Genomic DNA, 221,690 nt, shown 5'->3' with positions numbered 1-221,690 from the left:
CTTGCTGCGGTTGCTGTAGTGGATCTGCATGCGGAAGGCGCGGGCGCGGTCGGCCATGGCCTGGCCGATGCGGCCCATGCCGAGGATTCCGAGTCGCTTGCCGGTGACGTGCGTGCCCATGAGCTGGGTCGGCGACCAGCCGATCCAATGATGGGTGCGCAGCATCGTGGCGCCCTCGTGCGCGCGCCGCGCCGCGCCGAGAAGGCAGAGCATGGCGATGTCGGCGGTGGCGTCGGTCAGCACGTCGGGCGTATTGGCGACCGCGATGCCGCGCTTGGCCGCCGCGGCGACGTCGATGTGCTCGTAGCCCACGGAGAAGGTGGCGATCATGCGGATCGAGGCAGGCAGCGCGGCGATCGTCTCGCCGTTCAGCCCATCGCCCGCGGCGCACATGATGGCGTCGCAACCGGCCGCTGCCTTGACCAGCGCGGGGCCGTCGTAAATCCGGTCCTGTGGATTGAGCACCGCGTCGAAGTTCGCAGACAGGCGGGCTTCCACATCGGGAGGAAAGAGGCGGGTCGCGAGAACCCGAGGCTTGCCGTTTGCCATTGACGCTATCCTCCCTGTGCAGCCCTGACGCAGGCGATCATTCTGGTATTCCGCGCGCATGGATATTACGCTTGGCCCGTCGGCTACAAGGCCTAGCCCCCACGCCAGTGTCCGTTGACCAGTTATAGTTATCGCCGTCCTCGCGCCCAAACAGCGGTCATCGTCACCGCCGTCGGAGCGCTTCTGTTGCTCGCTCTGTGGATAAGGGTCGCCGACGCCCAGCAGCAACAGCCCCCCCAGACGGCGGAATCGCCGCTGGTGCCGCATCGTGCCACCTACGACATGAAGCTCTCCGTGGCGCGGCCCAACAGCGGCATCGTCGACGTGAGCGGCCGCATGGTCCTGGAGACCGTCGAAGCCTGCGAGGGCTGGGAGGTGAAGCAGCGCATCCAGCTCAGGTTCTTGCGCAGCGAAGGCGATGAGTTCGTGACCGATTCGAGCTTTACCAGCTACGAGACCAAGGACGGCCTTGCCCTTCGCTTCAGTGTGCGAAACATCCAGGATCAGGAGATCGAGGAGGAACTGCGCGGCAATGCGGACCTCGAATCGCTGGGAGGCAAGGGCCGGGCGAACTTCACGCTGCCCGAGGTCCGCAGCTTCGACCTGCCGGCCGGGACGCTGTTTCCCACGACACATCTTTCGCTGGTCCTGCGCCACGCGCGCGACGGCGACAAGTCTGCCTCTTACTCGGTGTTCGACGGTGCCCGGCTCGACGGCGCTTTTCTGGTCAACGCCGTCATCAGTCGCTCGCCTCGCCAGACCGGCGCCCCTGTCGTGCGCGGCGACGTCGCCCTGATGCGCAACCAGCCGTCGTGGAGCGTGCGCTTCGCCTTCTTCGCCGCCAACGACCAGGGTGCCCACCCGGAGTACGAGCTGGCTCTCGACCTGCTCGGCAACGGGGTCACCCGTTCGATGCTGCTCGATTACGGCGACTTCGCCATCGATGCTCGTCTTGTCCAACTCCAAGCCCTGCCGAGGCCGCGATGCTGAATCTCCGCCTTCTTGTGCCCGCCGTCTTCGTCTTTGCCGCCGCCGTTCCGGCCATGGCGCAGGAACTGACGCCGCACCGGGCGGCCTATACCGTGACGATGCTGGAGAACGGCAAGCCGAGCGGCGGCGCGCCCGGCAGCTATGCCTACGAACTCAAGCTCACCTGCGATGGCTATGTGGCCAACCAGCGCCTGCGGCTGGAGCTGAGCGGTCAACGCGGTGCCGTTGCCAGCGAGCAGCAGACGCAGATGACGGAGAGCAAGGACGGCAAGAAGCTCACCTTCGAGCATCGTTCGACCTCGGGCGGACGCCGCGCCAGCCTGGTCAAGGGCGAGGCGACATTGGGCGACGACGGCTCGGGCGAAGCGCGCTTCAGCGATCCCGAAGGACAGACCGTGAGACTGCCGGCCGGCACGTATTTCCCCTCCGCCATCCTGCGCGCCACCATTCGCGCCGCGAAGGCCGGCGAGAACGGCTTCGAGGGATTGTTCTTCTTCGGTGACAAGGTGAAGCCGCCGCTGGCCGTCAACGCCTTGATCGGCCGGGTGCCCAAGCGTCTGGCCGATGTGAAAATTCCCAAGGGTGCGGAGGAACTGGCCGATGGCCGTACCCGCATCTACTACCGCGCCGGCTTCTTCGACGACGATGCGAAGAAGCAGGGCGAGCCCGCGTTCGAGATGAGCAGCGTGACGCTCGACAACGGCATCGAACTCTACGGGACGCACGAGCAGAGCGAAGGCGGCATCGAATATCGCATCACCCGTCTCGAGGGACTGCCCAAGCCCGAGTGCAAGTAGCGCCGGTTTGGGCATACTGATGGCCGTCTCACGGGAGAGCGGCAGATGACGGCCAGCGACGCCGACCAGAAGGGACTGACGCCGGAGCAGGCGGTCGCACGGTTGGAACATCTCCATACGGCGGCGTGCACGGCGTTGCGCGAAGCGCTGGCTCGTTACGCCGAAACCGGCGCCGTGCCGACCGCAGAAGAGCGGCTGAAGTTTCGCTACCCCGAGCTCAGCGTCGACTGGCGGCCGTCGGGCGCGGTGCACTTCACGCGGCGGGCCTGGGCGAAGTTCCAGGCGCCGGGGCTCTATTCGACGACGATCACGCAGCCCACGTTCTTTCGCCAGTACCTGCTCGAACAGTTACGGCCTCTGGCCGAGGAATTCGGCGCCAGAATCGAGGTCGGCAGCAGTAGCCAGGAGATCCCGTATCCCTTCGTCACCGAGGCCGGCGACGAGTTCGTCCATGGCGAGCTCTCGGTCACCGAGCTGGCGCGTCACTTTCCGACAGCCGTCCTCGCCAATGTGGGCGACGAGATCGTCGACGGGCTTTGGGAGTTCGAGGACGGCCGGCCGCGGCCGCTGGCCCTGTTCGACGCTGTGCGCATCGACTATTCGCTGCGGCGGCTGATCCACTATACCGGGACCGACTGGCGCACGATCCAGCCCTGGATCCTGTGCACCAACTACCAACGCTACGTCGATCACTTCCTGGTCTGGGCGCTGGAGGAGCTGGCGCGGCCGGACGGCGTCTACACGGCGCTCGTGCTGCCGGGCGGCGCAATCGTCCAGCGCGGCGATACGCCGGAAGCCGCCGATGCCGCCATTGCAGCGGCGCCCTGGCACCGCTTCCAGATGCCGGCCTACAGCCTGCTGCGGGCCGATGGCCGGGGCGGCATCACCCTGATCAATATCGGTGTCGGTCCTTCCAACGCCAAGAACGCGACCGACCATCTCGCCGTCCTGCGCCCGCATTGCTGGCTGATGATCGGCCATTGCGGCGGCCTGCGGCAGTCGCAGACTATTGGCGATTACGTGCTGGCGCACGGCTACATGCGCCGCGACCGCATCCTCGACGAGCTGGTGCCGCCGGAAGTGCCGGTGCCGGCTCTTGCCGAAGTGCAGGTAGCCTTGCAGACGGCGGCCGAGCGGGTGACCGGGGAACGCGGCGACGCGCTCAAGCGGCGGCTGCGCACGGGGACGGTCGTGAGCTACGACGACCGCAACTGGGAGCTGCGCTGGTCGCAGGAGCGGCGGCGCATCAACCATGGCCGGGCCATCGCCGTCGACATGGAGAGCGCCACGCTCGCCACCCAGGGCTATCGCCTGCGCGTGCCCTACGGCACGCTGCTTTGCGTGTCCGACAAGCCGCTGCACGGCGAGATCAAGTTGCCCGGAGCCGCGACGCGCTTCTACCAGCGGGCGGTGGGCGAGCATCTTCATATCGGCCTGGAGACGATTGACCTGTTACGGAGCGAGATCGGCTCGCTGCACTCGCGCAAGCTCCGCAGCTTCGACGAACCGCCGTTCAGGTAACGGGATTCAAACGGGCCACAGCCAGGCGGCACCGCGCACGCCGCTCGAATCGCCGTGTTTGGGCGGAACCAGCCTGGTGGCAATGCTGTCGCGTTCGGAGAAGATATAGTCTTTCCAGCGTTCCGGCACGCGGCTGTAAAGCGCCTTCATCTTGGAAAGGCCGCCCCCCAGCACGATGACGTCAGGATCGACCAGGTTGACGACGCTGGCGAGCGCCCGGGCCAGACGGTCGCAATAGAGATCGAAACATTGGCCGGCGACTCGGTCGCCCTGCACGGCTGCTTCGGCAATGTCGGTGGCGCTCAGCTCGCGTCCGGCGACGCGTGCGAACTGCGATTGGAAGGCGGGCCCGCTCAGCCACGCCTCGACGCAGTTGCGGCGACCGCAGTAGCAGGCCGGGCCCGGCCGTTCGTCGTCGTGCGGCGAGGGCAGGGGATTGTGGCCCCATTCGCCGCCGATCGCCTGCGCGCCGACCAGCGGCCTGCCGTCGACCACGATGCCGCCGCCCACGCCGGTGCCGAGGATGACGCCGAAGACGATCGCCGCGCCGGCGCCGGCGCCATCGGCGGCTTCGGAGACGGCAAAGCAGTTGGCGTCGTTGGAGAGCCGCACCTCGTCGCGGCCGGTCGCACGCTTGAGGTCGACGTCGAGCGGCCGGCCGTTCAGGCGCGTCGAGTTTGCATTCTTGATCAGGCCCGTGGCCGGCGAAATGGCGCCGGGATGGCCGACGCCAACGCGGCAGCGCATGCCGACCTTCGCTTCGAGATCGCGGACCACGCCGGCAACCGCCTCGACGGTGGCTTCGTAGCAATCACGCGGCGTCGGTATGCGCATCCGTGCCCGTTCCGACCCATCGTCGCCCAATACAATGCCTTCGATCTTGGTGCCGCCGAGGTCGATGCCGATGCGCATGAAGTCTCCGGTTCAAATCTCACAGGAAGCGCGCACGTATATCGACACTGTTCTCGCGCCCGACCTTATCGAACGTTTCAAGCAGCCATCGGGTTCCCGCAGCGCGGCCTGCCGTGAACAGCATATTGAGGAATTCCGGCTCGATATTGAACTTGCTGACCGCGCCCAGCGGCGCCAGCGTGGCGGGATCGCCGATGGAGTGGATCAGTAGTTTCTTCAGGCGGTGGCTGAATTCGCCGGTGATGGCACCGTTGTCGATCAGTTCCTGCACGAAGGCGATGGCGCGCATCTCCGCCATCAGCGCGCCGCCGAAGGTGATCTCGTTCAGGCGGTCGGCGATCTCGGCATTGCTGCGCGGGACGTCCGTGCGCGACGGCGGGTCGACCTCGACCATCACCACGTCGGTGCTTTCGCTGTTGTAGATGAACGGCCAGATCGGCGGGTTGCCGCGGAAACCGCCGTCCCAGTAGGCTTCGCCGTCGATCTCCACGGCGTCGTGGACGTTGGGCAGGCAGGCCGATGCCAGCAACGCGTCGATGGTGAGTTCTTCGCGCGTGAAGATGCGCACCTTGCCGGTTCGCACATTAGTGGCGGCGATGAAGGCCTTGACCTCGTGACAGGCATGTACCGCTTCCGGGTTGAAGTGCCGGCGCAACAGATCGCGCAGCGGATCGAACTTCAGCGGGTTGCGCTGCCACGGCGAGAGCGTGCGCTGGATGATGTCGGCCCACAGGGCGCCGGCCGACTCGTCGAGGTTCCAGTTGCCCTGCAGACGGTCGAGCGGCGTGCGTCGGATCGGGCTGGACACCGCCATCTGGCCCAATTCGCCCCAGAACGCGGCGAGGGCGGCACGCGCGCCGGCCGGTCCGCCGTTGGCCCAGCCCTGCAGCATGATCGCGGCATTCATCGCGCCGGCGCTGGTGCCGCTCACCGCTTCGAAGACCAGACGGCCATCCTCGATCAGGGCATCGAGCACGCCCCAGGTGAAGGCGCCATGGCTGCCGCCGCCTTGAAGGGCGATATTGATGCGCTTGGTTTCCGCCATCCTGCCTCCCGAGAACGAGATTCCACGCGGTTACAGTTCACTCTACAGTCCTCGCCTGGAAGCAAGTCGGCGGGATCGGCAGCATTATGGCGAAGAGTGGAGCAGGAGGACCGTGGCGAAAACGCCCGTCGACCATCCTGTGGATGCTCTCCATCGGCCAGCTCATCTCCTGGGGACTCGTCTACTACACCTTCCCGCTGTTCATCGGGCCGATGGAGCAGGAGCTTGGCTGGGCGCGCAGCTCGATGTTCGGCGCGTTGTCGGCCGGCCTGCTGACCGCTGGTCTTTGTTCCATTGCCGTCGGCGCATGGATTGATCGCGGCCATGGACGGCTGCTGATGACCGGCGGCTCGCTGCTGGCGGCCATCCTGCTGTTCGTCTGGTCGCGCGTCGAGTCGCTGCCGGTCTTCTATGCCATGTGGATCGGCCTGGGCGCCTGCCAGGCCGTGATCCTCTACGAGCCGGCCTTCGCGGTGATCACCCGCGTCTATGGTCCGCGCTACAAGCAGGCGATCCTGCTGATGACGTTCCTGGGCGGGCTGGCCAGCACCTTCGGCATTCCGTTCACGCAGCTCCTGATCGAACATATCGGCTGGCGGCCGGCGCTCGAAGTGCTGGCGGCGATCAATCTCGGCGTCGCCTTCCTGATCCATTGGCTGTTCGTCCCGGGACCGCGCGAGGAGGCGGTGCCGATCGCCGAAGTGCGACCGCCGGCGGAAGGAGCGGCTGGCAAGAAGAAGAGTCCGCTCGCCGCGGCCGTGCGCGTGCCGGCTTTCTGGGGGCTTGTCGTCGCCTTCGCCGGCTACGGGCTCGCCTTTTCCGCCATGAGCTTCCACCTGATTCCGCTGCTCGAGGCCCGCGACGTACCCATTGCCGTGGTGATGGCAATCATCGCCCTGATCGGGCCCATGCAGGTCGTGGGCCGCGTCCTGCTGATGGTCGGGCAGCGGCACATCACCACCATCCAGCTCGGCGCCGGAATCTACTTTGCTTTCCCGATCTCGATGGCGATGCTGGCGGCCGGCATCAGCGACGTCTACGGGCTGATCCTGTTCGCCATCATCTATGGCGTTGCCAATGGCCTCGTCACCATCCTGCGCGGCATGGCGGTGCCGGAATTCATCGGTCCCGAAGGTTACGGCGTCGTGTCGGGCGCGCTCACCATGCCGACCAACATCATGCGTGCGGCCGGCCCGCTGCTCGCGTCTTTGGCCTGGGGGGCCTTCGGGGGCTATACGCCCGTTCTGTGGGGGCTGGCGGGCATCATGCTGGTCGCGGCGGCAGGATTCGCTGCGGCGGCAATATTGTCGAAACGCCCGAGCTGACGGCGCTTCTGCGGCGCTAGCTTTCGCCACAATTTCACTCCACATGCACTCGCGATATCAAACGGGAATGAGCGAGGCTGCATGTTCGACGCGAAGCGGTTGCTGGATCAGTTCATGGGTGGTCAGGGAGGCCCAGGTCAAGGGGGCCAAGGGGGCAGCGGCGACTTCCTGCGCGGGGCGGGCGGCGGCGCGCTGGCCGGCGGACTGGCCGCTATCCTTCTCGGCACCAAGACCGGACGCAAGCTGGGCGGCGAGGCGCTGAAGCTTGGCGGCATGGCTGCCGTCGGTGCGCTTGCCTACAAGGCCTATCGCGACTGGCAGGCAGGCAAGCAGCCGGCGCCCGCAGGTTCGCAACAGCCGGCGCAGCAGGCGCCGGTGCCGATGCTTCCGGCGCCGAGCGGCACGCCGTTCAACCCGTCGACGGCGAACGAACAGCAGGCGCTCGCGCGCCATCTGCTGCGCGCCATGATCGCGGCCGCCAAGGCCGACGGCCATGTCGATGCGCAGGAGCAGGCGCGCATTTTCGCCGAGATGGACAAGCTGCCGCTCGCGGCCGACGACAAGGCCTTCGTCATGGACGAGCTGCGCGCCAAGCTCGACATCGATGCCGTGGCGAGCGCCGCCTCGACGCCGGAGGAAGCGGCCGAGATCTATGCGGCGTCGCTGCTCGCCATCGACGTCGACAATGCTGCCGAGCGCGGCTACCTCAGCATGCTGGCCGCGCGTCTCAAGCTCGACGATGCGCTGGTCGCCCATCTGCAGCAGAACGTGGCGCAGGCATCCGCTCAACCAACCTGACCGCTGCGTGCGCGAAAAATAGCACGCCGTCGATGACACCATTCATGCCGGGTGGCGTTCGTCAGTAGGGACAGGCGAGTTGATCGCGCCGCCTGTCCCGTATCGAACACGAGCGGGCCGGCCGAAAATTCGCATGCTCTCGGACCACGATAGTGGGAGGCCGTCACCGCAGGTTGCGTGATCGAAACTCCAATGGAAGGAGCGTGCGATGAAGTTGACTTCCGCGCAGATCGAGCAAACCCAGAAGCAGTTGCAGGCGGATGCCATCCCGGCAGAGCATCCGGCAATGGCACAGCTCGAACGGCTGTTCGGAGACCATACCTATTTCCTCGACAGTACCGGGCTCAGTATCGTCGAGCCTGTCGCCACCGATCAGACGGATACCCGGATGGGGATGGTCGTGAGCCTCGCCAACTGGGCGAGCGGGGATGCGAAGTCGCTGGAAGCCCATGCCCCCGAAGCGACGGATCGCATGATCAATCTCGGCGGCGATCGCGGTCGTTGATTTCCCTTCCGCGAGACGAAGGAGATTTTGATATGAAGAAATCGACAATCGGAGTCTGTGCGACGGCTCTTGCGGCGGCCAGCCTCTTTTTGCTGCCTGCCGTCAACGCGCAGCAACAGTCGCCGCCGGTATCGCCGCCGACCAAAAGCGTGCCGTCGGCGCCGACGAACATTCCCGACAACAAGCTCGATGCTGCGGCGGCGGCCGTCAAGAACGTCTCCGCCGTAAAGGACAGCTACAAGCAGAAGATCGCCCAGGCGCCTGCCGCCGACCGGGAGCGGATCGCCGACGAGGCTGATCAGGCCCTCGTTAAGGCCGTTACCGACAAGGGCCTGTCGGTCGAGGAATACACGACGATCCTCGAAGTGGCGCAGACCGACCCGGTCGTGAAGGACAAACTGGCCCAGCGCTTGAAGAACTAGCGTCGCCGCAGCGTTGCGGTCCGGAGGGCGTCTGCCACCCGGACCGCGATTGCTGCGACTATTCGGCGGCGAGCTTGGCCACCTTCGGCTTGAGGTGCTGCACCTTGGGCAACACTTCGCGCGACAGCAGTTCGAGTGAGTGGCGCCACGCCTTCGGGTTCTCGACATAGTCGAAGCCGAAGACCAGCAACTGTCCGAAGCCGCCGACCTCGTCGTAGATCTTCTCGATCTTCTCCGCGACCGTGCGCGGCGAGCCCACGATCCAGTTGTGCTTGGCGCAGTATTCCGGCGTGACGTCGGAGTCCGCGACGCTCTGGTCGTGTTTCAGGTATTCGAAGAAACCGAACTGGGAGAGCAGCGGCAGGAAGTACTCGCGCATCATCCGGCCCATGTGCGAGCCGACGGAGAGGCGCATCGCCTCCTCGTCCGTATCGGCCACGAAGACCTCGCGCACCATGCGCCACTGGCCACGATCGGGCGTGCGGCCGGACTTGGCGGCGCCGATCTCGACCGACTCCCAATGGCTGCGCACATAGGCCGGGTTGAGGTTGAGGCTCATCGGCAGATAGCCTTTCTCGCCCGCGAGCTTCAGCGTGTCGGAGCCCTTGCTGAGGCCGGCGACGCCGATCGGCGGATGCGGACTCTGCAGCGGCTTGATGTGCGGCTTCAGGAAGCCGAACATCGTGTCGGGCTTGGTGACGTGCCAGTACTTGCCCTTGAAGTCGAAGGGCTCGGGCGAAGTCCACAGCTTCAGGATGATGTCGAGGGCTTCGCGCGTCATCTCGCGATTGACGCCGGACATGCCGTCCACGTTGAACATCGCCCAGTCGCTCGGCAGGCCCGACGCGGCGACGCCGAAGTTGAGGCGGCCACCCGAAATGTGGTCGAGCATGGCGACGCGGTTCGCGAGTTCGGCCGGGTGATGATAGGGCAGCAGGAAGCCGCCGGGCCCGAGGCGGATGTTCTTGGTCTGCAGCAAGCCCTGGGCCACCAGCAGGTCGGGCGAGGGATGCGGCTCCCACGGCGCGGTGTGATGCTCGCCGATCCAGCATTCGGCAAAACCCAACTCGTCGAGCCAGCGGATCACTTGCAGATCCCACTCGTGGCCGTCTTTCAGCGGCCTCTCGGGTGGATGCGATGGCATCGTAAAGTATCCGATCTGCATTATTTCCTCCTGCGTTGTTTCCCGGACTCCACTACCATCGCGCGACGAGCGCAAGAGTGCGGGTTGCATGCCTGACGAAGTTCTCATTCTGATCGACCAGCAGAAGGCGATGGAGCACCCCCTCTGGGGACCGCGCAACAATCGGCAGGCGGAAGCCAACATCCTGCGGTTGCTCGAGGCCTGGCGACGACGCGGCAAGCCGGTCGTCCATGTGAAACACGATTCGACCGATCCCAATTCGCCGTTCCGGCCGGGGCAGGAGGGCAACGAGTTCCTGCCGCTTACCGCGCCGCTGCCCGGCGAGGTGGTGGTGGCCAAGAAGGTCCACAGCGCTTTGATCGGCACCGGCCTGACGGAACGGCTGGAGCAAATGGGGCGCCCGCCACTCGTGATCTGCGGTGTGCAACTCGCGAACTCCGTCGAGGCGACGGTCAGGGTGGCGGCAAATCTCGGCTTTGCGGTGCGGCTGCCGGGAGATGCCTGCTGGTCATGCGACAAGCGCGATCTTACCGGCCGGCTGTGGCCGGCGGAGGACGTGCATCAATTGACGCTGGCGTTGCTCGACGGCGAGTATGCCTCGGTAACGACGACCGATCAGATTCTCGCCTCTCTTTAGCTGGCGTCACCGCGCCGCTGAACGAAAACGGGGCGACCTTTCGGCCGCCCCGTCGTCAAACGTTCCTGTGTGTCCGGCTCAGCCGAGCTGGATCCAGGTGGTCTTCACCTGCGTGAACTTGTCGAAGGCGTGGAGCGACTTGTCGCGACCGATGCCCGACTGCTTGTAGCCACCGAACGGCGTGGTGATGTCACCGCCGTCGTAGGTGTTGACCCACACCGAGCCGGCGCGAAGGTTCTTGGCGAACTTGAACGCCTTGTTGATGTCGGACGTGAAGATCGCCGAGGCGAGGCCGTAGATCGTATCGTTGGCCACGGTCAGCGCCTGCTCGGCATCCTTGACCGGGATGACCGAGAGGACTGGCCCGAAGATTTCCTCCTGGGCGATCTTCATCTTGTTGTCGACATTGTCGAAGACGGTCGGCTCGATGAAGGAGCCGGCATTGTCGATATGGACCTGCTTGCCGCCCATGGCGAGCTTGGCGCCTTCCTTCTGGCCGGCATCGATGTAGCCCATGACGCGCTTGGTCTGCGTCTCGTCGACCATGGCGCCCATCTGCGTCTTGGGATCGAGCGGATCGCCCGGCATCATCTTCTGGCCGATCGCCATGACCTTGGCGAGGAACTCGTCCTTGATCTTGTCCTCGACGATGAGGCGCGAACCGGCGGTGCAGACTTCGCCCTGGTTGAACCAGATGCCGAAGGCGGTGCGACGCGCGGCGATGTCGAGATTGGGCGCATCGCCCAGCACGATGTTGGGCGACTTGCCGCCGCACTCGAGCCAGACCTGCTTCATGTTGGATTCGCCGGAGTACTTCAGGAAGTACTTGCCGACTTCGGTCGAGCCGGTGAAGGCCAGCACGTCGACATCCATGTGACGGCCAAGTGCCTGGCCCGCGGTCTCGCCGAAGCCCGGCAGCACGTTGAACACGCCCTCGGGAATACCGGCCTCGGCCGCAAGTTCGGCGAGACGGATGGCGGTAAGCGGCGACTGTTCGGCGGGCTTCAGGATCACCGAGTTGCCGGCGGCCAGCGCCGGCGAAATCTTCCAGCAGGCCATCAGGAGCGGGAAGTTCCACGGCACCACGCAGGCCACGACGCCCGACGCTTCGCGGGTGATCAGGGCCACCACGTTGCCCGGCGTGGGGGCGACTTCGTCGTAGATCTTGTCGATGGCTTCGGCGAACCACTGCACGGTGTTGGCCGAACCCGGAATGTCGACGGTGGTAGAGAAGGCGATCGGCTTGCCCATGTCGAGCGTCTCGAGCAGGGCCAGCTCCTCGCGGTTCTTCATCATCAGGTCGGCGAGCTTCAGCATGATGCGCTTGCGCTGGGCCGGCGCCATGTTGGCCCAGGTGCCCTTCTCGAAGGCGGCGCGCGCGGCCTTCACGGCGGCGTCGACGTCGGCCTGTTCGCAGGCCGCGACCTTGGTCAGCACCTGGCCGGTCGCCGGGTTGATGCAGTCGAAGGTCTTGCCGGTGAGGGAGGGGGCGAACTTGCCACCGATGAAGGCCTGGTTGCGGTAGCTGAGACCGCCGACACGGCCCTTCCAATCGTCGCGCGAAAGCTGGGCGCTCATTTCTGTCTTCCTCCTTGTTGGATTGGGGCGGAGCCTAGCCCACGAAAAAGCCGCCCGAAAGGGCGGCTGTTCCGTCAGGCACGCCAGGCGGCCGATTTATTTGATCTTCGATTCCTTGAAGACGACATGCTTGCGCGCGACCGGATCGTACTTCTTGAGTTCGAGCTTCTCGGTCTTGGTGCGCGGGTTCTTCTTGGTCACGTAGAAGAAGCCGGTGTCGGCGCTGGAGATCATCTTGATCAGGATCGAGGTGGGCTTGGCCATAACAATTGTCCTTATGCCCGGAAGGGCGAATTCGCAGGAGGGCGCAAAGTAATCAGCGGGACGCCGGTGTCAAGCCTTGCCGTGTCAGGCCCAGCTCGCGCGGTCAGCGAAGGTCAGCGGGCGGCGGCCTGCTGACTGCCCGCCTGCACGGCGTGGGCATAAAGTGCCCGGTCGTGCAGCAGGCGGCTCGCGATCTCGACATCGGCCTCGGGCGCCGTCTCGCCCGGCGGGCAGATCTTGCGCAGGTCCGAAACTTCCTGGCCGGTCGGATTGCGCAGCGCATGCCAGCGCATGAGCTGGCTCTGGTTCGACTCGACCGACGCGGTCGCGAGCTTGGCGGCCTCGCCGGCCTTGGCCGTGCAGATATTGGGCAGGACGCCCAGTTCGTTCCAGGTGTAGCCGGACGGCGCCTGCAGGCGCGACCAGGTCAGGATCAGTTCGCCCTCGTTGGCGAGCCGCACGACGGTCTGCACCGTACCCTTGCCGTAGCTCGTGGTGCCGACGACGACGGCGCGGCCGCGATCCTGCAGGGCGGCGGCGACGATCTCGGCCGCCGAGGCCGAGCCGCCGTTCATCAGCACGACGATCGGCAGCTCCGTGGTCTTGCTGCGGCCGGTCGAGCTCTTGTAGGTGCGGCGGCTGTCGGGGTGGCGGCCGGCGGTCGAGAAGATGGTGCCGTCGCCGATGAACACTTCCGAGACCGTCTGGGCCTGGTCGAGCAGGCCGCCGCGGTTGGAGCGCATGTCGATGATCAGGCCGGCGAGATCCTTGCCGATCTCGGCCTTGGCCTTGTCGATGGCCGCACGCAGATTCTCGGTGGTGGCCGAGTTGAAACCCATCAGATGGATCAGCGCCACGTCGTCGCGACGTTCGTAGACCACGGTGGTGGGGATAATGCGGGCCCGTTTCATCGCCAGTGTCATCTCCGCGCCCTGAGAGGCGCGCAGCACCGTCATGTTGACCGGCGCGCCGACGGAGCCGCGCAGCTTGTGCACCACGTCGGAGAGCGGGCGGCCGATCATCGACTCGCCGTCGATGGCCAGGATCTGGTCGTCGATCCGGACGCCAGCCTTGGCGGAGGGCGAACCCTCCTGCACGGCGCGGATCATGATCTTCTTGTCGTCCGTGCGCTCGACGGTGATGCCGATGCCGCCGCCGCCGTCGCGCTGAAAACGGTTGTCGCGCGCCTCGTCGGGGTCGGCGTAGCGGCTGTTGCGGTCGAGCTGTTTGGTGGTCGAGGTGATCGCCTGGCGGATCAACACCTGGCGATCGACCGCCTGCAGGGCGGGCGAGGCCTCGATGGATCCGGTCATCAGTTCGGCCAGCATGCCGCCCCAGGCCCGCCCGTCTGCCGTGTCGCTGGGCGTCGTCCGGGTGAGTATTTCCTTGCCGTCGCGCTTGACCGTGAAGGCGCCGGCTCCGGCGTCGAGCGACAGGGTGGGGTCGCTGCTGGCGAAGCTGCGGTAGGCCTCGCTCGACAGATTGTGGAAGTTGGGCTCGTAAAGATGGCGGTCGCCGATGGCCCTATAGGCCTGCAGGACCACCCGTTCCATGTTGGCGTCGGCGGAAAGGGCCGGCGCACGGGTGGGAAGCGAGGCTTGCGGGGCGTCGCCCGAGGTCGCACAGGAGACGACTAAACAGGCAGCAAGGAGCGACGCGGCACGCGCCAGCGTCGTACGTAGAAAAGGGAGTTGTGGCACTTCCATACCCGGCAGACCGAGACAATAGCACAAGCCGTCGGCGGGCGGCCACGTCGTTTCAGACCGAGGAGTCGAGGCCCCCGGCTGAAGGCTTGGGCGCCGAAGGTTTCGGAGAGGCTATTCGCTGCGACCAGAGGGCCGCGATGACGGCGCCTTTTATGTGCGGCAGCAGGTAGAGCGCAAGCACAACGGAGAGTGGCAACCACAAAAGAGCGTGAACCCAAAGCGGCGGCTCGTTACCCCAGCGTTCGAGCAGGAGAACCAGCGGCACCACGATGTGGCCGACGACGAAGATGGTGAAGTAGGCGGGAGCGTCGTCGGCGCGATAGGCCTCCAGCGCCAGTTCGCAGGCGGTGCAGTGGTTCTTCATTTTCAGAAACGAACCGAATAGCGCACCCTCGCCGCAACGCGGGCAACGGCCGCTCCATCCGCGTAAAATCGATGTCCAGAAATCGACCGGGGCCGGTGCGCTGTTCATGGCGAACACCATGAGCCCAGCTTTTACTTTCGTCGGCGTGACCGTTTGTCCCGTGGGGGGCCGCCGTGCGCGACGGGACGCCGCGGTGCGCCGCGACGTGCGTCACGCGGCGAACGCGAGCCGCGCGGCAAGGCGTGGCGTTCAACCCGTTCGAGCACCTCGACGATTTCGAACAGCAAGCCTCCGGTTGCAATGTCGGCTTCGACGAGCTTGAGCCTCAGCCGGTCGCCCAAGCCGAACGTCTCGCCGGTGCGTTCGCCGATCAGCAGCTGCCGGCCTTCGTCGTGACGGAAGAATTCCTGGCCGAGCGAGCGGACGGGGATAAGTCCGTCTGCGCCCGAACCGTCGAGAGCGGCGAACAATCCAAAGCGCGTGACGCTGGTGACGCGGCCGGAAAAAGCAGCGCCGACATGGGCGGCCATGTAGGCCGCGACATAGCGATCCATCGCGCCGCGCTCGGCCGCCACGGCACGGCGTTCGCACATGGAGAGATGCTCGCCGAATTCCGCGAAGCGCCCCTTGTCGGCTTCGGCAAGACCGCCTTCGCCCAGACCGAAGGCCGCGATCAGGGCGCGGTGCACGATCAGGTCGGGGAAGCGGCGGATCGGCGAGGTGAAGTGCGCGTAGCGGGCGAGGGCGAGACCGAAATGGCCGAGATTGTCGGGGCTGTAGACGGCCTGGCTCTGGCTGCGCAGGACCGTCTCGTTGACCAGGCGATTGATCGGCTTTTCCGCCACGCGTTGCAGCACGCCGTTGAGATCGCCCGGCCGCAGCCGCGGGCCGGCCGGCAGCGAGACGCCCAGGGTGCCCAGGAATTCGCGCAGCGATTCGAGCTTGGCGAGGTCGGGCTGGTCGTGGACGCGGTAGAGGCAGGGCATGTGCCGCTGCTCCAGCGCCTGGGCAGCCGCGACATTGGCCAGCACCATGAACTCTTCGATCAGCTTGTGGCTGTCGAGGCGGGCGCGGACGCCGATCTCGGCGATGCGGCCGTCCTTGCCCAGGGTGACCTGCCGCTCCGGCAGGTCGAGGTCCAGCGCGCCGCGCCTCTCGCGCGCCGCCAGCAGGGTATGGAAGGCGCCGTAGAGCGGACGCACGACCTCGTCCATCAGCGGCGCGATCTCCTCGTCAGGCGCGCCGTCCATGGCGGTCTGCACGCGGTTGTAGGTGAGGCGGGCGGCCGAGCGCATCATGGCACGGTGGAACTTGTGGCGCTTGAGGTGACCCTGAGCGTCGATCCACATCTCGGCCACCAGGACGGGCCGGTCCTGGCGCGGCACCAGCGAGCACCAGTGGTTGCTGAGCGCTTCCGGCAGCATCGGCACGACCCGGTCGGGGAAGTAGACCGAGGTGCCGCGGCGGTACGCGGCGCGGTCGAGCGGCCGGTCATGGCGCACATACCAGGCGACGTCGGCGATGGCGACGAGGATGCGCCAGCCGCCGGGATGGGCGGGGTCTGGTTCGGCGAACACCGCATCGTCGAAGTCGCGCGCATCCTCGCCGTCGATGGTGACCAACGGGACGCCGCGCAAATCGAGGCGGTCGCCCAGCGGGGCGGCCCTGGATTTTTCGGCCTCCTCGATTGCCGCTTCCGGGAAGTCGACCGGAATGTCGTTGGCGGCGATCGAGATCAGGCTGACGGTGCGCGGATCGCTCATCGGGCCGATCCGTTCGACCACGCGGGCGCGGCGCGCCAGCGCGCCGCCGGCTTCTTCGATCCACACGATGTCGCCCGGCAGCGCGCCGTTCTTGTCCGCCGCGCGCACGTCGAAGACGCGACGCAGCTTCTTGTCGGTCGGCGTCACCAGGCCGAGGCCGTGGCGGCCGTCCGGCTCCTCGTAGAGGCCGAGGATCTTCTTCGGGCCGCTGCCCAGGCGGCGGATGATGCGCGCCTCGTAGGCGTTCTTGCCGCGGCGCTTCAAACTCGCCAGCACGCGGTCGCCGACGGCGGGCGCCGGGGCGCCGCGCGAGCTTTGCGGGACGATTTCGATGCGCGGCGGCGGGCCGTCCTGCTCCTCGTCGTGGCGGCGCGGCACGGCCAGCAGATGGCCGTCGTCGTCGACGCGCACGATCTCGAGCACGGTGATGTCGGTCAGCGCCTTGGGATCCTTGAAGGTCTTGGCGCGGTCGGCCGCGATCTCGCCGCTGTCGCGCAGGTCGCGCAGCAGTTCCTTGAGCTCGATGCGCTGGTCGCCCTTCAGACCGTAGGCGCGGGCGATCTCGCGCTTGCCAATCGGCGTTTCGCTGTCGCGGATGAAGGCCAGCAGTTCGTCGCGGGTGGGGACGCGGCCCTTAGCCATCGGTGCCGGTGCGCGGCGGTGCCTCTGTCTTGGCCTTGGCCTTGGCCGCCTTGCGCTTGGGCGCGGCCTTCTTCTTGGCGGTGGCCTTCTTCTTCGCGGGCTTTTCGCCGGTATCGTTGGCGGCGACCGGCGCGGCCTTCTTGGCCTTGGCAGCCTTCGGCTTCTTTCCGCCGCCCTTGGCGGCGCGTTCTGCCAGAAGCGCGACGGCCTGGTCGAGTGTCAGATCTTCCGGCTTGATGTCGCGCGGCACGGTGGCGTTGACGCCGCCATGCTTCACGTAGGGGCCGTAGCGACCATCGTAGAGTTCGACCGCAGCCTCGTCGGAAGGGTGATTGCCGATGGTGCGGATGGGCTTGGCGGCGGCGCGGCCGCGCGGGTTCTTGGCCTCGGCCAGGAGCGCCACGGCGCGGTTCATGCCGATCTCCAGCACGCTCTCGTCGCTCGGGATCGATTTGTACTTGGGACCGTGCTTCACATAGGGCCCGAAGCGGCCGACGCCGGCCAGGATCGGCACGCCGTCCTCCGGATGCGGCCCCAGCTCGCGCGGCAGTGCCAGCAGCGCCAGCGCCTTTTCCAGCGTGATGTCGTCGGGCGTCATGCCGCGCAGCAGGGAGGCGCGCTTGGGCTTCTCCTTGCCCTCGGGCTCGCCGAGCTGGACGTAGAGGCCGTAGGGGCCCTTGCGCAGCGTGACCTGTTTGCCGGTGGCGGGATCCTCGCCGAGGATCTTCGGCCCGTCGAGATTCTCGCCGCTCGCCGCATCGGCGTCGGCATCGACGATGCCGAGCTTCCGCGTGAAGCGGCACTCCGGATAGTTCGAGCAGCCGATGAAGGCGCCGAACTTGCCGAGCTTCAGCCCCAGCCGGCCGTCGGCGCAGGACGGGCAGGCGCGCGGGTTCTTGCCGTTGTCGTTGGCCGGAAAGAAGTGCGGGCCCAGCTCCTCGTCGAGCTTGTCGAGCACTTCCTTGACGCGCAGCTCCTTGGTCTCGCCGACCGCTTCGGAGAAGGCCTTCCAGAATTCGCGCAGCACCTGGCGCCAGTCGATCCGGCCGCCGGAGATGTCGTCCAGCTCCTCTTCGAGGCCGGCGGTGAAGTTGTATTCGACGTAGCGCGGGAAATAGGTCTGCAGGAAGGCCGTGACGATGCGGCCGCGATCTTCCGGGATGAAGCGCTTGCGGTCGATCCGCACGTAGTTGCGGCGCTGCAGGACCTCGATGATGCTGGCATAGGTCGAGGGCCGGCCGATGCCCAGCTCCTCGAGCTTCTTCACCAGGCTCGCCTCGGAATAGCGCGGCGGCGGTTCGGTGAAGTGCTGCTCCGGCACGACCTCGCGGCGTTCCAGCGCCTCGTTCTCGGCGACGTCGGGGAGGATGGTGCTGCCTTCCTCGTCTTCCTTGGCGGTGTCGTCGCGGCCTTCATCATAAAGAGTGAGGAAGCCGTTGAACTTCACCACCGAGCCGGTGGCGCGCAGCTGTACGGTCTTGTCGCCGCTGGCGATATCGACCGTGACCTGGTCGAGCACGGCGCTTTCCATCTGGCTGGCGACGGTGCGCTTCCAGATCAGCTCGTAGAGGCCGAGCTGGTCCTTGTCCAAATGCGCGGCGACGTCCTGCGGCGTGCGGAAGAGGTCGGTCGGGCGGATCGCCTCGTGGGCCTCCTGGGCGTTCTTGGCCTTGGAGGTGTAAACGCGCGGGCTGGCCGGCACATAGGCCTGGCCATACTTGCTCTCGATCAGGCGGCGCGTCTGGCCGATCGCCTCGGGAGCGAGCTGCACGCCGTCGGTACGCATATAGGTAATGAGACCGACCGTCTCGCCGCCGATGTCGACGCCTTCATAGAGGCGCTGGGCGATGCGCATGGCCGTGGCCGCACCGAGGCCCAGCTTGCGAGAGGCTTCCTGCTGCAGGGTCGACGTGATGAAGGGCGGCGGCGGGTTGCGCCGCACCTGGCGGCGGTCGATCGAGGAGACCGCGAAGGCGCGGCGCTCGATCTCGCGCTTGGCCTGCTCGGCGCGCTCCTGATTGTCGAGATCGAACTTGTCGAGCTTGCGGCCGTCGAGATGGGTGAGGCGGGCCTTGAGCGTCTGCTTCTTGGCCGTACCGAACAGGGCGTCGACCGTCCAGTACTCGCGGCTCTTGAAGACCTCGATCTCGGCCTCGCGCTCGCAGATCAGCTTGAGCGCCACCGACTGCACGCGGCCGGCGGAGCGGCTGCCCGGCAGCTTGCGCCACAACACCGGCGAGAGGGTAAAGCCCACGAGATAGTCCAGCGCCCGGCGGGCGAGGTAGGCATCGATCAGCGGCTGGTCGAGGTCGCGCGGATGGGCGACGGCGTCCAGCACCGACTGCTTGGTGATGGCGTTGAAGGTGACGCGCTTTACGTCCACCCCGTCGAGCGCCTTCTTGCGCCCGAGGATGTCCATGACATGCCAGGAGATCGCCTCGCCCTCGCGATCCGGGTCGGTGGCGAGATAGAGCTTGCCGCCTTTGGAGACGGCCTGCGCGATGGCGTCGATGCGCTTCTGCGATTGGGCATCGACTTCCCAGTCCATCGCGAAATCTTCGTCGGGGCGGACCGAGCCATCCTTGGGCGGCAGGTCGCGGACGTGACCATAGGAGGCCAGCACGGTGTAGCCGGGGCCCAGATACTTCCCAATGGTCTTAGCCTTGGCCGGGGACTCGACGACCAGTACGTCCATCGCCGGATCATGCTCCAGTTCAACATCAAAAACCGGAGCTAAATCACTGATTTACATCAGAGATACGCGGTTACCCCGGTGCCTCTCCAGGCGGCCCTCCAGCTCCAGAGCCATGAGGACCTCCGCCACAGAGGCGGCGGACACTTGGCATCGGCGCACCAGTTCGTCAACCGCGGTGGGGGTGGGACCCAGGGCCGACACCACCCGCGCGGTGGCTGCATCTTGCGGTTTTTTGACAGGCTTTTCAGCCACTTGGGGCGCGCGCCGTGGTTGCCCGAGGACACTCAGAATATCGTTTGCGTCGCGCACCAGAATGGCCCCATCCCGGATGAGGCTATTGGATCCGGCGTGGCGCGGGTCCATCGGCGAGCCGGGCACGACGAAGACCTCGCGCCCCTGCTCGGCAGCCCGCTGGGCCGTGATCAGGGAGCCCGACCGGGCGGCCGCCTCGATGACCACGACACCGGCCGACAGGCCGCTGACGATGCGGTTGCGGCGCGGGAAGGCGCGGGCGACCGGCGGTGCCCCCAGCGAGGCCTCGCTGAGGAGGAGACCCTGCCGGGCGATGGCGGCGTGGAGCCCGGCATTCTGCGGCGGGTAGATCTGGTCGGCCCCGCCGGCCAGGACGGCGACCGTTCCAGTTTCCAGCGCAGCCTGGTGGGCGGCAGCGTCGATGCCGCGCGCCAGGCCGGAGGCGATCACGAAGCCCGCGGCGCCCAGGGCGGCGGCCAGATCGGCGGCGAAGCGGCAGCCGGCCGCCGATGCGTCGCGGGCGCCGACGATGGCCAGGGTGGGCCGATCGAGCAGGCGGCAATCGCCGATGGCGCTCAGGACCGGGGGCGCATCCGGCAGGGCGGCCAGCGCAGCGGGATAGACCTCCTCACCGATGACGACGAAGCGGCCGCCGACTTTGGCCAGCGCATCTTCCTCGTGGGCGATGGTGGCGTCGGAGACTGTCGCCAGTCTGGTGCAGGCCGCCTGGGCGGAGCCGAAATGCGCCAGCGCCTCGTGGAAGGTCACGGGGCCGATGCGGGCGCTGCGGGCCAGCCGCAGCCGGGCGCGGCGTTCGCGCGGATCGAGATCGAGTTGAAGCGGGCCGTCGAACATGCGCTGACGCTAGGCGAGCAATCCAGATTTGTAAAACAACTATAAGTAGAAATCAGCGCAGCCGTGGATTGAGGGCATCGCGCAGCCAGTCGCCCAGCAGGTTGACCGACAGCGACAGGATCACCAGCGCCATGACCGGGAAGATCACGATCCACCATTCGCCGGAAAACAAGAAGGCGTTGCCGATGCGGATCAAGGTGCCCAGCGACGGTTGCGTGGCCGGCATGCCGACGCCGAGATAGGAGAGCGAGGCCTCGGCGATGATGGCCAGCGCCAGTTCGATGGTGGCGATCACCAGCACCGGCCCCCAAGCGTTGGGCAGCACATGCTGGAGCGCAATGCGCGCACCGGGCACGCCGATGATGCGGGCGGCGTTGACATAGTCCTTGTTCTTCTCGGCCAGCGTCGTGGCGCGGGTGACGCGCGCGAACTGCGGCCAGTAGGCGAAGCCGATGGAGAAGACCAGCACCCAGATCGCCACGCTGTCGTGGACGTTCTTGGGCAACACCACGCGCGTGACGCCATCCAGGGTCAGCGCGATCAGGATGGCGGGCACCGTGAGCTGGATGTCGGCCAGCCGCATGATGACCGACTCGACCCAGCCGCCGCGGAAGCCCGCCAGCAGGCCGAGCAGCACGCCGGTCGTGACCGAGAGCAGGATGGCGGCCAGCCCGATCATCAGCGACACGCGCGAGCCGTAGAGAATGGCAGACAGTACGTCGCGGCCCTGATTGTCGGTGCCCAGCAGATGCTTGGCGCTGCCGCCCTCGGCCCAGGCCGGCGGCGTGAAGGCATCCATCAGGTTGAGCGCCTTCACGTCGAACGGATCGTAGGGCGCGATCCACGGCGCCAGCACGGCCCCCGCGAAATAGATCAGGGTTACGAGCGAGGCGGCCACGACCAGCGGCGAGCGGCGGAAGCTCCACCACATGTCGCTGTCGCGCAATTTCGCCAGCGCGCCCGTTTCGCTCATGTCGCCGCACTCCGCCGGCTGAGCAGCGCACCGCCCGCGCCGAGCAGCGACAATAGCGCAGCCAACGGGCCGAAGCCCTCGAAACCGACCGAACCGATCATCAGGGCGCCGAGCGCGGCGGCGCCGATCCAGCCGACGCTGGCCGAGGTGCCGTTGAGGCCGAGCACGGTGCCGCGCACCTCCTCGGGCACGGCGGCCAGCGCGGCCATGAAGGAGGGCCGGCCGAGCGCGTTCAGCAGCACGTAGACGAAGCCGACGGCGATCGAGACGACCGGGCCGGGGTGCCACATGAAGAGCGCCAGGGCCGCGACTCCCGACAGCGCCATGGCGACGGCGAAGGTGAGCAGCCGGTCGCGCAGCCGGTCGGCGAGCTGGCCGCCCAGTACCGTGCCCGCGACGTTGCCCAGCGCGAACACCGCCAGCGGGATGGCGAGTTCGAGCAGGGACATGTGATAGGTCACCTGCATGAAGGTGGCGAAGTAGACGGCCGCGAGGCCGTAGCAGATGCGCTCGGCGACGCCGGTGCCCAGCAGTCCCAGCACGCGCGGCGAGAGGGCGGACTTGAGCGACGGCCGAGCCGCGTCGCCGCGCGTATGGCCGGCGCTGCCGCGTCCGACGGTGAAATAGAGGCTGAGGCAGGCGGCGAGCGCCAGGCCGCCGACGCAGACCAGCCAGCCGCGCCAGCCGATGATCGAGCCGACAGCGGCGGCCATGGGCACGCCGACCACCAGGGTGAGCGACTGGCCGCTCATTACCCAGCCCAGCGCCCGGCCGCGCTGGCTGTCGGGCACGCGGCCCGAGACTTCGGCGAAGATCACGCCGGAGAAGGCGCCGGCGCAGCCGCCGCCCACGGCGGCCCAGAGCGCGACCCAGAAGAACGAGCCGGCCCAGGCTTGGGCAACCATCGCCAGCGCCAGGGCGAAGGGGGCGGCGATCAGGAGCGGCCGCCGGCCGATCACGTCCGACAGCCAGCCGCCCAGGGCGGAGGTGATGCCCCAGGCCGTGGCCGTCAGCGACACGAGGTTGGCGACCAGCGGCATGGCGACGTCGAGATCGTGCGCCATGTCGAGCAGGAAGGGCGCGCGCGTCGTGCCGCTGGAGGTCGCGGCGAAGGAACCGAGGCAGGCGGCGCCGATCAGCGCCCAGGGAAGGACGGCTGGAGGTACGGGCGGCAGGTCGCGCGAAGAACCAGGGCTCATCCGCCGGCCGTTCCCAGCCGGGCACGGTCCAGACGCAGCCGCGGATCGATCGCGGCGTAGAGCAGATCGACGAAGAAATTGATGGTCACGAAGATCAGAGAGACCATGACGAGATAGGCGGCCATGACAGGGATGTCGGCGAACTGCACCGACTGGATGAAGAGATGGCCCATGCCGGGCCATTGGAACACCGTCTCGGTGATGATCGAGAAGGCGATCAGGCCACCGACCTGAATGCCTATCACGGTAATGACCGGCAGCAGGGTGTTCTTCAACGCATGGCGGAAATGCACGGCGCGGTCGGTGAGGCCGCGGGCGCGGGCGAACTTGATGTAGTCGGTGCGCAGCACTTCGAGCATCTGCGAGCGCACCAGCCGCAACACCAGCGTCATCTGGAAGAGCGAGAGGGTGAAGGCCGGCAGCACGATCGCCTTCAGGCCGGAGTCGGTCAGCAGGCCGGTCTGCCACCCGCCGAGGTTCACCGTCTCGCCGCGGCCGAAGGAGGGGAAGCACCAGTCGGCCGGCAGGCCGAGTCCCGGCGCCCAGGATTTACACTCCACGGAGAAGACATAGATCAGCAGGATGCCGATCACGAAAGTCGGCATGGCGACGCCCGCGAGCGAAAAGGTCATCACCGCGCCGCTGTCGAGCGTATTGCGGCGCAGCGCCGTCAGCACGCCGAGCGGAATACCCATCGCCAGCGCGAGGATGGCCGCCACCACGACAAGCTCGAGCGTCGCCGGCATGCGCTCGACGATGAGGTCGGAGACCGGCCGGGCCAGCCGATAGCTCTTGCCGAAGTTGCCGGTCGCGGCGTTGCCCAGGAAGCGCAGGAACTGGACGCCGACGGAATCCTCCAGTCCCAGCTCGCGGCGCATCTCGGCGCGTTCGGCGGGCGATGCCTCCTGGCCGACCATGTTGTTCACCGGGTCGCCCACGAAATTGAACAGCACGAAACACAGGAACGACACCGCCAGCATCACGCCCAGCGACTGCAGAAGGCGGGAGACGATGAAAGCCATCATCTCTCATCCTCCCCGGTCGTCCGGGGAAGACGAGAGCGGCATGCGCGGCCTCACTTCATCTTGCCGTATTTGAAGTTGGGCGAGTCGTTGGCGAAGATCGGCATCGTCACCTTGTCGCTCATCGACCAGACGATAAGCTGGTGATGCAGCGGCAGGTACGGCATGTCGGCGACGACGAGCGCCCAGGCGTCGGCGATCATCTTGTCGCGCTTGGCCTGGTCGACCTCCTTCAGCATGCCGTCGGCCAGCTCGTCCAGCTTGGCGCTGGAATAGCCGGTGAAGTTCCAGCTGCCCACCTTCTTGGCCGCGTCGCTGGTCTGGTACAGGAAGGTGAAGACATAGTGCGAGTCGAGCGTCGGCACGCCCCAGCCCAGCAGGAAGAAGCTCGAATCCTTCTTCTGCAGTTTGGGGAAGTGCAAGGTCTTCGACCGCGCCTGCAGATCGACCTTGATGCCGATCTGCGCCAGCATGCCGGTGACGGCCTGGCAGATCTGCTCGTCGTTGTTGTAGCGGTCGTTCGGGCAGTCCAGCGAGACGCTGAAGCCGTTGGGATAACCGGCCTCGGCCATCAGCTTCTTGGCCGAGGCCACGTCGTACTTCAGGCGCTGGTCGAGCTGCGGCGTGTGGCCGTGCACGCCGGGCGAAGTGACGAGGCCCGCGGGCGCGGAGAAGTTCCGCATCACCTTGGCCTTGATCGCGTTGACGTCGATGGCCTGATACATGGCCTGGCGCACGCGCTTGTCGGCGAACGGGTTCTTGCCCTTGACGTCGGAGTATTTGAGTTCGGCCGACCCCATGTCGAGGCCGAGGAAGATCGACCGCACCTGCGCGGTCTCCTCCGTCTTGAGGCCCGGCGTCTGCTTGATGCGCGCGATGTCCTGCAGGGGCGCATCGAGCACGAAGTCGACCTGGCCCGAGATCAGCGCCGCCACGCGCGTCGCGGGCTCCTTGATCGGCGTGTAGACCAGTTCGTCGGGATAGTCGGGGAAGGCCTTGGCGCCCCAGTAAGTCGGGTTCTTGGCCATCACGGTGCGCACGTCGGGATCGCGCTGCTTCAGCGTGTAGGGGCCGGTGCCCATGGCGTTGCGCACCGCATAGGTCTCTTCCTTGTCCTTGAAGCTCTGCGGCTTGGTAACGTTGTGCTTCTCCGACCAGGCCTTGGACATGATCAGGATCGAGGTCGTGTAGTCGGGCAGGATCGGGTTCGGCCCGTTGGTGACGATGTGCACCGTGAGCGGATCGATCGCCTTCACGTCCTTGATCGAGGAGATGTAGGAGCGGAAGTCCGATGTCGGCGCCAGCGCGCGGTTGTAGCTGAACACCACGTCGTCGGCGGTGAAGGGCGTGCCGTCGCTGAACTTGACGTCGGGGCGAAGCTTGAACTCCCAGGTGTCGGGGGCGATAGGCTTCCACGAGAGCGCCAGGCCCGGCACCTTGGCGAGCTTGGGATCGCGGCTGATCAGGCCCTCGTAGACATGCTGGTTCATGGCCGTGGTCGGGCCTTCGTTCTGCGAATGCGGATCCATCGTCAGCGCATCGCCCTGGCTTGCCCAGCGCAAGGTCTTGGCGTCGGCGACCGACAACGCCACCGATGTCAGGCACAGGCTCGCCACCGCGAGCGCCGCCACACGTGCAACGAACATCGTCATTGCCTCCTGCAGTTGTTGTGCAGCGACCCTAGCACGGGCCGTGAGGCGATCAATGGCGATACCGGCGTTCGAGCGGGCATCCGTGCCGATCAGCTCTTCGTGCGCTGGCCGATCCTGGGTTCGGTGCCCTTGAGCAGGCGGGCGATGTTCTCGTGGTGGCGCACCCAGACTAGCGGCACCAACAGGGTGAGCAGCAGGGCGGCTCGGTGATCGGTGAGGAACCAGGCGGCGATGGCCGCAACCACGACAGCGATCAGCGCCGCCAGCGACGACCAGCGGAAGGCCGCGGCGGCCAGCAGCCAGGCCCCGCAGGCGATCGCGCCCACCGGCCAGGAGAGGCCCCACATCACGCCGAGCGTCGTCGCCACGCCCTTGCCGCCCTTGAAGCCCAGCCACACGGGAAACATGTGGCCGATCACGGCGCCGGCCGCCGCACCGACGGCGGGAATCTGGCCGACCTGATCGGCGATCAGGACCGCCACCACGCCCTTCAGGGCATCGAGCAGGAGGGTCGCGGCGGCCAGTCCCTTGCGGCCGGTGCGCAGCACGTTGGTGGCACCGATATTGCCCGAACCCACCTTGCGGATGTCGCCCAGCCCCGCGGCGCGCGTCAGCAGCAGGCCGAAGGGAATCGAGCCCATCAGGTAGCCCAGCAGAAAGGGACCCAGCAGCAGGATCAGCGTCGAGATCATTGCCGTGGCCTAGGGGCGCATGATCCGGCAGTTGGTGGAATCGACATAGGCGGTGGTCGGCGGCCCGACCAACTCGGTGGTGATCTGCTCGCCGGGCTGGATCGTGATCGGCCCGAAATAGGCATCCTCGAGCGACCTGCCGCCATTCATGAAGGTACAGACGGCCTGGGTTTCGACCGGCCGCTGCGTGTTCGAGGTCAGGGTGACGGTGACCTGCCAGTAGCGCGTCGGACCGTAGGTCAGATTGTTGGCACCGAGCGTCACGAGCGGCTGCGGCGTCGACGCATAGGGGATGGGGCGCGGCCCGGTGCGGCGTACCTGCGGCTGCGGCTTCGGGCCGATGTTTTCCGGAGGACGGTAGCTCGACGAGCGCGGATCGAAGGCGGCGTCGGGATCGTAAGCCCGTGTGCCGGACGATTGGTCGGTTGCCGGACCGGCGCTTCCGAGCGTCGCGGTGCCACCGCCCGGAACGGCCAGAGGCTGCGGTGCGAGCGGAGCCGCGCCGATGGCCGAGCCGCCCATGGTGCCGGCAGTGGACGGGCTGGTGGGCGCGATCGGCGTGGGCATCGGCGCGGGGTTCGCCTGTATTGGCGTCGGTGTCGGGGCGGGCGCCTGCACGCCGCCGATCTGCGTCTGCAGCCGGTCGAAGCAGGAAAGCCGTGCCTGTGTCTCGGTGATCTCGCTGCAGATCTGGATGTGCCGGGTCAACGCATCGAGCAGATCGTCACGCGACTGGCCGCGCTGCTGCGCACTGGCGGTGCCGGCGAGCGCGACCGTCGCGACGCCAAGAAGAAGATACTGCCGGAGCATCATACAAATCCCCGTTCCGGAAAGACGCGCGACCATATCAGACGATATGGCCGTTTGGAGGCAGCAATTGCGCGGCCCATGACAGTAGATCGACGGCAGCTCGGACTATCAGGCCGCCGCTGCCGCCGTTGCAAAACTGTCGTCACGATAGATCGTGCGGCCACCGACAATGGTGGCCATCACGCGACCTTGCACGGGCCGTTCGTCGAACGGCGTGTTCTTGGTCTTGCTCCACAACTCGTCGCGGTCGACCTTCCAGGCATAGTCGGCGTCGAACACCACGAGATCGGCCGGCGCGCCCTTGGCGAGCTTGCCGCCGGGCAGGCCGAACAGAGATGCCGGCGTGCTCGACAGGCGCTGGAACAGGCGCGGCAAGGTGAGCTGGCCGTTGTGCACCAGTTCGAGCGAGATCGGCAGCAAGGTTTCGAGGCCGATGCCGCCCGGTTCGGCCTGGGCGAAGGGCACGCGCTTGCTGTCCTGATCCTGCGGCCGGTGATCGGAGACGATGGCGTCGATCGTACCGTCCTTCAGCCCTTCGACGACGGCCAGACGGTCCTTCTCGGCGCGCAGAGGCGGCACCAGCTTGCCGAAGGTGCGATAGTCGCCGACCGCCAGGTCGTTGAGTGCAAAGTAGGGCGCGGCGGTATCGCAGGTGATCTTGAGTCCGCGCGCCTTGGCGGCAGCGATCACGCTCACCGCTTCCGCCGTCGAGATCTTGGCGAGGTGCAGCCGCCCGCCGGTCATTTCGGCGAGGCGGATGTCGCGCTCAACCATCATCACTTCGGCAAGCGGCGGATTGCCCGCGAGGCCGAGCCGCGTCGCCATCTCGCCACTGGTCATGTGGCCGCCGGACAGGCTGGGTTCCTGTGGCAGGTGGACGATCAGCGCATCGAAGGCCTTGGCGTAGTAGAGGGCGCGGCGCATCACCTGGGCATTGCCCACGGCATGGTCGGCATCGGTGAAGGCCACGGCGCCGGCTTCGGCCAGCAGGCCTATCTCGGCCAGTTCCTTGCCCTCCAGCCCCACGGTCAGCGCGCCGTAGGCGTACATGTTCACCAGCTTGATCTGGCGGGCGCGGCGCGCCACGAACTCGATCAGGGACGCGTCGTCGAACGGCGGCTCGTTGTCCGGCAGGAGCACCAGCGAGGTGATGCCGCCCACCGCTGCCGCCGCGCCGGCGCTTTCCAGCGTCTCCTTGTGCTCCTCGCCCGGCTCGCCGGTATGCACGCGCGTGTCGACGATACCCGGTGCCAGATAGAGGCCGCGGCAGTCGATCGACTCGATGCCGTACGGCGCGCCGGAGGCGAAGAGGTTGGGGCCGAAGTCGGCGATCTTGCCGTCGCTGATCAGCACGGCGCCCTGATATTCCTTGTCGGCGCCGGGATCGACGATGCGCGCATTGATGTAGGCGGTCGAACCCGTATGCGGCGGCGCCGACTTGTAGATGTTGCCGCTCATGCCACGGCCCCGATCTGGTTGCGGTGGCCGCCGATCAGCGCTTCGAGGCAGGCCATGCGGACGGCGACGCCCATCTCGACCTGCTCGTGGATAACGCTGCGGTCGAGGTCGTCGGCGACCTCGGAGTCGATCTCGACGCCGCGGTTCATCGGGCCGGGATGCATGATCAGCGCGTCGGGCTTGGCGACTTTCAGTTTTTCGTGGTCGAGGCCGAAGAAGCGGAAATACTCGCTGATCGACGGCACGAACGAGCCCTGCATCCGTTCGGTCTGCAGGCGCAGCATCATCACGATATCGACGTCCTTGAGGCCGGTCTTCATGTTGTAGTGGACTTCAACACCGAGGCGGTCGACGTCGGTGGGCATCAGGGTGGGCGGACCGACGACCCGCACCCGCGCGCCCATGATCTGGAACAGGTGGATGTTCGAGCGCGCGACGCGGCTGTGCATGATGTCGCCGCAGATCGCCACTTCCAGCCCCTGCAGGCTGCCGCGTCGTCGTCGGATGGTCAGGCCGTCGAGCAGCGCCTGCGTCGGGTGCTCGTGCTGGCCGTCGCCCGCGTTGATGACGGCGCAGTTCACCTTCTGCGACAGGAGATTGACCGCGCCCGACTCGTTGTGGCGCACGACGATGGCGTCGGGCCGCATGGCGTTCAGGGTCATCGCCGTGTCGAGCAGGGTTTCGCCCTTGCGCACCGACGAGGTGGCGACGTCCATGTTGATGACGTCGGCGCCCAGCCGCTTGGCCGCGACCTCGAAACTCGTGCGCGTGCGCGTCGAGTTCTCGAAGAACAGGTTGATGACGGTGCGGCCGGCGAGCATGTCGCGCCGCTTGTCGATCGATCTGTTCTGGTCGATGTAATTTTCCGACAGGTCGAACAAGCCCGAAATCGTTTCGGGCGACAGACCTTCGATGCCGAGAAGGTGGGGCAACCTCGGCACGCCCGCGCGTTTCTTTGTCACTAAAGCGCGACGTTAAGCACGCGCATGCCGCGCTCGCAAGGCAACGTTGTGGTGGATAACCGTTTGGTCGCAGCCCGACCCGTCAGTCGAGCCGAACCTCGGTGCAGCGGCACACTTCGGCAGGGCCGTTGGGCGCCAGAAAGTCGGCCCAGATCGCGTTGTGATGCTCGATGATCTTCACCGCCGGCAGATGCGGACGGTCGCTGGTCGTATGGCCGTCGGACGGCGCGGTCGTGCGATAGCCGCGCGCCAGAGCGCTGCGCACGGTCGTGTCGACGCAATAGTCCGTCGCGCAGCCCGTGATGATCAGCCGGTCGATTCCCTTGGCACGCAGAACCGCTTCCAGGCGCGTCTGCAGAAAGGCATCGCAGGCGGTCTTGCGTACGATCGTGTCGTCCCGTCGCACGTCGATATCCGGCAGGAATCGCCATCCCGGCAGTTCGGGCTGGTGCGGGTCGCCCGGCGGCCCGTCGTGCTGCACGTGGATGACGACACCGCCCTTGTCGCGCACGCTGGCGGCGAGCGTGTTGATGCGCTGCACGAGGGCGGTCGCGTCGTGTCGCGGTGTCGCTGCAGTGAACGATCCCTGCTGCATGTCGATGACGATCAGGGCGTTGCTCATCTCGCGCTCGGCGCTGGTGTGGGGCGGGGGCCTGTATAGCGCGCCCGCGGACGAATAACAGAACCATGCGTGGCCTGTTCCACAGCGTGGCCGATCCAGCCGACGGTGCGGCCGAGAAGGAACAGGGCCAATGCGGAATCCTTCGGCAGGCCGAGCGCGCGTTCGAGCGTCACCGTCGCGAAATCGACCGTGGGCTTGCGGTCGATCAGACGCTCGGCCGATGCCGCGACCTTGTCGGCAAAGGCAAGCTCCGGGGAGTGGGGCACTCTCTCGCGCAACATGGCGAGGAGCGTGGTCGCACGGATATCGCCGTCGGGATAGAGCGGATGGCCGAAGCCAGGAATGTAGATGCGTTCGCGCACGCGCCGCGCCAGTTCGGCGTCGATATCGCCCACCTCCTTGAGGTCGCTGAACAGATCCGCCACGCGGCGCGTCAGGCCGCCATGGCGCGGGCCGTTGATCGCCACCAGCCCCGCCATCGTCGAACCGTAGAGATTGGCGCCGGTCGAGGCGACGACGCGCGCGGCGAAGGCCGAGGCGTTGAACTCGTGGTCGGCCGACAGGACGAGCGCAGCGCGGATCAGCGGCGCGTACCCGGCGGGAACCTGCCAGGCCTCGGCAAGCTGTTCGTGCACCGGCCGGTCGGAGAGGGGCTGCGACGTCACCGCGGCGGCGAGCAGGCGCAGGATGCGGGCGCCCGTTTCGAGCATGGCGCCGCGATCCTCTACCCAGCTCGGATGATCCCAGCGCGCGGCCGCCGGCAACAGGACGAGGCAGCTATCGACCGGCGGCAATGCCGCGGCGGCCTGCCAGGCGCCGCGCAGGGCCGCCGACATGGGCGGCAGGTTCTTGGCGCCGAACGGACGCTCGTCGCAGTCCCACAGGATCTGCGCGACCTGCTCCAGCGATGCCGTGCGCGCCAGCAGGGTGGCGTCCTGGCCGCGATAGAAGAGGTGTCCGTTCTCGATGAGCGTGAGCGCCGATTCCAGCACCGGCGTCCCGAAGTCGAGAGTGTTGGCGGCAATCGACTCCGCCTTGCGGCCGACCTCGCGGCGGCGCTTGAGCTGCGCGACGTCGTCGGCGCGGTAACGCCGCTCGCGTTGGCCGCTGTTGCCTTCGGAGCGCAGCAGGCCGCGGCTCACATAGGCATAGAGCGTCGCCGCCGAGACGCCCAATCGTTGCGCCGCTTCCTTGGAACTCAGCCATTCGGTTGCCATTCATAATTATTGATAAATTCAATCAATATTGACAACATATATGTTCGGCCGAATGTTCAGCATGAACAGCCAAGGGGATTGTCATGCTTCAGACACGGGTGAACAGCGGGCTCGACGGGGTGGTCGTGGCCGACACACTGATGAGCGAGGTGGATGGCGAGGCCGGCCGGCTGATCGTCCGGGGGCATGCCATCGAGGAACTGGCCGCCGAGACAGGCTTCGAGGGCGTCGCGGCCCTGCTCTGGACGGATTTCGCACAGAGCGGCGGCGACGAGGCCGCCGTGCGCCAGGGGCTGGCGGCGGCGCGGGTGCGGGCCTTCGCCGAGGTGCCCAAGCTGGTCGCTGCCACCAAGGGACTGACGCCGGTCGAGGGGCTGCGGGTCGGGCTCGGCATGCTGGCCGATTCCGAGCCGATGCCGCATCACTATCTGGTCTGCGGTGCGCTGCCGGTGTTCCTCGCCGCGCTGCTGCGTGCCGCCGAGGGCAAGTCGGCCCTGGCGCCGGATCCGACGCTCACCACCGCCCAGGATCTCCTGCGCATGGTCCGGGGCAAGCGTGCGGACGCTGCTTTCGAGAAAGGCCTCGACGCCTATCTCGCGACCGTCGCCGATCACGGCTTCAATGCGTCGACCTTCACGGCGCGCGTCGTCGCCTCGACGCGGGCGGGCCTCATCTCCTCGGTGCTGGCCGCACTCTGCGCCTTGAAGGGGCCGCTGCACGGCGGTGCGCCGGGGCCGGTGCTCGACATGTTCGACGAGATTGGCAAGCCGGAGAACGCGGCGGCCTGGCTGGACGACGCCTTTGCCAAAGGCACGCGCCTGATGGGCTTCGGCCATCGCATCTACAAGGTGCGCGACCCGCGGGCCGATGTGCTGAAGAACACCGTCGCGACCCTGCCGCAGACGGCGGGCCGGCTCGCCTTCGCCGTCGAAGTCGAGAAGAGCGCCATCGCCGCGCTGCGCAAGCACAAGCCCGGACAGCGCCTCGACACCAACGTCGAGTTCTACACGGCCCTCTTGCTGGAGGCGCTCGAAGTGCCGCGCAGCGCCTTCACGGCCTTGTTCGCCGTCGGCCGCGTCGCCGGCTGGTGCGCCCACATCTTCGAGCAGGAGAAGGGTGGCCGCATCATCCGTCCGCAGTCGAACTATGTCGGGCCGCGGCCCTAGTCAGCCGCGCCGCCGTGTCGAGCCGCGCCATGTCCGCGCCCGCGTGCCGGCGGCATCGAACACCCAGAGGATCACGTCGGCGCCGGCCGACGTGAAGTTGGCGGTGAAATGCCGCCGCCAGAAGCTGCCATCGGCATGGGCGAACAATGCTTCGGTGGAAAGCTGGTCCGGTCTCACGGTCAGGTTTGCCGATCGCGGCGCCGGCCGGGCATCGGTCGACGCCAGCAACGCAACGCCGTCGACCAGCAGGCCGAAGCGCAATGTTTCGCCCTGTTCGGCCGTCTGCATCGGGCCGCCGTCGATGCGCAGCCAGACACTGCTGCCGCCCGCCGTCTTGTCGACAGAGAATTGGAGGCCGAAGGGTGTCGGGCTGTCGAAGTCGACCCTCGGGTTCCGCGGGGGCGGGACGATGTCTTCCAGCGGGATCGACCGATAGAAGCGGACGGCGCCGACATAGACGCCGACCCAGTCGGGCCAGGTCGTGGCTTGCGCTGCCGCCTCGGGGGCGACAAGCAGCGCGCCGCCGGACGCCAATGCACGCCGCCGCGAGATCATCGCGGCCGGCTTGCCGCGATGTTGAGGTCGACGGTCACTTCGTTGGCGATCTGGCCGGTGCTGGCCCATTCGTTCTGACCGACGCCGTAGTCGAGCCGCTTGAGGACGATGCGGCCCTTCGCGGTGGCGCGCAGCGCACCCGGTTTCGACGGATCGTCGACGATCGTCAAAGTGAACGGCAGGACGGCGTCGCGCGTGACGTCGCGGATCGTGAGCTTGCCCTGCGCCTCGTAACGGTCGCCGCCCTTCGAGACGATGGAGGTTGCCACGAAGCGGGCCTCGGGGAACTTCTGGACGCCGAGGAAGTTCGGACCCTTGAGCAGCGAATCGACGTCGGTGTTGTTGGCGGTGACGGCGCGCGTGTCGATCTTGATGTCGATGCGGGCCGACGCCAGGGCCGAGGGATCGAGCACGATCTCGCCCGTCCAGGTCGGGAACCGGCCGCTCACGATCGAGCCAACCTGGGTGACGGAGAAGGTGAGCGAGGGCGCGCGCGTATCGACCGTCCACGCATCCTGCGGGCCGGCCAGGGCGGGACGGGCCATCAAGAGGGCGGCAAGCAACAGCCAGGCGCGCATCATCTTTCTCCGGACAGCCATATGCGGCGGAAGATGCCGTCGCGGCGCAACACGTCGTGATAGACGACCGCCCCGACATGCAGGGCGACGACCGCCATCAGCAGACGCGATAGCACACGGTGGCCCGTGCGCAACGTCTCGAACAGGGCGGGATCGTGCGGCACCAGATCGGGGATCGGCACGTAGCCGAACCAGTAGAGTCCGACGCCGGCGGCGGAGTTCATCAGCCAGCCGCTGATCGGCATGGCCAGCAGCAGGAAGAAGAGGGCCCAATGCGCGGCGTGGGCAGCGCGGCGCTCCCAAGCCGGCAAGGCGCCGGGCAGGGGCGGTGGTGGGTGGCGCCAGCGCCACCACAGCCGCACCATGGTGAGCACCAGGACCGTAAGGCCGATCCATTTGTGCCAGCCATAGACTTCGAGCTTCAGCAGCCCCAGCGGCAGGCCCGTCATCCACAAGCCGACGCCCAGCAAGCCCAGGACGGCCAGGGCGGTGATCCAGTGAAGGGCCTTGGCGCCGGGATGATGCCCCTGGCGGCGGCCTTCAACGCCAGGCATCGGTGGTGATCGAGATCTCGACGTTGTCGCCCACCAGATCGACATACTTGGTCATGCCGAAATCCGACCGCTTGATCGTTCCCTTGGCGCGGACGCGGGCATAGCGCGCGCCGGGTGCGGCGTTGGGCTTGCGGTCCGACACGGTGACATCGAGGGTCATCGGCCGGGTGACGCCGCGCAGGGTGAGGAAGCCGTCGATCTTGAGCGTTTCCGTGCCCGTCCGTTGGACCTTCTCCGAGCGGAACGTCATCTGCGGGAAGCGATCGACGTCGAAGAAGTCCGAGTCCTTCAGCATGTCGGCCTGCTGGCGGTCCATCATCTTTAGGCTGTCGGTCTGGACGGTGACCTCGACGGCGCTCTTGGGCATGTCCGCGTCGTTCACCTGGACATTGCCCTGCCACGTCTGGAAACCGCCGGTCGTGCGGAAGATGCGCGAATCGCCGATGGCGAATTCCATGGTGCCGCGATTTCCGCCGATCTTGAGGTCTTCGGCAGCCCACGCGCTTTGCCCTGCGACCGAGAGCAGCGTCGCAGCGGCAACGACGAACAGTCCCAAGAACCTAGTTGGCAATGCGAACGCGCTCCTCATAGGTCTCGAAGAAACGGCGGCCCGATCCGCGCTGGTTCTCGTAGATCGATCCTTGGTGGCCGGCCGGGGGCAGCGGCATGCGTATCGGCGCGGGGCGCATGCGGGGCTCGATGGTCGGCTCGCCCAGCACCATGCGGCTGTTGAATTCGTCGAAATCGGCCACGCCCATCAACGGCCAGGCATCGGCCGCGGCATACTCGTGCAACAGCAGACGACGCTGGCTGTTGGAGTGGTTGAGCGCCGAGCCATGGACCAGCCGAGCGTGATGGATGGTCATCGATCCCGCCGGTCCCATCAGTGGCACGGCCTTGCCGAAATCGAGACCGCAGACGGCGGGATTCATCGCGCCGCAGAAGCGGCCGTCGGCGTGATGGTCGTGGACGGGACCGTGGTGAGTGCCTGGCAAGACCATCAGCGGGCCGTTGCTCTCCCCACAATCGTCGAGATAGATCCCGGTCGCCAGCACGTCGTCGTTGGTGTGCGGATAGAAGGCCCAGTCCTGATGCCATTCGACCGGCGAGCCATATCCTGCCGACTTCATATTGAGCTTGCCGCCATGCAAGCGGATGGCCGGGCCGAGGAGCTGGCTCAGGATCGACGTGATCGCGGGATCGCGCGCCAGCGCATGGAAGAAGGCGTAGCGCTTGAAGATGGCGGGCTTCAGCCGGCGTACCCGCGGCAGCGTGGCGCTGTGACTGGGTTCGAGGTCGTAGAGATCGTCGTTGGCGGCAACGCCGCGGGCCTCGGCTACGATCTGGTCGGTGAGCGCCCGCAGGTGCGCGAGTTGTTCGCCCTGGATCAGGCGGGGGATCACCAGATAGCCGTCGCGGCGATAGGCTTCGATCTGCTCGGTCGTAAGCATGCGAAAGCATAGCACGAGACGCCCGGTTCACCGATAATCACGCTATGGCGATCCGTGCCCTATTTCCGACACTGGTTTACCGCGCTTCGTTGATCGACGGCGGCTGGCGGCGTTTCAATCAGGACCTGGCCGACGAATGCCAGTCCCTCAGCCTCTCCGACGAGGCAGGACGGCGCTGGTCGGCGCGACATTATCTGGGCGGCTACACTTCCTACGGCTCGCTCGACCGGCTGCACCTCGTCACTTCTCTGTTCGACAGGTTGCGCAAGCGGATCGACCGCCATGTGAAAGCCTTCGCGCGCGATCTGCACTACGATCTTTCGGGCCGGGACCTGGCGATGGCCGACTGCTGGGCGAACCTGATGCCTGCCGGCACCGTACATTCCATGCACATTCACCCGGCCTCCTTCATCAGCGGCGCCTATTACGTCTCGGTGCCGAAAGGAGCGGGGGCGCTGAAGTTCGAGGACCCGCGTCTGGTCCATCACATGGCCGCACCGCCGCGGCGGGCCGACGCGCCCGAAAGTCAGCAGGCCTTCGTCAACGTGCCGGCGAAAGATGGCGATCTGCTGCTGTTCGAGAGCTGGCTGCGTCACGAGGTGCCGCCGGCGCGCTTCTCCGGCGAGCGCATCTCGATTAGCTTCAACTATGCTTGCCCTCTCAAGCCGGGCGCACGCAAGCCGCGGGGCTGAAAGAAACCATATGCATCGCTTCCTGGTCCTGCTGCCGCTGATTGCCGCCCTTGGAGTCGCGCCCGCCAAGGCCGACGAGCTGCCGATCTTCGATGCGCACATGCACTACAGCCACGATGCCTGGACCGTGGTGCCGCCCGCGCAGGTCGTGGACATCCTGAAGAAGGCGGGCGTCAAGCGCGCCATGGTATCGAGCTCGAACAACGACGGCACCAGGATGCTGCAGGACGCGGCGCCCGGCATCATCGTGCCCGAATTGCGGCCCTATCGCTCGCGCGGCGAGATTTCGACCTGGGCCAAGGATCCGACGGTGATTCCCTTCGTCGAGGATCTCCTGTCGAAGCGCAAATACGTGGCGATCGGCGAGTTCCACATCTACGGCGCCGATGCCGATCTGCCGAACATGCGCCGCATCGTGGAGCTCGCCAAGCAATACGGCCTCTACCTGCACTCTCACTCGGATGCCGATGCCGTCGTGCGCCACTTCCAGCAGGATCCCAAGGCGCGCGTGCTCTGGGCACATTCGGGCTTCGAGCGACCGGAGAAGGTGCGCGAGATGCTGCGTACCTATCCGACGCTGTGGTGCGATCTCGCCTTCCTGACCTCGCATGCCTCGAACGGCAAGGTGGCGCCGGGCTGGCGCGAGACATTCCTCGAATTTCCCGATCGCTTCGTGCTGGGCACCGACACGTTCACGCCGGAACGCTGGCATTACGTGATCGAGCATGCACGCTGGGCACGCCAGTGGCTGGCCGACCTGCCGCCCGACGTTGCCCGCAAGATTGCCTTCGAGAACGGCGACCGCCTGTTCGGCGGTGAACTCTCGGGTGGAAAGCGATGAGACGACTGGTCATTGCGCTCATGGCGTTGACGCTGGCGATGCCGGCAATGGCGGATTGCCCGCTCGATCTCGGCCGCGGCACCGGCTGGGTGGTCTTCTCCGATCACTACATGATCGCCTTCCGCCCCGATCCGGTGCGCATCGAGGTCGGCGAGCCCTTTGCCCTGGTCCTGAATGTCTGCACCAAGGGCGGCAATCCGGCCGAGTTGGTCGCCGTCGAGGCCCAGATGCCGGAGCACAGGCACAGCATGAACTACAAGGCGGCTATCGTCGCGGGGCCGGACGGCCGCTATCGCGCCGAAGGTCTGGTGTTTCACATGCCTGGTCGATGGGAAATCTCTTTCGACGTGCGTGCCGGCGAGGAAAGCGAGCGGCTGTCGCACGATATCATCGTCAAGTGATCAGGTTGCTGCTGGCCCTGGTGCTGGCGGCGACCGCGGCGGGGGCCTCGGCGCAATCGCTACTCGACTGGACGGACGAAGAGGTGAGGAGCATCGGACGGCACGGTCCCTGGCCACCGCCGCCTGTGCGCGATCCGTCGAACCGGGTCTCCGGTACGTCCGCTGGAACCCTCCTGGGCGAGCACCTCTTCAACGAGCCTCGACTCTCCGGCGATGGCAGGATGAGTTGCGCCACCTGCCATCAGGCCGGTCGCGACTGGAGCGACGGCCAGGCGAAGGCACAGGGCGCGGTCGAACTCGATCGCCGCACGCCGTCCCTCTGGAATGTCGGCTACAGCCATTGGTTCGGCTGGGACGGCGCCGGCGATTCGCTCTGGGCGCAGAGCATCCGGCCGCTGCTCGACCCTCGCGAGATGAATGGCGGCACAGAACGCGTCGGCGCCCTGCTGCGCAACGACAGCGTGTTCGCCTGTGGCTACGAAAAGGCATTCGACAGAAGCCCCGATAACGACGACGAACGCCTGCTGGTCGATGCGGCCAAGGCCTTGGCGGCCTTCCAGGCGACCTTGGTCAGTCCGCGCACGCCGTTCGATGCCTTCCGGGATGCGCTGCTGGCCGGCGATCGCGATGGCGCGGCGCGGTATCCCTTGTCGGCGCAGCGCGGGCTGCGGCTGTTCATCGGCGCCGCCAACTGCAATGCCTGTCATTTCGGGCCGCGTTTCACCAACGGCGAGTTCGGCGATGTCGGCATTCCCTTCTTCGTGCGGCCAGGCGAAGTCGATAGCGGCCGGCTGGGGGGACTGGAGCGGCTCGCGGCGAGTCCCTTCAACCTCCTCGGCAGGTTCAACGACGACACGACCGGCGAAGCGGCGCGCCGTACGCGGCATGTCCGGCGTCTGCACAGCAACTTCGGCGAATTCCGCGTTCCCGGCCTGCGGCAGGTCGGACGCGGCGGGCCTTACATGCACAATGGCAGCATCGCGACGCTCGAAGACGTGGTTAAGCATTATTCGGAAGTGAATCCCGATCGCCTGCACAGCGACGGCGTCCCGCTCGTGCGCCCGCTTGCTCTGTCGTCGGAGCAGAGTGCCGACCTCGTGGCCTTCCTGCGCTCGCTCGATGCCGACGTCCCGCCGCGGCCAGCGCCGGCGCCTCTCTGTCCTTAGCGCAATCGCGCTAGCGCACTCTCCAGGATCCAGGCGGCTGCGGCAGCGTCGACACGTTCGGCGCGTTTGGCGCGAGTCATGTCGTAGTCGTCGATCATGCCGCGGGTCACGGCTGCGGTGCTGAGGCGTTCGTCCTGCAGGACGACCGGCAAGGCGGCCAGCGCCGGCGGGCCGTGATTGGCGATATTGGCAACGAACTGACGGACCGACTGGCAGCGCGGACCCTCGGTGCCATCCATGTTGAGCGGCAACCCGACGGCGAGCGCCTTGATCTGATGCTTGGCCGTGAGGTCGTTCAACGCGGCAAGGTCGACGGCAAGCTTGCCGCGCTTCAGGGTGGTGAGCGGCGTCGCCAGCATGCGCAGCGCATCCGACGTGGCGATGCCGATGGTCTTGCTGCCGACATCGAGCGCCATCAGGCGGCCGTCGCGCACCAGCAGAGCCTTGAGCTCGGGAAATTCGACGATGGACATGATGCTAACCTGCTTTGGCGGCGAGCCAGGCTTCGGCCTGTTCGGCGACGCGTTCCCAGCCGGGTTGACCGAGGACCCAATGACCCTGCTTGTCGTATTCGACATAGTCGGACACGTGCGCATAGCGCTTTGCCGTGCGGCGGACGACGTCCGGCGGCACAAGCTTGTCCTCTTTGGCGCCGACGAACAGCAGAGGCACGGTCACGCGCCTGGGATCGACGTGGCTCGCCTTGGCGTTGTCGAGCCAGGGCAAGGCGATCTCGAACAGGGCGCGCCCGGACTCGTGGACGAAGGTCGCGTGGATTGCCGCACCCTCGGTCGGATCTGTCGTATTGAAAGTGTAGGCCTGTGCTTCGCCAAGCGTCGCGCGATGCGGCCTGCGCCACCACGCCCATCGCAGCTGAATGCGGGCGAAGGCCATCAGGTTCGACAGCCTGATGGGAAACACGCCGGAAGGCGGAGCAGGGGTCAACAACACGCCGGCCTTGGCGAGACCCTTGGCACAGAGAAGAAGAGCCACCAGGCCGCCCATCGAATGGCCGATGACGACCGGCTTCTCGGGCAGCCCCCGAATGACAGCTTCGAGATCGGCCACGTAGTCGCACAGGCTGGTCGCGCCCAGCGCTTCGGGAGGTTGTTCGGGCGGCGCTTCATGGTGGCGCAGCGACGGGGCAAGCGTCTGCCAGCCGCGGGCTTCGAGAAACGTCTGCCAGTTTCGCCAGACGCCGGAAGTTCCCCACATGCCGTGAATCAGGATTGCCAGTCGGGCCATCGCAGAGGTTATAAGGCGTCCACCGGCCCGGGTCGACGGGCGGAACCTGTAGCAGGTGATTGGCGCAGTGACCGACACGCATTATGCCTTGCTGGCGATCGCGATGGTGTTGATGGTGGTCAGCATCCTGGTGCCGCTGGCCGAACGCTTCAGGTTGCCACACACCGTGCTGCTGGCCATCGCCGGCATGGGCCTGGGTTTTCTCGGGTCCTGGATCATCGCAAGTGACGTCAAGCTGGGCGCGCTGGGCGCGGCCTTCGTAGGACTCGACAAGCTCGAAGTCGGCACCGACGTCTTCCTGCCCCTGTTTCTGCCACCTCTGCTCTTCACCGCCGGCCTGACCATCGACGTGCGCCGATTGATGGACGAGGTCCATGCGGTGCTTCTCCTGGCCATCGTGGCGGTGCTGGTCTGCATCGCCTGCGTAGCGGGCGTCGTGCATTTCGCGACAGGAATGGACATCGTCGTCTGCCTGCTGCTGGGCGCGGTGGTTTCGACCACGGATCCTGCGGCCGTCATCGGCATCTTCCGCGATGTCGGCGCGCCGAAACGGCTCTCGATCCTGGCCGAAGGCGAATCGCTCCTGAACGACGCCGTCGCCATCGCAGCCTTCGGCCTGTTCATCGGCATTCTGGCGTCGCGGTCAGTCGCCGATCCGGCCGCCGCCGCCGCCGAGGGCGACCCGACGAGCGCCGTCAGCGTCTTTCTGCGCGAGTTCGTGGGCGGCCTGGTATTCGGCTTCGCGATGGCCCGTACGGCGATGGTCATCCTGCCGCGACTGGGCGAGTCGGATGCCGCCATCGCCTCGGTGACGGTGAGCCTCACCTATCTCTCCTTTGTTATTGCCGACCGCTACCTGCACGTTTCCGGTGTCGTCTCGGTGGTGATGGCGGCCCTCACCGTGGCGGCCTACGGGCCCACCCATCTTCATCCCCGGCAGTGGGCATCCTTGCGCCAGATCTGGGCACAGCTCGAATTCTGGGCGAACTGCCTCATCTTCGTCCTGGCCTCGATGCTTGCCGCCAACGTGCTGCTGAAGATCACCTGGCTCTACGTCTGGGCCGTGTTGGCTGTGGCTGTCGGCGCCTTCACAGCGCGGGCGCTCGTGGTGTTCGGCATGCTGCCGATGCTCGAAGCGGTGAAGCTCGTCCAGCCGGTCAACAAGCAATACAAGGCGATCCTCGTCTGGGGCGGCCTGCGCGGCGCCGTGACGATCGTCCTGGCCATGGTGGCGGCAGGCGACGAGCGGTTGCCCGAGCATATCCGCGACTTCATCGCCCTTTCGGCCGTGCTCTTCGTGCTCTTCACCCTGTTTGTGAATGCCACGACGCTCGGTCTGGTGATGCACCTGCTGGGGCTCGACAAGCTCAGCCGTCTCGAACTGGCGATGCGCGATCGCGTGCTGGCGCTGTCGCGCGCCAATGTCACCCGGCATCTGCACCAGATCATCCGCCAGCACAATGCGCGGTCCGAATTGATCGTCGCCGATCCGGCCTCCGCCGGAGAAGCCGAAGTCGAGGCCATGCCGGACGATCTGGCACTGCCCCTCGACGAGCGGGTCAAGATCGGTCTGGTGACGCTCTCGACGCACGAGAAGGAGCTCTATCTCGAACAGTTCGAGCAGCAGATCCTGTCGCGCCGCATGGTCGCCATGCTGGCGGCCCGTGCCGACCGCCTGATCGATACGGTTCGCGACAAGGGGGTCGAGGGCTACGAGGAATGGGTCGAGGAAGTCTCGCAGCCCGACCGAGGGTTCCGGCTGGCGCTGTGGCTGCACCGCCGCTTCGGCCTGGAGCGCATGCTGACGGACCGGCTGGCAGACCGCTTTGAAGTGCTGATGGTGTCGGGCAGCGTGTTGAACGAACTCGCAGCCTTCAACGTCAATTCGATCTCCGACCTTCTCGGCGTCGATGCGGAGGTCGCTCTGGCCGAGGTGATCGGCAATCGCCAGAAGGCGGTGGACAGCGCCTTGCGGGCCCTCTCGCTGCAGTACCCCGGCTACTTCGAAGCCGTCGAAGCGCGCCAGCTCGAACGCGCCGCCATCCGCTTCGAATCCGCGGAATATGCCCGGCGCCTGCGCGAGGGCATCATCAGCCGCGAAGTCTACGACGATCTCAGGGAGCAGCTTTCCAGCCGGCGCGGCGCCATCAGCCGACGGCCGCCGCTCGATCTGGGGCTCGAACTGGCGAACATGATCGGACGCGTGTCGCTGTTCGCCTCGCTCGACCGCGAAGCCATCGTTGCCATGAGCAAGCGCCTGCGCGCCCTCGTGGCGCTGCCCGGCGAGAAGATCGTCAAAGTCGGCGGGCCGCCCGATGCCATGTACTTCGTGGCGGCGGGAGAGGTCGTCGTGCACATCAAGAACCTGACCGTGACCCTGAAGGAGGGCGACTTCTTCGGCGAGATGGGCCTGCTGAGCTCGCAGCCGCGCACTGCCGACGTCGTAGCCAATGGCTACTGTCACTTGCTCGCGCTCTCCCGCAAGGACTTCAACCAGCTCCTGGCCAGCCGGCCGGAAGCGCGTGCCAAGATCGAGGCGGTGGCGAAGCAACGCGACGCGGAGAATGCCAGCGCGGCCCAGGCCGCCTCCTGACAGGGCGGCCCGGCTGCCCCTTTCCTTGCGGGGGCAAGCCAAAACGGCTACCAACCGCGCCGAAAACGTGGTTTCGGAGTGCTGTCATGTCGCTCGACAAGGACACGGTGGCGCGCATTGCGCGGCTCGCCCGTCTCAAGGTTCCCGACGAGGAGCTGGCGCCGCTCGCCGGCGAGCTCTCGGGCATTCTTGCCTGGATCGAGCAGTTGAACGAGGTCGACACCAATAATGTCGAGCCGTTGTCGTCGGTCTCGGACGTGACCCTGCCGATGCGTGCCGACAAGGTGACCGACGGCGGGATCGCGGCCAAGGTCCTGGCCAACGCGCCGGGCGGGGCGGTCTACATCGATCCGTCGGACAAGAACGCTGGCGGCTTCTTCACCGTGCCGAAAGTGGTGGAGTAGACGATGGCCGCTGTCACAGATCTCACCATCGCCCAGCTCACGGCAGCGCTTGCCAAGAAGGAGACCAGCGCCGTCGAGGTCGCCGAAGCCCATCTCGCGAAGCTCGACGAGCATCGCGCGCTCAACGCCTTCATCACGGAGACGCCCGACCAGGCGCGCGCCATGGCCAAGGCCTCCGACGAGCGCCGCTGGAAGGGCGAGGCGGGGCTGCTCGAAGGCGTGCCATTGGCGATCAAGGATCTCTTCTGCACCGAGGGTGTGCAGACGACTGCCGCGTCGAACATCCTCAAGGGTTTCGTGCCGACCTATGAAAGCACCGTGACGTCCAACCTCTGGAAGTCGGGTGCGGTCATGGTCGGCAAGACCAACCTCGACGAGTTCGCCATGGGCTCCTCGAACATGACCAGCCATTTCGGCGGCGTCGAGAATCCGTGGAAGCGCAAGGGCGACAACCGCAAGCTGGTACCCGGCGGCTCCTCCGGCGGCTCCGCGGCGGCCGTGGCGGCCTACATGGTGCCGGGCAGCACGGGCACGGATACCGGCGGCTCGATCCGCCAGCCGGCGGCGTTTTGCGGCATCGTCGGCCTGAAGCCGACCTATGGCCGCTGCTCGCGCTGGGGCGTCGTGGCTTTCGCAAGCTCGCTCGACCAGCCCGGTCCGTTCACGCGCACCGTCGAGGATGCGGCGCTGATGCTGCAGGCGATGGCGGGCCACGATCCCAAGGACTCGACCTCGGCGCCGTTGCCGGTGCCCGACTTCGCCGCCGCCGCGCGCGATCCCAACATCAAGGGCCTGAAAGTCGGCATTCCGAAGGAGTATCGGGTCGACGGCACGTCCGAGGAGATCGTGGCGCTCTGGGCCAAGGGCGTGGAGATGCTGAAGGCGGCCGGCGCCGAGCCGGTCGAGGTCTCGCTGCCGCACAGCAAGTACGCGTTGCCGGCTTACTACATCGTGGCGCCCGCCGAGTGCTCGTCGAACCTCGCGCGCTATGACGGCGTGCGCTTCGGCCTGCGCGTACCGGGCAAGGATCTGCCCGAGATGTACGAGAACACGCGCGGCGCAGGATTCGGCAAGGAAACGCGGCGGCGCATCCTGATCGGCACCTACGTGCTGTCGGCCGGTTACTACGACGCCTACTACAAGAAGGCACAGCGGATCCGCACCCTGATCGCTCGCGATTTCAAGGAGGCCTTCGAGACCTGCGACGTGCTGCTGACGCCGACGGCGCCAACGGCGGCCTTCGCGGCCGGCGACAAGATGGACGATCCGGTGGCCATGTATCTCAACGACGTGTTCACCATCCCGGCCTCGATGGCAGGTCTGCCCGGCATCTCGGTCCCGGCCGGCCTCGACAAGGATGGCCTGCCGCTCGGCCTGCAGCTGATCGGCCGTTCCTTCGACGAGGTCACGATGCTGCGCGCCGCGGCGGCTCTCGAGAAGGCGGCCGCCTTCGCCGAACGGCCGAGCGGGTATTAGAACGCTGGAGTAGCACGCTCCGTGCGCTATCCTCCCGAGAAGGGAGGATAGCGAGCATGTCCGACAACATAGGCGTAAGGGGCCGCACGCTGTTGGCTGCCGGCTTGTCGGCCGCCTTGCCGATGACGACGGTCAGGGCGCAGGCATGGCCGTCCAGACCCATCACGATGGTCGTGCCGTTCGCGCCGGGCGGCGGCACCGATACGTTCGCGCGGCCGTTTGCGGCGAAGCTGTCGCAACAGCTCGGCCAGCAGGTGATCGTCGACAATCGAGCCGGGGCCGGCGGCACGGTCGGCGCGGCCATCGTCGCGCGGGCGCAGCCAGACGGCTACACATTCCTGGTCGGCGCCGTACACCACACGGTGGCGGTCAGCGCCTACAAGAAGCTGTCCTACGATCTCGACAAGGACCTGATCCCCGTCACCGGGCTGGCCTACGTGCCCGACGTGCTGCTCGTGAATCCCAAGGTGCCGGCCAGGACGCTCTCCGAGTTCATTGCCTACTGCAAGGCCAATCCCGGCAAGGTCGATTACGGTTCTTCGGGGCTCGGCACGACGCGCCATCTCGCGGGCGAGATCTTCAATGTGAGGACCGGCGCGCAGATGGTGCATGTGCCTTACAAGGGCTCCGGACCGGCAACGGCGGCGCTGATCAATGGCGAAGTCGCTGCGGTGTTCGAGGGGCTGGGCAGCGCGGCAGGGCATATCCGCAGCGGCACGGTGCGGGCGCTGGCGGTGTTCGCCCGCGCGCGTTCGCCGGCCTTCCCCGATATTCCCACGGCGGCCGAAGGCGGCGTGCCCGACTTCGAGTCTCTGTCGTGGTACGGGTTGTGGGCGCCCGCGGGAACGCCGCGCGAGATCGTGGCGAAGCTCCAGGGCGAAACGGCCAAGCTGTTCGAGGCGCCCGACATCAAGAAGATCTGGTTCCAGCAGGGCGCAGAGCCGGGCGGGGAGGCGAGCGACACCTACGCCACCTTCGTGAAGGCGGAAATTGGCAAATGGGGTAAGGTTGTGCGAGACAACAATATCACACTCGAATGAGCCGTTGAGGTCCTGCGATGTCGCCTGAGCTCTATGCTGCCTACTTGGCCGCCTGCGTGGTCCTGGTGCTGGTGCCCGGACCCACGGTGACGCTCACCATCGCCAACAGCCTGAAGCATGGCACGCGGGCGGGCCTGCTGAGCGTCGCCGGCACGCAGCTGGGCCTGGCGGCGATGCTGGCGATCGTGGGTGTCGGTCTCACGTCGCTGGTCGAGGCGATGGGCCACTGGTTCGACTGGCTGCGCCTCGCCGGCGCGGCCTACCTTGTCTGGTTGGGCTGGAAGATGATCCGCAGCGCCGGCCGCGAGACTGGAGGCGGGGAGGCGGCGCCTCCGCGCGGCGGCTTCCTGCTGCAAGGCGCCCTGGTCGCCCTCAGCAATCCCAAGACCCTATTGTTCTTCGGTGCATTTTTTCCACAGTTCGTCGATCCGGCGCGCGACTTCGGTCTCCAGATCTTCATCATGGGGGTGACCGCGATGGCGGTCGCTGTGGTCAGCGACAGCGTCTATGCGCTGGCGGCCGGCCGTGCACGCCGCGTCTTCTCGGCACGCCGTGTCGCCATTCTCGAGCGTGTCAGCGGCGGATTCCTGATTGGCGGCGGCCTCTGGCTTGCCTTTTCGAGGTCGCGCTGAGCCATGGCAAAGGTAACGGGAATCGGTGGCGTCTTCTTCCGGGCGCGTGATCCGCAGGCTCTTGCCGCCTGGTACGAGAAGCACCTAGGCATCGACGACCTTCAGAAATCGGTGTGGGCGCAAGATGCCGGCAGCACGATATTCGGCCCCTTTGCCCACGACACCGATTATTTCGGGCGTGCCGAGCAGCAGTGGATGATCAACTTCCGCGTCGACGACCTCGACGCGATGATGGCGAAACTCAAGGCCGACGGTATCGCCGTGGAAACCCGAACGGAGTGGGATTCGGAAGTTGGCCGCTTCTGCCGCATCCACGATCCCGAAGGCAATCCGATCGAGCTGTGGGAGCCGGCGAAGAACGTCGACGGTCTGGCCGACTGAAGCGGACCTGGCGAAGACGCCGGCATATCGCGAGCCGACTAAGGCATCGCGCGCGAACGAACGACGCCGCATCTGCTGCTGGCAGTGCTGACAGTCTCGTCGTCGCAAGTTACGCGGGGGTGACGTAGTCAACACTGCACGGGCACGACTCGCCGGGATGAAGCGAATCGCCATTTTGAAAAGCGGGGCTTTCGAAATGTTCTTCGCTCGCAATGCTTGCTTGGAAGCTTGACGCTGACATTTGAAATACCCACTTGGCTGACAGTCCGTCCGGACTCCTCGTCTCGAGGCAGATCTTCCTTCCAATTCGATGTTTGAAGTTGACTAAACCAATTGGTTAACAATAAAGTCTGGCCATCTCCAAAATTGGCAAGCCAGCATTCTTGATGAGGACGGCCATGTCGTTTCGCCGCCCTACGCCCGCAGTCGCGCGGCCCGGGTTTTCAGTCTTTGCCGCCGTCGCGGCGACCATCTTCGTTGCAGCATCCGGCCCCGCCGTCGGTCAGGCACCACCGCCCCCCGAGGTCGATGTTGCGAGCGTCGTGTCGAAGCCGGTGCGCCAGTGGGATCAATTCACCGGACGCATTGCGGCGATCGAGGCTGTCGAGATTCGCGCGCGGGTGAGTGGATACCTCAGTCGCGTCGCCTTCAAGGAGGGCGACGAGGTCAAGGAGGGCGACCTTCTGTTCGTCATCGATCCGCGTCCCTACAAGGCGGCTCGCGACAACGCCGCCGCGCAGCTCGAACGCGCCAAGGCCACGGCCCGACTCGCGGACATACTGGATCAGCGCTCGCAGCAGCTGATCAAGACCGGCGCGATCTCGCGCAACGAATTCGACAGGACCAGCACGTCGCTGGCCCAGGCCAATGCGGAAGTGAATGCCGCCGAAGCAGCGCTGGAAACGGCCAGCCTCAACCTCGACTACACCGAGGTGCGCTCCCCGATTGCCGGCAAGGTCAGCCGTACGATGCTGACGCAAGGCAACCTGATCCAGGCCGACCAGACCGTGCTGACCAGCGTCGTGTCGCAGGATCCGGTCTATGTCTATTTCCAACCCGACGAACAAACCTTCCAGCGCTACGGCGAGATGGCGCGCAAGGGGGAGCGCGCGGCTTCTGCCAATCCGGTGCGTGTGGGCCTGGCCGGCGATCAGGGTCATCCGCATGAGGGCAAGGTGAACTTCATCAACAACCAGGTCGATGCCACGACCGGCACGATTACCATGCGCGCCGTGGTGCCCAATGCGGATCGTGCCTTCGTGCCGGGCATGTATGCCCGCGTCCAGCTTGAGGGCAGCGGCGAGTTCAAGGCCATGCTGGTCGACGAGAAGGCGGTGATGACCGATCAGGACCGCAAGTACGTCTACGTGCTCGGTCCTGAAAGCAAAGCCATGCGCAAGAACATCGTGCTCGGTGGCACGATCGACGGCTTGCGGGTGGTGCAGTCCGGTCTCGATCCCAGCGACAAGGTGATCGTCGCCGGACTGCAGAAGATCTTTGCGCCCGGCATGCCGGTCAAGCCGAACGACGTGCCGATGGTCAAGCCGGTGACGGTGGACACCAAGGTCGGAGGCAACTGAGCGCCTGCCATGGATTTCTCGAAATTCTTTATCGACCGCCCGATCTTCGCGGCGGTCCTCTCGATCGTGATCTTCGTCGCCGGCCTCATCGCGATCCCGCTGCTGCCGATCAGCGAATACCCGGATGTGGTGCCGCCGACGGTGGTCGTGCGCGCCGTCTATCCCGGCGCGAACCCGAAGGTCATCGCCGACACCGTGGCGGCGCCGCTCGAAGAGCAGATCAACGGCGCCGAAAACATGATGTACATGAAGTCGGTGGCGGGCTCGGACGGCGTGCTGCAGATGACCATCACCTTCCGCCCCGGCACCGATCCCCGGCTGGCGCAGGTCGACGTGCAAAACCGTGTCAATCAGGCTCTGTCGCGCCTGCCGGCCGAAACGGTCAGCCTCGGCGTGACGACGCAAAAGCAGTCGCCGAGCTTCCTGACGATGATCACGCTGATCTCGGACGGCAGATACGATCCGCTCTACTTGCGCAACTACGTCAACACCAAGATCAAGGACGAGCTGGCGCGCCTGCCGGGCGTCGGCCAGGTGCAGCTGTTCGGCGGCGGCGACTATGCGATGCGCATCTGGCTCGACCCCAACAAGGTCGCTTCGCGCGGCATGACGGCCGGCGACATCCTGAGCGCGGTAAGGGAGCAGAACCTGCAGGTGTCGGCCGGCCAGCTTGGCGCCGAACCGATCGCCAGCGGCAGCGATTTTCTGATCTCGATCAATGCTCAGGGCCGATTGCGCACGCCCGAGGAGTTTGGAGAGATCGTTCTCAAGACCGGCGCAAATGGCGAGATCGTGCGCCTGGCTGACGTGGCGAGGGTGGAGCTGGGGGCCAACGACTACACGCTGCGCGGTCAGCTCGACGATTACCCGTCGGGCATCATCGGCGTCTTCCAGGCGCCCGGCGCCAATGCGCTGGCGGCGCGCGACGGCGTCATCGCCAAGATGGACGAACTGGCCAAGCGCTTCCCGCCCGGCGTGAGCTACCGCTCGGACTATGACAGCACGATCTTCGTGCGCGATTCCATCCGTTCGGTGGTGAATACGCTGCTGGAAGCCATCGTGCTTGTCGTGCTCGTGGTCATCCTGTTCCTGCAGACATGGCGTGCCTCGATCATTCCGTTGATCGCGGTCCCGGTCTCGGTCGTCGGCACCTTCGCCGTGCTCTATCTGCTCGGCTTCTCGATCAATACGCTGTCCCTGTTTGGCCTGGTTCTGGCCATCGGCATCGTCGTCGACGACGCCATCGTCGTGGTCGAGAATGTCGAGCGCAACATCGAGGAGGGGCTCTCGCCACTCGATGCGGCGCACCAGGCGATGAAGGAAGTCTCCGGGCCGATCGTGGCCATCGCGCTGGTGCTGTGCGCCGTGTTCGTACCCATGGCCTTCCTGAGCGGCGTGACCGGGCAGTTCTACAAGCAGTTCGCCGTCACGATTGCGATCTCGACGGTGATCTCGGCGATCAACTCGCTCACCCTGTCGCCGGCGCTGGCGGCCAAGCTCCTGCGCTCGCACGGCGCCCCGAAGGACCTGCTGTCGCGGATCATCGAAGCCGCGTTCGGCTGGGTGTTCCGGCCATTCAACCGCTTCTTTAAGGCCAGCTCCGAGGGCTATCAAAGCTCGATCGCGCGCATCCTGAAGCGCCGGGGCATCGTGTTTGCGATCTACGCGCTGTTGCTGGTCGGTACGGGGGCGATGTTCAATGCCGTGCCGCGCGGCTTCATTCCGGTCCAGGACAAGCTCTACCTGATCGCCGTCGTGAAGCTGCCCGAAGGCGCTTCGCTCGAACGCACCGACTTAGCGATGAAGAAGCTCAGGGACATTGCGCTCGCCACCGACGGCGTGGCGCATGTGGTCGCGATGACCGGCCTCAACGCGATCCAGTTCACCAGTACGCCGAACTACGCGGTGGCCTTTCCGATCCTGAAGCCGTTCAACGAGCGGACCCGCAGCGCCAAGGAGATCGCCGACGACATGCAGGCGAAGATCTCCGGGATCAAGGAAGGCATGGCCTTCGTCATGATGCCGCCGCCGATCGACGGCATGGGCTCGGGCGCCGGCTACTCGCTGTTCGTCGAGGATCGTGCCGGCCTTGGCTACGGGGCGCTGCAGGAGGCGGTCGCTGCTCTGCAGGGAGCGGTCATGGCGACGCCGGGCATGGGTTTTCCGTTCTCAGGCTATCAATCCAACGTGCCGCAGCTCGACATCGAGGTCGACCGCGTCAAGGCCAAGGCGCAGGGCGTGTCGCTGACCGAGCTGTTCAGCACCCTGCAGGTCTATCTCGGATCGGCTTATGTCAACGACTTCAACATGCTTGGGCGTACCTGGCGCGTCTATGCCCAGGCCGATGGAAATTTCCGCCGGACCGTCGAGGACATCGTCAACCTGAAGACACGCAACGAGCGTGGCGAGATGGTGCCGATCGGCTCGATGGTGAAGGTCAAGGAGAGTTACGGGCCCGATCCGGTGCTGCGCTATAACGGCTATCCGGCGGCCGACTTCATCGGCGAGGCCGAACCCGGCGCCTTGTCTTCGGCGCAGGCGATGCGCCTGATCGAGGAGCTGGCGCGCTCGGTGCTGCCCAACGGTATCGCCATCGAATGGACGGACCTCAGCTTCCAGGAAGCCACGCAGGGCAATGCCGCGCTGTTCGTTTTCCCGGTCGCGATCCTGCTGGCCTTCCTCGTGCTTGCGGCGCTCTACGAGAGTTGGGTGCTGCCGCTCGCGGTGATCCTGATCGTGCCGATGTGCATTCTTTCGGCGCTGGCCGGCGTGAAGCTGTTCGGTGGCGACAACAACACCTTCGTACAGGTGGGGCTGGTCGTGCTGATGGGGCTCGCCTGCAAGAACGCGATCCTGATCGTGGAGTTCGCCCGCGAACTGGAGTTCCAGGGCAAGGGCATCGTCGAGGCAGCGTTGGAGGCGTGCCGTCTGCGTCTGCGACCGATCGTGATGACCTCGGTCGCCTTCATTGCCGGCACGGTTCCGCTCGTGCTCTCGCAAGGCGCTGGCGCCGAAGTCCGTTCCGCCACCGGCATTACCGTGTTCGCCGGCATGATCGGTGTGACCCTCTTCGGCCTGTTCCTGACGCCGGTATTCTATGTCGGCTTGCGCAAGCTCTCGGGGCGCAAGCTGATCCAGCATGGCGAATCCACGGCTCGCGTCCATCATTCGCCTGCGGAGTAGGAAGCGTTCGATAGACGAGCCCATAAGACCGGAGCGCGGTCGCACATCTTCGTAATGCGAAACCTGCAAGCTGATCCCGGCGCTGGAGAGGCGTAAACTTCCGGCAACCCCGGAGGAACGAACATGGCGGAATTCGATCTTGTGATACGCGGCGGCAACGTGGCCGACGGCACCGGCGCTGCGATCAAGGAAGCGGACATTGCGGTGAAGGGTGGCAAGATCGCCGCCGTTGGAAAAGTGAGCGGGCAGGGCGCCGAGGAGATCGATGCCAAGGGCCTGCTGGTGACGCCGGGCTTCGTCGACATTCACACGCACTATGACGGTCAGGCGACCTGGGATTCCCATCTGCAGCCGTCGAGCTGGCATGGCGTCACCACGGCCGTGATGGGCAATTGCGGCGTCGGCTTCGCGCCGGTGAAGGTCGAGGATCGCCAGCGTCTGATCGAGCTGATGGAGGGTGTCGAGGACATTCCCGGCGCCGCCCTCGACGAAGGCCTGAACTGGTCCTGGGAATCGTTCGGTCAGTATCTCGATGCCCTCGAGGCGCGTCCGCGCGACATGGATCTCGGTGCGCAGCTCCCGCACGGCGCGTTGCGTGTCTTCGTGATGGGCGAGCGGGCGGCCAAGCTCGAAGAGGCGACGCCGGCCGAGGTCGAGCAGATGCGGGCGCTGACGGCGGAAGCCATGCGCGCCGGCGCGCTGGGCTTCTCGACCTCGCGCACCCTCAACCACCGCACGGTGAAGGGCGATCCGACACCGTCGTTGCGCGCTTCGGAGGCCGAGCTTCTGGGCATCGCGCTCGGCATGAAGGATGCAGGTCGCGGCGTCATCGAGTTCATCTCCGACTTCAACACGCCGAACCCGGAGAGCGAGTTCGAGATGCTCGACCGGCTGCTCACCGCGTCGGGACGGCCATTCTCGGTGTCGCTGGCGCAGCGCCATTCGCGGCCCGACGGCTGGCGTCGCCTCCTTGGCCTGGTCGAAGGGCTCGTCGCCAAGGGCCACAGCGCCAAGGCGCAGGTGGCGCCGCGGCCGATCGGCGTGCTGCAAGGCCTGCAGGCGAGCCGCATCCCGTTCTCGATGTGCGCGGCCTACAAGGCGATCCAGCACAAGAGCGTCGCCGAACGGCTGGCAATCATGCGCGATCCGACCTTCCGGGCGCAGATCCTGAAGGAGGCCAACGAGCCGCTGCGCTCGGAGATGGCCGCCCGCCTCACCGATTTCGACCGCATGTTCCCGCTGGGCGATCCGCCGAACTACGAGCCGCCGAAGGAAACCTCGTTCGGCGCCCGCGCCGCGCGCGAAGGCCGCGATCCGCGTGAGCTGATCTACGACTACCTGATCGAAGGCGAGGGCAGGAACTTCATCTTCGCGCCCTTCGCCAACTATGCAGCCTATAATCTCGACTGCTGCAGCGAGATGATGCAGAGCCCGCACACGCTGATCGGGCTGGGTGATGGTGGGGCGCATGTCGGACTGATTTCCGACGGCTCCTATCCGACCTACCTGCTCCAGCACTGGGGCCGCGATCGCAAGAGCGGCAAGCTCGACCTGTCGTGGTTAGTAAAGCGCCATACCCAGGACAATGCGAAGGCCGTCGGCCTCGACGACCGCGGCGTCGTGGCGGTCGGCAAGAAGGCCGATCTCAACGTCATCGACTTCGACCGGCTGCGGGTCGAGGCGCCGATCATGAAGTGGGACCTGCCGGCCGGCGGCAAGCGCCTGCTGCAGCGCGCCACCGGCTACCGCGCCACCATCGTCTCGGGTGCCGTCACCTATCGCGACGGCGAGACGACGGGCGCCCTGCCGGGCAAGCTGGTTCGCGGCCCGCAGGCTGCTTAGGCGAAGGCGACACAGGGTCTTCAGCCCGCGCAAGGGAAGGTCGGCCGCCGTTCGGGCGTGCCGGCCCTCTCGAGACGGGGCGAACGGCGGGCCGCGAAGTCCGCCATTCGGACTGGGCGTCAGACTTCCTCGTAGCTCGTGAAGCGGATCGCGTCCGGATCCTGATCGAGCAGCGGCGCCAGCACGTCGTTCTCCCAGATCTTCCAAGGCGCCGGATAGTCGGAGGCCCGCACAGGCGCGTCGACGGTTCCCCAAAGCCGCTCCCATGCGTCGCGGCTTTCGAAGATCCACAGCGCGGTGTAAGCGCCGCGTCGCGCGCCTTTCAGTCCTCTCAGGAAATGGTGACCCACCAGACCCGGAAGGTCGAAGAGGCCCCGACGCTCGGCATCGTGTGTGGCCTGCTCGAACGCTTCGCCGGACACGCTGGGTTTCAGCACATATTCATGGATGCTGATCACCCTCGGCATGTCCGGCCTCTGCGTTTGGTCAGTCGCCCTTGATGTTGTTGTCCTTGATGACCTTGAACCAGCGATCCTGTTCGCTCTTCTGGTAGGCCGCGAACTCTTCGGGCGAGCTGGTCAGGATCTCCATGTTGAACTGCTCGAGGAACTTCTGGGTCACATCGGGCGCCGACACGGCCTTCTTGATTTCGGCATTCATGCGGTCGATCACCGGCCGCGGCGTGCCGGTCGGCGCATAGACTCCCCACCAGGAGTAGGACGGGAACCCCTTGATGCCCTGCTCGATCAGTGTCGGCGTATCGGGCAGGGCGGGCGTTCGCTTCTCTCCGGTAACGCCGATGGGTCGGATCTTGTTGGCGCGGAAGTGCGGGCTGAACGAGGTCAGGCTCGAAATGCCGATATCGGTGACGCCGCCCAGCAGATCCTGGGTGAGAGGACCGCCGCCCTTGTAAGGGATCAGGTTGAGGTCGACGTTGTTTTCCTTCTTGATGAGGGTCATCAGCACCAACGCCTGGCTGGCGCCCAGCACGCCGACATTGACCTTGCCGGGGCGGGCCTTGGCATCGGCGACGACCTCGGCGAAGGTCTTGTAGGGCCGGTCGGGATGTGCCGCGAGGGCCTGCGGCGTGCGGCCGATCAGCATGACGTTGGTGAGTTCCGAGTCCTTGTACGGCAGGCCCGGCGCGAAGGCCGGATTGAGGATGTGGCTGTCGAAGGTCAGCATCCAGGTCTGGCCGTCCGGTGCCGATTTGGCGGCGATCGCCGAGCCCACGGCGCCGGTACCGCCCGGCTTGTTGTCGACGATGATGTTCCAGCCCGTATTATCGATGAGCTTGGCCTGGATGATGCGCGCTACCGGATCGGTCGATCCACCGGGCGGGAAGGGCACGATGATCTTGATCTGGCCCTTGGGCCAGTCGCCGGTGCCGGCAGTCTGGGCTCTGGCAAAGGCAGGTGCGCCGAGCGTTGCTGCGGCCGCACCAACCATGAGAGAACGACGGTTGATGATGGTCATTTTAGACCTCCCTGTTACTGTCTTTGTTGGGGCCGGAGCCTAAGCATGGACAGGTTCGGCGCAAGTGCCTATTTAGCCCCTATGTCACTGATCAAAACTGAATCCGGCGAGTGGGAAATCGTCCTCGGGCTGGAAGTCCACGCCCAGGTGATCTCCGACGCCAAGCTCTTTTCCGGCGCCCCGACCACGTTCGGCGCCGATCCCAATACGCAGGTGTCGCTGGTCGACGCCGCCATGCCCGGCATGCTGCCCGTGATCAACGAGCGCTGCGTGGAGCAGGCGGTCCGCACTGGCCTGGGGCTGAATGCCAAGATCAACCTGCATTCGGTATTCGACCGCAAGAACTACTTCTACGCGGATCTGCCGGCAGGCTATCAGATTTCACAGTACAAGGACCCGATCGTCGGCGAGGGCGAGGTCGAGATCGATCTCCCCGATGGCAAGACCCGCACTGTCGGCATCGAGCGCCTGCATCTCGAGCAGGATGCCGGCAAGAGCCTGCACGACCAGCATCCCAGCCAGACCTACGTCGACCTGAACCGCTCGGGCGTGGCGCTGATGGAGATCGTCAGCAAGCCCGACATGCGCACTTCCGACGAGGCGGCCGCCTATCTCACCAAGCTGCGCTCGATCGTCCGCTATCTCGGCACCTGCGACGGCAACATGGACGAAGGCTCCATGCGCTGCGACGTAAACGTCTCGGTGCGCAAGCCGGGCGGCGAACTCGGCACGCGCTGCGAGATCAAGAACGTGAACTCGATCCGCTTCGTGAAGCAGGCCATCGAGTACGAAGCGCGGCGCCAGATCGAGGTGATCGAGGGCGGCGGCAAGATCGTCCAGGAAACGCGCCTGTTCGATCCCGGCCGCGGCGAGACGCGCTCGCTGCGCTCAAAGGAGGATGCGCACGATTATCGCTACTTCCCCGATCCCGACCTGCTGCCGCTCAATCTGAAACAGGAGTTCGTCGACGCCATCAAGGCGAGCCTGCCCGAGCTGCCCGACGCCAAGAAGGCGCGCTTCACCAAGGAGTACGGCCTCACGCCCTACGATGCCGGCGTGCTGGTGGCGGAGAAGGAGACGGCGGAGTTCTTCGAGACCGTGGCCAAGGGCCGCGACGGCAAGGAAGCGGTCAAGCTAGTGACCGGCGACTTCTTCGCCATGCTGAATCGGCGCGGCGTCGGGATCAGCGAGTCGCCGATCAGCGCGGCCCATCTCGGTAAGCTTCTCGATCTTCAGGCGGACGGCACGATCTCGGGCCGTATCGCCAAGGATCTGTTCGTCGCCATGGAGGAGACGGGCAAGGACCCTGCCGTGCTGGTCGAGGAACGCGGACTGAAGCAGGTCACCGACACCGGCCCCATCGAAGCGGCCATCAAGGCGGTCATCGCGGCCAATCCCGACAACGTCGCCGCCTACAAGGCCAAGCCCAGCATGTTCGGCTGGTTCGTTGGCCAGGTGATGAAGGCGACCGGCGGGAAGGCCAATCCCAAGGTCGTCAACGAGCTCCTGCGGAAGGCGCTCGACGCCTGACCGTTGCGGCCTCCGCGTTCGGCACGGCGCGACCGTTCGATCCGGGGGGCCGCTTCGGCGGTCCCGGCGGCCGCGGAGCCTGGATGTCGGAGACGTCGACCCGCGCACGCTGCTCTGCCGGGTGGGTGGCGCGAGTCAGGTTGAACGCGGTGTTGATCAGCGCGACGTGGGAAAAAGCCTGCGGATAGTTGCCGATCTGCTGCCGGCGCTCGGTATCGTATTCCTCCGCAAGCAAACCGAGGTCATTGCGTAGCGCCAGCAGGCGATCGAACAGCGCCGTCGCGTCGGCGCGCCGTCCGATGGCGATGTAGGCGTCGGCCAGCCAGAAGCTGCAGGCAAGGAAGACGCCCTCGCCGGGTTCCAGTCCGTCGTTGGTGCTTTCGGTGTCGTAGCGACGGACGAATCCGTCAACCACAAGGTCCCGCTCGATCGCTTCGACCGTGCCGACGTATCGCGGATCGGTCGGTGCGACGAACCCGACCTGCGCCAAAAGCAACAGACTGGCATCCAAGGTCGTCTTGCCATAGGCGGATCGAAAGCAGTTCCGCTGCGGATCGAAGCCCTGCTCGCAGACCTGCTCATGGACGCGGGCGCGCAGGACGCGCCACTCGTCGACGGGACCAGGCAGGCCATGGTGTTCGACGGCCTTGATCGCCCGGTCGAAGGTCACCCAGGCCATGACCTTGGAGAAGGTGAAATGCTGGCGCGGGCCGCGGGTCTCCCAGATGCCGTAATCCGGTTCCGTCCAACAGCGCGCAACGTGGTTCGTCAGCGCCAATTGCAGGTCCCATCCGCTTTCCTTCGCACTCAGTCCACCCTCGCGCGCCTGCTCGAAGGTATCCATCAGCTCGCCATAGACATCGAGCTGGAACTGTTGGTGGGCCGCGTTGCCGACCCGCACCGGCTTGGAGTCGAGATAGCCCGGCAGCCAGTCGACTTGCCATTCGGTGAGCCGCCGCTCGCCGAGGATGCCGTACATGATCTGCATGTTCGCAGGACTGCCGGCGACGGCGCGCTGCAGCCAGTCGCGCCATGCCGATGCCTCGTCGTAGAGGCCGGCATTCATCAAGGCGAGGAGCGTAAGGGTGGAATCCCGAATCCAGCAGAATCGGTAATCCCAGTTGCGGGTGCCGCCGACGTCTTCGGGCAACGACGTCGTCGGCGCCGCCACGATGCCGCCGCTCGGGGCATAGGTCAGTGCCTTCAAGGTAATCAGCGAGCGCTGGATTGCGTCGGCGTGGGGGCCGTCCGTATTGGCGCGCTTGATCCAGTCGCGCCAGAACTTCTCGCAGTCGCGCAGCGCCTTCATCGCATCGACCGGCGGCGGTGCCGGGAAATGGGAGGGGCCATGGCTCAACGTGAATGGAATGGTCTGCCCTTCTGTAATCGTGAAGGCGCCGACCGTCCGGAAATCCTCGCCATGGATCGGAGTGGGGGTACGCAGGACGACCATGTCGGGGCCGGCGATGGCCCGAAGCGCCCCATCCTTCATTCGGCTGACCCAGGGGATCGTGGCGCCGTAGTTGAAGCGCAGGACCAGCTCCATGCTCATGGGGACCTCGCCGGACTCGCCTTGCACGATGCGGATGAGGTCGGACGTACTGCCACGCGGCAGCATGAAATCCGTGAGCAAGGCGGAGCCGGACGGCGTGTCGAAGCGCGTTTCCAGGATCAGGGTACCGGGACGATAGTGTCGCGACACGGACTGTTCCACGCACTGCGGTCCGATCTGCCACCGTCCGTTGGACGGGGTGCCGAGCAGCGCGGCAAAGCAGGCCTCCGAATCGAAGCGCGGCCAGCACAGCCAATCGACCGAACCATCGATCCCGACGAGGGCCGCGGTCTGGCAATCGCCGATCAGCCCATAGCTTTCGAGAGAAGCGCTCATGCCGGATCGGACGCGAACTGCAAGATAACCTTGATGTCGCCGTCGCGGCGCTCGAACGCCTCGGGCCAGCGGGCGAGCGGCACGCGCCGCGTGATGAGACGGGCCAGCCAGGCGGGATCGGCGCCAGCCAGCGCCTTAGCGCCTATCTCATAGTGTCGCCGGTTGGCGTTGACCGAGCCGAACACAACGTCGTTCTGCAGGACTGTGGCGCGATTGAAGGCGCCGACATCGAAGGGAACGGTGCCCCCGCTGCTCGATACGCCGGTGAGGCAGACAATGCCGTTGCCACCTGGCCGGCGCAGCGCCTCCAGAATCAACGGCGAGGAGGCCGTGCACTCGATGACGATGTCGACCTGCAGGTCCGGCGGGAGTCTGTCGGCATGATAGACGCCGCCGAGCGCGTGGATCAGGTCGGTCTTGAGAGGCCTGTCGGCGCGATCGAGCACATGCGCCTGCAGGCCGCGCTGGTGTGCCATGAGAGCGGCCAGTAATCCGACGGGGCCGGCGCCGGTAATCAGCACTGTCCGCGGCTTCCAGCCCGTCGTACGCCGGCCGATTCGTTCGATATGCTCCCAGGCCTTGGCGAGCACGCTCGCTGGCTCGAGGAGCACGCCGAGCGCTCCGAGCGATGGCGCCACCTTCACGGCATAGGCAGGCTCCAGCAGGAAGCGTTGCGCTCCGTATCCGTCGGCGGACTTTATGCCGCGCTCGGTGTAGAGCCCGTTCCGACACATGTCCCATTCCCCGACACCGCAGGCAGGGCAAGGCACGGGATCGGGCCGACGGACGATGCCGACCACGAGATCGCCGACAGAGAAGCCGCTGCCTTGCGGTGCGACGAGAACGCGGCCGAGCGACTCATGTCCGATCACCAATCGCGAGGCGCCGGGCGGCGCCCAGCCATAATGACCCGAGACGATATCGCGATCGGTCCCGCAAATGCCGAGCGCGATCGTCTCCACCAGAAGATGCATGGAATCGGCGACCGGGTCGGCATGTTCGTCGAGCCGGAGCGAATTGATCGTACCGGGCTCTACAGTGATGGCTTTCACGGCTGGATCCCCGCGTTCGCGACGTCTCGATCGTCTTTCGAGAACGCAACCGCCATGGCAGGGTTGCATCCTGCGCGCCGGCGGAGAGGCCCGTGCCGGCGTCGCCAATGCGCGACAGGGGAGGAATGATGACGGCAAAGCTCTACGCCATGACCTGCGGCCGCCTGGTCGGTCGCCTCAAGGATATGATCGAGGGCGAGGACGGCCAGGTTGCCCTGCCGATCCCGTCCTATCTGATCGAACACCCCAAGGGCCGCGCGCTGTTCGACACGGGGATGCATCCGCAGTGCCGCGACGATGCGGCAGGGCGCCTCGGCGAGCGGGTGGCACGCATCTTCAGCTTCGAGCAGTATGGCCCGCAGGACGACGTGAAATCACGCCTCGAGGCGATCGATCGCGATCCCGGCAAGATCGACTTCATCGTCAACTCGCATCTTCACTTCGACCATGCCGGCGGCAACGAACTGGTGCCCAACGCCACGATGGTGGTGCAGAAGCGCGAGTGGCAGGCGGCGCAGGATCCCGAGACCGCGGCCAAGGTCGGCTTCCTTCGCGCCGACTTCGATCATGGCCACAAGGTGATGCAGGTGGACGGCGAGCATGACCTGTTCGGCGACGGCAGCGTGGTCTGCCTGCCGACCTACGGACATACGCCCGGCCATCAATCGCTGAAGGTACGGACCGAGGCCGGCGAGGTCGTGATCACCGGCGACGCCTGTTATTTCTGCCGCACCCTGCGCGAACGCCGGCTGCCGCGCTTCGTCTGGGACCGCGAACAGATGCTGGCCTCGCTCGACCGCCTGGAGGCTATGGAGAAGAGCGGGGCCAGACTCTTCTTCGGCCACGACCCGGATTTCTGGAAAGATGTACCGCAGGCACCGGTGCCGGCTTTTTGAGGCACTGGACTATTTTCAATTTATCATAATGAATACGAGAATGCTTCGGACGTCTGTTTTCCGCGCGCCCAAACGCGGCGACCTCATGGTGGAGGAAATCAAACGCTGGATCGTCGAGCGCCGCCTTGGGCCCGGCGACAGGTTGCCCAAGGAAGACGAGTTGCAGGCGCTGTTCGGCGTCAGCAAAGGCACGGCGCGCGAAGCCTTGAAGTCGTTGGAAGTGCAAGGTCTTGTCACCGTAAGCACCGGGCCTTTGGGCGGCGCCAAGATTGGCGAAGTGCCGCTCGATAAGGCTTTGCAACTTCTGCAGAATTACCTTTTCTTTCGAAAACTTGACGTTGCCCAAATCTATGCCGTGCGCCGATTGCTTGAGCCGGAGCTGGCGGCCGGTGCCGTGCCGCACCTGACGGAGAAGCATTTTGCGGCTTTGGAGGGAAGCATCGCCTTCTGTGCTCCGCATTCGACCGATCCACAGGAAGCCTTGGCCCAGCGGCAGGAAGATCTGCATTTCCACGACGTCCTGGCCAACGCCAATCCCAACGTCCTGCTTCGCTTCATGTGTCAGGTGATCAACCATCTGCTGAGCCATTCGGTAGCGCTGGAGCAGCCGGACCACGTGGCAGGGCCAAAATTCGGCGCTGCCAATGTGGCGGCTCACAGGCGCTTGCTGGCGGCAGCACGACAGGGCGACGCCGGGCGCGTGCGCAAGCTCATGGTCGAACACATCGACGAGGTCGAGCGGCACGTTCTTAAGCTCAAGCCCGCTGTGCGACGACGTTTCGTCCTTGATTCGGAGATGCGGACAAGGGTCTCGCCGCAGCGCCGTGCCGCCAGCAAGGAGAAGCCGCGATGACAGACTGCCGTCCGGTCGCCCTCATTCGACGTTCAGCACGGGAGCTGCACCTATGACTTCGGGAACGGATCAGGCCGATTCGGTCGACGGCGACTTCGCCGGACAGTTGGCCGAGTTGCAGCGGAGCGGTCGTGTGTCCGGGCTACACGCGCTTCTGGTCGCGCGGGGCGACAAGATGCTGTTCGAGCACTATGGCACCGGCGAAGACGAGTGCTGGGGGCAGACCCTTGGCGAAGTCACGTTCGGCCCGGACGTGCTGCACGATCTGCGCTCGGTGAGCAAGAGTATCGTCGGCATGCTCTATGGCATCGCGCTCGCCGAAGGAAAGGTGCCGCCGCCGGAAGCCAAGCTCTATGAGCAGTTTCCCGAGTATGGCGATCTGGCGCGCGGGCGCGGGCGCGACCGTCTGACGGTGGCCCATGTGCTCAGCATGACGTTGGGCACCGAATGGGACGAACTGACGATCCCCTACGGCGATCCCCGCAACAGCGAGATCGCCATGGAGCTGTCGACCGATCGCTATCGCTTCGTGCTCGATCGGCCGATCGTGGGCGAGCCCGGTGTGAAATGGACCTACAACGGCGGCGCCACGACGCTGCTGGGGCGCCTGATCGTCAAGGGAACGGGTGAAACGCTGCCGGATTATGCCCGCCGCGCGCTATTCGACCCGATGGGGCTGGGACCGACCGAATGGTCCAACGGCCTCAAAGGCGAGCCAGCTGCGGCATCCGGCTTGCGCATGCGGCCTCGCGACCTGATGTGCGTTGGCCGGATGGTGCTGGCGAATGGTGTCTGGCAGGGCAGACGGATCGTACCGGCCGACTGGCTTCAGAGATCGACGACAGCGGCTGTCTCCATCGAAGGCCCGCGGCGCTATGGTTGGCACTGGTATGTCGGCGACCTTCCCGTCGGCACGCCGCGGAGAACCGAGCCGCGGATCAGCGGCATCGGATGGGGCGGTCAGCGCCTTGAGCTTGTCCCCGCGCTCGGTCTAGTCGTCGTCATGCATTTCGGCAATTACCGCCGGCCCCACATGGAGCAGGGGATGATTGCCAACCGGCTGCTGACGGATTTGGTGGTGCCGGCCCTCGGTTAGCCGCTCAGTTCTGCGGCATGAACTCGATCATCAGGCCGCCGGTTTGCTCCGGCGCCACCAGCACGCGGTCGCCTTCGGTCAAGGCGAAGGGCACGTTGTTGGCGCGCAGCAGGGCCTGCAGCGGGCGCGAGCGCTCGATGGCGACGGCGGCGCCGACGATCGCGGGCAGGTCGCCGGGGGCCATGACCTCCAGCGCCTTGTATTCGAGCTGGTAGGCGAGCGGCGACCAGATCAGCAGTTCCACCGAGCCGGTCTTCAGCAGCATGCAGCCGTCGAAAATCTCCTCGAGATTTCCGCCGTAGCCCGCCTTGAGCGCCTTCGCCGTCTCCCTTGGATTCTCGGCGACGGCGTGAATTGCCATCATGCCCAGTGCCCCGTTGGGGTGGACGATCCATTCCGGCTCCATGAAGGCATCCGGCGTTTCGTGTTTGACCGGAAACCAGGGGAGCGGTCCGTCGCTTTCGCCAACCACGACACCGGCATCGACCTCGAAGCCGTCTTCGGTTTCCCACGCGTGCGTGCGCTCCTCGCCTTCGAGCTCGGCAACATTCATTGCCAGTGCGATGACGTCCGGATCGCCCTGCAGCAGCTCGATATAGTTCGGAATGTCGTCGCGATCCGGCTGGAAGCAGATGCAGCGCGGCTCCACGCCCTCGGGAGTGAGATTGAAGCCGAGCTGGGTCAACTTCAGGGCCGCCCCTTCGGGATCGGAAAGGGTCAGGGAGAGGTGGTCGATATCGCGCGCCGAGATTGTCATGCCCGCTCATACAGGCTTAACCAGTCCGCGCTCAAGTGCGATGCTTCGGCTCCTTCAAGGGAGAAGCAATGTCCAAGATTACTCTTTACGGCATCTGGTTGAGCGGTCCGACCTACAAGGCAGGGCTGGCGCTGTCGCTGATGGGCCAGCCCTTTGCCTACAAGCATGTCGACCTGCGCGCCGGGGCGCACAAGCAGCCGGATTATCTTGCCATCAATCGCTTTGGCCAGGTGCCGGCGCTGGTCGACGGCGACCTCAAGCTCTGCCAGTCCGGCTCGATCCTGCTCTATCTCGCCGACAAGTTCGGCAAGATGGGCGGCAAGACCGCCGAGGAGAAGGCGCGGGTTCGCGAGTGGCTGTTTTGGGAATATGACCGGCTGGCGCCCAACGTCTATCGTGCTCGGGCCATCAAGCGCGGTTTCATGAAGGCCGACGACAGTGTCTACCAACTCTACACGGGGCTCGCGAACGACGCGCTGAAGGTGCTGGACGGCGCGCTCGCCAGCTCGTCGTTCCTGGTCGGCAACGAGGCGACCATCGCCGACGTAGCGGTCTATGGCGACGTCGCCTATGCCGGCGAAGGCGGTATCGACCTCGGTCCCTACAGCAACATCAAGGCGTGGATGGCGAGGGTCGAGAAGCTGCCGGGCTTCAAGACGTACGAGGACGCACTGCCCAAGCAGGACGCGGCCTGAGGCGTCGACAATCAGGCGGCCGCCGGTGCTTTCTTAGCGGCGGTCGCCAGAAGACGGAGTGTCAGACCTCTTCCATCATCTGCTTCCAGCTTTCCTCGACGCTGGCGCGATCGAGGTCGCGGGTGATGAATACCAGGCGCGATCGGCGGTCGGTGTCGGGCCAGCGCGCGAGCAGGGTGGGCGGATGGAAGGTCCGATGCACCCCATGGATCACCAGCGGCTGGCTCTCACCGGCGACGTTTAGGACGCCCTTGACCCTGAGCAGCCGGTCGCCCCAGGAGGCGCGCACCGCCATCAGCCAGCGATTGAAGAAATCCCAGTCGAGCGGTTCCTCGAATGTGAGGCAGAACGAGCCGATATGCTCGTTGTGTCGCGAGCGATCATGGTGATGGGGCTCGTGGTCGCCGTGGCGATGCGCATGATCGTGAGCCTCGGCATTGAGCCAGGCCTGAACCTTGTCGCCCTTGCCGGCTGGATCGAACGGACCTGAGTCGAACAGCAGCGCAGGGTCGATGTCGCCCTGGACGATCTCATAGAGCGCGGCGCCCGGATTGAGCTCCTCCAGGCGGGCCCGCAACCGGGAGCTGGAGGCGATGTCGGCGATGTCGGTCTTGCTGATCAGAAGGCGGTCGGCGACGGCGGCTTGCTTCACCGCTTCCGTATGTTCATCGAGCTGTCGCGTCCCGTTCACGGCATCGACCGTGGTGACCACACCGTCGAGGCGGTAGTCGTGACTGATCATCGGGTGATTGAGTAGCAGTTGCAGAATGGGCGCGGGATCGGCGAGGCCGGTCGTCTCCAGCAGCACGCGATCGAAGGGAGGGGTTTCAGCGGCGGCGCGGCGTCTGGCGATGTCGCGCAAGGTGCGGTCGAGATCGCCCTGAATGGTGCAGCACACGCATCCCGATTGCAGAAGGACCATGTCGCCGCCGACCTGCTCCATGAACAGATGATCGAGACCGACCTCGCCGAACTCGTTCACCAGAACCAGACTGCGGGCCATGCGGCTGTCGCCCAGGACGCGGTTGAGCAGAGTGGTCTTGCCGCTACCGAGGAAGCCGGTAATCAAGGCCACTGGTAGTCGCTCGGCCGACTTGTCGCGATCAAACAGACTCATGGGGCCGCCTCGCCGGGTGACACATTCGGGAATGCATATGTAACAAGATAACAAATGCCGGTTCTTCTTGACGCTCCAATGAGACGGCACGACGCTTCGGGCATCAATCAATAAAAGGAGGGGCGTCCATGGATTCTAGATATCTGAAGGACAAGGAAGGACTCAAATCGTCGGCGCAGGAGGTCGACGACGACCGCCGGGCGTTCCTCACCGCCGGGCTGGTTGGTGGCGCGGTCGCAGCCGGCGCGCTGGTCGCGGGTGCCGCACATGCCCAGCAGGTGGCGCAGGCGCCGGCGCTTTCGGACAAACCGTGGTGGCCGCATCCCAAATGGGGCAAGGACGACCAGGCCGGCGCCTCCAACCATATGACGCCGGCCAAGGTCCTCGACACGGTGAAGCTGATCAAGGACGGCAAAGTCTACCGTATCGGCCGCATGTACGAGTCGGGCATGCCCAAGTTCGGCGAGCGCGCCTTTACGATGCGCATTCCCGGGTCGCCCACAGGCGGTCCGTTCGGCGCCAACAAGCTCGTCTATCACGATGAATATCTCGCCACCGAAATCGGCCAGACCGGCACGCAGTTCGACGGTCTTGGGCACATCGGCATCCAGATGGGCAAGGACGGCGACAAAAACGAGATGCGTTACTACAACGGCATCACCGAGCAGGAGATGGCGACGGCCTATGGCCTCACCAAGCTCGGCATCGAACACGTGAAGCCGTTCTTTACCCGCGGCCATCTGTTCGATGTCGAAGCCGTGAAGGGCAACATGATGGAGGCCGGTCAGGAGATCACCGTCGCCGACCTGCGCGCCGCGCTGCAGAAACAGAACATGCAGGAAGCCGATATCAAGGAAGGCGATGCTGTCTTCTTCAATACCGGCTGGGGCAAGCTCTGGCTCAAGAACAACGACAAATTCAACAGCGGCGAACCCGGCATCGGCCTCGAAGTGGCCAAATGGTGCGTCGACAAGGGCGTAAGCCTGACCGGCGCGGACCAATGGGCAACCGAGGTCGTGCCTAACCCGAACAAGGACCTGGCCTTCGCGGTGCATGCCGAGCTGATCTGCAAGAACGGCATCTTCAACCACGAAAACCTGGACTTCACGGCGCTGATCGCCGATCGCAAGTACCAGTTCGCCTATATCTTTTCGCCTGCCCCCATCAAGGGCGCGACGGGGTCGAACGGCGGTCCGATTGCGGTGACGTGATCATCGAAACGGTCAGGAGAAACGCCCTCGCGCAAGCGGGGGCGTTTTGCTTTGATGGAAGAATGTCCGGGAGGAGAGCGTATGACGTTGTTTCGCGTGGCTGCTGCTGCGGCCGTTGCCATTCCTTTGGTCTTTGGCGCGGCATTGCCAGCCGACGCACAGGGGATTCCCAAGGTTCAGTCGCCGGAAGAGGTGGGCTTTCTGTCGACCCGGCTGAAGCGGCTCAGTGACCGGCTGAACGAGGGCGTAAAGAACAACGAGCTGCCGGGCGCCGTCGTGCTGATCGCGCGCAATGGCAAGATCGTGCTGTTCGAGTCCTATGGCTTCCGCGACAAGGACGCCAAGGTGGCGATGACCAACGACACGATCTTCCGCATCGCTTCGATGACCAAGCCGATCGTGACGCTCGCGGCGATGATGCTGATGGAAGAGGGCAAGCTCACCCTGGCCGACAAGGTGTCGATGTACATTCCGGCCTTCGCCGAGACAAAGGTCGCCGTCCAGAAGAAGAACGCCGACGGGACGGTCGAGCAGGTGCTGGAACCGCAGTTCCGGCCGATGACAGTGCACGATCTGATGCGCCATACCTCGGGTCTGACCTACGGCGCGGCCGGCGCCAATCCGATCAAGCAGTCCTATCTCGACATGAAGGTGAACGACCGCAAGCAGACCAATGCCGAGATGGCCGACAAGCTCGCCAAGCTGGCGCTGCTCTATCAGCCGGGCACGACCTGGGAATATTCCATGTCGACCGACGTGCTGGGTCGTGTCGTCGAGGTCGCCTCGGGAATGCCGCTCGACAAGTTCATCGAGGAGCGCATCACCAAGCCGCTCAAGATGGGGGATACCGGCTTCGAGGCTTCGGCCGACAAGAAGGCGCGGGGCGCTAAACCGATGAAGGAAGGGCCGAAGAACGAGATGCCGTTGATCCCCGATGTCACCGAGAAGTTCACCTGGCGCTCGGGCGGCGGTGGCATGGTCTCGACGGCGGCCGACTATGCGCGCTTCCTCCAGATGTTCGCCAATGGTGGCCAGCTCGATGGCGTGCGGTTGGTGTCGCGCAAGACCATCGATCTGATGACGGCTGACGCGCTGCCGCCCAGCATCAAGATGGGCGCGGACATGTTCCGCTTCGAGGCGCTGGAGCCCAGCGCTTCCATGGGACAGGGTTTTGGGCTGGGATTCGCCGTGCGCAACGTGCAGGGCGTCAACCCTCTGCCGGGTTCGCCCAACGACTACTATTGGGGCGGCGCCTACGGCACCTATTTCTGGCACGACCCGCGAGAGCGGATGTACGTCGTGTTCATGATGCAGTCGCCGCAGGCCCGACTGCGCTATCGCTACCTGATGCGCGATCTCGTCTATCAGGCGATGGTGAACTGATGGACGGAGCCGAAAAGACGCTAGGCAATCGCATGGAGTATCGGCACACTGAGGCGGGGTAGGCGAAAAATCGCCACGCCGTGGGTCCCTGGGGAGGGAATGCCGATGTCGGAACAGGCAGCAGTCCTGGCCGTGACGATGGCGGATTGATCGGGCTCGATGGACGCCTCGGTCGATCTGCTGTTCAACGCGCTGATCTCTGGGCTGCTGATCGGCGGGTTCTACGCTGCAGTTTCGATCGGTGTGGCGATCTCGTTCGGCTTGCTGGATGTCGTCAACATCGCCCATCCGGCCTTCATCCTGCTCGGCTCCTACGTCGCCTTCCTCGGAAACACGGTGCTGGGGATCGATCCGATCCTGGCGGCGCTGATTGCCATGCCAGCCTTCTATTTCCTCGGCATGCTGGCCTATCAGGTCTACTACGTCGCGTTCGAGCGGCGCGACGATCAGTCGATTCGCGGACTGTCCTTCTTCTTTGGCCTGCTGTTCATCACCGAAGTCGCCCTGGTGCTGGTCTTCGGCGTCGACTACCGGACGGTGCAGGCGAGTTACATCGGGGCCACGATCAATCTCGGCCTGTTCGATCTGCCGTTGCGGCTTCTCGTTCCCTTCCTGGTATCGATGGCCCTGGTGACGGTGCTGCAGCTCTTCCTGTCGCGGACCTTCATCGGCCGCGCCATCCAGGCGGTGGCGCAGGACCAGCTCGCGCTGCGCCTGATGGCTGCCAATCCAATCAAGATCAAGCGTGTTGCCTTCGGTCTTTCGATCGCGACGGCCTCGTTGGCGGGTGCTTTCCTGATCATCATCCAGCCGGTGGAACCCTCGATCGGCCGCGAATATATCGGCCGCGTCTTCGCCATCTGCGTGCTGGGCGGGCTGGGCAGCTTTCCGGGCATGGTGATTGCGGCGATGACGCTCGGTATCGCCGAAAGCCTGACCGCGACCTTCTTCGGGCCTTCCTGGGCGCCTGCGGTCGCGTTCAGTATCCTGCTCATCACTCTGGCGGTGCGGCCCAGTGGTATCCTTGGCCGATAGGACCGCCATGAGCGGGGTTGCCACAGGGCTGCGCGGGCTGCCTTTTACCCTCTTGCTGATTGTCATAGCCGCCGCGATCTTTGCGGCCGGCCGCTGGTTCGGCAGTTCCTATGCCTTCTTCATGGGCTACGTGGTGCTGCAGTACATCGTGCTGGGGACGGCCTGGAACATCCTGGGCGGCTATACCGGCTACGTGAATTTCGGCGTCACGGCATTCTTTGCCATCGGTGCCTATTCGACGGTGGTGTTGAACAAGCTCGTGCCGGCCATGCCGCTGCCGGTGATGATCCTGATCGGTGGCGCGATGGCGGGCCTGGTCGGCATCGGCACCGGCTATCTCACCCTGCGCCTGCGCGGCGTATTCTTCTCCATCGCCACTTTGGCGCTGGCCGTGGTGGTCCAGACCCTGATCACCAACTGGGATTTCGTCGGCGGCGCGCGGGGCGCCTACGTGCTGCGCCCGCGCATCGCGCCGCTGATCGGCGGCGAATACGTGCAGTACCTGTTCCTGATCATGCTGGGGCTCTGTGTCGTCGTGCTCTCAACGGCGCGGGCCATCGAGCGCTCGGCGCTGGGCTATGGCTTTGCCGCCATCCGCGACGACGAAGGCGCGGCCGAGGCGTCCGGCGTGCCGACCCTGCGGCTGAAGCTGATTGCGACGGGCCTGTCGGGCGGTTTCATGGGCATGGCCGGTGCGCCGTTGCCGTTCTACGTGACCTATCTCGATCCCGCCTCGGGCTTCAACCTGAACTACGCCGTGAATGCCATCGCGATGCCGCTGATCGGCGGCACGTCGAGCTGGCTGGGGCCGGTGGTGGGCGCCATCCTGGTCGGCGGATTGCAGGAATATCTGCGCGTGACGATCTCGTCGGCCGTCAACGTGCTGGTGGCGGGCATGCTGATGGTCGCCTTCGTGATCCTGGCGCCGCAGGGCATCGTTGGGCTGTTCCAGAGGAAGAAGCGATGACGGCGCTGCTGCGGGTCGAGGGGCTGGGCAAACGCTTCGGCGGCTTCGTGGCGCTGGACTCGATCAACCTCGACGTCCGGCAGGGGGAGCGGCTGGGCCTGATCGGACCCAACGGGTCGGGCAAGTCGACCCTCGTCAACTGCATCTGCGGCACCTTGCGCAACGAGATCGGCCGCGTGCGGTTCGGCGAGGAAGCGCTCGACGGCCTGTCGGCGCACCAGCGCACGCGGCGCGGTCTGGCGCGCAGCTTCCAGTTGCCGCGACCTTTCGGCAGCCTGTCGCTGGCCGAGAACGTGCGTATTCCCATCCTCTACACGGTGAACGCCAGGCCGGGCGCCGGTCTCGGTGGCGGCTCGATCGAAAGACGATGCCGGGAACTGCTGGGCGAGGTCGGTCTGGCCGACAAGGCGGATTTGCGGCCGCGCGATCTCACTCAGATCGAGATGCGCAAGCTCGAACTCGCCCGCGCCATGGCGACCGATCCCAAGCTGCTGATCGCGGACGAGGCGATGGCCGGCCTCAGCCACGCCGAGGTGGACGAAATCATCGCGCTGCTGATCCGGCTGAACGAGCAGGGCGTCACCGTGATCATGATCGAGCACATCATGCGGGCGGTGATGGAATTCTCCCAGCGCCTCGCGGTGCTGGTGGCGGGCCGCAAGATCGCCGACGGGCCGCCGCAGGAGGTCGTGCGCAACCCCGAAGTCGTGAGGGCCTACCTTGGCGAGTAGTCTCGTCGTTGCCAACATCGACGCCGGCTATGGCGCCGTGCGCGTGCTCGAAGACGTCTCGCTGCTGGTCAGCCCCGGCGAAACCGTGGCGCTGCTCGGCACCAACGGCAACGGCAAGTCGACCCTGATGAAATCCATCATGGGCATCGTGCAGCCAATGGCGGGGAGCATCCGCGCCACCATCGACGATGTCGAGCACGAACTGATTGGCCGTTCGACCGAGGAGATCGTCGACCTCGGCATCGCCTTCGTGCCGGAGGGGCGGCGGCTGTTCCCCAAGCTCACCGTGACCGAGAACCTGTTGCTGGGTGCTTTCCGTCCCAAGGCGCGCTCGGCCATCCAGCGCAACCTCGACTTCTGCTTCGAGACCTTCCCGCGCCTCAAGGAGCGTGCCCGCCAGCTCGCCGGCAGCATGAGCGGCGGCGAGCAGCAGATGCTGGCCTTGGCACGGGCTCTGATGTCGGCGCCGCGCATCCTGTTGATCGACGAACCCTCGGTCGGACTGGCGCCGCTGCTGGTCAAGCGCACCATCGACAAGATCAAGGAGCTGAAGGAGGGGTACGACCTGACGGTCCTGATGGCCGAGCAGAACTTCACCCAGGCCATCCGCATCGCCGACCGTGGCTATGTCATCGTCCACGGCCGCATCGCCTTCACCGGCGATTCCGCCGACGCGCTCAGCAACAACGAGCTGATTCGCGAGTTCTATCTGGGCGCCTAGGCCGTCACTTCTTCGGGTCGTACGGATAAATGATGTTGCCGGTCTTGTACTTGGGCGGCCACAGGATCACCTCTGTCTTCGGGTCGCGGAACTGCTCGACGCCATTGCCGCTCACGCCCTGGAACTGGGCAGCGACGACCTGCGCCTGTTCCCACTCGCCTTCCGCATTGAACTTGATGTCGCCGACCACGGTCTTGAAGACGTTCTTGCGGGCGAACTCGGCCAGCTTCGCGTCGTCGGCGCTGCCGGCACCCTTGACGGCCTGCTCGACGACCTGGCCCAGCGCATAGCCAAACGGCGGCAGGTAATAACCCAGCAGGTCGACGCCGGCTTCGGCGGACTTGGCCTGGTACTTCTTCAGGAACTCGCGACCCTCGTCGGTCGCGAAGCCTGCCCAGGGCAGCCAGAAGTCGTAGACGACGATGCCGTTCAGGAGCGGACCGAGCTGCGTCTTGATGGCGGTCGCCTGCAGGCCGACCATGCCGCCGCCATACATCTTGGGCTTGAAGCCGATCTCGTGCGTGGCGCGGATGATGCCGACGGAGTCGGGCGGGTAGGAGGCGGCGAAGAAGATGTCCGGATTGGTCGCCGCGACCGCCCGCATGATCGGCGTGTAGTCGGCCGTCGCCGGCGGGTAGGTCTTGTCGTAGACGATCTTCAGGCCGTACTGCTTGGCTTGGTTGCGGACGCCGTCCAGTGCGTTGCGAGGGAATTCGGCGTCGGCGCCGGTGATGGCCAGTGTCTGCGGCTTGGGTGTCTGTTCCGTCGCAACGGCGAAGAAGCCTTCGGCAAACGATTCCTTGGGCTTGGGGCCGCCGGTCGGCGTGATCGAGAAGTAGCGCGGGTATTTGAACTCGGTGTTCACCGCCAGGCCCAGCAACGCGAAGAACGTACGATCGTGCTGCATGACCACCGGCATCGCCGGTGCAACCATGTTCGTGGCATAGCCGCTGGTTACGATATCGACTTTGTCGACATCCATGAGCTTGGTGTAGAGGCCGGGCACGTTGGAAGGATTGGACTGATCGTCGTAGTAGACGAGCTTCACCGGCCGGCCGAGAAGGCCACCGCGTGCATTGACGTCCTGCTCCCAGATCTGCAGGGCCAGCAGTGCCGCCTTGCCATTGGGTGCGAGGCCTCCGGTCAGCGCCATGCCGAAACCGATGGTGAACGGTTTGGCCTGGGCATGAGCCGAGCCGAACGCGCTCGTACCGGCACCTGCAGCGGCTGCCAGCTTGCCGAAGGTGCGACGCTTGATGAGCATGAACCTTCCTCCCGATTTTCTTGTTTTGACACGCAATCCTAGCTCGGAAACCGAGCCTGTGTCATCGGACGGCGATACTTCGGTCAGACTGTAGGGCAGGCATGACTTCGCGGGTAAAGGCGCGGAGGTTCGCCAAGGAGGCGTTGGGATCGACCAGCAGGATATTGGTCGCGCCGACTGCCTCCAGCTCCCGCAGACGCGAGACGATCTCTTCGGGCAGGCCGAGCAATGCCGCCGTATCGTCCTCGATCCGCTCTGGAAGCTTGTCGCGTGCAAGGTCGCCGATAACGCGGATCACACGCTTGCGCGTCTCGTAGGCGGCGGTGCGCTCGCTTTCGTGGTGGATCATCTGCAGGGCACGCGCCGTGGCCACCAGGCCGGGATGATAGACGCGGCCGACACGCTCGCATTCCTGGCGGAAGAGAGCGATGCGCCGGGCGATCTGGTCGGTCTGGGCAAGCTGGTCGAGCAACAGATGGTAGCCCTCGCGGGCGGCGCGACGCACGCTGTCCGGGCTGCCGGCCGCCAGCCACAGCGGCGGGTGAGGGCGCTGCACTGGCGCGGGCTCGACGAGGATATTGTCGAAGTGCCAGCGCTTGCCGTGATGACTGAAGCGGCCTTCCGTCGTCCACGCTCTGCGGATCACCTCTATGGCCTCGTCGAAGCGCTCCGTAGCCTCGGTCATCGGAATGCAGAAGCCGTCGAACTCGGCCTGGCGATAGCCCTTGCCGACACCGAAATCGACGCGCCCGCCGCTCAGCAGGTCGAGCGTTGCGACCTGCTCGGCGATCAGCACGGGATTGTGCCAGGGCAACACGACGACGGCCGTGCCGAGACGGATGTTCTTCGTCCTGGCTGCGAGATAGGCCAGCACGGCGATCGAGGCCGAGACTTGGCCATGGCCGGTGAAATGATGTTCGACCATGAAGAGCTGATGGAAGCCCAGCCGGTCGGCTTCGATCACATACTCGATGAAGGTCTCGTAGCCCTGGCTGTCTTCAAGGCCGACCGAAGGCCTGGTCCGCGCTCCGCCGAACAGTCCGAACTGCATTGGCTCGCCCTTCACCGAAAGGAGGCGTCAGGTCTTCATACGCATCCGCCCGAGAAAGTCGCGCTTGCCGAGGGGCACGCCCTTGTGGCGCAGGATGTCGTAAGCAGTGGTGGCGTGGAAGTAGAAGTTGGGCAGCGAGAAGGATTGCAGGAAGCTCTCCGCCGCAAACGGCAGCTTGCGGTCGCCGATCTCGAAGACGACATCCTTGCCCATGAGGCTGTTCACCTCGTCGGGCTTGAGCTGCTGCAATGCCTCGCGGGCCTCGGCTACCGACTTCTGGAGGCCGGCATAGTCGAGCGCGGGGACGGGTGTCGGCGGCTTGAAGACACCGGCCTGCACCCCGCGGATGGCGCCCAGGGAATGATGTATGACGGAATGGATCTGAAACTTGAACGGCAGCATGTCCGGCGCCAATCGCGCTTCGACGACCTCGTCGGGATCGATCTTCTTGTCCTGAAGATGGGCGAGACCGCGGCCGAGAAAACCTTCCACGCCGCCCAATGTCTGCAGGAAATTCGTGACACTCAGTTCATAGAGCGAGATCGCCATAGCTCGAATCCTCCGACCATCTTTGGTGCGCGCATTCTCGACGGTCCCCCGAGCGGCGCAACTCTTTCCTCACGGGGCGAATGAGGCTTCCTTGCTTCGGGGGCCCTGTCGAATGGTCTAGGTTTGGCGCCTCCATCTGCTGCTCGGGAGAGACGCCATGATCGATCTGTACTACTGGCCGACGCCCAACGGCTGGAAGATCTCCATCATGCTGGAGGAGTGCGGTCTGCCCTACAGGCTGGTGCCGGTGAACATCCGTACGGGCGATCAGTTCAAGCCGGACTTTCTCAAGATCAGCCCCAACAACCGGATGCCGGCGATCGTCGATCACGAGCCGCCGGGCGGCGGTGAAGCTGTCTCGCTGTTCGAGTCGGGTGCCATCCTGCAATACCTCGCCGAGAAGACCGGCAAGTTTCTCCCCAAGGACCTGCGCGGCAGATACGAAGTGTTGCAGTGGCTCAACTGGCAGATGGGTGGACTGGGGCCGATGGCGGGGCAGGCCGGTCATTTCAACCTCTACGCCCCGCAATTCGTGCCGGCCGAACAGCTCGCCTACGGTCAGAAGCGGTACGGCAACGAGGTAAACCGGCTGTTCGGCGTCTTGAACAAACACCTTGCCGGCCGTCCGTTCGTTGCGGGCGACTACTCGATCGCCGACATGGCGATCTGGCCCTGGATCGTCGGCTACAAGAATTTCGGCCAGAAGCTCGAGGCGTTTCCCGACCTCCAGAGGTGGTTCAGGGAGATCGGCAAGCGGCCTGGCGTCTTGAAGGGCCAGGCCGCGGGTGCGGAGCTTCGTCAAGCGCCGGACATCGACACCGATGAACAGCGCAAGGTGCTTTTCGGTCAAACCGCCTCGGTCGTCCGCTAGCTGTTGCGGCGGCGTATCTCACTCGCCACACGGGCGATACGCCGGCGCAAGGCGACAGGCTTCAGCACCTCTCCTTCGCTTCCCAGCCGCAGCAGGTCGAGGGCTGCCTGATCGATAGATTCGATCGGGATCGTGACCTTGATCCATCCGTCGGCGTCCATCGGCTCAGCCGACTCGCGCGCAGCCTGCTGCACGGCGGCACCCAATGGCTCCAGCCGCTCCAGGCCGATTGTCGACACGCGCAGGGTCGCGTGGCTGCGATAGATGCCGACTTCGTAGGCACGTGTCGACGCTGTCCAGTAGCGAACGAGGTCGAAGTCCTTCGGTCGCTCGAAACCGTCACCGGTCGGGGCCAGTTCCAGGATGTGGGCGACGCGGTAGGTGCGTGTCTGCTCGCCGACGGCGGCGACGCAATACCAGGTGCCGGCCTTCAGGACGAGGCCGAGCGGCTTGAGTTGCCGCGCTACCGACCCTTGTCCGCGCCGATAGCGGATGTCGACCGAGGTCTCGTTCCATACCGCCTTGGCGAGGGCAGGTAGGAGGCGCGCTGCATCGGCGCCGTGGAACCAGTCGACCGGATCGAGATGGAAGCGAGCCGCAATGCGCCGGGCGCCCGCCCGCGTCCGTTCAGGCAGGGCGGCGATGAGCTTTAGCTCGGCGGTCGCCATCGCGTCGGCAAGGCCCAGTTCAGCGGCGGGGCCGGGGAGCCCGGCCAGGAACAGGGTCTCGGCCTCGGCCGGCGACAGGCCGGTCAGTCTGGTGCGATAGCCATCGAGAAGCTGAAAGCCGCCACCTGGCCCTCGGTCGGCGTAGACAGGCACGTCGGCGGCACTCAACTGATCGATGTCGCGATAGATCGTCCGCACCGAAACCTCGAATTGAGCAGCCAGTGCCTCCGCGGTGGTGCGACCTCGGGTCTGCAAGATCATGAGAATGGAAAGCAGCCGGCTTCCGCGCATATGTTGCAGGCTAGCAGAAAATCATGACGTATTCTGTCAGGTATAGGATCGTATGACGACACTCCCAGAGATCAAGGGAGACCGTCATGTCGCAGCAAGCCGCCTTCGACTTCCTCGTCGGCAACTGGACTGTTCATCATCGCTATCTGCGTCGTCGCCTCGGGGGCTGTACGGACTGGATCGAATTCCCCGGCACCTGCTCGATGCACAAGATCCTCGGCGGTTTCGCCAACATGGACGATGGCGACATCGACCATCCGTCTGGCCGGTACGCTGGCGTCAGCCTGCGGACCTACAATCCCGAAAAAGAGTGCTGGTCGATCTATTGGCTCGACAGTCGTTATCCAGGGCAGATCTTTCCGCCGGTGCACGGCAGGTTCGTCGAGGGAATCGGCACGTTCGAGGGCGACGATATGCATGACGGCCGTGCCATCAAAGTCCGCTTCCTCTGGTCACGCATCACGCCGACGTCGGCGCGCTGGGAGCAGGCCTTCCTGGCCGGTGACGGGAGCGATTGGGAAACGAACTGGATCATGGACTTCTCACGAATCTGAGGTCGAACGCGCATGCCAAACTATGACGAGGCCTTTGTGCGACGCTTCATGAAGCCTTGGAACGATCATGACCTCGAGGGCACGATGGCTCTGATGAGCGAGGATTGCCTTTGGGAGACTCCCAGAGGCGCGGAACCCTACGGCACCCGCTACGACGGTGCGGCCGCGGTCCGGTCGGCGATCGCCAATGCCTTCAAGGCCATGCCGGACATCCGCTACGAACTGGTACGTTGCAGTTTCGGCCCCGATCTCATCGTGCTCGAGCTTCTGGTTACTGGGACTCTGGCCGACGGCGGACAGGTGAACTTCCACGCCTGCGATGTGATGACCATGCGGGATGGCAAGGTCGCGACCAAGCGTTCGTATCGCAAGGTGATCGACTAACAGGGCAAGTCCTTTATCGGGACTTTACAAAGATGTAATCAATCCCGCCGCTCTTGACGCTTGGCGGACGGGCAACCACGTTGGCGGTGCTCCTTGAACCAAAGGGGCAGGAGGCACTGTCATGCAGAATCAAGAACGTGAACTCATCACGGGGCTGTTCGGCCGGCTGCAGCCGTTCGAATCCCAACCGCGCGACGCCGAGGCGGATGCAATGATCCGCGATCTCGCGGCGCGCCAACCAGCCTCCGCTTATCTGCTGGTTCAGACGGTGCTTGTTCAGGAACAGGCCCTCAAGGCCGCCCAGGAGCGTATCGCCGAGCTCGAGGCAAAGGCTGCGGCCGCGCCGGCCGGAGGCGGTGGTGGTTTTTTGGGCAGCGCTCCGAAGATCGGGCCCTGGGGATCGGCCCCAGCTGCTCAGTCGCCGGCCGCTCAGGCGCCAGCCGCACAGGCACCGGCACCGCGCCCATCGGTTCCATCGACGCGTTCGCCCTTGCAGGCTGCGGTAGGTCCGCAGGCCGCTGGCGGCGGCGGGTTCCTGCGCACGGCAATGGCGACGGCGGCCGGCGTTGCCGGCGGCGCATTGCTCTTCGAGGGCATCCGCAACCTGATGGGGGGCAGCTCCAATCCCTTCAGTCAGGGCGCGAGCAGCCAGCAGGCAGCAACGCCACAGACCCCGTCCGAGCTGATGCCTCCGGACTCGGCGCAGTCTGCACAGCAGGAGCAGCAGGCTTACGACCAGGACGCGGGACTGCAGGACGACTATGACACGGCGTCGTACGACGACGGCGGTGGCGACGACAGCTGGGGCTGATACGCAATTTTTCGTAAACAACGGGGGAGATGAAGAGATGATCGAGCTTCACACGTGGGGCACACCGAACGGCCGTAAGATTTCCATCATGCTCGAGGAATGCGGGCTGCCCTACAGCGTGCACAAGGTCGATATCTCGAAAGGCGAACAGCACAAGCCGGAGTTTCTGCGGATCAGCCCCAACAATCGCATTCCGGCGATCGTCGATCCCGATGGCCCGGGCGGCAAGCCGTACTCGCTTTTCGAGTCCGGTGCGATCCTGATCTACCTCGCCGACAAGACCCAGAAGTTCCTGCCGGCCACGGGGGTCGCGCGCTACGACGCCCTGCAGTGGCTGATGTGGCAGATGGGTGGCTTCGGCCCCATGCTGGGCCAGGCGCATCACTTCCTGCGCGCGGCGCCGTCTAAGATCGAGTATGGCATCAAGCGCTACGTCGACGAGGCTAAGCGCCTCTATGGCGTGCTCGACCGCCAGCTTGCCGGCAAGCCGTTCGTCGCCGGTGAGGAGTATACGATTGCCGACATGTCGATCTTTCCCTGGGCGGCGCGCCACGAGTGGCACACGGTTAACCTTGCCGAGTTTCCCAACGTGAAGCGCTGGTACGACATCGTGAACGCGCGTCCTGCCGTCACCAAGGGCATGGCGGTACCGTACCTCAACTGAGCATGTGGTCTCGGGTGTCGCGGGCCATTGCGGCAGGGGCTCTGCTTCTGCTTTCGGCCTGCGCCCAGCCCGGTGCTCTGCCGGTTTGCACCGCTCCTCTCAAGCCGGCGCTCGAAGTCAGTCTCTATTTCGGCCGGGACAAGCCGGCCGGCGGGCAGGTGAGCGATGCGGAATGGGTCTCCTTCGTCGCCGAGAGTGTGACACCTCGGTTTCCGGCCGGGCACAGTATCGTCGATGCCGGCGGCCAGTACCGCGATGCATCCGGTCGCATCGTGCGGGAGAGCAGCAAGCTCGTCGTCATTGTCGTCTTCGATGCGCCCGCCCACCATGCCAAGGTGACATCGATCATCGAAACATACGTCAAACGATTCGGCCAGGAGAGTGTCCTGCGCGTGGAAAGGCCGGTCTGCGCCGGCGTTTGACCGGAGCCGGTTCACCGCGCCGCGAAAGCACGTTAGGCTTGCGCCGTTGCCATCTGTACCCGCAGGAGTGCCAGCCCATGAGCAAGGATCCGAAGTCACGCAAGACCGTCGCGCTCGCCACCCCGACCGATCTCGGTGAGAACGCCACCCGCGACCTGGCCGGCGGATTGAACCTGCTGCTGGCCGATGTCGCGGCCCTCTACTGGAAGACCAAGAACTTCCACTGGCACGTCTCGGGACCGCATTTCCGCGACTATCATCTGCTGCTCGACGAGCAGGCGGCGCAGATCGACGCCATGAGCGATCCGATTGCCGAACGAGTGCGCAAGCTTGGCGGTACGACCATCCGGTCCATCGGCCATATCTCCCGCCTGCAGCGCGTGCTCGACAACGATGCCGACTATGTGACGCCGCTCGACATGCTGGCGGAGCTGCGTGACGACAACAAGCAGCTCTGCGCCAGCATGCGTACCCTGCATGAGCTTTGCGACGAGCACAACGACGTCGCCACCGCGAGCCTCATCGAGAACTGGATCGACGAAGCCGAGCAGCGCGTGTGGTTCCTCTACGAGACGACGCGCCGTACCGAGGGCTGATCAAGTCATCGGGGCGGGTGGAAAGGCGCTACTGCCTTTCCGCCCAGCCGATCATCTTGCCGATGAAGGTGTCGCAGGCATCCATCTGCGAGCGGGCCACGAACTCGTTGGGCTGGTGCGCCTGCGAGATGTCGCCCGGACCGCAGATCACCGTCGGAATGCCGTGGCTGCGGAAGATGCCGGCCTCAGTGCCGTAGGGCACGGCATAGGTGCGGTTGCCGCCGGTCCATTGCAGCGCCAGCTTGGCCGCTTCCTCGTTTTCCTGTGGCAGCAGACCGGGTACGAAGGAGCGGCGCTTCAGGGTGATGTCGGCGTCGGGATGCTTGGCCTTCATCTTGGGCAACAGCAGCTCGGCGATGTACTTCTCCGCCCGACGCTGCACTTCCCAGGGATCGTCGCCGGGCAGGGTTCGATAGCCCCAGTTGAGCGTGCATTCGCGGGCCAGGATGTTGCCGGCCGTCCCGCCGGTCACGATACCGACGTTGATGGTCGTGTGGCCGGGCACCGTGTCGAGGTCGGTCCGCTTGCGACCCGCCAGCTCGACCTGCAGCTCGTTCAGCCAGTGGATGAAGTCGCCGGCGAAATGGATGGCGCTGACCCCGAGATGGGTCATCGAGGAGTGGGCCTCGACGCCGGTGAAGGTGGCGATGATCCCGCCGCCGGCATTCTGCGCGTTGACGACGCCCATCATGGTCGGCTCGCCCACGATCACGGCCTGCGGCCGGGGCACGTTGCCCACCAGCTTCTCCGCCAGCGAATGGGCACCTAGACAGCCGATCTCCTCATCGTAGCTGAAGGCAAAGTGCATCGGCACCTTGAGCTTCGCCTTCTTGAGCGCAGGAACATGCGCAAGGCAGGCGGCGATGAAACCCTTCATGTCGCAAGTGCCGCGGCCATAGAGGTTGCCGTCCGGCTTTTCCGTCAAGGTCCAGGGATCGGTTGTCCAGGGCTGGCCGTCGACTGGCACGACGTCGGTGTGGCCCGAGAGCACGATGCCGCCCTCGGCCATGGGGCCGATGGTGGCGAAGAGGTTGGCCTTGGTGCCGTCCTCGTTGGGGACCAGCGTGCTCGGCACGTCGTGCTCGGTCAGATAGCCCTGGATGAACTTGATCAGGTCGAGGTTGGAGTTCCGCGAGGTGGTGTCGAAGGCCACCAGGCGCTGCAGCATGTCGATCGAGGAGGAAGTGGTCATGGCCCGCACCGTCGCACGACATACGCAAGGACGCAAAGAGCGAGGCTATGGTAGGATTTCCGGCTGTAGGAAGACGCCATGTGGTGGTTCAAGAAAGCGATGCCCTTGCCGGTGGCCGCGCTCGAGATTTATCGGGTGGTGGCGCCATTGATGGCGCGTCTGCGCAACAGGCTGGCACCGTTCGGCCTGCATCGCGGCGATGGCTTCGAACTGGAGGCGGTGGCGTTCGTTCATGCCGCCGCCGTGTCAGGCATCGAAGGGTGCCGCTTTGCGGCGACCGACCGCGATCGTCTGCAGGACGCCTTTTCGCTGACCTTTGCCGATCGCATCCTGCGGCTGAGGCTGACGCACAATCTGTTCGAGCTGCATCCCCCTCTGGCGGCGGTGCAGGCCAACGAGGCGCAACGGGAGTTGCGGCTGACGTCGCACGATCGGCTCGACCTCGCCAATCTCCAGCAGTTCCTGGTGTCGCGCGTCGCTGACTACCGGAAGGGCAATCTCGAGGGCCAGATCAGGGTGTTTCTGGCCTTTCTGGAGGTCGGCCGGGAGCCGCCTTTCGAATTGATGTTCTCTCTGGCCATCTTCCTGACCGACACACAGCAGGCTGTCCGGGAAGCTGCCGACGAGCTGCAGGAGCGGGCCTTCCTGGTCTGACGGCCTGGGCGAGAGCATTAAGTAAACAATGCCAAGATCCTGAGAAACCTAGCGAAATCGCCTACTCGTTTGACACTCCCAACGGCCGCCGCTAGAACCGCCGCGCATCCGTCGTGGATATATCGATCGCCGGGGTCTGAACGGGCTGCGGAGAGGTGGCCGAGCGGTCGAAGGCGGCGGTTTGCTAAACCGTTATAGGGTCTAAAGCCCTATCGAGGGTTCGAATCCCTTCCTCTCCGCCATTATCCCCACTACTGCAAAGACTTAAGCGCGGCTTCACCCCTGAGCAGGGGCTGGAGGTCGGCATTTGATCTCGCTAGATTTCAAGCAGACTGCAATGAAAAGGGTGGTTTGTGGGGAAATGCAAGATGGGGTGCTTTTAAGCTTCGTCATTGGGCTTATTGGGGGACCGGCGTGTACTCTTCTTCTGGCCGGGGTCCTTTGGTCTCTGCCTGACAGGTACTGGCGATGATCCAGCAAATCCTGTTCGGCCTTCTGGGCGGCATCTGCGGGACGGCACTCACCCTTTGGGTGCTTCAGCTCATCGACAACCGGCGCCAGCGGGAAACCTACCGGAAGCTGCACGGTCTCTAGCCATGGGCGGGCTTTCCGAAGAACGCGCGACGTCATGGCGCCACTGTCGGCCGGTGCGGCGATGGACTTGTCGGGCCGGATCACGCTCTATGCCCGTCTCGGGGGGAGATCGTATGCGGCGTGCTCTTGTGTTGGCGATGGCTACTCTGACAACGGGATGTATCGCCAGCGATACGGCGACGTTAAGCATGCCCAACGACTTCCGGGACAGCCCGATCCAGTGGACGGCGACCTATCCGGGTTCCTACGAGACGCTATCGAACTGCATCGCGGCGCAGTATGCCGGAGAACTCCGCGTCGCCCCGCAGATTTATCCTACCGTGCAGCGCTCGAGCATCCTGCTGTCGAGCGGGAGCGGGGCCGATGCGGAATTTCAGGTCAAGCAGCTCGACGCGGCGTCGAGCCAGGTGACATGGCGGCGGGCCACCGGCCTTTTCGGCAGCTGGCTCAACGATCGCACCGCGCGCCAGCGCGCCGACAAATGCGGCGGCGTGGCGGGGTAGCTTACTTCGGGGCCACCTGTCCGCGCCGGATGCCGCCAGCGGTCTCCTCGCGCTTTACTTCGGGGAACAGCCACATGGCGAACACCATGAAACCGCCGAGGAAGAGCACGAGATACTGAATTCGATCGTGGCCCAGGGTGCGCTGGAAGAAGAAGGCCGCGATCGCCACGAGCACCACGACCACCGAAAGCGCCAGCTTGATCCGTACGGGCATAGCTGTCCTCCGCTCGCCTATTCGGCCGGTGCGACAGAGCCGGCCTGTGCCGGAGCCGACGGACGCGGCGTACGCGACGTCCGGCGCATATCCTTGCGAATGTACCGGGTGCTGTAGCCGTTGAAGAGGTGGCCGAGCAGGCCACGATCGAGATCGGAGGTTCCGAACAGCCAGTCCATCACCGGGAACGTTAGATTCATGTTCCGCTCCATCATGATCGACTGGTCGTGATGGGCGGTATGATGGCGCCGGATGGTGTTGACGAACGGCATGGTGCGTACGAACCAGTTCTCGTCGACGTGACAGCAGAAGTGCATGAACTCGTAAATGAGATACATGGATGTCGTGGTGCTGATCAGAAGCCAGCCGACATTGGCGGAGATCAGCCAACCCAGAAGCAGCGCGGGCACGATCGACATCAGGGTGAAGGTCACCAGCGCATAGGGCGGAAAAAAGGTGACGCGCCAATCGTTATGATTGGCAAAGCGCATCTCCTGTTCGGTGAAGAACTGATGATGCATCAAGGTGTGGCGGTTGTAGATCGCGCGGAACGCCTTGATCTGCGACGGCCGATGCATGACGTAGCGGTGGATCCACCATTCGAAGAAGTTGGCCGCCAGGAAGGTAATCGGCACGATCAGCCATTCCCACCAGCGCGGGCTTTGGATGTTGGCGCCGTAGATGAACAGCGCCGTCAATCCGATGACGTAGATGACGAAGACATGCAACCAGCCATTATACCAGCCGGCAATGCGCTCCCTGTAGGTGGCGCGATACCGCCGCTGCCGGTCGGTCATCGGGCTGGTCGTGATCTCCATAGGCCGTCTCCGTCTTTCCGCGGTGCGAGGGACCTGCGTTTTTTCTGACATATCACCAATCTATTAGGCGGGCAACGACGCATCTGCAGGCAGAATGCGCTTGCTGGGATGTTTCTTATATACTTATGATATGGCAGATGCGCACGACAGAGGCGCTCGTCGATTTGGGAGGAATGCCATGAAGCACACCCGTCGTGCCTTCTCGAAGCTGGCCGGCGCCGGCATCGCCGCGACCGCAATGCCGCAGCTTTCTGCACCGGCGATTGCCCAGGACAAGCCGCTGAAGATCGGCATTCTCGCGCCACGGTCGGGCGCTGCCGGTACGGCGGGGGAATGCGGCATCCGCGCCGTTCAATGGGCGGCGGACCGCATGAACAAGGAGGGCGGGATCGCCGGTCGCAAGTTCCAGCTGGTGATTGAGGAAGAGACCAACCCCAAGGACACGATCGAGCGCTTCCGCCGCCTGGTCCTTCAGGAGAAGGTCGACGCGGTCCACGGCCTGATCTCGACCGGGGTCAGCCTCGGCGTCGCGCCAGTGGCAGAAGAGGAGCAGGCGCTCCTCGTCATGTGGGACGGCACCACGCAGGACGGCGTCAAGGAGGTGATGCCCAAGTCGCGCTACGTCTTCCGCTCGACCGACAACGAATGCGAGGCGGTGATGGCCTCGCTGCTGGCGGTCAAATACTTCAAGGGCCAGTTCAAGCGCATCGCCGGCATCAATCCGGACTATTCCTACGGCCGCAACAACTGGGAGGCCTTCCGCCAGATCCTCAAGCGCTACGGCGTCGAGGTCGAGGTCGTGGCCGAGCAATGGCCGAAGGTCGGCACGCTCGATCTCACTTCGAACATTGCGGCCCTCAAGGCGGCCAAGCCGGATCTGATTTTCTCCTCGATGCTGTTTGCCGATCTGCCGGTGTTCATGAAGCAGGGGGCGGCGGCCGGCCTGTTCGACGGCACCAAGGTCGTGCTGCCGGCAGCCGGCTGGCAGATCAACCAGCTCAAGAAGGAGTTCATGCCGGAAGGGGTGATCTTCGGTCACAACACGCTCTACTTCGCCTACGAGCAGGGCTCGGCGCTGCAGAAGGCGTTCGTGATGGACTACATGGACCGCTACAAGGAAGCGCCGCACTGGGAGGCCGATCGTGCCTACTTTGCGCTGGCGGCCTACAAGGCCGGCGTCGAAGCGGCACACAAGGCCGGCGGCAAGTGGCCGACGCAGGACAAAGTCAGCGAGGCGATGCTCGGCGTAGAGGTCGAAAGCCTGGGTGGCAAGGGACGCTTCCGCAAGGACCGCATCGCCGAACAGGTCTTCTATCAGGGCCCCTCGACCAACAAGAACCAGTACGATTTCCCGACCCTGGCCTCGGTCGATGTCCTTCAGGCCAGCCAATTGCAGAAGCCGCCGGGTTCGGACTTCTGGGAGTGGATCAAGACGGCCAAGATGCCGGTCTGATCGTCTATGGCGCTGGTCGATATCGTCCTCGGCGGGACATTCCACGCCGCCATCCTGTTTCTGGTGGCAGCCGGGCTTCAGCTCGTGTTCGGCGTACAGAAGATCGTCAATCTCGCCTGCGGCTCGTTCTATGCGTTGGGGGCTTATTTCGGTATCTCGGCCGTCGCGGCCGCCGTGAGCCTCGGCCTGCCGCCGCTGTTGTTCCTCCCGGTCCTGATCCTCGCCGGCCTGGTGATCGGTCTGGTCGGCCTGCCGATCGAGCGCATCCTGTCCACGGTCTACCGCCGCGACGAGAGCTACCAGCTCCTGCTGACTTTCGGTCTGCTGCTGATGTTTCAGGACGTCTTCCGATTCATCTGGGGCGCGACGCCGCGCACCATGGACGACGTCTACATGGCCTACGGCACCGCCGAGATCCTGGGCACGCGCGTACCGGCCTACAATCTGCTGGTCATCGCCGCCAGCCTCGGCCTCGCCATCGCGCTGGGGCTGTTCCTTCAACGTACGAAGACCGGCCGCATCGTGCGCGCGACGGCGGAAAATCGCGATATGGCCGAGGGCCTGGGCGTCAACGCCTCGCGTATCTTCGCCTTGGTCTTCACGGTGGGCTGCATGCTGGGCACAGTCGGCGGTGCGCTCGTCGTACCGTCCAGCGCCGCCTCGCTGGAGATGGCCGTCGAACTGGTGGTCGAGTCCTTCGCCGTGGTCGTGATCGGCGGGCTGGGCAGCATGCGGGGCGCTCTGGTCGGCGCGCTGATCGTCGGCCTGATGCGGGGCGCCGCCATCACCTTCATGCCGGAGATGGAATTGCTGTCGATCTACATTGTGGTCGTTGCCGTGCTGATCTTCCGGCCGGCCGGCCTGTTCGGCAAGCCCGTGACATGAGCGGCACGAAATGACCGACCAGTCTCTTGCTGTTCCGCTGGCCGTTTCGACCGCCCAGGTCCGCCCCAGCGCGCGCGGGCTTTGGATCTTCTTCGGGCTGGTTGCGATCATGGCGGCGATGCCGTTGGTCGCAACACCTTACGCCTTGCTGCTGCTGGTGCCGTTCTTTGCCTATGCGATTGCGCTTTTCGGCTTCAATCTGCTGTTCGGAATGACCGGCCTGCTGTCGTTCGGCCACGCCCTGTTCATCGGTGTCGGCGCCTACACCGCCTCGACCCTGACGTCCAAGTTCGACGTGCTGAGCTTCGAGCTGATCCTGCTTGCGGCTGCTGTCATCTCTGCCGTCGTCGCGCTGGTCATAGGTGCGCTCTGCGTCCGCTACACGCGAATCTTCTTCGGCATGCTGACGCTCGCCTTCGGCATGCTGTTCTATTCCTTCCTGTTCAAGTTTTACAGCATCACCGGCGGCGACCAGGGCATGCGCGTACTGCGCCCCCAGCTGCTCGGCATGGAATGGGGCGGCGGCAAGACGGCGTTCCTGATCGGGCCGTTCTACTTCTATGTGCTGACCCTGCTCACGCTGCTGGGCCTGGTGATGTGGCGCATCGCGCAGTCGCCTTTCGGACTGCACCTGAAGGCTATTCGCGAAAACGCCAGTAAGGCCTCCTATGTGGGCGTGCAGATCTTTCGAATGCGGTTGGCTGCCTTCGTCATCTCCGCGGTCTATGGCGGCGTAGCGGGGGCAATCCTCGCCGTGACGACCGGCCTCGCCGATCCGGAGCTCACATACTGGACGCACTCGGGCAATCTCGTCTTCATGGCTGTGCTGGGCGGCAGCGGCACTTTCGTGGGGCCCGCGGTCGGGGCGCTCGCCTTCGTGCTGCTGCAGGATTTCGTCATGTCGACCACGCAATACTGGCGCTTCGTCATGGGGGGCGTGCTGGTGCTGCTGGTGATCTTCCTGCCGCAGGGCTTGATGGGCGCCTTCGAGGCCCTGATCGGCCGCCGGACGGTGGGCAAATGACGCGCCCGGACGCCGCATCGCCTGCCGGCAAGACGCTGCTGTTCGAGACGACCGGCGTGTCGATGCACTATGGAGAGTATCGCGCGCTGCACGACGTCACCTTCCACGTCGCCGACCGCGAGTTTGTCTCCATCGTAGGCCCGAACGGGGCCGGCAAGACCACGTTGGTCAACGTCGTCACGGGCCTGCTGAAGCCCACGACCGGCGAAGTGCGCTTCATGGGCCGCGACATCGCAGGCGTTGGACCCGTCGAGCTGGCGCGGCGCGGCATGTCGCGCGCTTTCCAGCTGGTGAATATCTTTCCGGCTCTCAGCGTGCGCGAGACCTTGGCCGTTGCCGCTTCTTCCAGGCTGCAGCGGGTCGCGAATCCCTTCCGCTCGCTGTGGAAGGATCGGGAACTGCAGGCCGACGTCGAGCGCGTCGCGGAGGCCTTCGGGCTGCGGGCGCGATTGGAAACGCAGGCGTCGACCCTGTCTCAAGGCGAGAAGAAGCTCCTGGATATCGCCAGCGCCTTTGCGCTCAATCCGGCGGTCATTCTTCTCGATGAGCCGACCAGCGGCGTCTCGACGGCCGACAAGCATTCGATCATGGAAGTGATGGTCGCGGCCGCGAAGGAAGCCGGCGTGCGCGCCATCGTCCAGGTGGAGCACGATATGGACCTGGTTGCACGGTACTCGCATCGCATCGTGGCGTTGCAGGAGGGCAAGGTGCTGGCGGACCTGCCGCCGGATGTATTCTTCTCCGATCCCGCGATGATATCGGCGGTCGTGGGCACGCGGCCGCCCAGCGTGAAGAGGAGCCACTGATGCTCCAGATTTCCAGCCTGACGGTCGATATTCAGGGCAGCCGCATCCTGAACGGCATCAGTCTGTCGGTCGCTGCGGGCGAACTGGTGTGCCTGATTGGCCGGAATGGTGCCGGCAAGACGACGACCTTCCGTAGCATCATGGGCTATCGCCGGCCGTCGTCAGGCAAGATCGAGTTCGACGGCGTCGACATCAGCGGCTTGCCGACATGGCAGATAGCCCAGCGCGGTGTCGGTTTTGCGCCGGAGGAATCGGAAGTCTATGCCGATCTGACGGTGGCCGAGAACATCGAGCTTTCGACCTGGACGCGACCGACGGGCCGCCCGGCCGCCGAGCGGATAGCGGAAGCTTATGCGGTGTTCCCCAAGCTCCGGCAGTATCTTGCCCGTGGCGGCGCGCAGCTCTCGGGCGGCGAACGCAAGATGGTGTCGATTGCGCGCGCCTTGACGCTCGATCCCAAGCTGCTTCTGCTCGACGAACCCTTCGAGGGCCTGTCGCCGGCGATCATTCCGCTGATCGCCGAGGGCGTGGCCTCGATCCGCGCCATGGGGAAGGGTGTGTTGATGGCCGAGTCGAACGTTCATCACGTACCGGACTATGTTGACCGGCTCTATGTCCTGGAGCGTGGCGAACTGATGTTCTCGGGGACGCTGGCTGAGGCGTATCGCGATCGCGAGGTCATGCGGGTCATTGCAGGCGACGCCGAGGCGGCAGCATAGGGACGGGCCGCGCCGCGGGCTGCCCATGGAGAGCGAGATGAAGCGATATACTGGCGACCGAACGATCGATGGCGTCAAGGTGACCGTCGACGGCAGTCCGCTCGACCCGCGGACCGATGTGGCCGAATACAGCAAGAACGGCTTTGAATGGAGCTACGAAGGCCCGGAGCCCCGGCAGCTGGCGCTGGCCCTGCTGGTCGACCATCTCGGCGACGCAGGCGCGGCAAAGCGGATGGTGGAACCGTTCATGCGTACTGTCGTCGCCAACTTCGGCAACGAGTGGGAGATGACGTCGGCCGATATCGATGCCGCGCTGTCGGCCAAGGGAACCGCCTAGATGCCACTGAGGTATCGTGCGGCGGTTCTGCACGCGCCCAAGACGCCGATGGTCATCGAGACCATCACCGCGGCTCCCCTGAAGCCTACCGACGTGCTGGTGCGCATCCGTGCGGCCGGGCTCTGCCATACGGATCTCGAAGTGATCGAAGGTTCGCTGCGCAATCCGATGCCGATCGTGCTGGGACACGAGGCGGCGGGTGTCGTCGAGGAAGCAGGGCCGCTGGCGCGCGGTGTGAAGAAGGGCGATCACGTCGTGCTGTCGTGGAACCCGCATTGCGGCCACTGCTTCTATTGCGATCGCGACCTGCCGATCCTGTGCGAGGACTACCTCGGCCATGGCCCCAAGGCGCGCGCCTTCGATGGCGAGAGCCGGGCTCGGCTCGACGACGGCCGGGAACTGCAGCAGCTCATGTTCCTGGGCTCGTTCGGGGAGTACTGCATCGTTGCCGACCAGCAGGCCGTCGTCGTGCCGCGCGACATGCCGTTCGATCGCGCCTGCCTGATCGGTTGCGGGGTGATGACGGGCGTCGGTGCAGGCCTCAACCTGGGCGCCATCGCTCACGGCGACACGGTGATGGTGATCGGCTGCGGTGCCGTGGGCCTTGCGGCTGTGCAAGGTGCCAGGCTGGCCGGTGCCGGTGCGATCATTGCCGTCGATCTCAATCCAGCCAAGCTGACGCTCGCCGCTTCGATGGGCGCGACCCTTACGGTCGATGCGTCGAAGGACGATCCGGTCGCCCTGGCCAAGGCGGCGACGAATGGACGTGGCGCCGATGTCGTTCTCGAATCGGCGGGTAGCCCGGCAGCGTTTCGGTTGACCGCGGAAGCGGTCCGTCCCGGAGGGCATATCATCTGGCTGGGCAAGGTCGACGTGCAGCAGGACGTCGCCTTCCGTTGGGGATCCTTGATGCAGGAGAAGCGCATCCGCCGGGTGAGCTATGGCAATGCCCGGCCGCGTCGAGACTTCCCGCTGCTGGCGCGGGCCTATCTCGAGGGCTCCCTGATGTTGGATGAATTGATCTCGCGTCGCATCGCGCTCGACGAAATCAACGAGGGTTTCGCCGCTCTGAAGCGCGGCGAGACCATTCGCAGTGTCGTGACCTTCGACTGATCAGGTGTCGAGCGTCTTGCGCGCGAAGTCCTCGATATAGTCGATGAGTCTGTCGGATGCCGTGGCTGCGGCTTTGGGCTTGCCTTCGGCGACGGCCTCGGCGACGGCGGCATGCAGCTTGGCCGCCAGGGGCAGGTCCGCCACTTCCTGATAGTGCTGATACCAGAAGCGGCGGGAGAGGGCGTTCATCAGTCCCATCGACCGCCGAGCGAATTCGTTGCGCGCGACCGTCGCGATCAGGCCGTTGAAGTGCTGATCGAGGCGCATGAACTCCATGTCGTCGGCCTGCGTGGCGGCCTTCAGCATGCCGCGCGCCACTTCGGCGAATTGCTGGCGCTCGGCCGCCGTCGCACGTTCGGCTGCCAGGCGCGCCATCAGCCGTTCGAGTTCGCGGCGAACCTCCAGCAGGCGGAGCTGCAGCCGCGGATTGATTTCGGAGACCAGGATGCCGCGCCTCGGCATGATCACAACCAGGCCGTCGCGCGCGAGCCGCTGAAGCGCTTCACGGATCGGTGTGCGCCCGATGTCGAGGCGCTCGGCAAGCGTATGCTCCGACAGGACGGTGCCGGGCGGAAGCTGCAATGTGACGATCAGCTCTTCGAGTTCCCGATAGGCGCGATCGGTGAGGGTGCCGTCGTCAGGCCGGGTAGGGGGCGGCAGACGCTTGGTGGATGTCCTGGACTTCAAGCTGTAGCCACCCACTGTATGCTATCCTAAGAAAGTTCGTCCCAACCATATACCAGCCATATATTGCAAGGAAGCTTCCAGGCGTCAGGCTGCCGCTGCCATGGCGCGAAAGATGCGCGTCGCGAGCTCTTCGGCGCACAGGCCGCGGCCTTGCTCGATGGCGGCGACGCCGGCGCGCCTCATGGCTGCAGTGACGACAATCGGCTGGGGAGCAACAATCGCCTGCGGCAGTTGTGCCGCGTCGTAGGCCAATCGTGGACGACTGACTGCCTCGCAATGAGCCCTCCAGTGGCCGTCGAGCTGCTGGAGCTCGTGAGAGAATTGCGGCAGCCGGTCCGCCGGGATCGTGCCCTGGTGCCAGTCCGAATGAATGCGATAGCTCAACCCCAGAACGGCAATCGAGAACGCCTTCTGGGTCATCACGCCGCCATCGATGGCGGAATTGAGAAAGGCGAACATGTCGAGGATTGCTTGCATCGGCTCCTCCAGCAAACAGGTTTCGACAGAACCTTACGTGGGGAGTGCAAGCAATGTCGCCAAGAGGTACGCGGCTGTCTGCCGCTCCGTGACATGCCCGATGAACGGTAGGGGTATTCTGCAGGTCGATCCACCGTGTCGTTATGCGCAGTACGGAGGTGGCGACAGCGAGGGCTCTCGCCCCATAAGCTGTGCGCCAATCCACGAAAGAGCACCGCCATGCCCGACACCACGACTCTTCCGCAAGCCAAGGCAGACAAGACCGCGGCAGGGCGGACCGAGCATTTCGACGTTGTCATCGTCGGCGCCGGCATTTCCGGTATCGGCGGCGCTTATCACCTCACCACGCAGAGCCCAGGCCGCAGCTTCGTCGTGCTGGAGTCGCAGGAGAGTTTCGGCGGCACCTGGCTGACGCACAAATATCCCGGCATCCGCTCCGACAGCGACCTCTACACCTTCGGCTATCGCTTCAAGCCATGGACCGGCAAGCCGATCGCCACGGCGGACGAGATCCGCACCTACATGAACGAGGTGATCGAGGACAACGATCTCGCGCGCCACATCCGCTATCGCCACAAGATCGTCTCGGCCTCCTGGTCGAGCCGCGACAATCTCTGGACGCTCGAAGGCGTGCGTACCGACACCGGCGAGGCCGTGCGTTTCACCGCCAACTTCCTGTGGATGTGCCAGGGCTACTATCGGCACGACGAGGGCTATACGCCGGAGTGGCCGGGCATGGAGAGCTTCAAAGGGCGGATCGTGCATCCGCAGACCTGGCCGGAGGACCTCGACTATTCCGGCAAGAAGGTCGTGGTCATCGGCTCGGGCGCGACGGCCGCGACGGTGATCCCGGCGATTGCCGAGAAGTGCGAGCATGTCACCATGCTGCAACGCTCGCCGACCTATTTCATCCCGGCGCGCAATGCCAATGATCTCGCGGACACGCTGCGCCAGCTCGAGGTCGACGAGACCTGGATCCACGAGATCGTGCGTCGCAAGATCCTCCACGATCAGGCGGTGTTCACGAAGCGCTCCTTCGAGGAGCCGGAGCAGGTGAAGAAGGACCTGCTGGCAGGCGTGCGCGCCTATCTCGGCCCCGATCACGACCACAATGTCGATCCGCATTTCCTCCCGAGCTATCGGCCATGGCGACAGCGCATCGCCTTCGTGCCCGACGGTGATCTTTTCCGTGCCGTCCGCGCCGGCAAGGCCTCCGTCGTGACCGACGAGATCGACACCTTCGTCGAGAACGGCATTCGCCTGAAGTCGGGTCAAGTGCTGGAGGCCGACATCATCGTGACGGCGACCGGCTTCCATCTCAGCGTCATGGGCGACATCGCTTTCGCGGTGGATGGCAAGCCGCTCGATTTCGCGAATACCGTCACTTATCGCGGCATGATGTTCACCGGCGTACCCAACATGGTCTGGGTGTTCGGCTATTTCCGTGCGAGCTGGACCCTGCGCGCCGACCTCGTGGCGGATTTCGTCTGCCGACTGCTCGGCCATATGCAGAAGAAGGGCGTCCGCAAGGTCGGCGTGGCGTTGCGGCCCGAGGACAAGGACATGAAGCTCCTGCCCTGGATCGACCCGGAAAACTTCAATCCTGGCTACCTGATGCGCGGCATGCATCTGCTGCCCAAGCGCGGCGAGAAGCCGGAATGGCAGCACACGCAGGATTACTGGGGCGAGAAGAACGTCTTCCCCGCGATCGACCTCGACGATCCGGCCTTCGTCTACGGTTGAGGACGAAGGTCAGTTTGCCGGCGGCAGGTCTTTAAGGACCTTCTTGGCGACGGGCGACATTTCCTTGCAGAAGGCCGATTTGTCCTTCTCGACGGCTTCTTCCATGGTCGCGTAGGCCTTGTCGAGCTTGCGGTCGGCAATGTTGAGCTTCTTTTCGCCCCACTCGGTCCAGTAGTCGAGACGCTGCTCCTGTTCCTTGGTGAGGTCGAGATCGCAGGCGTCGATGGCGATCGAAACGACGTAGAGGCCGACGACCATGTCCTTGATCTCTTCCTGGGTCTGCGCATGCGTTGGCATTGCCGTGGACACAGCAATAGCGCCGGCCAGCAGGCAGGTGGACAGACGATACATTGAGGTTCCCCCGTTTTTGTGGGCGTGACCCTAGTTGACGATGATGCAGCCCGCTACTACCGACCGCCGCAGATCTCGGGAAATTGCAGCGGTTCACGATGTTGTGGTTCACTAATCGCGAGGTCGCGGAGATCGCCACCTCGCGACGATGAAGGCTCGGGGGAGTGTCGATGGCGGGGAGCAATACGCGCCGGGTCATCGTTGCCGGCGCCATCGGCAACGTGCTCGAATGGTACGACTTCGCGGTGTACGGCTACTTCGCCGCCGCCATCGGCCGCGCCTTCTTTCCCGAAGAAGACTCGGTCGCCCAGATCCTGGCGGCCTTCGGCATCTTTGCCGTGGGCTTCCTGATGCGGCCGGTGGGCGGGGCGGTGATCGGCTCGATCGGCGACAAGTTCGGCCGACGGGCCGCACTCACCGTTTCGGTCGCGGCAATGGCGATTCCGACCTTTCTGGTCGGCATCCTGCCAGGCTACCAGGTGCTGGGCATCGCCGCGCCGATCATCCTCACCTTGCTGCGCATGGTGCAGGGCCTGTCGGTGGGCGGCGAGTACACGACCTCCATCATCTTCATCATCGAGCAGGCGCCGCCCGGCCGTAGGGCACTGGTCGGCGCGATGGGCTGCTGCGGGGCTGTCGGTGGCATCCTGCTGGGATCGGCGACGGGCGCCCTGCTGGCGTCGGTCATGTCGGAGCAGGCGCTGGAGACCTGGGGTTGGCGCATTCCCTTCATCCTGGGACTGGTGGTCGGCATCGCCGGTGTCGTGCTACGCCGCCATGTCAGCGAGACGCCGCAATCTGTAAAGAAGGAAAGCTCGCCGCTGCTCGAGACCGTGCGCAATCACGGACCGCTTCTTGCCCGGCTCGCCGCCCTCTCGGTGTTCAACTCGGTCGGCTTCTACCTGATGTTCGTCTACATCGTGAGCTGGCTGCAATTCGCCGACGGCATTGCGCCGGCGCGGGCGCTGGAGATCAATTCCTTCAGCATGGTCGTCCTGCTGCCGGTCATGGTCTTCATGGGCTGGCTGTCGGATCGTCAAGGGCGGCGGCCGATCATGCTCGCCGCCGCGGGGCTGGGGTTCGTGGGCGCCTTGCCGTTTTTCTGGCTGATGCATCACCCGGCGCCGGAGATCGTCCTGTTGAGCCAGCTGGGCTTCGTCTTGTCGGTCGGCACCTTCATCGGCGCACAACCGGCATTGATGGTCGAGGCCGTGCCCGCCGAGATTCGCTGCACGGCAATTGCGCTTGGTTACAACGTGACCCTGGGCATCGTGGGCGGCTTGAGCCCATTGGCGGCGACCTGGCTCGTTCACCGGACGGCAAACAACTACAGTCCGGCTTTCATGATCATGGCCGCCGCCGCCATCTCCTTCATGGCGATCCTGAGCTTCGGCGAGACTTACCGGGCGAAGCTCGAACGGGGCTGATCCACCGCCGGGGCCACGCTCAGCCCGCCAGTTCTGGCACGACCCAAAGGGCAGGTTCGCCACGAGCGACGCGCTGCACATTGTCGAAGCCGTTGCGCAGGCGCGTGATGTTGCTCTCGAAGGTCGGGCCGGCGAGATGCGCGGTCAGGATCACATTGTCGAGCTTGAGCAGCGGATTGTCGGGCGGCGTCGGCTCCTCGTCGAACACGTCGAGGCCGGCGCCGAACAGGTTGCCGGAGGAGAGGGCGGCGGTCATCGCCTTCTCGTCGATCACCGGCCCGCGCGAGGTGTTCACGATGATCGCCGACTTCTTCATCACGGCGAGTTCATCCTTGCCGATCATATGGCGGGTCGAGTCGTTCAACGGGACGTGGAGCGACAGGACGTCCGAATGGCGCAGGATCTCCGGCAGCAGCCGGAAGCGCACCCCGAGAGCATCCTCTTCCTCCTCCTTCAACCGCTTGATGTCGTAGTAGTGGACGATCATGCCGAAGGCCTGCGCGAGCTTGGCGACTTTCTTGCCGATCGTGCCGAGGCCCACGATGCCCAGCACTTTGTTGCGCACTTCATGGACGGTGGGCGGTGCATTACCGTGCCAGCGGCCGGCCACGACGTTGCTGTGCTGGGTGATCAACCGACGCGACACGGAGAGCATCAGGAGCAGCGCGTGCTCGGAAACGGCGACCGAATTGGCGCCGCCGTTGGCGCAGAGCGGCACGCCGCTCTTGCCTGCAGCGTCGAGGTCGGCGCGGTCGTAGCCTGCACTCAGCATCTGCACCAGCTTGAGGTGCGGCGCTTCCTTGTAGAGCTGAGGCGTGACGTACTGCTGGATGAAGCCCACGAAGTAGTGGGCGCCCGGCAGGGCAGCCTTCTGCTCCGGCGAGTTATGCAGAGCCTTGACGATTTCGAAGCCCTTGGGGGCGAGGTCGTCGACCATTGCCAGGCAGTCCTTCGGACCAACGACCAGAATACGCTCGACCATTACCAAGCCTCCGCAGCAACACGATGTCCTTTGAGAAGCCCGGGCAGGCGCCCGGGTTCCGTGCGGCCCCAGCCGCATTCGGCCGACAGGCCGAAATCGTCGACGAACCGCCGCGCCACCGCGATGCGGGCACGATCTCCCGCGTCGTCATCGTGGTGCAGCAGTCCGAGATAAAGTCTTGTTCCTTCCGGCCGCTTCCAGATTTTGAGCGGTGCATAGTAGGCGTCGTCGGTGCGATCCCGAGGGACAGGAATGTGCAGGAAGTCGATGCGCCGGCGCGTCGCCGCAACAATGCCTTGCATCATTTCGGCAAGGATCGCCGCATCCTTCGGCTGAACCAGATGCTCGTCCTTCGGGGAGCCGTAGCAGAGGTGGTAGCCCAGCTCGACATCGACCGGCACGGCATCGCCCAACCGCCCCAGCATGTCGAAGATCTGGCGCTTGTAGTGGGGTGGCCGATCCTTGAAGTAACCCTCGAAGGCCAGCACCTCCTGGCAGACATCCCACTGGATCGTCAGGTCCTGGGCCGGGATTGCCGCCACGATATTGGCCAGAGCGTTCTTCAGGGCGTGCTCGTAGACACCGAAGTAGGTCTCGCGCGCCGGACCGCTGACATAGAGGTAGCCGCTGGCCTGCGGCGTCGGCAGGCTGACCTGGAAGCGCACGCCATTGGGTATTGCGCCGGCATCACGCAGGCAGCGGAAAACCTCCCACGACGCAAGGGCCGCCTTGTCGTAGCCGGTCTCGAAAGCGACTGTCGCCGGATCGACCGTCGGTTTGAAGCGCACTTGTTCGATCTCGCGCACCAGCTTGCCGTCCCATTGCACGAACCTGTAGGGCGGCACGGTCGGGTCAATCTCCATCGCGGGATGGTCGAGCAGCATCTGGCGCTGGAAATAGACCCAGCGCGAGCGCTCGCCGGTCTCGCCGTCGGGAATGCGGCTGAGATGCGGTCCCAGTTCGGCCGCGAGCGTGCGGAACACCGCGTCGCTGCTGTCGAGGGGAATCGACCCTACAAGGTGCAGGCGGCCAGCGACGGCCATCAGGCAACCCGCGTCATGGTGTCGGCGATCTTTTCGGCCGTCATCAAGGTGGGAAAGTTGGTATTGGCACAGGGTACGACCGGGAACACCGAGGCGTCGACCACACGTAATCCCTGCACACCGCGCACGCGGCCCTCGGTATCGACGACCGCCATCGGATCGTCAGGGCGTCCCATGCGGCAGGTGCAGGAGGCGTGCCAGACACCGATCGCAGCCTTGCGCACGAAGGATTCCAGAGCCTCGTCGTCGCTGATCACCTGCTCGAAGGTGAAGCCTTCAACGACGAAGTTCTCGATCATGTAGCGCCGCAACGCCGACGGGCCGTCGAGTAGGACCGACACGGCGCGGGTCAGCCATTTGTTCTTGGTATTCACCACCCCGATCTGGCGCACCTTGTCGCTGTACGACGCCGGGAAGGGGATATCCGTCACAGCCTTCAGCGCGTCGGTCATCTGCACCGCGGCCATCAGCTTAAAGCCGCTCATCAATCGGTCGAGGTCGCGCTTGTCGGAGAGCAGGTTGAACTCGACGATGGGCTCGTTGCGCCAGTCGCGCGACGCGAGCTTGACCTGACCGGTCTCCGAGTAGGTCTTGTTGATGAAGGTAAGTAGCGAGGCAATCTGCTCGCCGACAGCATGCCAGGCAGACTTGCTGACGACGGCGACGAACATGTCGCCCTTGGGAATGCCCGGCAGGTTCGAGGAATAGCGGAGGCCGACATGGATGTGGCGGCGCGTGTGCTGGCGAAGGCGTGCACTGCGCTTGATGAACGAGGAGAGGGCGATGGAGGGATGGTCCATCAGCCGCTGGCCGACGCCGGGCAGGGCCGAGACCACGGGAATCCCCAGCTCGCTCAGGTGCCCGACCGGGCCGATGCCGGCCCGCATCAAGTGCGCCGGCGAATGGATGGCGCCGCTCGACAGGATGATCTCGCGGCCGCGGAATTCCTGTTCCTTGCCGCCGATGGTCGCCGTCACGCCGACGCAGCGCGTGCCCTCGAACAGGAGCGATTTCACCTGCGTGTCGGTCGAGATGGTGAGGTTGGAGCGCTTGCGGGTCTCGGCGTCGAGATAGCCCATTGCTGCCGACACGCGCCGTTCCTCGGCATTGGAGTGGGTGACGGGAAAGTAACCGTCGACGAACTCGCCATTCTGGTCGGGCAGGTACTTGAAGCCCTTGGCTTCCAGGGCCTTGCCGACGGCTTCGGCGTGGCCGGCCCAGTGCTCGCGCGGGATGCGGCGGACGGGGATGCGGCCATCCTTGCCGTGCAGTGGTCCGCCGAAATCGAGGTCGCGCTCGACCTTCTTGAAGTAGGGCAGGACGTCGTTCCAGCCCCAGCCCGTGGCGCCGCGGCTGGCCCACTCGTCGTAGTCGGTCGGCGCGCCGCGATTGGCCATCTGGCCATTGATCGACGAGCCGCCGCCGAGCACGCGCGCCTGCTCGTATTTGCGTAACGGCGGACGGTTCTCCTGCGGATTGTTGTGGCTCACGACCTGCGTGTGGACCTTGAGGTCGGTCCAGTGGAAACGAGGGTCGAAATAGGCCGTACCCGAGTAGCTGTCGGCGATTTCCTTGGGTTCGCGTCCGGGCGGCGTGTCCTGGCCGGCCTCGCAGAGCAGGACCTTGGTGGCGCTGCGGGCGGAGAGCCGGTTGGCCATGACCGACCCGGCCGAGCCACCTCCGACGATAATGTAGTCGTACACGCGCGTTTCCCCCGGAATGTGGCTTTGCCTTGATCTTGTGGGGGACACGCTAGCACGGTTGCGGGCGGTTGTGGCCGCCCACCTTGCCGCCTTTCGCAAAGCCTGCAATCGTTTGCACAGCTTCGTGAGGGAGGTTTCGTATGCCGGACGTCTCAGCCGCAGATTCCGATATCGCCACGCCCGAGCTCATGAAGGCGATCTCCGCAGCCTTCAACAGTCGCGACGTCGATCGCATCGTTTCTCACTTTACCGACGACGCCACCTTCTGGCTGGCGCGTGGCCCGGAGCCGGTCGGCCGCACACTCCGCGGCAAGGAGACGATCCGCAAGACTCTCGCCGACCGTTTCAAGGTGATTCCCGACATGCGTTGGGACCACAAGGAATACATCTACGCTGGCAACCGCGCGATCTCGGTCTGGACCGTGAAGGGTAAGGGCGCCGAGGGCGAAGAGCTGAATTACCAGGGCTGTGACATCTACACTTTCCGCGGCGGCAAGATCGCGGCCAAGGACACCTACTGGAAGATCGTCGAGCAGAAGGATCGCCTGTAATGCCTCACGACCTCGTCATCCGCGGCGGCACCGTCGTCGACGGCTCGGGAAACAAACGCTTCTCGGCCGATATCGGGATCAAGGACGGCAAGATCGCTGAGATCGGCCGCATTGCCGCCGGCAGTGGAAAGCGCAGCCTCGACGCCGACGGGCTGATCGTCTCGCCGGGTTTCATCGACGGTCACACCCACATGGATGCCCAGGTGGCCTGGGATCCCCTCGGGAGCTGCTCGTGCTGGCACGGCGTCACCTCGGTGGTGATGAGCAATTGCGGTTTCGCGCTGGCGCCCTGCAAGCCCGAGGACCGCGACTGGTACGCGCGCTGCCTGTCGGCAGTTGAGGACATCCCAACCGAAGCGATGGCTGCCGGCATCGACTGGACCTGGGAAACCTTCCCCGAATATCTCGCGACCGTCGAGCGCCTGCCCAAGGCCATCAACTACGGCATGTATATCGGCCACTCGGCGCTGCGCATGTACGTCATGGGCAAGCGGGCACTGTCGGAAAAGGCGACCGACGACGACATGACCCGCATGGCGTCGGCGGTGCAGGAGGCGCTGAAGGCCGGCGCCATGGGCTTTTCGAGTTCGCGTGCGTCGACGCACGTGACGCCGGAAGACAAGCCGGTGGCGAGCCGGATCGCCGAGTGGGAGGAGATCGACCGCATCATCGCGGCCATGGCCGAACTCGATGCCGGCATCTTCCAGATCGGCCCCGACATCGCGAGCGGCGCGCACCATCGCAGCTTCCTCGAACGGCTGCGCAAGGTTGCCCTGGAGTACAAGCGGCCGATCATGTTCGGCGTACTGGCGACCAAGCAGGGCGACGATCCGACCGGCTGGGAGTATCAGACCCGCTACATCGACGAGACGGTGGCGGCGGGCGGCCGCATGTTCGGCCAGGGCACGACGCGCTCGATCAACGCGATCTTCTCGCTGAAGTCCTATCTGCCGTTCGACGTGCTGCCGGCCTGGCGTCCGTTGCGCGCGTTGCCGCTTGCCGAACAGAAGAAGAGGCTTGCCGATCCCGCCGTGCGCCGCGAGCTGGTCGAGGCAGAAAGCCGAATGAAGCCGCGCGACAACGTTTTCCAGGGCGGAGGGGCGGCGACCACCGATCCGCGCAAGCCCGACTATTCCAACCTGTTTGCCCTGAAAGGCGTCGACTGGGACGATCCGACGGTCGACCAGCTCGCCAAGGCACGCGGCCAGCACCCGGTTGAGGTGATGATCGACCTGTCGCTGGCCGACGAGAATCAGGTCTATGTCCAGCCCTTGGTCAACGAATCGCCCGACGACGTGCTCGGTATCCTGAAGCACCAGCGCACGCTGGCGACCTTCTCCGATTCGGGCGCCCATGTCTGTCAGGAGATGGGCTCGTCCTTGCAGACGCATCTCCTGAGCTACTGGGTGCGCAAGCGTGGCGCCTTCACGCTGGAACAGGCGGTGAAGAAGCTCACGCACGACAATGCCATAGCCTGGGAACTCAAGGGGCGCGGCCTGGTGCGCGAAGGCTATCAGGCCGATCTGGTGCTGTTCGAGGAGAACGGCATTCGGCCCCAGCTTCCGACCGTCGAGCATGACCTGCCGGGTGGTGCACGACGGCTGGTGCAGAAGGCCGACGGCATCAAGGCAACTCTGGTGAACGGCGCCATTGCGTTCGAGGATGGCGACGCGACAGGCGCCTTTGCCGGTACCGTATTGAAGGGAAGGCTCGCCTCGTGAAGACGATAGCGGCCTTGGTCGTGCTGCTGGTGACGGCGCTGCGGCAGCGCAGACGCCCCCGCCGCCTGCCAGCACGGCAGGGACCGCCGGCGTGAAGCAGCACTTGCAATCGCTGCACTATGGGAACGTCCAGAACCTGCGTCGCGGGCCCGATGGTCAGTGGACCGGCAAGGCGACGCAGAATGGCATCCAGAAAAACATCACCGTTTCCCCCGACGGCACGGTCAGAGCCCGTTAGGCGAGTTCCTTCCGAACGATAGCGGTGCCCTCGCTTAAGGCCTTGAGCTTCCCGAAGGCGGTCGCGCGCGGCAGGTATTTCATGCCGCAATCAGGGGCAGGCAGGAGCTTGTCGGGGCCGATGTGCTTCAGACCGGCGCGGATGCGGTCGGCAACCTTCTGCGGTGTCTCGATCTCGGGATCGCTGAGATCGATGACGCCCAGCATCACCTTCTTTGGCGCGAGGTCCTTCAGGACACCGAGGTCGATCTTGGGCTGGGCCGATTCGATCGAGATCTGCTGGGCGATCGTATCGGCGAGCTGCGGCAGGAAGGAATAGCCGGTGGGCTTGAGCCCGGTGACGACGGCGGCATAGCCGAAGCAGAGATGCACCACCGTCGGCACGGTGAGCCCCTGGAGCGCACGGTTGATTGCCTTCACGGCGTAGCGCTGCGCTTCCTCGGGATTGTTGCGCAGCCATGGCTCGTCGAGCTGGATCACATCGGCGCCGGCTGCGACCAGCTCGTGCGCCTCCTCGTTCACCGCGGCGGCATAGTCCATGCACATCGCCTCGGCGTCCTTGTAGAACTCATCCTTCACCTGCTGGCCCATAGTGAAAGGGCCGGGCAGGGTGATCTTGGCCAATCGGTCCGTGTTGGCACGGAGAAACTGCATGTCGCGCAACTCGACCGGCCGGCTGCGCCTGATCTTGCCCACGACCCGCGGCACGGGCGTGCGGTTGCCGCTGCGATTCACGATCTCGGCGGGATGATCGTCGTCGATGCCGTCGAGCGCCGTCGCAAAGCGGTTGGAGTAGCTCTCGCGTCGCATCTCGCCGTCAGTCACGATGTCGATGCCGGCACGCTCCATGTCGCGGATGGCCAGGAGCGTCGCATCGTCCTGCGCCTGTTCGAGATAGGGTTCGGGCACGCGCCAAAGTTCCTTGAGACGCGTGCGCGGCACGACCTTGCTCAACATCTGTCGGTTAACGAGCCAATCCGGCTGCGGGTAGGACCCGACAACGGTCGTCTGCAATAGTGCTTCGGTCATGGTTCGCAGTCTGGGTAGACGCAGGACGCGTGCGTTGCAATGAAAGGTCTGTCAGCTGTTCGTCAGCCGGCTGAGGTATCGCGATCGCCAAAGGGCTGCTCGTCAGCGGCCTACTTGTCAGCCCACTCTTTGCCTCGGCACCGGCCTTTGCCCAGACGATGAATGACGCAGCCTACTGTCAGGCATTGATCAAGAAGTACTTCACCTTTGCGCCGGCGCATCGACGGGAGATGGCCGGCACCGTCGATGTCAATGTCGCCATCGAAAAATGCAAGGCTGGCAACACCGGCGCCGGTATCCCGGTGCTGGAGAGCAAGCTGCGCGACGCCAGGGTAGACCTGCCGTCGCGCGACGCTCCGCCTGCTAAGCCTTGACCGGATCGATCGGCGTCACGATCCCTTCGGCGGCTTCGATCACCTCGCCGGCGTCGAGGCAGAGGTCCTCGCGGTTGCGCATCGACATGATCTGAACGCCGGTGCGCAGCTTGCCATGGCTGCCAACCGGCACGGCGAGGCCGGGTATTCCCAGGAGCGGGGCGAGCAGGGCGGCCCGCATCGACTCCAGCACTTCCCTCTGGCCGCTGGTCGTGATGTCAGCCACCTGTTTGGGCGGCAGGTCGCAAAGGGTCGGCAGGATGACCAGCGGATACTGCTGGAAGAAGGTCATCCAGCGATAGGCCAGCGCTTCGCGCTCGGTCAGCGCTGCGACATAGGTCGGCAGATCGACCGGCTTGTGAATGTCGAGCCAGGCCTTCATTGCGGCGATGCCATCGGGATCGCCCATCTTCTGCATGGTCGGCCACAGGCCGCCGATCACATCGGTGACGCAGATCTGGTGCCACAGCTCGACGCCGCGCTCGATGTCGGGCGGCAATACTTCTTCGACGACATAGCCCGCTGCCTGCAGGTGCTTGCCGGCAAGACGCACGGCGGCAACCTGCGCAGGGTGGCTCTTGCCGCCCGGCACCTCGGGCACGATCGCGACCTTGATGGGCCGCGCCGGCGGCGGCCCCTGCATCGGCACATCGTTCCAGCGCCAATCGCGCCGATCCCCGCGCGCCATCACCTCAAGCCCCAACCGTGCATCGCGCACCGTGCGGGTATGCGGACCCTGCACGGCCATCAGAATGGCGCCGATGGGGCGTCCCGTCGCCGCTGCGGTCGGATTGAAGGAGGGGATGCGGGCGAAGCCTGTACGCAAGCCGACGACGCCGTTGCAATAGGCCGGGATTCGGACCGAGCCGCCGATATCGTTACCGTGGGCGATGCAGCCGATACCCGTCGCGGTGGCCGCGCCTGCGCCGCCGCTCGAGCCGCCCGGCGTCACCGTGGGATCGCGCGGGTTCAGCGTGCGACCGTGCAATGCATTGTCGGAGAAGATGCGCATCGAGAAGGCCGGCGCGTTCGTGCGGCCGACGATGATCGCACCCGCGTGTTTCAGGTTGGCCACGACGGGGCTGTCTTCCTGGGCAATCAGGTCTTTGAGCGGAACGACGCCGTTGTCGGTCGGCAAGCCCTGCTGGTCGACGTTGATCTTTGTCGTTACCGGGACGCCATGCAGCGGCGGCAGGGCATGGCCGCGCGCCTGTGCGGCATCGGCCGTCTCGGCCTGGGCGCGTGCCTCGTCTTCAAGCACGCGGACGACGGCATTGATTGCGGGGTTGACCTTGTGCAGGCGGCCGAGGACCGAATCGACCGCTTCACGCGCCGAAGCCTGGCCTGTTCGGATCAATCGTGCCAGGTCGGTCGCGTCGTACTGCCAAAGTTCCATGATACCCTCGCTTCACTCACAAACAGTCGAGGGCGAAGAAGATCACGTGTGCGTGCAGAGTCGCAATGCCGAAGTCTTACCGCCGGTGTTGTTTCGTCACGTGGTTCTGGAAGGCGAGAAGCGCGCTCGACGGCAGCATGTCGCGACGACGCACGAAGACGGTTTGCACGTGTGCCTCGGAGGGCTTCAAGCGATGGGCGCGAATGCGGGTGCCACGCCATGCCGGGCCGATTAGCGCGCGCGGCAAAAGCGTGATGCCAAGCCCGGCGGCGACGGCGCCCAGGATCGCTTCCAGGGTACCGAACTCCAGGCGGCGCAGGCCGACGATTCCGCGCCGCGCCAATATCTCTTCGAGGCGCTGCCGGTAGGAACAACCTGCCCGCAGGATGACGAGGCGCAGGTCGGGATGCTGCAAGGCGGCGGCAACCGACGAATCGGTGGGCGCACTGAGCAGAGCCAATTCTTCCTCGAAGGTCGGAGCGGTGGCGAGCAGCGGATGCACGACGGGGCCGCAGACAAAAGCCCCTTCCAGCTCACGGTCAAGCACGCGCTCGATCAACTCTGCCGTCGTGCCGGTGCGCAGCACGAGGTCGACGCCGGAATGGGCGCGGGCGTAGGAAGCGAGCAAAGGTGAAAGCCGCAACGCTGCCGTGGTTTCCAGCGAGCCGATGGTCAGCGTGCCGCGCGGCGCGCCGTCATCGCGTGCGGCGCGGCCGGCCTCGTCGAGCAGAGCATCGATGCGCGCTGCGTAGGGCATCAAGCGCTCGCCGGCTGGTGTCAGGCGGGCGCCGGAGCGGCTACGTTCGAACAGTGCCACGCCCAGCGCCGCTTCGAGCCGGCGCACACGCTGAGTGACATTCGATTGTACGGTATTCAGCTCACGCGCAGCGCGACCCATGCCGCCCAGTCGCGCAACGGCTTCGAAGGTCGCCAAATCCCTCGCGTCCATGAGATCAATTTATCAGATGGGTACGATCAATATAAATCGCTTTTTGCGATGCCGGCGCCTGCATAGACTGTTGCCGAACAGTCGGTGGAGTTTGGTCATGAACTGGCAGGATCGTCGTCTTCTCGACCTTTTCGGCGTCGAGCACCCCATCCTGCAGGCGCCGATGGCCGGCGTAACGTCGCCACAGCTCGCTATAGCCACGTCGGAGGCCGGCGGCATGGGATCGATTGCCGGTGCCATGCTGACACCCGAAGGGCTGCGCCAGGAGTTCCAGATGGTGAGGCAAGGCACCAACCGGCCCTTCAACGTGAACTTCTTCGTGCACAAGGCGCCGACCGTCGATGCCGGCCGTGATGCGCGCTGGCGCCAGAAGTTGGCACCCTACTACCAAGAGTTCGGCGTGCCCGCCGACGCCAAGGGCCCGTCGCGTGCGGCCTTCGACGGCGCGGCCTGCGATCTCGTGCTGGAATTCAAGCCCAAGGTTGCGAGCTTCCACTTTGGTCTGCCCGACCGCACGCTGATGCAGCGGTTAAAGGAGGCCAAGATCCTGCTCATCGGCTCGGCGACCACGGCAGAGGAGGCGCGCTGGCTCGAAAGCGAAGGCGTCGATGCGGTGATTGCCCAGGGCGCGGAGGCCGGCGGCCATCGCGGCATGTTCCTGACCGACGATATCGCCCGCCAGGCCGGCACGATGGCGTTGGTGCCGCAGGTGGTGGATGCCGTGAAGGTGCCGGTGATTGCGGCCGGTGGCATCGGCGACGGCCGAGGCATTGCGGCGGCGCTTGCTCTGGGAGCGGCGGGCGTGCAGATCGGCACGGCCTTCATGCTGACGCCGGAAGCCAAGACGGCACCGATGCACCGCGCGGCGCTCAAGAAAGCCGACGACAATAGTACGACATTGACCAACGTATTCACCGGCCGGCCGGCGCGCGGCATCGTGAACCGCGTCGTACGCGAGGTCGGCCCCATGAGTCCCGATGCGCCGGCCTTCCCTTTGGCTGCCGAGGCGATGCAGCCGCTGCGGGGACCTGCCGAGGCCAAGGGATCGACGGACTTTACGCCGCTGTGGAGTGGGCAGGCGCCGACCTTGGCGCGAGAGATGCCTGCCGGCGAGTTGGTGGCCGCGATGGTGCGGGAGGCCGGCGCCGTGTTCAGTCGTCTGCGGGGATGACTGCCGCAAGGAGCTGATCGACGAAGCCGCGCGTGATGGGCGCGTGGCCCATCAGCAGGCGGTAGAAGAGCGGCCCGAAGATCAGGTCGAGCGAGAGCTCCATGTCTTCGGGCGGCGCGATGACCTTCTCGGCGATGCAACGCATCAGGAGGGCGCGAGTCGCATCGCGGTTGCGCGCGATGAATTCGTTGCGAAATGCCTTGGCCAGCTCGGTCTCCGACTGGGCGGCCGCCACCATGGCGGCGACGCTGCGGCCGGTCGGGGCGGCAAAGGCGTCGGCCAGCGCATGGAGATGTGCGCGCAGCGCGGCCAGCGGGGCGCACGGCGAGCCGGCGTTTGCGGCGCCGGCGGTTTCGAGAAAAGCAGCCATCGCCACTGCCGGCGCGTTGGGCCAATAGCGATAGATCGTCGGCCGGCTGACTTCGGCTTTCTGCGCGATTGCCTCGATGGTGACGCTGGTGAGTCCGCCGCGTTCGAGCAGGGCGCGCGCTGCGGCAAGGATGGCGGCACGGGTGCGGGGATCGCGCGGGCGGCCGCGCGGGGCTGCATGAGAGGGGGCTTGACGGGTCATCTATTAACGTTACGATACGTAACGTAATATAACACAGGTGATGCCATGGGCGCAAAGCAGACGAAGGCGGACCGCAGCGGCGGGCTGACCGTTCAGCCGCATCTGACCGTGCACGACGCCAAGGCCGCGATCGATTTCTACGTGAAGGCCTTCGGAGCGGTGGAGCAGTTCCGGCTGGTCGAGCCTTCGGGCCGGGTCGGCCATGCCGAGGTCAAGATCGGCGACAGCCTCCTGATGATAAACGACGAATACCCCGATTTCGGTGCGAGATGCCCGGCGGCGATCGGTGGCTCGCCGGTCGCCTTCCGAATCGAAGTGGCGGATGCCGACGCTGCGGTCGAGCGCGCCATCAAGGCAGGGGCTACGGCGGTACGGCCCGTACAGGACGAATTCTATGGCGATCGCATGGGGATGGTCGCCTGTCCCTTCGGCTACCGCTGGTCGCTTGCCCAGCCGAAGGAAATCGTAAGTCCGGCCGATATGCAGGAACGTTGGACGAAGATTCTGGAAGGCGGGCAGTCGTAATCGGCCTCGCGTCATCCGGGCTGCACACCTCCCTGCGGCATCGTATAGTTGTATGGACGCATAAGCGTAGTAGGGAGGACAAATTGAAAAGAATCGTTACTGGTGCGGCACTTGCCGTGTTGTTCTCGGCAGGCAGCGCACTCGCGCAAACGCCGCTGAAGATCGGCGTCATTGCCGGCTTCTCCGGCGTCTATGGCGATCTGACGTCCGGACAGGTCGAAGCCGCCCAGATGGCCGCGGATGAAGTCGGTGGCAAGGTGCTGGGCCGGCCGATCGAGATCCTGCAGGCCGACCATCAGAACAAGGCCGACGTCGGCGTGACCATCGTGCGCAAGTGGTACGACACCGACGGGGTGTCGATGGTCACGGGCATCGACACGTCGTCGGTGGGCCTGGCCGTGCGCAAGATCGCCCAGGAAAAGGGCAAGATCGACCTCAACGTCGGCTCTGCGACGGCGGATCTCACCGGGCCGGCCTGCTCGGCAACCGGCGCCTCCTGGATCTACGACACCTATGCTCTGGCACAGGTCACTGGTTCGGCCCTGGTCAAGGCCGGCAACGACTCATGGTACTTCATCACGGCCGACTACGCCTTCGGTCACGCCCTGGAGCGCGACGTGACGGCCGTCGTGACCAAGGCCGGCGGTAAGGTGGTGGGCGGCATCAAGCACCCGATCTCGTCGCAGGATTTTTCGTCCTATTTGCTGCAGGCCCAGGCATCGAAGGCCAAGATCATCGGGCTGGCCAATGCCGGCGCCGACACCATCAACACCATCAAGCAGGCGGGTGAGTTCGGCATTACGAAGGCCGGCCAGAAGCTCGCCGGTCTGCTGATCTTCTCCACCGACGTGCAGGCGCTGGGCTTGAACGCGGCCCAGGGACTGGTTCTCACCGAGTCGTTCTATTGGGATCTCAACGACAAGACCCGCGAATGGACGGCCAAGTTCCGCAAGCGCAAGGACAAGGTGCCGAACATGACGACCGCGGGCGTCTACAGCGCCACCTTGCACTATCTGAAGGCTGTCCAGGCGGCAGGCACGGACGAGCCCAAGGCCGTGATGGCGAAGATGCGCGAGATGCCGGTCAACGACGTCATGACCACGAACGGCAAGCTGCGCGAGGACGGCCGCCTGATGCGCGACATGTACCTCTTCCAGGTCAAGACGCCGGCCGAGTCCAAGAGCAAGGACGACATCTACAAGCTGCTTGCCACCGTCCCGGCCGAGCAGGCTTTCCGTCCCCTGAAGGACGGTGGCTGCCCGCTGATCAAGAACTAGAACAGGCCTGAGGCGAAGAGGGCGTGGTCATACGGCCACGTTCTCTTCGATCCACGCGGCATAGGCCGGAGCGACATGCTCGAAGGCGAAGGCATGGATCGCCGGCAGCTCGTAGGAATGCAGCTCGCGGATCGCCCGTTCGACGGCCGGGTAGTGATCGTCGATCGTCTTGAACAGCACGCGATATTCCTTGCCGTGCTCGATGGTGCCCTTCCAGGGATAAATGCTCTCGATGCGTGAAATCTGGGCACAGGCAGCGAGCTTGGCCTCGACGAGCGCGCGGGCAAGTTCGCGCGCTTCCTTGCGAGTGGCGACCGTTGTGACGACGGCGATAGCGGTCATGTCTCCCGTCTCTCGTTGCGCTCGGCCGGCATCACCGTGATGCGGCGCAGGTCGCTGCCGGCAATGACCGTCAGCACCGTCTCTATGCCGATGCGCTCGCCGCCCAGCAACCGCACAAGATCGTCGGCGCCGGTGACGGGTTCGCCCCCAAGCGCGATCACGATATTGCCGCTCTGGAGGCCGGCCTGCGCCGCCGGCCCATCGGGCTCTAGGCTCGTGATGGCGACGCCGCGCGGCTGGGCGAGGCCCAGTGCCAGGGCGAGCCGGCGCGGCAGGGGCACCGTCTGACCCGCGACGCCGATGAAGGCGCGACGCACCCGGCCGTGGCGCACGACCTCGCTCACCACATGGCTGGCCGTATTGCTGGCGACGGCGAAGCAGATGCCCTGGGCGCCGGCGATGACTGCCGTGTTGATGCCGATCACCTCGCCGCGCGAGGAGACCAGGGGGCCGCCGGAATTGCCGGGATTGAGCGCAGCGTCGGTCTGAACAACGTCGTCGATCAGCCGACCGGTCTGGGCGCGCAGCGACCGGCCGAGCGCGGATACGACGCCGGCCGTTACTGTCGATTCGAAGCCCAGTGGATTGCCGATGGCGACCACGAGCTGGCCGCGGCGCAGATCCTTGGAATTGCCAAGCCGCGCCGCCGGTAGCGAGACGTCGGCGATGATGCGCAGCAAGGCGAGGTCAGTGTGCGGGTCGTTGCCCAGCACACGCGCGGTAACCGTGCGCGTATCGGCCAAAACCAGCCGGACGGTCGAGGCGTTCTGCACGACATGGGAATTGGTCAGCACCAGCCCGTCGGGCGAGATCACCACGCCGGAGCCCGTGCCGCCACGACGGCGGGCCTCGGAATCGGCCGGCGTTTCTACACGCACGACAGAAGGGCCGACCAGATCGACGGCATCGACCACGGCCTGCGAGTAGGCATCGAACAGCGGTCGGTCGTCGACTGTGGTTTCGCGATGGGTACCAGGTATCGAAGCGCCGGGGCGCTCGTCACCGATGAGAAGGGGATCGAAGTCGAACATGCTCCCATATGGGGAGCGGGTGCGAATTCTTGTAGCGAGTCAGTCCAGCGTCGCGCCGGACGCCTTGACCACCGGCGCCCAGCGCACGGTTTCCTCCCGGGTGGCCTTGGCGAAGTCCTGGGGCCCGATGGCTTCGGGCTCGGCACCCTGGGAGAGGAAGGCTTGGCGCACCTCGTCGGAGGCCATGACCTTGGCCACCTCGGCGGCGATGCGGTCGATGATCGGCCGGGGCGTCGCCGCTGGCGCATGCAGGCCGACCCAGGAATCGACCTCGACACCGGTGAGGCCCTGTTCCTGGAAGGTCGGCACATCGGGGAGCAGCGGCGAGCGTTGTGCCGAGGTGACGCCCAGGATGCGGATCTTGCCGGACTGCGTGAAGCCCAGAAGCGAAGGGATGCTGCCGCAGTAGAGCTGCACCGTGCCCGAAACGACGTCGCTCATGGCCTGCGCGCCGCCCTTGTACGGCACATGGACCATCTTCACCCGGCCGTTGAGGTTGATCAGCTCGCCGCAGAGATGCGGCACCGATCCGTTGCCGGAAGAGGCGTAGTAGACGGACTCAGGTTGCTTACGGGCAAGCGCCAGCAGCTCGCCGACCGACTTGGCCGGAAGTGCCGGTGAAGCCCCCAATGCATAGGGCACGTTGGCGAAGCGCACGACCGGCGCGAGGTCTTTCTGAGGGTCGTAAGGCAGCTTGCGGTAGAGATGCGGGCCGATGGCAATCAGGCCATTGGTGCTGACCAGAAGTGTCCGCCCATCGGGCTCGGCGCGTGCAACCAGCTCGGCGCCGAGATGGCCGCCGGCGCCCGGCCGGTTCTCGACCAGGAACGTCTGGCCGGACGCTGCACTCAGCCGCTGGGCCAGGAGGCGGGCCAGCGTGTCGTTGGCCGCTCCTGGGGTGTAGGGCACGACCAGGCGGGTCTGGGCCTGGGCGGCACCGGCCGCAAAACCGAACAGGAAGAACGCGACGACAGCCAGACGCATCACGGCGCCTCCGGTGAGGCGACGACGTCGCAGACGGACACGCGCTTGCTCTCGACCAAGGGCTCCTGCCAGGCGTGCGAATGGCCGGGCTTGGCGCCGTGGGCATCGAGCGCCGCGCGGTCCCGCCACAGCTCGATCAGGAAGATGCGCTGATCCTCGGCCTTCTGCGGCACGGCGACTTCCATGCGCAGGCAGCCATTGTCGTTGCGCATGCAGCTCTCGGCCTCGTCGCGCAGCCGACCCAGCAACGTCTCGCGGCAGCCGTCGCGCGGCGTGTATTCGATGTAGATGCCCAGCGCCATTCCAGATCTCCTAGAACAGCGAGAAATACTCCCGCTGTTCCCAATCGCTGACCTCGAGGTTGAAGCGGTCGATTTCTGCCTGCTTCAGTCGAAGATAGTAATCGACGAAGGGGTCGCCGAGACCTGCGCGCAACGCCTTGTCCTCATGCAAGGCTGCGAGGGCATCGCCGAGGCTGCGTGGCAGCAACGGCGCCTTGGCTTCGTAGGGTGTGTCGGCCGAGGGGCCGGGATCGAGCTTGCGGTCGAGACCGTCCAGGCCGCAGACGATCTGGCTCGCCATATAGAGGTACGGATTGGCGGCGGGCTCGCCGACCCGATTTTCGAGATGGGTGGTTGGATCGCCCGGGCCACCTAGCACGCGCACCATGACCCCGCGATTGTCGCGCCCCCAGATCGCGCGGTCGGGCGCCAGGGAGAAGGGACGGTAGCGCTTGTAGCCGTTCAGGGTCGGCGTGCTGAAAGCCGCTGCCGCTCGGGCATGCTCCAGAAGACCCGCCATGTAGTGCCGGCCTGCTGTCGACAGCGGCTCGTTTGCATCCATGAAAGCATTGGCGTGGCTCGCGCGATCCTTCAGCGATTGATGCAGGTGCCAACCGCTCGACATCACGTTGGGGAGCTTCGGCCGGCACATGAAGGTGGCGTGGTAGCCGTTGCGCTGGGCAATCTGCTTGGTGGCGCTGCGGAACAGCACCATCGTGTCGGCAGGCTCCAGACCGGTGGCGGCGCGGAAGGTGAACTCAAGCTGGCTTGGACCGAATTCGACTTCAAAGGATCGCAGCGGCAGGCCGAGATCGACGAGGTTGGTGCGCAGGATCTCGATGATCGGGTCCATCTCGTCGTAGCGCTGCTCGGTCAGGTACTGATAGCCCTGGTTCAGCAAGGAAACGTCGGGCGGTTCGCCCGGCTGGCCGGCGTCGTTGGCGCCGAGCTTTGCCTTCTCGAGTTTGAAGAGATGGAACTCGACTTCGAGGCCGGCCATGAAGTCGTAGCCACGCTCGGCCAGTGTCTTCAAGGCGTTGCGATGGATATGCCGGGTGCAGAGCGGCATCGGCCGCCCGTCGGCGAAATAGATGTCGCACAGCATCCAGCCGGAATGCGGCGCCCAGGGCAAGGCTCGGAAGGTCGACGGATCGGGCAGCATGACCACATCGGCCGCGCCTTCCAGCTCCTTCATGCCGAAGCCGCCGCCGGGTTGCCAGACAGGGAACACGGTCCGATGCGACGTGTCTTTCAACAGCATCGTCGTGGTGAAGCCGACGCCGTTCTTCAATGCGGCATCGACCTCTGCAGCGGCTATTGTCTTGCCGCGCAGGATGCCGTGCTGATCGGCGAAGGCGAGCCGGGCCACCGACATCTCGCCGGCCCTCATGCGGCGCTCCGCCTCGCGCGTTGCCGCCTTGCGGTCTTCGTTCCAGAGGCCCGCGCGTTCGACGAGTGTCATGGGGGCTATGCGACCAGCGGCGGGACGGTATCGGCAGCCCAGCTCGACTCACGCCGCCGCCGTATGTCGACGTCCTTCCAATAGTCGTCCCAGCCCTCGGTCGGCCCCATGCCGTCGATGGCCACAGGGCCCCGAATCTCGGCAGCGCGCTGGCGGTCGAGCCACATCGGTGGCTTGGCGCCATTGGCGACTTGGCCGATCGCTGAAAGCAGCATCCGCCGATAGGCGACGATGGCTTTGTCGGTCGTGCCGAGATGCTCGCGCGTGCGGTCCTGGATGCGGCCCTGGCTCTCGACGGCCCACTGATCGTGGACGTTGATGTCGAAGCCCATGCCGGTGAAGGTCTGGTTCTTCTGTTCGGCGACGCTGTAGCCGTAGTCGTTGTGACGGCCGATCAAGGGCCGGTAGTCGGGGAGCTGGTAGAGTTTCAGGCGCTGCTCGCGCATCGCGGCATGGTTCACGGGCTTACCGAAGCTGGTGAAGATCGCGTACCAGTAGCAGCTCGTATCGTCGATCGGGACATGCCACTGCGTGATCGTCATTTCCGCGCTCATCGGGATCACGAAGGCGTAGGGGAAGACCAGATTGGTCACGCGCACATGTGTGTGCTTTTCGTTGAGCTTGCGCAGGGCGAAGAGGCGAAGCCCATAGTCTGTCGCCTCGACGTCGAGCTTCGGCCGGGTGTAGTCGCGCAACAGCCGCGTCATCGGGATGTCGGAATCGGAGGAGGCGGAGCGGAACTGCTTGCCATAGGCCGCGCCGGTATCCTCGTCCTCATAGAAGCGGTGGAGATAGGAGGCGTGAGCCGGGTCGATGCCGACTTCCAGCGCCTGCAACCAATTGCACTCGATCAGCCCTTTGAAGGCGAAGGCATGCGTACCGGGGGCCAGGAAGCAGTCGAAGTCGGGGAATGCCGGGGCTTCGCCGTCACCGAGATAGGCGAAGACGATGCCGTTCTTCACGACCACCGGATAGCTCTTCTGCCTGACCTTCTGGCAAAGCACGCTGCCCTCGGGTTCGGCCGGCGTTTCGAGGCATTTGCCATCGACGTCGAACAGCCAGCCATGGAACAGGCAACGCAGTCCGCCATCCTCGAGGCGGCCGAAAGCGAGGTCGGCGCCGCGGTGCGGACAGTCGCGGTCGAGCAGGCCATGGCGGCCGCGCTCGTCGCGGAACAGCACGAAGTCCTGGCCCAGTACGCGCACCGGCTTGGCCGGCCGTTCCTCGGGCAGTTCGTCGGCAAGCGCTACAGGATGCCAATAGTGACGCATCAGGGCACCGCATTTCGTGCCGGGTCCGATCCGGGTGATCAGCTCGTTCTGCTCGGGGCTCATCATGGCATTGCTTCCTGCGCCTGATCTTTGGCAGTTCCGAGTGTTACATTAACGAACATTCGTTCTATTATTGATATTCGCTTACGTTCCGTTTGCCTGGCAAGAGCTCCGCGAGAAAACATGAGCAGATTGCGCCCCGCCGATGCCGAACGGCGCGCCCAGCGTCCCGACAGCGCCAACTTCTCGGAAGCGTTGGCGCGTGGGTTGAGCGTCATCACCGCTTTCGACGATGAACAACGACGTATGACGTTGAGCGACGTCGCTCGCATCGTCGACCTGCCCAGAGCAACGGTGCGCCGGGCTCTGACGACGCTCGTGGAGCTAGGGTACGTCGATGTTGAGGGGCGTTTGTTTCGCCTGACGCCGCGTATCCTCAAGCTGGCGGCGGCCTACCTCTCGTCGAACACGGTGTCGAGCATCCTGCAGCCGGTTTGCGAGCGCCTGTGCCAGCAGGTCGGCGCTTCGTGCTCGGTAGCGGTGCTGGACGGCGACGAGGCCGTGATGATTGCCCGCGCGGTGCCGGCGCGTCCGCCTTCCGTTGGGTTGGGGATCGGCTATCGCCTGCCGGCATTCTGCAGCGCCCTCGGCCGCGCCCTCCTGAGCGGCATGGCCGACGGCGAGCTCGACTCATACCTCTCGCGGCTGCAGCCGCGGCGTGCAACGCGCCAGACGGTGATTGCGAAGCCCGATATTCGCCGACTGATCCTCGATGTCCGCAAAAAAGGATACGCACTCGTCGACCAGGAAGCCGAGGTCGGCATCCGGTCGATCGCCGTGCCGCTTCGCCGCTTCGACGGCAAACCGGTAGCGGCGCTCAACATAGGAGTTCAGCCCGAACAGATGTCGGCCAGGACGATGGTCGCCGAGTACGCTCCGCTGCTTTTACAGGAGGCGGCCGCGCTCAGGAAACAACTGATCTGAGTGTCGGTGAGCCCGACAACGCGCGGCAGGATGCCCCTCGGGCCAACGGGGGAAAGTGACGCCCTAGCCATGGAGCGACCGCAGCAAGTAAATTGGCCCGCATGAACACTTTGAATGGCATGCCGGGCCCGACCTCGCGGGTCTTCTTCTCACAACGTCTGCGACTTCATTATGTCGACTGGGGCAATCCCGAAGCGCCGCCGCTGCTCTTGGTCCATGGCGGGCGCGATCATTGCCGGAACTGGGACTGGGTGGCGCAGGCACTGCGCAAGGACTGGCACATCATCTGCCCGGATCTGCGCGGACACGGCGACAGCCAGTGGTCGCCCGACGGTAACTATTCGATGGCGGCCTACATCTACGATCTCGCCCAGCTCGTCCATCAGCAGGCCCTGGCGCCGGTGACGATCGTGGCCCATTCGCTGGGCGGCAATATCTGCCTGCGCTTCTCGGGCATCTATCCGGACAAGGTGCGCAAGCTGGTGGCGATCGAGGGGCTGGGGCCGTCCCCCAAGGTCATCGCCGAGCGCGGCAGGAAGGCGATGGACGAGCGCATGCGCGAATGGGTCGAGGAGCAGCGCAAGCTGTCTGGTCGCCTGCCGCGCCGCTATCCCACGATCGAGGACGCCTTCAAGCGTATGCAGGAGGAGAACAAGCATCTGAGCGCCGAGCAGGCCCGGCACCTCACTCAGCAGGGCGTGAACCAGAACGAGGACGGCACCTATAGCTGGAAGTTCGACAACTACGTGCGCGCCTGGCCGCCCTACGACATGAGCTACGAGGATATCGAGCATCTGTGGACGAAGATTTCGTGCCCGTCGCTCCTGGTCTACGGCAAGGAGAGCTGGGCCTCGAACCCGGAGAAAGACGGCCGCATCAAGCACTTCAAGACGGCCAAGGTCGTGGAGTTCGACAATGCCGGTCACTGGGTTCACCACGACCGCCTGAACGACTTCGTCGCGTTGACCAGGGATTTCATCAAATGAGGGCAGCGATCTTCCGCGGCGGCGACCTGGTCGTCGATACGCTCCCAGATCCGGTTCCGGCGCAAGGCCAGGTGCTGGTGAAAACGCTGGCCTGCGGCATCTGTGGCTCGGACCTGCATGCGGCCAAGCATGCACATCGCATGGTGGCCGTTACCAAGCGCATTCCGGGACGCGTGCCGATGGATCTCGCGCGCGACGTCGTCTTCGGTCACGAATTCTGCTGCGAAGTCCTCGACTACGGCCCCAAGACCGAGAAGAGGATCAAGCCCGGCACGCGCGTCTGCTCCATGCCGTTGATGATGGCAGCCGATGGGCCGAAGGGCATGGGCTACTCCAACACCTATGTCGGCGGCTACGCCGAACGCATGGTGCTGTCGGCACCCTTGATGCTGGAAGTGCCCAACGGTTTGCCGACCGAACATGCCGCGCTTACCGAACCTCTGGCCGTCGGCGTGCATGCGGTCGAGAAGGCCAACCTCACGGGCGACGAGGCGCCGCTGGTCGTGGGCTGTGGCCCGGTCGGCCTCGCCGTGATCGCGGCTCTCAAGCTCAAGGGAATCCATCCGATCGTCGCGGCGGATTTTTCCCCGAAGCGGCGCGAGCTCGCTGTCCTCATGGGTGCCGATATCGTGGTCGATCCGGCCGCGGAGTCGCCCTATGGCAAGCTGGCGGCGGACAAGCGCGCCGCGGTCTTCGAGTGTGTCGGCGTGCCGGGATTGATCCAGCAGATCTTCGAGAAGGCGCCGCGCGATGCGCGGGTCGTTGTCGTTGGCGTCTGCATGGAACCCGACACGATCGAACCGCTGTTTGCGATCTTCAAGGAGCTGAACTTGCAGTTCGTCCTGGGGTACACGCCCGAGGAGTTTGCGCGGTCGCTTCGGCTATTGGCCGAGGGGAAGGTCGACGCCGAGGCATTGATCACCGGCAAGGTCGGGTTGGAAGGCGTGAAGGGCGCTTTCGAAGAGCTGGGCAATCCCGAACGGCACACCAAGATCCTGGTCGAACCCTGGCGCTAGGGCTGTCCTTCCATTGACCAAATGGCGGTCGATTTGATAGCGCTGTCGGCGTCCTTGGGAGGAAAGCATGAAATTCCATAATTCGATTGGCCCCAATCCGCGCGTTGTTCGGATGTTCATGGCGGAGAAGGGCTTCGAGGTGCCGCGGGTCGAGGTCGACCTGCTTGGCGGCGAAAACCGCCGCGAGCCGTATCTCAAGATCAATCCGTCCGGCCAGTGCCCGGCGCTCGAACTCGACGATGGGTCGGTGCTGGCCGAGATCACGGCGATCTGCGAGTACATCGACGAGGTCAAGAAGGACACGCCGTCACTGATCGGCGATACCGCCGAGGAGCGCGCCAAGACCCGGATGTGGGTACGCCGTATCGACCTTAACATCGTCGAGCCAGCCCTAAACGGCTTCCGCTTCGCCGAGGGCCTCAAGCTTTTCCAGAACCGGGTCCACTGCATTCCGCAGGCGGCCGACGATCTCAAGGAGACGGCGCGCAAGAAGCTGGTCTGGCTCGACGGATTGATGGGCTCGAAGCCCTTCATCGCCGGCGACAAGATCACCCTGGCCGATGTCGTGCTGTTCGCCTTCCTCGACTTCCTGGGCACGGTCAAGCAGCCGCTCAGCCCCGACTGCAAGAACCTGACGGCCTGGTTCGGCCGCATGAAGGCCCGGCCCAGCGCCGCGGCCTGACCTTCAACGCTTCCAAGCCGCAGGATCACCCCGATGCGTCGACTGCTTGCTCTGCTCGTTCTCCTCGTTCTGCCCCTGGCCGGGGCGCACGCTCAGGGCGATCCGCCGGGCGTAAAAGGGTTGTTCCTCCTGACCGACTTCCCGTCGCAGACCGTGCGCGCCGGTGAAGTCACGACCATCCGCGTGAAAGTGAACAACGCTGGCCTCGTGCCGGAGCCGCTGGCGCTCTCGCTGCAGGGCGTGCCGGCGGGCTGGAAGGCCGACATTCTGGGCGGCGGCCAGCCGGTCGCCGCGGTGATGGCGGGTGTCAATCAGGACGTCACCGTCCAGTTGCGCATCGAAGTGCCCAAGGACGCCAAGCCCGGCTCGCAGAACCTGGTGCTGAACGCCAAGGGCCAAAACGCGCAGCAGGCCAGCCTGCCGCTCACCTTGACCGTCGGCACCGAGACGCCGGCCAAGCTCAGCCTGAAGTCACGACTGCCGTCGCTGCGCGGCACGCCGCGCTCGGCCTTTGAATATACGCTGACCATCGGCAACGATTCCGGCAAGGACCTGACCGTGGCGCTTTCCGCGCAGGGACCGGCCAACTTCCAGAACACCTTCACCGAAGGCTTCGGCTCCAACGAGATCAGTTCGATCCCGATTGAGGCCGGCCAGACCAAGGACATCAAGCTCAAGGTGACGCCGCCGCGCGACGTGAAGGCCGGCGACTATCCCGTGCTGGTGAAGGTCGCCGCTGAAGGCGCGACGGCCGAGTTGCGTGTGACCCTGCAGGTGAGCGGGCAGGGCAGGCTGGCACTGTCGACCAAAGATGGCCGGCTCTCCGGCGAAGCCGAGATCGGTAAGGCTTCGACCTACACGCTGATCCTGAACAACGACGGCACGGCGCCCGTCGAGGAAGTCGAGATGTCGGGCACGGTGCCCGCCAACTGGAAGGTCGAGTTCAATCCGAAGACGATCCCGTCGATTGCCCCCAACGACAAGAAAGAGGTGCAGGTTGCGGTGACGCCGGCCGACAAGGCGATTGCCGGCGACTATGTGGCTTCTTTCCGTGCCAATGGCCGCGGCGAGCAGTCCTCGGCTGATTTCCGCATCACCGTCACCACCTCGACCCTGTGGGGGATCGTGGGCGTCGGCGTCATCGCCGTGGCGCTGCTGGTCCTGCTGGGTGCAGTGATGCGCTTCGGACGGCGCTGAGGCCGGAAATGGCCGACAATGTCATCGAGGTTCGCGGGCTGCTGAAGCAATACGGCGCCCAGCGCGCCGTGAATGCCATCGATCTCGACATCCGCCGCGGCGAGATCTTCGGCCTGCTCGGGCCGAACGGTGCCGGCAAGACCACGACCATCCTGATGCTGCTCGGCTTGACAGAAACGAGCGGCGGCACGGTGAACGTGCTGGGCTTCGATCCGGTGCGTCAGCCCCTCGAGGTCAAGCGGCGGGTCGGCTATCTGCCGGACGCCGTGGGCTTCTACGATCACCTGACGGCACGCGAGAATCTCGTCTATACGGCGCGCCTGCTCGACATTCCGCGCCGCCAGATCGACGGGCGCATCCTCGAAGCGCTGAAGTCCGTCAAGCTGGACGACGTGATCGACAAGCGGGTCTCGACCTTCTCGCGCGGCATGCGCCAGCGGCTGGGCATTGCCGAGATCGTGATGAAGCAGGCCGAGGTCGCGATCCTCGACGAGCCGACCTCCGGCCTCGACCCGCATGCCACGTTCGAGCTGCTGGAGATGATCCGCAGCCTCAAGAAGTCCGGCGTCGCCGTGCTGCTATCCTCGCATCTGCTGGACCGTGTGCAAAGCGTCTGCGACCGCGTGGCGCTGTTCAACAAGGGCAACGTTGCCCTCATGGGGACGGTGGTCGAACTCGCCAACCAGGTGCTGGGCGCCGGCCATCCGTTGCAGGTGGAAGCGTCAGGTGTCGATGTTGCCGCGACCCTGAACGGCATCGAAGGCGTGCAGACGGTGCGGCAGGAAAGCGACGGCTCGTGGCGGATCGTGGCCGACCGCGACGTGCGGGCGGCGGTCGCGCAACGCATCGTCACGGCGGGCGGCGCGCTGACGCGGCTCGCCGACCTGCAGCCCAGCCTCGAAGAAGTCTATACGCGCTACTTCCAGGAGGCCCGCCATGCCGCGTAGCCGCGAGGGGTCTCCGTTCACGGGCCTTGGCCCGGTCTTCATGAAGGAGTTTGCCGATCACCTCTCCAGCGCCCGCATGATGGTGCTGATGCTGTTCGTGATCGTGTTCGGGGCGTTCCCGGTCGCCACGTCGCTGCAGACGCTGCGGACCGTCGTCGATCCCAATTCCTTCATCTTCCTGCGCATCTTTACGCTCGAATCGGAGCAGGTCGGCATCTCCTTCACGGCCGCGCTCAACTTCATCATTCCGTTGATGGCCATCGGGCTCGGCTTCGATGCGGTGAACAGCGAGTTCAACCGCCGGACGCTCAGCCGCGTACTGTCCCAGCCGATCTACCGGGATGCACTGCTGCTCGGAAAGTTCCTGGGCGGGTTGGCGACGCTTGCGGTCGCCCTGGTGGCGCTGTGGCTGATCGTGCTGGGGGCGGGGCTCCTGCTGCTGGGAGTGCCCCCGCGGGGAGTCGAAGTGGCGCGAGGACTGAGCTTCCTTGTGGTAGCCATCGCCTACGGCGGCGTCTGGCTCGCCATTGCCATGCTCTTTTCAGTGATCTTTCGCTCGACCGCGACGTCGGCGCTCTGTGCGCTGGGTGTCTGGCTGTTCTTCTTCATTCTCTGGCCGCAGCTCGCCGGCGCGCTGCTGATCAGCCTCGCGCCCTCCGAGATCAGGAGCATCGACGACTATGCCGCCGTGCAGTCGATGGGCCTCGGCCTGATGCGCCTGTCGCCCGGCACCTTGTTCAGTGAAGCCGTGCTCGGCCTGCTCAGCCCGGAAACACGCACCTTGGGCCCGATGCTGCCCAGCCAGATGCGCGGGGCGATCATGGGCGCGCCATTGCCCTTCGATCAGAGCGTGCTCCTGATCTGGCCGCAGGTCACGGGCCTCGTCGCCGGCATGATCGTGGTCTTTGCCGCGGCCTACGTGATCTTCCAGCGCGAAGAAGTGCGCGCTTGAGAGACTGGACCCGCGCGGCCGCTCTCAACAATGCTCGCTGGTGCGATGCGGTCTGCCGCGCGCACGGCAAGCCCGGGCGCTTTCTGCCGCCGATCTGGGTCAATGCCGAGACCGTCCCGCGTTTCTACCCTAACGCCGTGACATTGGAGGTCGGGGAGGAGGCGCTGGAGGAACAGCGCAGCGCCATCGACATCATGCTGAAGTCGCACCTGCCCGGCCGATGGTCGGTGAAGGACAGTTTCAGCACGCTCGACCTGTCGCGCCGCGGCTTCGATGTGCTGTTCGAGGCGCAATGGATACGCGGCACCATGCCGGCCGGAGGTCCGTCCACGGATATCGTCTGGACACGCGAAACCGAGGCGACATCGCCATTGCCCTTCGACGATCCGAACTTCGCCATGTTCGCCGGTCGGCGCGGCTACAGGGTCGTGGCGGGCGGCATGCTCTATCGTGCCGAGGGCGTGGTCGGGCTTTCCAACGTGGTGGCGGAGACTGCCGATGCCACAGCCGTATGGCGCTCGCTGATCCTTCTCGCATCGCAGACTTTCCCGCGCTTGCCGCTGGTGGGCTACGAGTCCGGCCAGGAACTCGAAGCGGCGGTCGCTGCCGGCTTCGAGGCCGGCGATCCCGTCAGGGTGTGGGTGACGGCTCGGGACTGAAACCGCACGCCTGGAGCGCGGCCAGCATGTGCGGTGGCGGCGGAGCAGTGACGACAATCGGCGGTTTGGTCTGGGAGAGCGGCAGGACGATGCCGTGGGACTGCAGGTGGAGCTGCTTGTTCGGCTCGGCCGTGCCATAGAGCCGATCGGCGATCACCGGGCAGCCTGCCGCGGCGCAATGGACGCGGATTTGGTGCGTGCGGCCGGTTTCGGGCTTGAGCTCCAGCCAAGTGATGCCCGGCCCGTGCCCCAGCACCTTGTAGCGCGTCAGCGACGGCTGGCCCTTGGAGGACACTTTCACCGACCAGCCGCTGCGCGTGTTGACCTTGAGGAGCGGCATGTCGAACGCGCCTTCCTCTTCCGGTGGTGCGCCCTCGACGACGGCCCAATAGGTCTTCTCAGTATCGCGCCCCGAGAAGAGGCGGCCGAGCTTCGCCAGCGCCTTGGGATGCCGGCCCAGCACCAGCACGCCCGCCGTATCGGCATCCAGCCGATGGGCGAGTGACGGTGGCCGCGGCAGCCCAAAACGCAGGTCGTCGAAGCATTCCTCGAGATTGGGTGCACCGCTGGGGCCTGCATGCACGGCAAGCCCGGCCGGCTTGTCGATCACCAGGATCAATCCGTCGCGGTGCAACACTCTGGCCTGGATTTCCTCTGCGGTGAGCGGAGGAGGGCGACGCCGTGGCGGCGCCGCCTTCAATCCAGGGCGGGCCATCGATCGAGCCACCTCTCGCTGGCCTCATAGAGCGCTGCAGCGTGCAGCACGGATGCTTCGTCGCGGAAGCGGCCCACGAACTGCAGGCCGATGGGCAGGCCCTTGGTGTCGTAACCGCAGCAGAGCGACAGGGCCGGGTGGCCGGTGATGTTGAAGGGCATGGTGTAGGGGAACCAGTTGCGCCGGAGCTCGCCCACCTCGACACCGTCGATGTCGATGGGATCGAACAGGTCCTGGTCGATCGGCAGGGCCGTCCGAGAGAGGGTGGGCGTCACGAGATAGTCGGCTGTCTCGAACCAGCGCTGGACCATGCGGAAGAGTTCGCTGCGCTGGAACATCGCGCGCTGATAGTCGGTGCCCGACCAGTCGGAAGCCATCGCGACCTGACGCACCAGCGAGGTCGACATGCGATTGCCGTCACGCCGGATCATCTCGTCGAAGCGCGCGCGCCAGGTCGTGTGGTTGATGACCTTCCACACCGGCTCCATGTCCGGCAGTGCTTCGGTGAGCTCGATCAGCTCGGCGCCCAGTTCGCGCAAACGGACCAGCGCCTGCTCGAAGGCCACGCGCACGTCCTTCGCAACGACGGTGTTGCCCAAGGTCAGGCTGTAGAGGATGCGTTTGCCCTTGAGATCACCTTCGGCGCGTGCCGCCGCGAGATAGTCTTGCGGCGCGACACCAATCGACCAGGGGTCGGAGGGATGCGGCCCCGCCATGGCCTGGAGCATCAGCGCCGTATCCATCACCGTGCGCGTCATCGGCGTGACGTAGGTGTAGTTGCCGAAGGCATCGGCTACCTGGCTGTGCGGGATGACACCGTTGCTCTGCTTGAGGCCGACCATGCCGTTGGCGGCCGCAGGAATGCGGGTCGAGCCGCCGCCGTCGGTGGCAATGCCAATCGGGCCGATGCCGGCCGCCACGGCAACCGCAGCGCCTCCGCTCGACCCGCCCGACGTATGTTCTGCACTCCAGGCATTGCGCGTGCGGCCAAACAACGGCGCGTCGGTCAACGCCTTGTGGCCGAACTCGGGGGTCGTGGTCTTGCCGAACAGGATCGCGCCGGCCTGCTTCAGGCGCGCGGCGCAGACGGCATCGTCCTTCGGGACATTGCCCTCGTGCAACAGCGAACCGAAGGTGGTGCGTACACCGGAGGTGTTCACGAGGTCCTTGGCGGCGAAGGGAATGCCGTGCAGCAGGCCGATCTTTTCGCCTTTCACGACCGCGGCTTCGGCTTGCTGGGCGGCGGCGCGCGCCAGCTCCGGGACTAGCGTGACGAAGCAGTTCAGGACAGGTTGCAGCTTCTCCGCTCGCGCCAGTACGGCATCGGTGAGCTCGACGGGAGAGATTTCCCTGGAGTCGATGCGGGTGCGCAGCTCGGACGCAGATAAGCGGGTAAGGTCGGTCACCGGAGCAATCCTCTCGCGGCGAGGTTCCGCATCAATGCGGTGGTGCCGAAGGTCCAGGGCGGGATCTTGTCGCAATGATTCACCTTGTTGGTGAGGGTGCCGAGCTTGGGCGAGCGGATCGAAACGAGATCGCCGACCATATGCGTGAAGCCCGTGCCACCCGGCTTGCGCGGTTCCGTCGGCGCAAACAGTGTGCCGGTCATCAGGGCCATGCCGTCGGGATACTGATGCGCGCCACCCATGGCTTGCCGGACGAGATCGGTCGGATCGCGGCTGATCTTGGAAAGATCGCTCTGGCCGCGCAGGCGGAACTGGTCGGGTCCGGTCACTTCCAATTCAACCTTGGCCTGACGCACATCGTCGAGCGTGAAGGTCGAATCGAAAAGCCGGATGAAAGGACCGATCGCGCAAGAGGCGTTGTTGTCCTTGGCGATGCCCAGGAGCAGTGCGCTGCGGCCTTCGATGTCGCGCAGATTCACATCGTTGCCGAGGGTAGCGCCGACGATCTGGCCCTTGGCACTCACGATCAACGTGACTTCCGGTTCGGGGTTGTTCCAGTCCGAGTCGGAGCGAATGCCGATCTCGGCGCCATAGCCGACGGCGGCCATCGGCGGCGCCTTGGTGAAGATTTCGGCGTAGGGGCCGATGCCGACTTCGAGATACGGCGACCAGGCGCCGCGGGCCATCAACGTCTTCTTCAGCGCATCGGCCTCGGGTGAGCCCGGTTTGATGGTGCTGACGTCGGCGCCGATGATCGTGTTCAGCTCTCCGCGCACCTGCTCGGCGCGACCGGGATCGCCCTTCGCGTGTTCCTCGATCAAGCGCTCCAGCAGGCTGACGGCGAAGGTGACGCCGGCGGCCTTGATGGCCTGCAGGTCGACGGGGGCCAGCAGGTCGCCAACCAGATCCTGCAGCGGTCCGATCCGCTCCCCGGGTGAATTGCGCGCGAGGCCTGCTGGATCCGGCGCGTTGCAGAGGTCGGCCATCGTCGGCACCGTCGCGGAGAGATCGAACACGCCCTCCGCACGCACGGCAACGACCGCCGGGCCGGCCGGCTTTCCCTTGCGCCAAAGCCGCCCAACCAGGGTGCCGGCAGTGCCGTCTTCGGGAAGAATCTCGCTAAGCGATGGTGGCACTGGACGTCTCCGGCGCTTCGTTGCAGAAAAGGCGCGCCACTCCCTGGGAGAAATCAAATCATGGCCGCAGCGCGGATCAAAGGCGTTCTTTCGCCGGTCGTCACCCCCTTCAAGCGTGACCTGTCGCCGGACGTCGGCCGCTTCATCGCACATTGCAAGTGGCTGATCAGCCAGGATTGCGGCCTGGCCGTGTTCGGCACCAATTCGGAAGCCAATTCGATGTCGGCCAAGGAGCGTATGGGGCTCCTGGACGCGATCGTTGCGGCGGGCGTGCCGACCGATCGCATGATGCCGGGCACCGGCGCCTGCTCGATCAACGAAGCGGCCGAAGTCAGCGCGCATGCGACCAAGCACGGCGTCGGCGGCGTGCTCATGCTGCCGCCCTTCTACTACAAGGGCGTTCCGGAGGAGGGGCTGTTCCGTTTCTTCTCCGAAGTCGTGCAGCGGGTCGGCGACGACCGCCTGCGCGTCTATCTCTATCACATCCCGCCGGTCTCGGCCGTGCCGATCACCCATAAGCTGGTCGAGCGGCTGATGAAGGCCTATCCGAAGCAGATCGCGGGCATGAAGGATTCGTCCGACGACTGGCCGCACACCAAGAGCATGATCGATGCCTTCGCCAAGGACGGCTTCGATGTCTTCTCCGGCAACGAGAAGCCGCTGATCGAGAACATCAAGTCGGGCGGCGCGGGCTGCATCAGCGCCACGGCCAACATCAATCCGGGCAAGATCGCGGAGACCTACAAGACCTACGCGACACCGGAAGGCGAGAAGCTGCAGGCCTGGATCAACGAGGTCCGCGGCGTCATGCAGGGTTACGTGATGATCCCGGCGCTGAAGTACGTCATCGCGCACTATGGCAGCGATGCGGCCTGGACGCCGGTCCGTCCGCCGCTCGTCGATCTCGACGAGAAGGTGGGCAAGGACATGATCGCCAAGCTCGACAAGCTCGGCTTCACCATGCCCGGCCTCAAGCAGGCGATGGCTGTCGCGGCAGAGTAGGGAGCACTTAGGTAATTTCTATCGAGGTGGCGCTGCCGTCGGTGCTGCAGCATCTGCAGGATTCTCGAAACGAGCGGCCTGGTGCGCTCGGTAAAGGCAGCGCGTGTCCGCACCTGAATTCGACGGCGCTCGATCAGGCGGAGCGTTGGATATCGCGCCGCCGCTCGGCGATGGAGCGCGCCTTCGACAGGCTGGGCGACTTCCTTAAGGAGTGACGCGAAAGCTCTTAAGTCTGAAGCTGGATCACGCCCGCATCCGTGGGGCGAAAGCCGCACGCGTTGAAATAGAAGTCACGCAGATGCGGGTCGAAATCCACATGCAGCCATTCGCAGCCGCTGGCCTTTGCTTGTCGGACCGCTTCTTCGACCAGCGATGTCGCGAGACCCTGTCGCCTCATCGGCTCGGCAACCACGGTGTCGAGGAGGAAGGCGTGCACGCCGCCATCCCACGCGACATTGACGAAGCCGACCAACCGGCCCTCGTGGCGCAGGCAGACCCAACCGAGGCTGTGGCGCTCGACCTGCGCCACCCAGTCATCCTGCAGAAGCCTGTGCCCGAAGCCTTCGGCATGAAGCGCGTTCAGCTCGCGATTGGTGAAGGAACCCCGCCATTTGATCGAGGAGGGTGTCGGTTTCTGTCGATCATCCTGCATACGACGATAGTGCCACTTGCGGCGGCTGAGCTGTCGAACGATTTGACAGCGATCGAGGCGTAGCCGTATAAAGTAAGCATGACCGTGAACCTGCTCCAGAAGGGTTGGTATTTTACGTCGCTTACATAGGCGGCGCGAATGGTCATGACCTGACGAAAGCCGCCGCTCCCGGCGGCTTCTTCGTTTCTAGACCTTGCCTCCGGGCCGCGGCGGGACCGCAAATCGGAGGACGAGATGTCGATCATCGAAGCAGAGTTGGAACCGGCGGCGGCGCCGTTGGCGATCCGCGTGCGGCTGGCCGGGCCGCGTGACACCGAGGAGCTGTGCGAGCTCCTGGACGACCAGGCCCATGCCCGCGATCAGGTGCTGACCTGGCTGGAGACCCCCGGCACGACCTTGCTGGTGGCGCAAAGCGAGTTCGGGGTCCTCGCCGTGGCGGTGCTGATGACGCGCCTAGTGCCGCTGGAAGGAAGCGGCGCCCACAAGGTGATCGAGGTCGACAATCTGGTGGTCCGAGCGGATCAGCGCGGCCGGCGTATCGGTCGGCGCCTGCTGGCTGCTGCCGTCGAGTGGTCGCGCCAGCGCCGTGCCGTGCAGGTCGAAGCCGTTGTCGGTGACCGCGCAGCCAAAAGGTTCTACGAGAATTTCGGATTCGCCGTGACCAACGACCGGCTGGTGCTGGCGGCGTGACACTCATCATCCGCCCCGCACGGCCGGATTTCTTTCGGCCGTTCGAGGGCCACCGCGGACGCGTGACCAGATCGAGCCGTGGCTAAAAGGGCCGGGCTCGACGGTACTGGTCGCCGACGATGACGGCGACGTCGCAAGTCCTGCCTGGCATGTGGTATGCTCGCTTTTCTTGCACATCCAGTGCCGGACAAGCGTTCAGGAGCTGCCATGAGCAAGAGCCCAGCGAAGCAGGCCCCAGCCGAGAAGCCGCCTGTGCCGGTGAAGCAGAAGATGGCCAAGCCGATCTCGGCCTACGACGATCCGGCGGCGCTGCGCGTCTTGATGCAGAATGCCCGGAGACTGGGGCGCGATGACGTGTGGCAGGAGGCATTTCGGCGCCTCTGCACGCTGGAAGGTGCGGGGCAAACCGAGCCGCTGCATCGCGATTTCTACGAGACGCTGGCCGCCTACGAACAGCTCCTGAGCGAGAAGAACGGCCGCGCGACCCGCGCCAGCAGAACGCGCATGAAGCTGAAGTCCAAGGGACTGGTTGCCTGCCTCGAAGACTGGGCCCGCAGCAAGGAACCCAGCGAAGGTTTCGAACTCCTTGTCGCGAACGGTCTCGCCGAGATGGCGGGCGAGCAAATCGTACTGAAGTATTCCGACCAGTTCTCGCCGGAAGCGGTCGCGGGCGCCAAGGCGCGCCTCGCCGCCCTGGCACCTGCTTCCAAGGATTGAAGGCCGACGGCTAGGCCGGCTCCTGGTCTCGGGCGGCCCACATCTTCTTGAAGGCCGGCCGCGCCTGACAGGTCGCGAGCCAGGCTTTGACCTTTGGCGCTGCCTCGAACAGCTCGGGGGCGGCCAGGGCATAGCGTACGACTTCGGCGGTATTGATGTCGGCCACGGTGAACCGGCCGCCGACCAGGAAGCCGTTGGCGAGCGCTCGATCGAGGACCGAGAACGGCCCCTTCAACGCCTCGACGGCAGCATCGGCTGCCTTGAGGTCCTTCGTCCCCCAGGGGTTGCCGACGCGATTGTAGAGGATGGTGAGCGCGCGCTCCTCGATCTCGGTGGCCGCCCACAGCGCCCACATGCCCATCTGGCCTTCCTCGGCGATATCCTTCGGCGCGAGCGGGCCGCCGTGCTTGCGGGCGAGATAGAGGTTGATGGCCAGCGATTCGTGCAGGACCAGACCGTCGTCATCGACCGAGGGAATATGGCCGTTGGGATTCACGGCGAGGAATTCCGGCGAGCGCGTGTGCAGCATGCCGGCCGGTTTCGGCTCGCGGTAGTGCTGGATCACCGGCACATGCTTGAAGGGGATGCCGAGTTCTTCGGCCAGCCAGATGTTGCGTGAAGCGCGTGAGCGGTAGACGCCATAGATCGTAAGCATGTTCACTTTCCTGTACGGTCGGCTGGATTTTTGCCGCGCCGAGGATCACGCTTCTAAGGCCTTCTTGTCCGGGGCGGTAGAGGTGTCTCATGAGAGCAGAAAGCAAGCGCGAGCCCGTCAAGGACGCCAGCCATCTCTATGAGGTCGAGCGGCGTGCCTACCATCTGCAGCGGCCGGGTTTCCGGATCGCGGAGCTGCAACTGTCACCGACGCAGAAGGTGCCGTGGCACTCTCACAGCAATATCAGCGACACTTTCTATGTGCTGCAAGGCACGATGCGGCTCTTTTTGCAGGAGCCCAAGCAGGAAGTGATCCTGCAACCTGGAGAAAGCTTCGTGGCCGCGGCAGGCCGGCCGCATCTCGTCACCAACGGCGGGCAGGTGTCCCTCACGTTTCTGATCATGCAAGGGGTGGGTGAATACGACTACGTGCCGCTGGTCTGACCGCGCCGCGCTCAGCTGATCGCCGGCGCACTCTTGCCGACGAACTGAACGCGCAACTCGCGCTTCAGCACCTTGCCGGTGGCATTGCGCGGCAGCACATCGACGAAGGCGACGGACTGCGGCACCTTGAACTTGGCAAGGCGCCCGAGGCAGTGCTGGATGACATCGCCTTCGGCCAGATCCTGGTCGGTCTTGCGCACGATGATCGCCATGCCGACTTCACCCCACCGCTCGTTGGGGACGCCGATGATGGCTGCATCGGCAACTTGAGGGATCTGGAAGAGAACGTTCTCGACCTCGGCCGGATACACATTCTCGCCGCCGGAGATGTACATGTCCTTCCAGCGGTCGACGATATAGATGAAGCCTTCCTCATCCTGCCGTGCGGCGTCGCCTGTGTGCAGCCAGCCGTCGGTGAAAGAGCTCTCGGTGGCCTCGGGCTTGTTCCAGTAACCCGGCGTGATGTTGGGCCCCTTGATCAACAGCTCGCCGATGCTGCCCGGTGGCAGATCGCGGCCTTCGTCGTCGACGATGCGGACGGCGGTATGCATCATAGCTTTGCCTGCCGAACCCAGCTTGCGGATCGCGTCGGCTGCATCGAGCATCGTGCCGGCGGGGCTGGTCTCGGTCATGCCCCAACCCTGGACGAGCGGCACACCTCGGGCAGTCCAGGTCTCGAGAATCGAGAGAGCGCAGGGTGCGCCGCCGACGCCGGCGATCCTGAGCCGGGAGAGATCGGCGCTCTGGAATTTCGGATGCTGCATCATGAACTGGTACGGCGCCGGTACAGCGAAGAAATGCGTGATGCCGAGCGAAGGGTTGGAGATCGCGTCGAGAGCCTGACCGGGATCGAAAGTGCGCATGATCAGGATGGTGCCGCCGGCATGCAGGACGGGATTGGCGTAGCAGTTGAGGCCGCCGGTATGGAACAGCGGCAGCACCACGAGTTGAACGGTCTCCGGCGTGATCAGGGCGGGGATACCGAGGTTCACGCAATTCCAGAAGACCATGCCATGGGTGATGATCGCTCCCTTCGGGTGGCCCGTGGTGCCCGAGGTGTACATCACCATGGCGATATCGTCGTGCGTGAGCGCTTCGGGCGCAGGAGGATCGCCAGCTTCGGCGAGCGCAAGCTCGTAGCCGCTGTCGGGCCGCTCGGGATCGATCTCCAGCCGGTTCTTCGAGAGAGCCTTGGCCTGTTCGGCAAAGCTGCTGTCGTGCACCAGCAGCTTCGGTGTCGAATCGCCCAGGATGTATTCCAGCTCCGGCACGGTCAGGCGCCAGTTGAGCGGCAGCATGATCGCGCCGAGGCGCCCGCAGGCGAACTGTAGTTCAAAATACTCAGGGCAGTTGGGCGCGAGCAGGGCGACCCGATCGCCTTTCGTGACGCCCAGCTTCGCCAGCGCAGCCACGAGCCGGTTGGTGCGCCGGTCGAGATCGGCATAGGTGAGCTTGCGCTCGGTCTGCAGATCGTGGACGGCGAGGGTCTTCGGCCGCCGCCCGGCGTGATGGGCGATCCAGTCGTAGTAGGGGATGGTGGGCATGGTCAGTTCACCGCTTTGGTAAAATCACGCCAATAGGGCTCGCGCAGTTCGCGCTTCAGCACCTTGCCGGCTCCCGAGAGGGGCAACGGATGGTCACGAAAATCGACGCTACGGGGGCACTTGTAGCCGGCGATGAGCTCGCGGCAGTGCTCCATGATTTCTTCGACCGCAAGCGTTACGCCGGGCTTGGCCACGACGATGGCGTGAACCCGCTCGCCCCAGCGCTCGTCAGGGATGCCGATCACGGCGACCTCGGCGACACCCGGCATCAGCGAGATCGCGTTCTCGACCTCCGCCGAATAGACGTTCTCGCCACCGGAGATGATCATGTCCTTGAGCCGGTCGACGATGAAGACGAAGCCTTCTTCGTCCATGTAGGCACCATCGCCGGAATAGTACCAGCCGTCTTCGAGCACTGCGGCGGTCTCGGCCGGCTTGTTCCAATACCCTTTCATGATGTTGGCGCCGCGGATCGCCAGTTCGCCCGCGGTGCCCGCCGGCACTTCCCTGCGGTCGGCATCGACGACCTTGATCTCGCAGGCCAGCACGGTCTTGCCGCACGACTTCAGACGGCCGGCAAAAGGACCGTCGAGCACCGTGTAGCGCGGATCGAGCAGGGTGACGATCGGCGAGGCCTCGGTCATGCCGTAGCCATGCATCATGCGGACGCGCGGCATCAGTTCGATGGCCTTGCGCAGGACGCCCTCGGGCATGGGCGAGGCGCCGTATAGGATGAAGGACAGGGTCCCGATGTCGAACTCCCGGAACTGCGGATGGTTCACCAGCATGTTGATCATGGTCGGCACGAACTGCGCGTGCGTGACCTTCTCCATCTGGATGGTCTGCAGGACCTCCATGGGCTCGAAGCGCGGCACGAAGGCATGGCGGCCGCCCGACATCGTGACGCCGAAGGTCGAGGCGCCGTCGGCCAGGTGGAACATCGCCCCGGAATGGAGGTAGGCGGTGTCCGCGGTGAAACCCATACCGGCCACGCCGTTCAGCGCATTCACGACCAGATTGGTGTGGGTGAGCACCACGCCCTTGGAACGGCCGGTCGTTCCGCCGGTATAGAAGAGGCCGGCCAGGTCGTCATTGCGGGCGCCGGCATCGTCGATCGCCTCGTAATTGGTCAAGTCCTCGTAGCGCAACATGCCCTCGGGTCCCGGCAGGTCGTCGAGCCACATGACCTCGCGCAACGCGGGAGTTTTGCCTTCGAGCGCGGACAGGTGATGCGCCATGCCGGTGTCGATGAACAGAGCGACGGCACCGGAGTCGTTCAGGATGTACTCGATCTCCGGCGCGGCAAGGCGCGTGTTGATCGGCACCATGGCCGCGCCCAGCCAGGGGATCGCGTACATCAGTTCGAGATAGCGGTCGGAATTCAGCGCCAGGATGGCCACCCTGTCGCCGCTGCGCACGCCCAATGCGGATAGAGCGCCGGCGACGCGGCTCACGCGGTCCGCACTTTCCCGCCATGTCCGCCGCCGCCCGGCGAAGGAGGTCGCGATGCCGTCCGGCCGAGTCTGGACGGCACGACGCAGTCCCTGAGTGAGTGCAAACATCCGGCGATGCTAGTGGCCAGTTCGTTCGCGCGGCAAGAGGGTTCGTGCTAAGGGAAGGAACATGAACGACATGACTCCGCCAGCCGGACAAGGTGCGCCGATCGAGTTCAACCCGCTCGATCCGGCGTTCATTGCCGATCCGTATCCGTTTTACCGACGGCTGCGCGAGACGGCGCCGGTGTTCAAGGCGCAACAGGGGTTCTGGCTGCTCACGCGCTACGAGGACGTCGCCTTCGCACTGCGCGACAAGCGTTTCGGCAAGGACTTCGCCGGCAATATGGAACGCCGCTACGGCGCGAATCGCATGGACGAGCCGGCGGTCGCCAGCCTGGCGCGGACCATGCTGGTGCAGGATCCGCCCGACCATACGCGCCTGCGTGGCCTCGTTAACAAGGCCTTCACGGCACGGCGCGTCGCCGACATGCGGCCGCGCATCAAGGCGCTGGTCGACGCGCAGCTCGATCGCGTGGCCGACAAGGGCGAGATGGATGTCATGCGTGACCTGGCGCATCGCCTGCCGGTGATCGTGATCTGCGACATGCTGGGCATTCCCGAGGAGCATCGGGCGCCGTTCCTGGCGGGCAGCAACGTCAACGGCCGCATCCTCGAGCCGGTGCCGATGACGCGCGAGGAACTCGACCAGGCCAATCGCAACACCCAATTGTCCGGCCTTTATTTCAAGCAGCTCTGCGACCTGCGCCGCCGCGATCCGCAAGACGATCTGACGACCGAGCTGGTGCGGGCCGAGGAAGCCGGCGACAAGCTGTCCGCCGAGGAGCTTGAGGCCAACATGGGTCTGCTGTTCGGCGCCGGTCACGAGACCACGACCAACCTGATCGGCAACGGGCTGCTGGCACTCCACCGCCAACGCGACCAGTGGGAGCGGTTGAAGGCCGATCCTTCCCTGATTCCCAACGCTGTCGAGGAATTGTTGCGTTTCGACTCCTCAGTCCAGCTCACCGGCCGGGTGACCCATGCCGAGGTCGAGGTCGGCGGCCTGACCGTCGGGCCGCAGGAAAGCGTCATCATGCTGCTGGGCGCTGCCAATCGCGATCCGGCACAGTACGAGAATCCCGACCGGCTGGATGTCGGCCGGCCGAATGTCCGCCCGCTATCCTTCGGGGGTGGTATCCACTTCTGCCTGGGCGCGCAGCTTGCGCGGCTCGAAGCGGAGCTGGTATTCGCCGCCCTGATCGAGCGCATGCCGACGCTCGAACTACCTGAGAAGGACACCCCTGCCTGGCGGCGCAGCTTTACCTTGCGAGGGCTCAGCAAACTGCCGGCGGTGTGGCACTAGACATGGCGACACGCTGGCGGGGTGAGGGCGGCCAACATCAAGGCGCCCGCCCTTATCAAGAAGATAGTTGGCGTCTGGTGACGCTGGGCGACGGCTCGCTGCTGGCGGTCGTGGCCGATGGCATGGGTGGTCATGCCGGCGGCGCAGTGGCGAGCAAGCTTGCCGCCGACGCCTTCGTCAACGCCGTGGAGCAGGGCGGCGGTCTGGCCGATGGGCTCAAGGACGCCAATGCGGCTGTCGGCAAGGGAACGGTCGGTAAGCCGCAGCTTGCCGGCATGGGGGCGACCTTGGTCGCGGCGCACCTGCGCGGCGACGAGGTACGTTGGATCAGCGTCGGCGATTCGCCTTTTTTCCTCATCGAAGCGGGGCGGATCGAGCGGCTGAATGCCGACCATTCCATGGCGCCGCAGATCGACGCGATGGTGGCGCGTGGCCTGATCACGGAAGAGGAGGCCGAGCATCATCCCGGACGCCATACGCTGCGCGAGGCGGTGATGGGTGATCCGCTGACCTTGATCGACAACGGAAGTCGTCGACTTGGACCCGATGCCCGTCTGCTTGTCTGCAGCGACGGCATCCAGAGCCTCAAGATGGAACAGATCCTGGGGCAGATCGGCCGCCCGGTCGACGGCATCATCGAAGCCGTCCTGGCGACCGCCAAGGAGTATCAGGACAACGTGACGGTCGTGAAATTGGAGCGGGCGCGATGAGCAGGGAGCCGGTCGTCATCGAGGTCACCCGGGGGCCGGTTGTCGAAAGCCGCCACGAGGGCATCGCTGCCGTCGTGAAGGCGGACGGTACAATCGTGGACTCCTGGGGAGACATCGAGGCGGCAATCCTGCCGCGGTCGGCCAACAAGCCTATCCAGGCCATGGCTTTCGTCGAAAGCGGTGCTGTCGAGCGCTTCGGCCTCGGCAACGAACATATTGCGCTCGCCTGCGCTTCCCACAGTGGAGAGCCGCGCCATGTCGAGACGGTGCGGGCTTGGTTGAAGAAAGTGGGCCTGAGCGAAGCCGACCTTGAATGCGGCACACATGCGCCACGCCTGCAGACGAGCATCGAGGCCCTGGCGCGCGAGGGCGTGCTGCCGACTGCGGCCTTCAACAACTGCTCGGGCAAGCACAGCGGTTTCCTGACGACTGCTGTGACCTACGGCGAGCCGACCAAAGGCTACATCAAGTACGACCATCCGGTGCAGCAGCGCCTGCGCGAGGTGATGAGCGACCTTTGCGGCGTCGATGCCAATTCGTTCCCGCACGGTACCGATGGCTGCGGCATTCCCACCCTGGCGACACCGCTCAAGCGGCTGGCTCAGGCGATGGCAGCGATGGCTGACCCGTCCCGGCTTTCGAGCAAGCATGCCGACGCTGCGCAACGCATCCGCGCGGCGATGAATGCCGAGCCGTTCATGGTGGCGGGCAGTGGCCGCTTCTGCACCCGCATCAACGAAGCGGCCCCCGGCGTCATTCAGGTGAAGACGGGTGCCGAGGGCGTGTTCTGCGGCATGCTGCCGACGTTGGGTCTCGGTGTCGCGATCAAGATGTGGGATGGCGCCGGCCGGGCCTCGGAAATCGCGATGGCCGCGCTGCTCCACCATCTCGGCGTCTTGCCGGCGAACCTGCGCGAGGAAGTCCTGCATCCGCCGGTGAAGAACGTCGTCGGGTTGCTGGTTGGCGAAATGAGACCAGCAAAGAGCTGGCTTGGCTGAGTCCAGCCGGTGAGTCTGACACTCGATATTCTGGAGATCGGGGGACGGGGCGACGGCATCGCGGAGGTCGAGGGCCGGCGCTATTTCGTGCCCTTCACTCTGCCCGCGGAGACCGTCGAAGCGGAGCCGCGCGACAAACGCGGCGACGGCATTGTCTGCGATCTACTGGAGATCCTGGCGCCTTCGCGCCACCGGGAGACACCGCCCTGCCGGCATTTTGGTGTCTGCGGCGGCTGCGCCCTGCAGCATTGGCGGCGCGACATCTATCTGGGCTGGAAGGTTGACCTCATCACGCGCGCGCTCAGCCAGCAGGGCGTGCAGGCGCCGGCATTCGAGCAGGCTTTGTCCTGCGAGCCGGGCGAGCGGCGGCGCGCCGATATCGTGCTGCGCCGCCAGGGGCGGCGGGTGCTGGCCGGCTTTCACGAGCGCGCCAGCCAGAAGATCGTCGATATCGGCACCTGCGTCGTCGCGCGGCCGGCGGTCAGCGCAGTCTTCGAGGCGTTGCGCGCCGGCATGGCGGATATCCTGCCGGATGGCGCCGCAGCCGATGCGGTCGTGAACGAAACCGACAGCGGCCTCGACATCCTGATCCGGCCGCACAGAAAGCTCGCCCTCAAGCTCGAGATGCGCGAGGTCCTGGTTGCCCTTGCCGAGCGGGCCGGCTTGGCGCGATTGAGCTGGGGCGATCGTGCGACGGCCGAGCCGGTGGTAACGCGCCGGACACCGCTTTTGATCCTGGGCGATGCGACGGTGGACTTGCCGCCCGGCGCCTTCCTGCAGGCGACCAAGCGCGCCGAGCTGACGATGCGCGCTGCGGTCAATGCCTGGATCGGCGATGCAGCGCACATGGCGGACCTGTTTGCCGGAATCGGTGCCCTCTCGCTTGGCCGTCCCGGCAAGCTTTCCCTGTTCGAAAGCGACAAGCCCGCGGTTGCGGCTGTCGACGCGGCGGCGCGCAAGATCGGTGGTAATCGCGTCGTGGCGGAGCGCCGCGATCTCTTCCGCAACCCGCTGACGACGGCGGAACTCGGCAAGTTCGACGCCATTCTTCTCGATCCACCGCGAGCGGGTGCGGCCGCGCAGTGCGCGGAGCTTGCGCGCTCGAAGGTGCGGAGAATCGTCTACGGATCCTGCGATCCAGGCAGCTTCGCGCGCGATGTTCGCGTCCTGCAGGAAGGCGGATACCGACTGGAGAAACTCATGCCTATCGACCAGTTCCTCTGGTCGGCGCATGTTGAGCTCGTAGCCCTGCTGACCAAATGAATTCAGGAGACAACCGATGATGTTCGACCTTTCCGGCAAGGTGGCCGTTGTGACCGGCGGCAGCCGCGGCATCGGCCGCTCGATCTGCGAGCAGATGGCAGCGCACGGCGCCAAGGTCGTCGTCTCGAGCCGCAAACTGCCGGCCTGCGAAGAAGTCGTGAAGGGCATCAAGGAGAAGGGCGGCGAGGCGACGGCGGTGGCTGCCAGCATCTCCGACAAGGCCCAGCTGGAGAACCTCGTCGCCGCGGCCCGCAAGGCTTACGGCAAGATCGACATCATGGTCTGCAACGCTGCGTCCAATCCCTACTTCGGTCCGCTCACCGGGCTGAAGGAGGATGTGTTCCAGAAGATCATGCAGAACAACGTGATGTCCAACCTCTGGCTGATGAACATGGTCGGGCCGGAGATGGCGGAGCGCAAGGACGGCGTCTTCATCGTCGTCTCGTCGATCGGCGCGCTGGTGGGCTCGGCCCATATCGCGGCCTACAACATGAGCAAGGCTGCCGACCTCTCGCTGGTGAAGTCGCTGGCCATGGAGTGGGGCAAGCACAACATTCGCGTCAATGCGATCGCACCCGGCCTGATCCAGACCGACTTTGCCAAGGCGCTGTGGGACAACCCGCAGATCCGCGCCGCACAGGAGAACAAGGCCGCCCTCAAGCGTATCGGCCAGCCCGACGATATCGGCGGCGTCGCCGTGTTCCTGGCCTCCAAGGCCGGCAACTTCGTCTGCGGTCAGTGCATCATCGCCGATGGCGGCGTGATCGGCGCCGGCGCCGAGTAGGGTTACCTGCCGAGCCGGGCCAGCACGGCCCGGCCGCGCGGCGCCAGACGGTAGCCGACCTCCAGGCTCTCCGTCAGACCGAGTGCCTTCAGCTTGCGGACATTGAGCTTGAAGGGGGCGGTCTCTTGCTTGAGTTCGGCCGCCAGGTCGCCGGCACGCCGGCCCGGATGGCGTTCGATCAGGCCGAGCGTGCGCCTCACCCAGGGCGTGGTACCGTCCCATCGCTGGAGGTGCACGAGCAGCGCGTCGAACTCGCCGCTACCGATCCGCGATTTGCTCCGCAGCGCTATCCGCGGGTCGGCGCCGACATATCGGACCTTGATCCGGTAAACGTCGCCCTCGTCACGTTTGGAAAGCTCCGCCTTCAGCTCGTCGAGCGAGGAATAGCCGGCACGTTTGGCGTCCACGGCCCTGACCTTCGACAATGGAGTGCTCTCGACTTCGTCGATGGCGAGGACGCCGACCGCCGTCTTCAATGTGCCGCCTGCTTTCACTGTCGGTTTACGCCAGCGCCGGAACACGAGCGAAATCGATCCGTCCACGATCCCGTCGAGAAAGCGGCGCTTCAGCAGCATGTCGAAAAACCGGCCCTCAGGCCGCGACGTCGAGCTCGCACCAGACGGGCACGTGGTCCGATGGCTCGGTCTTGCCGCGTTCGGCCTTGTCGATGCCGACGGCGGTCAGCCGGTCGGCGGCCTGTGGCGAGAGCAGCAGATGGTCGATCCTGAGGCCATTGTCCTTCTGCCAGGCGCCGGCCTGATAGTCCCAGAAGGTGTACTGCGCGTCTTCGGGGTGGAAGGCGCGGACGGCATCGGTGAGGCCAAGATTGAGCAGCTTGCGTAACGCCGCACGCGACTCCGGCTGGCAGAGCGCATCGTCGGCGAAGGCAGCGGGATTGAAGACGTCGACCTCGGTCGGGCAGACATTGTAGTCGCCGCCCAGCACAAACATCTCCTCGCGTGCCAGCAACTCGCGGGCGTGGCCGAAGAGGCGCTCCATCCAGGCGAGCTTGTAGGCGAACTTTTCAGTGCCGATCGGATTGCCGTTGGGCAGGTAGATGCCGCCCACGGTAAGCGGCCCGCGCGGCGTGTGGATGCGCCCCTCGATGTAGCGTGCCGGCTCGTCGTCGACATGGCCGGGCAGGGCGCGGGCCGTAACATCGAACGGATGCAGGGAGAGGAGGGCGACGCCGTTGAAGCCCTTCTGGCCAACGATCGCCACCTTGTAGCCGGCAGCCTCCACTTCAAGAGTGGGGAACTGGGCTTCCTGCGCCTTGATTTCCTGCAGCACGACGACATCCGGCTTGGCGCGTTGCAGCCACGAAACCAGATTTCCGGTCCGCTTGCGGACGGAATTAACGTTCCAGGTCGCGATCTTCATCGCGGCAGGATCACACGCTGAAGGAGTTGCCGCAGCCGCAGGACGAGGTGGCGTTCGGGTTCTTCACTTGGAACGACGAGCCGACCATTTCCTCGACATAGTCGAGCTCGCTGCCCTGGAGCAATTCCAGCGAGGTGCTGTCGACCAGCACGGCCGCACCGTCGCGCTCGATGACGAGATCGTCGTCGTTGCGCTGTTCCTCGAACGAGAAGTTGTACTGGAACCCCGAGCAACCGCCGCCCAGCACCGCCACCCGCATCATCACGGGCTTGGCCTCCTTGGAGGCCAGGAAGGCGATCCGCTTGGCCGCGTTCGGGGTTACGGAGAAAGAGGTATCGGTCATGTCTACAAGATGTGGTTGGCGGGCCGGTTCGTCAATGCTGCGCATTGGAACTCAGTCATACCCATAGTGTGGCTAGGGGAAAGGGACAAGGTGGTCAGGACGAAACGGCCTTTGCCCGCTCGCGAGCCCGGACTCGCTCGCGGTACAGGATGTACAGGCCGGAGCCGATGACCAACGGAAGGCCATACCAGACCGTCCAGGACGGCTCCTCCTTGAACCACAGGTAACCGAAGGCGACGGCGAGCACGATCGAGGCATAGTCGAAGGGGGCCAGCACCGCGGCCGGCGCCAGCCGCCAGGCGCGGGTGATGAGGATCTGCGCGAACCCGCCCAACAGGCCCAGGGTGATCAGCCACACCCAGTCCAGCAAAGGTGGCCATTTCCACTCGGGAATGGCGCCGACCAGCGACACCAGGCTGGCGCAGAAGGCAAACCAGAAGAGGGTGACGACGTCCTTGTCGTGCCGGCTGAGCAGCCGGACCATCACCGTCGACAGGGCGTAGCAGAAGGTCGCTGCCAGCACGATCAGCGAGATGGCGTGGAACTGGATGCCCCAGGGATCGAGCATGATCAGCACGCCGATGAAGCCCACGGCGACCGCCGTCCAGCGTCGCCAGCCGACCGGCTCGCCCAGTATCGGCACGGACAGCGCGACCATGAAGAGGGGCGAGGCGAAGGAAATGGCATAGGCGTCGACCAGCGGCATGCGCGGGAAGACGTAGAAGAAGCCAAACATGCTGCAGATGCCGATACAGACGCGAAGGGCCTGCAGGCCCGGCCGGGTGCTGCGGATAGCCCGCAGGCCGCCGGCATGCCAGATCATCACGGCCACGGGCACCAGGGCGATGCCGCTGCGGAACAGCATCATCTGGAACGATCCGTAGGTGCCGCCCAGCGCCTTCACCATGGCGTCCATGGTGCAGAACAACACGAGCGCGCTCAGCTTGAAGTAGATGCCGTGCAGCGGCGACGGCGCGGGAACATTTGACAAGGTGCGCTATTTGGCTCGCGTCGCATCCTTTCGTAAAGTGAAGTTCGCGAGGGGGCGTGTAGGTTTATGTCGACAAGGTTGAGCGAACAGACGAGGCGCCTCGCCGCCATCGAAGCTTTGGTGTGCCGCGACGTCGGCCGTAAGACGGCCGATCTGATCGCGGCGAACGCTGGCGGGCTCAGCGACTCGGCGCGGGAACTGGCGCAGGCAACGTCCGTCGGACTGATCACCGGGTTCTTCGTGCCCCGTGGCGATGTTGCCGCCCCCGAAACCGATGGCCCCGTCGGGACGGCCTTGCTGGCAGCGGCGCTGGCGGCGTGTGGCGTCGGTGCGCGCATTGCGACGGATACGCCGTGCGCGGATGCCGTGCGCGCTGCCCTTGCCGCAACGGGTGTTGCCGTCGCCGTCGACGAGGTTGCCGTCTCGGATCGGGCTGGCCTCGACAAGTTGGTCGGCGATTGGCGCGCGGCATCGCTCAGTCATGCGGTCGCCATCGAGCGGTGTGGCCGCTCCGTCGACGGCAAGCCGCGCAACATGCGCGGCGTTGATGTCTCGCCCTGGACCGCACCGCTGGACGACCTCTTCCTGGGCGGCCCCTGGAAGAAGCTGGCAGTCGGCGACGGCGGCAACGAGGTCGGCATGGGCCGACTGCCGGCCGGGCTGATCGCGCGCACCGTTCCCAATGGCGCCGAGATCGCCTGCGTCACCTCGTGCGATCACCTGACCGTCGCCGGCGTGTCGAACTGGGGGGCCTATGGGCTGATGGCGGCACTGGCAGTGCTGCGGCCCGACTGGCAGCCGACGATTGCGAAATTCCTGACAGCAGAACGCGACCTCGCCGTCACGCGCGCGGTCGTCGACAAGGCCGGCGCTGTCGATGGCGTCACGGCGCGTCGCGAGCCCACAGTGGATGGCTTCGGCCCCGACATACACGGTGCTCTCGTCGACGAGCTTGGTCGCATTGCCTGGGGACAGGCGGCGGACTAGTTTGCGCCGCCATGGAAAATCCCTACGCCCCGACCCATCCCGAGATCCGCGACGCCGTTCGCCAGCTTTGCCTCAAGTTCGACGGCAGCTACTGGCGCGAGCTCGACCGCGAGCGCGGCTATCCTACCGAATTCGTGAAGGCGCTGACCGAGGCGGGCTGGCTGTCGATCCTGATCCCCGAGGAGTATGGCGGCGCGGGCCTCGGCATCTCGGCGGCGAGCGCGGTGCTGGAGGAGATCCACAAGGCCGGCTGCAACGCTGCGGCCTGCCACGCGCAAATGTACATCATGGGCACGGTGCTGCGGCACGGCAGCAAGGAGCAGAAGGAGCGCTACCTGCCGAAGATCGCCACCGGCGAGCTGCGCCTGCAGGCGTTCGGCGTGACCGAGCCGTCGAGCGGCACCGATACGCTGAGCCTGCGCACCACGGCCGTGAAGAAGGACAACAGCACCTATGTCGTGAACGGGCAGAAGGTGTGGACCAGCCGCGCCGAGCATTCCGACCTGATGCTTCTGCTCGCCCGCACCACGCCGCGCGACCAGACCAAGAAGAAGACGGAAGGTCTGTCGGTGTTCCTGGTCGACATGCGCAAGGCGCTGGGCAAGGGCCTCACCATCCGTCCGATCCGCACGATGATGAACCACAACAGCACCGAAGTGTTCTTCGACAACATGGAAGTGTCGGCCGAGAACCTGATCGGCGAGGAAGGGCAGGGCTTCCGCTACATCCTCTCCGGCATGAACGCCGAGCGCGTGCTGATCGCCTCGGAGTGTATCGGCGACGGCAAATGGTTCATCGAGAAGGCGGTGAGCTACGCCAAGGAGCGCAAGCTGTTCGGCCGCGCGATCGGCCAGAACCAGGGCGTCCAGTATCCCATCGCGCGCGCCTATACGCAGATCGAGGCAGCCGACCTGATGGTGCGCAAGGCGGCGGCGATGTACGAGGCGGGCATCAATGCCGGCGCCGAGGCCAACATGGCCAAGATGCTGGCGTCGGAAGCCTCGTGGGCGGCGGCCGAGATGTGCGTGCAGACGCATGGCGGCTTCGGCTTTGCCGAGGAATACGACGTCGAGCGCAAGTTCCGCGAAGCGCGTCTCTACACGGTGGCGCCGATCTCGACCAACATGATCCTGAACTTCGTGGCCGAGCACGTGCTGGGACTGCCGCGCTCGTACTGAGCGTGAAGCCGAAGAGCGGAGGCCGGGTCGAGGCGGTCTCGCTGCGCGGGGGAACGCGACGTCAACCGAAGATGAAATCTTGAAGCATGCCGATGGCAGCCATGATAGCTGCATGGCCGACCATCAGGAGAAAAACCGTCCAGGCCGCGGTGATCGCCGTGAACAGCCAGCCCAGCATGGCCATCAGCCCATCGTCCTCGATCAAGGCGAAGCAGAAGAACAGGATGGCGATCGACGGGAATAGGTTGTCGAAGGGAATCGGCAGGGCGAGGATCACGGCGTTGATCACCCAGGCCGCCAGCAGCATGCGCCGCGGCATGCCGTTCACCCACCATTCGTAGCGGGCGTGCACGGCATTCTCGAGCCAGTCGATGTATCGACGCGCCCGTTTGAGGAAGGTTTGCAGCTTGCCGCGCGAAAGGCCGCGGCTGCCGATCACGCGTGGCAGTGACGGAACCGGGCGGCCGGCAAAGAACTGCGCCAGCAGAAACAGGATGGGCACGCCGGTTACCGTCGACAGCCAGGGAATACCTGACGGCACGATGTTCGGCATGTTGAGGGCCATGATCGCGAAGGCATAGGAGCGGCCTTCGAGACCTTTCAGGAAGTCGTCGAGTGTCAGGACAGACGCCGGGTCTCCACCGAACAGCCGGTCGAGCGTTGTGTAGAGACCGAAATTGTCCTTCATCCGGCCCCCGAGTCGGTTGCTCTAGCCCGCGCGTGCGAGCAGGCGGCAAGCCAGCACGAGATGCGGCTTGTCGAGCATCTTGCCGTCCATAGTGAGGACGCCTGCATTCGGATTGCTCTCGAATGTCGCCACGACGCGCTTGGCCCAGTCGATTTCGCTGGCGCTCGGCGTGAAGACCTCGTGGATGATGGCAACCTGATCGGGATGGATGGCGATCTTGCCGCCGTAGCCCATGCGCCGCGCGACCTGCGCCTCGGCACGCAGCCCCTCGACGTTCTTGATGTCGGGATAGACCGTATCGTAGGCGGTGACGCCGGCCGCGACCGAGGCCATCAGGTTGACCGTACGGGCCATGAGGAATGTGTCGTCGTAGACACCGGGCGAGGGTCCCTTGGCCAAGGCGCCAAGGTCGGCCATCAGATCCTCGCCGCCCCAGGAATGGCCGATGAGACGCGCGTGTTTTGCGGGAGCCGCCGTCAGCGCCAGGATTGCCGCAGCACTCTCCGTGGCAATTGTCAGGATGCGGGTCGAACCGGCTTCGATGCCCTCGCGCGCCTCGAAGGCGTCGAGATACGTCGCCAGCAGATCGAGGTTGGCCTGGCCGACACATTTCGGAAACACGATGCCGTCGGGCTTGCCCTGCATGACAATGGCAAGATCGCCCAGCGTGAGGCCGGTATCGAGCGCATTGACCCGGACATAGAGTTTGGGGCCGCTGGTACGGCTGGCAGACTTCAGATAGGCGAGCGCCATGTCGCGCGCGATCTTCTTGCGATCCGTCGCGACCGAATCTTCCAGGTCGAGGATCAATCCATCGGGAGCCGAGGCGGGCCCCTTGGCCAGCTTGCGCTCGGAATCGGCGGGAACGAACAGGAATGAACGCATTTCTCTCAGCCCTTCGGTTTCTTGCGCATCAGCGCCTGGCGCGTGCACGCCGCGACGACCTCGCCGCGCTGATTGATGGCTTCATGCGAAAATTCGACGATCCCGGCATCCGGTCGGGACTTGCTTTCACGGAGGCTCATCACCTTCGTGCGCACGCGCAGCGTGTCGCCATGGAAGACGGGCTTGGGGAACCGTACGTCGGTCATGCCGAGGTTGGCCACGGTCGTGCCGAGCGTCGTGTCGTTGACGGTGATGCCGATCATGAGGCCGAGCGTAAACAGGCTGTTGACGATGCGCTGGCCGAATTCGGTCTTGGAGGCGAACTCTTCGTCGATATGCAGCGGCTGCACGTTCATGGTGAGCGAGCTGAACAGGACGTTGTCCATTTCAGTGACCGTGCGCGTCCACGCGTGCTCGAACACGCGCCCGACCGTGAATTCTTCGTAGTACAGACCTGCCATTTTCCTCCCCGCGAAAGTGCTGCGTCATAGCATGGATGGACGCTGCCCGGTTCGCCATCGTATCAATGTCGCTACAGGACGAAACAGCGATGACGGGAGCGAATCGATGCGCGCAATGCTGAGCGAAACGCCGGGTGGGCCGGAGAGCCTGAAGCTGGTCGAGATCCCGTCGAAGCCGTTGGGCAAAGGCCAGGTTCGTGTTGCGGTCAAGGCGGCGGGCGTCAACTTCCCGGACACGCTGATCATTGCCGACAAGTACCAGTTCAAGCCACCGCGTCCCTTCGCGCCGGGCCACGAGATTGCCGGCGACATCACCGAAGTGGGCGAGGGCGTCACGGGCTACAAGGTCGGCGACCGGGTCATCGGTATGATCGGCCATGGCGGCTATGCCACCGAGGCCGTGGTGGACCAGGGCAGCCTTCTGCCGATGCCGCAGAACATGAGCTACGAGGACGGCGCCGCCTTCACGATGACCTACGGCACCTCGTACTACGCGCTGAAGCAGCGCAGCAGCTACAAGCCGGGCGAGACGCTCCTGGTCACGGGCGCGTCGGGTGGCGTGGGCCTCACCGCCGTCGAATTGGGCGCGTTGATGGGCCTGAAAGTGATTGCGGCTGTCGGCTCCGACGAGAAGATGGAAATCTGCCGCAAGTACGGCGCCACGATGTTCGTGAACTACGCCAAGGAAAAGATGCGCGACAAGGTCAAGGAACTGACCGGCGGCAATGGCGCGGACATCATCTACGACGCGGTCGGCGGCGATGCCTTCGACGAGTCGGTGCGTTGCATCGCCTGGTACGGCCGTTTGCTGGTCGTGGGCTTCGCGGCGGGGCGCATTCCGTCGCTGCCGGCCAATCTGGCGTTGCTGAAGAGCTGCGATGTCCGCGGCGTGTTCTACGGTGCCTGGCGCGGTCGCGAGCCGGCCGAGGCGCGCAAGAACTTCGACGAGATGTTGAAGTGGTACGGCGAAGGCAAGCTCAAGCCGCACATCTCCATGCGTTTCCCGCTGGAGAAGGCGCCCGAGGCCATGAATGCCCTGCTGTCGCGCAAGGCGACCGGCAAGGTCATCATCAACATCGCCTGAACCGGAGGAATCGATGGGCAGGCTCGCCGGTAAGATCGCCATCGTGACAGGCGCTGCGTCGGGTATCGGCGCGGCCTCCGCCAAGCTTTTCGCGGACGAAGGCGCCCAGGTGCTGGCGGTTGACCGGCCGGAATCGGCCATTGCGACGGCGCATGCCGGAAACAATGCGATTTCGGCCTTCGCCGCCGATATCACGGGCGAGGATGCGCCGAAGAAGATCGTGGCGGCGGCGCTTTCCAAGTTCGGCGCCATCGACATCCTGTTCAATAATGCCGGCGTCAGCGGCCGGGCCTTCGTCGAGGAGATGACCGACGAGCAGTGGGACCGCGTGAACAATGTCAATGTGCGCGCGATGTTCCGGCTCTGCCGTGAAGCCATCCCGGCCTTGAAGGTGCGGGCCAAGGAAAAGGGCAGGGCGCGTATCGTCAACACCGCCTCGGTGATGGCGTTCGACACCGACTACGGGCTCGCGGCCTATTGTGCCTCGAAGGCCGGGGTCGGCGGCCTGACCCGGACGCTCGCGCTCGAGCTCGGCAAGTTCAACATCACCGCCAACTACGTCTGCCCCGGTGCGATCTATACCGGCATGACGCAGACCAACTTCGACAAGCAGGAAATCCGCGAGGTCTGGGAAAAGAAGGCGGCGCTGCGCCGGCTCGGCCAGCCCATCGACATCGCCCGCGGCGCCCTGCTGCTGGCCTCCGACGAGGCGGACTTCATCACGGGCCACGAGCTGGTGGTCGACGGCGGCCTGACCCTGCGCACCTGAGGACGAGCCCATGTCTGCCATCCATTCCTTCGCGACAAGCTACGACGAGGCGCGAGACAAGTTCTTGGCGGCGGCGCGCATCGCCGATGCCTGGACCCATCGCTACGACAATCCGACAAAGGGACCGGGAGGCGAGGCACTGTCGACCGATCTCGCCTGGCTCGGGCCGCAGGACGCGTCGAAGGTCGTCGTCACCATTTCCTCGACCCATGGCGTCGAGGGCTATTGCGGTTCCGGCTTTCAGGTCGACTGGCTGGCATCGACGGGTGCTGCTGGGCTGCCGGACGGAACGGCGGCGCTGTTCATTCACGCCATCAACCCCTATGGCTTTGCCTGGACGCGCCGGGTGACGGAGGAGGGCAACGACCTCAACCGCAACTATGTCGATCACAGCAAGCCCTACCCCGAGAACAAGGGCTATCTCGAAATCGCCGACGATCTCATACCGAAGGATTTCAGCGAACAGGGCAAAGCGGCAGCGGACGCACGCCTCGCGGCCTACCGAAAGAGGGTCGGCGAAGTCGAGTTCTTCCGCGCCGTCTCCGGCGGCCAGTACAGCCACCCCGACGGTATGTTCTTCGGCGGCGGCGGACCGGCATGGTCGAACCGGACCTTGCACGCCATCGTCGATCAGTACTTGAAGGACCGCAGCGACGTGGCGGTCATCGATTTTCATACCGGCCTTGGCCCCTATGGCTACGGCGAGCCGATTACGCACTTCGACATCGACACGCCGGCCTCGCGCCGCGTGCGCGCGTTCTGGGGCGAGTCGGTGACAGAGTCCAAGCGCGGCCAGACAGCGTCGCAGGCGCGCGATGGCCTCGGCCACTATGGGCTGAACCGCGTGCTGCAGGAGCCCAAGACCCGGCTCACAATGTGCACTCTGGAGTATGGAACTTTCGACCGGGAAAGCGGTCAGAGGGCCTTCCGGGCAGACCACTGGCTCCACAAGTACGGGGACCCGCTCGGCAAGGAGGCCGTGGCAGTACGCGCCGCGATGCGTCGGCAGTTCTATCCCGAGACCGATGACTGGAAGGAAGCGGTCCTGTTCCGCGGCCACCAGATCGTCCGGCAGGCCATTGCCGGCTTGCAGCGGGGTGCCCTCTAGCTATTGGGGACAAGCCCCGGAAAAGCCATACGTCCGACCTGCGATCCTGCTAAAAGCCTCTTCATGCGTGCCCTTGTGACGCTCCTCGCCTTCGTGGTCGTTGCAGCGCTGAACTATCTCTGGTGGTGGTATCCCAACAAGCCGGTCGAGATCGCCGGTTGGACCACAGCGCCCCTGCAAAGCGTTTCCTTCGCGCCCTACCGGCCGGGCCAGAGCCCGCTGACGCGCACCTTTCCGACGCCCGACCAGATCGAGAGCGACCTGAAGCGCCTTCAGGGCAAGGTCGGCGCGGTCCGGACCTATTCTGCGGGCGAGAACCTGGAGACGGTGCCTCAGCGCGCCGGCAAGTACGGCCTGAAGGTCTGGCACGGCGCCTGGCTGAACAACAACGAGAAGGAAAATCTCGAGCAGATCAACCTGCTGATTGACCATGCCAACAAGTATAAGGACACGGTCGAGCGGGTGATCGTCGGCAACGAGGTCCTGCTGCGCAAGGACCTGACCGCCAACCAGCTCCGGCGTTATATCCGCCAGGTGAAGCAGCGAGTTTCGCAGCCGGTCACCTATGCCGATGTCTGGGAATTCTGGCTGCGCAACCCGCAGCTCGCCGACGAAGTCGACTTCATCACCATCCATATCCTGCCTTACTGGGAAGACGAGCCGATCGGCCTCGACCGCAGGGAACCCGACGGCAAGCTCACGATCGAGAAGCACCTGGTCGACATCTACAAAAAGGTGCAGGCGCGCTTCCCCGACAAGAAAATCGTGATCGGCGAGACCGGCTGGCCGAGCGACGGCCGCATGCGGTCCGATGCCCGGCCTGGCAGGGTGGAGCAGGTAAAGTTCTTCTCGATCTTCCGGTCGGCGGCGGAGCGGGAGAAGTTCGACTACAACGTCATCGAAGCCTTCGATCAGTATTGGAAGGCACGCCAGGAGGGCACGGTTGGCGCCGCCTGGGGCCTTCTCGATGCCTATCGGCACGACAAATTCGAGCTGGGCAAGCCGGTAAGCGCGGAGCCGAAATGGCGGTTGCTGTTTGCCGTGTCGACGATCGTCGGGGGGCTGTTGCTGCTGGCCTATGCCGGTCTGCGCCGGGCATCGACCTGGAAGGGCATCTTGATCTTCGCCGTCTTCGCCCAGGTCGTGGCGACCTGTTACGTGCAGGCGACCTGGATCGACCTGTCGCGTGCCTTCTACTTCGAGCGGACGGTCGGTGTCGTCTTCTGGGGCCTGCTGCTGGCCGTGTTCAGCTATGCCCTGCTGCGTGGCATCGCCGACAGCCTGACCGGCAAGATGGCCGATCCTTCGCTCTATGGCGCGCGTGTGCGGGAGGCCTGGCATGCTTGGCGGGAGTTGCCGCGCTATCGCATCCTGCAGCGCGCCGACCTACTGGCGCAGATGCTCTATCTTGTGCTGACGGTCCTCTGCATCTTCTACCTGATCGTCATCAGCATCGACTGGTACGATGGCGTCATTCGCATCGGCGACTGGTTCCGTCAGATCGCCATCGACGGTCGCTACCGCGATTTCCCGATCTGGAGCTTTGTGATCCCGAGCGTCGTTCTCATGGCTTGGAAAACGATCACGATCCTGCGCAGCGAGCCGGTGGCGCGCGACCATCGCATCGCCAAGGCGCTCTCGTTCGGACGGCTGCTGGGCTACGACGGCAGCCGTGGCTTCGTCCGCATGGACCGCCGGTTCAGCCGCTTCGAGCCGGTCCTGCCCGAGATCTTCCTGGCAGGCATGCTGATCTTCTGGGCCATCGTGATGGTGGTGACCGAGGGGGCGATCAAGCTGCACGACGGTGGTTCGGGCGGCTTCGTCTCGGCCGATGGCGGCCGTTGGGTGATCCGGACCCTGTTCTGGAACACCCAGGCCAACTGGTTCGCCTTCCTGGCACTGCTCATGTCCGTGCCCTATCTGGCAACCGTCTACGTCTCCGTACGCGAACCACTGGCAGAACCGCCGCCGGACTCCTATACCAGCAAATGGTAGGCGCTTTGCCGGGAGTTACCGAATGGAAATCAAGGGTGAGTACAGGATCGCGGCCCCGCGCGAGAAGGTCTTCGCGGCGCTGAACGATCCGGCCATTCTGCAGGCCTGCATTCCGGGCTGCGAATCGCTGGAAAAGACCTCCGATACCGAAATGAAGGCCAAGGTGCGCATGCGCATTGGCCCGGTCAGCGCGGCCTTCTCGGGCAAGGTCACCTTGTCCGACCTCGACCCGCCCAACGGCTACCGGATCTCCGGCGAAGGGCAGGGCGGTGCGGCGGGCTTCGCCAAGGGCGGTGCCGTGGTGGCCCTGAAGGAGGACGGCGGCGATACCATACTGAACTACAATGTGGATGCTCAGGTCGGCGGCAAGATCGCCCAGGTTGGCGCCCGCCTGATCGACGGCACCGCCAGGAAGCTGGCCGACGAGTTCTTCAGCAAGTTCGCGACAATGGTCGGTGGTCCGCCGCCAGCGGAAGCCGTCGCTTCGGCGGCACCTGCCGATGCGACAGCTCCGCTGCCTTCCGCGCCGCCGCCGTCCGCTGCAGTGCAGCGTGGCTACAAGCACTGGCTGATTATCGGCGTCGGCGCCGCCGTGTTGATCCTGGTCTTTATTGCGAGTCGTTAGCGGTGGAGACAATCGCGGATCGTCTGCGAAACCGCCAATTCACTTGACCGCAATGTGACGGGCTTGCGAGAGTTCCACTAATGCCCGGCGGGCCTGCTCTGGCGTGGCTCGCGCGAACCAATACGTTGAGGGAGAAGAGTAATGACCATTTCCGTCGCCATGACCGTCAACGGCAAGGCCGTCTCGGGCAAGGTCGAGGCGCGCACGCTATTGGTTCAATTCCTGCGCGAACATCTCGGCATGACTGGCACCCATGTCGGTTGTGACACCAGCCAGTGCGGTGCCTGCGTCGTGGACGTCGACGGCAAGTCGGTGAAGTCCTGCACCATGCTGGCCGTCCAGGCCGAAGGCGCCAAGGTCATCACGATCGAAGGCCTGGCCGAAAGCGCCGACAAGCTTCATCCGATGCAGGAAGCCTTCCGTGACAACCACGCCCTGCAGTGCGGCTTCTGCACGCCGGGCATGGTGATGAGCGCCATCGACATGGTGAAGCGCCACAACTACCAGCTCGACGAGGCGACGGTGCGCCGGGAACTCGAGGGCAATCTTTGCCGCTGCACCGGCTACCACAACATCGTGAAGGCAATCCTGGCCGCCGCGCCGGCCATGAAGTCAGCAGGGGTGTAGAGCCATGACCGCCGAAACCGGAATCGGCGCCCGGGTGAAGCGGAAGGAAGACCAGCGCTTCCTTACCGGCACCGGTCGCTATGTCGACGATCTGCCCCTCGCACGGGCGACTTACGCGTATTTCCTGCGTTCGCCGCATGCCCATGCGAAGATCAAGAGCATCGACGTTTCGGCGGCGAAATCCATGCCCGGCGTGGTCGAGATCTTCACCGGCAAGGACATTGCCGATGCGAAGGTCGGCGGCCTGATCTGCGGCTGGGTGGTGAAGGACAAGCACGGCGAGCCGCACAAGGCGCCGCCCCATCCGGTTATGGCGCTCGATACCGTGCGCTATGTCGGCGACACGGTGGCGATGGTCGTGGCCAACAGCCACGATGAAGCCAAGGACGCCGCCGAGGCGATCCATGTCGACTACGACGTGAAGCCGGCTAACGTCGATCTCGCGCGCGCCTTCGACAAGGGCGTTCCCGAGGTCCACGCGGACGTGGTGCCGGGCAACCTGATCTACGACTGGGAAATCGGCGTGAAGGCCGATGTCGAGGCGGCGTTTGCCAAGGCGGCGCACGTCACCAAGATGGACATCGTCAACAATCGCCTGATCCCCAACGCCATGGAGCCGCGCGCGGCGGCAGCCGAGTACGACAAGGGCACCGGCAACTACACGCTCTGGTCGACCTCGCAGAACCCGCATGTGTTGCGCCTGATCCTGTCGGCCTTCGTGCTGGGCATTCCCGAGCACAAGCTGCGCGTCATTGCCCCCGACGTCGGCGGCGGCTTCGGCAGCAAGATCTTCTGCTACAACGAAGAGACGATGGTGTGCTGGGCGTCCAGCCGCGTCGGCCGGCCGATCAAGTGGACGGCGGAGCGAGCCGAGTCGTTCATGACCGACGCGCACGGGCGCGACCACGTCACCCATGCAGAGCTTGCCCTCGACAAGGATCACAAGTTCCTGGCGCTCAAGGTCGAGACCATCGCCAACATGGGCGCCTATCTCTCGACCTTCTCGACGGCGGTGCCAACCTATCTCTACGCCACGCTGCTGGCCGGCCAGTACACGACGCCGCTCATCTACGCCAACGTGAAGGCGGCGGTGACGCACACCGCGCCGGTCGACGCCTATCGCGGCGCCGGCCGTCCCGAGGCGACCTTCGTGATCGAGAGCATCGTCAGCAGGGCGGCGGCAGAATTGAAGGTCGATCCGGCGGAGCTGCGCCGCAAGAACTTCATCCCGTCCGACGCCTTCCCGTACCAGACTCCGGTGGCGTTGCAGTACGATTCGGGTAACTACCCGCCGATCATCGACGAGGCGATCAAGATCGCCGACTACAAGGGTTTCGAGGGCCGCCGCGCCGAAGCCAAGTCGCGCGGCAAGCTGCGCGGCATCGGCTTCTCGTCCTACATCGAGGCCTGCGGGCTGGCGCCGTCGCAGGTGATCGGCCAGCTCGGTGGCGGCGTCGGCCAATGGGAGGCCGCCCAGATCAAGTTCAACCCGACAGGCAACGTCCAGATCCTGACCGGCTCGCACAGCCACGGCCAGAGCCACGAGACGACCTTCGCCCAGATCGTGTCGGACAAGCTCGGCGTGCCGCTGGAGAATATCGAGGTCGTCCACGGCGACACTGCGACCACGCCGTTCGGCATGGGCACCTACGGCAGCCGGTCCCTGGCGGTCGGCGGCTCGGCCATCATGAAGGCCGCCGACAAGATCATCGCCAAGGGCAAGAAGATCGCCGCCCATCTGATGGAGGCCTCGGCCGCCGACGTCGTGTTCGAGAACGGCACCTTCAAGGTGGCGGGCACCGACAAGGCGGTGCCGCTCGCCCAGGCGGTGTTCGCCGCGTACGTGCCGCACAACTACCCGCTGGCCGAGATCGAGCCCGGCATGGACGAGAATGCGTTCTACGATCCGGCGAACTTCGTCTATCCGGCCGGCACGCAGATTTGCGAGGTCGAGATCGACCCTGATACCGGCGTCGTCGAGGTCGTCAATCACACCGCGGTCGACGATTTCGGCAACATCATCAATCCGATGATCGTCGAGGGCCAGGTTCACGGTGGCATCGTTCAGGGCGTCGGTCAGGCGCTGCTGGAGAATGCCGTCTACGACAAGGAAACGGGTCAGCTGCTCAGCGGCTCCTACATGGACTACACCATGCCGCGCGCCGACGACGTCCCGTCGTTCAAGCTCGGCTACAAGGTCACGCCTTGCCCGCACAATCCGCTGGGCGTGAAGGGATGCGGCGAGGCCGGTGCGATTGCCGCACCTGCCGCCGTGATGAATGCCGTCCACGACGCACTGGCGCCGCTCGGCGTCACGCACGTCCCGATGCCTGCCACGCCGCTCAGCGTCTGGCAGACCATTCAGGGTGCGCAGCGTAAAGCGGCCGAGTAACGGGAGGATTGAGATGTACGATTTTGCTTACCATCGTCCGAAGTCGGTTGCCGATGCGGTCGCTCTGCTGAAGGGCAAGGAAGAGGCCCGTCCGATGTCGGGCGGCATGACCCTGATCCCGACGCTGAAGCAGCGCCTGGCCCGGCCGAGCGACATTGTCGATCTCGGCGCCATCAAGGAGCTGGCCGGCATCAAGGTCGAGGGCAACAACGTCGTGATCGGCGGCATGACCCGCCACTACGACGTCGCCAGCTCGGCCGACGTGAAGGCCCAGATCCCGGCATTGGCTGCCCTGGCCGGTCATATTGGCGACCCGGCGGTCCGTAACCGCGGCACCATGGGCGGTTCGGTGGCCAACAACGATCCGGCCGCCGACTATCCGGCGGCGGTTGTGGCGCTCAATGCGACGATCACCACCAACACCGGCAAGCATGCGGCCGACGCCTTCTTCAAGGGCCTGTTCGAAACGGCGTTGAGCGAGGGTGAGCTGATTACCTCGATCAGCTTCCCGAAGGCGGAGAATGCGGCCTACGTCAAATTCCCCAACCCGGCTTCGCGCTACGCGATGGTCGGCGTGTTCGTCGCCAAGACCGCAGGCGGCGTGCGCGTGGCGGTGACAGGTGCCGGCCCGTGCGTCTTCCGCGTCAAGGCGATGGAAGACGCGCTCGCCAAGAACTTCACTTCGGCGGCGATCAAGGACATCAAGATCCCGGCCGACGACCTCAACAGCGACATTCACGGCAGTGCCGAATACCGTGCCCACCTCGTGGGCGTGATGGCTCGTCGCGCAGTCGACGCGGCCAACAAGTAGCCATCGATCTCAGCAGTGACTAACGTCGGGGCGCCCCTTGCCGGGCGCCCCTTTGTTTTCTGGATAATAGCATTCGAGGCGAGTGCACCATGAAGGCCTTGGTTACGGGATTCGATCCGTTCGCCGGCGACGAGGTCAATCCGTCCTCTCTTGCCGTCGGCAAGCTGAAGAAGCACCTCGGCAGCATCGTGGTACACACGGCCGAGCTGCCGACATCCTATGCCCGTTCGGCCGAAGTGCTGCGCGCGGCGATTGAGAAGGCAAAGCCCGACATCGTGCTCTGCGTCGGCCAGGCCGGCGGTCGTACCGAACTGTGTCTCGAGCGCGTGGCGATCAACGTCCAGGATGCACGCATTCGGGACAATGACGGCAAGCAGCCGATCGACAGGCCGGTGGTGGCCGACGGGCCGGCCGCCCATTTCACGACGCTGCCGATCAAGGCCTGCGTGGCCGAAATGCGCAAGGCGGGACTGCCGGCTGCGGTCTCGAACACCGCCGGCACTTTCGTCTGCAATCACATCTTCTATGCGCTGATGGACATTGCTGCCTCGCATCCTCGCCCGATCCGTGGCGGCTTCCTGCACATCCCTTATGTGCCGGAGCAGGCGGCCCGCCTCGGTGGTGCGCCGTCCATGTCGGTCAGCGACATTGTGCGCGGCATCGAGATCATCCTTGAAGTCAGCGCCAGCCGGGAGAGCGACCTCCGAACGGCGGAAGGCCGTATCTCCTGACCCTGGGCGCTACTCGGCCGCGATCGCGAGCGTCGGCGGGACGTGTTGCGGCGACGCGGCCTCCGTTGCGGACGGTCTCTTCACCCTGAACCAGGCCGCATAGAGCGCCGGCAAGAAGAGCAGGGTCAGGGCGGTCGCCACCAGCAGGCCGCCCATCAGGGCGACAGCCATGGGTCCCCAGAATACGCTGCGGGACAGCGGGATCATGGCGAAGATCGCCGTGCCGGCGGTCAGAAGGATCGGCCGCGCGCGGCGCACCGTGGCGTCGATCACCGCATCCCAGTCGGTGTGACCGGCGCGGATATCCTGGTCGATCTGATCCACCAGGATCACCGAGTTGCGCATGATCATGCCGGCAAGTGCAATCACGCCCAGCAGCGAGACGAACCCGAAGGGCTGGTTGAATAGCAGCAGGAACAGCGACACGCCGATCAGACCCAGCGGCGCCGTCAGCATGACCAGTGCGAGCTTGGAGAAGCTCTGGAGTTGGAGCATCAGGAACAGCACCATCAGGAAGGCCATGAGGGGCATCATCTTGAAGATGGAGGCCTGGCTCTTGGCCGACTCCTCCGAATCGCCACCGATCTCGATCCGATAGCCGGGCGGCAGTTCGGCGCGCAGCGGCGCCAGCGCCTTGTCGATGCGGGCAGCGACATCCGGGCCCTGCACGCCGTCGGCGACGCCGGCGCGGACAGTCATGAGCAGTTCCTTGTTGCGCCGCCAGAGGATCGGCTCTTCCAGCTCGAACTTCAGCGTCGCAAGCTGGGCCAGCGAGACCACGCCGCCATTGGCAGTGCGGAAGTTGATGGCTTCGAGACCTTCGACGCTCAGCCGCTCCGGCGCGATCGCGCGGGCGATGACGTCGATCGTCTCGGTGCGTTCGCGATACTGCGTGACCGTCACACCGCTCAGCAGCGTCTGCAGGGCATTGCCCAGCACCTGGGAGTCGACGCCCAGGGCGCGGGCCTTGGCCTGGTCGACCTCCAGCCGCACGGACTTGGCCAGCTCGTTCCAGTCGAAGTTGATGTCGCGCGTCGCCGGATCGGCCTTGAAGACCTGCCGCACGCGTTCGGCGACGGTACGGACCTGCTGTGGATCGTCGCCCAGCACGCGGAACATCACCGGATAGCTGACCGGCGGGCCGTTCTGCAGGCGTTGCACGCGGGCGCGGACGGCTTCGAAGTCCTGGGCAAAGAGCCTGTCCAGCGCGGCAACCACGCGCTCGCGGGCGCGGAGATCCTTGGTCATGACGATGACCTGGCCGAAATTGGCGTTGGCGAGCTCCGGGACCGTGGGCAAGTAGAAGCGCGGGCTGCCGGCGCCGATGTAGGACGTGTAGAAGGCGACGTCGGAATTCTCGCCGAGCCACTTTTCGAGCTTGCGCACTTCCTTGTCGGTCGCGGCCCACGAAGCGCCCTGCGCCAGCTTCATGTCGACGATCAGCTCGGGCCGGTTGGCGGTCGGAAAGAACTGTTTCTGGACCAGGCCGAATGCCGCCATCGAGGCCACGAAGGCGAGCGCGGTTATGGCGATCGTGGTCTTGCGCCAGGTGACGCACCACACGACCAGCTTGCGGAACATCGTGTAGAGCCGGCCGCCATAGGGATCGTGATGATGAACCTTAGGTTGTGGCAGCAGGTGATAGCCCATCCAGGGCGTGAACAGGACGGCGACGAACCAGGAGATGATCAGCGAGAGGCCGACCACCCAGAAGATCGAGTTGGTGTATTCGCCGGCGCCCGACCGGGCGAAGCCCACCGGAACGAAGCCGACAGCCGTGACCAGCGTCCCGGTCAGCATGGGGAAGGCCGTCGAGGTGTAGGCGAAGGTCGCGGCTTCGAGGCGGCTCGCCCCCTGTTCCAGCTTCACCATCATCATCTCGACGGCGATGATGGCGTCGTCGACCAGCAGGCCGAGCGCGATGATCAGAGCGCCGAGCGAGATGCGCTGGAAGTCGATGCCGAGCATCAGCATGCCCACGAAGGTGATCGCCAGCACCAGCGGTACGGAGAACGCCACGATCACGCCGGTGCGAATGCCGAGGCTGATGAAAGACACGACCAGCACGATGGCTAGCGCCTCGAGCAGCGAGGCGATGAACTCCTCGAACGACTTGTCGACGACTTCGGGCTGATTGGCGACGCGATGGACGGTGATGCCGATGGGCAAGTTCGCCTCGATCTCCTTCATGGTCTTGTCGAGGGCTTTGCCCAGCGTCTGGACGTTGCCGCCCTGCGCCATCACCACGCCGAGGCCGATCACCGGCTTCGACTTGAAGCGCATGGCGATCTGCCGCGGGTCCTGGTAGCCGCGCTTGACCTCCGCCACATCGCCCAGGGTCAGCGTCTGACCATTGGCAGTGAAGGGGAGGGCCATGAGCTCTTCCGCCGAAGTCGGCGCCCCATCGACGCGCACGGCGACCCGCTCTCCGCTGGTTTCGATCGTGCCGGTGGCGACGATCGCATTCTGCCGGCGCACAACCTCCAGAATCTGATCGACCGGCACGCCCAGCATGGCGAGCCGGGCATGACTGAACTCGATATAGATCTTCTCGTCCTGCAGGCCGATCAAGTCGGCCTTGGTAACGTCGGGAACACGCAGTAGCCGCTGGCGCACTGCCTTGACGATCTCCTTGACCTCGGCCGGCGAGAAGCCGTCGGATTCGAAGGCCCAGATCAGGCTGTAGGTGTCGCCGTATTCGTCGTTGAAGAAGGGACCGACCACACCCTGTGGCAGGGATGATCTGATATCACCGACCTTCTTGCGCACCTGGTACCAGAGGTCAGGCACTTTGGCGGGCGGAGTATCGTCGCGCAACGAGACATAGATCACGGTCTCGCCGGGCTTGGTGTAGCTCGTCACGTTGAAGAAGTAGGGCAGTTCCTGGAGCTTGGTCTCGATCTTCTCGGTGACCTGTTGCTCAATCTCGCGCGACGTGGCGCCCGGCCAGGCGGCCGATACGACCATCTGCTTGATGGTGAAGGGCGGATCCTCGCCGCGGCCGAGATTGAAGAACGCATAGATACCGGCCGCCGTCAGCGCGATCATGAAGAAGACCGTCAGCGTGCTGTACTTCAACGCCAGCGCTGACAGGTTGGTGCGCGTCGTCATGTCCGTCTCTCCGCGGAAGATTGCGGGCTGCTAGGTAGGTCTGCCTAGCGGGCGGCGTGTTGCGGGAGTTGCAGCTTGACCTTCTGGCCGTGCTCAAGCTTGTGCACGCCGGCCGTGGCGATCAGCTCGCCCTCCTTGGCGCCGGAGGCGATGGCGGCGGTGTCGTCGCGCCAGCGTGCGATCGTCACCGCTCTCAACTCGACGGTGCCGCTCGTGCGGTCGACCACCCAGACGGCCGGCTGCGTACCGCGCTGGAAGATGGAGCTGAGAGGAACCTCGGCAACCGGAGTGGGATCTCGCCGATCGAAGGACAGTGTCGCAGTCATGCCGAGGCCGATGAATTGCGGTGGCTCCAATACGCTGAACCGGGCGGGGTAGGTGCGGGTCGCGGGATCGGCACTGGGAGACAGTTCTCGCAGCCGTGCGGCGTGGCGACGGCCCGGGTCGGACCAGAGTTCGAAGCTTGCCACGGACGCTTCGCGCACGCTCTTGAGGCGATGCTCGGGGACGCCGACCAGGATCTCGAGTTCGTCGAGGCGCGCGACGCGGACCACGCCCTGGCCCTGTGCCATCACCTGCCCGACCTCGGCCTGAACGGCGGTCACTACGCCGGCAGCGTCGGCCCGCAATACCGTGTAGTCGAGGTTGTTCTCCGCCGTCGCGAGCTGGCTCTTGGCCTGATCCACCCGAGCCAGCGTCGTCGACGCCAGGGACTGACGCTGATCGAGGGTCTGGGGGACGAACGCCGTGCTTCCGCGCAAATTGAGGTAGCGTTCGTGGTCAGCCTTGGCGCGCGCATAGTCGGCTTCGGCAGAGACCAGCGCGGCGCGGGCATTGTCGACGGCAAGGCGATAGTCGGTGGGGTCGAGCTCGGCGATGACATCGCCAGGTTTCACGGCAGCGCCGACGTCGACGGCGCGCCGTACGATCTTGCCGGCGACACGGAAGCCCAGCGTGCTCTCGATGCGTGGCACGACCGTACCGGCCAGGGTCAAAGACTGGACCTGCCGGCGATAGGCAATTTCCACGACGCGCGCCGGCCGGATCACCGGCTCGGACGCCGCGACCCGCGATGCATTCGCGGTGAAGGAGAAGACGGCAAAGCCGCCGCCGGCCAGGGCAATGACTGCCGTCGCGAAAGCGACGACCTTGAGAGGGAACTTGCGCGGCAGGCGAAAGGTCGGGAGACGCATGGCGGGGGTTCCTTCGGGCGTTTACAATGCAGCCAAGATAGACTAAACGCCGTTAACTTAACGTCGATAAGTTATCTTCGTTAATATAGGAGTCAAGGGCAGGAGAACCCGATTGAGCGCTTTTTCAACAGCTGCCACCGGAGGCCGTAAGAAACGGGGCGAAGGCCATACCCGTCGCGAGGAAATCCTGCAGGCCGCGAAGGAGCTGTTTCTGGAGCAGGGGTACGACTCGACGACGATCCGCAAGATTGCCGATCGGGTCGGCGTTTCGGCGCCCGCGCTCTACCTCTATTTTCAGGACAAAGAGCAGATGATGCTGGCGCTTTGCGACCAGACCTTCGGGCATCTGATCGACAGCATCGACGAGATCGAGAAGAGCGTCGCGGAACCGCGCGACCGGATACGCCAGTTCGGAGAGGCCTACCTACGGTTCGGCCTCAAGCACCCCGATGAATACCGATTGATCTTTCTGGGCAGCAATGTCCCGGAATCGGTGCGCAAGGTCGGTCATCGCATGCCGACCGACGATCCGACCCGGCCGGGCGTCAACGGGTCGATCGTCTTCCAGCGTCTGGTGAGCGTACTCGTCGAAGCCGAAGCCTCGGGGCTCAAGCTGAACTATCCGGCAGATACCTGTGCCGAACTTTGCTGGATGGGGATGCATGGCCTCGCATCGGCATTGATCCTCAAGCCGGAATTTCCCTGGTCCAATCGCGATCTGCTGATCAACGGCATGCTCGACATGGTGCTGAAAGGGATCATCCGCGACACCTGATGGATCAGGCCACCGCGGCGGCCTTCCGGGCGACGCGTCGACGGGCGAGCTTCGTCAAGCCGTAAGTCGCGGCAGCGCCCATGATCAGTACGCCGATGCCGATCAGGGGGCGATACCATAGCCAGCCGAGGGCGATCACGAGCGGTGCCAGAGCTGCGGTGCAGACCATCGCCACCAAGCCGGCGCCGGCACCGACGATGTTGCCCAGGATCGGAATGATGTCGGCGGCGACGCTGAGCGGCCGCAGGATCAAGGCAAAGCCGACGAACATCACGAAGGCGCCGACGGCACGCAACACCCAGGTAAAGGTGACGTTCTCCTCCTGCGCCGCCTTGAACATGGCGGCTGCAGGCACGGTCCCCGGCGCGATGAGTTCGACCGTCGTGCCGGTATGGGTCGTAAACGGGGCGAGGCTCGTCCCGGCCTGCAGGGCGACGACGCTGGCAGTCTGAAGCGGCACCTGGGAGAAAGTAATCCGCATGTCGCCGACGGCAGGCTGCGAAGGATCGCGTCCGATATAGAGGACGCCGTCGATCACCTTGACCGGCTTGTCGATGCGGATCTGCAGGGCATTGGCCTGCACGTCGGTGGCCTCCAGTGGCTTGGGCTCGCCGAAGCCGCGCACGAGCGACTCAGGCACCGCGAACGCGCCGAGATGCGTGCCGGGCGCCACCACTTCGCGCGACTGATAAGCCATCGTCGGATTGGTGTGGCCGCGGACCTCGCGGAAGCGGCTCGAGTCGATGGGCTTGTCGGCCCAGCCGCGGACGTACTTGTAGGTCGTCGTGCGTTCCTCGCCACCGCCGAACTTGGTGCGGGTCTCCGTGTGTGTCTCCTCCTGCCATTGATACATTTCGACATGGCGCAGGAGGCGAAGACTTTGCATGCGCAGGGCGAAGTCGCCGTCGCCGACCGGCGTGCCTGCCGTCAGCATGCCGTTTACATGGATCAGCCGCTGGTCGTTGCCGGGATCGACGCGATCGGCCGAAACGCTACGGACGACGCCGGCCCCTTCGCTGAGGCCCTGCGCTGTCTTGATGGCACGGCCTTCGTTCCAGAACAGCAGCACGCCGGCTCCGACTACGACCGCGATGCCGACCAGAACGCCGACGATAGCCTGGCCCAAGCGACTGAGCCACGACGTGTTGGTGACTTCGGTCACCTGATCGACGCCGTTGTTTTCAGCCATGAACTGCTCCCGGTTGCGCAGGCAGACTAGCGCCTTGGCCAGACTCGCGGGAAGAGGCTACAGGTCATGGGCGCCCCTGGCTGAAGATCGGGCTTGTGGGGAAACTGAAAAGTGCCCGGCCGCGGATCGTAACGGGCATCATCGCCGGTATAGCGCAGCGACAGCCCGCGACGGCGGTTGCCGCTCGTGTCGTTGCCGGGGGCGCCATGGACGATCATGGCATGGAAAACGAGACAATCGCCCGGTTCCATCGTCCAAGACCGGATATCGTATTTGCCGCGGTCGGCGTCGATGTCGGGAATCTGCTGCAGGTCGCTCGACGTGAACTTGGCCTCGTGGCTCTTGCGGAACGGCGTCGGTCGATAGTTGACGCCCCAGCGGTGCGATCCTGCGATGAACTCGACGGCGCCGTTGCTGAGGTCGATATCGTCGAGCGCGATCCAGACCGATGTGATCTGCCAGCCGGTCACCGGCCAATAGGGCTGGTCCTGATGCCAGGGGGTCGGGTGCGCCGTACCGGGTTCTTTTACGAAGAGCTGATCGTAGAAGAAATCGACGTTCTGTGAGTCCATCAATCGGGCGGCAATTTCGACTGCCGGCGAGGTGAGGGCGGCCATCCGGAAATCGTTGTCCTGCCGCCACATGAACATGTCGCCGAAGAACTTACCGGCGGTGCTGCCTTGGGCGAAGTTGGTCGCGTTGGGGCTGGGGTTGGCGAGGTCGCGCTCGACGGCCTCGCTCAGGATTCCCACCCACACGGCGTCAAAGGCGCCGCGCAGGCAGACGACGCCGTCGCGTTCGTACGCGGCGACGTCAGTGTCGGTGACGGTGATCAAGCGTTCTGAAGAACGTGGACGGCGCGATTGGCGAGCAGGTCCTTGTTCTTGGCCGCATAGGCCTTCATGTGCTCGGACGCGCCGTGGGCCTTGAGGTCGTCCATGGTTTCCCACTTCTCGATGACGGCGAAGGTGTCGGGACCGAACTTGGCGAACGGGCCGCCATCGGTGTCGACGGTCGCGCCGTACTCGATGCAGCCCTTCTCGGCATGCACAGCCGGGACGTTGGCCTTGAAGTTCTTGAGGACTTCGTCGCGCTTGCCCGGCTTGGCCGTGATGATGGCGATGACGTGGATCATTGGTCTCTCTCCCTTGATGTACGCTTAAGCGGCGCGGCCGTGTCGTAGCAGACGACCGGGCAGCTTGTCGTTGGCCGCGATGGTATCCTTGTTGTTCTGCCGGATCAGCTTGCCGTTCACGACCACGGCCTCGATGCCGCTCGCCTCGGACACGAGACGGTCGGCGCCGGCCGGCATGTCGTGGACGCGCCTCAGCGGGCCCGGGTTCACGGTCTTGGGATCGAAGACGACGACGTCGGCTGGGCGGCCTTCGGCCAGCACGCCGCGATCGGTGATGCCGAACATCTCGGCCGGGCGCTGGGTGAGGTTGTGCACGGCTTCTTCGAGGGTGAAGACCTTGCGGTCGCGCACCCAGTGGCCGAGCAGGTGCGTCGAGTAGCAGGCGTCGCAAAGCTGGCTGGCATGGGCGCCGGCGTCCGACAGCGCGATGATCGTGTTTGGATCGGTGATCAGCTCGGCCACTTCCTTCTCGTCGAAGTTCATGACGGCCATGCGGAAGCGGGTCAGCAGGTCATCGGCCAGCGAGATATCGAGGGCGAGGTCGACCGGATCCTTGCCGAGCTTGGCGGCCGCGGCGGCGAGCGGCATCTCCTCGAGCTCGCGATGCGACGGCGACCAGGCGATGACGACGCGATCCCACCAGTTGCGGAACAGCGGAGTCACCTCGCTGCGGAGCTTCTCGCGCCACGCCGGATCGGCATAGGCGCGGCGGCGGGTCCCGGGTTCCTTGGCGTCGGCTTTCGCCAGCTCATTCATGAACGGCATCACGTCGAAGATGAACGGCTCAGCGAAGGTGACCTCGAAGTTCAGCGGCCGGCAGCTCACCTGCGGGATCACCATGGCGCCCGACTTACGCTGCTCGGCGGCAAGGTCGAGCTGCTTGCGATGGCCGCCCGGGCCGTAAAGGTGAGAGAGCAGGGCGGTCCAGGTGACGGGGATGTTGTACTTGCGGCTGACCTCGGCCATGTGGCGGGTCGAGAAATCGCGGCCAATGGTGATTTGCATCAGGCCACGCTTCAACTCGCCCATGACCGAGACGAGCTGGTCCATTTCCTCGACGGTGGCCTGGCGGCTGGGCACCGGTTTGCCGCCATAGCCGCTGTGGCTGACGGAGACCGAGGTGCCAAAGCCGATCGCGCCGGCGTCCATCGCCTCGCGTACCAGCATCTTCATCTTCCCGATCTCATCGGGCGTCGCGGCGCGCTCAGTCGATTCCTCGCCCATGACGTAGAGGCGCAGCGGCGTGTGGCCAAACAGGGCGGCGATGTTGATCGCCGAGCCGCGCTTCTCCAGCGTGTCGAGATATTGCGGGAAGGTCTCGAAAGGCCACGCTGTGCCGAGGCCGGCTTCCAGCGCTTCAAGGCTCATCCCTTCGACCTTCTCGAGCGTCTGCATGATGATCTTGCGATGGGCGGCGCGGGTCGGCGCGACGCCGAAGCCGCAGTTGCCGATCACCGTCGTGGTGACGCCGTGCCATGGCGAGATCGAGAGCATGCGATCCCAGAGGATCTGTGCATCGTAATGAGTGTGGACGTCGACGAAGCCCGGCGAGACGATCTTGCCTTTGGCGTCGATGGTCGTTGTGGCTGCGCCTTCAGCCTTGCCGAGCGCCACGACCTTGCCGTCCTTGATGCCGAGGTCGCCAACGAAGCCGGGCTTGCCGGTGCCGTCGACAATGGTGCCGCCGGTAATCTTGAGGTCGTACGTCATGGCCACTCCGGGGTAAACGGTTGTTCATTTTGGCGTGGGTCTTCTGCAGGGGCAATGCCGTGCTTGCATGGCAAGGTCGCGCTGCTAGGGTCCGCGCGGATTTCGGGAGGTTTGAATGGCCAAGCATAAGATCGCGCTCATTCCGGGTGACGGAATCGGCAAGGAAGTCCTGCCGGAGGGCGTGCGTGTCCTCGAAGCTGCGGCGCGGCGCTTCAACTTCGAGCTCGAGTTCACCGATTTCGATTGGTCATGCGATCGCCTGCTGCAGACCGGCAAGATGATGCCGGACGACGGCATGGAGCAGCTCAAGGCGTTCGAGAGCATCTTCCTCGGCGCCGTCGGTTGGCCGGGCGTGCCGGACCACGTTTCGCTTTGGGGCCTGCTGATCCCGATCCGCCGCGATTTCGACGAGTATGTGAACCTGCGGCCGGTGCGTTTGTTCGAGGGTGTGCCGTCACCGCTGGCCAACCGTAAGCCGGGCGAGATCGACTTCTGGGTGGTGCGCGAGAATACCGAGGGCGAATATAGCCAGCTCGGCGGCCGCATGTTCCAGGGGACGGAGAACGAGTTTGCGGTGCAGGAGGCGGTCTTCACGCGCAAGGGGGTCGATCGCGTACTGAAGTTCGCCTTCGAGTTCGCGCGCGGCACGAAGAAGAAGCATGTCACCTCGGCCACCAAGTCCAACGGCATCATTCACACGATGCCGTTCTGGGACGAGCGTTTCGCCGAGATGAGGAAGAACTACCCCGACATCAAGGCAGACCAGTACCACATCGATATCCTGACGGCCCACTTCGTGCGCAACCCGGATTGGTTCGACGTGGTCGTCGGCTCCAACCTGTTCGGCGACATCCTGTCCGACCTCGGCCCCGCCTTGACCGGGTCGATCGGCGTGGCGCCCTCCGGCAACATCAACCCGGAGCGCAAATTCCCGTCGATGTTCGAGCCGGTGCACGGTTCGGCGCCGGACATTGCCGGCCAATGGATCGCCAACCCGATTGGCCAGATCTGGTCGGGCGCCATGATGGTTCGCCATCTAGGATATCCCGAGGCGGCGGAGGCCATCGAACGGGCGATTGCGGCCTCCCTGGTCGAGGGCGGTCCCAGGACCCGCGACCTGGGCGGCAACGGCGACACCAAGACTGTCGGTGCAGCCATTGCCGAACTCGTGAGGACGGTGTAGCAGCCGGATTATCATGGCGTTTGCACACTTCAGGGAGGAATCCACATGAAACGACGCAACCTGTTCGCTACGGCCGCGGCTGCCGGTCTGGCCCTGGCCCCGCTAGGCGCGCTGGCCCAAGCCGCATACCCGACCAAGCCGATCACCGTGATCGTGCCCTTTGCCGCCGGTGGCCCCACCGATGCACTGGCCCGCGTCCTGACCGCCCGGATGGGCGAGGCGCTCGGCCAGACCATGATCGTGGAAAACGTCGGCGGCGCCGGCGGCACGATCGGTGTCAACAAGGCCGCCAAGGCCACGCCGGACGGCTACACGGTCCTGTTCACCCACATGGGCACGCTGGCGGTCAACATCGCGCTCTACAAGTCGCTGCCTTACGACAGCCAGAAGGACCTCGAGCCGGTTGGCCTCGGCGGTACCAACCCGATGGTGCTGGTGACCAAGAAGGACCTTCCGGCCAAGAACTTCCAGGAGTTCCTGGCTTACGTGAAGGCCAACCAGAAGAAGGCGCAGTACGGCATGGCCGGCATCGGCGCCGCCTCGCATCTCGGCGGCCTGATGCTGAACAACATGATGAAGGTCGACGTGCTGGAAATTCCCTATAAGGGAACCGGCCCGGCGCTGAACGACTTGGTCAGTGGCCAGTTCGACTACATGGTCGATCAGGCGGTGAATGTGCTGCCGCAGATCAAGGGCGGCAACATCAAGGCGCTGGGCGTCAGCACGCTGAAGCGCCTGCCGCAGCTTCCCGATGTGCCGACCATCGACGAGGCCGGTCTCAAGGGCTACGAGGTCACGATCTGGAACGGCTTCTTCGTTCCGAAGGGCACTCCGAAGGACGTCGTCACCAAACTCAACCAGGCGCTGGTTGCGGCGTTGGGTGACGAGAAGGTCCGTGGCCGCCTGATCGAGCAGGCCGTCGATCTGCCGACGGCCACGGAAGCGACGCCGGAAGCGCTGCGCGATCAGCTCAAGGCGTCAATCGACAAGTGGGTGCCCGCGATCAAGGCTGCCGGCGTTCAGCCGCAGTAGAAAGATCCAGACGTCGACGAGAACCGGGCCGCCCCTTGGGGCGGCCCGTTTGCTTTTGGGCCGGTGCGTTCGTCTTCTCGCCGAACAGCGCGCGCGACAACATTTCGAGATCCGGCAGGCTTCGCACGAGTTCCTGTACGCGGTCCGGTGTATCCTGGGGCAATTGAGGAAGGATGATTGGATCGCCGGACAGTATGTCGGCCTCGATCGCGACGCGGACATCGCCAGGACGGCCCGCACGTAGACCTGCGATGACGCGACGATGGGCATGCTGCGGTTGCGTGCGCCTGCGGCCGGGGTTGTCGAAGATGTGCTTGCTGGGATCGGCGAATATGTAACGGTGATAGGGGCCGGTCCTGAGCCAGATATTTTCGATCATGCCGCGCAGTTCCGGCAGGGCGGCCGCTTCGTACAAACGGAAATGGAAGGCCCGGTTCTGGATGGTTGCCTGACGTGCATTGCGCGCCATCTTGGCTTCGTCCAGTTGACGATGGATCGATTCCAGTTCGTCGATGAGACGCGGTTCTGCCTGACGCGCCGCAGCTTCGGCCGCCATACCTTCGAGCGCGACACGGATCACCCTGAGTTCGATGAACTGAGCGCGTGTGAGAAGGGGTACGGTGATCGTGCGCCCAGTGCCGACACTCAGCACGCGTTCGGCAACGAGCTGGAGCAGCGCTTCGCGAACCGGAGTGACGCTTGCCTTGAGCCGCTGCGCCACGTCGCGGAAGGTCAGGCGGGCTCCCGGCGCCAGATCGCCCAGCACGATGGCGGTGCGGATCTCGCGCAGCACCTGAGTGGAAAGACTGACATGCTCAATATGCTGCATCGTGGGCTGGATGGCAGTTTCGCTTGCGAGCCGCAAGGCGGCTTCAGGCGCGTCGCGAAGTTTGACAGGGGAGAAGTCACTGCCCATCCTGTCATATGTTATAACAAAAAACCGAATTTAGGGAAGGAATGGCCGCCATGGCGCCGACCATCACTCAGATCCATCCCGTCTTCGCCGGAGAGGTTTCCGGCGTCGATCTGACAAAGCCGCTCAGCCGCAATGAAGCGGTCGCGATCGAGGAGGGCATGAACCGATACGGGGTGCTCGTCTTCCGCGATCAGAACATTACCGACGAGCAGCAGGTCGAGTTCACCAGGAATTTCGGAGAGCTCGAGGTCAAGGAGAAGCCCGGGAATATTCGCAAGACGACAGAAAGCAGGCTCGGAACCGGTATCAGCGACCTTTCCAACCTGACCAAGGACGGCAAGGTCATATCGGCCGACGACCGGCAGTGGTTCTTCAAGCTGGGCGACCGGCTCTGGCATTCCGACAGCTCCTATGCGGTGATCCCAGCGAAGTTTTCGGCCCTGTCGGCGCGTGCCATTCCGTCTTGGGGCGGTAACACCGACTTTGCCGACATGCGCGCCGCGTACGATGCATTGGACGACCGTACGAAGGCCGAGGTCGAGGACCTGATCTGTGAGCATTCGCTGATCTATTCGCGCGCCGCCGTCGGCTTCACCGATCTCACGCCGGAGGAGATCGCCAACTTCAAGCCGGTGCGTCAGCGCCTCGTGCGGACCCACCCGGTGACGGGGCGCAAGTCGCTATTCCTGTCGTCCCATGCCGGCGCCATCGTCGGTTGGACAATCCCGGAGGCGCGTTCCTACCTGTGCGAACTGACCGAACACGCGACGCAGCGGGAGTTCGTCTACTCCCATCAATGGCGGCAGTACGATCTGGTGATGTGGGACAACCGCACCACCATGCATCGCGCCAAGCGCTTCGACCGCAACGAGGTGCGCGACATGCGTCGCACGACCCTGGGCGGCGACCGTCCCACCGTGGAACAGGCCGAAGCGGCCTGAACTTCGGTCCCGAATAAAACTGAAGAACGATAAGTCCGGCTCGAATGAGCCGGCAATATGGGAGGAATGCCATGCATCGCCGGAGCCTGCTCGCCGCCGTTCTCGGGGGCGTGCCCTTCGCTGCCGCCTGGGGCGAGGAGTATCCGTCCCGCCCCGTGAAGGTCGTCGTCGGCTTTCCGCCCGGCGGCGGCACGGACCTCGTCGCACGCCCGCTCGCGGCGAAGGTCCAGTCGTCGCTCGGCCAGTCCGTCGTGGTCGATAATCGTGGTGGCGCCAATGGTGGCGTCGGCCTTGAACTGGTCGCCAAGAGCCCGCCCGACGGCTACACGATCGGCTATGTGAACAGCAGTGTCGTCGTCACCAATCCACTGCTCTATCGCAGCCTGACGACCAACGTGGAGCGCGATCTCGCGCCAATCTGCACCGTTGCCGATTCGGCGGTCGTGCTCGCGATCCCGGCCGATCTGCCGGCGAAGAATCTCAAGGAGCTTGTGGCGCTGGCGAAGGAGCAGCCCGGCAAGCTGAACTTCGGTTCGGGCGGCCTCGGCAGTGTCGATCATCTGAGCTTCGAGGTGGTGAAGCGCCAGACTGGGATCGACTTTCTGCACGTGCCGTATCGTGGTGGCGGACCGGCGCTAGCCGACATGCTGGGCGGTCGCGTCCAGCTCATGATCTCGAGCTTCGGCATGTACAAGGGCCAGGTGGATGCGGGCAAAGTCCGCATCATTGCCGTGCTCTCGCGCGAGCGTCATCCGGCGCTGCCGGACGTCATGACCGCCGTGGAGCAGGGCTGGCCCAACCTCACCGTCTCCGCCTGGCAGGGTGTCGTCGCGCCGGCCCAGACGCCGGCCGCCGTTCTCGACAAACTGGAAGGAGCCTACCGCCAGGCCGTCGCCGACCCCGAAGTCAGTGCGCTGCTCGTGAGCCTCGGCTACTTCCCGATCTTCCGCGGCCGCAAGGAGACAGCAACCCTGATCCGCGAAGAAACCGCGCGCTGGTCGGCAATCATCAAGGAACTGGGCGTGCGACTCGACTAGGTCGGCGACTCAGGTGGCGATGTCCAACGTGTCGAAAGCGATCTCGACGGCGCGGCGGGTATTGCCGCCATCGTCGCGCAGGGCCAGTACGAGCTTGCGTTCCCACCAGTCGACATCGACCACGCCGAAATTGGCCGCGGCGTAGAGGGCTCCCAGCCGGTTGGGGCCGGCTTCCTTGGCGGCCCAGTAGACCATGTTGAGGCCGCTCGAAGTGGTCTCGTACAGCGGGTAGAGGTCGGCCGGCGTCTCGCGATAGAGCGCGCCGATATGGCGGTCGCCGGAGAGCAGGACAACGCCCTTGGCGCCGCTGGCGCGGATCGTGTCGATCAGCTTCTGCTTCTCCAAGGGCATGTTGCCCCAGCGCTCCCAGCCATGGCCCTCGGCCAGCACCTGGGTGCTCGACACGATCAGCCGCAACTCGGCAGGCTTGCGCAGCTCCTCGGCCAGCCACGCCCACTGCACGGGACCCAGCATGGTCTTGGCCGGATCGGGATCGGGCAGGTAGCGTTCCTTGCCCGGCGCGCCGCGCTGGTCGGTAATCTTCAAGGGAGAACGGAACCAGCGCACGTCAAGGAGGATGACCTGCACGCGCATGCCCGGCGGCCCGATGATCCGCGAGTCGTAGATGCCGTCGCGCTTGCGCCGGATGTCGGTGGCGGGTGCGTTCCAGAAATCGAGGAACAGCTCCTTGGACGCGGCCTTGTGCGCGAACTCAATGCCGCCATCGTTGAGGCCATAATCGTGGTCGTCCCAGACGGCGAGATGGCCCACCGTGTCGCGCAGCCTGGCATAGCCCGTGACTTTTCCCGCTTCCTCGTAGGCACGCTTCAGATTGGCTGCATCGGCGGAATTGAAGTCGCCGTAGACATTGTCGCCGCAGAAGATGAAGAGATCGGGCCGGTAGGACAGCACGGCGTCCCAGATCGGCTGGTCCATGTTCTGGTTGGCGCAGGAGCCGAAGGCGATTCGCGACAGCGGCGGCCGGTTCTGGGCCAGAGCAGGGGTGGAGGTGACGGCGGCAGCCGCCACCAGGTGGGCGAGGGTACGACGCGTGAACATAATGACCACTGAAAAGCCAGGATCCGGCGCTTAGATTACATGCCGATGAAGCGCCACCTCAAACGCGCCCTTGAACTCCTGCTCGTGCCGGTCGCGGCGGCGATCGTCTTCTTCGAGGATGTTCTTCTCCACTATCTCGGCCTTGCGATGGCCGCGATTGCACGCTGGCCGCCGATCGCCCGGATCGAGGGCTGGCTCGCCGGCCTGCCGCCATGGGCAGCCTTGATCGCTTTTGCTGCGCCCTCGACTTTGGTGCTGCCAGTCAAGCTCGCGGCGGTCTGGTTTGCGATGCAGGGCAAGTTCGTGCTGGCGACCGGAGCGATCATGCTTGGCAAGGTCGTGGCGACGGCACTGGTGGCGCGACTTTACAAGATCCTGCGGCCGACGCTGCTGCAGTTGTCCTGGTACCTGCGGGCGGAGACTTGGCTGTTCGACTTCCGCGATCGGGTCTACGGCTTCGTTCGCGCGCTGCCTGCCTGGCAGGCGGCAGCGAATGCAATCCGACGAGCGAAAGCCTGGCTGGTGGAATTGGTTTCCGGTGTCACATCGCGCTAGGTTTCTTTCATGATGGAAGTCATTCCCCTCGACGCGCCGCTGGGCGTCCGTATTGAAGGACTCGATCGCGCCAGCGCCAACGAGCCCGCCGTCGCTGCCAAGCTCAACCGGGCGCTGGCCGAACATCTCCTGGTCGTCGTGCCGGGCGAGCGCATGACATCGGAACAGACCCGCGTTTTTTCGACGGCCTTCGGCGCGCCGCAGAAGCAGCTCCTGCGTTACAAGCGCAGCGGCGGTGTGCCGGACGTGTCGATCATGGTCAGCACGCTTATGCCCGATGGCACAACCGACAAGACCGCTATCCGGGCCGAGGACTGGCACACGGACGATTCGTACTTTGCGATACCGGCCAAGGCGACGCTCCTGCACGGCATCGAGATTCCGAGCCGCGGCGGGGCTACCTGGTTCTGTAACATGCACTCGGTCTACGAGACCCTGCCGGAAGCCACGCGCAAGCGCATCGACGGGCTGCGCGCGATCCATGGCTACGACACGCCACGGGCGCGCAACCGGCCATCGGCGCGCACGCCGGAGGAGATTGCGGAGACGCCCGACGTCGAGCATCCCCTCGTGCGGACGCACCCCGAGACCGGCCGCAAGGCGCTCTACCTGAACCCGAACCGATTGGACCGGATCGTCGGGCTGGAGCGGGCGGAAAGCGACGACCTGCTCGACGAACTCGCCGAGGAAGCGCGCAAGCCGCGGCATCACCATGGCCATGTCTGGAGCGTCGGCGACATCGTGGTGTGGGACAACCGCGCCACGATGCATCGAGTGGTGATCGACTATCCGGTGGGCGAGACCCGAATCATGCAGCGCGTACTGATCGAGGGCGACCGCCCAGTCTGACGCTCGTTGGTCTGATCGCTCAGCGGACAGCTCCTGCTCTGCGCAGGGCATCGATTTCGGCGACGCTGTAGCCGACCTCGGCCAGCACCGCGTCGGTATGCTCTCCAAGTCGCGGTGCGTGCGTTTCCGTGGCGCGTTCGCCACCCGAGAAGGTGTTGGCACGACGCGAGCGGCGGATGCGGCCTTCGCTCGGATGGTCCTCGGCCTGGAAGAATCCCACATCGTCGAGATGCGGATCGGTCAGCAGATCGTCGATTGAATTGTAACGTGCCGCCGGCACATCGAGCCGGTCGAATATCTCCAGCCACTCGGCCGTGGTCTTCTGAGCCAGGCCTTCTTTGCGAACCTCGAAGTAGGCGGCGGCATTCGCGGTACGCGAGGCGGCGCTGTCGAAACGGGGATCCTTCTTGAGTTCCGGCCGGCCGATGGCATCGAAGAAGGCGAAGGCCTGCGGATTGGTGTTGGGGCCGACGGTGATGTAGCCGTCCTGGGTGGGCAGGGGCCTGTAGTCTGGGCTCAACAGCCGACCGTCGCCGCTGGGGCCGACCGGCGGGTCGAAGGTCGCTGCGCCGAGATGCTCGCTGGAGACGAAGGACGCCATGTTTTCCAGCATGGGCACGTCGATAGCCTCGCCACGGCCAGTCTTCTCGCGGCGATAGAGGGCGAAGCCGATGCACTGGGCGGCGATCAGGCCGGTCGTGTGATCGCTCATGACCATCGGCACGAAGCGCGGTTCGCCGGTCGCACGCTCCAGGGTGCCGGCAACTCCCGATAGGCTCTGCACGATGGGATCATAGGCAGGGCGGTTGTAGTAGCGGCCGCCACGGCCGAACGCGAGGATCGAGCAGTGGATCAGGCGCGGGTTCCGCGGTGCCAGGCTTGTATGGTCGAGGCCGGCGCGGGCGAGGCCCTCGGGCCGGACGTTGCTCACGAATACGTCGGCCTTCTCAATCAGACGGTGGAGCGCCGCCAGCGCTTCCGGTTTCTTGAGGTCGAGGACGATGGAGCGTTTGTTGCGGTTGAAGTTGATGAACTTGCCCGACATGCCGGGATTGCGGCTGCCCTGCGCCATGGTGCGCAGGAGGTCGCCGCCCGTCGCTTCGACCTTGATTACCTCGGCGCCGTAGTCGGCGAGGGTACGCGTGCAGATCGGACCGACGACGACGGTGGTCAGGTCGACGACGCGCACGCCATCGAGCGGGCCACTCACGCCGCGAACTCCAGGTCCATCTCGCCGCACAGCACGCCGTTCTTGTCGGCGGCCCAGATCTTGAGCTTGCCGTCCTTCTGCGCCTCGCCGCGCACATCGATCAGGTCGCCGACCCAGAGCGGATGAACGAGGCGGGCAGTGTAACCGGTGAGCTTGCCCTTTGCGTGCTTGAGCGCGGCATCGACCATCAGATGCATGGAAAGGCCGCCGTTCGATACGATCGCGGGATAGCCTTCCTCGCTGCGCGTGTAGTCGCCATCGTAGTGAATGCGGTGCGCATTCCAGGTGATGCCGCCGTAGCGGAAGTTGATCGTGTTGGTGAGCGGGGTCGTGTCGTTCCACGCATGGTCCGTTCGGGCCTGCGTTGCCACCGTTGCCGTGGTCTTCTGTCCCGGCGGTACGGCAGGGCGGTAGATGGCGTCGAACGTATCGACCGCAATCGTCTTGCCGCTCTGCTCGATCGTGTGGCGCATGGTCAGGACGAAGATGTCGCCCGAACGGCCGGTCTTGGGGACGATGTTGGCGACTTCGGCCTTCTTTACCGCTGGCTCGCCAGCGCGCAGGGAGGCCATGATCCTGACCTGGCGACCGGCACCCATGCGGCGCGGCATCGGGATCGGTGGCAGGACGATGCCCTTGTTGGGATGCCCGTCGGGCCCCAGCTCGCCCTGGCGGATCGTCTCGCCAAAGAACACCGTGAACCAATGCGGCGGCAATTCATCGCCCCGTTTGATGCTGTCGGGATCGACGTCGAAGGTCGCAGCGACCCGACGGACGGCCATCATGCCGATATCGTCCTCGACCGTGCGCACGCGCCCGATCCAGGGGCGCAGATCCTTCATCGCTTCGTCCATCCAGCCGCTCATCGCGTCTCGTCCCTCGTGTCTGTTCGCGCAGGAGAGTCGCACGCATGCCGGCAAACAGAAAGGGCCCGCTTTCGCAGGCCCTTCCATCAGTCGAAAGATCGGACGATCAGATCGAGTAGTACATCTTGTACTCGATCGGCGCCGGCTGGTGTTCCCAGTTGTAGACCTCTTCCCACTTGAGCTCCATGTAGGCGTCGATCTGGTCGTCGGTGAACACGCCACCCTTGGTGAGGAAGGAGCGGTCAGCGTCGAGCGAATTCAGCGCCTCGCGCAGCGAACCGGCGACGGTCGGAACCTTGGAGAGCTCTTCCGGCGGCAGGTCGTACAGGTTCTTGTCCATCGGATCGCCCGGATGGATCTTGTTCTGGATGCCGTCGAGGCCGGCCATCAGCATCGCCGCGAAGGCGAGGTATGGATTGGCCGACGGGTCCGGGAAGCGGACTTCGACGCGCTTGCCCTTCGGCGAAGCCGAGTAGGGGATGCGGCACGACGCCGAACGGTTGCGCGAGGAGTAGGCCAGAAGCACCGGCGCCTCGAAGCCCGGAATGACTCGCTTGTAGGAGTTGGTGCTGGCGTTGCAGAAGGCGTTGAGCGCCTTGGCGTGCTTGATGATGCCGCCGATGTAGTACAGCGCCGTCTCCGACAGGTCGGCATAGCCCGAGCCTGCGAACAGCGGCTTGTTGTCCTTCCAGATCGACTGGTGGGTGTGCATGCCCGAGCCGTTGTCGCCGTAGAGCGGCTTCGGCATGAAAGTCAGCGACTTGCCGTAGCTGTGGGCGACGTTGTGCAGGGTGTACTTGTACTTCTGCACATTGTCGGCTGTCTTCACCAGCGTGTCGAACTTGAAGCCGAGTTCGTTTTGCGCCGGCGCCACTTCGTGATGGTGGATTTCCATGACCAGGCCCATGTCGGAGCAGACCGACATCATCTCGGCGCGCAGGTCGTTGTGCGTGTCGACCGGCTGCACCGGGAAGTAGCCACCCTTGACGCCCGGACGATGAGCGAGGTTGCCACCCTCGATTACGGCGCCGCTGTTCCACGGCGATTCGTTCGAGGAGATCGAGTAGAAGCTGCCGCCCATCTGGACGTCGTAGCGCACGTCGTCGAACACGAAGAACTCGAGCTCGGGGCCGAACACGGCCGTGTCGCCAACGCCGGACGACTTCATGTAGGCCTCAGCGCGCTTGGCGGTCGAGCGCGGGCAACGGGCATAGAGCTGGCCGGTCGAAGGCTCGACGACGTCGCAGGTCACGACCAGCGTGGTCTGCGCTGTGAAGGGGTCGAGCACGGCGGTCGAGGGATCCGGCATCAGGATCATGTCGGAATCGTTGATCGCCTTCCAACCACCGATCGACGAACCGTCGAACATCACGCCGTCGACGAACGTGCCCTCGTCGGTGGCAGAGGCCATGCGGGCCGTATGCTGCCACTTGCCGCGAGGATCGGTGAAGCGGAAGTCAACGAACTTGACGTCCTTTTCCTTGATCATCGCGAGAACTTGCTTGGCATCCATTTGTCGTTCGTCCCTCTACTTGTGGTTACGTCTCCGGCCCCCTGAGGCCAGGTCCTCATACGGCGGCGTCACCACGCTCGCCAGTACGAATTCGGATCGCATCGTCGATGCTCGACACGAAGATCTTGCCGTCGCCGATTCGGCCGGTGTGCGCGGAGCTGCGGATCGCCTCGACAGCCTTCTCGACCATCTCGTCTTCGACGATCAGCTCGATCTTCACCTTGGGCAGGAAATCGACGACGTACTCGGCGCCGCGGTAAAGTTCGGTGTGGCCTTTCTGCCGGCCGAAGCCCTTCGCTTCCAGGACGGTGATACCCTTCAACCCGATCTGGTTGAGGGCATCTTTCACCTCGTCCAGCTTGAAGGGCTTGATGATCGCTTCGATCTTCTTCATTGGCTTGAGACACTCCGCACGCAGACACCGGGCCTCCCGGTCGGGAGAGCTCGTTGTGAACGGGCATGAAGCAAATTTCATGCCATAATTTTCCACAGCTCGACTGAAGGATAAGAGGAGAAGGGCAGCCGGTGATTTGTCTGCGGAGTAGGCGGATTGATTAATGTGCGGGCGGTTTTTTGCCCAAATGTAAGGCAGTACGGGATCTTCGATGAAATCTGCGAATTCACTGATGTCCAGCCTGGGCACGACAGTCTTTGAGGTGATGTCGGCGCTGGCCCGTGAGCATAAGTCGGTCAATCTCGGCCAGGGCTTCCCCGACGACAAGGGACCGGATGAGGTACGGGCGGCCGCGGCCGACTACCTGCTGAACGGCCACAACCAGTATCCCCCCATGATGGGGATCCCCGAGTTGCGACAGGCGGTGGCGGAGCACGCTAAGCGCTTCCAGGGCCTCGACGTGGATTGGCAGACCGAGGTGCTTGTTACCTCCGGCGCTACGGAGGCCCTGGGCGACTGCCTGTTTGGGCTGATCGAACCGGGCGACGAGGTGGTCCTGATTGAGCCGCTCTACGACTCCTACCTGCCGATGGTGCGTCGGGCAGGGGGTATTCCGAAGATGGTTCGTCTGGAACCGCCAAGCTGGCGCCTGCCCAAGGAAGAGTTGGCCGCGGCCTTTAGCGATCGTACGAAGCTCATCCTGTTCAACACGCCGATGAATCCCTGCTCGAAGGTCTTCGACGAAGAGGAACTCGACTTCATCGCCGGGCTCTGCCTGAAGCACGATGTCTACGCCATTTGTGACGAGGTCTACGAGCACATCATCTTCGACGATCGCCGCCATGTTTCGCTGATGACCCGCCCTGACATGCGCAACCGGACGGTGCGCATCGGTTCGGCAGGCAAGAGCTTCAGCCTCACGGGCTGGAAGGTTGGCTACATCACGGCCGCGCCCGACCTCATGCGGGCGATCGCCAAGACGCATCAGTTCATGACCTTCACGACTCCACCGAACCTGCAATGGGGGGCGGCCACAGGCCTACGTCTGGGAGACAACTATTTTACGGGACTGGCCCGGGATATGCAACGCAAGCGCGACCGGCTGGCCGGCGCGCTGTCCGAGATCGGTTTCGAAGTGTTGCCGGCCCACGGTACCTACTTCGTGACCACCGATTTCCGGCCGCTTGGCTTCAACGGGACAGACGAGGATTTCTGCCGACATATCACGGTGGAGGCGGGGGTGACCGCCGTGCCGGTCAGCGCGTTCTACGATGAGTCCGCCCAGGCGCCACGCCACTTCGCGCGTTTCTGCTTTTGCAAGCACGATGCGACGCTCGACAGCGCGGTGGAGCGTCTGGCAGCGCATTTTCGTTGAATATCACCACAATTTGCAGTCTAGCGAGCTCAGGCTGCAATTGTTACATTTTCTTAGGGACGATATAGAGTGCCGGCGCGTAAGATTACTGCATTGGCATTGCCATTATTCATGTCGACAACGAGATCGTGTCAATATCAGCCACCCTCAAGCCTGCCCGGATCGACGGTCGCCGCCTGCGCAGCGAGCGGACGAAGCAGCTGATTATCGAGGCCTACCTCGCCTTGTTGCGGGAAAGGCCGCAAGCGCCCATGCCGACCGCAGCGGATATCGCGGAGAGGGCGGGCTACTCGGTGCGGTCGATCTTCGAGCGTTTTCCTGACCTCCATACCTTGCGCGTCGCTGCGGCTGACTATGGCCTTGCCCATGCTGCGGCCCTCGCGCCGGCCCGCGATGTCGACGGCGATCGCCCGACCCGGATTAAGTCCCAGGTGGAAACTCGCGCGGGAACCTGTGAGCGCGGTGTCGCGCTCTGGCGTGCGCTCACAGTCAATGTCGACGAGGACGATGCGCTGACGGCCCGGCTTCGCATCGCTCGCAACCGGACGATCCACCGGCTCGAGATCATGTATCGGCCCGAGCTCTCGACCCTTTCCGAGGTCGAGCGGAGGAACATGCTGATTGCCCTGGAAGCTTTGACGGATATCGAAAGTTGGGCGCGGATGCGCGAAATGCATGGCCTGTCATTTGCCGAGTCCTGTTCTCTCTGGATGCGGGCCATCGACCGGATGCTCCCGCCGACTCCGCTCTAGCTCTGACCTCTCAACATTTGGCGACGGAACTCAGCAACGTGTCGGATGCGTCGATAAAGAAGCCCAATCGGATCGACGGCCGTCGTCTGCGCAGCGAGCGGACGAAGCAGCTCATCATCGAGGCCTACCTGGCGCTCGCCGATGCCCATTCGCCGCGTGTTCCGACGGCTGCGGAGATCGCTGAGAAGGCGGGCTACGCGGTGCGATCCGTCTTCGAGCGCTTCCCGGACATTCGCGCCCTTCAGATTGCTGCCGTCGACTATGCAATGGCTCAGGTGACGGCGTTGGCCCCGTCCGGCGAGCTCGAAGGCGATCGGGAATTACGGTTGAAGTCGCAGGTCCGTGCGCGGGCCGAGGTCTGCGAGAGGTGGTTGTCCTTGTGGCGGTCGCTAATCATCAACCAGGGCGATTCCATGGAGCTGAAGGACCGTATCAGGCAGGCGCGCGAACGCTACATCGCGCGCCTCGAGATCATCTATCGGCCTGAACTCGCCACCGTGTCGGAGCTGGAGCGCCGGCAGCTCCTGATTGCGCTTGAAGCACTGACCGATGTGGAAAGCTGGGCCCGTATGCGACAGTTTTTCGGGCTGTCTTTCGAAGAAGCCTGCACAGCATGGGTGCAGGCCGTCGACAGATTGCTTCCTCGGGTTCCGGGCAGCGCCTGATGGACCCCAGGACTGGCCAGGTGAACAAGTCTTCCGACGCCAAGCCGGTCCGAACCGACGGTCGTCGTCTGCGCAGCGTGCGGACGCGGCAGCTCATCATCGACGCATATCTCCTGCTCCTGCGGGAAAGTCCGCAGATTCCCACAGCCGCGGCGATAGCACGGCGTGCCGGCTATTCTGTGCGCTCGGTGTTTGAGCGTTTTCCCGACCTTCATACGCTGCGCGTTGCGGCGACCGACTATGTAATGTCGCAGGCTTCCCTGCAGGCGGCCGGCCACCCGCCCAAAGGCAACCGCGCCTTGCGCCTGAAGACACATGTCGAGACGCGAGGCCGCGTCTGCGAGGAGTGGCTGCCCCTGTGGCGAGCACTGAATGCCAATCAGGGGGAGTCCGCGGAACTCAAGGACCGTATTCGGCGGGCTCGGGAGCTCGTTATCCGTCGCCTCGAAACGATGTACGAACCCGAACTGTCGACCCTGGGGCCGGTCGAGCGTCAACAGACGGTTTTGGCGATCGAGGCGTTGATCGATTTCGAAAGCTGGGCGCGGATGCGCCACATGTTCGGCCTGACGTACGAGCAAGCCTGCGCCCTCTGGGTGAGCGCGATCGACCGTTTGTTGCCGCCGACGCCGTCAGTTTCTTGACGCTCCGGCCCCTGGAGCGTAGGAAGGCGCCGCTTCGTCGGGAGCGATCCACGATGGCGGCCGTAGCTCAGTTGGTTAGAGCGCCAGATTGTGATTCTGGATGTCGCCGGTTCAAATCCGGTCGGCCGCCCCAATCGCCCCTAAATCCTGGTCCCTGGAACACCCATGCGCGACCTCGCTGAAGACGACGAACTCGCGCTTCTGGACTGCACGGAAATGGCAAAGGCCGACGCCTTCGCCATCGCCGGCGGCACTTCGGGGGCCACGCTAATGGAAACTGCCGGCAGGGCCGTCGCTGCGGCCGTCATGCGGCGATGGCCGCGGCGCCCGGTCGCCGTGCTGTGTGGGCCTGGCAACAATGGAGGCGACGGCTTCGTAGCTGCGCGTCGGCTGCGCGAAGCGGGCTGGCCAGTCCGGCTGGGGCTTGCCGGCGCAGTTGCTGATCTGAAGGGCGATGCGGCTTGGGCGGCCGGCGCCTGGAAGGGCAATGTGGAGCCATTGTCGGTTGCGCTCCTGGAAGGGGGGCCGTTGGTGGTTGATGCGTTGTTCGGCGCCGGCCTGTCGCGGCCGATCGGAGGTGCGGCAGGCGATGTCGTCGACCATCTGAACGAGCATGGCCTGACGGTCGTCGCGGTAGATGTTCCAAGCGGTCTCCATGGCGACAGTGGCCAGGTGTTGGGCCGGGCGGCGAAGGCCGTCTGCACCGTTACGTTCTTCCGCGCCAAGCCCGGCCACTTTTCGGAGGAAGGGCTGAAGCGGTGTGGCGACCTGCAGGTCGTCGATATCGGCATTCCGCCGGGGGCCATCGAGGCCATCGCGCCCCGGCAATGGCTCAACGGTCCGATCCTGTGGCGCGAACTGCTGAAGCGAAGCGACCTGGCCGATCACAAATATGCGCGCGGCCACCTGACGATCCTCGCCGGGCCGCAGGCCACGGGAGCCGCCCGTCTTGCAGCCATTGCCGGCCGCCGGGCAGGGGCGGGGCTGGTTACCATTGCCTCACCACGCCCGACCCTTCCGTCCTATCAGGCTGCCGAACCCGGCAACCTTGTCGTCGAGGCCGACGACGCTGCTTCGTTTGCGGGCCTTCTCGACGATCCGCGGCGCAACGCGTTCCTGATCGGCCCGGGTTCGGGGATCGGCGACAGGACGCGAGAGGCTGCGCTGGCGGTGCTGGCGGACCGACGTGGCCTGGTCCTGGATGCCGACGGCATCACGAGCTTCTCGGAAGAGCCTCGGATTCTTTTCGAAGGCGCCAAGGGGCAGGTTTTGCTCACGCCGCATGAGGGTGAGTTCCGCCGCCTGTTCCCAGGCATCAAGGGCGAGGGGGGCAAGGTGGCCCGCGTCCGCCAGGCCGCCGCCCTGAGCGGCGCCACGGTCCTCCTGAAGGGACCCGACACGGTTATCGCCGCTCCGGACGGCCGGGCGGTCATCAATGTGCACGCTACCGCGGGCCTGGCGACGGCCGGGGCGGGCGACGTGCTGGCCGGTATCGCAGGCGGGCTCATGGCGCAGGGGCTGACGGCTTTCGCGGCGGCGGCAGCGGCGGCGTGGCTCCATGGGGATTGTGCTTGTCGGTTTGGGCGCCCGGGCCTGATTGCAGAGGATTTGCTCAACTTAATTCCAGAAGCGATGCAGTCGGCTCTCACCGTCAATTGACCGTTTGACGGGCCCGGGCTAAGAGGCGCGCGATTCGGCCTTCGAGGCACGCCCCGATGGCCCTTGTCGTCGATGTGGGCCGATTCGGGCGGGCGTGGTGAAATTGGTAGACACGCGAGATTTAGGTTCTCGTGCCGCAAGGCGTGGGGGTTCAAGTCCCTCCGCCCGCACCAGGAAATGCCAGGAAATGGAAGTGAGACGATGCAAGTGACGGAACTCTCGGCCGAAGGGCTGAAGCGGCAATTCAAGATCGTTGTGCCGGCCGGTGATCTGTCGGCGAAGGTCGACGAGCGGCTGGCTGAGATGGCGCAGACGGCTGCTCTGCCGGGCTTCCGCCCGGGCAAGGTGCCGGTCAGCCTGCTGAAGAAGCAGTACGGCCAGGCGCTGTTCGGCGAGGCCGTCGAGCAGGCCGTCAACACCAGCACGGCGAAGGCGATCGAAGATCGCGGCCTGCGTCCGGCGCTGCAGCCGCGGGTCGACCTGAAGCAGCTCGAAGAGGGCAAGGACGTCGAATTCGAAGTGGCGATCGAAGTGCTGCCGGAGATCGGCAAGCTCGATTTCTCGGGCATCGAGCTCGAGCGCCTGAAGGCCGCCGTTCCGGACAAGGATGTCGACGATGCCCTCGAGCGCATCGCCAAGGCCAACCGCGATCAGAAGCCTGTCGATCCGCCGCGTCCGGCCCAGAAGGGCGATGCGATCAAGCTCGACTTCGTGGGCTCGGTCGACGGCACGGAGTTCCCGGGCGGTGCGGCCACCGACTACACGCTGGAGCTGGGATCGGGCTCGTTCATTCCCGGTTTCGAGGATCAGCTCATCGGCGCCGAGGTCGGCAAGACCGTCGACGTGAAGGTGACTTTCCCGGCCGATTACGGTGCGGCGGAACTCGCCGGTAAGGACGCGGTCTTCAAGTGCACGATCAAGGAGATCCGTGAATTCGTCGACAAGCCCGCCGACGACGAGCTGGCGAAGAAGAACAACTTCGAGAATCTCGAAGCCATGCGGAAGGCCGTCGGTGAGCGCATCGGCCAGGACTACACCCAGATCTCGCGCCAGATGGTGAAGCGTCAGCTGCTCGACAAGCTTGCTGACAGCCACAAGTTCGAGGTGCCGGAAGGACTGATCGAAGGCGAGTTCGGCGCAATCTGGCAGCGTATCGAGGAGGCCAAGAAGAATGGCCAGAAGCTCGAAGACGACGAAGAGAAGATGAAGAAGGAGTACCGCGAGATTGCGGAGCGCCGGGTGCGCCTCGGCCTGCTGCTCGCAGATGTCGGCCGCTCCAACAACATCGAAGTGACGCCGGAAGAGCTGAACCAGGCGGTGATGCGCGAAGCGATGCGCTATCCCGGCCAGGAGCGCCAGGTCCTGGAGTTCTACGGCAAGAACGCCGAACTCAAGGAACAGCTCCGCGCGCCGATCTTCGAAGAGAAGACGGTCGACTTCATTCTCGAGCTGGCGAAGGTCTCCGAGAAGTCGGTTACGCCGGAGGAACTGCTCAAGGCAGCTCGCGAGGCGGAAGAAGAAGAGCCTGCGGAGAAAGCGGCAAATTGATCCAGAACCGGCGGCCTTGAACGAGGCCGCCGGCGCTGCCACTTTCAAAGCGACATCATACTCAAGGGGGCCCGCGATGAGTCGCGACCGCGATCCGCTGGAAATCTACAACAATTACTACGTCCCGATGGTCGTCGAGCAGTCGGCCCGCGGCGAGCGCGGCTACGATATCTGGTCCCGCCTGCTCAAGGAGCGGATCATCTTTCTGAACGGCCCGATCGAGGACAACGTGGCGGGCTTGGTCTGCGCCCAGCTCCTCTATCTCGAAGCCGAGAACCCCACGAAGGACATCTCCTTCTATATCAACTCGCCGGGCGGCGTGGTGACGTCGGGGTTGGCGATCTACGACACGATGCAGTACGTGCGCCCCAATATCTCGACCTTGGTGTTCGGCCAGGCTGCGTCGGCGGGTTCGCTGCTGTTGATGGCAGGCGAGAAGGGCAAGCGCTTTTCGCTGCCCAACGCCCGGATCATGATCCATCAGCCATCCGGTGGTGCACAGGGCCAGGCGACGGACATCGAAATCCACGCCAAGGAAATCCTGCTGACACGTGCCCGCCTTAATCAACTCTATGTCAACCACACCGGCCGGACGATCGAAGAGATCGAGAAGGGGATGGAGCGCGACCGCTTCTTCTCTCCGCCGGAGGCCAAGGAATTCGGCCTGATTGACGAAGTTTTCGACAGGCGGCCGACTCCGACGATCCAGGCGGCTGCTTCCTAAGCGGCCGTTACGACCAATTGTTTCCCTTTTGCACGCCGACACACCATATTTTGATGTTGTCGCGATCTAGGGGGCGCGTTTAACATAGCTTTGGTGTGGGCTCGCAGGTCGACGAGCCCCCCAAGCGGAGGTGCGTTAACGACATGCCAGCCGCCAAGTCCGGGGGTGACTCCCGTAACACCCTGTATTGCAGCTTCTGCGGCAAGAGCCAGCATGAGGTCCGGAAGCTTATTGCCGGCCCGACCGTGTTCATCTGCGATGAATGCGTCGAGCTCTGCATGGACATCATCCGGGAAGAGAGCAAAACCACCCTGGTCAAGTCCAAGGACGGCGTTCCGTCGCCCAAGGAAATTCGCCAGATCCTCGACGATTATGTAATTGGCCAAGACCAGGCCAAGCGTATTCTCGCCGTTGCGGTGCACAACCATTACAAGCGGTTGAGCCATGGCGGGAAGGCGAACGACGTCGAGATCGCCAAGTCGAACATCATGCTCATCGGCCCGACGGGCTGCGGCAAGACCCTGCTGGCCCAGACTCTGGCCCGCATGCTCGATGTGCCCTTCACGATGGCCGACGCCACGACTCTCACCGAAGCTGGTTATGTCGGAGAGGATGTCGAGAACATCATCCTGAAGCTGCTGCAGTCGGCCGACTACAACGTCGAACGCGCGCAGCGCGGCATCGTCTACATCGACGAAGTCGACAAGATCAGCCGCAAGTCCGACAACCCGTCGATTACGCGCGACGTGTCGGGCGAGGGCGTGCAGCAGGCGCTGCTCAAGATCATGGAAGGCACCGTGGCCTCCGTGCCGCCGCAGGGCGGGCGCAAGCATCCGCAGCAGGAGTTCCTGCAGGTCGACACTACCAACATCCTGTTCATCTGTGGTGGTGCCTTCTCCGGTCTCGACAAGATCATCTCCATGCGTCGCCAGGGCACGTCGATTGGTTTCGGGGCCGAGGTGAGGGGGCCTGAGGATCGCCGTACCGGTGAAGTGCTGCGCGATCTCGAGCCCGAGGATCTGTTGAAGTACGGCCTGATCCCCGAGTTCGTCGGCCGTCTGCCGGTCGTCGCCACCCTCGAGGATCTGGACGAGAGCGCGCTGATCGAGATCCTGACCCGGCCGAAGAACGCGCTGATCAAGCAGTACCAGCGCCTGTTCGACATGGAGAATGTGAAGCTCAAATTCTCCGATGACGCCCTGCGTGCGGTCGCCCAGAAGGCGATCATGCGCAAGACGGGTGCGCGTGGCCTGCGCTCGATCATGGAAACGGTACTTCTCGACACCATGTACGACCTGCCGTCGCTCGACGGGGTCGAAGAAGTGGTAATCAACCGGGAAGTCATTGAAGGACGGGCGCAGCCACTGTATGTGCATGGCGAGCGCAATGAAGGCATTGCTGCGGCGCCGGCCTGATTTTTGCTGCGCCGGCGACGACCGTCGCCGGCAGTCTCCCCGACGGGGCTTGAACCAAATCCTGTTCGGGCCAATCTCTGCTAGCGAGTGCACGTGTTTGCGTAGCGTTGATCGCCCATTTGGGGGTCGCGTCCGCGGTGCGGGTAGCTCTAACAGCGTACGTTGTGAGGCATCATGAACGCCCCCATTCAAGGAACTGTCTACCCGGTCCTGCCGCTGCGCGACATCGTCGTGTTTCCCGGCATGATCGTTCCGCTTTTTGTTGGTCGCGAGAAGAGCGTCAAGGCCCTCGAAGAGGTCATGAAGGACGACAAGCAGATCCTGCTGATCGCCCAGAAGAACGCCAGCCAGGACGACCCCGGCCCCGACGACATTTATTCGATCGGCACGCTCGGCACCGTGCTGCAGCTTCTGAAGCTGCCGGACGATACTGTGAAGGTGCTGGTCGAGGGCGGCCGCCGCGTGCGCGTCACTGGCTATTCCGAGCGCGCCGATTTCTTCGAGGCGCGTGCCGTCGATATGGAGGAGACGCCGGGCGAGACGGCGGAGCTCCAGGCGGCCGCTCGCACCGTGGTCTCGGAATTCGAGAACTACGTTAAGCTGAACAAGAAGGTGCCGCCGGAAGTCGTCGTCTCGATCAACAAGATCGAGGAGCCGACCAAGCTAGCCGACACCATCTCGGCCCATCTCGCGCTCAAGGTCGCCGAGAAGCAGCAGCTCCTCGAACTCGACTCCGTGTCCAAGCGGCTGGAGCGCATTCTCGGCCTGATGGAAGGCGAGATCGGCGTCCTGCAGGTCGAGAAGAAGATCCGTAACCGCGTGAAGCGTCAGATGGAGAAGACGCAGCGCGAGTACTATCTCAACGAGCAGATGAAGGCGATCCAGAAGGAGCTGGGCGAGACCGAAGACGGTCGCGACGAGGTTTCCGAATTGGAGAAGCGCATCAAGAAGACGCGGCTCAGCAAGGAAGCGCGCGAGAAGGCCAATGCCGAGCTGAAGAAGCTCCGGACCATGAGCCCGATGTCGGCCGAGGCGACGGTGGTGCGCAACTACCTCGACTGGCTACTGTCGATTCCATGGCGCAAGCCGACCAAGATCATCAAGGATCTGAAGTACGCCGAGGACATTCTCAACGCCGATCATCACGGCCTCGAGAAGGTGAAGGAGCGCATCCTCGAGTACCTCGCGGTGCAGCAGCGCGTCGACAAGATGAAGGGGCCGATCCTGTGCCTCGTCGGACCGCCGGGCGTCGGCAAGACTTCGCTGGGCAAGTCGATCGCCAAGGCGACGGGCCGCAACTTCGTTCGCATGTCGCTGGGCGGCGTGCGCGACGAGGCCGAGATTCGTGGCCATCGCCGGACCTACATCGGCTCGCTGCCGGGCAAGGTCATCCAGAGCATGAAGAAGGCGAAGTCGTCGAACCCGCTCTTCCTGCTGGACGAGATCGACAAGCTCGGCGCGGATTTCCGCGGCGACCCGTCGTCGGCGCTGCTCGAGGTGCTGGACCCCGAGCAGAACACGTCGTTCAACGATCACTATCTCGAAGTCGACTACGACCTGTCGAACGTGATGTTCATCACCACGGCGAACTCGCTGCGCATGGCGCAGCCGCTGATGGACCGCATGGAGATCATCCGGCTGGCCGGCTACACCGAGGACGAGAAGGTCGCTATCTCGCGCAAGCATCTCATTCCCAAGCAGATCGAAGCGAACGGTCTCAAGGAAGGGGAGCTCGACATCCACGACGACGCGGTGCGTGACCTCGTGCGCTACTACACGCGCGAGGCCGGTGTCCGTAACCTCGAGCGCGAGATTGCCAATCTTGCCCGCAAGGCCACCAAGGAAATCCTCATGAAGGGGACGACCAAGGTGAAGATCGGCCGCAAGAACCTCGACAAGTATGCCGGCGTCCGTCGCTTCCGCTACGGCGAGGCGGAACTCGAGGATCTGGTGGGCATCACGACGGGCTTGGCCTGGACCGAAGTCGGCGGCGAGTTGCTGCAGATCGAGGCCGTGCTGGTTCCGGGCCGTGGCCGCGTCACCGTGACCGGCAAGCTGGGCGACGTCATGCAGGAGTCGGTGCAGGCAGCCAATGCCTACGTCCGCTCGCGCGCGGCGGCGTTCGGCATCAAGCCGAACATCTTCGAGAAGCGCGACATCCACGTGCACGTGCCGGAAGGTGCGACGCCCAAGGACGGCCCGTCGGCCGGTGTCGGCATGATCACGTCGATCGTTTCGGCGCTCACCGGCGTGGCGGTGCGCAAGGATGTGGCCATGACCGGCGAGATCAGCCTGCGGGGGCGGGTCCTGCCAATCGGCGGCCTGAAGGAAAAGCTGCTGGCGGCGTTGCGCGGTGGTCTCAAGACCGTGCTCATTCCCAAGGAGAACGAGCGCGATCTGCCGGAGATTCCGGACAACGTGAAGAAGGGACTGGAAATCGTGCCGGTTTCGACTGTCGATGAAGTACTAGCCCGAGCGCTGGTGAAGCCGCTGGTCGCGATCGAATGGCCGAACGATCTGGAGACGGTCGCGGCCAAGCCGGCGGAAGGCAGCGAGGCGATCCGGGCACACTGAGCCCTAATCTCCTTGCAAGAATCGCCGAAGCCCCGGAGTGATCCGGGGCTTCGTTGCATTTGGACCCAATACGTGTGGGTTTAGGTCTATCAAACCTACAAAATATGGTATTCAACGTTGACGCCGTTTTCCGGCGGCCCGTACACTTGAGGCTGCCGGACCATGCAGGGGCTCCCCGTGAACAAGCACGATCTGATCGCCGCCGTTGCCGCTTCGACCAACCTTTCGAAGACCGACGCCGCCAATGCCATCGATTCCATTCTGACGGTCATCACCAAGTCGTTGAAGAAAAAGGAAAAGGTGTTGTTGGTCGGCTTTGGGACGTTCCAGGTGTCCAAGCGCAAGGCGGGCGAGGGGCGCAATCCGCAGACCGGCGAAAAGATCAAGATTCCCGCGGCCATCGTGCCGCGCTTCAAGGCCAGCAAGGCCCTGAAAGACGCGATCAACTAGGACGCGGCGCGCGCACGCGTGCTAGAAAAGCAACGGGGGCGATTAGCTCAGTTGGTAGAGCATCTCGTTTACACCGAGGTTGTCGGCGGTTCGAGTCCGTCATCGCCCACCATTGTTTCGCACGGCGCGGAAAGTATTGAAAAATCTGGCACTTACGCACGACTTCGCGAGTGCGGTATGCTTGACACCCTATAGGGGCTCCTATATCTCTCCGCGCGCCGTTGGGGGCTAATGCGGGCGTAGTTCAGTTGGTTAGAACGCCGGCCTGTCACGCCGGAGGTCGCGGGTTCGAGTCCCGTCGCTCGCGCCAGCCCCAACGCTGGCAGCCCAGAAAAACGGGGCGCAAGGGGTGGCGATGGAAGCTCTTCTCACGGAATACCTTCCAATTCTGATCTTCCTTGGCCTCGCTTTCGCCCTGACGTGCGCCATGATCGGCGGGTCCTATCTGATCGCCCGTCAGAATCCGAATTCCGAGAAACTGTCACCCTTCGAGTGCGGCTTCGCGCCGTTCGACGATGCGCGTGGTCAGTTCGATGTACGCTTTTATCTGGTCGCCATTCTTTTCATCATCTTCGACCTCGAGGTCGCGTTCCTGTTCCCCTGGGCGGTGGCGCTCGGTGACATCGGGTTGTTCGGTTTCTGGTCGATGATGCTCTTTCTGGCCGTGCTCACCGTTGGTTTCATATACGAGTGGCGGAAAGGAGCTCTGGAATGGGAGTGATAACTCCAGCCAAGCCCAATAGCGCTGCTGAGGCGGCGTTGTCGCGGGCGCTCAACGATGAGCTGGCCGACAAGGGATTCGTCGTTGCCCAGCTCGACAAGCTGATTACCTGGGCGCGTACCGGCTCGATGTGGGGGCTGACCTTCGGTCTGGCCTGCTGCGGCGTCGAGATGATCCATTGCTGGATGAGCCGCTACGATCTCGATCGTTTCGGCTTTGCGCCGATGCCCAGTCCGCGTTCGGCCGATGTGATGATCGTGGCGGGAACGCTGACCAACAAGATGGCGCCGGCTCTGCGCAAGGTCTACGACCAGATGGCCGAGCCGCGCTACGTGATCTCGATGGGCTCCTGCGCCAACGGCGGCGGCTACTATCACTATAGCTATTCAGTCGTGCGCGGCTGCGATCGCATCATCCCGGTCGACGTCTACGTGCCGGGCTGCCCGCCGACCGCAGAAGCGCTGCTCTACGGCGTGCTGCAGCTTCAGAAGAAGGTCCGCCGCACCGGAACATTGGTGCGTTGATGACCGATACACTGGCGGAGCTTGGTGAGCACGTTGCGCAGACCACCGCAGGTGCGGTGACGGCCCATCAGGTGCGTCTCGAAGAACTGATGCTTGAGACGACACCCGACAAGGTGGTCGCGCTGCTGACTTTCCTGCGCGACGATCCCAAGTGTCTTTTCAAGCAGCTCATCGACATCTGTGGCGTCGATTGGCCCGAGCGCGAAAAACGCTTCGATGTCGTCTACAATCTGCTGAGCCTGAAGAACAACCTGCGCATCCGCGTGAAGGTAGCAACGGACGAGACGACTCCGGTGCCGTCGGTTGCCTCGATCTACAGTTCGGCCGGCTGGTTCGAGCGCGAGACGTATGATCTCTACGGCGTATGGTTCTCGGACCATCCCGACCTGCGGCGCATTCTGACCGACTATGGTTTCGAGGGGCATCCACTGCGCAAGGATTTCCCGCTGACCGGCTTCGTCGAGCTGCGGTGGGACGACGTACAGAAGCGTGTCATCTATGAGCCGGTGAAGCTTACCCAGGAGTTCCGCCGTTTCGACTTCCTGAGCCCGTGGGAAGGTGGCATCGAACGGGTGCTGCCGGGTGACGAGAAGGTGACGAAGGCGAACTGACATGTCCGACGTCGAGATCAAGACCCTCACGATGAACTTCGGGCCGCAGCATCCGGCGGCCCACGGCGTGCTGCGCCTCGTCGTCGAGATGGACGGCGAGATCGTCGAGCGCTGCGATCCTCATATCGGCCTGCTGCATCGCGGCACCGAGAAGCTGATCGAGTACAAGAGCTACCTGCAGGCCGTGCCGTACTTCGATCGGCTCGACTACGTCTCTCCGATGAATCAGGAGCATGCCTACGCGCTCGCCGTCGAGAAGCTGCTGGGCATCCAGGCGCCCGAGCGTGGCCAGTACATCCGCGTGCTGTTCTCGGAAGTCACGCGCATCCTGAACCATCTGCTGAACGTCACGACCTTCGCGATGGACACAGGCGCGTTGACGCCGCCGCTCTGGGGATTCGAGCAGCGCGAGCTGCTGATGGAGTATTACGAGCAGGTCAGCGGGTCGCGCATGCATGCGGCCTATTTCCGGCCGGGCGGCGTGCATCAGGATCTGCCGGCCGGCATGCTCGATTCCATGGAAGGGTGGATCAAGCAATTCTATCCGTTCCTCAAGGACATTGAATATCTGCTGAACGACAACCGCATCTTCCGTATGCGCACGGTCGATATCGGCGTCGTGTCGTCCGAGCAGGCTCTCGACTGGGGCTTCTCTGGCCCGCTGATCCGCGCCTCGGGGATTCCGTGGGATCTGCGCAAGTCGCAGCCCTACGACGTCTACGAGCGTATGGATTTCGACATCCCGGTCGGAAAGACGGGCGACTGTTTCGCGCGCTATCTTGTGCGCATCGAGGAGATGTACCAGAGCGCGCGGATCATGGAGCAGTGCATCGCGGCGCTGCGTAAGGTCGGCGGTCCGGTGCGCGTCGACGATCGCAAGATATCGCCGCCGCGTCGTGGCGAGATGAAGGACTCGATGGAGGCCCTCATCCATCACTTCAAGCTCTATACCGAGGGCTACAAGGTTCCGGCTGGGGAGACCTACACGGCCGTCGAAGCGCCGAAGGGCGAGTTCGGCGTCTACCTGGTGTCCGACGGCACCAACAAGCCATACCGCTGCAAGATCCGCGCTCCGGGTTTCCCGCACTTGCAGGCGCTCGACATGATGACCAAGGGACACCAGCTCGCCGACATGTCGGCGAACATCGGTTCGCTCGACATCGTGTTCGGCGAGATCGACCGCTAGGAGACGACAAGATGGCGATGATCACCGCCGATCCGAAGGACGTGCCGCAGGTCGCGAGCTTCACCTTCACGCCGGAATACATGGCGAAGGTGCAGGAGCTGATTGCGCACTATCCGCCGGGCCGTCAGGCGAGCGCAGTCATCGGCGTGCTGGACCTGGCGCAGCGTCAGCAGGGCTGGCTGCCGCGCGTGGCGATGGACGAGGTGGCGAGGATTCTCGATATGGCGCCAATCCGCGTCTACGAGATCGCGACCTTCTATACGATGTTCCAGCTCAAGCCGAAGGGTAAGTACCTCCTGCAGGTCTGCACCACGACGCCGTGCTGGCTGCGCGGTTCGGAAGCCGTGATGAAGGCATGCCAGCATGCGGCCGACGGCGAGATCTTCAGCGTGCAGGAAGTCGAATGTCTCGGCGGCTGCGTGAATGCGCCGGTGGTGCAGATCAACGACGATTTCTACGAGGACCTCGACGAGGCCTCGATGAACAAGGTGCTCGACGCGTTCCGCCGCGGCGAGACGCCGAAGCCGGGTCCGCAGGTCGACCGTCAGACGTCGGCGCCGGAAGGCGGCCTCACCACCTTGAAGGGCGAGTAAAACGATGCTCGGCGACAAGGATCGCATCTTTACCAATCTCTACGGCGTCCACGACTGGCGCTTGGCCGGTGCCCGCGCGCGCGGTGCCTGGGACAACACCAAGGCGCTGATCGAGCGCGGCCACGACGCCATCATCGACGAGATGAAGAAGTCGGGTCTGCGTGGCCGCGGTGGCGCAGGCTTCCCGACCGGCATGAAGTGGTCCTTCATGCCCAAGGAAGTGAAGGACCGGCCGCACTATCTCGTCGTCAACGCCGACGAGTCGGAGCCCGGGACCTGTAAGGATCGCGACATCATGCGTCACGATCCGCACCTCCTGATCGAGGGCTGTCTGATCGCGGGCTTCGCGATGCGAGCCCACGCCGGCTACATCTACGTGCGCGGCGAGTTCTACAACGAGGCGCAGCATCTCATTGCGGCGATCAAGGAAGCCTACGACGCGGGTCTGCTCGGCAAGAACGCCTGCGGCTCGGGATGGGACTTCGACCTCTACGTCCATCGTGGCGCCGGCGCCTATATCTGTGGCGAGGAAACCGCGCTTCTCGAAAGCCTCGAGGGCAAGAAGGGCATGCCTCGGCTGAAGCCGCCGTTCCCGGCAGGCGCTGGCCTCTACGGCTGTCCCACCACGGTGAACAACGTCGAGTCGATCGCCGTGGCGCCGACCATTCTGCGTCGCGGCGCTGCATGGTTCGCTGGCATCGGCCGGCCGAATAACACCGGCACCAAGCTCTTCTGCATCTCAGGCCACGTGAACAAGCCGTGCAACGTGGAAGAGGAGATGGGCATTCCTCTCAAGGAACTCATCGAACGCCATTGCGGCGGCGTGCGCGGCGGCTGGGACAATCTGCTCGCGGTCATTCCAGGCGGTGCGTCGGTACCGCTGTTGCCGAAGTCGATCTGCGACACGGTCCTGATGGATTTCGATTCGCTGCGTGACCAGAAGTCGGGCCTCGGCACGGCGGCGGTCATCGTCATGGACAAGTCGACGGACATCGTGAAGGCGATCGCGCGGCTCAGCTACTTCTACAAGCACGAGAGCTGCGGCCAGTGTACGCCGTGCCGCGAAGGCACGGGCTGGATGTGGCGTGTGATGGAACGCATGGTGACGGGTAACGCGCGGCTCGAGGAGATCGACGCGCTGGAGGATGTCACCAAGCAGGTCGAAGGACACACGATCTGTGCGCTGGGCGATGCAGCAGCCTGGCCGATCCAGGGTCTGATCCGCCATTTCCGGCCCGAGATGGAGCGCCGCATCCGCGCGCGCACCGAAAAACTGGCGGCCGAGTAGGCGGGCGGGGAGTAGGCAATGCCCAAGGTTAAAATCGACGGCGTCGAGATCGAGGTGCCGGCCGGCATCACGGTCCTGCAGGCCTGCGAACTGGCAGGCGTCGAAATTCCGCGCTTCTGCTACCACGAGCGTCTGTCGATCGCCGGCAACTGCCGCATGTGCTTGGTCGAGGTGAAGCCCGGCCCGCCGAAGCCGCAGGCGAGCTGTGCGCTGCCGGTTGCCGACAAGCAGGAGATCTTTACCAAGACGCCGGTCGTGCAGAAGGCGCGTAACGGGGTGATGGAATTCCTGCTGATCAATCATCCGCTCGACTGCCCGATCTGCGACCAGGGCGGCGAGTGCGATCTGCAGGATCAGGCGATGGCCTACGGTTTCGACCGCAGCCGCTATCACGAGAACAAGCGGGCGGTGCCGGACAAGGAACTGGGCCCGCTGGTCAAGACGTCGATGAATCGCTGCATCCACTGCACGCGTTGCATCCGCTTCGCGACCGAAGTCGCGGGTGTCGAGGAGCTGGGCGCGACCGGCCGCGGCGAGAGCATGGAAGTGACGACCTACGTCGAGCACGCGCTGTCGACCGAACTTTCCGGCAACCTGGTCGATCTCTGCCCGGTTGGCGCGCTGACCTCTAAGCCTTATGCCTTCGAGGCGAGGTCGTGGGAGCTCACCAAGACTGAGTCGATCGACGTGCTTGACGCTCTTGGTTCCAACATCCGCGTCGATACGCGCGGTGCGCAGGTGATGCGCGTGCTGCCGCGGTTGAACGACGACGTGAACGAGGAGTGGATCTCCGACAAAACCCGGCATGCCATCGACGGCCTGCGCCATCAACGGCTCGACCGGCCTTATGTGCGCAAGGGCGGCAAGCTGGTCGAAGCGACCTGGGACGAGGCTTTCGGCGCGATCGCGGCGAAGCTCAAGGGCATGGACGGTGCCAAGATTGCGGCGATCGCCGGCGACCAGTGCGACGCCGAATCCATGGTGGCCTTGAAGGACCTGATGACGGCTCTTGGTTCGCCCAACGTCGATTGCCGCCAGGACGGCGCCAAGCTCGACGGTCCGCGCGGCAGCTACATCTTCAATGCCGGCGTTCGCGGCATCGACTCCGCAGACGCGATCCTGCTGATTGGCAGCAATCCGCGCACCGAATCGCCGGTGCTGAACGCACGTATCCGCAAGCGCTACCTGCACGGCCATTGTGCGATTGGCAGCATCGGCCCAGTCGCCGATCTCACCTATCCGGTGGAGCGCCTCGGCGCTGGCCCCGCGACCTTGCGCGAACTGGTCGATGGCAAATTGGGTTTCTTCGAGAAGCTGAAGGCTGCCAAGAATCCGCTGATCATCGTCGGCATGGGCGCGGTCGCGCGCGAAGACGGTGCAGCCGTGCTCGCCATGGCGCGCGAGCTGGCCGAGAAGCTGAATGCCGTTCGCGAAGACTGGAACGGCTTTGCAGTGCTGCATACGGCGGCGGCGCGCGTTGGCGGCCTCGATCTCGGCCTGGTGCCGGGTGAGGGCGGCCGCGACGTCGCCGGGATCCTGGCGGGCTGCGAGAAGGGCGAGATCGGTGCGGTCTATCTGCTGGCTACCGACGAGATCGACACCAAGCGGCTCGGCAAGGCCTTCGTGATCTATCAGGGCCATCACGGCGATGCCGGTGCACACCGTGCCGACGTGATCCTGCCGGGCGCGGCCTATACCGAGAAGCCCGGCACCTACGTGAACACCGAGGGGCGCGTCCAGCTCGGCCGTCGAGCGGGCTATCCGCCGGGCGATGCTCGCGAAGACTGGTCGATCCTGCGCGCGCTTTCCGAACGACTGGGCAAGACGCTCTCCTACGATACGCTGGCGCAGGTGCGGTCGCGCCTCGTGTCGGTCAACAAAGTCTTCGCCGCCATCGATCAGCAGGCACCGGGTGCCTGGGGGCCGTTCGGCAAGGCGGGTGCCACGACCGATGCGGCGTTCGTTTCGGCCGTTGCCAATTTCTACATGACCTGCCCGATCAGCCGTGCCTCGCGGACGATGGCAGACTGCATGGCGTCGCGCGCACATCTCATGGCGGCGGAGTAGGGAATGTACGCCGACTTGATCCAATTCTTCACGACCAACTGGCTCGGCCAGGCGATCGTCATCCTCGCCCAGTGCCTGGCGGTCACCGTGCCGCTGCTGGTTGCGGTCGCTTACATGACCTATGTCGACCGCAAGGTCTGGGCGTCGATCCAGCTCCGCCGCGGTCCCAACGTGGTGGGGCCGTTCGGCCTTCTGCAGCCTTTTGCCGACGGCCTCAAGCTCGTGCTGAAGGAGACCATCGTTCCGTCGAGCGCCAACGGCATTCTGTTCATCGTGGCGCCGATGATCACCTTCATGACCGCACTGATTGCCTGGGCGGTCGTGCCGTTCGACGACGGCTGGGTCATCGCCGACATCAATGTCGGCATCCTCTATCTCTTCGCCATCTCCTCGCTCGGCGTCTACGGCATCATCATCGCCGGCTGGGCGTCGAACTCGAAGTATGCCTTCCTCGGCGCGTTGCGCTCGGCGGCGCAGATGGTGTCCTACGAAGTCTCGATTGGCTTCGTGCTGGTCACTGTCATGCTCTGCGTCGGCTCGCTCAACCTCTCCGATGTGGTGCTGGCTCAGTCCGGCTGGTTCTGGAGCTGGTTCTGGCTGCCGTTGCTGCCGATGTTCGTGATCTTCTTCGTGTCGGCCCTGGCTGAGACCAACCGCACGCCGTTCGATCTGCCGATGTCGGAAGCCGAACTGGTGGCGGGCTTCCACACGGAATACTCGGCCATGACGTTCGGCCTGTTCTTCCTCGGCGAATACGCCAACATGATCCTGCTCTCTGCGATGGGCGCGGTGCTGTTCCTCGGTGGCTGGATGTCGCCGGTGCCGTATGCGCCGTTCACCCTGGTGCCGGGCGTCGTGTGGTTTGCCTTGAAGATCGCGTTCCTGCTGTTCGTCTTCAGCTGGACCAAAGGAACGCTGCCCCGTTACCGTTACGACCAGCTCATGCGGCTGGGCTGGAAGGTCTTCCTGCCTGTATCGCTTGGCTGGCTCGTGCTCACCGCCGCTGTTCTGCAGTTCGGCGGCTGGGTTCCGAAGCACTAGGGAGTCGCACGATGGCCTCTCTCGACCGTACCGCCCGCGCTTTCCTGCTCTCCGAGCTGGTGGCCGGCTTCGCACTCACCTTGAAGTACATGTTCAAGCCCAAGGTGACGGTGAACTACCCTTACGAAAAGGGACCGCTCAGCCCGCGCTTCCGTGGCGAACACGCCCTGCGCCGATATCCGAACGGCGAGGAACGCTGCATTGCGTGCAAGCTTTGCGAGGCGATCTGCCCAGCCCAGGCGATCACCATCGAGGCCGAGCCGCGCGACGACGGCAGCCGCCGCACGACCCGCTACGACATCGACATGACCAAGTGCATCTACTGCGGTTTCTGCCAGGAAGCCTGCCCGGTCGATGCCATCGTCGAGGGGCCAAACTTCGAGTTCTCGACCGAGAGCCGCGAGGAGCTGATGTACAACAAGGACAAGCTGCTCGCGAATGGCGATCGCTGGGAGAGCCTGATTGCGGCCAATCTCCAGTCCGACGCGGCGTATCGCTGAGCCGGGCGGGGGAGAGACAGAAAATGCTTCTTCAGGCTCTGGCCTTCTACGTCTTTGCCGCGGTCACGGTCGCGTCGGCCGCCATGGTCGTGGTGTCGCGCAACCCGGTCTATTCGGTGTTGTTCCTGATTCTGGCCTTTTTTAACGCCGCGGCGCTGTTCGTTCTGATCGGTGCCGAGTTCATCGCGATGATCCTGGTCATCGTCTATGTCGGCGCCGTCGCCGTGCTCTTCCTGTTCGTCGTTATGATGCTCGACATCAACCTCACCGAGATACGTGAAGGCTTCCTGAAGTACCTCCCGGTGGGTGCCGCAATCGGCGTCGTGCTGCTAGCCGAGATCCTGTTGGGACTGGGCGTTCTGGGGAGCGGCTCGGTCACCATCTCCGGCCTCGACAAGGCCGGCCCGCAGGTGCTGGCGGTCGACAATACCCGCGCTATAGGTCGTGTTCTCTACACGCAGTATTTTTACCTCTTCCAGGTCGCAGGCATCGTGCTTCTCGTCGCCATGATCGGCGCGATCGTGCTCACTCTGCGCAACCGGCCGGGCGTCCGCCGCCAGAAGATCAGCGACCAGCTCTACCGGCCGAAGGACCAGGCAATCACGACCGTCAAGGTGCCGACGCGGGGAGGCGTGTGATGACGATCGGTCTCGGCCATTACCTCGCCGTCGCCTCAGTGCTGTTTACCCTCGGCATTCTGGGCATCTTTCTGAACCGCAAGAACGTCATCGTGATCCTGATGTGCGTCGAGCTGATGTTGCTCGCCGTGAACATCAACCTCGTGGCGTTTTCGGCCTTCCAGGGCAACGTGGTCGGCCAGGTTTTCGCCATGCTGGTGCTGACGGTGGCCGCCGCGGAGGCTGCCATCGGGCTTGCCATCCTGGTGGTCTACTTCCGCAACCGCGGAACGATCGCGGTCGAAGACATCAATGCGATGAAGGGCTAGGGGCGCGCACGCATCATGGATCTCGCCATCAAGCTCATCGTCTTCCTGCCGTTGTTTGCGGCAGCGATTGCAGGCCTGTTCTGCCGGGTGATCGGTGATCGCCCCGCCCAGATCGTCACCTGCGCGGCGCTCCTGATCGCCGCGGCGCTATCGGTTTTCGTTTTCATCCGCATCGGCTTCGGCCCGGCTGAGGGCAAGCTCCTGGTCGTGAAGCTCTTCTCCTGGATCGATTCGGGCACGCTCGACATCTCTTGGGCATTGCGCGTCGATACGCTGACGGCGGTCATGCTGATCGTGGTCACCGGCGTGTCGTCGATGGTCCACGTCTACTCCATCGGGTACATGGAGGAGGATCCCAGCATTCCGCGCTTCATGGCGTATCTCAGCCTGTTCACCTTCTTCATGCTGATGCTGGTGACGGCGGACAACCTCGTGCAGCTTTTCTTCGGCTGGGAAGGGGTGGGCCTCGCCTCGTACCTGCTGATCGGCTTCTGGTACGACAAGCCGTCGGCCAATGCTGCGGCCATGAAGGCCTTCATCGTCAACCGCGTCGGCGACTTCGGTTTTGCGCTCGGCATCTGCGCCGTTTGGTTGCTGTCGGGTTCGGTGGGCTTCGAGGAAATCTTCGGCAAGGCGCCGCAGATGGCCCAGATGCGCATCCAGTTCCTCGGCATGGACCTGCCCGCGCTGGAAACGGCCTGCCTGCTGCTGTTCGTCGGCGCCATGGGCAAGTCGGCCCAGCTCGGCCTGCACACCTGGCTGCCGGACGCCATGGAAGGCCCGACCCCGGTTTCGGCGCTGATCCATGCCGCCACCATGGTGACCGCGGGCGTGTTCATGGTCTGCCGCCTGTCGCCGCTGTTTGAACTGGCGCCGGTCGCCTTGATGGTCGTGACCATCGTCGGCGCAGCGACGGCCTTCTTCGCCGCCACGGTCGGCCTCACCCAGTTCGACATCAAGCGGGTCGTTGCCTATTCGACCTGCAGCCAGCTCGGCTACATGTTCTTCGCTTGTGGCGTCGGCGCCTATTCGGCGGCGATGTTCCACCTGATGACCCACGCCTTCTTCAAGGCGCTGCTGTTCCTGGGCTCGGGCTCGGTGATCCATTGTCTGCACCACGAACAGGACATGCGCCAGATGGGCGGCGTGCGCGAGAAGGCGCCGCAGACATTCATTCTGATGTGGGTCGGCACTCTGGCGCTGTCGGGCATCGGCATCCCGTTCCTGCTGGGCAACGGCCTGGGCTTCGCGGGCTTCTACTCCAAGGACATCATGCTGGAGTCGGCCTACGGCGTGCACACGACCGTCGGTCTGATCGCCTTCTGGCTGGGTGTGATCGCCGCCTTCATGACGGCCTTCTATTCGACCCGCCTGATGTTCATGACCTTCTATGGCAAGTATCGCGGGGACCATCATACCTGGGATCACGCCCACGAATCGCCGATGGTCATGATGATCCCGCTTTATGTGCTGGGCATCGGCGCGGCATTCTCGGGACTGATCGCCTACGACTGGTTCGTCGGTCACGACTGGCAGGCCTTCTGGGGCAATGCCATCGCGGTTAAGTCGACCGAGGAAGTGTTGCACCATGCGCACTCGGTGCCGCTCTGGGTGAAGCTGTTGCCGCTGGTGATGGCCGTGTCCGGCATCCTGCTCAGCTACTACTACTATGTGGTGAAGACCGACCTGCCGGCCCGCACCGTGAAGGCCTTCCCGGGCCTGCACGCGCTGTTCTTCAACAAGTGGTACTTCGACGAGATCTACGATGCCGTGTTCGTGAAGCCGGCATTGGCGATCGGCCGCATCTTCTGGAAGAAGGGCGACGGCGCCACCATCGACGGGCTGGGGCCGGATAACGTTGCCGCCCGTGCGCAGGACATGGCGGGCGTGCTGATGCGCTTCCAGAGCGGCTATCTCTACCACTACGCGTTCGTGATGCTGGTCGGCGTTGCCGGTCTCGTCACCTATTTCATGCTGTCGGCGAGGTAAGGCCCGATGTCGAGTTGGCCCATCCTCTCCCTGGTCACTTTCCTGCCGTTGGTGGGAGCGCTGTTCTGCCTGGTCGTCAATGGCCCCAAGGAAGCTGTCGACCGCAACTGCCGCAGCGTGGCGCTGCTGACCTCGCTGGTCACTTTCCTGATCTCGATCCTGCTCTGGGTGCGCTTCGACCCGACCAAGGCCGGCTTCCAGTTCGAGGAGCATCTCGCCTGGGTCCCTGCGCTCAACATCGGCTACCACGTCGGTATCGACGGCATCTCGCTGTTCTTCGTGCTGCTGTCGACCTTGCTGACGCCGATCTGCATCCTGGCGAGCTGGGAATCGATCCAGGTCCGCGTCAAGGAATACATGGTCGCGTTCCTCGTGCTCGAGACCTTCATGGTCGGCATGTTCTGTGCGCTCGACCTGGCGCTGTTCTACATCTTCTTCGAAGGCGTCCTGATCCCGATGTTCCTGATCATCGGCGTGTGGGGCGGCAAGCGGCGCGTCTACGCGGCCTTCAAGTTCTTCCTCTATACGCTGCTCGGCTCGGTGCTGATGCTGTTGGCCATCATCGCCATCTACTGGCATGTCGGTACGACGGACCTGCCGACGGCGATGGAGAAGCTCAACCTGCCGTTTACCTGGCAGTGCTGGCTGTGGCTGGCCTTCTTCGCCTCCTTCTCGGTGAAGGTGCCGATGTGGCCGGTCCATACCTGGCTGCCCGACGCCCACGTCGAGGCGCCGACGGCGGGCTCGGTTATCCTGGCCGGTGTGCTGCTGAAGATGGGTGGATACGGCTTCCTGCGCTATTCGATCCCGCTGATGCCCGAGGCGACGCAGTACTTCGCGCCGCTGGTCTTCGGCCTCTCCGTCGTGGCCGTCATCTACACCTCGCTGGTCGCGCTGGTGCAGGAGGACATGAAGAAGCTGATCGCCTATTCGTCGGTTGCCCACATGGGCTTCGTGACGATCGGCGCCTTCGTCATGAACATGCAGGGCGTCCAGGGCTCGATCTTCCAGATGCTGAGTCATGGCATCGTCTCGGCCGCGCTCTTCCTTTGTGTCGGGGTGGTCTACGACCGCATGCACACGCGCGAGATTGCAGCCTATGGCGGTCTCGCGCATCGCATGCCGCGCTATGCCTTCACCTTCCTGTTCTTCACCCTGGCCAGCGTCGGGCTGCCGGGCCTGTCGGGCTTCGTGGGCGAATTCCTGGTCCTGCTGGGCGCCTTCAAGGCCAACACCTGGGTGGCGTTCCTGGCGGCAACCGGCCTGATCCTGGGCGCAGCCTATGCGCTGTGGCTCTATCGCAAGATCGTCTTCGGCGAACTCACCAAGGATTCGCTGAAGGGCATGCTCGACATGAACAAGCGCGAGATCGCCGTGTTCCTGCCGCTGGTGCTGTTGACGCTCTGGATGGGCATCTATCCCAATTCCTTCCTCGATCCGATGGCGCCGGCCGTGGACAAGCTGATCGGCGACTATCAGGCAGCTCTGAAGCTCGCCCGCACCGCGGCGTTGGCGCCGTGAGCGGCCGGGAGTGACAATGATGATTCTCGGTCTCGAATCCTGGGTTCTGGCCCGGCCTGAAATCTTCCTCGCTGCTGCGACGGCTCTGCTGCTGATCTACGGAGTCGTCCGCGGAGAGGTGGCGACGCCCTTCGTCTCGGTGATGACGTCGGTCGTCCTGCTGGTGACGGCAGTCCTGCTGTTCATGCCTTATCGCGAGGGTACAGCTTTCGCGTCGCTCTTCATCGTCGACCGGCTGACGACGACCATGAAGGCGCTGGTGCTGGTCGGCTCTGCCATCGCCATCCTGATGTCGCGGGCCTATTTCGAGCAGGTCAAGGCCTGGCGCTTCGAGTATCCGCTGCTGGTCGCTCTGGCGACCCTCGGCATGATGCTGATGATCTCGGCCAATGACCTGATGGCGCTCTATGTCGGGCTCGAACTGCAGTCGCTGGCGCTCTACGTGATCGCCGCTTTCCAGCGCGACAGCGTGCGTTCGACCGAGGCCGGCGTGAAGTATTTCGTCCTGGGATCGGTCGCCTCGGGCATGCTGCTTTTTGGCGCCTCATTGATCTACGGCTTCTGCGGCGGCACGGCTTTCGTGCAGATTTCCCGCGCCCTGCTTGACGGCAAGGGAGCGGAGATCGGGACGACCATCGGTCTGGTGTTCGTGGTCGCGGGGCTGGCCTTCAAGGTTTCGGCCGTGCCGTTCCACATGTGGACGCCCGACGTCTACGAAGGTGCGCCGACGCCGGTTACGGCGCTGTTTGCCGTGGCGCCCAAGATCGCCGCCATGTCGCTGTTGGTCTCCGTTCTCATGGGGCCGTTCAAGCCGCTGTTCGTCCAGTGGCAGCAGATCATCGTCGTGGCTTCCGTGCTCTCCATGGCACTGGGCGCTTTCGCGGCGCTCCGCCAGCAGAACATCAAGCGCCTGATGGCCTATTCCTCGATCGGCAACGTCGGCTACGTGCTGCTGGGGCTCGCCAGCGGCAGCGAGAAGGGCATCGAGGCGGTGGTGTTCTATCTCGCCATCTACCTGGTGATGACGCTGGGCGTGTTCGCCACCATCCTTATGATGAAGCGCCGCGACGTCATGCTGGAGAACATCTCGGATCTGGGCGGCCTCGCGCGCAACCAGCCGATGATGGCCTTCGCGATGCTGATCTTCATGTTCTCGCTGGCCGGCATTCCGCCGCTCGCGGGCTTCTGGGGCAAGCTCTACATCTTCATCGCGGCCGTGGAGGCCAAGCTCTATATCCCAGCGGTACTGGGCGTCCTGGCGTCGGTCGTGGCGTCCTACTACTACCTGCGCATCGTCAAGGTGATGTACTTCGACGAACCGGCCGAGGCACTCGACCGTCCGGTCTTCGGCATCAACCGTGCCGTGGCCCTGGTCGCAGCTTTCCTGGTGGCCGTCTTCTCCTTGCTCCCGCAACCGCTCAGCCTGATCGCCGCGGCGGCCGCCAAGGGCCTGTTCCCGTGATCCCTACGCCCGTCCTGCCGGACGGGTGGATGCTGGTCGCCCTGGACAGCGTCGGCAGCACCAACGACGAGGCGGCGCGACTGGCGGACAGCGGAGCACCCGAAGGGACCGTCGTCTGGGCCCGAGAGCAGCACGGCGGGCGGGGCCGTCGCGGCCGGAGCTGGGCATCGCCGCCCGGCAATCTCTACAGCTCGACCATCCTGCGCCCGGAATGTCCGGCAGCGCGCGCCGCCGAACTCGGGTTCGTGGCGGCTCTTGCCGTCGGCGACCTCGTGCCGGCGTCGCGCGCCATTCGCTTGAAGTGGCCCAACGACGTGCTGGTTGACGGCGGAAAGATCGCCGGGATTCTTCTTGAAAGCGCGATTGCCCAGGACGGCAGGGTCGAACACGTGGTTGCCGGGATTGGTATCAACGTCGCCTTTGCGCCACAGCTTGCCGAGATGCGCTATCCCGGCGCCTCGCTGGGCGGCACCGTGGAAGCAGCCCTCGAAGGCCTGACCCGCGCCCTTGCAACGCGGCTCGCCCAGTGGCGTCGCGACGGGTTCGGCGTGGTTCGCGAAGCCTGGCTCGCCCAGGCGGGGCCGCTCGGCGCTGAAGTCGATGTCCGGCTGGGTGAGGGGCTGGTCCGGGGCCGCTTTGCCGGCCTGGACCACGAAGGGGCGCTCCTACTGGATACTGCCGAGGGGCCGCGCAAGATCGTGTCGGGTGAATTGCTGGGCCGGGCGGCCTGAGGAGACTCCGGGATGCTGCTCGCCATCGATGTCGGCAACACCAACTCGAAGTTCGCGGTATTCGATGGCGACACGCTCGTATCGCAGTTCCGCCTGCGGACCGAGGCCAAGCGGACGGCCGACGAATACGCCGCCTGGCTGACGCAGCTTATGCACCTGCAGGGCTTCAACCCCGAGTCGATCACGGGCGCCATCCTGGCGAGCGTGGTGCCGCAGGTGAACCCCAACATTCGCCGCCTGTGCGAGATCTACTTCAGGACCAAGCTGCTGATCGTCGGCGAGCCTGACTGCGAACTCGGCATCAAGGTCCTGATCGACCGTCCGCAGGACGCCGGCCCCGACCGTCTCGTCGGCATCATCGCGGGCTACAAGAAATACGGCGGACCGCTCATCACCATCGACTTCGGCAGCGCCACGACTTTCGATCTCGCCGACAAGGACGGCAATTTCGTCGGCGGCGTGCTGGCGCCTGGCGTCGAGCTCACCATCGAATCCTTCTATTTGATGACGGCGCGGCTGCCGCGCATCCGCGTCGAGAAGCCTGCCAGGATCATTGGCAAGGCGACGGTGCCCGCCATGCAGTCCGGCATTTTCTGGGGCTATGTCGGCCTGATCGAAAGTCTGATCAGGCGCATCCGCGACGAGTACGGCGAACCGATGAAGGTGATAGCGACGGGCGGCCTCGCTACTGTCTTCAAGGACGAGATCGGCCTGTTCGACGCGATCGAGCCCGACCTGATGTCGCTCGGTCTGCTGGAAATCTGGCGGCGCAACCGCCGATGACCGTTCCGTCGAACGACGAACTGCTGTTTCTCGCCCTGGGAGGGGCGGGCGAGATCGGCATGAACCTCAATCTCTACGGTCATGCCGGCAAATGGCTGATGGTCGATCTCGGTATCGGCTTTGCCGACGACACCATGCCGGGCGTCGACGTCGTGATGCCGGATCCGGCATTCATCGTCGAACGCCGGGCCGATCTGGTCGGCATTGTGTTGACGCATGCACACGAAGATCATCTCGGCGCCGTCGCCGATCTGTGGCCTCGGCTCAAAGCGCCGGTCTATGCCACGCCTTTCGCGGCGTCCGTCCTGCGTCGCAAGTTGATCGAGGCCGGCCTGCGCGACGTCGTGCCGGTCACGGAGATTCCACTTGGCGGCAGGTTCGAGCTGGCGCCGTTCGAGCTCGAAATGATCACCATGACGCACTCCATCCTGGAGCCCAACGCGCTGGCGATCCGCACCAAATTCGGCACGGTGTTCCATACCGGCGACTGGAAGATCGATCCCGAGCCCCTGCTGGGCGACACCACCGACGAAGCCATGCTGAAGCGCATTGGCGACGAGGGGGCGCTCGCCATGATCTGCGACAGCACCAACGTCTTCGTCGAGGGCGAGGCGGGCTCCGAAGCCAAGGTGCGGGCCAACCTCGAGAAGCTGGTGCGCGGCCACAAGGGCCGCGTCGCCGTTACCTGCTTTGCTTCCAACCTGGCGCGCGTCGAGAGCGTCGCCTTGGCGGCCGTCGCGGCGGGCCGTCATCCTGTCCTGTCGGGGCGCGCCTTGCAGCGCATGGTCGAGGCTGCGCAGGAGTGCGGCTACCTGCTCGACTTTCCCGAATGCGTGCCGGAGCAGCAGGCGGGCTTTCTGCCCTGCGACAAGGTGCTGTTCATCTGCACCGGCAGCCAAGGCGAGCCGCGCGCTTCCATGGCCAAGCTCGCCAATGGCGATCATCGCGACCTGGTTCTGGAGGAGGGCGACACGGCGATCTTCTCGTCGCGCGTCATTCCCGGCAACGAACGTTCGGTCGGCCGACTGCAGAATGCGCTGATGGCGCGCGGTGTCGAAGTGATCACCGACCGCGAGGCGGACATTCATGTGTCGGGCCATCCGGCGCGCGACGAGTTGGTGCGCGTCTATCAATGGGTGCGCCCCAAGATCGCCGTGCCGGTGCATGGCGAGGTTCGCCATATGGTCGAACACGCAGCCCTAGCGCGGGCCTGCCAGGTTCCCGAGACGGTCGTGGCCCCCAACGGCACCCTCGTGCGGCTGGCGCCAGGGCCGGCCGAAATCGTCGACCATGTACCATCCGGCAGGCTGGCGCGGGACGGTGACGGGCTGGTGCCTCTCGACGGTGAATCCCTGCGCGAACGGCGCAAGCTTCTTTGGAATGGAGCTGCCGCGGCTACTCTGGTGATCGATCGGCACGGCAGGGCTGTCGCACCGCCCAAAGTATCGCTGCGGGGGATCGACGACGCCCAGGGTGAAATTGGCGAGGCGATTGTCGCAGGGCTCAGCGAAATGCTGGCCGATCTCAGCGCATCGGAGCGCGGCGACGACGCCCGGATCGAGGAAGCAGCCCGACAGGCCGTGCGGCGCGTCGTGCGCGCGCACCTCGGCAAGAAGCCGTTGACGGACGTACACATCGTCCGCATCTAGGGGCCAGCCCGTGGAGAGACCGATGATCGGACGCCTCAATCACATCGCCATTGCCGTGCCGGATCTGGACAAAGCCAGCGAACTCTATCGCTCCGTGATGGGAGCGAAGGTGAGCGCGCCCAAGGCGCAGCCGGCGCACGGCGTGACGGTGGTGTTTGTCGAACTGCCCAATACCAAGATCGAGCTGCTGCATCCGCTGGGCGAGAAGTCGCCGATCGCGAATTTCCTGGCACGCAATGCCGATGGCGGCATTCATCATGTCTGCTACGAGGTCGAGGATATCTATTCGGCTCGCGACAAGCTCAAGGCGCAGGGTGCGCGCGTCCTGGGCGACGGTGAGCCCAAGATCGGTGCGCACGACAAGCCGGTCCTGTTCCTGCATCCCAAGGACTTCAACGGCACCCTGATCGAGCTCGAGCAGGTTTAGGAGCGTTCGCCATGAGCTGGGCTACCGGCGTCATGGTCTACTTCGTGATCTGGTGGACCGTGCTCTTTTGCATTCTGCCGCTGGGTGTCCGGCGTGTGGAAAATCCCGGGAGAGGACAGGAGCACGGGGCGCCGGAGAAGCCCGATCTCGTTCGCAAAGCGATAATTACGACCATCGTGGCAGCCGTGCTGTGGGTCGGTTTTTACGTGCTCCATGAAGCCGATGTCTTCAGTTTCCGGCGCCTGGAAGGTAGCTGATTCAATAGCTTAGGTTTGTTTCTTAAGCCTTTGAAAACAAAAAGAAACGGCGGATCAAAGATCCGCCGTTCCTCTACCCCCGAAACTCGTCGTAGGCGGCTTTGAACCGCTCTCCTCCCTAAACTCGGGCTGCGCCCAAGGCATAGGCTCTTTACCTTGGGTTATGGACCTTGCCAAGACCTTTTCTTTCGAGCGCCAGGGCTTCCACAGAACATTTGTTGTGGCCAGTGGTCGTTCGTCGACAAACAAATGTCCGCACTGTTTCGCTGATCATCCGATGACCACGTATTTGATCACGAAGAGTACAGCGAGAACTCCGACGGCCGGATGAACATCGCGGAAGCGGCCAGCGGCGATCTTGATTCCGGCGTACGAGATAAACCCAAAGGCAATGCCGTCGGCAATCGAGAAAGTGAACGGCATCGCGAGCGCGGTGATGACGGCAGGCGCAGCTTCCGTGAGGTCGTTCCATTCCACTTCCGTGAGACCGCGCGCCATCAGGCAGGCGACGTAGAGGAGAGCCGGTGCCGTTGCGTACGCCGGAATCGAACCGGCGAGTGGTGCCACGAACAGCGCGAGCAGGAATAGAACGCCGACGGCTGCCGCGGTCAGGCCTGTCCGACCACCGGCGTTGATGCCGGATGCGCTCTCGATATAGCTCGTGGTCGTCGACGTCCCGACCGCGGCACCAATCGCCGCCGCGGCACTGTCGGAGATCAGGACGCCGCGCAGACGGGGCACGGTTCCATCAGGCCGCATGAAGCCGCCGCGATGGGCAAGCCCGATCAGAGTGCCGGTATTGTCGAACAGGTCGACGAACAGGAAGGCGAAAACCACGGTCACCAGCCCGACCTTCATGGCGCCCGCGAGGTCCATCTGGAGAAATACCGGGGCGATGGAGGGCGGCACGTCGAAGATGCCGACGAATTTCTGCTGGCCGGCCAGGATCGAGATCACCGTGACCACCAGGATGCCGATGATCACGCCGCCCATGACGCGGCGGTATTCGAGGCCGATGATCAGAGCGAAGCCCAGGACCGCCATGAGGACCGGCCAGCTCACGAGCTTGCCGTGCGTGACCAGGGTCGCCGGATGGGCGACGACGATGCCGGCGTTCTTCAGGGCGATCAGGGCAAGGAACAGGCCGATGCCGGCCGCGATCGCCATCTTCAGGGATTTCGGGATCGCATTGACGATCCATTCGCGGATCGGCAGCACGCTGATGATCAGGAAGAGAATGCCCGAGAGGAAGACGCAGCCCAGCGCGATCTGCCAGCTGTAGCCCATGCCGCCGACCACGCCGTAGGCGAAGTAGGCATTGAGCCCCATGCCTGGCGCCAGGGCGATCGGGTAGTTCGCCAGAAATGCCATGAGGAAGCAGCCGATGGCCGCGGCGACGCAAGTGGCCGTAAAGACAGCGCCGAACGGCATCTTGGCATCGGCAAGGATGGCCGGGTTGACGAAGATGATGTAGGCCATGGTCAAGAAGGTCGTGAGACCGGCGACGAGTTCGGTGCGGACGGATGTGCCGTTCGCGCTCAGCTTGAAGACTTGTTCGAGCATCTGCTCTCCCCCTGATGCTGCTTGCAGTGTGCGGGCATCGCCCTGTGCAAAACCAGCTGGGAGAGCCCAGCGGTACGCCTTGGTTTGCCTTTATCTGAGCCGTTCCCTACAGTCCGCCGCCATTCCGACCATCTTCAAGAAGCCTCGACGGCAAGGACCAATTCAGCATGCGGATGAGCCAGTATTTTCTGCCGACCCTGAAGGAGACTCCCTCAGAAGCGCAGATCGTCTCGCACCGCCTCATGCTGCGCGCCGGCCTTGTTCGCCAGACCAGCGCCGGCATCTATGCCTGGCTGCCGTTCGGCCTTCGGGTATTGCGGAACATCGAGCGCATTGTCCGCGAAGAGCAGAACGCTGCCGGCGCCCAGGAAGTGCTGATGCCGACCATTCAGTCGGCCGACCTGTGGCGCGAGAGTGGCCGCTACGACGCCTATGGCCCCGAGATGCTGCGCATCATGGATCGTCATGATCGCGAGATGCTCTATGGCCCGACCAACGAGGAAATGATCACCGTCCTCTTCCGCGATGGGGTGAAGAGCTACCGCGACCTGCCGAAGAACCTCTACCATATCCAATGGAAGTTCCGGGACGAGGTGCGGCCGCGGTTCGGCGTCATGCGCGGCCGCGAATTCCTGATGAAGGACAATTACTCGTTCGACATCGACAAGGCCGGCGCCGTTCATTCCTACAACAAGATGTTCGTGGCCTATCTGCGCACCTTCGCCCGCATGGGGCTGAAGGCGATCCCAATGCGCGCCGACACCGGCCCGATCGGCGGCGATCTCAGCCACGAGTTCATTATCCTGGCCGATACCGGCGAAAGTGCCGTGTTCTGTCACAAGGGGCTGGTCGACAAGGATATCCTGAGCCGCAAGATCGACTACACGTCGGATCTGCAGCCGATCGTCAACGAGTGGACGTCGCTCTATGCCGCCACGGACGAAATGCACGATGCCAAGGCCTTCGAGGCGCTGGCCGAAGGCGACCGTCTGGCGGCCCGCGGCATTGAGGTCGGTCATATCTTCTATTTCGGCACCAAATACTCCAAGCCGATGAATGCCGTGGTCGCTGGCCCTGGCGGCGAGCAGGTCACCGTCGAGATGGGCTCCTATGGCATCGGCGTGTCGCGCCTGGTCGGCGGCATCATCGAAGCGAGTCATGACGATGCCGGCATCGTCTGGCCGGAGTCGGTGGCGCCGTTCAAGGTGGCGATCGTCAACCTGAAGCCCGACGACGCGGCGGTCGGCGGCGCCTGCCAGAAACTCTACGACGAACTGGCGGCCAAGGGCGTCGAGGCGCTGCACGACGATCGTGACCTACGGCCGGGCGCCAAGTTTGCAGACATGGACCTGATTGGCATCCCCTGGCAGGTGATCATCGGTCCCAAGGGACTGGCGGCCGGCAAGGTCGAGCTCAAGAACCGCAAGACCGGCGCCCGCGAGGAGCTGCCCCTCGAACAGGCCCTCGCGCAGCTCATCGACAAGTTCGGCTGAGAAGGGAGCGGGGCGCCGCCATGGCCTTTGCCGCCGTCGAGCGCCTGATCGCCTTCCGCTATCTGCGGGCCCGCCGCGAGGAGGGCTTCATCTCGGTAATCGCCGGCTTCTCGCTGATCGGCATCACTCTGGGCGTCGGCACCTTGATCGTCGTGATGGCCGTGATGAACGGCTTTCGTGTCGAGATGCTGAGTCAGATGTCGAGCATCAGCGGGCAGCTGGGCGTGCAGGGCAACCGCGGCGCCATCGAGGCCACGCCCGATCTGCTGAAACGTCTGGCCGAGGTGCCGGGGGTGGTGACGGCAGCGCCTTCGGTCGAGGGCCAGCTCATGGCCGTTGCCGGCGACCGCGTCCGCGGCGTCGTCGTCCGGGGCATGGCCGCGCAGGACCTGCGCAACCGATTGCCCGTTGCCAGCGCCATCGAAGGGCCGCCTGATGTCCAGAGCCGCCAGCGAGGTCTTTGTCGTGGCGAAGACGACAAGCCCATCGACTGGGGCAGCCTCAAGAACTTTGGCGACGACGACTTTACGGTCGCCATCGGCCGGCGGCTGGCCGATCTGATGGGCGTCAAGGTGGGGGACCGGCTGCAACTCGTGTCGCCCGTGTCGATTGCCACGCCGCTCGGCGTGATGCCGCGCTCGGTTTCCGCCGAGGTGGCGGCGATCTTCTGCACGGGCATGTACGATTACGATGCCAACTTCGTCTACGCGCCGCTCGCCGAGGTCCAGCGCCTGCTCAATCTCGGGCCGGATGTGACGGGTATCGAGATCTTCGTCGCCGATGGCGCGTCGGTTCCGCAGACGCGCCGTCTGGTTTCGACGGTCGTCGGGTCGCAGGGCTGGGTATTCGACTGGCTGCAGGCCAATGTCGGCTTCTTCGCCGCCATCCAGGCACAGACCAATGTGATGTTCCTGGTGCTGACCCTGATCGTGCTGGTGGCGGCCTTCAACATCGTCTCCAGCCTGGTCATGCTCGTGCGTACCAAGACGGCGGACATCGCCATCCTGCGCACGATGGGCGCGAGCAGGGCTGCCATTCTGCGGATCTTCCTGCTGGATGGTTTGGCGATCGGCGGGATCGGCACGATCCTGGGCGTCGTGCTGGGGCTTGCCTTCGCCCGCAATATCGAAGCGCTGCGCCAATGGCTGCAGCGGACCTTCGACATCGTTTTGTTCGACGAGACGCTCTATCTGCTGGCCGAAATACCGTCGCGGATCGAGTGGGGAGAGGTCGCGGTCATCGCCATGATGGCGCTGGTCTTCGCCTTGCTCGCTTCGCTCTATCCGGCGGCCCGCGCGGCGCGTCTCGATCCCGTGGAAGGCCTGCGCCGTGAGTGACCGGGCGCCTGAAGTCGAACGCTGGCTGGCCTGGCGCTACCTCGCGACGCGCCAGCGCGAAGGATTCGTCTCCTTCATCGCGATCTTCTCGCTGATCGGCGTGGCACTGGGGGTGGCTACGTTGATCGTAGTCCTTTCTGTCATGGGAGGCTTTCGCGAGCAGCTCCTGGCCCGGATCGTCGGCATGAACGGCCATATCGTCGTCACCGCGCGCGAGGGCATGCTGAAAGCGACGCCGGAGCTTTTGGCCAAGCTTCAGGCCTTGCCCGGCGCCACGGCAGTGCGCCCGACGCTCGAGAGGCAGGCGCTGGTAAGCGTTCACGGCCAGACGCGCGGTGCGTTGCTACGCGGCGTGCCACGGGAAGACCTGCTCAATCGCGAGATCGTTTCGGGGAATATCGTTCAGGGCAACCTGGCCGATTTTGGCGATAAACCCGGTGTCGTGGTCGGTGAGCGGCTGCGTCAGTCGTTGATGCTGAGAGTTGGCGACATGCTGACGGTCGTGACCCATCGCCTCAACGAGAATGGCACGATTGCACCGCGGTACACGGACTACGAGGTCCTGGCGACTTTCCTGACCCGTCGCTACGAATTCGACAGCGCACTGATCTTCATGCCGCTGGCCATGCTTCAGGAAGATCTCGAATACGGTCCCGATGCCGTGAGTTCGATCGATGTCTTTCTGAAGGACCCCGCCGCGGCACCGCGGCTGGCGCAGGAGCTGCGCCAGTCTCTCGGCCGAGACGATCTCCGCATCTCCCATTGGCTGGGCCTCAATGCCCGTTTCGTCGGTGCCTTACAGGTCGAGCGTGTGATGATGTTCATTATCCTGACTTTGATCGTGGTAGTGGCTGCGATGAACGTCGTCGCGAGCTTCACCATGTTGGTCCGGGTCAAGCGCGGCAGCATCGCCATCCTGCGCACGATGGGGGCGACGCCGCGAACGATCGTTCGAGCCTTCTTCATGGCCGCCGCGGCGGTTGGATTGGTCGGTACGGTAATCGGAACCGGGCTGGGGCTCCTGGTTTGCGCAAACATGCCCGCAATCGGTCGCCTGTTGTCGACGATCACGGGCGCGGCGGGCAGTGGCGGCGCCGAAGTCGATTTCATCACCTCCATGCCTGTGCGGGTGCAGGCCGTCGAAGTGACGTCGATCGTTGCCGTCGCGATCGTGCTGTCATTGATAGCGGCCGCCTATCCGGCCTGGCGGAGCACGAGGATCGAACCTGTCGAAGGATTGCGTCATGAATGATCCGGCAGCTCCGCTGGCCCTGCAGGGCATCCGGCGGACCTTCATTCAGGGCGATCGGCGCCTAGACGTGTTGCGCGGGGTGTCGCTCGAACTGAAACCCGGCGAGATCGTAGCCCTGGTCGGCCAGTCCGGCAGTGGCAAATCAACGATGCTGCATATTGCTGGCTTGCTGGAGAGACCGGACGAGGGCGAAGTCATGGTCGATGGCAAGCCGGCCGGCAAGCTTGCCGACAAGGAACGCACGACATTGCGCCGGCAGTTCCTGGGCTTCGTCTATCAATACCACCACCTGCTGCCCGAGTTCTCGGCAGTCGAGAATGTGATGCTGCCGCAGATGCTGGCTGGGGTTTCCCGAAACGAGGCCCGCAAGCGTGCAACCGAGCTCCTGTCGATGGTGCAGCTCGCGGACCGTCTGGATCACCGGCCGGGACGCCTCTCGGGGGGCGAACAACAGCGCGTGGCGATTGCACGGGCCGTCGCCAACGCGCCCCGTGTTCTTCTGGCCGACGAACCGACCGGCAATCTCGATTCCACGACGTCGGAAACGGTGTTCCGGCAGCTCCTTGCCCTGGCGCGCGGCACCGGCATGGCGGCGCTGATTGCCACGCACAATCCGGAGCTGGCCGCGCGCATGGATCGCACGGTGGTTCTCAAAGACGGTCTGCTGAGCGCCTAACTTTCCACAGGATTGAAGGCGATGATGGCGGGTGGCCATCGCCGATTTCATCCATCTCAAAGTCCGTTCCGCCTATTCGCTCACCGAAGGCGCGAACAAGGTCGACACCATTGTGTCTCTCGCCAAGGCGGAGAGCATGCCGGCCGTCGCGGTTACGGACCGCAACAATCTCTTCGGTGCTCTCGAATTCTCGCAGTATGCCTCCAAGTCGGGCATCCAGCCGATCATCGGGTGCGACCTTGGCATCCGCCGGGAGGAAGAGGGCGGCATCGCGACCACGAGCAAGCTGCTCGCGATCGACTGGCTGACGCTCCTGGTCCAGAATGAGACAGGCTATCTCAACCTGATGCGGCTGGTGAGCCGCGCCCACCTCGAATTCAAGGTCGGCTCGGTCTCTGGCCTTCATCTGATGGACCTCGAAGGGGAAACCGAAGGACTGCTGGCCGTAACGGGCAGCGTCGGCAGCGGCATCGGCCGACTGCTCGCGGCAGGGCAGACGCCGGCTGCGACGCATATGCTGGAGCGGCTGCAGAAGATTTTCGACGGCCGGCTTTATCTTGAATTGCAGCGGCACGGCGAGGAAATCGAGCGCCGGATCGAGGATCCGTTGGTCGATCTCGCGTACGAGCGCAGCCTGCCTCTAGTTGCGACCAACGATGTCCATTTTCCCAAGGCCTCGATGTATGAGGCCCACGACGTGCTGCTCTGCATCGAGCAGGGCGCCCATATCGAGGACCCAAACCGCCGCAGGCTGACACCGGAGCACTACTTCAAACCGGCTGCCGCCATGCGCGAGCTGTTCTCCGATCTGCCAGAGGCCTGCGACAACACACTCGTAGTCGCCCAGCGTTGCGCCTATATGCCGACGCCGCGCAAGCCGATCTTGCCCAGCTACACCAAGCTGGAGGGCCGCTCGGAAGGCGAGGCCTTGCGCGACCTGGCAAAGGGCGGTCTCGACGAGCTGAAGCAGCTCGGCCGGCTGGCCGAGAACATTACCTTCGAGCGCTATACGGAGCGGCTGACCTACGAACTCGACATGATCGAGAAGATGGGGTTCGCCGGCTACTTCCTGATCGTGGCCGACTTCATCCAATGGGCGAAGGACAACGGCGTGCCGGTCGGCCCCGGTCGTGGCTCCGGTGCAGGCTCGCTTGTCGCCTGGTCGCTCAAGATCACCGATCTCGATCCGTTGCGTTGGGGACTGCTGTTCGAGCGTTTCCTCAATCCCGAACGCGTGTCGATGCCGGACTTCGATATCGACTTCTGCCAGGACAAGCGCGACCGGGTGATTCGCTACGTGCGCGACGAATACGGCCACGACCGCGTCGCCGCCATCATCACCTTCGGCAAGCTGCAGGCGCGTGCCGTGCTGCGCGACGTCGGCCGCGTGCTGGGCATGCCCTATGGCCAGGTCGACCGCATCTGCAAGCTGGTGCCCAATAATCCCGCCAATCCGGTAACGTTGGCGAAGGCGCTGGAAACCGAGCAGCTCCTCAAGGAGCAATATTCGGCAGAAGAGGAGATCAAGCGCCTCATCGACCTCGCGCTGCAGCTAGAAGGCCTCTATCGCAATGCCTCGACCCATGCCGCCGGCGTCGTGATCGGCGACAGGCCGCTCGATGAGCTGGTGCCTCTCTATCGCGATACCGACAGCAAGGACTCGCTGCCGGCCACCCAGTTCAACATGAAGTGGGTCGAGACGGCGGGGCTTGTGAAGTTCGACTTCCTCGGCCTCAAGACACTGACGGTGATCGAGAAAGCTTGCGACCTGATCGGCCGGGACAAGATCAATATCGCCAAGTTGCCACTCGATGATCGCAAGAGTTTCGAGCTGCTGGCCCGGGGTGATGGCTCCGGTGTGTTCCAGCTTGAAGGCAACGGCATGCGCGACGTGCTGCGCAAGATGAAGCCGGACCGCTTCGAGGACATTATCGCCGTGGTGGCGCTCTATCGGCCGGGTCCGATGGAGAACATCCCGAGCTACATCAAGCGCAAGCACGGCGAGGAGGAACCCGACTACCTGCATCCTTTGCTGGAAGGAATCCTGAAGGAAACCTACGGCATCATGATCTACCAGGAGCAGGTCATGCAAATCGCGCAGGTGCTGAGCGGCTATACGCTTGGCGGCGCGGATCTGCTGCGCCGCGCCATGGGCAAGAAGATCCAGGCCGAGATGGATGCGCAGCGCGCGAGCTTCATCGAGGGCGCGGAAAAGAACGGCGTCAAGAAGGACAAGGCTTCGTCGATCTTCGACCAGGTCGACAAGTTCGCGGGCTACGGCTTCAACAAGAGCCACGCTGCAGCCTATGCCCTGGTCTGCTACCAGACGGCCTATCTCAAGGCCAATCATCCGGTCGAATTCTTCGCCGCGACCATGACCCTCGATATGGGCAACGTCGAAAAGCTGAACGGCTATCGGCGCGACCTCGAGAAGATTGGTGTTGAGCTGCTACCACCCGACGTCAACCGCTCCTCTGCCGAGTTTACCGTGGAGCGCAATGCCGACGGCAAGAAGGCGATCCGCTATGCGCTCGCCGCCATCAAGGGCGTGGGCCGCGAAGCCATGGTTCGGCTGACCGAGGAGCGGGTGGAGAACGGCGCCTTCAAGGATCTGTTCGACTTTGCCGAGCGGCTGGACCAGCGCGTGATCAACAAGCGCCTGGTCGAGAGCCTCGTTCGTGCCGGCGCATTCGATACCTTGAACAAGAATCGGGCGCAGACCTTTGCTGCCGTCGAGGCGCTGACGCGCCATTCCCAGGCAACCCACGAGTCGCGGGGCAGCGACCAGAACAGCCTGTTCGGCGACGACACCGCCCAGCGCCGGCCCCAGTTGCCGAAGGTACCGGACTGGGCGCCGATGGAGCGGCTGCAGCAAGAGTTCTCGGCGATCGGCTTCTACCTCTCGTCCCATCCGCTGGCCGCCTACGAACGCAGCCTGCAACGACTGGGTGTCTGCCGCGCAGCCGATCTGCCGGCGTTGCTGGCGCGTGGTACGCCGGGCCGGATCAAGCTGGCGGGTACCGTGATCGACCGCATGGAGCGGACCTCGGCCAAGGGCAATCGCTTTGCCTTCGTTCAATGCTCCGATCAGTCCGGCGCCTTCGAGCTGACCGTCTTCAGCGAGCTGCTGGGCAGCAAGCGCAATCTTCTCGAAGCGGGGCAGGCGGTGCTGATCTCGGCCGACGGACGGCTAGACGGCGAGCAGGTGAAGCTGACGGCGCAGACCGTCGAGAAGCTGGACGATGCCGTTGCGAATGCCGCGGCGGGCTTGCGTATTGTGATCTCCGATCCGGTGGCGCTGGAAGCGCTGCGTAAAGCGCTCGACGGCAAACGCGGACGCGGGCGTGTGACGCTTGTCGTGCCGATGACCGACGAGTCCGAAGCAGAGGTCACCTTGCCAGGGACCTATTCGATCGCGGGCGGCCTGCGCGATGTCATCGGCAGTCTGCCGGGCATTGCACAGGTGGAGGAGATTTGAGCCGCCAGCCCGGCCTCTTCGAAACTTCGGCACCGCCCGTCCGGCGCAAAGCCACGGCGGGCGATGTCCGGCCGGCGATGGATTCGCCGCTGCTGCAGGCGCCCGTATTGCCGACCGACATTCGGCTGGGCACGTCCTCGTGGTTCTTTCCGGGCTGGCGCGGCTTGATCTACGACGGCGTTCATCCTCAGGTGACGCTCAGCCGCAAGGGACTGGCCGCTTATGCCGAGATTCCGCTGCTGCGCACGGTCAGCCTCGATCGCACGTTCTACGCGCCGATCTCGGCCGTCGAGTACGCGCGCTATGCCAGCCAGGTGCCCGAGCATTTCAGCTTCGTGGTTAAGGCGCCGGCAATCGTCTGTGATGCGGTGATGCGCGATGAGGAGGGCAGGGGCAAGGTCGCCAACCCGCACTTCCTGGATGCCGCAATTGCCGCGCGGGAGTTCGTCCTGCCCTGCCTTGAAGGGCTGAAAGGCAAGGCGGGGCCTTTGGTGTTCCAGGTCTCGCCGCTGCCGCGTGGGCTGGTCGAGGACGCCTCCTTGATCGTGGAGCGGCTGGAGGCCTTCTTTGCGGCCCTTCCGCGGGAGCTGGGGAAGCACCGTCCAATTTACGCTCTGGAACTGCGAAACCCCGAGCTGCTGACGCCGCGGCTGATGCGCATGCTCGGCCGGGGAGGCGTGCGCTACTGTGTCGGCCTGCATGACCGTATGCCCGAGGTCGAACGCCAGGAAGCTGCCCTCAAGGCCCTGGACGGGGATACGCCGGGCGACCTGGTGGTTCGCTGGAATTTGCACCGGGGCTTTCTCTACCAGGCCGCCAAGCAGCGTTACGAACCGTTCGACAAGCTGGTTGACGAGGATGGCGAAACCCGCCGGATCCTGGCTCGCATGGCGGCTGCGGCTTTCAAGGCGGGCCGCAAGGTCTGGATCACCGCCAACAACAAGGCCGAGGGGAGTGCGCCCCTTTCGCTGCTCAAGCTGGCTGAGGAGATCGCTCAGATCATCGCCTAAGCCATTGATTCGACTGGCGCTTGCATTTGGCGGCGCAAACCACTAGAAACGCGCCACTTCGCACGCGGGTTTGCGGTCGACGGGGAGACATCCCGGCGCTCGCTCCGGTGTCCAGAAATGGACGACGCCCGCGGAGGCTCAACCGGAAAAGGAGAACGGCATCATGACCATGCCGACGTTTACGATGCGCCAGCTGCTCGAGGCCGGCGTCCATTTCGGCCATCACACGCGCCGCTGGAACCCCAAGATGAAGCCGTACCTGTTCGGGGTGCGCAACGGGGTCCATATCATCGACCTCACCAAGACCGTGCCGTTGCTTGAGCAGGCGCTGAGGCAGGTTCGTGATGTCGTTGCCAGCGGCGGCCGCGTGCTGTTCGTCGGCACCAAGGCGGCGGCGGCGGATCGCGTTGCCGATGCAGCGCGGCGCTGCGGCCAGTACTACGTCAACCACCGCTGGCTGGGCGGCATGATCACGAACTGGCAGACCATCTCTGCCTCGATCAAGCGTCTGCGCGAACTCGACGAGCGCCTGAAGGGCGACGTCGTCGGCCTGACCAAGAAGGAACAGCTCGACCTGACGCGCGAGCGCGACAAGCTCGAGCGGTCGCTGGGTGGCATCAAGGAAATGGGCGGCACGCCCGACATGCTGTTCATCATCGACACCAACAAGGAAGCGATCGCCGTTCAGGAAGCCCGCAAGCGCGGCATTCCGATCGTGGCGGTGCTCGACAGCAACTCCGATCCGGACGGCGTCGATTTCCCGATCCCGGGCAACGACGATGCCATCCGCGCCGTGTCGCTCTATTGCGATCTGATGGCCGCTTCGGTTCTCGACGGCATTCGTGCCGAGATCGCTGCCTCCGGCGGCGACATCGGTGAACTGACGGAACAGCCCGAAGAAGAAATTCCGGCGGCGGAAGACGGCGCTGGCGCCGAGGCGTCGCCGGCCGCGTAGGCCAGGCCCCTCATCGACAAGAGACGAACGGGGCCGGTCGGAAGACCGGCCCTTGTCACACCAACGAGTCACGGAGCACTACAATGGCTGAGATCACGGCTGCCCTCGTCAAGGAACTGCGCGAGAAGACCGGCGCGGGCATGATGGATTGCAAGAAAGCGCTGAACGAAGTTCAGGGTGACATCGAGAAGGCGATCGACTGGCTGCGCACCAAGGGCCTGTCTGCGGCCTCGAAGAAGGCCGGCCGTGTTGCCGCCGAGGGTCTGGTGGGCGTCGCGGCGAACGGCACATCGGGTGCCGCGATCGAGGTCAATGCCGAGACCGACTTCGTCGGCCGCAACGAGCAGTTCCAGAAGTTCGTCACGGCAGCGTCCAAGCTCGCCCTCGAAAACGGCGGCGATCTCGCCAAGGTGGCGGCCGCGCCGTTCCCCGGCACCGGCCGTGACGTGCAGGGCGAACTTACCAACCTGATCGCCACGATCGGCGAGAACATGAGCCTGCGCCGCGCTGCGTCCCTGTCGGTCTCCGATGGCGTCGTGGTGGCCTACACGCACAACGCTGTCGCGCCGGACCTCGGCAAGATCGGCGTGCTGGTCGCGCTCGAGTCGACGGGCGACAAGGCCAAGCTCGCCGCCCTCGGCAAGCAGTTCGCCATGCACGTGGCCGCGACCAACCCGCAGTCGTTGACGGTGGCCGAGCTGGATCCGACGGTGATCGAGCGGGAGCGTGCGGTTCTCGCCGAGAAGGCGGGCCAGAGCGGCAAGACAGGCGACATCATCGCCAAGATGGTCGAAGGTGGTCTGCGCAAGTTCCATCAGGAAGTCGTCCTGCTCGAGCAGGCCTTTGTGATGGACGGCAAGACCAAGATCTCGAAGGTGGTCGAGGACGCGGCAAAGCAAGTCGGCGCGCCGGTTCGTCTCGCAGGCTATCTGCGCTTCGCGCTGGGCGAAGGCATCGAGAAGAAGGCCGAGGATTTTGCGGCCGAGGTGGCCGCCCAGCTCAAGAAGTAGTATTAAAATTATCACTGGCGCGCGAGCACTGGGCTTGCGCGCCCAAGACAACGTAATCAGAGGAATCTGATGCCGTCGGGTCCCCGTTATCGCCGCGTCCTTCTGAAGCTCTCTGGCGAGGGGCTCATGGGGAATCGGGAATATGGCCTCGATCCCGACATGGTTTCGATGGTCGCGCAGGAAGTGAAGACCGTGCACGCTATGGGCGTGCAGGTTTGTCTCGTGATCGGTGGCGGCAATATTTTCCGTGGCGTTTCTGCTGCGGCATCCGGCATGGACCGCGCGAGCGGCGACTACATGGGCATGCTGGCGACCGTGATTAATTCACTTGCGATGCAAAGCGCGCTGGAGCGCCAGGGCCTGCAGACGCGTGTCCAGTCGGCCATTCCGATGACTACCGTGTGCGAGCCCTACATCCGGCGCCGCGCAGCCCGTCATATGGAGAAGGGCCGTGTCGTGATCTTCGCCGCCGGCACAGGCAATCCGTTCTTCACGACGGATACGGCCGCCGCTCTTCGTGCCGCCGAGATGGGCGTCGACGGATTGCTGAAGGGTACGCAGGTCGACGGTGTCTACTCAGCCGATCCGCGCAAGGACAAGAACGCCAAGCGTTACGATACGCTGACCTACATGGACGTGCTGTCGCGCGACCTGCAGGTGATGGATGCGTCAGCCATCTCGCTCGCTCGCGAGAACCGCATCCCGATCATCGTATTCGATATCCACAAGCCCGGCGCCTTCGCGGAGACGATGCGCGGCGAAGGTACATTCACCATCATCAAGGACGAGGCCTGATCATGACTGCCGATCTCAAGGAGCTCGAGAAGCGCATGCAGGGTGCCCTGGATGCCTTGAAGAAGGAATTCACGGGTCTGCGGACGGGGCGCGCTTCGGTCAATCTGCTCGATCCGGTTGTCGTCGAAGCTTATGGCCAACGCATGCCGCTCAATCAGGTCGGCACGGTGAGCGCCCCCGAGCCGCGGTTGCTGACGGTCAGCGTCTGGGACAAAGGCCTGGTCGTGTCGACGGCCAAAGCGATTCGCGAGGCCGGCCTCGGTCTCAATCCGGCGCCGGATGGCCAGATGATCCGCATCCCGATTCCCGAACTCACGACCGAGCGCCGTAACGAGCTCGCCAAGCTCGCCCACAAGTACGCCGAGCAGGGCCGCGTCGCTGTTCGCAACGTGCGCCGCGACGGCATGGAAGCGCTCAAGAAGGCCGAGAAGGATCACAAGATCTCGGAAGACGAGCACCGCCAGAAGTCCGACGAGGTGCAGAAGCTCACGGATCGCTTCGTGAAGCTCGTCGACGACTCGCTGGCGCACAAGGAAAAAGAGATCAAGACGGTCTGATGTCGACGGCGCCGCTTCCCGCAGCTTCCGGCGGAGCGTCGGAGCCCCACCACGTTGCCATCATCATGGATGGCAACGGGCGTTGGGCAAAGGCGCGGGGGTTGCCGCGAGTGGCAGGTCATCGCCGCGGCGCCGATGCCGTGCGACGCGTGGTGCGCGGGGCCGGCGAACTCGGCATTCCGGTGCTGACGCTGTTTGCCTTTTCCACGGAGAATTGGGCGCGCCCCCCCGACGAGGTCAGCGATCTCATGGGATTGCTGCGCCACTATCTCCGCAGCGAGCTGGACGAGCTGCGCAAGAACGGCGCGCGCCTCAGGGTGATCGGCAATCGCGAAGGGCTGGCGCCCGACATCGTGCGCGATATCGCCGAGGCCGAGAAACTGACGCAGGGCAACAATCGAATCGACGTCAATATATGCGTCAACTACGGCTCGCGCGCTGAGATCGTACGCGCCGCCCGCGCCTTGGCGCAGCGCGTCGCCGCCGGCGAGCTGACAGCGGACAGTATCGACGAGAATACCTTCGAGCGCGAACTCCTTACGGCCGGCGTGCCCGATCCGGATCTTCTCATCCGGACCAGTGGCGAACAGCGGATCAGCAACTTTCTCCTTTGGCAGTGCGCCTACTCGGAGCTGGTTTTCGTCGACACGCTGTGGCCGGACTTCGGCAAGGAACATCTGGAACAGGCAGTGGCCGAGTTCCGTCGGCGTGAGCGGCGTTATGGCGGCGTCGGGAGCTGAAGCTCCGACGAGTCGTGGCGGGCGGTTCGCGGGCTTGGCCTTGCGGCTGCTGTCGGCTGCGGTGCTCGGTCCGCTGCTGCTGGCCGCCGTCTGGTTCGGCTATCCCTGGATCGATCTCGTGGCAGCCCTTGCGGCGCCGCTGATGCTCTTCGAGTGGACGCGGCTGACGCGCGGCAATCCTGTTCTGCGGATGCTGGCCTGGGGCTACACGCTGGCTGCCGTGACCGCGCTCCTGTGGATACGCCATCAGCCAAGCTTGGGCCGCGAAACCCTGATCTGGATCCTGGTCTGCATCTGGGCCACCGACATTGGAGCATACTTCGTCGGCAGAGCGGCCGGCGGCGCGAAACTGGCGCCCCGGATCAGCCCTGGCAAGACATGGGCGGGATTGATCGGGGGGATGGCCTGGTCCGCGATGGCGAGTGCTGCCGTCGGCTACGCATTCGGGCTCGGCGAGACGCTTCCTTTGGCTTTGATCGGCGCGGGACTGGCCGTCGTCGGCCAGCTGGGCGATCTGCTAGAGTCTGCTGCCAAGAGACGGGCAGGAGTGAAGGACAGCGGTCGGCTGATCCCCGGACATGGTGGCCTGCTCGACCGGGTCGATGGCTTGATCGCAGTGCTGGTTGCCGTCGGTCTGGTGCGGCTGATCGTGGGCGAGACATGGCCCTGGATATGACAAAGTGGACGGCGCCTTCGCACGGCAGTCCACGCGGCGTGACGATCCTCGGTTCGACCGGCTCGGTCGGCCAGAGCACGGTCGACCTCATCGCCCGTGACCCCGCCAGCTATCGTGTCGAAGCGCTCGTGGCCGGTTCGGCTGTTGAATTGCTGGCCGAGCAGGCGAGACGGCTGAAGGCACGCCTCGCCGTGGTCGCGGATCCCGCCCGCTTCCACGCTCTGAAGGAAGCACTGGCCGGCACGTCGATCGAGGTTGCCGCCGGACCAGACGCCGTGATCGAAGCGGCATCGCGGCCGGCCGAATGGGTGATGGCCGCCATCGTGGGGTTCGTGGGGCTTGCGCCGACACTCGCCGCCGCGCGCCGCGGCGCCATGGTGGCGCTGGCGAACAAGGAAGCCGTCGTCTGCGCGGGACGTCTGCTGTTCGAGGCCATCGAGGGTTCAGGCGGCAAGTTGTTGCCAGTCGATTCGGAACACAATGCGATCTTCCAGGTCTTCGAGCCGCAGCAGCGCCACGCCGTCGACCGGCTGATCCTCACCGCGTCGGGTGGCCCGTTCCGCAACTGGTCGCTGGCGGACATGGCCGAAGCCACGCCGGAGCAGGCGTTGGCCCACCCTAACTGGGACATGGGCGCCAAGATTTCGATCGATTCGGCGACACTGATGAACAAGGGGCTCGAACTTATCGAGGCGCATCTGCTCTTCGGCCTGCCGGAAGAGCAGGTCGAGATCGTGGTGCACCCCCAATCCGTCATCCATTCGATGGTCGCCTATCGTGACGGTTCGGTTTTGGCCCAGCTCGGTACGGCCGACATGCGCGTGCCGATTACCCATGCCCTGGGCTGGCCTGCGCGGATCGATGGCCCGGCCGCGCGGCTCGACTTCGCGCAATTGTCTGCACTCACTTTCGAGCGGCCCGATTCTGGCCGTTTTCCAGCGCTACGTCTGGCGCGCGAAGCGTTGGTCATTGGTGGGTTTGCACCGGTCGTGCTGAATGCGGCGAACGAAGCGGCGGTGGCGGCCTTCCTGGCCCGCCGTATCGGATTCCTCGACATTGCCCGTACAGTCGAGGATGTCATGGCCGGCTGGAGTGGCTTGGCAAACCCTGTGGAAACCCTCGACCAGGTCAAGGCGGCGGATCTGGAGGCCCGGAGGAGGGCCGAGGAGATCTGCAAGGGCAAAGAGCTGAGCAATTGAACTAAACCAGAACCCATGATCCACTGAACCATGCAAAGCGTCGCCAGCCTTTTCACGACATATCTCCCGTATTTCATTCTGGTCCTGACGCTGCTCGTGTTCGTCCACGAGTTCGGTCACTATTGGGTGGCCCGGCGCTTCGGCATTCATGCCGAGGTTTTCTCCATCGGCTTTGGACCGGAAATCATCGGCTGGACCGATCGCAACGGGACTCGGTGGAAGATTTCGGCCATTCCACTGGGTGGCTATGTGAAGTTCCTGGGCGACAGCGACGAAACCAGCGCCACGCCCACCGATCAGCCCCTTTCGTCAGCCGACCGGCGGCGCGCCTTCTTCAGTCAGCCGCTCTATGCCCGCACGGCTGTCGTGCTGGGCGGCCCGATGGCGAACCTGTTGTTCGCCTTTGTGCTGCTGACAGGCGTCTTTTACGTCATGGGCGAGCCGTACTCGCCGGCCATTGTCGCCGTGCAGCAAGAAGGGCCGGCCGCCCGTGCAGGGCTGCGCAGTGGGGACGTGGTCGTCGGTCTCAACGGCAAGCGCGTCGACCGCTACGAGGACATCCAGGACTCGCAAATCCTCTATCTGGCCAAGCCGATGCCGATCGAGTATCGGCGCGACGGGCAACTCCTGCGGGGCGAGATTGCCCCACAATTCTGCGAGCGGACGGATCGCTACAACAACACGCTGCGCTATGGCGACCTCGGCATGGACCAGCTCATCCGGCCGGTCGTTGGTGGTTTCACGGCCAACAGTCCGGCGGAGGCGGCTGGCCTGAAGGTCGGCGACCTTTTGCTGTCGATCGACGGGAAGCCGGTGGATTATTTTTCGCGGATCCCCGAACTGATCGGCAGCCGTGGTGGCCAACCCGTGACCGTCACCTATGAGCGTGACGGTCAGCGCCGGGAGACTACGGTCGTCCCGATCGCCGACAAAACGCACGACTGCGCTGGCAAGGAACAGGCAATTGGCCGGCTGCGCGTTCGCCCGGCGGCCGTCACGGAATACCGCCACCAGGGTGTCATCGGCGCCATGGGGGCGGGGGTGAATGCGGTTTGGAGCATGACCACGATGTTCTACACATCGATGGGTCAGATATTGACGGCAGCAAGACCTGTGGATGAACTTGGCGGGCCTATTCGCATTGCCAAGGCAGCAGGCGAGGCGTCGCATGCCGGGTGGGGTGGCATTCTCAATCTTGTCATCGCCTTGTCGGTCGTGCTCGGGGTTTTCAACCTGCTGCCCGTCCCAATGCTCGACGGAGGGCATCTCGCCATGTACCTCTATGAGGCAGTACGTGGCCGGCCGCTTAGTCTCAGGGCTCAGGAGGTCGGATTGAAGTTGGGTTTTGCTCTTGTCATCGGCATGGCGCTGATAGCGACATTCAATGACATCAGGCTGTTGCTGCGGTGAGTGGCGCGAACCTGTGGGAAAAAGGCAGGGGACAAAAGGGATGACGAAGTCCCAGATGCCGGTTTATGAAGCTGCGTTCGCGGGTTTGGCCATCGGTAAGGTCTGGCAGGCGCCGGGGGTGAGTTTGATCTTTCGT

At 64.7% G+C, this 221,690-nt stretch carries 223 protein-coding genes and 5 tRNA genes (2 of these 228 cut by a window edge); 144 read left to right on the top strand and 84 right to left on the bottom strand.

What is annotated here, in order from left to right; genetic code table 11:
• Positions 1-549 carry the 5' portion of a 2-hydroxyacid dehydrogenase gene (locus tag BN60_RS11985; RefSeq protein WP_020696290.1) on the bottom strand. The gene continues 426 nt to the left of window position 1, outside the view, so only the first 549 of its 975 coding nucleotides appear in the window; the start codon lies at positions 547-549; its stop codon lies beyond the left edge, outside the window.
• A 186-nt stretch (positions 550-735) separates the two neighbouring features.
• Here BN60_RS11985 and BN60_RS11980 point away from each other — a divergent pair, with 186 nt between their 5' ends.
• From BN60_RS11980 to BN60_RS11970, 3 genes are read left to right on the top strand one after another with little or no spacing between them, the layout of a single operon-like run.
• Positions 736-1,539: an EipB family protein gene (locus BN60_RS11980; protein WP_020696289.1), complete on the top strand. Its 804-nt coding sequence runs from the start codon at positions 736-738 to the stop codon at positions 1,537-1,539.
• Positions 1,533-2,336, top strand: coding sequence for an EipB family protein (locus BN60_RS28820; protein ID WP_020696288.1), 804 nt, complete (start codon positions 1,533-1,535; stop codon positions 2,334-2,336). The genes BN60_RS11980 and BN60_RS28820 overlap by 7 nt, the downstream gene beginning before the upstream one ends.
• A gap of 45 nt (positions 2,337-2,381) precedes the next feature.
• Positions 2,382-3,857 (top strand): AMP nucleosidase, encoded by a 1,476-nt coding sequence (locus tag BN60_RS11970; RefSeq protein WP_020696287.1) that lies wholly within the window; start codon positions 2,382-2,384, stop codon positions 3,855-3,857.
• 6 nt (positions 3,858-3,863) lie between these two features.
• Here the strand turns inward: BN60_RS11970 and BN60_RS11965 are convergent, their stop codons facing one another.
• Together BN60_RS11965 and BN60_RS11960 are read right to left on the bottom strand one after the other, a co-directional pair.
• Positions 3,864-4,769, bottom strand: a complete 906-nt coding sequence (locus BN60_RS11965) for an ROK family protein (protein ID WP_020696286.1) — start codon at positions 4,767-4,769, stop codon at positions 3,864-3,866.
• A 19-nt stretch (positions 4,770-4,788) separates the two neighbouring features.
• Positions 4,789-5,814, bottom strand: a complete 1,026-nt coding sequence (locus BN60_RS11960) for a patatin-like phospholipase family protein (protein WP_020696285.1) — start codon at positions 5,812-5,814, stop codon at positions 4,789-4,791.
• A gap of 86 nt (positions 5,815-5,900) precedes the next feature.
• On the opposite strand from BN60_RS11960, the gene BN60_RS11955 reads away from it, so the two are divergent.
• From BN60_RS11955 to BN60_RS30815, 4 genes are all read left to right on the top strand, one after another.
• Positions 5,901-7,139 (top strand): MFS transporter, encoded by a 1,239-nt coding sequence (locus BN60_RS11955; protein ID WP_051150125.1) that lies wholly within the window; start codon positions 5,901-5,903, stop codon positions 7,137-7,139.
• Between the two features lie 81 nt (positions 7,140-7,220).
• Positions 7,221-7,937: a tellurite resistance TerB family protein gene (locus BN60_RS11950; RefSeq protein ID WP_020696283.1), complete on the top strand. Its 717-nt coding sequence runs from the start codon at positions 7,221-7,223 to the stop codon at positions 7,935-7,937.
• A gap of 208 nt (positions 7,938-8,145) precedes the next feature.
• Positions 8,146-8,442, top strand: coding sequence for a hypothetical protein (locus tag BN60_RS30820; RefSeq protein WP_020696282.1), 297 nt, complete (start codon positions 8,146-8,148; stop codon positions 8,440-8,442).
• A 32-nt stretch (positions 8,443-8,474) separates the two neighbouring features.
• Entirely contained in the window at positions 8,475-8,864 is a 390-nt protein-coding gene (locus tag BN60_RS30815; RefSeq protein WP_020696281.1) for a DUF4168 domain-containing protein, read from the top strand.
• Positions 8,865-8,922: 58 nt separating this feature from the next.
• On the opposite strand, the gene BN60_RS11935 is transcribed toward BN60_RS30815, so the two are convergent.
• The gene (locus tag BN60_RS11935) at positions 8,923-10,029 is read right to left on the bottom strand and encodes an LLM class flavin-dependent oxidoreductase (protein WP_020696280.1); all 1,107 of its coding nucleotides are present in this window, start codon (positions 10,027-10,029) and stop codon (positions 8,923-8,925) included.
• Positions 10,030-10,096: 67 nt separating this feature from the next.
• Here BN60_RS11935 and BN60_RS11930 point away from each other — a divergent pair, with 67 nt between their 5' ends.
• Complete coding sequence (locus tag BN60_RS11930; RefSeq protein WP_020696279.1) at positions 10,097-10,645, top strand: cysteine hydrolase family protein; 549 nt, start codon at positions 10,097-10,099, stop codon at positions 10,643-10,645.
• Between the two features lie 78 nt (positions 10,646-10,723).
• Here BN60_RS11930 and BN60_RS11925 read toward each other — a convergent pair whose 3' ends face one another.
• From BN60_RS11925 to BN60_RS11845, 17 genes are all read right to left on the bottom strand, one after another.
• On the bottom strand, positions 10,724-12,223 hold the full coding sequence (locus BN60_RS11925) for an aldehyde dehydrogenase (protein WP_020696278.1): 1,500 nt from the start codon (positions 12,221-12,223) through the stop codon (positions 10,724-10,726).
• Between the two features lie 96 nt (positions 12,224-12,319).
• Positions 12,320-12,487, bottom strand: a complete 168-nt coding sequence (gene rpmG / locus BN60_RS11920) for a 50S ribosomal protein L33 (protein ID WP_020696277.1) — start codon at positions 12,485-12,487, stop codon at positions 12,320-12,322.
• Between the two features lie 113 nt (positions 12,488-12,600).
• Positions 12,601-14,040: a S41 family peptidase gene (locus BN60_RS11915; protein WP_051150124.1), complete on the bottom strand. Its 1,440-nt coding sequence runs from the start codon at positions 14,038-14,040 to the stop codon at positions 12,601-12,603.
• A gap of 205 nt (positions 14,041-14,245) precedes the next feature.
• A complete protein-coding gene (locus tag BN60_RS11910) occupies positions 14,246-14,677 on the bottom strand; it encodes a DUF983 domain-containing protein (RefSeq protein ID WP_020696275.1) in 432 nt (143 codons plus the stop codon).
• An 11-nt stretch (positions 14,678-14,688) separates the two neighbouring features.
• Positions 14,689-16,962 (bottom strand): ribonuclease R, encoded by a 2,274-nt coding sequence (gene rnr, locus BN60_RS11905; RefSeq protein ID WP_020696274.1) that lies wholly within the window; start codon positions 16,960-16,962, stop codon positions 14,689-14,691.
• On the bottom strand, positions 16,955-19,657 hold the full coding sequence (topA, locus tag BN60_RS11900) for a type I DNA topoisomerase (protein WP_020696273.1): 2,703 nt from the start codon (positions 19,655-19,657) through the stop codon (positions 16,955-16,957). The genes rnr and topA overlap by 8 nt, the downstream gene beginning before the upstream one ends.
• A 51-nt stretch (positions 19,658-19,708) precedes the next feature.
• Entirely contained in the window at positions 19,709-20,764 is a 1,056-nt protein-coding gene (gene dprA, locus BN60_RS11895; RefSeq protein WP_020696272.1) for a DNA-processing protein DprA, read from the bottom strand.
• A 52-nt stretch (positions 20,765-20,816) separates the two neighbouring features.
• A complete protein-coding gene (locus tag BN60_RS11890; RefSeq protein WP_020696271.1) occupies positions 20,817-21,737 on the bottom strand; it encodes an ABC transporter permease in 921 nt (306 codons plus the stop codon).
• Positions 21,734-22,936 carry an MFS transporter gene (locus tag BN60_RS11885; RefSeq protein WP_020696270.1) on the bottom strand — a complete coding sequence of 401 codons (1,203 nt, stop codon included), beginning with the start codon at positions 22,934-22,936 and terminating at the stop codon, positions 21,734-21,736. The genes BN60_RS11890 and BN60_RS11885 overlap by 4 nt, the downstream gene beginning before the upstream one ends.
• On the bottom strand, positions 22,933-23,961 hold the full coding sequence (locus tag BN60_RS11880) for an ABC transporter permease (protein ID WP_020696269.1): 1,029 nt from the start codon (positions 23,959-23,961) through the stop codon (positions 22,933-22,935). Before BN60_RS11880 ends, BN60_RS11885 begins: the two co-directional genes overlap by 4 nt.
• A 50-nt stretch (positions 23,962-24,011) precedes the next feature.
• Positions 24,012-25,604: an ABC transporter substrate-binding protein gene (locus tag BN60_RS11875; RefSeq protein ID WP_043285426.1), complete on the bottom strand. Its 1,593-nt coding sequence runs from the start codon at positions 25,602-25,604 to the stop codon at positions 24,012-24,014.
• 95 nt (positions 25,605-25,699) lie between these two features.
• Positions 25,700-26,302 carry a glycerol-3-phosphate 1-O-acyltransferase PlsY gene (gene plsY / locus BN60_RS11870; protein WP_020696267.1) on the bottom strand — a complete coding sequence of 201 codons (603 nt, stop codon included), beginning with the start codon at positions 26,300-26,302 and terminating at the stop codon, positions 25,700-25,702.
• A 9-nt stretch (positions 26,303-26,311) separates the two neighbouring features.
• On the bottom strand, positions 26,312-27,115 hold the full coding sequence (locus tag BN60_RS11865; RefSeq protein ID WP_043283857.1) for a hypothetical protein: 804 nt from the start codon (positions 27,113-27,115) through the stop codon (positions 26,312-26,314).
• Positions 27,116-27,220: 105 nt separating this feature from the next.
• Complete coding sequence (gene pyrC, locus BN60_RS11860; RefSeq protein ID WP_020696266.1) at positions 27,221-28,570, bottom strand: dihydroorotase; 1,350 nt, start codon at positions 28,568-28,570, stop codon at positions 27,221-27,223.
• Entirely contained in the window at positions 28,567-29,532 is a 966-nt protein-coding gene (locus BN60_RS11855; protein WP_051150123.1) for an aspartate carbamoyltransferase catalytic subunit, read from the bottom strand. Before BN60_RS11855 ends, pyrC begins: the two co-directional genes overlap by 4 nt.
• A gap of 82 nt (positions 29,533-29,614) precedes the next feature.
• On the bottom strand, positions 29,615-30,154 hold the full coding sequence (locus BN60_RS11850; protein WP_020696264.1) for a cysteine hydrolase family protein: 540 nt from the start codon (positions 30,152-30,154) through the stop codon (positions 29,615-29,617).
• Positions 30,151-31,371, bottom strand: a complete 1,221-nt coding sequence (locus BN60_RS11845) for a citrate synthase family protein (protein WP_020696263.1) — start codon at positions 31,369-31,371, stop codon at positions 30,151-30,153. The genes BN60_RS11850 and BN60_RS11845 overlap by 4 nt, the downstream gene beginning before the upstream one ends.
• 83 nt (positions 31,372-31,454) lie before the next feature.
• Here BN60_RS11845 and BN60_RS11840 point away from each other — a divergent pair, with 83 nt between their 5' ends.
• Positions 31,455-32,537, top strand: coding sequence for a citrate synthase/methylcitrate synthase (locus BN60_RS11840; protein ID WP_020696262.1), 1,083 nt, complete (start codon positions 31,455-31,457; stop codon positions 32,535-32,537).
• On the opposite strand, the gene BN60_RS11835 is transcribed toward BN60_RS11840, so the two are convergent.
• From BN60_RS11835 to BN60_RS11815, 5 genes are read right to left on the bottom strand one after another with little or no spacing between them, the layout of a single operon-like run.
• Positions 32,538-33,092, bottom strand: a complete 555-nt coding sequence (locus BN60_RS11835; RefSeq protein WP_020696261.1) for a hypothetical protein — start codon at positions 33,090-33,092, stop codon at positions 32,538-32,540.
• A complete protein-coding gene (locus tag BN60_RS28815; protein ID WP_215905902.1) occupies positions 33,089-33,673 on the bottom strand; it encodes a YceI family protein in 585 nt (194 codons plus the stop codon). Before BN60_RS28815 ends, BN60_RS11835 begins: the two co-directional genes overlap by 4 nt.
• Entirely contained in the window at positions 33,670-34,224 is a 555-nt protein-coding gene (locus tag BN60_RS11825) for a cytochrome b (RefSeq protein WP_020696259.1), read from the bottom strand. The genes BN60_RS28815 and BN60_RS11825 overlap by 4 nt, the downstream gene beginning before the upstream one ends.
• Positions 34,211-34,795 carry a YceI family protein gene (locus BN60_RS11820; RefSeq protein ID WP_215905901.1) on the bottom strand — a complete coding sequence of 195 codons (585 nt, stop codon included), beginning with the start codon at positions 34,793-34,795 and terminating at the stop codon, positions 34,211-34,213. The genes BN60_RS11825 and BN60_RS11820 overlap by 14 nt, the downstream gene beginning before the upstream one ends.
• Complete coding sequence (locus tag BN60_RS11815) at positions 34,785-35,675, bottom strand: phytanoyl-CoA dioxygenase family protein (RefSeq protein WP_020696257.1); 891 nt, start codon at positions 35,673-35,675, stop codon at positions 34,785-34,787. The genes BN60_RS11820 and BN60_RS11815 overlap by 11 nt, the downstream gene beginning before the upstream one ends.
• Positions 35,676-35,719: 44 nt before the next feature.
• On the opposite strand from BN60_RS11815, the gene BN60_RS11810 reads away from it, so the two are divergent.
• From BN60_RS11810 to BN60_RS11795, 4 genes are read left to right on the top strand one after another with little or no spacing between them, the layout of a single operon-like run.
• Positions 35,720-36,367: a TIGR02466 family protein gene (locus BN60_RS11810; RefSeq protein WP_020696256.1), complete on the top strand. Its 648-nt coding sequence runs from the start codon at positions 35,720-35,722 to the stop codon at positions 36,365-36,367.
• A 10-nt stretch (positions 36,368-36,377) separates the two neighbouring features.
• Positions 36,378-37,208, top strand: coding sequence for an amidohydrolase family protein (locus BN60_RS11805; RefSeq protein WP_020696255.1), 831 nt, complete (start codon positions 36,378-36,380; stop codon positions 37,206-37,208).
• Entirely contained in the window at positions 37,205-37,609 is a 405-nt protein-coding gene (locus BN60_RS11800) for a FixH family protein (protein WP_020696254.1), read from the top strand. Before BN60_RS11805 ends, BN60_RS11800 begins: the two co-directional genes overlap by 4 nt.
• Positions 37,606-38,775 (top strand): cytochrome-c peroxidase, encoded by a 1,170-nt coding sequence (locus BN60_RS11795; protein WP_020696253.1) that lies wholly within the window; start codon positions 37,606-37,608, stop codon positions 38,773-38,775. The genes BN60_RS11800 and BN60_RS11795 overlap by 4 nt, the downstream gene beginning before the upstream one ends.
• On the opposite strand, the gene ruvX is transcribed toward BN60_RS11795, so the two are convergent.
• Both ruvX and BN60_RS11785 read right to left on the bottom strand, forming a co-directional pair.
• Complete coding sequence (gene ruvX, locus BN60_RS11790) at positions 38,772-39,248, bottom strand: Holliday junction resolvase RuvX (RefSeq protein WP_020696252.1); 477 nt, start codon at positions 39,246-39,248, stop codon at positions 38,772-38,774. The genes BN60_RS11795 and ruvX overlap by 4 nt on opposite strands.
• A 4-nt stretch (positions 39,249-39,252) precedes the next feature.
• On the bottom strand, positions 39,253-40,020 hold the full coding sequence (locus BN60_RS11785) for an alpha/beta hydrolase (RefSeq protein ID WP_083856072.1): 768 nt from the start codon (positions 40,018-40,020) through the stop codon (positions 39,253-39,255).
• A gap of 67 nt (positions 40,021-40,087) precedes the next feature.
• Between BN60_RS11785 and BN60_RS11780 the strand changes: the two genes are divergently transcribed.
• The 9 genes from BN60_RS11780 (at position 40,088) to BN60_RS11740 (ending at position 53,151) form a co-directional block, all read left to right on the top strand.
• The gene (locus BN60_RS11780) at positions 40,088-42,613 is read left to right on the top strand and encodes a cation:proton antiporter (RefSeq protein WP_148283382.1); all 2,526 of its coding nucleotides are present in this window, start codon (positions 40,088-40,090) and stop codon (positions 42,611-42,613) included.
• Between the two features lie 86 nt (positions 42,614-42,699).
• The gene (gene gatC, locus BN60_RS11775; RefSeq protein WP_020696249.1) at positions 42,700-43,017 is read left to right on the top strand and encodes an Asp-tRNA(Asn)/Glu-tRNA(Gln) amidotransferase subunit GatC; all 318 of its coding nucleotides are present in this window, start codon (positions 42,700-42,702) and stop codon (positions 43,015-43,017) included.
• Positions 43,018-43,020: 3 nt separating this feature from the next.
• Positions 43,021-44,493, top strand: a complete 1,473-nt coding sequence (gene gatA / locus BN60_RS11770; RefSeq protein ID WP_020696248.1) for an Asp-tRNA(Asn)/Glu-tRNA(Gln) amidotransferase subunit GatA — start codon at positions 43,021-43,023, stop codon at positions 44,491-44,493.
• Between the two features lie 56 nt (positions 44,494-44,549).
• Positions 44,550-45,533, top strand: a complete 984-nt coding sequence (locus BN60_RS11765) for a Bug family tripartite tricarboxylate transporter substrate binding protein (RefSeq protein WP_020696247.1) — start codon at positions 44,550-44,552, stop codon at positions 45,531-45,533.
• Positions 45,534-45,550: 17 nt separating this feature from the next.
• The gene (locus BN60_RS11760) at positions 45,551-46,165 is read left to right on the top strand and encodes a LysE family translocator (RefSeq protein ID WP_020696246.1); all 615 of its coding nucleotides are present in this window, start codon (positions 45,551-45,553) and stop codon (positions 46,163-46,165) included.
• Positions 46,166-46,168: 3 nt separating this feature from the next.
• Positions 46,169-46,546: a VOC family protein gene (locus tag BN60_RS11755; protein ID WP_020696245.1), complete on the top strand. Its 378-nt coding sequence runs from the start codon at positions 46,169-46,171 to the stop codon at positions 46,544-46,546.
• 398 nt (positions 46,547-46,944) lie between these two features.
• Positions 46,945-48,126, top strand: a complete 1,182-nt coding sequence (locus BN60_RS11750) for an efflux RND transporter periplasmic adaptor subunit (RefSeq protein ID WP_020696244.1) — start codon at positions 46,945-46,947, stop codon at positions 48,124-48,126.
• 9 nt (positions 48,127-48,135) lie between these two features.
• On the top strand, positions 48,136-51,309 hold the full coding sequence (locus BN60_RS11745) for an efflux RND transporter permease subunit (protein ID WP_020696243.1): 3,174 nt from the start codon (positions 48,136-48,138) through the stop codon (positions 51,307-51,309).
• Between the two features lie 123 nt (positions 51,310-51,432).
• On the top strand, positions 51,433-53,151 hold the full coding sequence (locus tag BN60_RS11740; protein ID WP_020696242.1) for an N-acyl-D-amino-acid deacylase family protein: 1,719 nt from the start codon (positions 51,433-51,435) through the stop codon (positions 53,149-53,151).
• A gap of 119 nt (positions 53,152-53,270) precedes the next feature.
• On the opposite strand, the gene BN60_RS11735 is transcribed toward BN60_RS11740, so the two are convergent.
• Together BN60_RS11735 and BN60_RS11730 are read right to left on the bottom strand one after the other, a co-directional pair.
• Complete coding sequence (locus tag BN60_RS11735; RefSeq protein ID WP_020696241.1) at positions 53,271-53,618, bottom strand: hypothetical protein; 348 nt, start codon at positions 53,616-53,618, stop codon at positions 53,271-53,273.
• 19 nt (positions 53,619-53,637) lie between these two features.
• On the bottom strand, positions 53,638-54,627 hold the full coding sequence (locus BN60_RS11730; RefSeq protein WP_020696240.1) for a Bug family tripartite tricarboxylate transporter substrate binding protein: 990 nt from the start codon (positions 54,625-54,627) through the stop codon (positions 53,638-53,640).
• A gap of 81 nt (positions 54,628-54,708) precedes the next feature.
• On the opposite strand from BN60_RS11730, the gene gatB reads away from it, so the two are divergent.
• Positions 54,709-56,157, top strand: coding sequence for an Asp-tRNA(Asn)/Glu-tRNA(Gln) amidotransferase subunit GatB (gene gatB / locus BN60_RS11725; protein ID WP_020696239.1), 1,449 nt, complete (start codon positions 54,709-54,711; stop codon positions 56,155-56,157).
• Here gatB and BN60_RS11720 read toward each other — a convergent pair.
• Together BN60_RS11720 and BN60_RS11715 are read right to left on the bottom strand one after the other, a co-directional pair.
• Positions 56,123-58,045 carry a glycoside hydrolase family 15 protein gene (locus BN60_RS11720; RefSeq protein ID WP_020696238.1) on the bottom strand — a complete coding sequence of 641 codons (1,923 nt, stop codon included), beginning with the start codon at positions 58,043-58,045 and terminating at the stop codon, positions 56,123-56,125. The genes gatB and BN60_RS11720 overlap by 35 nt on opposite strands.
• Positions 58,042-59,097, bottom strand: a complete 1,056-nt coding sequence (locus BN60_RS11715; RefSeq protein WP_020696237.1) for a glucose 1-dehydrogenase — start codon at positions 59,095-59,097, stop codon at positions 58,042-58,044. Before BN60_RS11715 ends, BN60_RS11720 begins: the two co-directional genes overlap by 4 nt.
• Before the next feature lie 92 nt (positions 59,098-59,189).
• Here BN60_RS11715 and BN60_RS11710 point away from each other — a divergent pair, with 92 nt between their 5' ends.
• The 3 genes from BN60_RS11710 to BN60_RS11700 all read left to right on the top strand — a co-directional run bounded on the left by BN60_RS11710 (position 59,190) and on the right by BN60_RS11700 (position 61,942).
• Positions 59,190-59,993, top strand: coding sequence for an N-acyl homoserine lactonase family protein (locus tag BN60_RS11710; protein WP_148283380.1), 804 nt, complete (start codon positions 59,190-59,192; stop codon positions 59,991-59,993).
• An 85-nt stretch (positions 59,994-60,078) separates the two neighbouring features.
• A complete protein-coding gene (locus BN60_RS11705; protein WP_202949804.1) occupies positions 60,079-60,846 on the top strand; it encodes a FadR/GntR family transcriptional regulator in 768 nt (255 codons plus the stop codon).
• Between the two features lie 52 nt (positions 60,847-60,898).
• The gene (locus tag BN60_RS11700) at positions 60,899-61,942 is read left to right on the top strand and encodes a serine hydrolase domain-containing protein (protein WP_020696234.1); all 1,044 of its coding nucleotides are present in this window, start codon (positions 60,899-60,901) and stop codon (positions 61,940-61,942) included.
• 4 nt (positions 61,943-61,946) lie between these two features.
• On the opposite strand, the gene BN60_RS11695 is transcribed toward BN60_RS11700, so the two are convergent.
• Complete coding sequence (locus BN60_RS11695; RefSeq protein WP_020696233.1) at positions 61,947-62,699, bottom strand: VOC family protein; 753 nt, start codon at positions 62,697-62,699, stop codon at positions 61,947-61,949.
• 68 nt (positions 62,700-62,767) lie between these two features.
• On the opposite strand from BN60_RS11695, the gene BN60_RS11690 reads away from it, so the two are divergent.
• Positions 62,768-63,394, top strand: coding sequence for a glutathione S-transferase family protein (locus tag BN60_RS11690; RefSeq protein ID WP_020696232.1), 627 nt, complete (start codon positions 62,768-62,770; stop codon positions 63,392-63,394).
• 61 nt (positions 63,395-63,455) lie between these two features.
• Here the strand turns inward: BN60_RS11690 and BN60_RS11685 are convergent, their stop codons facing one another.
• Entirely contained in the window at positions 63,456-64,511 is a 1,056-nt protein-coding gene (locus BN60_RS11685) for a CobW family GTP-binding protein (RefSeq protein ID WP_020696231.1), read from the bottom strand.
• Positions 64,512-64,639: 128 nt separating this feature from the next.
• Between BN60_RS11685 and BN60_RS11680 the strand changes: the two genes are divergently transcribed.
• The 6 genes from BN60_RS11680 (at position 64,640) to BN60_RS11655 (ending at position 70,559) form a co-directional block, all read left to right on the top strand.
• A complete protein-coding gene (locus BN60_RS11680; protein WP_020696230.1) occupies positions 64,640-65,722 on the top strand; it encodes a cyclase family protein in 1,083 nt (360 codons plus the stop codon).
• 81 nt (positions 65,723-65,803) lie between these two features.
• Positions 65,804-67,105, top strand: a complete 1,302-nt coding sequence (locus BN60_RS11675) for a serine hydrolase domain-containing protein (RefSeq protein ID WP_020696229.1) — start codon at positions 65,804-65,806, stop codon at positions 67,103-67,105.
• Positions 67,106-67,264: 159 nt separating this feature from the next.
• Entirely contained in the window at positions 67,265-68,140 is an 876-nt protein-coding gene (locus BN60_RS11670; protein WP_020696228.1) for a branched-chain amino acid ABC transporter permease, read from the top strand.
• Between the two features lie 7 nt (positions 68,141-68,147).
• Positions 68,148-69,107, top strand: a complete 960-nt coding sequence (locus tag BN60_RS11665) for a branched-chain amino acid ABC transporter permease (protein WP_020696227.1) — start codon at positions 68,148-68,150, stop codon at positions 69,105-69,107.
• A complete protein-coding gene (locus BN60_RS11660) occupies positions 69,104-69,838 on the top strand; it encodes an ABC transporter ATP-binding protein (RefSeq protein ID WP_020696226.1) in 735 nt (244 codons plus the stop codon). Before BN60_RS11665 ends, BN60_RS11660 begins: the two co-directional genes overlap by 4 nt.
• Complete coding sequence (locus tag BN60_RS11655) at positions 69,828-70,559, top strand: ABC transporter ATP-binding protein (protein WP_020696225.1); 732 nt, start codon at positions 69,828-69,830, stop codon at positions 70,557-70,559. The genes BN60_RS11660 and BN60_RS11655 overlap by 11 nt, the downstream gene beginning before the upstream one ends.
• 4 nt (positions 70,560-70,563) lie before the next feature.
• Here the strand turns inward: BN60_RS11655 and BN60_RS11650 are convergent, their stop codons facing one another.
• The 3 genes from BN60_RS11650 to BN60_RS11640 form a co-directional block, all read right to left on the bottom strand.
• Positions 70,564-71,823: an amino acid ABC transporter substrate-binding protein gene (locus tag BN60_RS11650; RefSeq protein ID WP_020696224.1), complete on the bottom strand. Its 1,260-nt coding sequence runs from the start codon at positions 71,821-71,823 to the stop codon at positions 70,564-70,566.
• Between the two features lie 61 nt (positions 71,824-71,884).
• Positions 71,885-72,874, bottom strand: coding sequence for an LLM class flavin-dependent oxidoreductase (locus BN60_RS11645; protein ID WP_020696223.1), 990 nt, complete (start codon positions 72,872-72,874; stop codon positions 71,885-71,887).
• A 27-nt stretch (positions 72,875-72,901) separates the two neighbouring features.
• A complete protein-coding gene (locus tag BN60_RS11640; RefSeq protein WP_020696222.1) occupies positions 72,902-73,423 on the bottom strand; it encodes a DUF1993 domain-containing protein in 522 nt (173 codons plus the stop codon).
• A gap of 157 nt (positions 73,424-73,580) precedes the next feature.
• Between BN60_RS11640 and BN60_RS11635 the strand changes: the two genes are divergently transcribed.
• Positions 73,581-74,294: a glutathione S-transferase N-terminal domain-containing protein gene (locus tag BN60_RS11635; RefSeq protein ID WP_020696221.1), complete on the top strand. Its 714-nt coding sequence runs from the start codon at positions 73,581-73,583 to the stop codon at positions 74,292-74,294.
• On the opposite strand, the gene BN60_RS11630 is transcribed toward BN60_RS11635, so the two are convergent.
• Complete coding sequence (locus tag BN60_RS11630) at positions 74,291-75,253, bottom strand: helix-turn-helix transcriptional regulator (protein WP_020696220.1); 963 nt, start codon at positions 75,251-75,253, stop codon at positions 74,291-74,293. The two genes, BN60_RS11635 and BN60_RS11630, sit on opposite strands and share 4 nt — an antisense overlap.
• Positions 75,254-75,339: 86 nt before the next feature.
• Here BN60_RS11630 and BN60_RS11625 point away from each other — a divergent pair, with 86 nt between their 5' ends.
• The 6 genes from BN60_RS11625 to BN60_RS11600 all read left to right on the top strand — a co-directional run bounded on the left by BN60_RS11625 (position 75,340) and on the right by BN60_RS11600 (position 78,684).
• Positions 75,340-75,807: a hypothetical protein gene (locus BN60_RS11625; RefSeq protein ID WP_020696219.1), complete on the top strand. Its 468-nt coding sequence runs from the start codon at positions 75,340-75,342 to the stop codon at positions 75,805-75,807.
• 12 nt (positions 75,808-75,819) lie between these two features.
• Positions 75,820-76,191 (top strand): nuclear transport factor 2 family protein, encoded by a 372-nt coding sequence (locus BN60_RS11620; protein ID WP_020696218.1) that lies wholly within the window; start codon positions 75,820-75,822, stop codon positions 76,189-76,191.
• A 121-nt stretch (positions 76,192-76,312) separates the two neighbouring features.
• Positions 76,313-77,002: a DUF2076 domain-containing protein gene (locus BN60_RS11615; RefSeq protein WP_020696217.1), complete on the top strand. Its 690-nt coding sequence runs from the start codon at positions 76,313-76,315 to the stop codon at positions 77,000-77,002.
• 37 nt (positions 77,003-77,039) lie between these two features.
• Entirely contained in the window at positions 77,040-77,666 is a 627-nt protein-coding gene (locus BN60_RS11610; RefSeq protein ID WP_020696216.1) for a glutathione S-transferase family protein, read from the top strand.
• Between the two features lie 14 nt (positions 77,667-77,680).
• Positions 77,681-78,088 (top strand): DUF3574 domain-containing protein, encoded by a 408-nt coding sequence (locus BN60_RS11605; RefSeq protein ID WP_020696215.1) that lies wholly within the window; start codon positions 77,681-77,683, stop codon positions 78,086-78,088.
• A 77-nt stretch (positions 78,089-78,165) separates the two neighbouring features.
• Positions 78,166-78,684, top strand: a complete 519-nt coding sequence (locus BN60_RS11600; protein ID WP_020696214.1) for a Dps family protein — start codon at positions 78,166-78,168, stop codon at positions 78,682-78,684.
• Between the two features lie 28 nt (positions 78,685-78,712).
• Here BN60_RS11600 and argE read toward each other — a convergent pair whose 3' ends face one another.
• Complete coding sequence (gene argE, locus BN60_RS11595; RefSeq protein WP_020696213.1) at positions 78,713-79,876, bottom strand: acetylornithine deacetylase; 1,164 nt, start codon at positions 79,874-79,876, stop codon at positions 78,713-78,715.
• 78 nt (positions 79,877-79,954) lie between these two features.
• Between argE and BN60_RS11590 the strand changes: the two genes are divergently transcribed.
• From BN60_RS11590 to BN60_RS11580, 4 genes are all read left to right on the top strand, one after another.
• A complete protein-coding gene (locus BN60_RS11590) occupies positions 79,955-80,530 on the top strand; it encodes a hypothetical protein (protein WP_020696212.1) in 576 nt (191 codons plus the stop codon).
• Positions 80,531-80,679: 149 nt separating this feature from the next.
• Positions 80,680-80,772: transfer RNA gene (locus BN60_RS11585), tRNA-Ser, on the top strand.
• A gap of 226 nt (positions 80,773-80,998) precedes the next feature.
• Positions 80,999-81,124, top strand: coding sequence for a hypothetical protein (locus BN60_RS31630; RefSeq protein WP_020696211.1), 126 nt, complete (start codon positions 80,999-81,001; stop codon positions 81,122-81,124).
• Between the two features lie 188 nt (positions 81,125-81,312).
• On the top strand, positions 81,313-81,627 hold the full coding sequence (locus BN60_RS11580) for a hypothetical protein (RefSeq protein WP_020696210.1): 315 nt from the start codon (positions 81,313-81,315) through the stop codon (positions 81,625-81,627).
• Between the two features lies 1 nt (position 81,628).
• On the opposite strand, the gene BN60_RS11575 is transcribed toward BN60_RS11580, so the two are convergent.
• Positions 81,629-81,841: a hypothetical protein gene (locus BN60_RS11575; RefSeq protein ID WP_020696209.1), complete on the bottom strand. Its 213-nt coding sequence runs from the start codon at positions 81,839-81,841 to the stop codon at positions 81,629-81,631.
• A 17-nt stretch (positions 81,842-81,858) separates the two neighbouring features.
• Complete coding sequence (locus BN60_RS11570; RefSeq protein WP_020696208.1) at positions 81,859-82,659, bottom strand: sterol desaturase family protein; 801 nt, start codon at positions 82,657-82,659, stop codon at positions 81,859-81,861.
• 178 nt (positions 82,660-82,837) lie between these two features.
• Here BN60_RS11570 and BN60_RS11565 point away from each other — a divergent pair, with 178 nt between their 5' ends.
• From BN60_RS11565 to BN60_RS11535, 7 genes are read left to right on the top strand one after another with little or no spacing between them, the layout of a single operon-like run.
• Entirely contained in the window at positions 82,838-84,112 is a 1,275-nt protein-coding gene (locus tag BN60_RS11565) for an ABC transporter substrate-binding protein (RefSeq protein WP_020696207.1), read from the top strand.
• Positions 84,113-84,118: 6 nt separating this feature from the next.
• Positions 84,119-84,997, top strand: a complete 879-nt coding sequence (locus tag BN60_RS11560; protein WP_020696206.1) for a branched-chain amino acid ABC transporter permease — start codon at positions 84,119-84,121, stop codon at positions 84,995-84,997.
• A gap of 10 nt (positions 84,998-85,007) precedes the next feature.
• Positions 85,008-86,021, top strand: a complete 1,014-nt coding sequence (locus BN60_RS11555; protein WP_020696205.1) for a branched-chain amino acid ABC transporter permease — start codon at positions 85,008-85,010, stop codon at positions 86,019-86,021.
• Positions 86,018-86,827, top strand: a complete 810-nt coding sequence (locus BN60_RS11550) for an ABC transporter ATP-binding protein (protein ID WP_020696204.1) — start codon at positions 86,018-86,020, stop codon at positions 86,825-86,827. The genes BN60_RS11555 and BN60_RS11550 overlap by 4 nt, the downstream gene beginning before the upstream one ends.
• Positions 86,827-87,546 carry an ABC transporter ATP-binding protein gene (locus tag BN60_RS11545; protein ID WP_020696203.1) on the top strand — a complete coding sequence of 240 codons (720 nt, stop codon included), beginning with the start codon at positions 86,827-86,829 and terminating at the stop codon, positions 87,544-87,546. Before BN60_RS11550 ends, BN60_RS11545 begins: the two co-directional genes overlap by 1 nt.
• 37 nt (positions 87,547-87,583) lie before the next feature.
• Complete coding sequence (locus BN60_RS11540) at positions 87,584-87,883, top strand: DUF6166 domain-containing protein (RefSeq protein ID WP_020696202.1); 300 nt, start codon at positions 87,584-87,586, stop codon at positions 87,881-87,883.
• Entirely contained in the window at positions 87,884-88,996 is a 1,113-nt protein-coding gene (locus BN60_RS11535) for a Zn-dependent alcohol dehydrogenase (protein ID WP_020696201.1), read from the top strand.
• On the opposite strand, the gene BN60_RS11530 is transcribed toward BN60_RS11535, so the two are convergent.
• Positions 88,997-89,656 (bottom strand): GntR family transcriptional regulator, encoded by a 660-nt coding sequence (locus BN60_RS11530; protein WP_425357823.1) that lies wholly within the window; start codon positions 89,654-89,656, stop codon positions 88,997-88,999. It lies immediately after the preceding gene.
• A 111-nt stretch (positions 89,657-89,767) separates the two neighbouring features.
• A complete protein-coding gene (locus BN60_RS11525) occupies positions 89,768-90,160 on the bottom strand; it encodes a hypothetical protein (protein ID WP_020696199.1) in 393 nt (130 codons plus the stop codon).
• A gap of 219 nt (positions 90,161-90,379) precedes the next feature.
• Here BN60_RS11525 and BN60_RS11520 point away from each other — a divergent pair, with 219 nt between their 5' ends.
• A complete protein-coding gene (locus tag BN60_RS11520; RefSeq protein ID WP_020696198.1) occupies positions 90,380-91,903 on the top strand; it encodes a flavin-containing monooxygenase in 1,524 nt (507 codons plus the stop codon).
• Between the two features lie 9 nt (positions 91,904-91,912).
• Here BN60_RS11520 and BN60_RS11515 read toward each other — a convergent pair whose 3' ends face one another.
• Positions 91,913-92,254, bottom strand: coding sequence for a hypothetical protein (locus BN60_RS11515; RefSeq protein WP_020696197.1), 342 nt, complete (start codon positions 92,252-92,254; stop codon positions 91,913-91,915).
• A 170-nt stretch (positions 92,255-92,424) separates the two neighbouring features.
• Between BN60_RS11515 and BN60_RS11510 the strand changes: the two genes are divergently transcribed.
• On the top strand, positions 92,425-93,681 hold the full coding sequence (locus BN60_RS11510; protein ID WP_020696196.1) for an MFS transporter: 1,257 nt from the start codon (positions 92,425-92,427) through the stop codon (positions 93,679-93,681).
• Positions 93,682-93,700: 19 nt separating this feature from the next.
• Here the strand turns inward: BN60_RS11510 and BN60_RS11505 are convergent, their stop codons facing one another.
• Genes BN60_RS11505 through BN60_RS11495 form a run of 3 tightly spaced genes read right to left on the bottom strand, consistent with a single transcriptional unit; the run spans position 93,701 to position 97,409 of the window.
• The gene (locus BN60_RS11505; protein ID WP_020696195.1) at positions 93,701-94,663 is read right to left on the bottom strand and encodes an NAD(P)-dependent oxidoreductase; all 963 of its coding nucleotides are present in this window, start codon (positions 94,661-94,663) and stop codon (positions 93,701-93,703) included.
• Complete coding sequence (locus BN60_RS11500; RefSeq protein ID WP_020696194.1) at positions 94,663-95,706, bottom strand: hypothetical protein; 1,044 nt, start codon at positions 95,704-95,706, stop codon at positions 94,663-94,665. The genes BN60_RS11505 and BN60_RS11500 overlap by 1 nt, the downstream gene beginning before the upstream one ends.
• On the bottom strand, positions 95,706-97,409 hold the full coding sequence (locus BN60_RS11495; RefSeq protein ID WP_020696193.1) for a GMC family oxidoreductase: 1,704 nt from the start codon (positions 97,407-97,409) through the stop codon (positions 95,706-95,708). The genes BN60_RS11500 and BN60_RS11495 overlap by 1 nt, the downstream gene beginning before the upstream one ends.
• 140 nt (positions 97,410-97,549) lie before the next feature.
• Here BN60_RS11495 and BN60_RS11490 point away from each other — a divergent pair, with 140 nt between their 5' ends.
• From BN60_RS11490 to BN60_RS30810, 3 genes are all read left to right on the top strand, one after another.
• Positions 97,550-97,960: a nuclear transport factor 2 family protein gene (locus BN60_RS11490; RefSeq protein ID WP_020696192.1), complete on the top strand. Its 411-nt coding sequence runs from the start codon at positions 97,550-97,552 to the stop codon at positions 97,958-97,960.
• Positions 97,960-99,681, top strand: a complete 1,722-nt coding sequence (locus BN60_RS11485) for an N-acyl-D-amino-acid deacylase family protein (RefSeq protein WP_020696191.1) — start codon at positions 97,960-97,962, stop codon at positions 99,679-99,681. Before BN60_RS11490 ends, BN60_RS11485 begins: the two co-directional genes overlap by 1 nt.
• Before the next feature lie 91 nt (positions 99,682-99,772).
• Positions 99,773-99,919 (top strand): hypothetical protein, encoded by a 147-nt coding sequence (locus BN60_RS30810; RefSeq protein WP_177324804.1) that lies wholly within the window; start codon positions 99,773-99,775, stop codon positions 99,917-99,919.
• Here the strand turns inward: BN60_RS30810 and BN60_RS11480 are convergent.
• Positions 99,916-100,947 (bottom strand): 5-methyltetrahydropteroyltriglutamate--homocysteine methyltransferase, encoded by a 1,032-nt coding sequence (locus BN60_RS11480; protein WP_043283847.1) that lies wholly within the window; start codon positions 100,945-100,947, stop codon positions 99,916-99,918. The two genes, BN60_RS30810 and BN60_RS11480, sit on opposite strands and share 4 nt — an antisense overlap.
• A 158-nt stretch (positions 100,948-101,105) precedes the next feature.
• Here BN60_RS11480 and BN60_RS11475 point away from each other — a divergent pair, with 158 nt between their 5' ends.
• On the top strand, positions 101,106-101,321 hold the full coding sequence (locus BN60_RS11475; protein WP_020696189.1) for a hypothetical protein: 216 nt from the start codon (positions 101,106-101,108) through the stop codon (positions 101,319-101,321).
• Here the strand turns inward: BN60_RS11475 and BN60_RS11470 are convergent.
• Together BN60_RS11470 and BN60_RS11465 are read right to left on the bottom strand one after the other, a co-directional pair.
• Positions 101,311-102,717 (bottom strand): amidase, encoded by a 1,407-nt coding sequence (locus BN60_RS11470; RefSeq protein ID WP_020696188.1) that lies wholly within the window; start codon positions 102,715-102,717, stop codon positions 101,311-101,313. The genes BN60_RS11475 and BN60_RS11470 overlap by 11 nt on opposite strands.
• A gap of 76 nt (positions 102,718-102,793) precedes the next feature.
• A complete protein-coding gene (locus BN60_RS11465; protein WP_020696187.1) occupies positions 102,794-103,666 on the bottom strand; it encodes a LysR family transcriptional regulator in 873 nt (290 codons plus the stop codon).
• A gap of 97 nt (positions 103,667-103,763) precedes the next feature.
• Here BN60_RS11465 and BN60_RS11460 point away from each other — a divergent pair, with 97 nt between their 5' ends.
• Positions 103,764-104,837 (top strand): NAD(P)H-dependent flavin oxidoreductase, encoded by a 1,074-nt coding sequence (locus tag BN60_RS11460; protein ID WP_020696186.1) that lies wholly within the window; start codon positions 103,764-103,766, stop codon positions 104,835-104,837.
• Here the strand turns inward: BN60_RS11460 and BN60_RS11455 are convergent.
• A complete protein-coding gene (locus BN60_RS11455; protein ID WP_020696185.1) occupies positions 104,818-105,408 on the bottom strand; it encodes a TetR/AcrR family transcriptional regulator in 591 nt (196 codons plus the stop codon). The genes BN60_RS11460 and BN60_RS11455 overlap by 20 nt on opposite strands.
• A 45-nt stretch (positions 105,409-105,453) precedes the next feature.
• Between BN60_RS11455 and BN60_RS11450 the strand changes: the two genes are divergently transcribed.
• Both BN60_RS11450 and BN60_RS11445 read left to right on the top strand, forming a co-directional pair.
• Positions 105,454-105,933 carry a VOC family protein gene (locus BN60_RS11450; RefSeq protein ID WP_020696184.1) on the top strand — a complete coding sequence of 160 codons (480 nt, stop codon included), beginning with the start codon at positions 105,454-105,456 and terminating at the stop codon, positions 105,931-105,933.
• An 83-nt stretch (positions 105,934-106,016) separates the two neighbouring features.
• Entirely contained in the window at positions 106,017-107,210 is a 1,194-nt protein-coding gene (locus BN60_RS11445) for an ABC transporter substrate-binding protein (protein WP_083856069.1), read from the top strand.
• A 27-nt stretch (positions 107,211-107,237) separates the two neighbouring features.
• On the opposite strand, the gene cutA is transcribed toward BN60_RS11445, so the two are convergent.
• From cutA to BN60_RS11415, 6 genes are read right to left on the bottom strand one after another with little or no spacing between them, the layout of a single operon-like run.
• A complete protein-coding gene (gene cutA / locus BN60_RS11440) occupies positions 107,238-107,552 on the bottom strand; it encodes a divalent-cation tolerance protein CutA (protein ID WP_020696182.1) in 315 nt (104 codons plus the stop codon).
• Positions 107,549-108,583, bottom strand: coding sequence for a S1C family serine protease (locus tag BN60_RS11435; RefSeq protein WP_020696181.1), 1,035 nt, complete (start codon positions 108,581-108,583; stop codon positions 107,549-107,551). Before BN60_RS11435 ends, cutA begins: the two co-directional genes overlap by 4 nt.
• A 39-nt stretch (positions 108,584-108,622) precedes the next feature.
• Positions 108,623-109,567: a tripartite tricarboxylate transporter substrate binding protein gene (locus BN60_RS11430; protein ID WP_020696180.1), complete on the bottom strand. Its 945-nt coding sequence runs from the start codon at positions 109,565-109,567 to the stop codon at positions 108,623-108,625.
• The gene (locus BN60_RS11425) at positions 109,567-109,869 is read right to left on the bottom strand and encodes a putative quinol monooxygenase (RefSeq protein ID WP_020696179.1); all 303 of its coding nucleotides are present in this window, start codon (positions 109,867-109,869) and stop codon (positions 109,567-109,569) included. Before BN60_RS11425 ends, BN60_RS11430 begins: the two co-directional genes overlap by 1 nt.
• A 10-nt stretch (positions 109,870-109,879) precedes the next feature.
• The gene (locus BN60_RS11420) at positions 109,880-111,310 is read right to left on the bottom strand and encodes a glutamine synthetase family protein (protein WP_020696178.1); all 1,431 of its coding nucleotides are present in this window, start codon (positions 111,308-111,310) and stop codon (positions 109,880-109,882) included.
• Positions 111,311-111,315: 5 nt separating this feature from the next.
• Entirely contained in the window at positions 111,316-112,647 is a 1,332-nt protein-coding gene (locus BN60_RS11415; protein WP_020696177.1) for an aromatic ring-hydroxylating dioxygenase subunit alpha, read from the bottom strand.
• 126 nt (positions 112,648-112,773) lie between these two features.
• Between BN60_RS11415 and BN60_RS11410 the strand changes: the two genes are divergently transcribed.
• From BN60_RS11410 to BN60_RS11375, 8 genes are all read left to right on the top strand, one after another.
• On the top strand, positions 112,774-113,565 hold the full coding sequence (locus tag BN60_RS11410; RefSeq protein ID WP_202949802.1) for an IclR family transcriptional regulator domain-containing protein: 792 nt from the start codon (positions 112,774-112,776) through the stop codon (positions 113,563-113,565).
• Between the two features lie 101 nt (positions 113,566-113,666).
• The gene (locus tag BN60_RS11405) at positions 113,667-114,551 is read left to right on the top strand and encodes an alpha/beta fold hydrolase (RefSeq protein WP_020696175.1); all 885 of its coding nucleotides are present in this window, start codon (positions 113,667-113,669) and stop codon (positions 114,549-114,551) included.
• A complete protein-coding gene (locus BN60_RS11400; RefSeq protein ID WP_020696174.1) occupies positions 114,548-115,567 on the top strand; it encodes a zinc-binding dehydrogenase in 1,020 nt (339 codons plus the stop codon). Before BN60_RS11405 ends, BN60_RS11400 begins: the two co-directional genes overlap by 4 nt.
• Before the next feature lie 67 nt (positions 115,568-115,634).
• Positions 115,635-116,249 carry a glutathione S-transferase family protein gene (locus BN60_RS11395; protein ID WP_020696173.1) on the top strand — a complete coding sequence of 205 codons (615 nt, stop codon included), beginning with the start codon at positions 115,635-115,637 and terminating at the stop codon, positions 116,247-116,249.
• A 33-nt stretch (positions 116,250-116,282) separates the two neighbouring features.
• The gene (locus tag BN60_RS11390; protein WP_020696172.1) at positions 116,283-117,446 is read left to right on the top strand and encodes a COG1470 family protein; all 1,164 of its coding nucleotides are present in this window, start codon (positions 116,283-116,285) and stop codon (positions 117,444-117,446) included.
• 8 nt (positions 117,447-117,454) lie between these two features.
• A complete protein-coding gene (locus BN60_RS11385) occupies positions 117,455-118,393 on the top strand; it encodes an ABC transporter ATP-binding protein (protein WP_020696171.1) in 939 nt (312 codons plus the stop codon).
• Complete coding sequence (locus BN60_RS11380) at positions 118,383-119,345, top strand: ABC transporter permease (RefSeq protein ID WP_020696170.1); 963 nt, start codon at positions 118,383-118,385, stop codon at positions 119,343-119,345. Before BN60_RS11385 ends, BN60_RS11380 begins: the two co-directional genes overlap by 11 nt.
• Complete coding sequence (locus BN60_RS11375) at positions 119,342-120,004, top strand: hypothetical protein (RefSeq protein ID WP_020696169.1); 663 nt, start codon at positions 119,342-119,344, stop codon at positions 120,002-120,004. Before BN60_RS11380 ends, BN60_RS11375 begins: the two co-directional genes overlap by 4 nt.
• On the opposite strand, the gene BN60_RS11370 is transcribed toward BN60_RS11375, so the two are convergent.
• Genes BN60_RS11370 through BN60_RS11360 form a run of 3 tightly spaced genes read right to left on the bottom strand, consistent with a single transcriptional unit; the run spans position 119,976 to position 123,261 of the window.
• Positions 119,976-120,719, bottom strand: a complete 744-nt coding sequence (locus BN60_RS11370) for an RluA family pseudouridine synthase (RefSeq protein ID WP_051150119.1) — start codon at positions 120,717-120,719, stop codon at positions 119,976-119,978. The two genes, BN60_RS11375 and BN60_RS11370, sit on opposite strands and share 29 nt — an antisense overlap.
• Positions 120,701-122,125, bottom strand: a complete 1,425-nt coding sequence (locus BN60_RS11365; protein WP_020696167.1) for an amidase — start codon at positions 122,123-122,125, stop codon at positions 120,701-120,703. Before BN60_RS11365 ends, BN60_RS11370 begins: the two co-directional genes overlap by 19 nt.
• Positions 122,122-123,261, bottom strand: a complete 1,140-nt coding sequence (locus tag BN60_RS11360) for a fumarylacetoacetate hydrolase family protein (protein ID WP_020696166.1) — start codon at positions 123,259-123,261, stop codon at positions 122,122-122,124. Before BN60_RS11360 ends, BN60_RS11365 begins: the two co-directional genes overlap by 4 nt.
• Before the next feature lie 60 nt (positions 123,262-123,321).
• On the opposite strand from BN60_RS11360, the gene BN60_RS11355 reads away from it, so the two are divergent.
• Together BN60_RS11355 and BN60_RS11350 are read left to right on the top strand one after the other, a co-directional pair.
• A complete protein-coding gene (locus BN60_RS11355; RefSeq protein ID WP_020696165.1) occupies positions 123,322-124,263 on the top strand; it encodes a dihydrodipicolinate synthase family protein in 942 nt (313 codons plus the stop codon).
• Positions 124,264-124,289: 26 nt separating this feature from the next.
• Positions 124,290-124,478, top strand: coding sequence for a hypothetical protein (locus tag BN60_RS11350; protein WP_051150118.1), 189 nt, complete (start codon positions 124,290-124,292; stop codon positions 124,476-124,478).
• 11 nt (positions 124,479-124,489) lie between these two features.
• Here the strand turns inward: BN60_RS11350 and BN60_RS11345 are convergent, their stop codons facing one another.
• Positions 124,490-124,915 (bottom strand): GNAT family N-acetyltransferase, encoded by a 426-nt coding sequence (locus BN60_RS11345; RefSeq protein WP_020696164.1) that lies wholly within the window; start codon positions 124,913-124,915, stop codon positions 124,490-124,492.
• A gap of 234 nt (positions 124,916-125,149) precedes the next feature.
• Between BN60_RS11345 and BN60_RS11340 the strand changes: the two genes are divergently transcribed.
• Entirely contained in the window at positions 125,150-125,605 is a 456-nt protein-coding gene (locus BN60_RS11340; RefSeq protein WP_020696163.1) for a GNAT family N-acetyltransferase, read from the top strand.
• A 207-nt stretch (positions 125,606-125,812) separates the two neighbouring features.
• Positions 125,813-126,322: a hypothetical protein gene (locus BN60_RS11335; RefSeq protein WP_020696162.1), complete on the top strand. Its 510-nt coding sequence runs from the start codon at positions 125,813-125,815 to the stop codon at positions 126,320-126,322.
• 10 nt (positions 126,323-126,332) lie between these two features.
• On the opposite strand, the gene BN60_RS11330 is transcribed toward BN60_RS11335, so the two are convergent.
• Positions 126,333-126,977 (bottom strand): glutathione S-transferase family protein, encoded by a 645-nt coding sequence (locus tag BN60_RS11330; RefSeq protein ID WP_020696161.1) that lies wholly within the window; start codon positions 126,975-126,977, stop codon positions 126,333-126,335.
• Positions 126,978-127,066: 89 nt separating this feature from the next.
• Here BN60_RS11330 and BN60_RS11325 point away from each other — a divergent pair, with 89 nt between their 5' ends.
• The gene (locus tag BN60_RS11325; protein WP_020696160.1) at positions 127,067-127,420 is read left to right on the top strand and encodes a cupin domain-containing protein; all 354 of its coding nucleotides are present in this window, start codon (positions 127,067-127,069) and stop codon (positions 127,418-127,420) included.
• A gap of 11 nt (positions 127,421-127,431) precedes the next feature.
• On the opposite strand, the gene BN60_RS11320 is transcribed toward BN60_RS11325, so the two are convergent.
• Both BN60_RS11320 and BN60_RS11315 read right to left on the bottom strand, forming a co-directional pair.
• Positions 127,432-128,964, bottom strand: a complete 1,533-nt coding sequence (locus BN60_RS11320; protein WP_020696159.1) for an acyl-CoA synthetase — start codon at positions 128,962-128,964, stop codon at positions 127,432-127,434.
• Between the two features lie 2 nt (positions 128,965-128,966).
• Positions 128,967-130,526: an acyl-CoA synthetase gene (locus BN60_RS11315; protein WP_043283838.1), complete on the bottom strand. Its 1,560-nt coding sequence runs from the start codon at positions 130,524-130,526 to the stop codon at positions 128,967-128,969.
• Between the two features lie 61 nt (positions 130,527-130,587).
• Here BN60_RS11315 and BN60_RS11310 point away from each other — a divergent pair, with 61 nt between their 5' ends.
• The 5 genes from BN60_RS11310 to BN60_RS11290 are packed head-to-tail and all read left to right on the top strand — an operon-like array spanning position 130,588 to position 135,578.
• Positions 130,588-131,823 (top strand): cytochrome P450, encoded by a 1,236-nt coding sequence (locus BN60_RS11310; RefSeq protein WP_020696157.1) that lies wholly within the window; start codon positions 130,588-130,590, stop codon positions 131,821-131,823.
• A gap of 2 nt (positions 131,824-131,825) precedes the next feature.
• The gene (locus BN60_RS11305) at positions 131,826-132,533 is read left to right on the top strand and encodes a PP2C family protein-serine/threonine phosphatase (protein ID WP_083856067.1); all 708 of its coding nucleotides are present in this window, start codon (positions 131,826-131,828) and stop codon (positions 132,531-132,533) included.
• On the top strand, positions 132,530-133,531 hold the full coding sequence (locus BN60_RS11300; RefSeq protein ID WP_020696155.1) for an asparaginase: 1,002 nt from the start codon (positions 132,530-132,532) through the stop codon (positions 133,529-133,531). The genes BN60_RS11305 and BN60_RS11300 overlap by 4 nt, the downstream gene beginning before the upstream one ends.
• 9 nt (positions 133,532-133,540) lie before the next feature.
• Entirely contained in the window at positions 133,541-134,794 is a 1,254-nt protein-coding gene (locus BN60_RS11295) for a class I SAM-dependent RNA methyltransferase (protein WP_020696154.1), read from the top strand.
• A 16-nt stretch (positions 134,795-134,810) separates the two neighbouring features.
• Positions 134,811-135,578 (top strand): SDR family NAD(P)-dependent oxidoreductase, encoded by a 768-nt coding sequence (locus BN60_RS11290; RefSeq protein ID WP_020696153.1) that lies wholly within the window; start codon positions 134,811-134,813, stop codon positions 135,576-135,578.
• Positions 135,579-135,580: 2 nt separating this feature from the next.
• Here BN60_RS11290 and BN60_RS11285 read toward each other — a convergent pair whose 3' ends face one another.
• The 4 genes from BN60_RS11285 to BN60_RS11270 all read right to left on the bottom strand — a co-directional run bounded on the left by BN60_RS11285 (position 135,581) and on the right by BN60_RS11270 (position 138,292).
• Positions 135,581-136,153 (bottom strand): ASCH domain-containing protein, encoded by a 573-nt coding sequence (locus BN60_RS11285; protein ID WP_020696152.1) that lies wholly within the window; start codon positions 136,151-136,153, stop codon positions 135,581-135,583.
• 16 nt (positions 136,154-136,169) lie between these two features.
• A complete protein-coding gene (gene xth, locus BN60_RS11280; RefSeq protein ID WP_020696151.1) occupies positions 136,170-136,958 on the bottom strand; it encodes an exodeoxyribonuclease III in 789 nt (262 codons plus the stop codon).
• A gap of 10 nt (positions 136,959-136,968) precedes the next feature.
• On the bottom strand, positions 136,969-137,301 hold the full coding sequence (erpA, locus tag BN60_RS11275) for an iron-sulfur cluster insertion protein ErpA (protein ID WP_043285376.1): 333 nt from the start codon (positions 137,299-137,301) through the stop codon (positions 136,969-136,971).
• 94 nt (positions 137,302-137,395) lie between these two features.
• On the bottom strand, positions 137,396-138,292 hold the full coding sequence (locus BN60_RS11270) for a DMT family transporter (RefSeq protein ID WP_020696149.1): 897 nt from the start codon (positions 138,290-138,292) through the stop codon (positions 137,396-137,398).
• 66 nt (positions 138,293-138,358) lie between these two features.
• On the opposite strand from BN60_RS11270, the gene BN60_RS11265 reads away from it, so the two are divergent.
• Positions 138,359-139,279, top strand: a complete 921-nt coding sequence (locus tag BN60_RS11265; RefSeq protein WP_020696148.1) for a glutamate cyclase domain-containing protein — start codon at positions 138,359-138,361, stop codon at positions 139,277-139,279.
• An 11-nt stretch (positions 139,280-139,290) separates the two neighbouring features.
• Positions 139,291-140,457: an acyl-CoA dehydrogenase family protein gene (locus BN60_RS11260; protein WP_020696147.1), complete on the top strand. Its 1,167-nt coding sequence runs from the start codon at positions 139,291-139,293 to the stop codon at positions 140,455-140,457.
• Positions 140,458-140,518: 61 nt separating this feature from the next.
• Here the strand turns inward: BN60_RS11260 and BN60_RS11255 are convergent, their stop codons facing one another.
• Genes BN60_RS11255 through BN60_RS11245 form a run of 3 tightly spaced genes read right to left on the bottom strand, consistent with a single transcriptional unit; the run spans position 140,519 to position 142,491 of the window.
• Positions 140,519-141,145 carry an exopolysaccharide biosynthesis protein gene (locus BN60_RS11255; protein WP_020696146.1) on the bottom strand — a complete coding sequence of 209 codons (627 nt, stop codon included), beginning with the start codon at positions 141,143-141,145 and terminating at the stop codon, positions 140,519-140,521.
• A gap of 21 nt (positions 141,146-141,166) precedes the next feature.
• Positions 141,167-142,030: an HpcH/HpaI aldolase/citrate lyase family protein gene (locus tag BN60_RS11250; protein WP_020696145.1), complete on the bottom strand. Its 864-nt coding sequence runs from the start codon at positions 142,028-142,030 to the stop codon at positions 141,167-141,169.
• 5 nt (positions 142,031-142,035) lie between these two features.
• Complete coding sequence (locus BN60_RS11245) at positions 142,036-142,491, bottom strand: MaoC family dehydratase (protein WP_020696144.1); 456 nt, start codon at positions 142,489-142,491, stop codon at positions 142,036-142,038.
• 106 nt (positions 142,492-142,597) lie between these two features.
• Between BN60_RS11245 and BN60_RS11240 the strand changes: the two genes are divergently transcribed.
• The 9 genes from BN60_RS11240 (at position 142,598) to pcp (ending at position 152,633) form a co-directional block, all read left to right on the top strand.
• Entirely contained in the window at positions 142,598-143,575 is a 978-nt protein-coding gene (locus BN60_RS11240; RefSeq protein WP_020696143.1) for an NADPH:quinone oxidoreductase family protein, read from the top strand.
• 13 nt (positions 143,576-143,588) lie between these two features.
• Positions 143,589-144,344: an SDR family NAD(P)-dependent oxidoreductase gene (locus BN60_RS11235; protein WP_020696142.1), complete on the top strand. Its 756-nt coding sequence runs from the start codon at positions 143,589-143,591 to the stop codon at positions 144,342-144,344.
• A gap of 10 nt (positions 144,345-144,354) precedes the next feature.
• Positions 144,355-145,452 (top strand): M14 family metallopeptidase, encoded by a 1,098-nt coding sequence (locus BN60_RS11230; RefSeq protein ID WP_020696141.1) that lies wholly within the window; start codon positions 144,355-144,357, stop codon positions 145,450-145,452.
• Positions 145,453-145,515: 63 nt separating this feature from the next.
• A complete protein-coding gene (locus tag BN60_RS28810) occupies positions 145,516-147,447 on the top strand; it encodes a glycoside hydrolase family 17 protein (protein WP_020696140.1) in 1,932 nt (643 codons plus the stop codon).
• Positions 147,448-147,469: 22 nt separating this feature from the next.
• Positions 147,470-148,072 carry an SRPBCC family protein gene (locus BN60_RS11220; protein ID WP_020696139.1) on the top strand — a complete coding sequence of 201 codons (603 nt, stop codon included), beginning with the start codon at positions 147,470-147,472 and terminating at the stop codon, positions 148,070-148,072.
• 141 nt (positions 148,073-148,213) lie between these two features.
• Positions 148,214-148,699, top strand: coding sequence for a (2Fe-2S)-binding protein (locus BN60_RS11215; protein WP_020696138.1), 486 nt, complete (start codon positions 148,214-148,216; stop codon positions 148,697-148,699).
• Between the two features lie 4 nt (positions 148,700-148,703).
• On the top strand, positions 148,704-151,091 hold the full coding sequence (locus BN60_RS11210) for a xanthine dehydrogenase family protein molybdopterin-binding subunit (protein WP_020696137.1): 2,388 nt from the start codon (positions 148,704-148,706) through the stop codon (positions 151,089-151,091).
• 13 nt (positions 151,092-151,104) lie between these two features.
• The gene (locus tag BN60_RS11205; protein ID WP_020696136.1) at positions 151,105-151,902 is read left to right on the top strand and encodes an FAD binding domain-containing protein; all 798 of its coding nucleotides are present in this window, start codon (positions 151,105-151,107) and stop codon (positions 151,900-151,902) included.
• A gap of 89 nt (positions 151,903-151,991) precedes the next feature.
• Positions 151,992-152,633, top strand: a complete 642-nt coding sequence (gene pcp / locus BN60_RS11200) for a pyroglutamyl-peptidase I (RefSeq protein ID WP_020696135.1) — start codon at positions 151,992-151,994, stop codon at positions 152,631-152,633.
• A 9-nt stretch (positions 152,634-152,642) separates the two neighbouring features.
• Here pcp and BN60_RS11195 read toward each other — a convergent pair whose 3' ends face one another.
• Both BN60_RS11195 and BN60_RS11190 read right to left on the bottom strand, forming a co-directional pair.
• On the bottom strand, positions 152,643-155,744 hold the full coding sequence (locus BN60_RS11195) for an efflux RND transporter permease subunit (RefSeq protein WP_020696134.1): 3,102 nt from the start codon (positions 155,742-155,744) through the stop codon (positions 152,643-152,645).
• A gap of 44 nt (positions 155,745-155,788) precedes the next feature.
• Complete coding sequence (locus BN60_RS11190) at positions 155,789-156,937, bottom strand: efflux RND transporter periplasmic adaptor subunit (protein WP_020696133.1); 1,149 nt, start codon at positions 156,935-156,937, stop codon at positions 155,789-155,791.
• A 112-nt stretch (positions 156,938-157,049) separates the two neighbouring features.
• Between BN60_RS11190 and BN60_RS11185 the strand changes: the two genes are divergently transcribed.
• Complete coding sequence (locus BN60_RS11185) at positions 157,050-157,712, top strand: TetR/AcrR family transcriptional regulator (RefSeq protein WP_020696132.1); 663 nt, start codon at positions 157,050-157,052, stop codon at positions 157,710-157,712.
• A 4-nt stretch (positions 157,713-157,716) separates the two neighbouring features.
• Here the strand turns inward: BN60_RS11185 and BN60_RS11180 are convergent, their stop codons facing one another.
• From BN60_RS11180 to BN60_RS11165, 4 genes are read right to left on the bottom strand one after another with little or no spacing between them, the layout of a single operon-like run.
• Positions 157,717-158,901, bottom strand: coding sequence for a TMEM43 family protein (locus tag BN60_RS11180; protein ID WP_020696131.1), 1,185 nt, complete (start codon positions 158,899-158,901; stop codon positions 157,717-157,719).
• 26 nt (positions 158,902-158,927) lie between these two features.
• Positions 158,928-159,737: a phytanoyl-CoA dioxygenase family protein gene (locus tag BN60_RS11175; protein WP_020696130.1), complete on the bottom strand. Its 810-nt coding sequence runs from the start codon at positions 159,735-159,737 to the stop codon at positions 158,928-158,930.
• Positions 159,734-160,036 (bottom strand): putative quinol monooxygenase, encoded by a 303-nt coding sequence (locus BN60_RS11170; protein ID WP_020696129.1) that lies wholly within the window; start codon positions 160,034-160,036, stop codon positions 159,734-159,736. The genes BN60_RS11175 and BN60_RS11170 overlap by 4 nt, the downstream gene beginning before the upstream one ends.
• Before the next feature lie 24 nt (positions 160,037-160,060).
• Positions 160,061-161,746 carry an N-acyl-D-amino-acid deacylase family protein gene (locus tag BN60_RS11165; RefSeq protein WP_020696128.1) on the bottom strand — a complete coding sequence of 562 codons (1,686 nt, stop codon included), beginning with the start codon at positions 161,744-161,746 and terminating at the stop codon, positions 160,061-160,063.
• Between the two features lie 115 nt (positions 161,747-161,861).
• Here BN60_RS11165 and BN60_RS11160 point away from each other — a divergent pair, with 115 nt between their 5' ends.
• Complete coding sequence (locus BN60_RS11160) at positions 161,862-162,929, top strand: tartrate dehydrogenase (protein WP_020696127.1); 1,068 nt, start codon at positions 161,862-161,864, stop codon at positions 162,927-162,929.
• Between the two features lie 45 nt (positions 162,930-162,974).
• On the top strand, positions 162,975-163,961 hold the full coding sequence (locus tag BN60_RS11155) for a tripartite tricarboxylate transporter substrate-binding protein (protein WP_020696126.1): 987 nt from the start codon (positions 162,975-162,977) through the stop codon (positions 163,959-163,961).
• Here the strand turns inward: BN60_RS11155 and BN60_RS28805 are convergent.
• Entirely contained in the window at positions 163,933-164,877 is a 945-nt protein-coding gene (locus tag BN60_RS28805; RefSeq protein WP_083856065.1) for a GntR family transcriptional regulator, read from the bottom strand. The two genes, BN60_RS11155 and BN60_RS28805, sit on opposite strands and share 29 nt — an antisense overlap.
• A 50-nt stretch (positions 164,878-164,927) precedes the next feature.
• On the opposite strand from BN60_RS28805, the gene BN60_RS11145 reads away from it, so the two are divergent.
• Both BN60_RS11145 and BN60_RS11140 read left to right on the top strand, forming a co-directional pair.
• Positions 164,928-165,818 carry a TauD/TfdA dioxygenase family protein gene (locus BN60_RS11145; RefSeq protein WP_043285366.1) on the top strand — a complete coding sequence of 297 codons (891 nt, stop codon included), beginning with the start codon at positions 164,928-164,930 and terminating at the stop codon, positions 165,816-165,818.
• 71 nt (positions 165,819-165,889) lie between these two features.
• Positions 165,890-166,855 (top strand): Bug family tripartite tricarboxylate transporter substrate binding protein, encoded by a 966-nt coding sequence (locus tag BN60_RS11140; RefSeq protein ID WP_020696123.1) that lies wholly within the window; start codon positions 165,890-165,892, stop codon positions 166,853-166,855.
• Positions 166,856-166,864: 9 nt separating this feature from the next.
• Here the strand turns inward: BN60_RS11140 and BN60_RS11135 are convergent, their stop codons facing one another.
• Complete coding sequence (locus tag BN60_RS11135) at positions 166,865-167,914, bottom strand: alkaline phosphatase D family protein (protein ID WP_020696122.1); 1,050 nt, start codon at positions 167,912-167,914, stop codon at positions 166,865-166,867.
• Positions 167,915-167,959: 45 nt separating this feature from the next.
• Between BN60_RS11135 and BN60_RS28800 the strand changes: the two genes are divergently transcribed.
• Both BN60_RS28800 and BN60_RS11125 read left to right on the top strand, forming a co-directional pair.
• Positions 167,960-168,469: a hypothetical protein gene (locus BN60_RS28800; protein ID WP_148283378.1), complete on the top strand. Its 510-nt coding sequence runs from the start codon at positions 167,960-167,962 to the stop codon at positions 168,467-168,469.
• A gap of 9 nt (positions 168,470-168,478) precedes the next feature.
• Positions 168,479-169,318, top strand: a complete 840-nt coding sequence (locus BN60_RS11125) for a TauD/TfdA dioxygenase family protein (RefSeq protein WP_020696120.1) — start codon at positions 168,479-168,481, stop codon at positions 169,316-169,318.
• 19 nt (positions 169,319-169,337) lie between these two features.
• On the opposite strand, the gene BN60_RS11120 is transcribed toward BN60_RS11125, so the two are convergent.
• The 4 genes from BN60_RS11120 to BN60_RS11105 all read right to left on the bottom strand — a co-directional run bounded on the left by BN60_RS11120 (position 169,338) and on the right by BN60_RS11105 (position 173,301).
• Complete coding sequence (locus BN60_RS11120; RefSeq protein ID WP_020696119.1) at positions 169,338-170,528, bottom strand: CaiB/BaiF CoA transferase family protein; 1,191 nt, start codon at positions 170,526-170,528, stop codon at positions 169,338-169,340.
• A complete protein-coding gene (locus tag BN60_RS11115) occupies positions 170,525-171,394 on the bottom strand; it encodes an HTD2 family dehydratase (protein WP_020696118.1) in 870 nt (289 codons plus the stop codon). The genes BN60_RS11120 and BN60_RS11115 overlap by 4 nt, the downstream gene beginning before the upstream one ends.
• Before the next feature lie 106 nt (positions 171,395-171,500).
• A complete protein-coding gene (glnA, locus tag BN60_RS11110; RefSeq protein WP_020696117.1) occupies positions 171,501-172,907 on the bottom strand; it encodes a type I glutamate--ammonia ligase in 1,407 nt (468 codons plus the stop codon).
• Positions 172,908-172,962: 55 nt separating this feature from the next.
• Complete coding sequence (locus tag BN60_RS11105; RefSeq protein ID WP_020696116.1) at positions 172,963-173,301, bottom strand: P-II family nitrogen regulator; 339 nt, start codon at positions 173,299-173,301, stop codon at positions 172,963-172,965.
• 211 nt (positions 173,302-173,512) lie between these two features.
• Between BN60_RS11105 and BN60_RS11100 the strand changes: the two genes are divergently transcribed.
• The 33 genes from BN60_RS11100 (at position 173,513) to BN60_RS10940 (ending at position 203,403) form a co-directional block, all read left to right on the top strand.
• Positions 173,513-174,676: an aminotransferase gene (locus tag BN60_RS11100; RefSeq protein ID WP_043283836.1), complete on the top strand. Its 1,164-nt coding sequence runs from the start codon at positions 173,513-173,515 to the stop codon at positions 174,674-174,676.
• Positions 174,677-174,927: 251 nt separating this feature from the next.
• Complete coding sequence (locus tag BN60_RS28795) at positions 174,928-175,428, top strand: hypothetical protein (RefSeq protein WP_148283377.1); 501 nt, start codon at positions 174,928-174,930, stop codon at positions 175,426-175,428.
• Positions 175,329-176,093 carry a TetR/AcrR family transcriptional regulator gene (locus BN60_RS28790; protein WP_177324801.1) on the top strand — a complete coding sequence of 255 codons (765 nt, stop codon included), beginning with the start codon at positions 175,329-175,331 and terminating at the stop codon, positions 176,091-176,093. The genes BN60_RS28795 and BN60_RS28790 overlap by 100 nt, the downstream gene beginning before the upstream one ends.
• The gene (locus BN60_RS28785; protein WP_020696112.1) at positions 176,093-176,737 is read left to right on the top strand and encodes a TetR/AcrR family transcriptional regulator; all 645 of its coding nucleotides are present in this window, start codon (positions 176,093-176,095) and stop codon (positions 176,735-176,737) included. The genes BN60_RS28790 and BN60_RS28785 overlap by 1 nt, the downstream gene beginning before the upstream one ends.
• 56 nt (positions 176,738-176,793) lie before the next feature.
• Positions 176,794-176,870 (top strand) — tRNA-His (locus tag BN60_RS11080).
• 32 nt (positions 176,871-176,902) lie between these two features.
• On the top strand, positions 176,903-178,396 hold the full coding sequence (locus BN60_RS11075; RefSeq protein WP_020696111.1) for a bifunctional ADP-dependent NAD(P)H-hydrate dehydratase/NAD(P)H-hydrate epimerase: 1,494 nt from the start codon (positions 176,903-176,905) through the stop codon (positions 178,394-178,396).
• A gap of 88 nt (positions 178,397-178,484) precedes the next feature.
• A tRNA-Leu gene (locus tag BN60_RS11070) sits at positions 178,485-178,569 on the top strand.
• Positions 178,570-178,597: 28 nt separating this feature from the next.
• Positions 178,598-179,944 (top strand): trigger factor, encoded by a 1,347-nt coding sequence (gene tig, locus BN60_RS11065; protein ID WP_020696110.1) that lies wholly within the window; start codon positions 178,598-178,600, stop codon positions 179,942-179,944.
• A gap of 76 nt (positions 179,945-180,020) precedes the next feature.
• Positions 180,021-180,668, top strand: coding sequence for an ATP-dependent Clp protease proteolytic subunit (locus BN60_RS11060; RefSeq protein WP_020696109.1), 648 nt, complete (start codon positions 180,021-180,023; stop codon positions 180,666-180,668).
• Between the two features lie 143 nt (positions 180,669-180,811).
• Complete coding sequence (gene clpX, locus BN60_RS11055; protein ID WP_020696108.1) at positions 180,812-182,083, top strand: ATP-dependent Clp protease ATP-binding subunit ClpX; 1,272 nt, start codon at positions 180,812-180,814, stop codon at positions 182,081-182,083.
• Between the two features lie 174 nt (positions 182,084-182,257).
• The gene (gene lon, locus BN60_RS11050; protein WP_020696107.1) at positions 182,258-184,657 is read left to right on the top strand and encodes an endopeptidase La; all 2,400 of its coding nucleotides are present in this window, start codon (positions 182,258-182,260) and stop codon (positions 184,655-184,657) included.
• 162 nt (positions 184,658-184,819) lie between these two features.
• Positions 184,820-185,107, top strand: a complete 288-nt coding sequence (locus tag BN60_RS11045; protein WP_020696106.1) for an HU family DNA-binding protein — start codon at positions 184,820-184,822, stop codon at positions 185,105-185,107.
• A gap of 36 nt (positions 185,108-185,143) precedes the next feature.
• A tRNA-Val gene (locus tag BN60_RS11040) sits at positions 185,144-185,219 on the top strand.
• Positions 185,220-185,340: 121 nt separating this feature from the next.
• Positions 185,341-185,417 (top strand) — tRNA-Asp (locus BN60_RS11035).
• 45 nt (positions 185,418-185,462) lie between these two features.
• Entirely contained in the window at positions 185,463-185,828 is a 366-nt protein-coding gene (locus BN60_RS11030; RefSeq protein ID WP_020696105.1) for an NADH-quinone oxidoreductase subunit A, read from the top strand.
• Positions 185,819-186,352 carry a NuoB/complex I 20 kDa subunit family protein gene (locus BN60_RS11025; RefSeq protein ID WP_043283832.1) on the top strand — a complete coding sequence of 178 codons (534 nt, stop codon included), beginning with the start codon at positions 185,819-185,821 and terminating at the stop codon, positions 186,350-186,352. Before BN60_RS11030 ends, BN60_RS11025 begins: the two co-directional genes overlap by 10 nt.
• The gene (locus BN60_RS11020; protein WP_020696103.1) at positions 186,352-186,963 is read left to right on the top strand and encodes an NADH-quinone oxidoreductase subunit C; all 612 of its coding nucleotides are present in this window, start codon (positions 186,352-186,354) and stop codon (positions 186,961-186,963) included. Before BN60_RS11025 ends, BN60_RS11020 begins: the two co-directional genes overlap by 1 nt.
• Position 186,964: 1 nt before the next feature.
• Positions 186,965-188,149, top strand: a complete 1,185-nt coding sequence (locus BN60_RS11015; protein ID WP_020696102.1) for an NADH-quinone oxidoreductase subunit D — start codon at positions 186,965-186,967, stop codon at positions 188,147-188,149.
• Between the two features lie 11 nt (positions 188,150-188,160).
• Positions 188,161-188,742, top strand: coding sequence for an NADH-quinone oxidoreductase subunit NuoE (gene nuoE, locus BN60_RS11010; protein ID WP_020696101.1), 582 nt, complete (start codon positions 188,161-188,163; stop codon positions 188,740-188,742).
• A gap of 4 nt (positions 188,743-188,746) precedes the next feature.
• Positions 188,747-190,030 (top strand): NADH-quinone oxidoreductase subunit NuoF, encoded by a 1,284-nt coding sequence (gene nuoF / locus BN60_RS11005; RefSeq protein ID WP_020696100.1) that lies wholly within the window; start codon positions 188,747-188,749, stop codon positions 190,028-190,030.
• An 18-nt stretch (positions 190,031-190,048) separates the two neighbouring features.
• Positions 190,049-192,097 carry an NADH-quinone oxidoreductase subunit NuoG gene (gene nuoG / locus BN60_RS11000; protein WP_020696099.1) on the top strand — a complete coding sequence of 683 codons (2,049 nt, stop codon included), beginning with the start codon at positions 190,049-190,051 and terminating at the stop codon, positions 192,095-192,097.
• A gap of 15 nt (positions 192,098-192,112) precedes the next feature.
• On the top strand, positions 192,113-193,138 hold the full coding sequence (gene nuoH, locus BN60_RS10995; protein WP_215905964.1) for an NADH-quinone oxidoreductase subunit NuoH: 1,026 nt from the start codon (positions 192,113-192,115) through the stop codon (positions 193,136-193,138).
• Between the two features lie 11 nt (positions 193,139-193,149).
• A complete protein-coding gene (nuoI, locus tag BN60_RS10990) occupies positions 193,150-193,638 on the top strand; it encodes an NADH-quinone oxidoreductase subunit NuoI (protein ID WP_020696097.1) in 489 nt (162 codons plus the stop codon).
• Positions 193,639-193,661: 23 nt separating this feature from the next.
• Positions 193,662-194,276, top strand: a complete 615-nt coding sequence (locus tag BN60_RS10985) for an NADH-quinone oxidoreductase subunit J (protein WP_020696096.1) — start codon at positions 193,662-193,664, stop codon at positions 194,274-194,276.
• A complete protein-coding gene (gene nuoK, locus BN60_RS10980; RefSeq protein ID WP_020696095.1) occupies positions 194,276-194,584 on the top strand; it encodes an NADH-quinone oxidoreductase subunit NuoK in 309 nt (102 codons plus the stop codon). The genes BN60_RS10985 and nuoK overlap by 1 nt, the downstream gene beginning before the upstream one ends.
• A gap of 15 nt (positions 194,585-194,599) precedes the next feature.
• A complete protein-coding gene (nuoL, locus tag BN60_RS10975) occupies positions 194,600-196,573 on the top strand; it encodes an NADH-quinone oxidoreductase subunit L (RefSeq protein ID WP_020696094.1) in 1,974 nt (657 codons plus the stop codon).
• 6 nt (positions 196,574-196,579) lie between these two features.
• Positions 196,580-198,094, top strand: a complete 1,515-nt coding sequence (locus tag BN60_RS10970; RefSeq protein ID WP_020696093.1) for an NADH-quinone oxidoreductase subunit M — start codon at positions 196,580-196,582, stop codon at positions 198,092-198,094.
• A 16-nt stretch (positions 198,095-198,110) separates the two neighbouring features.
• Positions 198,111-199,556 carry an NADH-quinone oxidoreductase subunit NuoN gene (gene nuoN / locus BN60_RS10965; protein WP_020696092.1) on the top strand — a complete coding sequence of 482 codons (1,446 nt, stop codon included), beginning with the start codon at positions 198,111-198,113 and terminating at the stop codon, positions 199,554-199,556.
• A gap of 29 nt (positions 199,557-199,585) precedes the next feature.
• The gene (locus BN60_RS10960; RefSeq protein WP_020696091.1) at positions 199,586-200,287 is read left to right on the top strand and encodes a biotin--[acetyl-CoA-carboxylase] ligase; all 702 of its coding nucleotides are present in this window, start codon (positions 199,586-199,588) and stop codon (positions 200,285-200,287) included.
• A gap of 12 nt (positions 200,288-200,299) precedes the next feature.
• Complete coding sequence (locus BN60_RS10955; protein WP_020696090.1) at positions 200,300-201,070, top strand: type III pantothenate kinase; 771 nt, start codon at positions 200,300-200,302, stop codon at positions 201,068-201,070.
• On the top strand, positions 201,067-202,719 hold the full coding sequence (locus BN60_RS10950; protein WP_020696089.1) for a ribonuclease J: 1,653 nt from the start codon (positions 201,067-201,069) through the stop codon (positions 202,717-202,719). The genes BN60_RS10955 and BN60_RS10950 overlap by 4 nt, the downstream gene beginning before the upstream one ends.
• 22 nt (positions 202,720-202,741) lie before the next feature.
• Entirely contained in the window at positions 202,742-203,146 is a 405-nt protein-coding gene (gene mce / locus BN60_RS10945) for a methylmalonyl-CoA epimerase (protein WP_020696088.1), read from the top strand.
• Between the two features lie 11 nt (positions 203,147-203,157).
• Positions 203,158-203,403 carry a DUF1467 family protein gene (locus tag BN60_RS10940; RefSeq protein WP_020696087.1) on the top strand — a complete coding sequence of 82 codons (246 nt, stop codon included), beginning with the start codon at positions 203,158-203,160 and terminating at the stop codon, positions 203,401-203,403.
• A gap of 270 nt (positions 203,404-203,673) precedes the next feature.
• Here the strand turns inward: BN60_RS10940 and BN60_RS10935 are convergent, their stop codons facing one another.
• Positions 203,674-204,966 (bottom strand): NCS2 family permease, encoded by a 1,293-nt coding sequence (locus tag BN60_RS10935; protein ID WP_020696086.1) that lies wholly within the window; start codon positions 204,964-204,966, stop codon positions 203,674-203,676.
• Positions 204,967-205,133: 167 nt separating this feature from the next.
• Here BN60_RS10935 and proS point away from each other — a divergent pair, with 167 nt between their 5' ends.
• From proS to bamA, 15 genes are all read left to right on the top strand, one after another.
• Positions 205,134-206,459, top strand: coding sequence for a proline--tRNA ligase (gene proS / locus BN60_RS10930; protein WP_020696085.1), 1,326 nt, complete (start codon positions 205,134-205,136; stop codon positions 206,457-206,459).
• Between the two features lie 20 nt (positions 206,460-206,479).
• Entirely contained in the window at positions 206,480-207,796 is a 1,317-nt protein-coding gene (locus tag BN60_RS10925; protein ID WP_020696084.1) for a lipoprotein-releasing ABC transporter permease subunit, read from the top strand.
• Positions 207,789-209,048, top strand: a complete 1,260-nt coding sequence (locus BN60_RS10920; protein WP_020696083.1) for an ABC transporter permease — start codon at positions 207,789-207,791, stop codon at positions 209,046-209,048. Before BN60_RS10925 ends, BN60_RS10920 begins: the two co-directional genes overlap by 8 nt.
• Positions 209,041-209,724, top strand: coding sequence for an ABC transporter ATP-binding protein (locus BN60_RS10915; RefSeq protein ID WP_020696082.1), 684 nt, complete (start codon positions 209,041-209,043; stop codon positions 209,722-209,724). The genes BN60_RS10920 and BN60_RS10915 overlap by 8 nt, the downstream gene beginning before the upstream one ends.
• Before the next feature lie 31 nt (positions 209,725-209,755).
• Positions 209,756-213,202 carry a DNA polymerase III subunit alpha gene (dnaE, locus tag BN60_RS10910; RefSeq protein WP_020696081.1) on the top strand — a complete coding sequence of 1,149 codons (3,447 nt, stop codon included), beginning with the start codon at positions 209,756-209,758 and terminating at the stop codon, positions 213,200-213,202.
• Between the two features lie 164 nt (positions 213,203-213,366).
• Positions 213,367-214,212, top strand: a complete 846-nt coding sequence (locus BN60_RS10905) for a DUF72 domain-containing protein (protein WP_202949799.1) — start codon at positions 213,367-213,369, stop codon at positions 214,210-214,212.
• A gap of 163 nt (positions 214,213-214,375) precedes the next feature.
• Positions 214,376-215,167 (top strand): 30S ribosomal protein S2, encoded by a 792-nt coding sequence (rpsB, locus tag BN60_RS10900; RefSeq protein WP_020696079.1) that lies wholly within the window; start codon positions 214,376-214,378, stop codon positions 215,165-215,167.
• An 83-nt stretch (positions 215,168-215,250) separates the two neighbouring features.
• Positions 215,251-216,177: a translation elongation factor Ts gene (gene tsf / locus BN60_RS10895; RefSeq protein WP_020696078.1), complete on the top strand. Its 927-nt coding sequence runs from the start codon at positions 215,251-215,253 to the stop codon at positions 216,175-216,177.
• A 69-nt stretch (positions 216,178-216,246) separates the two neighbouring features.
• On the top strand, positions 216,247-216,972 hold the full coding sequence (pyrH, locus tag BN60_RS10890; protein WP_020696077.1) for a UMP kinase: 726 nt from the start codon (positions 216,247-216,249) through the stop codon (positions 216,970-216,972).
• A gap of 2 nt (positions 216,973-216,974) precedes the next feature.
• Positions 216,975-217,529, top strand: coding sequence for a ribosome recycling factor (frr, locus tag BN60_RS10885; RefSeq protein WP_020696076.1), 555 nt, complete (start codon positions 216,975-216,977; stop codon positions 217,527-217,529).
• Positions 217,529-218,269 (top strand): isoprenyl transferase, encoded by a 741-nt coding sequence (locus BN60_RS10880; RefSeq protein WP_020696075.1) that lies wholly within the window; start codon positions 217,529-217,531, stop codon positions 218,267-218,269. The genes frr and BN60_RS10880 overlap by 1 nt, the downstream gene beginning before the upstream one ends.
• Before the next feature lie 34 nt (positions 218,270-218,303).
• A complete protein-coding gene (locus BN60_RS10875) occupies positions 218,304-218,945 on the top strand; it encodes a phosphatidate cytidylyltransferase (RefSeq protein WP_020696074.1) in 642 nt (213 codons plus the stop codon).
• Positions 218,930-220,144, top strand: coding sequence for a 1-deoxy-D-xylulose-5-phosphate reductoisomerase (locus BN60_RS10870; protein WP_020696073.1), 1,215 nt, complete (start codon positions 218,930-218,932; stop codon positions 220,142-220,144). Before BN60_RS10875 ends, BN60_RS10870 begins: the two co-directional genes overlap by 16 nt.
• Positions 220,145-220,174: 30 nt before the next feature.
• Positions 220,175-221,554: an RIP metalloprotease RseP gene (rseP, locus tag BN60_RS10865; protein WP_020696072.1), complete on the top strand. Its 1,380-nt coding sequence runs from the start codon at positions 220,175-220,177 to the stop codon at positions 221,552-221,554.
• 40 nt (positions 221,555-221,594) lie between these two features.
• Positions 221,595-221,690, top strand: the 5' portion of a protein-coding gene (bamA, locus tag BN60_RS10860; protein WP_020696071.1) for an outer membrane protein assembly factor BamA. It continues 2,277 nt past the right edge of the window; 96 of the gene's 2,373 nt are visible here — the first part of the coding sequence; its start codon is at positions 221,595-221,597; its stop codon lies beyond the right edge, outside the window.

The organism is Reyranella massiliensis 521 (assembly GCF_000312425.1).
Lineage (GTDB): Bacteria > Pseudomonadota > Alphaproteobacteria > Reyranellales > Reyranellaceae > Reyranella > Reyranella massiliensis.
The sequence above is the reverse complement of the archived record's forward strand: the minus strand, read 5'-3'. Positions and strand labels throughout refer to the sequence as shown.

Excerpts from the sequence above, each read along its gene's own strand:
- BN60_RS11015 (WP_020696102.1), top strand. The coding sequence starts at position 186,965 with ATGTCCGACGTCGAGATCAAGACCCTCACGATGAACTTCGGGCCGCAG.
- BN60_RS11235 (WP_020696142.1), top strand. The coding sequence starts at position 143,589 with ATGGGCAGGCTCGCCGGTAAGATCGCCATCGTGACAGGCGCTGCGTCG.
- rseP (WP_020696072.1), top strand. The coding sequence starts at position 220,175 with ATGCAAAGCGTCGCCAGCCTTTTCACGACATATCTCCCGTATTTCATT.
- BN60_RS11560 (WP_020696206.1), top strand. The coding sequence starts at position 84,119 with ATGGCGCTGGTCGATATCGTCCTCGGCGGGACATTCCACGCCGCCATC.
- BN60_RS11525 (WP_020696199.1), bottom strand. The coding sequence starts at position 90,160 with ATGCAAGCAATCCTCGACATGTTCGCCTTTCTCAATTCCGCCATCGAT.
- BN60_RS11400 (WP_020696174.1), top strand. The coding sequence starts at position 114,548 with ATGAGGGCAGCGATCTTCCGCGGCGGCGACCTGGTCGTCGATACGCTC.
- BN60_RS11575 (WP_020696209.1), bottom strand. The coding sequence starts at position 81,841 with ATGCCCGTACGGATCAAGCTGGCGCTTTCGGTGGTCGTGGTGCTCGTG.
- BN60_RS10960 (WP_020696091.1), top strand. The coding sequence starts at position 199,586 with ATGCTGGTCGCCCTGGACAGCGTCGGCAGCACCAACGACGAGGCGGCG.
- tsf (WP_020696078.1), top strand. The coding sequence starts at position 215,251 with ATGGCTGAGATCACGGCTGCCCTCGTCAAGGAACTGCGCGAGAAGACC.
- BN60_RS11170 (WP_020696129.1), bottom strand. The coding sequence starts at position 160,036 with ATGATCCACGTCATCGCCATCATCACGGCCAAGCCGGGCAAGCGCGAC.
- BN60_RS11425 (WP_020696179.1), bottom strand. The coding sequence starts at position 109,869 with ATGGCGCTGGGCATCTACATCGAATACACGCCGCGCGACGGCTGCCGC.
- BN60_RS11025 (WP_043283832.1), top strand. The coding sequence starts at position 185,819 with ATGGGAGTGATAACTCCAGCCAAGCCCAATAGCGCTGCTGAGGCGGCG.
- BN60_RS11210 (WP_020696137.1), top strand. The coding sequence starts at position 148,704 with ATGACCGCCGAAACCGGAATCGGCGCCCGGGTGAAGCGGAAGGAAGAC.
- BN60_RS28805 (WP_083856065.1), bottom strand. The coding sequence starts at position 164,877 with ATGGGCAGTGACTTCTCCCCTGTCAAACTTCGCGACGCGCCTGAAGCC.
- BN60_RS11460 (WP_020696186.1), top strand. The coding sequence starts at position 103,764 with ATGAACTGGCAGGATCGTCGTCTTCTCGACCTTTTCGGCGTCGAGCAC.
- BN60_RS11645 (WP_020696223.1), bottom strand. The coding sequence starts at position 72,874 with ATGCAGTTCGGACTGTTCGGCGGAGCGCGGACCAGGCCTTCGGTCGGC.
- BN60_RS11140 (WP_020696123.1), top strand. The coding sequence starts at position 165,890 with ATGCATCGCCGGAGCCTGCTCGCCGCCGTTCTCGGGGGCGTGCCCTTC.
- BN60_RS11680 (WP_020696230.1), top strand. The coding sequence starts at position 64,640 with ATGGATTCTAGATATCTGAAGGACAAGGAAGGACTCAAATCGTCGGCG.
- BN60_RS11285 (WP_020696152.1), bottom strand. The coding sequence starts at position 136,153 with ATGCTGCTGAAGCGCCGCTTTCTCGACGGGATCGTGGACGGATCGATT.
- BN60_RS11610 (WP_020696216.1), top strand. The coding sequence starts at position 77,040 with ATGATCGAGCTTCACACGTGGGGCACACCGAACGGCCGTAAGATTTCC.
- BN60_RS11355 (WP_020696165.1), top strand. The coding sequence starts at position 123,322 with ATGGCCGCAGCGCGGATCAAAGGCGTTCTTTCGCCGGTCGTCACCCCC.
- BN60_RS11810 (WP_020696256.1), top strand. The coding sequence starts at position 35,720 with ATGGCGATCCGTGCCCTATTTCCGACACTGGTTTACCGCGCTTCGTTG.
- BN60_RS11395 (WP_020696173.1), top strand. The coding sequence starts at position 115,635 with ATGAAATTCCATAATTCGATTGGCCCCAATCCGCGCGTTGTTCGGATG.
- BN60_RS11420 (WP_020696178.1), bottom strand. The coding sequence starts at position 111,310 with ATGACACTCGTCGAACGCGCGGGCCTCTGGAACGAAGACCGCAAGGCG.
- BN60_RS11190 (WP_020696133.1), bottom strand. The coding sequence starts at position 156,937 with ATGCGTCTCCCGACCTTTCGCCTGCCGCGCAAGTTCCCTCTCAAGGTC.
- BN60_RS11330 (WP_020696161.1), bottom strand. The coding sequence starts at position 126,977 with ATGCTTACGATCTATGGCGTCTACCGCTCACGCGCTTCACGCAACATC.
- BN60_RS11105 (WP_020696116.1), bottom strand. The coding sequence starts at position 173,301 with ATGAAGAAGATCGAAGCGATCATCAAGCCCTTCAAGCTGGACGAGGTG.
- BN60_RS11660 (WP_020696226.1), top strand. The coding sequence starts at position 69,104 with ATGACGGCGCTGCTGCGGGTCGAGGGGCTGGGCAAACGCTTCGGCGGC.
- BN60_RS11600 (WP_020696214.1), top strand. The coding sequence starts at position 78,166 with ATGAGCAAGGATCCGAAGTCACGCAAGACCGTCGCGCTCGCCACCCCG.
- BN60_RS11845 (WP_020696263.1), bottom strand. The coding sequence starts at position 31,371 with ATGGCAACCGAATGGCTGAGTTCCAAGGAAGCGGCGCAACGATTGGGC.
- BN60_RS11325 (WP_020696160.1), top strand. The coding sequence starts at position 127,067 with ATGAGAGCAGAAAGCAAGCGCGAGCCCGTCAAGGACGCCAGCCATCTC.
- BN60_RS11380 (WP_020696170.1), top strand. The coding sequence starts at position 118,383 with ATGCCGCGTAGCCGCGAGGGGTCTCCGTTCACGGGCCTTGGCCCGGTC.
- BN60_RS11180 (WP_020696131.1), bottom strand. The coding sequence starts at position 158,901 with ATGGCTGAAAACAACGGCGTCGATCAGGTGACCGAAGTCACCAACACG.
- pcp (WP_020696135.1), top strand. The coding sequence starts at position 151,992 with ATGAAGGCCTTGGTTACGGGATTCGATCCGTTCGCCGGCGACGAGGTC.
- BN60_RS11960 (WP_020696285.1), bottom strand. The coding sequence starts at position 5,814 with ATGGCGGAAACCAAGCGCATCAATATCGCCCTTCAAGGCGGCGGCAGC.
- BN60_RS11265 (WP_020696148.1), top strand. The coding sequence starts at position 138,359 with ATGTCGACAAGGTTGAGCGAACAGACGAGGCGCCTCGCCGCCATCGAA.
- BN60_RS11030 (WP_020696105.1), top strand. The coding sequence starts at position 185,463 with ATGGAAGCTCTTCTCACGGAATACCTTCCAATTCTGATCTTCCTTGGC.
- rpmG (WP_020696277.1), bottom strand. The coding sequence starts at position 12,487 with ATGGCCAAGCCCACCTCGATCCTGATCAAGATGATCTCCAGCGCCGAC.
- BN60_RS11415 (WP_020696177.1), bottom strand. The coding sequence starts at position 112,647 with ATGATGAGCCCCGAGCAGAACGAGCTGATCACCCGGATCGGACCCGGC.
- BN60_RS28795 (WP_148283377.1), top strand. The coding sequence starts at position 174,928 with ATGCCGACCGCAGCGGATATCGCGGAGAGGGCGGGCTACTCGGTGCGG.
- BN60_RS10970 (WP_020696093.1), top strand. The coding sequence starts at position 196,580 with ATGTCGAGTTGGCCCATCCTCTCCCTGGTCACTTTCCTGCCGTTGGTG.
- BN60_RS11785 (WP_083856072.1), bottom strand. The coding sequence starts at position 40,020 with ATGGCCCGACTGGCAATCCTGATTCACGGCATGTGGGGAACTTCCGGC.
- BN60_RS11390 (WP_020696172.1), top strand. The coding sequence starts at position 116,283 with ATGCGTCGACTGCTTGCTCTGCTCGTTCTCCTCGTTCTGCCCCTGGCC.
- BN60_RS28820 (WP_020696288.1), top strand. The coding sequence starts at position 1,533 with ATGCTGAATCTCCGCCTTCTTGTGCCCGCCGTCTTCGTCTTTGCCGCC.
- BN60_RS11730 (WP_020696240.1), bottom strand. The coding sequence starts at position 54,627 with ATGACCATCATCAACCGTCGTTCTCTCATGGTTGGTGCGGCCGCAGCA.
- BN60_RS11590 (WP_020696212.1), top strand. The coding sequence starts at position 79,955 with ATGTGGTGGTTCAAGAAAGCGATGCCCTTGCCGGTGGCCGCGCTCGAG.
- BN60_RS30815 (WP_020696281.1), top strand. The coding sequence starts at position 8,475 with ATGAAGAAATCGACAATCGGAGTCTGTGCGACGGCTCTTGCGGCGGCC.
- BN60_RS11910 (WP_020696275.1), bottom strand. The coding sequence starts at position 14,677 with ATGGTGTTCGCCATGAACAGCGCACCGGCCCCGGTCGATTTCTGGACA.
- nuoE (WP_020696101.1), top strand. The coding sequence starts at position 188,161 with ATGGCGATGATCACCGCCGATCCGAAGGACGTGCCGCAGGTCGCGAGC.
- BN60_RS11615 (WP_020696217.1), top strand. The coding sequence starts at position 76,313 with ATGCAGAATCAAGAACGTGAACTCATCACGGGGCTGTTCGGCCGGCTG.
- BN60_RS11565 (WP_020696207.1), top strand. The coding sequence starts at position 82,838 with ATGAAGCACACCCGTCGTGCCTTCTCGAAGCTGGCCGGCGCCGGCATC.
- BN60_RS11505 (WP_020696195.1), bottom strand. The coding sequence starts at position 94,663 with ATGGTCGAGCGTATTCTGGTCGTTGGTCCGAAGGACTGCCTGGCAATG.
- BN60_RS11310 (WP_020696157.1), top strand. The coding sequence starts at position 130,588 with ATGAACGACATGACTCCGCCAGCCGGACAAGGTGCGCCGATCGAGTTC.
- BN60_RS11255 (WP_020696146.1), bottom strand. The coding sequence starts at position 141,145 with ATGAAGGACAATTTCGGTCTCTACACAACGCTCGACCGGCTGTTCGGT.
- BN60_RS11640 (WP_020696222.1), bottom strand. The coding sequence starts at position 73,423 with ATGGCGATCTCGCTCTATGAACTGAGTGTCACGAATTTCCTGCAGACA.
- BN60_RS11965 (WP_020696286.1), bottom strand. The coding sequence starts at position 4,769 with ATGCGCATCGGCATCGACCTCGGCGGCACCAAGATCGAAGGCATTGTA.
- BN60_RS11155 (WP_020696126.1), top strand. The coding sequence starts at position 162,975 with ATGAAACGACGCAACCTGTTCGCTACGGCCGCGGCTGCCGGTCTGGCC.
- BN60_RS11955 (WP_051150125.1), top strand. The coding sequence starts at position 5,901 with ATGGCGAAGAGTGGAGCAGGAGGACCGTGGCGAAAACGCCCGTCGACC.
- tig (WP_020696110.1), top strand. The coding sequence starts at position 178,598 with ATGCAAGTGACGGAACTCTCGGCCGAAGGGCTGAAGCGGCAATTCAAG.
- BN60_RS10955 (WP_020696090.1), top strand. The coding sequence starts at position 200,300 with ATGCTGCTCGCCATCGATGTCGGCAACACCAACTCGAAGTTCGCGGTA.
- BN60_RS11580 (WP_020696210.1), top strand. The coding sequence starts at position 81,313 with ATGCCCAACGACTTCCGGGACAGCCCGATCCAGTGGACGGCGACCTAT.
- BN60_RS11635 (WP_020696221.1), top strand. The coding sequence starts at position 73,581 with ATGATCGATCTGTACTACTGGCCGACGCCCAACGGCTGGAAGATCTCC.
- plsY (WP_020696267.1), bottom strand. The coding sequence starts at position 26,302 with ATGATCTCGACGCTGATCCTGCTGCTGGGTCCCTTTCTGCTGGGCTAC.
- cutA (WP_020696182.1), bottom strand. The coding sequence starts at position 107,552 with ATGACCGCTATCGCCGTCGTCACAACGGTCGCCACTCGCAAGGAAGCG.
- BN60_RS10880 (WP_020696075.1), top strand. The coding sequence starts at position 217,529 with ATGTCGACGGCGCCGCTTCCCGCAGCTTCCGGCGGAGCGTCGGAGCCC.
- BN60_RS11340 (WP_020696163.1), top strand. The coding sequence starts at position 125,150 with ATGTCGATCATCGAAGCAGAGTTGGAACCGGCGGCGGCGCCGTTGGCG.
- BN60_RS28815 (WP_215905902.1), bottom strand. The coding sequence starts at position 33,673 with ATGATGCGCGCCTGGCTGTTGCTTGCCGCCCTCTTGATGGCCCGTCCC.
- pyrH (WP_020696077.1), top strand. The coding sequence starts at position 216,247 with ATGCCGTCGGGTCCCCGTTATCGCCGCGTCCTTCTGAAGCTCTCTGGC.
- BN60_RS11555 (WP_020696205.1), top strand. The coding sequence starts at position 85,008 with ATGACCGACCAGTCTCTTGCTGTTCCGCTGGCCGTTTCGACCGCCCAG.
- BN60_RS11405 (WP_020696175.1), top strand. The coding sequence starts at position 113,667 with ATGAACACTTTGAATGGCATGCCGGGCCCGACCTCGCGGGTCTTCTTC.
- BN60_RS11685 (WP_020696231.1), bottom strand. The coding sequence starts at position 64,511 with ATGAGTCTGTTTGATCGCGACAAGTCGGCCGAGCGACTACCAGTGGCC.
- BN60_RS11735 (WP_020696241.1), bottom strand. The coding sequence starts at position 53,618 with ATGCCGAGGGTGATCAGCATCCATGAATATGTGCTGAAACCCAGCGTG.
- gatC (WP_020696249.1), top strand. The coding sequence starts at position 42,700 with ATGTCGCTCGACAAGGACACGGTGGCGCGCATTGCGCGGCTCGCCCGT.
- argE (WP_020696213.1), bottom strand. The coding sequence starts at position 79,876 with ATGACCACTTCCTCCTCGATCGACATGCTGCAGCGCCTGGTGGCCTTC.
- BN60_RS11850 (WP_020696264.1), bottom strand. The coding sequence starts at position 30,154 with ATGAGCAACGCCCTGATCGTCATCGACATGCAGCAGGGATCGTTCACT.
- BN60_RS11135 (WP_020696122.1), bottom strand. The coding sequence starts at position 167,914 with ATGTTCACGCGTCGTACCCTCGCCCACCTGGTGGCGGCTGCCGCCGTC.
- BN60_RS11760 (WP_020696246.1), top strand. The coding sequence starts at position 45,551 with ATGTCGCCTGAGCTCTATGCTGCCTACTTGGCCGCCTGCGTGGTCCTG.
- dprA (WP_020696272.1), bottom strand. The coding sequence starts at position 20,764 with ATGTTCGACGGCCCGCTTCAACTCGATCTCGATCCGCGCGAACGCCGC.
- BN60_RS11485 (WP_020696191.1), top strand. The coding sequence starts at position 97,960 with ATGCCTCACGACCTCGTCATCCGCGGCGGCACCGTCGTCGACGGCTCG.
- BN60_RS11240 (WP_020696143.1), top strand. The coding sequence starts at position 142,598 with ATGCGCGCAATGCTGAGCGAAACGCCGGGTGGGCCGGAGAGCCTGAAG.
- nuoK (WP_020696095.1), top strand. The coding sequence starts at position 194,276 with ATGACGATCGGTCTCGGCCATTACCTCGCCGTCGCCTCAGTGCTGTTT.
- BN60_RS11815 (WP_020696257.1), bottom strand. The coding sequence starts at position 35,675 with ATGCTTACGACCGAGCAGATCGAAGCCTATCGCCGCGACGGCTATCTG.
- BN60_RS11755 (WP_020696245.1), top strand. The coding sequence starts at position 46,169 with ATGGCAAAGGTAACGGGAATCGGTGGCGTCTTCTTCCGGGCGCGTGAT.
- nuoF (WP_020696100.1), top strand. The coding sequence starts at position 188,747 with ATGCTCGGCGACAAGGATCGCATCTTTACCAATCTCTACGGCGTCCAC.
- BN60_RS11205 (WP_020696136.1), top strand. The coding sequence starts at position 151,105 with ATGTACGATTTTGCTTACCATCGTCCGAAGTCGGTTGCCGATGCGGTC.
- nuoL (WP_020696094.1), top strand. The coding sequence starts at position 194,600 with ATGGATCTCGCCATCAAGCTCATCGTCTTCCTGCCGTTGTTTGCGGCA.
- BN60_RS11950 (WP_020696283.1), top strand. The coding sequence starts at position 7,221 with ATGTTCGACGCGAAGCGGTTGCTGGATCAGTTCATGGGTGGTCAGGGA.
- BN60_RS11705 (WP_202949804.1), top strand. The coding sequence starts at position 60,079 with ATGGTGGAGGAAATCAAACGCTGGATCGTCGAGCGCCGCCTTGGGCCC.
- BN60_RS11160 (WP_020696127.1), top strand. The coding sequence starts at position 161,862 with ATGGCCAAGCATAAGATCGCGCTCATTCCGGGTGACGGAATCGGCAAG.
- BN60_RS11475 (WP_020696189.1), top strand. The coding sequence starts at position 101,106 with ATGAATGACGCAGCCTACTGTCAGGCATTGATCAAGAAGTACTTCACC.
- BN60_RS11835 (WP_020696261.1), bottom strand. The coding sequence starts at position 33,092 with ATGATCTCGCGGCGGCGTGCATTGGCGTCCGGCGGCGCGCTGCTTGTC.
- topA (WP_020696273.1), bottom strand. The coding sequence starts at position 19,657 with ATGGACGTACTGGTCGTCGAGTCCCCGGCCAAGGCTAAGACCATTGGG.
- BN60_RS11230 (WP_020696141.1), top strand. The coding sequence starts at position 144,355 with ATGTCTGCCATCCATTCCTTCGCGACAAGCTACGACGAGGCGCGAGAC.
- BN60_RS11765 (WP_020696247.1), top strand. The coding sequence starts at position 44,550 with ATGTCCGACAACATAGGCGTAAGGGGCCGCACGCTGTTGGCTGCCGGC.
- BN60_RS11220 (WP_020696139.1), top strand. The coding sequence starts at position 147,470 with ATGGAAATCAAGGGTGAGTACAGGATCGCGGCCCCGCGCGAGAAGGTC.
- BN60_RS11465 (WP_020696187.1), bottom strand. The coding sequence starts at position 103,666 with ATGGACGCGAGGGATTTGGCGACCTTCGAAGCCGTTGCGCGACTGGGC.
- frr (WP_020696076.1), top strand. The coding sequence starts at position 216,975 with ATGACTGCCGATCTCAAGGAGCTCGAGAAGCGCATGCAGGGTGCCCTG.
- BN60_RS11075 (WP_020696111.1), top strand. The coding sequence starts at position 176,903 with ATGCGCGACCTCGCTGAAGACGACGAACTCGCGCTTCTGGACTGCACG.
- BN60_RS11115 (WP_020696118.1), bottom strand. The coding sequence starts at position 171,394 with ATGAGCGGCTGGATGGACGAAGCGATGAAGGATCTGCGCCCCTGGATC.
- BN60_RS11630 (WP_020696220.1), bottom strand. The coding sequence starts at position 75,253 with ATGCGCGGAAGCCGGCTGCTTTCCATTCTCATGATCTTGCAGACCCGA.
- BN60_RS11385 (WP_020696171.1), top strand. The coding sequence starts at position 117,455 with ATGGCCGACAATGTCATCGAGGTTCGCGGGCTGCTGAAGCAATACGGC.
- BN60_RS11300 (WP_020696155.1), top strand. The coding sequence starts at position 132,530 with ATGAGCAGGGAGCCGGTCGTCATCGAGGTCACCCGGGGGCCGGTTGTC.
- ruvX (WP_020696252.1), bottom strand. The coding sequence starts at position 39,248 with ATGTCCATCGTCGAATTTCCCGAGCTCAAGGCTCTGCTGGTGCGCGAC.
- BN60_RS11885 (WP_020696270.1), bottom strand. The coding sequence starts at position 22,936 with ATGAGCCCTGGTTCTTCGCGCGACCTGCCGCCCGTACCTCCAGCCGTC.
- BN60_RS11020 (WP_020696103.1), top strand. The coding sequence starts at position 186,352 with ATGACCGATACACTGGCGGAGCTTGGTGAGCACGTTGCGCAGACCACC.
- BN60_RS11290 (WP_020696153.1), top strand. The coding sequence starts at position 134,811 with ATGATGTTCGACCTTTCCGGCAAGGTGGCCGTTGTGACCGGCGGCAGC.
- BN60_RS11060 (WP_020696109.1), top strand. The coding sequence starts at position 180,021 with ATGAGTCGCGACCGCGATCCGCTGGAAATCTACAACAATTACTACGTC.
- xth (WP_020696151.1), bottom strand. The coding sequence starts at position 136,958 with ATGAAGATCGCGACCTGGAACGTTAATTCCGTCCGCAAGCGGACCGGA.
- BN60_RS11935 (WP_020696280.1), bottom strand. The coding sequence starts at position 10,029 with ATGCAGATCGGATACTTTACGATGCCATCGCATCCACCCGAGAGGCCG.
- BN60_RS11305 (WP_083856067.1), top strand. The coding sequence starts at position 131,826 with ATGGCGACACGCTGGCGGGGTGAGGGCGGCCAACATCAAGGCGCCCGC.
- BN60_RS11745 (WP_020696243.1), top strand. The coding sequence starts at position 48,136 with ATGGATTTCTCGAAATTCTTTATCGACCGCCCGATCTTCGCGGCGGTC.
- BN60_RS11670 (WP_020696228.1), top strand. The coding sequence starts at position 67,265 with ATGGACGCCTCGGTCGATCTGCTGTTCAACGCGCTGATCTCTGGGCTG.
- BN60_RS11100 (WP_043283836.1), top strand. The coding sequence starts at position 173,513 with ATGAAATCTGCGAATTCACTGATGTCCAGCCTGGGCACGACAGTCTTT.
- BN60_RS11145 (WP_043285366.1), top strand. The coding sequence starts at position 164,928 with ATGGCGCCGACCATCACTCAGATCCATCCCGTCTTCGCCGGAGAGGTT.
- BN60_RS11840 (WP_020696262.1), top strand. The coding sequence starts at position 31,455 with ATGCTTCAGACACGGGTGAACAGCGGGCTCGACGGGGTGGTCGTGGCC.
- BN60_RS11690 (WP_020696232.1), top strand. The coding sequence starts at position 62,768 with ATGTCCAAGATTACTCTTTACGGCATCTGGTTGAGCGGTCCGACCTAC.
- BN60_RS11805 (WP_020696255.1), top strand. The coding sequence starts at position 36,378 with ATGCATCGCTTCCTGGTCCTGCTGCCGCTGATTGCCGCCCTTGGAGTC.
- BN60_RS11515 (WP_020696197.1), bottom strand. The coding sequence starts at position 92,254 with ATGTATCGTCTGTCCACCTGCCTGCTGGCCGGCGCTATTGCTGTGTCC.
- BN60_RS11480 (WP_043283847.1), bottom strand. The coding sequence starts at position 100,947 with ATGACCGAAGCACTATTGCAGACGACCGTTGTCGGGTCCTACCCGCAG.
- BN60_RS11435 (WP_020696181.1), bottom strand. The coding sequence starts at position 108,583 with ATGTTCGACTTCGATCCCCTTCTCATCGGTGACGAGCGCCCCGGCGCT.
- BN60_RS11335 (WP_020696162.1), top strand. The coding sequence starts at position 125,813 with ATGAGCAAGAGCCCAGCGAAGCAGGCCCCAGCCGAGAAGCCGCCTGTG.
- BN60_RS11260 (WP_020696147.1), top strand. The coding sequence starts at position 139,291 with ATGGAAAATCCCTACGCCCCGACCCATCCCGAGATCCGCGACGCCGTT.
- proS (WP_020696085.1), top strand. The coding sequence starts at position 205,134 with ATGCGGATGAGCCAGTATTTTCTGCCGACCCTGAAGGAGACTCCCTCA.
- BN60_RS11250 (WP_020696145.1), bottom strand. The coding sequence starts at position 142,030 with ATGCGTTCATTCCTGTTCGTTCCCGCCGATTCCGAGCGCAAGCTGGCC.
- BN60_RS11875 (WP_043285426.1), bottom strand. The coding sequence starts at position 25,604 with ATGTTCGTTGCACGTGTGGCGGCGCTCGCGGTGGCGAGCCTGTGCCTG.
- BN60_RS10985 (WP_020696096.1), top strand. The coding sequence starts at position 193,662 with ATGCTTCTTCAGGCTCTGGCCTTCTACGTCTTTGCCGCGGTCACGGTC.
- BN60_RS28785 (WP_020696112.1), top strand. The coding sequence starts at position 176,093 with ATGGACCCCAGGACTGGCCAGGTGAACAAGTCTTCCGACGCCAAGCCG.
- BN60_RS10870 (WP_020696073.1), top strand. The coding sequence starts at position 218,930 with ATGGCCCTGGATATGACAAAGTGGACGGCGCCTTCGCACGGCAGTCCA.
- mce (WP_020696088.1), top strand. The coding sequence starts at position 202,742 with ATGATCGGACGCCTCAATCACATCGCCATTGCCGTGCCGGATCTGGAC.
- BN60_RS11880 (WP_020696269.1), bottom strand. The coding sequence starts at position 23,961 with ATGATGGCTTTCATCGTCTCCCGCCTTCTGCAGTCGCTGGGCGTGATG.
- nuoG (WP_020696099.1), top strand. The coding sequence starts at position 190,049 with ATGCCCAAGGTTAAAATCGACGGCGTCGAGATCGAGGTGCCGGCCGGC.
- BN60_RS11550 (WP_020696204.1), top strand. The coding sequence starts at position 86,018 with ATGACGCGCCCGGACGCCGCATCGCCTGCCGGCAAGACGCTGCTGTTC.
- BN60_RS30820 (WP_020696282.1), top strand. The coding sequence starts at position 8,146 with ATGAAGTTGACTTCCGCGCAGATCGAGCAAACCCAGAAGCAGTTGCAG.
- BN60_RS10915 (WP_020696082.1), top strand. The coding sequence starts at position 209,041 with ATGAATGATCCGGCAGCTCCGCTGGCCCTGCAGGGCATCCGGCGGACC.
- BN60_RS11195 (WP_020696134.1), bottom strand. The coding sequence starts at position 155,744 with ATGACGACGCGCACCAACCTGTCAGCGCTGGCGTTGAAGTACAGCACG.
- BN60_RS11650 (WP_020696224.1), bottom strand. The coding sequence starts at position 71,823 with ATGCTCATCAAGCGTCGCACCTTCGGCAAGCTGGCAGCCGCTGCAGGT.
- nuoI (WP_020696097.1), top strand. The coding sequence starts at position 193,150 with ATGGCCTCTCTCGACCGTACCGCCCGCGCTTTCCTGCTCTCCGAGCTG.
- pyrC (WP_020696266.1), bottom strand. The coding sequence starts at position 28,570 with ATGAGCGGCAACATCTACAAGTCGGCGCCGCCGCATACGGGTTCGACC.
- BN60_RS11500 (WP_020696194.1), bottom strand. The coding sequence starts at position 95,706 with ATGGCCGTCGCTGGCCGCCTGCACCTTGTAGGGTCGATTCCCCTCGAC.
- BN60_RS11800 (WP_020696254.1), top strand. The coding sequence starts at position 37,205 with ATGAGACGACTGGTCATTGCGCTCATGGCGTTGACGCTGGCGATGCCG.
- BN60_RS11165 (WP_020696128.1), bottom strand. The coding sequence starts at position 161,746 with ATGACGTACGACCTCAAGATTACCGGCGGCACCATTGTCGACGGCACC.
- BN60_RS28810 (WP_020696140.1), top strand. The coding sequence starts at position 145,516 with ATGCGTGCCCTTGTGACGCTCCTCGCCTTCGTGGTCGTTGCAGCGCTG.
- BN60_RS11540 (WP_020696202.1), top strand. The coding sequence starts at position 87,584 with ATGAAGCGATATACTGGCGACCGAACGATCGATGGCGTCAAGGTGACC.
- BN60_RS10925 (WP_020696084.1), top strand. The coding sequence starts at position 206,480 with ATGGCCTTTGCCGCCGTCGAGCGCCTGATCGCCTTCCGCTATCTGCGG.
- BN60_RS11510 (WP_020696196.1), top strand. The coding sequence starts at position 92,425 with ATGGCGGGGAGCAATACGCGCCGGGTCATCGTTGCCGGCGCCATCGGC.
- BN60_RS11890 (WP_020696271.1), bottom strand. The coding sequence starts at position 21,737 with ATGAGCGAAACGGGCGCGCTGGCGAAATTGCGCGACAGCGACATGTGG.
- BN60_RS11520 (WP_020696198.1), top strand. The coding sequence starts at position 90,380 with ATGCCCGACACCACGACTCTTCCGCAAGCCAAGGCAGACAAGACCGCG.
- clpX (WP_020696108.1), top strand. The coding sequence starts at position 180,812 with ATGCCAGCCGCCAAGTCCGGGGGTGACTCCCGTAACACCCTGTATTGC.
- BN60_RS11345 (WP_020696164.1), bottom strand. The coding sequence starts at position 124,915 with ATGCAGGATGATCGACAGAAACCGACACCCTCCTCGATCAAATGGCGG.
- BN60_RS11865 (WP_043283857.1), bottom strand. The coding sequence starts at position 27,115 with ATGATGCTCCGGCAGTATCTTCTTCTTGGCGTCGCGACGGTCGCGCTC.
- BN60_RS28800 (WP_148283378.1), top strand. The coding sequence starts at position 167,960 with ATGAAGCGCCACCTCAAACGCGCCCTTGAACTCCTGCTCGTGCCGGTC.
- gatB (WP_020696239.1), top strand. The coding sequence starts at position 54,709 with ATGTCACTGATCAAAACTGAATCCGGCGAGTGGGAAATCGTCCTCGGG.
- rnr (WP_020696274.1), bottom strand. The coding sequence starts at position 16,962 with ATGGCTAAGGGCCGCGTCCCCACCCGCGACGAACTGCTGGCCTTCATC.
- BN60_RS11625 (WP_020696219.1), top strand. The coding sequence starts at position 75,340 with ATGTCGCAGCAAGCCGCCTTCGACTTCCTCGTCGGCAACTGGACTGTT.
- nuoN (WP_020696092.1), top strand. The coding sequence starts at position 198,111 with ATGATGATTCTCGGTCTCGAATCCTGGGTTCTGGCCCGGCCTGAAATC.
- BN60_RS11430 (WP_020696180.1), bottom strand. The coding sequence starts at position 109,567 with ATGCGTCTGGCTGTCGTCGCGTTCTTCCTGTTCGGTTTTGCGGCCGGT.
- lon (WP_020696107.1), top strand. The coding sequence starts at position 182,258 with ATGAACGCCCCCATTCAAGGAACTGTCTACCCGGTCCTGCCGCTGCGC.
- BN60_RS11740 (WP_020696242.1), top strand. The coding sequence starts at position 51,433 with ATGGCGGAATTCGATCTTGTGATACGCGGCGGCAACGTGGCCGACGGC.
- BN60_RS11620 (WP_020696218.1), top strand. The coding sequence starts at position 75,820 with ATGCCAAACTATGACGAGGCCTTTGTGCGACGCTTCATGAAGCCTTGG.
- BN60_RS11215 (WP_020696138.1), top strand. The coding sequence starts at position 148,214 with ATGACCATTTCCGTCGCCATGACCGTCAACGGCAAGGCCGTCTCGGGC.
- gatA (WP_020696248.1), top strand. The coding sequence starts at position 43,021 with ATGGCCGCTGTCACAGATCTCACCATCGCCCAGCTCACGGCAGCGCTT.
- BN60_RS11675 (WP_020696229.1), top strand. The coding sequence starts at position 65,804 with ATGACGTTGTTTCGCGTGGCTGCTGCTGCGGCCGTTGCCATTCCTTTG.
- BN60_RS11450 (WP_020696184.1), top strand. The coding sequence starts at position 105,454 with ATGGGCGCAAAGCAGACGAAGGCGGACCGCAGCGGCGGGCTGACCGTT.
- BN60_RS11930 (WP_020696279.1), top strand. The coding sequence starts at position 10,097 with ATGCCTGACGAAGTTCTCATTCTGATCGACCAGCAGAAGGCGATGGAG.
- erpA (WP_043285376.1), bottom strand. The coding sequence starts at position 137,301 with ATGACCGATACCTCTTTCTCCGTAACCCCGAACGCGGCCAAGCGGATC.
- BN60_RS10950 (WP_020696089.1), top strand. The coding sequence starts at position 201,067 with ATGACCGTTCCGTCGAACGACGAACTGCTGTTTCTCGCCCTGGGAGGG.
- BN60_RS11925 (WP_020696278.1), bottom strand. The coding sequence starts at position 12,223 with ATGAGCGCCCAGCTTTCGCGCGACGATTGGAAGGGCCGTGTCGGCGGT.
- BN60_RS11545 (WP_020696203.1), top strand. The coding sequence starts at position 86,827 with ATGCTCCAGATTTCCAGCCTGACGGTCGATATTCAGGGCAGCCGCATC.
- BN60_RS11125 (WP_020696120.1), top strand. The coding sequence starts at position 168,479 with ATGATGGAAGTCATTCCCCTCGACGCGCCGCTGGGCGTCCGTATTGAA.
- BN60_RS11825 (WP_020696259.1), bottom strand. The coding sequence starts at position 34,224 with ATGCCTGGCGTTGAAGGCCGCCGCCAGGGGCATCATCCCGGCGCCAAG.
- BN60_RS11720 (WP_020696238.1), bottom strand. The coding sequence starts at position 58,045 with ATGAGCGCTTCTCTCGAAAGCTATGGGCTGATCGGCGATTGCCAGACC.
- BN60_RS11535 (WP_020696201.1), top strand. The coding sequence starts at position 87,884 with ATGCCACTGAGGTATCGTGCGGCGGTTCTGCACGCGCCCAAGACGCCG.
- glnA (WP_020696117.1), bottom strand. The coding sequence starts at position 172,907 with ATGGATGCCAAGCAAGTTCTCGCGATGATCAAGGAAAAGGACGTCAAG.
- BN60_RS11470 (WP_020696188.1), bottom strand. The coding sequence starts at position 102,717 with ATGGAACTTTGGCAGTACGACGCGACCGACCTGGCACGATTGATCCGA.
- BN60_RS11045 (WP_020696106.1), top strand. The coding sequence starts at position 184,820 with ATGCAGGGGCTCCCCGTGAACAAGCACGATCTGATCGCCGCCGTTGCC.
- BN60_RS31630 (WP_020696211.1), top strand. The coding sequence starts at position 80,999 with ATGATCCAGCAAATCCTGTTCGGCCTTCTGGGCGGCATCTGCGGGACG.
- BN60_RS11700 (WP_020696234.1), top strand. The coding sequence starts at position 60,899 with ATGACTTCGGGAACGGATCAGGCCGATTCGGTCGACGGCGACTTCGCC.
- BN60_RS11750 (WP_020696244.1), top strand. The coding sequence starts at position 46,945 with ATGTCGTTTCGCCGCCCTACGCCCGCAGTCGCGCGGCCCGGGTTTTCA.
- BN60_RS11320 (WP_020696159.1), bottom strand. The coding sequence starts at position 128,964 with ATGCCCACCATCCCCTACTACGACTGGATCGCCCATCACGCCGGGCGG.
- BN60_RS11915 (WP_051150124.1), bottom strand. The coding sequence starts at position 14,040 with ATGGAACGGGTGGTCCTGCAGGCCTATAGGGCCATCGGCGACCGCCAT.
- BN60_RS11970 (WP_020696287.1), top strand. The coding sequence starts at position 2,382 with ATGACGGCCAGCGACGCCGACCAGAAGGGACTGACGCCGGAGCAGGCG.
- BN60_RS10935 (WP_020696086.1), bottom strand. The coding sequence starts at position 204,966 with ATGCTCGAACAAGTCTTCAAGCTGAGCGCGAACGGCACATCCGTCCGC.
- BN60_RS11490 (WP_020696192.1), top strand. The coding sequence starts at position 97,550 with ATGCCGGACGTCTCAGCCGCAGATTCCGATATCGCCACGCCCGAGCTC.
- BN60_RS11245 (WP_020696144.1), bottom strand. The coding sequence starts at position 142,491 with ATGGCAGGTCTGTACTACGAAGAATTCACGGTCGGGCGCGTGTTCGAG.
- BN60_RS11695 (WP_020696233.1), bottom strand. The coding sequence starts at position 62,699 with ATGACAATCTCGGCGCGCGATATCGACCACCTCTCCCTGACCCTTTCC.
- BN60_RS11315 (WP_043283838.1), bottom strand. The coding sequence starts at position 130,526 with ATGTTTGCACTCACTCAGGGACTGCGTCGTGCCGTCCAGACTCGGCCG.
- BN60_RS10940 (WP_020696087.1), top strand. The coding sequence starts at position 203,158 with ATGAGCTGGGCTACCGGCGTCATGGTCTACTTCGTGATCTGGTGGACC.
- rpsB (WP_020696079.1), top strand. The coding sequence starts at position 214,376 with ATGACCATGCCGACGTTTACGATGCGCCAGCTGCTCGAGGCCGGCGTC.
- BN60_RS11455 (WP_020696185.1), bottom strand. The coding sequence starts at position 105,408 with ATGACCCGTCAAGCCCCCTCTCATGCAGCCCCGCGCGGCCGCCCGCGC.
- BN60_RS11570 (WP_020696208.1), bottom strand. The coding sequence starts at position 82,659 with ATGGAGATCACGACCAGCCCGATGACCGACCGGCAGCGGCGGTATCGC.
- BN60_RS11665 (WP_020696227.1), top strand. The coding sequence starts at position 68,148 with ATGAGCGGGGTTGCCACAGGGCTGCGCGGGCTGCCTTTTACCCTCTTG.
- BN60_RS11370 (WP_051150119.1), bottom strand. The coding sequence starts at position 120,719 with ATGGCCCGCCCTGGATTGAAGGCGGCGCCGCCACGGCGTCGCCCTCCT.